Raw genomic sequence first — 230686 nt, 5'->3', positions numbered from 1 at the left:
CACCGGTCGCGGCGATCACCACGTTGCAGCGCTGCAGCGCCGCCTCGTCCAGGGAGGTGATCTCACAGGCGTCGGCCAGCAGCCACTCCGCCTGCGGCACCCGCTCCACCGAGATGGCGGTCGGGGCCTTGTCGATGAGCAGGACCTCGTGGCCGTTCTCCAGCAGCTCGCCCGCGATCGAGCGGCCGACGGCGCCGGCTCCGGCAATGGCGACCCTCATCAGTGACCGCTCTCCTCTTCCGGGCCCCCGGCGAACGCCGCCTCGACCTTCTCGACGTCGTCCGTCCACATCATCACGTGCACCAGGTCGCCCTCCTGCAGCACCGTCTGCGACGTGGGCAGGACCGCCTCGCCCAGGCGGGTCAGGAACGCCACCCGGACGCCCGTCTCCTCCTGCAGCCTGCTGATCTTGTGGCCGACCCACTTGGCGGAGGCGTGCACCTCGGCGAGCTGGACACCGCCGGTGGGATCGCGCCACAGCGGCTCGGCGCCCGAGGGCAGCAGCCGACGCAGCATCTGGTCGGCGGTCCAGCGGACCGTGGCCACGGTGGGGATGCCCAGACGCTGGTAGACCTCGGCACGGCGGGGGTCGTAGATGCGGGCGGCCACGTTCTCCACACCGAACATCTCACGGGCCACGCGCGCGGAGATGATGTTGGAGTTGTCACCGCTGGAGACCGCGGCGAACGCCCCGGCCTCCTCGATGCCCGCCTCGCGCAGGGTGTCCTGGTCGAAGCCGACGCCGGTGACCCGGCGGCCCCCGAACCCAGGGCCCAGCCGGCGGAAGGCGGTGGGGTCCTGGTCGATCACGGCGACCGTGTGCCCCTGTTGCTCCAGGGTCTGGGCAAGAGCGGAACCCACTCGCCCGCAGCCCATGATGACGATGTGCACGACCGTCCTTCCGGTGTCCAAAAGTTCATGCTCAGCATCAGGGTCTCAGACCGACGCCCAAAGCTACACACGGGCGCTTGGCAGTGGGCACCCCTGTGCGGAGGTTTCCGGGACCACCGGTGCCGCCGTCACCGCCGCGGGCCGAGCCGCCGTCACCGCCGCGGGCCGACGGGGGCGCCCCTGCGGCGAGTGATGCTGCGCACGCTGCACAGGGTCAGGATTCCGAGGCCGACGAGGGCGACGGTGCCCCCGATCAGCTCTGCGGTCGCGGGCATGGGACCTCCGAGGTGCGGTGACGACCGGGACTTGCCATCTAGGCACGGGGGACGCGCGGGCCACGGAATCCGCAGTTCGGAGTACGTGCGATTTCACTCGGGAGGCAGAACCGGGACGCCGGGTGGGCGGGTGCCTGTTCGAAGCCCTACGATCCTCTGTCGTGTCCAAACTGACCGACGTGCCCAAACGGATCCTGATCGGGCGCGCACTGCGCAGTGACCGGCTGGGCGAGACGTTCCTGCCGAAGCGCATCGCCCTACCCGTCTTCGCCTCCGACCCGCTGTCCTCCGTCGCCTACGCGCCGGGGGAGGTCCTGCTGGTCCTGTCCATCGCGGGCGTGTCGGCGTACCACTTCAGCCCCTGGATCGCCGTCGCGGTCGTCGTGCTGATGTTCACCGTGGTCGCCTCCTACCGGCAGAATGTGCACGCCTACCCGAGCGGCGGCGGCGACTACGAGGTCGCCACCACCAACCTCGGGCCCAAGGCCGGCCTGACCGTCGCCAGCGCCCTGCTCGTGGACTACGTCCTCACCGTCGCCGTCTCCATCGCCTCCGGCATCGAGAACCTGGGTTCCGCGATCCCCTTCGTCGTGGAGCACAAGGTGTTCTGCGCGACCGCCGTGATCGTCCTGCTGACGCTGATGAACCTGCGCGGGGTGAAGGAGTCGGGCAAGCTCTTCGCGATCCCGACGTACGTGTTCGTCGGCGGCGTCTTCATCATGATCGCGTGGGGTGCCTTCCGCGGCCTCGTCCTCGGCGACACCATGCGGGCCCCGACGGCCGAATACCACATCAAGGCCGAGCACCAGGGCCTCGCGGGCTTCGCCCTCGTCTTCCTGCTGCTGCGCGCCTTCTCCTCCGGCTGTGCGGCGCTGACCGGTGTGGAGGCCATCTCCAACGGCGTCCCGGCGTTCCGCAAGCCCAAGTCGAAGAACGCCGCGACCACACTGGCGATGATGGGCCTGCTGGCCGTCACCATGTTCTGCGGCATCATCGCGCTCGCCGTGTCCACCAACGTCCGCATGGCCGAGCACCCCGCCACCGACCTGATCCACAACGGCAGCCCGGTCGGCTCCGGCTACGTCCAGAACCCGGTGATCTCCCAGGTCGCCGAGGCCGTGTTCGGCAAGGGCAGCTTCCTGTTCGTGCTGCTGGCCGCCGCCACCGCCCTGGTGCTGTTCCTGGCGGCGAACACGGCCTACAACGGCTTCCCGCTGCTCGGCTCGATCCTCGCCCAGGACCGCTACCTGCCGCGCCAGCTGCACACCCGGGGCGACCGCCTGGCCTTCTCCAACGGCATCGTGCTGCTCGCGGGCACCGCCGCGCTGCTCGTGATCATCTACGGCGCCGACTCCACCCGGCTGATCCAGCTCTACATCGTCGGCGTGTTCGTGTCCTTCACGCTCAGCCAGATCGGCATGGTCCGGCACTGGAACCGCCACCTGGCGGCCGAGCGCGACCCGGCGGTCCGCAGCCACATGATCCGCTCCCGCGCGATCAACGCCTTCGGCGCCTTCTTCACCGGCCTGGTGCTGGTCGTCGTCCTGGTCACCAAGTTCACGCACGGCGCCTGGGTCGCCCTGCTGGGCATGTGCATCTTCTACGCGACCATGACCGCGATCCGTAAGCACTACGACCGCGTGGCCGACGAGATCGCCGCTCCCGAGGGCCCGAGCGACGACAGCGTCCGCCCCTCCCGGGTGCGTTCGGTCGTCCTGATCTCCAAGATCCACCGCCCCACCCTGCGCGCCCTGGCCTACGCCAAGCTGATGCGCTCGGACACCCTGGAGGCGCTCACCGTCAACGTCGACCCGGCGGAGACCAAGGCGCTGCGCGAGGAGTGGGAGCGGCGCGGCATCGACGTACCGCTGAAGGTCCTGGACTCGCCGTACCGCGAGATCACGCGGCCGATCATCGAGTACGTCAAGAGCCTGCGCAAGGAGTCCCCGCGCGACGCGGTCTCCGTGATCATCCCCGAGTACGTGGTCGGCCACTGGTACGAGCACCTGCTGCACAACCAGAGCGCGCTGCGCCTGAAGGGCCGCCTGCTGTTCACGCCCGGGGTCATGGTGACCTCCGTGCCCTACCAGCTCGCCTCCTCCGAGGCCGCGAAGCTGCGGGCCCGCAGGCGGCAGGAGTGGAACGCGCCGGGTGCGGTCAGGCGCGGACCGGCGGTCGAGCGCACCAAGGAGCCGGCCGCCGAGGAGTGAGGCGCCGGGCCGCCTGAGGGAGGCCGTAGACTGGTGGGCTGTTGTCAGGCCCACCGGCTGCGGCCTCTCCCCTTCGCGATCTGGAGTCACCCCACCATGCAGGCAGAACCGACGAAGTCTCTGGTGGGCGAGGAGTACGAGGTCGAGATCGGCCCCGTCGCCCACGGCGGCCACTGCATCGCCCGTACCGCCGAGGGACAGGTGCTGTTCGTCCGGCACGCGCTGCCGGGCGAGCGGGTGGTGGCCCGGGTGACCGAGGGCGAGGAGGGCGCCCGCTTCCTGCGCGCGGACGCCGTCGAGATCCTGGACGCGTCCAAGGACCGCATCGAGGCGCCCTGCCCGTTCGCCGGCCCCGGCCGCTGCGGCGGCTGCGACTGGCAGCACGCCAAGCCGGGCGCCCAGCGCCGTCTGAAGGGCGAGGTGATCGCCGAGCAGCTCCAGCGGCTCGCGGGCCTCACCCCGGAGGAGGCCGGCTGGGACGGCACGGTGGTGCCGGCCGAGGGTGACAAGCTGCCCGCCGGCCAGGTGCCGCAGTGGCGCACGCGCGTGCAGTACGCGGTCGACGCGGACGGCCACGCCGGTCTGCGCCGGCACCGCTCCCACGAGGTCGAGCCCATCGACCACTGCATGATCGCCGCCGAGGGCGTGAGCGAGCTGGGCATAGAGAAGCGCGACTGGGCGGGCATGGCCTCCGTCGAGGCGATCGCCGCGACCGGTTCGCAGGACCGCATGGTGATCCTGGAGCCGCGGCCCGGCGCCCGGCTGCCCCTGGTCGAGCTCGACCGCCCCGTCTCCGTGATGCGCGTGGACGAGAAGGACGGCGGCGTCCACCGGGTCCACGGCCGCGCGTTCGTGCGCGAGCGCGCCGACGACCACACCTACCGCGTCGGCAGCGGCGGCTTCTGGCAGGTCCACCCGAAGGCCGCCGACACCCTCGTCAAGGCCGTCATGCAGGGCCTGCTGCCGCGCAAGGGCGAGATGGCCCTGGACCTCTACTGCGGCGTGGGCCTGTTCGCCGGCGCGCTGGCCGACCGCCTCGGCGAGAAGGGCGCGGTCCTCGGCATCGAGTCCGGCAAGCGCGCGGTGGAGGACGCCCGGCACAACCTGGCCGACTTCCCGCGGGTCCGCGTCGAACAGGGCAAGGTCGAGTCGGTCCTCCCGCGCACCGGCATCACGGAGGTCGACCTCATCGTCCTCGACCCGCCCCGCGCCGGCGCCGGCCGCAAGACGGTCGCCCACCTCACCTCCCTCGGCGCCCGCCGCATCGCCTACGTGGCCTGCGACCCCGCAGCCCTCGCCCGCGACCTGGGGTACTTCCGCGACGGCGGCTACCGGGTGCGGACGCTGCGGGCGTTCGACCTGTTCCCGATGACGCATCACGTGGAGTGCGTGGCGATTCTGGAGCCGGCCGCGAAGGGTCTTTGACCTGCGGTTTTCGTAGGTTCCTCAGGCGAGGCCGGGCGCGCTCGACCTGTTTCCCGAAGTTCACCGCGTGGAGCATGTCGCAGGTCATGGGGCTTTTGGTGTCAGCTGTCGAACGGCCCCGGACGAACGTGTTCGGAGCCGAGTTGTATCCCACGTTGCACGAGAAGGCTGCGGCACTGCTGCACTCCGTCGCCCGCAATCACGCGCTGATCGACGGCAACGAAGGCACCGCCTGGCTCGCCATGCGTGTCTTCCTGCGGTTCAACGGCGTCAGCGCCAGTACCGTCCCGCCACCCGTCTCCGTGGCCGGCCCGTTCGTCGAGGACGTCGCGCAGGACGACGTCGATGTACCGGCCATCGCCAAGCGCCTGTCGGCCTGGTTCCCCGTCATTTGACTTTCGGTGACGGGATCGTACGACTGGCGAGGGCGGTCTGTCGGCGCGGTTGGCGAAGCTGGTGGCCGAGGGGCCCTAAGGGTGAGCTGAAGGATCATCTAGGGCGGGAGAGCGGCGGCGGGCCCACGAAGGCCCCACGACCGTCTTGCCCGCGGCGCTTTCCTGGCTCCGGGTGGGGAGGCCGGTGGAAGCCTTCACGGTCTGTATGTCGATGACAGAGGCCGACGGGCTGGGGCTACACGGCCCTCATCCGGGACCCAAAAGCGTCTATGACCTGCTGCTTTCCTACCTGCGTCCAGGACGACATCTTTCCGATGACGCATCACGCTGTGCTTGTCCGCGGCTTCGTCGGCACTGAGCACCGCGACCTGCCGGACGTAGATGCCGGGCATGCGGACGGAGCCGTGGGCGAGTTCACCCGGCTCGACCAGTTCCTCCACCTCGGCGATGGTCACCTTGCCCGCCATGGCGGCCAGGGGGTTGAAGTCGGCGGCGGCCTTGCGGACGGCGAGGCGAGTGCGACCGAGCCGTCCGGCGCGTACCGCCAGGCAGGCCGTCCTTAGCCACCTGGGTGCCGACTCCGGCGGGCGTGTAGAAGGCGGGGATGCCGGCGCCGCCCGCGCGCAGGCGTTCGGCGAGGGCGCCCTGGGGGACCACTGAGAAGCGCCGCGCGACGCCGCACGCGCTCCGTCGCCGTGTGCCCCGCTGTTTCACAGAACTCCCGAGAACCATCTGGCCGCTCGCGCGTGTCCTTCCCTACGGTGCCATGAGTCGTCCATGACAGGGGAGGAAGCGTGGAGCAGCCGAGGACGGCGCTCGCCGAGCGCATCGCCGAGCGGAGACGGGCGGACGGCGACCCCCGGGCCCTGGTCGGGGAGATGCGCCGCTCGGTCCTGCTGGTGCCGGTGGCCGGCGGCGGGTTGTGGTCGGTGCGGGCGGGCGGGGTGCGGTGGGTCTGCGGGTTCACCGACGAGACCGCTCTGGCCCGCTTCGCCCGCCGTCACGGGCCCGGTGAGCAGCCGGTGGACCACGCGGCCCTGCTGGGCGCGCGCATCGTCGACGAGATCGTGCCGGCGCTGGGCGAGCCCGCCGGTCTCGCCGTCGACATCGCCACCGAGGACGGGGCGATGTTCTTCCCGCCGGTCGCCGGCATCGTCCCGGACGCGGTCGCCGTCGGCACCGGCCGCACGGGGGAGGGGCGGTCATGAGCGACGACGGCAACGACCTCCACCTGGACAAGGAGTCCGTCGCCAGGTTCACGCAGGGCCTGGGGACGACCATCGACCAGCTCGGCGACCTCGGCGACGCCACCGGTTCCGTCATGGGGAAGGGCTTCTCGGAGCTGGCGATGACGGGGATGGAGGCCGGGCACCACGGCCTCTCGGCCGACTTCGAGGACTTCTGCGAGTCCTGGGAGTGGGGCGTGCGCGCCCTGGTCCGGGACGCCGGCGAGATCGCGAACCGGCTCGGCCTGGCGGCCGGCACCCTCTGGGAGGAGGACCAGTACGTCGCGGGCTCGCTGAAGGTGGGCGCCAACTCCCTGTTCGGCGGCAACCCGCACGCCAGTGAGGAGGAGATCGCCAAGCAGGGCTGGGGCGACATCCTCACTCCGGACTACGTGCATCCCGACTGGAGCGCCGAGTCGTTCGACAAGGCCGGTGACGACATGGCGCAGACCTGGAAGGACACCGGCCGGACCGTGCTCACCGAGGGCCAGGGCGGGCGGCAGTCGGAGCTGCTCAACAAGGCGTTCGGCATATCCGACGACCAGTGGAACCAGGCGCTGGACGACACCTTCGGACCGTCGCCCGAGGAGCGCGCGCAGCAGCAACAGCAGGACGGGTCCGGGGGGAACTGACGGTGGGTATCGGCGACTTCATCAGTGACATCACGCCCGACTCGGTCGAGGACAAGATCGAGCACGGCGTCGAGTGGGTGGGCGACCGGGTCGAGGACGCGGGCAACTGGACCGCCGACCGGCTGCAGGACGTCGGCTGGGAGTCCGGCGCCGACTGGGTGCGCGAGCAGTCCCGTTCGGTCGCCAACCGGCTGGGCGCCGAGGTCGACGAGATGGACCTCGGGCAGACCGAGGACAAGACCAAGCTGATCTACGGCAGTCCCAGCAAGATCAACGCCGTCGCGGCGAAGCTCCGCGCCTTCGAGTCGTCCTTCAACGAGACCGGCGACGGTCTCAGGGGCCTCGACACCTCGCGGTTCAAGGGCGAGGCGGCGGACGCGCTGCGCACCGCCGTCGGCAAGCAGCCGCACCGGTGGTACACGGCGGGTGAGGCCTGCGTCAAGGCGATCAGCGCGCTGGAGTCGTTCGCCGACACGGTCACCTGGGCCCAGGGCCAGGCGCAGACGGCGATCGACAAGTGGAAGGCGGGCGTCAAGGCCTCCGAGGACGCCGCCGACGCCCACCGCGCGAAGGTCGACGCCTACAACAAGGCGGTCGACCGCTACAACGCCCAGCCCGCCGACGAGCGGGACCCGTCCTCGCTCCCGCCGCGCCCCGCCGAGACGTTCGAGGACCCCGGCAGGAAGCTGATGCAGGACGCCCAGGACATCCTGGCCGACGCCCGCACACAGCGGAACTCGGCCGCGGAGACCGCGCGCTCCGCGGTGCGCGCCGCCCGCGACATGGCCCCGAAGAAGCCGTCCTACGCCGAGCAGTTGCGCGACGGCCTCGGCGAACTGCAGATCATGCAGGACCACGTGGCCGGGGGTCTGATCAAGGGCACCGCCGGGATCGTGAACTTCGTCCGCAGCGTCGACCCCATGGACCCGTACAACCTCACCCACCCGGCCGAGTACGCCACGTCCCTCAACAGCCTGGCCGCCGGCCTCGTCGTGGCCGCCAACGACCCCGTCGGCACCGGCACCCAGATGGTCAAGGACTTCATGAAGGACCCGGCCGAGGGGTTCGGCCGGCTGATCCCCGACATCGTGCTGACCGTGGCCACCGACGGCGGCGGCGCCGCGGTGAAGGGCGTGCGCATCGCCGAGGACGCCTCCGAGGCCGCCAAGGTGCGCAGGCTGGTCGACGACGTCCCGGAGGGCACCCACGGGCGCCCGGACGGGGAACGCCTCATCGACGGCTCCGACCCGGTAGACCTCGCCACGGGCCGGATGTTCCTGCCGCAGACCGATGTGGAGATCCCCGGGATCCTGCCGCTGGTTTTCACCCGGCGCACCGAGTCCGGCCTGACGGCCGGCCGCTTCCTCGGGCCGTCGTGGACGTCCACGGTGGACGAGCGGCTGGAGATCGACGCCGTCGGAGTCGTCCACGTCACCGCCGACGGGCTCCTGGTCACCTACCCGCACCCGGTCCCCGGCGACCCCACCCGGCCGGACTCCGGCCGCCGCACCCTGCTCGCCCGCGACGCCGACGGCGACTACACGCTGACCGACCCCGACTCGGGGGTGGTCCGCCGCTTCACGGCCCCGGCGGGCGCCGAACCGGGAGGTGACGGCACCGCATGGCTGTCCGGCATCGGCGAACGGGGCGGCCACACCGTCACCGTCGACCGGGCGGACGACGGACTGCCCCTGGCCCTCGTCCACTCCGCGGGCCACCGGCTGTCACTGGCCACCGCCGACGGCCGGGTGACCGCGCTCTTCCTCGCGGGCGCCGGGGAGAACGGCGCGGACCTGCCGCTGATGGGCTACGGCTACGAGAACGGCGACCTCACCACCGTCACCCGCCCGTCCGGAGCCGTGACCACCTTCGACTACGACGAACGCCACCGCGTCACAGCCTGGACCGACTCCAACGACCGCCGCTACGACTACGCCTACGACGACCGCGACCGGGTCGTCGCCGAGGGCGGCGAGGCCGGCCACGTCCAGATCACCCTGACGTACACCGGACCCGACCCCGCGACCGGCCACCGCACCACCACGCTCACCACCGCCGACGGCCGGACAACCCGGCACCTGATCGGCCCGGGATGCCGGATCCTGGCCACCACGGACGCGCTCGGCCACACCACCCGCTTCCGCCACGACGCGCACGGCAACCTGCTGTCACGCACCGACCCGCTCGGTGCCACGCACGCCTTCGGCTACGACGCCGACGGCCGGCTGATCTCGGCCGTCCGCCCGGACGGCTCCGAACTGCGCTTCGTACGCGGCCCGTTCGGCCTGCCGACGGAGGTCGTCGGGCCGGACGGCGCCCGCACCGCGTACACCTACGACGAGCGCGGCAACCGTACGGCGTACACCGACCCGGCCGGCCGCACCACTCGCATCACCTACGACGACGCGGGCCGCCCCACCTCGGTCACCGACGCCCTCGGCAACACCACCCACGTGATCTGCGACGCGGCGGGGCGGACCGCGGCGGTGACCGACCCGTCCGGCGCCACCACCCGCACCGAGCGGGACGGACTCGGCCGCCCGGTCCGGGTGACGGACCAGATGGGCGGCGTCACCCGCCTGGAGTGGAACGCGGACGGCCTGCTCGCCCGCCGCACCGGCCCGGACGGCGCGAGCGAGTCGTGGACCTACGACGGCGAGGGCAACCTCACGGCTCACACCGACGCCACCGGAGCCGTCACGCGCTACGAGTACACCCACTTCGACCTCCCGCTCGCCACGACCCGTGCCGACGGCGCCCGGTACGAGTTCGAGCACGACGCCGACCTGCGCCTCACCCGGGTCACCGGCCCGCAGGGCCTGAGCTGGACGTACGAGTACGACGCGGTCGGCAACACCGTCTCCGAGACCGACTTCGACGGACGCAGCCTGACCTACCGCGTGGACGCCGCCGGCCGCCTCACCGCCCGGACCGACGCCCTCGGCGGCACCGTCTCCTTCGAGCGCGACCCGCTCGGCCAGGTGCTCGCCAAGACCGTCGACGGACGGGTGACGAGGTACGCGTACGACCGGGCCGGCCGCCTCCTGGAGGCCGTCGGACCGGACGGCGAACTGCGCTACCAGTACGACCGCAACGGGCGTGTCAAAGCGGAACTGGTGGACGGCCGCCCGATGCTCTACTCCTACGACGACCTGGGCCGGCGCGTCCGCCGGACCACCCCCACCGGCCACGTCACCACCTACGCCTACGACTCCGACGGGCTCCCCGCGCGGCTGACCACCGGCGGCCACCCGGTCGACTTCACCCATGACGCCGCCGGCCGTGAACTGGCCCGCGCCTTCGGTGACGCGCTCACCGTGACGTCGGCCTGGGACGAGGCAGGCCGGCTCGCCGCGCGGCACATCACCGCAGGTGCCCGTGCCGTCGACAGCCGCGCCTACGCCTACCGCGCCGACGGTCACCTGCTCTCCGTCACGGACCGGCTCTTCGGGACCCGCACGTTCGACCTGGACCCGCTGGGCCGGGTCACCGCCGTCCACGCCCCGGGCTGGACGGAGCGGTACGCGTACGACGAGGCCGGCAACCAGACGTCCGCCTCCTGGCCGGGCCGCCACCCCGGCAGCGAGGCGGCCGGCCCCCGCTCGTACGACGGCACCCGTGTCACCCGGGCCGGAGGCGTCCGCTTCGAGCACGACGCCCTCGGCCGCGTCACCCTGCGCCAGAAGACCCGTCTGTCCCGCAGGCCCGACACCTGGCGCTACGCGTGGGACACGGAGAACCGCCTCACCTCCGTCACCACCCCGGACGGCACCCGGTGGCGCTACCGCTACGACCCGCTGGGCCGCCGCACGGCGAAGCAGCGCCTCGCGGCCGACGGCGAGAGCGTGGCCGAGGAGGTCCGCTTCACCTGGGACGGACTCATCCTCTGCGAGCAGACCAGCCACCGCCCGGACCTCCCGCACACGGTCGCCCTCAGCTGGGACCACCGGGACGTCGTCCCCCTCGCCCAGACCGAGCGCATCCTGACGGCCGACAGCCGGCAGCAGGAGATCGACCGGCGGTTCTTCGCCATCGCCACCGACCTGATCGGCACCCCCACCGAGCTCGTCGACGAGACGGGCGCCATCGCCTGGCGCAGCCGCAGGACCCTCTGGGGCGCCACCGCCTGGGCCAGGGACAGCGACGCATACACCCCGCTGCGTTTCCCCGGCCAGTACTACGACCCCGAGACCGGCCTCCACTACAACCTCTTCCGCCACTACGACCCCGAGACCGGCCGCTACACCTCCCCGGACCCGCTGGGCCTCGCCCCCGCGCCCAACCCTCTCGGTTACGTGGACAACCCGTACACGGGGTGCGACCCGCTGGGGCTGATGCCCAAGTACACGAAGGAGGAGAAGGCGCAGAAGCGGATCGACAAGATCCTTGACGACGTCGCCGACAGGGCACGGAACGGTGAGATCAACAAGCACGCCAAGTACCACGGGGACACACGCCACGGCTTCACCGACGAACAGGTCCTGAACATCCTGAAGGAGCCCGATGCCGTGTACCAGTCGTCGGGCCAGGCAGGGAACTTCATCTACCGCAAGGGCAACGACATCGCCGTGGTCTACGGGCCCGGTGCCAAGCAGGGCCAGGTCATCACGGCCTACGGAGAGTCGGGCATCAAGGGCGAGTCCGGCGTCAAGGCGCTCGGCGGCAGTCCGACCGACCCCGGCGCCCCGGTGACCCACGAGGACATCGTGCAGGGCAGGATTCCCACCGAGGACGGCTACCTCGCACCGGCGAAGCAGATCAGGTGAGGCACGCATGAGCATGAAACTGTCTTTCGACGGCGGCTGGCGCGCGACGGTCACGGACGACCCGCTGCGCATCACCCCCCGCTTCACGGGCGACTCCGTGGACGTCGTGCGGTACGCGGACGTGAAGGAGCGTGAGCGGTTCCTCGCGAACACCTTCGGCAGCCAGGACTGGTTGTGGGACGCACCTGACGTGCTGCGATTCGACCCGGTCAGCCGGGAGCTGGTCGGGGCCGAGTTCCGGGTGCCGTACGCCTCCGGCGAGACGTCCGTCGGTGTTCCGGTCCTGCCGCCGGTGCGCCTGGGCGGGCTCCGGGCGGACGAGGTCCGGGACTTCCGGCAGGAGATGTGCTCGGTGCTGTGCCGTGCTCCCGGGGACACCGTGCTGGCCTGCCTGCGCGACCTCGACGTCCTCGACGAGCCCGTGGAGGCCTGTGTCGGCATCGCTCCCGACGTGGCGCTCCTGGTCCAGGACTCCGCCGTCGTCGGCTGGAGCCTCACCGACCCCGCACGGTATCTGACCACCGCGTACGCCGACCCCGACCCGAACCCGCCGTCGCCTGCGACCCGTCGGCTGCTGACGGAGTGCCTGGACCTGCTGACCTCGCCGGTGGTCGACGACCTGGTGGACGGCGAGCCGGCCGCCGTGGCCCGCCTGCGGGCCGTCGACGAGGCCCTGCGAGCCCAGCGCGAGGACCGGCACCGCGCCGACGCCCTGCTGTCGCTCATCGGCACCATGGTGGAGGACTACGGGAAGCGGTGACGTGAGACTCACTCTCGACGGCGACTGGACCGCGACGGTGACGGACGCTCCGCTGCGTTCCACCCCGCGCTTCGACTTCCCGGGGCAATGTGTGCGCATCGCGGAGTACGCCGACGTGGAGGCGTGGCAGAGGTTCCTCGGGGAGACCTTCGGCAGCCAGGAGTGGCTGTGGGACGCTCCCGACGAACTCCGGTTCGACCGGGCCGGCCGGGAATTGGCCGGCGCCGGCTTCCGGCTGCCCCATGAATGCGCTGCTGCCGAGGACTCGGCCCGCGTCCCGGTCACGCCCGCCGTCCGCCCGGGCGGCCTTCGCGCGGAGGAGGCCCGGGACTTCCGGCTGGAGGTGGCCACGGAACTCTGCCGCGCGCCCGGAGACACCGAACTGACCTGCCTGCGTGACGTCGGTGTCCTCGACGAGCCGCTGGAGGCCCGCATCGGCATCGCTCCGGACGTGGCGCTCCTCGTCCAGGACGGAACCGTCGTCGGCTGGAGCCTCACCGACCCCGTCCGGCACCTGACCACCGGATTCGCCGCTCCCGACCCTGCCCCGCCGTCCCCTGCCATCCGGTCGCTGTTCTCCGAGTGCCTGGACCTGGTCACTCAGCTGCTGCTCCACGGGGTGCAGGACCGGGACCCGGCCGCCCTGGCCCGCCTGCGGGCCGTCGACGAGGCCCTGCGAGCCCAGCGCGAGGACCGGCACCGCGCCGACGCCCTGCTGTCGCTCATCGGCACCATGGTGGAGGACTACGGGGATCGGTGACCTGAGAGCACGAAGGCGACTCAGCCGCTGCCGGCACCCGGGCCGGGTGCCGGCAGCGGCCGGTGGGACGGTTGGCTCGGCGGTTCCGTCAGGTGCGGGTCCAGCGCTGGTTACTGCCGTTCGAGCAGGAGTAGAGCTGGATCAGCGTGCCGTTGGCGGTGCCGGCTCCGACGGCGTCGAGGCAGAGCCCGGACTGGACGCCGACGATGGAACCGTCGGAGTTGAGGCGCCATTTCTGGTTGTCGCCGCCCCAGCAGCTGTAGATCTGCACCTTGGTGCCGTTGCCCGTGCCGCCGGCGTCCAGGCACTTGTTGCCGTAGACCTTGAGTTCACCGGCGTCGCTGAGCGTCCACTGCTGGTTGGTGGCGCCGTTGCAGTCATACAGCTGGACCTGGGTGCCGTCGGTGGTGGAGGCGTTGGGCACGTCCAGGCAGCGTCCCGAGCCGACGCCCTTGATCTGTCCGCCTCCGGTGGGGGGAGGGGTGGTGGTGGAGCCGCCGTTGAGTGCGTTCAGGACGGCGGTGTAGGCAGGCTTCTTGCTGCCGTCGCCGTTGAACAGCAGCGGTGTGTCTCCCGATCGCCATGAGTCGGTGTCGCGCACACCCCAGACGGTGATGCCGAGGCAGCGCGAGACGGCCAGGCAGTCGTTGGTCACGTTGGCGTAGGTCGAGGCCGAGGCGCCCTGGATGTCGAGTTCGGTGATGGCCACGTCGACCCCGAGGGCGGCGAAACTCTGGAGGGTGGTGCGGAAGTTGCTGTTGTACGGGCTGCCGCTGTTGAAGTGCGACTGGAACCCGACGCAGTCGATCGGCACACCGCGCTGCTTGAAGTCCCGGACCATGGCGTACACGGCCTGGGTCTTGGCCCAGGTCCAGTCCTCGATGTTGTAGTCGTTGTAGCAGAGCTTGGCCGCCGGGTCGGCGGCGCGCGCGGTGCGGAAGGCGACCTCGATCCAGTCGTTGCCCGTGCGCTGCAGGTTGGAGTCCCGCCGGGCCCCCGAACCGCCGTCGGCGAAGGCCTCGTTGACGACGTCCCACTGGGCGATCTTGCCCTTGTAGTGGCCCATCACGCCGTTGATGTGGTCGATCATCGCCTGGCGCAGTGCGCTGCCGCTGAGGCTCTGCATCCAGCCGGGCTGCTGGGAGTGCCAGGCCAGGGTGTGGCCGCGCACCTTCTTGCCGTTCTGCACCGCCCAGTTGTAGACGCGGTCGCCGGCGGTGAAGTTGAACTGGCCCCGCTGCGGCTCGGTGGCGTCGATCTTCATCTCGTTCTCGGCCGTCACCATGTTGAACTCACGGCTCGCGATCGACGTGTACGCCGAGTCGCCCAGCTTGCCCGAGGCGACGGCGGTGCCGAAGTAGCGGCCGCCCTGTGCCGCCGCGGCGCCGAGCGTGCTCTCGGCGGCATGTGCGGTCGGCGGCGAGACCAGTGCGGTGACCATGCAGAGGACGCCGACGATCAGCGCCAGTAGCAGGCCGCGGATCTTCCGGCGGATAGCGGGTTCTGGAAGGGCGTACGAGCCCATGACTGTGCCTCCCAAGTTGACATCACGGATGGACTGGAGCGCAGGGGATCGGCGTCGTGCGTTCGACATCACCGGACAGGAGGATCCCGACCGGCGCGGGCCGCACCGGAACGAAACGGGGTGGCGCAGGTGACGTGGTGCGCGGATCCGTCGGGCAGAGCCGGTTTCTCAGACACGGATGATTGAGGTGGTGACCGTGCATCGTCAATACATTGCGGCGAAGAAATTTCCGATCGGCATTCGAAAGTTTCGAGGCACCGATAAGCGGACGGTATTCCCCGATATCGCAGCCGGTGGTGGGCGGGAAATTCTGGAGGTCACTTATGAGCCAGCCGCACGGTGGCGCGATGTGCGCTTGTGTGGAGTATGGCAGTGCGAATGTTTCGAAGTCATCGGCGATACATGCGAGACGTATTGACGCCGTTCACCGGTTCCCTATCATTCGGGTTGCTCGACTTCTCGACCCTTGTTCGACATCACGAACATCACGCTTCTAATGTCATGACCCTGCCATTAAGTCCGGCCGGTCTCCGACGAGGCCGACCGGAACCGCTACTCGAGGTTGAGGACGTGTATCCATGCGCAGAGGACATCTCAGCCGCAGGCATCCGTCTGCGGCGCTCGCAGCCGTGGTCGCGGCACTGGCCGCGCTGGCGGCGATGCTCGTCGCCGCCCCGGCTCAGGCGGCTTCCAGCGGCGCCCTGCGCGGTGTCGGCTCCGGCCGGTGCCTCGACGTGCCGGGCGCCAGCCAGACCGACGGCACGTATCTACAGATCTATGACTGCTGGGGCGGGACCAACCAGCAGTGGACGTCGACGGACAGCGGTCAGCTCACCGTGTTCGGCAGCAAGTGCCTGGATGTTCCGGGCCACGCCACCACGGCCGGTACCCGGGTGCAGATCTGGGCGTGTTCCGGCGGGGCGAACCAGCAGTGGCGGGTGAACTCCGACGGCACGATCGTCGGCGTGGAGTCAGGGCTGTGCCTGGAGGCCACGGGCTCCGGCACGGCCAACGGCACAGCGGTGCGGATCTGGACGTGCGACGGCGGCGGCAACCAGAAGTGGACCGGCCTGTCCGGGACCCCGACCCCGCCGGGCGGCACGTGTTCCCTTCCGTCGACGTACCGGTGGGCCTCGACGGGTGTGCTGGCGCAGCCGGCGAACGGGTGGGCCTCACTGAAGGACTTCACCGACGTCGTGTACAACGGCAAGCACCTGGTCTACGCGTCGAACGTCTCGGGGTCGTCGTACGGCTCGATGATGTTCGGTCCCTTCACGAACTGGTCGGACATGGCGTCGGCCGGCCAGACCGGCATGAGCCAGGCCGCGGTGGCGCCCACGCTGTTCCACTTCGCGCCCAAGAACATCTGGGTGCTGGCCTACCAGTGGGGTGCCTGGCCCTTCGTCTACCGCACGTCGAGCGACCCCACCGACCCCAACGGCTGGTCCTCGCCGCAGCCGCTGTTCACCGGCGGCATCTCCGGCTCCGGCACCGGCCCGATCGACCAGACCCTGATCGGTGACGGCCAGAACATGTACCTGTTCTTCGCCGGCGACAACGGCAAGATCTACCGGGCGAGCATGCCGATCGGGAACTTCCCGGGCAGCTTCGGCTCCTCGTACACCACGGTCATGAGCGATTCGACGAACAATCTGTTCGAGGCGGTACAGGTCTACAAGGTCCAGGGCCAGAACCAGTACCTCATGATCGTCGAGGCGATGGGCGCGAACGGGCGCTACTTCCGCTCCTTCACGGCCTCCAGTCTGAGCGGCTCCTGGACCCCGCAGGCCGCCACCGAGAGCAACCCCTTCGCGGGCAAGGCCAACAGCGGTGCCACCTGGACCAACGACATCAGCCACGGTGACCTCGTCCGCAGCAACCCCGACCAGACCATGACCGTCGACCCCTGCAACCTGCAGTTCCTCTACCAGGGCAAGTCCCCCTCCGCGAGCGGTCCCTACGACCAGCTGCCGTGGCGGCCGGGCCTCCTCACCCTGCAACGCTGAACCGGCCGCTGCACCCCGCCGGCGGTCGGCCGCGCCGAGACCGGGCCGGCCGCCGCCCTGCGGCAGCGGTGGCGGGTTCCGCTCGCCGCGCAGCCCGCGGCGGTGCAGACGGTCATGTGGGGTGCGGGTTCGGCCGCCAGGTCCAGGGACTCGTGGGCGAGGGTGAGGGGGCCGACCGTGGCCACCGGCATGTCGTCCGTGCCTGCGCCCGTAGGGCCCGCACGGGGTGGGAGCGATGTACTGGGAGGGATGTACTGCCGGTACACCTCTCACCGGTGACTCGCCCGCCGCCGGATCGAGGGGTTACCTGGAGAAGAGGCGATGCCCGAGCGGCACCGCCGCCCCGACGGGCATCCACGGGCCGCCCCCCGGCCCCGCCCCTCCGACGAACGTCAGTAAGGACTTCCCCCCATGCGCGGAGCAGTGATTCACGCCCCCGGCGATGTGCGCTTCGAGACCCTGGACGACCCGAAGATCCTGCAGCCGACGGATGCGGTCATCCGCACGGCCGTCACCTGTGTGTGCGGCTCCGACCTGTGGCCCTGGCGCGGCCTGGACGCCACCGACGAGGCCCACCCGATGGGTCACGAGTACGTCGGCTTCGTCGAGGAGGTGGGCAGCGGGGTCACCTCGGTGCGGCCCGGCCAGTTCGTCGTCGGCTCGTTCGCGACCTCGGACAACACCTGCGCCAACTGCCGCAACGGCTTCCAGTCCAGCTGCCTGAACCGCGAGTTCATGAGCACCTGCCAGGCCGAGTACGTGCGCATCCCCAACGCCCAGGGCACCCTGGTCGCCACCGACGAGGTGCCGGGCGAGGAGTTCTGGCCCGGTCTGCTGGCCGTCTCCGACGTGATGGGCACCGGCTGGTGGGCCGCCGAGGCCGCCGAGGTGAGGCCCGGCTCCACCGCGGTGGTCGTCGGCGACGGCGCGGTCGGCCTGTGCGCGGTGATCGCGGCGAAGGAGATGGGCGCCGAGCGGATCATCGCCATGAGCCGCCACGAGTCCCGCCAGAAGCTCGCCCGGGAGTTCGGCGCCACCGACATCGTCACCGAGCGCGGCGACGAGGGCGTCGCCCGGATCAAGGAGATGACCGGCGGCATCGGCGCCGACTCGGTCCTGGAGTGCGTCGGCACCGCCCAGGCCATGCAGCAGGCCCTGCGCTCCGCGCGTCCCGGCGGCAGCGTCGGCTTCGTCGGCGTTCCGCACGAGGTGGCCGTCGACGGCCAGGAGCTGTTCTTCTCCCATGTCGGGCTGCGCGGCGGCCCCGCCCCCGTGCGCCGCTACCTGCCCGACCTGATCGGCAGCGTGCTGTCCGGTCGGATCGACCCGGGCAGGGTCTTCGACCTCACCCTGCCCCTGGAACAGGTCGCCGAGGGCTACCGGGCCATGGACGAGCGCCGCGCGATCAAGGCCCTCCTCGAGCCCTGACCGCTTCCTCGCTTTCCGGAAAACCCGCACCGCCCGCGGGAATGCCCGCGAAGGCGCCCGCGGACCCGCGCGAGGGCGTCGGCCTGTGCCCGGCGCCGGGGCGGCCGGTCGAGGTCATCCGGCCCGGCGACCGCGTCCTGTTCGAGGCGGACGAGGAGCACTGGCGCGGCGCCGCGCCGCACCGGCTGACGGTCCACCTGGCCGTGAACGAGGCGGACGCCGGCCACGACGTCGTCCACCGGCTGACCGCGGTCACCGACGAGGAGTGCGCCGCCGAGCCGGCCACCGACTGACCCTGGCGACCCGGCCGCCGCCTGATCGGGTGTCGGCGGCGGCACGGTTTCGTCGTCGGCACAGCCGCGCCGGCCGGACACCGCGACACCACGCGGTGTCCGGCCGGCGCGGTGTCGCACCGTCGGCACCGGCCGCGCGGGCGCCCGGCCCGCGGTCGTGGGACCGGCCGCGCCCCCCGGCCCCGCTCGGCTCCCGGTCCGTCCGGCCGGCTTGACCTTCCCACGGTGACAAGGTGTCCCCTTGGCCCAGGAGGTGGTCCCGATCAACGCGACCGACGGAATTCCGAGAAGCGCCCGGGTGGCCGGCGCGCTGAGCGCCGAGGACGCGTCGGTCCGGCTGCAGGCGGCCCTGGCGGCCGGCACGCACCCGGACGGCGCCCTGCTGGAGACGCTCGTCGAGCGGTGTGCCGTGGAGCCCGACTTCTTCGTGCGGGACATGCTGTCCTGGGCGCTGACCCGCCTTCCGGTGGAGGTCACCCTGCCCCGGATCCGCCGGGAACTCGGCTCCGGCAGCGCCCAGGCCCGTGCCCAGGCGCTGCACACGCTGTCCAAGACGCGCGACAGGAGGGCATGGGCCTGGATCACGCGTGACATGCTGCGCGACGCCGACGACGAGGTCGCGCGGACCGCGTGGCGCGCCGCGGTCCTCCTGGTGCCCGAGGAGGAGCGCGAGGGCCTGGCCGAGGAACTGGTGACGCTGCTCGGCCGCGGGGGCCGCGAGGTGCGGCGGAGCCTGAGCCGGGCCCTCGTCGACCTGGGAGAGGTGACCGCGCCCGCCCTGGAGAAGGCCGCCGCGCACCCCGACCCGGAGGTCGCTGCGCACGCCCGCGCCACCGAACTGCTCCGGCGGGACCCGGAGACGGGTTTCGACGCGGCCGTCGAAGAGGCGAAGCGGGCCGTCGCACTGGGCCCCGGACGAGCCGCCGCCACGGAGGCCCGCGACGGCGGCGCGGAGATCGCGCAATGCTGATCGGTGAGGTCGCCCGGCGCTCCGGGGTGAGCACCCGCATGCTCCGGCACTACGACGCCCTCGGGCTGGTGCGGCCCACCGGACGCACCGTCGGCGGCTACCGGGAGTACTCGGCCGAGGACGTCCGCAGGATCTTCCACGTGGAGAGCCTGCGGTCCCTCGGGCTCTCGCTCAAGCAGGTCGGGCGCGCCCTCGAGGACCCGGCGTTCACACCCTCCGCCCTGGTCGGCGACCTCATCCGGTGGACGGAGGACCGGCTGGAGCGGGAACGGGAGCTGCTGGAGCGGCTCCGCGCCGTCGACGCGTCGGAGCCCACCGGCTGGCAGGACGTCCTGCGCATCGTCGAACTCATGCAGGGGCTCGGCTCCGCCAGTGCCGCGCGCCGGCAGCAGGCCGTCCTGGCCCCGCCGGAAGACACGCCGGTTCCCGCCGGGCTGCTGGCCCGGGCGGCGCTCGCCGAGTCCGATCCCCATGTCGCGGGCGCGCTGCGCTGGGCGCTCGCCCGGTCGGGCGGCGACGGCATGGCGGCGCTGGCCGCCGGCGCGCACTCCGAGGACGCCGCCATCCGGCGGCGCGCGGTGCTGGCGATCGCCGGGATGCCCGGGGCCCCCGGGGCGGCCGCGGTGCTCGCGGAAGCGCTCGGGGACCCGGACCCGGCGGTGCGCGGGCACGCCGCCCTGGCGCTGGGCAGGCGCGGGGTGACCGCGGCCGTGCCGGTGCTCGTCGGCATGGTGGTGGCGGGCGTCCACGACGTCGAAGCGGCGGAGGTGCTGGGAACGCTGTCCCGGGACCCCGGGTGCGGAGCCCGGGTCCTGACCGCGCTGGCCGGTGAGCTCGCCGCGCCCGGCGCGGAATCCGCGGCGCGGCTGCGCCTGACCCAGGCGCTGGTCGAGGTGCCGGGGACCGCAGCGCAGGACGTCCTGCGCGAGCTGGCCCACGACGACGACCGTGCCGTCGCCCGCGTCGCCGCCGCCTTCGCCGCCGTCCTCGACGAGCGCTCTTCCGGGGGCCGTCAGGACGAGCCCCTGCGGGGGGAGCCGCCGCGCGGCCGGCCCGGTGCCGCGCGGTGACGGGCGCCCGGGGCGGCGCCGACTGAGCGGCGTGTGTGGCCCGCGTGAAGGGAGGTGTGAGAATGGTGGAGGCCGGGACGAGAATTGAGGAAAGTTCGAGGAATGCCCGACGATCGCCGGGGTATGCGCCTGCTTGCCGGGGCATCGGGCCTCGGCGCGAGCATGATCTACAGGGAGGGGCGCAGGATGGTGACGACGGCCGTGCGGACCACTGGACAGGCGGTGGACGTTCCGGAGATCGCGGACCCTTCCAAGGTCGCACCGAAGGACGCGCGTGAGTTGTCGAAGCTGTTCTTCGACCAGCTGACGGTGCTGGCGGAGGGGACACCCGAGTACCAGTACGCGCGCAACACGCTGATAGAGATGAACATGTCCCTCGTCCGCTACGCGGCCGGCCGGTTCCGCAGCCGCGGGCAGGAGGAGATGGAGGACATCGTCCAGGTCGGCATGATCGGCCTGATCAAGGCCATCGACCGGTTCGAGCTGTCCCGCGAGGTCGAGTTCACCTCCTTCGCCGTCCCCTACATCGTGGGCGAGATCAAGCGGTTCTTCCGCGACACCTCCTGGGCCGTGCACGTCCCGCGCCGGCTCCAGGAGGCCCGTGTCCAGCTCGCCCGCGCCAACGAGGAACTGCGCAGCCGCCTGGGCCGGACGCCGACGACCAAGGAGCTGTCCGAGCTGATGAGCCTGCCGGAGAGCGAGGTCGTCGAGGCGCAGCTCGCCTCCAACGGCTACACCTCGGCCTCCCTGGACGCGACCATCAGCGGCAGCGAGGACGGTGAGGGCGCGCTCGCGGACTTCATCGGCGACGAGGACGCCGCCCTCGGTCTGATCGAGGACTTCCACTCCCTCGCCCCGCTCATCGCCGAGCTCGACGAACGCGACCGCAAGATCATCCACTGGCGCTTCGTCGAGGAACTCACCCAGGCCCAGATCGGCGAGCGTCTCGGTGTCTCCCAGATGCACGTCTCCCGGCTGATCTCCCGGCTCCTGGGCCGGCTGCGCGAAGGCATGCTCAGCACCGTCTGACGTCCCGCACCCGCCGACCGCCCGGCCGGCGGGTCCCGTCACCGCGCTCCGAACGCCCACGCCCCGCGTCACCGCGCTCCGAACGCCCACGCACCCCGTCCTGGGGCAGCGGCTCCGCACTCCCCAACAGTTGCCGTTTGACAACTATGGCCGTGAGGCAAGAAAGTAGCCCAGTCGCACCGCACGGGGAGGGATTCAGTCATGTTCCGGTGGGCGGAGAACACTCCGTGTGCCGGCCGCCCGAGCCCCGTCGTGCCGGAGCGACCGGCGGGCCGGTGCCGGGTTCAGGCCGTCCGGTCTCCGGCGCGTGGGGCGTCGTGGTGTATCTGCGACGCCGCGGCGTCGCAGAACGCCTCCAGTCCTTCCAGGAGGGCGGTCCGCTTGGCGGCGGGCATCCGCTCCAGCACCGCCTGCAGCTCCTTCTCCCGGCGGGCGCGGAGATCGTCGAGAAAGGCGCGGCCGCGGTTGCTGAGATGCAGCCGCACCTCGCGCCGGTCGGCGGGACTGACCGCGCGCTCGACGAAGCCGGCGGCCACCAGCCGGTCGCAGAGCCGGCTGGTGGACGGAGGCGTGGAGGCGAGAGAATCGGCGAGGGTGCGCAGGTTGATGCCGTCCTGGTGCTCGAGCATCAGCAGCACGCGCATCTGGGACGGCGAGGCCGGCGCGGTCGAGGCCCGCCCCCACAGGACTTCCAGCAACTCCACGGCCGTCAAGGTCACGTGGGCGACCTCGACAGGCTCTGGGCGGGGGCGGAAGACAGTCACCGTCACACTCTCGCAGGCACCTGGGACGGTGGCCAGCGTACTAGGTGCCCGAATTGGCAACAGATGGTTTCGGACGGCCGGCGCGGGCCGGCCCTGGCGGGATCCGTGTGTGTCCGCCTAAGGATGGGTGTATCTAAGATCGTGAACAGATTTGTGACCGCCGAGCGTGCTCTGCGCACGGCGGCCCCGGACGAGTTGCTGGACGCCGTGCGCCGGGTGCTGGCCGAGGAGTACGCGGCGGAGTCCGTCGAGCTGTTCCTGGCGGACTACGGTCTGACCGTCCTGCAGCCCGTGTCGGAGCTGCCGTACACCGCGGAGCCGGTGTCGTTGCACGGCAGCACCGTCGGCCGTGCCTTCGGCGCCCAGGAGCCGTTCGTGGAGAGCGCCCCGGGCGGTGCCGCGCGCGTGCACCTGCCGGTCACCGTGCGCGGCGACCGGCTGGGCGTGCTGTCGGTCGCGCTGCCGGACGGGGACGCCGTGCCCGGCGTGCTGGGCGAACTCGCGGACATCGCCGAGGTGCTCGGGCACGAGGTGGTCGTGGCCGAACGCGACACGGACGTGTACCTGCAGGCGAGGCGCAAGGACCGGCTGACCCTGGCCGCCGAGATGCAGTGGCAGCTCCTGCCCGGCCGCTCCTGCGCCCGGCGCGAGTTCGAACTCGGCGCGCAACTGGAGCCGGCCTACGCCATCTACGGGGACAACTTCGACTGGTCCGCCACGGCGGACCGCCTCATGCTGTACGTCACCAACGGCATGGGGGAGGGCATAGAGGCCTCCCTGCTGACGAACCTCGCCATCAACGCCCTGCGCAACGCCCGGCGGGCCGGCATCGCCCTGGCCGACCAGGCCGCGCTGGCCGACCAGGCGGTGTACGCCCACTACCAGGGGCGCTGCTACCTCTCGGTGCTGATGTTCGACTTCGAGCTCGCCACCGGCCGGGCGAAGGTGGTGGACGCCGGCTCCCCGCAACTGCTGCGGCTGCGCGACGGCGTGGTCGAGCGCGTCACCTTCGAGGCGCAGCTCCCGCTCGGCATGTTCGAGGAGACCGACTACGTGACGCAGGAGTTCCAGGTGGAGCCGGGCGACCGGCTGGTCTTCGTCAGCGACGGCGTCTACGCGGTCGCCTCGCCGAAGGGAGAGGCGTACGGCGACGCCGCGCTCGCCCGGGCGGTCATGTCCACCCGGCTGCTGCCGGCCGCCGAGGTGCCGCGTGCCATCCTGCGGGAGCTGACCGGCCACCGGGGTCAGCCCACCCCCGACGACGACGCCCTGGTCGTCTGCCTGGACTGGCGTGGGCGCTGAGCCGACGCGGGCGCGCGCCGCGTGCCGCGCGCCCGGGTCCCGCGCACGGAGGGAACGCGTGCCGGGGATGTGTCGATGCTGTGTCGTTTCCGCGGCATGTGCGGCGTTGATGCTTGTCATGAGGCAATAATTGGCGAGTTGTGCCGGTCCCGGCGCGACCGCCTGTTCCGAAGGAGGACGATGCGGGTGCCGGAGCAGTCGGCGGCCGGTTCGGCGGCACGGCGACTGGGAGCCTTCCTGGAGCGCCGGCGCGAGCAGATCGCGCAGCGGTGGGCGGACGAGCCGCTCTTCCGGACGGTCTTCACGGTCTCCCGCGACGAGGCCGTGGAGGCCTGCAGGACCCTGGTGGACGCCCTGGCGGACGTGGCCTCGGCCGGCCGGCTGGAGGACGTCGCGGCCCCCGGCTTCGGCTCGGTCCGCGAGCAGCTCGGGCGCATGGCCGCCGCGCGCGCCCGCAGCGGCCACAGCCCCGCCCGGACAGCGAACGAGGCGGCCGGTCTGGGCGCGGCGGCCGCCGCGGTGCTGCGGGGCGAGGCCCAGGACCCGGCGGGCCCCGGGGCCCCGGACGTCCTGCTGGCCCTCACCGTCCTGACGGGCACCCTGCGCCTGGTGATCATGGAGACGACCATCAGCGCGGGCGAGGAGCTCATCGCGCGGCAGCGGCAGCAACTGCTCGAAGTGGCCACGCCCGTGATCAGCCTGTGGGACGGCGTCGTCGCGGTGCCCCTGATCGGCACCCTGGACAGCGCCCGCAGTCAGGTGGTCATGGAGTCGCTGCTCGAGGCCGTCGTGGAGCGGCGGGCCCGGTACGCCATCCTCGACATCACCGGCGTGCCCACGGTCGACTCGCTCGTCGCCCAGCACCTGATGAAGACGGTCGCCGCGGCCCGCCTGATGGGCGCCGAGTGCGTCGTCTCCGGCATCCGGCCGGCCATCGCCCAGACCATCGTGCAGCTCGGCATCGACCTGGGAGCGGTCGTCACCCGCAGCTCGCTGGCCGACGCCCTCGCCTACGCACTCGACCGGCAGGGCATCGAGGTCTCCCGCCATGCGGCCGGTGTGAACCAGCGATGACCGCACCCACCCCCCTCGCGGGCAGCCCGGCCGCGGTGCCGGTACTGGCGCTGGGGGACACCCTGCTGGTCTCCCTCCAGGGGGAGCTGCACGACGGCATGGCCGAGCAGCTCCAGCAGGACATCGCCCACCGCGTCGCCCGCAGCGCGGCGACCGGTGTGGTCGTCGACGTCTCCGGCGTCGACGTCGTCGACTCGTTCCTCGGCCGGGTCATCGCCGAGATCGCCGCCCACACCCGGCTGCCGGCCGCCCGCACCGTGCTGTGCGGGATGGGTCCCGCCGTGGCGATGACGCTGGTCGAGCTGGGCCTGGCCCTGCCCGGCGTGGTGACCGCCCTCGACGTCGAGCGCGCCTTCGAGCCGCTCCGGCAGGACGCCCGCGCGGCCGTCCCGGGCGGGGGAGCGGGGTGCACGTGACACCGGCCCCCGACCCCGCCACCGCCACCGGCCCCGCCCCCGCCACGAGCCTGCCGATCGGCTCGGACGCGGACCTCGCGTGGGTCCGGCAGCAGGTGCGGCGGGTCGCGGCCGAACTCGGGTTCGGGCTCGTGCAGCAGACCAAACTCGTCACCGCGGCCAGCGAGCTGGCCCGCAACACCCTGATCCACGGCGGCGGCGGCGAGGCGACGCTCACCCCGGTGACCCACGCCTCGGCGCGTGGCCTGCGGCTGTCCTTCAGCGACTCCGGCCCCGGTATCCACGACGTCGAACTGGCGACCACCGACGGCTACACCACCGGCGGCGGCCTCGGGCTCGGCCTCGGCGGAGCCAGGCGGCTGGTGGACGAGTTCACCATCGAGACCGCCCCCGGCAAGGGCACCGTCGTCACCCTCGTCGCCTGGGTCGCCGGCGTGCCCGCCGCCCGGCCGGGGGCAGGATGACACGCATCCGGACCGTCCCGGTGCGCAGCGCCGCCGGCCCCGTGCGCGAGGACACCTGCGTGGCCGTCCTGGCCTGCGACCGCCCGGCCGGGCGCCCGTGACCGCGCAGGACGCCCGGCCGGCCGAAACGGACGACAGCAGGCACGCGGAAGCCGTCCTGGCGGCGGACGCGCGGACCGCGGAGGCGCTGCGCCGGCTGGACGAGACGGAGCGCCAGCTCCGCCTGCACCGCGAGGAACTGCACCAGACCAACCAGGGCGTGCTGGCCCTGCACGCCGAACTGGACGCCGCCGCGCGAACCCAGCGGGCGCTGCTCGACGCGGAACGGGCCGCCCGCGGCGAGGCGGAGAAGGCACGGCGGCTGTTCACCTTCCTCGCCGACGCCAGCGCGGCCGTGACCGCCTCCCTGGACCCGGAGGACATACTGCGGTGCCTGCCCGAGCTGCTCGTCCCCGAGTACGCGAGCCGCGTCGACGTGTGGCTCTTCGACCAGCCGGCGGGCCGGAGCGAGGCGCACTCCGCGGCGGCGGTCGCGGCCGCCCGGCACGACCGTCCCCAGCACGCCGGACCGCACCCCGGCGCCCTCCCCGGCGTCGACGACCTGCCGCCCTCCGCGCTGTCCCCGGACCGGCCGCTGCTGAGCATCCCCCTCACCGTGCGCCACACCTCGGGCGTGCTCACCCTCACCGCGCCCGGCGACCGCTTCGACGCGCACACCACCCTGATGCTGGTCGAACTGGCCCGCCGCACCGCCATAGCCCTGGACAACGCCCGCCGTTACGAACAGCACCGGGACACCGCCGAGGCCCTGCAACGCGCCCAGCTCACCGAACTGCCCGCCACCGAGGGGCTGCGGCTGGCGGCCCGCTACCTCCCCGCCACCCGGGGACTCAACATCGGCGGCGACTGGTACGACGCCTTCCCGCATCCCGACGGCAGCCTGCTGGCCGTGGTCGGGGACGTCACCGGACACGGACTGCGCGCCGCCGTCATCATGGGCCAGCTCCGCACCGCCCTGCGGGCCTACGCCCTCGAGGACGACAGCCCCGCCCGCATCCTCACCCGCCTGCACCGCATGCTGTGCCACCAGCAGCCGAACCTGTACGCGACCGCAGTGGTCGCCCGGTTCCGGCCCGGCGATCCCCACGTCGTGTGGGCCGCCGCGGGACACCCGCCGGCCCTGGTGCGCGCCCCCGGCGGCGCCGTGCGCGTGCTGGACGCCAGACCCGGCGTCATGCTGGGAGTGCCCATACCGTTCGAGTACGAGGACCACACGGCGCGGCTGCCGCCCGGCTCGACGCTCGTCCTGTACACCGACGGCCTGGTGGAGCGGCGGGGCCGGGGCATCGACCCGGGCATCGGACTGCTCGGCCGGACCCTGGCCGCACTGGACGACTCCGCGCTGGCGGACCTGGACGGGTGCGCCGAGTCGCTGCTCAAGCCCCTGGTGCACGACTGCGAACGCGACGACGACGTCTGCATCCTGCTGTGCCGTACCTCTCCCGCCTGACCGGGGCCGTACCGCCCTGCGGGGCGATAGCGTGGACGTCCTGTGGAAGAGGATGGAGACGTCGTGAATGCCGCCGAACCGGTCCCGTCCGCGGAAGCCCGACTGCGCGCGGCCCCGCCGCACGCCCTGGTGGCCACCGCCGGCCGGCTGCTGGCCGAGCGCTTCGGCGCGCTGGACGTGACGCTCCTGCTCGCCGACTACGGCCTGACGGTCCTGCAGCCCGTCACCCACCTGCCGCACACGGGCGCACCGGTATCCGCCCACGACGGCCCCGCCGGCACCGCCTTCACCAGCCAGAACCCGGTGGTGGAGATCACCGCCGACCCCGCCACGCAACTGGTCCACCTGCCCATCACCGTGCGCGGCGACCGCCTCGGCGTGCTCTCCGTCCGGGTCCCCGGCTCCGGCTCGGGCGCCGACCCCGGCACGGTGCTGCGGCTCGGCGACTTCGCCACCGGCCTCGGCCACGAGGTCGCCACGGCGGGCCGGGACACCGACCTGTACCTCCAGGCCCGCCGGACCCGCCGGCTCACCCTCGCCGCCGAGATGCAGTGGCAGCTCCTGCCGGGCCGGGGCTGTGCCCGCGACGAGTACGTCATCGGCGCCCACCTCGAACCGGCCTACGCCATCGGCGGTGACAACTTCGACTGGTCCACCAGCGCCGACCACCTCACGCTCACCGTCACCGACGGCATGGGCCAGGGCATCGAGGCCTCCCTGCTCACCGGCCTCGCGGTGGGCGCGCTGCGCAACGCCCGCCGCGCCGGCATCGGTCTCGCGGACCAGGCCTGCCTCGCCGACCAGGCCCTCTTCTCCCAGTACGGGGGCAAGTCGTACGCCTCCACCCTGCTGCTGCGGTTCGACCTCGACACCGGCACTGTCCACGCCGTGGACGCCGGGTCCCCCCAGCTCTACCGCCAGCGCGGGACCACCGTCGAGCGCGTCGACCTGGAGGCCCAGCTCCCGCTCGGGATGTTCGAGGAGACCGACTACGAGGAGCAGACCTTCCAGGTCGAGCCAGGCGACCGCCTGGTTGCCATCGGCAGCGGCGTGCACGGTACCCGGTCGGCCGGCGGAGAGCTGTTCGGGGAGGCCGTGCTGCGCCAGATCCTGGGTGCGACCCGGCAGACCCAGCCGCACGAGGCGGCACGTTCGGTCGTCGCCGGGCTGATCGAGCACGTGGGCGGCGAGGGCCTGCTCACGGACGCCGCCGTCGTCTGCCTCGACTGGCGGGGCCGCCCGGCCGGCGAGGCGCGGTTCGGCCGCTGACGCTACGGCCCCTCCGGCGGCGGCCGGGAGGACCGGTCGGCCCGGGAGGACCGGTCGGCCCGGGTGGAGAGGAACGCCCGCATACCGCGGACCAGCGACGACCGCTCCGCGGGCGCCATGGCGGCCAGGACGCCGGCCAGGGCCTCGGTGCGCCGGCAGGCCACGTCCGACAGCACCCGCCGCCCCTGCACGGTGAGCCTGAGCTGCACCTCGCGGCGCCGGTGCGGGTGCAGTTCGCGCTCCAGCAGACCGGCCGCCTCCAGCCGGTCGCAGAGCCGGCTGGCGGTGGGCAGCCCTATGTCGAGCCGGTCCGCCAGGCCGGTGAGATTCACCTCCGGCGCCGTCTCCAGCACCCTGAGCGCCCGCAACTGGTGCGCGGACAGCCGTACGGCCGCCTCCTGGGCGGCGACGGACCACAGATCGGCCAGACGCTCCACGGCATCGGCGATCACCCGCGCGTCGGCGCTCGGATCGTCACCCGAGCCCCTGACGCGGTCGCCGTCGCCGCCGGGAAGAGTCACGAACACATCACTTTCAGTAAGTTACGGGTGCTGCGGGGACAACCCATATTCCATCGCTGTACCCGGGGAACCGGTCCACAACCGGTGTTCGCCCGACCTTCCCGGCCGGGCGAACACCGGTTGCGGTGCGTCCACCGCGCCGCCGGGGGCGGTGGCTGCTCGAGGTGAGGGCCGTCCGTGCCCATCTTGCCGGGCGCGACCAGCGCGTGGCTGTCCACCCCGGCGGCGGCGGCGGTGGCGGTGACGGTGGCGTTGGCACTGGCACTGGCGGTGTCGGGTTCGGCGGTCGTGCAGGGGTCGTCGGCGTTCGCCGTGACGGTGCGGTCCTCGACCCGTGAACCGCCCTTGGGCAACCGATAATTCGCGCCATTGTCGTTGTCCCGGCCATCGTTGCCGTTGTCGAACGTCGCCTGCGAGGTGGTGGCGGCGCCGAGGTCCACGGCCTTCTCCACCCAGCCCGCGCGGGCGGGTACCAGACCGGTCGCCGCGTCGCCCTGCGAGGGCTTGGCCGGGCCGCAGGGGTCGCCGTGGGCCGCGCCGGTGCCGAGCTGGTCGGTCGTCCGGGTGCCGGGGGCGGTGGTCCGGCTCCCCGCCGGGGCCCGGAATGTGCGGCCGCCGGCCGTGCGAGCGATGGCGTGAATTCGACGGCGACTTGTCTCCGTGCTGTAAAGGGGACGGTCGGACGCTTCTCCGCTGGTCAAGGAACGGTTGACGACTCAGAAGCGGCTGCTCTAAGCTCGAACTCAATTCGATCACGGTTCCGATCCTCTCCTGAGTGAATCGACCGTGATGGCAGGGCTAAACGGGGGATTTCATGGGCGCAAAAGCGACTTAGGCGAGGCGCGTCATCGCGCCGTGTTAACTCACCATTCAACTTCTGACACCTGGCGTTGGTTGCCGAGCAGGAAAGCCAGGGTGTCTGCTTTCGTCTGCCCGTTCACCGGAAGCGGATGAATTCCTCATTTCCCCTGCCCCAGCACGCTTGAGCCGGTCCGCACGGTTACCCTTGCCACGACGGAGGACGACGCATGCGCTCCCACATACTCGGCCGCATCGAACTCGATCAGGAGCGGCTGAGAAAGGACCTCGACTACCTCGCCGCGGTCCCCACTGTGGAGGAGGAGTACGACGAGTTCAGCAACGGGTTCTGGAAGAACATCCCGTTGTACAACGCCAGCGGCGGCAGCGAGGACCGGCTCTACCGGGACCTCGAGGGCGCGTCCGTCCGGCCCACCCGGCACGCGGAGCAGGTCCCGTACCTCGACGAGATCATCACCACGGTCTACGACCAGGAGCGGGTGCAGATGGCGCGCACCCGCAACCTGAAGAACGCGGTCGTCATCCCGCACCGCGACTTCGTCGAGCTCGACCGGGACCTGGACCTGTACTTCCGCACCTTCATGGTCCTCGAGGACAGCCCGCTGGCCTTCCACTCGGACGACGACACCGTGATCCACATGCGGCCCGGCGAGATCTGGTTCCTGGACGCCGCGGCCGTCCACTCCGCCGTCAACTTCTCCGACATCAGCCGGCAGGCCCTCTGCGTCGACCTCGCCTTCAACGGCTCCTTCGACGAGAAGGAGGTGTTCGCCGACGCCTCCGTCTACGCCCCCGGCGCGACCCCCGAACTCCCGGACCGCAAGCCGTTCACCACGGAACGCGCGGAACGGATCCGCTCGCTCGCCGACGTCATCGAGCGGGAGAATTTCCGGGACATTCTCTTTCTGCTCTCCAAAGTCCACTTCACCTACGACGTGCACCCCAGCGAGACTTACGAATGGCTCATCGCCATCTCGAAGCAGGCCGGCGACGGCAAGATGGTCGAGAAGGCCGAGCGGATCAGGGATTTCGCGATCGGCGCCCGTGATCTGGGAGAGCGGTTCTCGCTGACCAGCTGGTGACGTGAGGGCTCGGGCGTGCCGCGCTGCGTGGGCAGATAACTGGGGGAGAAAGTGATCGAGGAGATACTTCCGCGGGAAGTGGCTTCCGCGGAAGCATTCGAGGACGACGACCGGGGAAATCACCTGTTCAATGAGGAGCGGGCGGCCGTGGTGGGGGCCGTCCCGGCCCGGCGCCGTGAATTCGCCACGGTGCGGCACTGTGCCCGCGCCGCCCTCGGTGACCTCGGCATCCCGCCCTTTCCCCTGCCGCCCGGGACACAGCGCGCGCCGCGCTGGCCGGCCGGAGTCGTGGGCAGCATGACGCACTGCGCCGGATACCGCGCCGCGGCCGTCGCTCGGGCCAGCCGCGTGCACTCCGTGGGCATCGACGCCGAACGGGACGAGCCACTGCCGGAAGGCGTTCTGGAGATGATCGGACTGCCCGAGGAGCGGGCGATGATCGACCGGCTCGGCGCGCCGCGGTCCGCTCCCGCCTGGGACCGGCTGCTGTTCAGCTGCAAGGAGGCCGTGTACAAGGTCTCCTTCCCGCTCGCCCGGCGCATGCTCGGATTCGACGCGGTACGGGTGGACATCGCGGCCGGCGGCCGGTTCGGCGCGCGGTTCCTGGTGCCCCCGCCGGTGGCCGGCGGCCGCCCCGTCCCCCGGGTGACGGGGCGGTGGCTGCGCCGCGACGGGCTGCTGCTGACCGCCGTCGCCCTGTGCTGAGCGCACCGGCACGGATGCCGGGAGGGCACCGGGACCGCGTGTCCCGGTACGCCTCCGGCCGCACCCCGGTCTGCCGGAGACGGCACTCGGACACCCCTGCTCGTGCCCACTCCGGCCGCCCCGCGACGGCGGGGCTCCGCCGGGCCGCTCCGCCGGCCTGACGCTCCTTCTGGACGGACACCGATGATCGAGACGACCACCTTCACCGAGACCCTCACCGTCACCGCGGACAACCCGCTGCTGCACGGGCACGTCGTGTACGGCCGAAGCCTGCTGCCCGGCGTCGGCTACGTGGATCTGGTCCTGCAGGTCCTGGCCCGGCACGGGCACCCCATGCCGGAAGTGGAGTTGCGCGATCTCGCCATCCTCGCCCCGCTGGTCGCCGGGCCCGGGGAACGAGTGTTGACCACGGTGGCGGGACGGCCCGGGGCGAACGGCGGCTGGCGGGTCGAGGTGCGCAGCCGCCGCGCCGAGGACACCGTCGAGGTCCTGCACGCGGTCGCGAACGTGCGCCGCCGGCCCCGCGTCGCCTTCGGTGAACGGCTGGCGCTGCCCGTCGAGGGCGCCACCCGGCGCACCACGCTCGACGAGATCTACACCTGGTGCCGCGAGTACGACCTGCACCACTCGGGCCTGATGAAGCTCGGGGGAGTGGTCCACCACCGCACCGGCGACTGGGTCGCCGAAGTCGAACTCGCCCCGGAGCACCAGGCGTCCGCCGCCGGGTTCCTGTTCCACCCCGCGCTCTTCGAGGCCGGTCTGCTGGGCGGCGGCGTCGCCCTCGGCATGCTGCACGGCGACAACGACGGCCCCGGGCTGTACCTGCCGCTGATGTTCGAGCGGTTCCGCGCCGCCGGACCGCTCGGCGGCCGCTGCTACGTCCGCGTCCCCGCCGACTCGGTGCGCCGGGACGAGGAACTGATCCGGCTGGTCGTGGAGTTCTACGACGCCGAGGGCGCCAAGGTGGCCGAGGTCGGCCGGTTCGTCGCCAAGCGGATCCGCGCCGCGGCCTCCCTCGACGTGCGCGGGGACGCCCCCGCACCGGCCGGGCCGGCCCCGGCGGTGCCGTCGGCCGCCTCGCCGGGTGGTGGTGCGGGTGTGGTGGATGTGGTGCGGGGTGCGGTGGCGGCCCGGTTGGGGGTGGCTGCCGATGGGGTCGATGTGGGTTCGGGTTATTACGAGTTGGGGTTGGCTTCGGCGGATCTGCTGTCGTTGGTGGCGGAGCTGGAGGAGCGGTTGTCGGTGGAGTTGTCGCCGACGGTGATGTTCGAGTACCGGACGATCGCCGAGCTCGCGCAGTGGCTGGAGACCCAGGTCCCCGCGGGCGCCCCGGCCGCCTGGGCCGCGCCGCCGGCGCCCGCCGTGGCCGCGCCGGTGGCGGCCGCCCCGGTCGCCTCGGTTCCGGGGGCGGACGCCCGGGCCGAATCCCTCCCGGCCGCCTCTGTTCCCGCGGCGCCCGCCTCGGCCACCCCTCTCGCGGCGGCACCCGCTTCGCCGGCCCCCGCACCGGAGGCCCCCGCCCCCGCCGGGACCCTCGCGCCGGCCGGTCACGGGCTGCCGTCCGCCCCGGCCACCGGTGTCGTGGCGTCCGGCGGCGCCGCGGGCCCCGACGCGCTCGGCGGCGTTCGCGCCGCCCTCACCGGCGAAGTGGCCGCCCTCCTCGGCGTCGACGCCGCCGATGTGCACGCCGACGCCGAGCTGGCCGAGTTCGGGCTGGACGTCACCGGGCTCGCCCGCCTGGCCGACCGGGTCGGCGCGCGGCTGGGGCTGCCCCTCGATCCGGGGGTCCTGCGCGAACACCGCACCCTGAACGCCCTCGCGGCGCACCTGACCGGCGAGCACCGCACCCCGCCCGAGGCGGCGCCGGTGCCGCACGCGCTCCTCCACGGCAGCGTCGGTGAGGGTGCCGGGGACACGACGACGTACGAGACCCGCTTCAGCGGCGACGAACCGTTCCTGCGGGACCACCGGGTGCACGGCGACCGGATCCTGCCCGGCGTCGCCCATCTGGAGATGGCGCGCGTCGCGGTCGCCCGCGCGCTGGGACAGGACGACGCGGCCGCCGTCCGGCTGACGGACGTGGTGTGGCTGCGGCCCGCCGTCTGCGGTCCCGGCGGCCTCACCCTGCGGGTCCGCGTGCGGACCTCAGCGGCGGGCGGCTGCGCCTACGAGATCGAGAGCGTCGGCGACCACGGCGAGACCACGCTCTGCGGCCAGGGCCGCGCGGCCCTCGGCCCGGACGGCACCGGCGCCGGCCGGACGCGGCTCCTCGACCGGCTGCGCGCGGCGTGCGCCGACACCTTCCACACGGCCGAGGGCCTGTACGGCCTGTACGACCGCATGGGCATGGCCTACGGGCCCTCCCAGCGGTCCGTGACCGGACTGCGCACCGGCACCGACGCCGAGGGGCGCCCCCAGGTCCTGGCCGAGCTGCGGCTGCCGGCCGAGGCCGAACCGCTCGGCGCCGGCGCGCTGATGCACCCGAGCATCCTCGACGGCGCCCTCCAGGCCACGATCGGCCTGTGGCTGGACCAGGGGGCCGGCACCCGGTCCGCCGGGCTCGCGCTGCCGTTCGCCCTGGACCGCGCCGAGCCCGTCGCAGCCACCACCGCCACCGCGCATGCCTGGATCCGGCACCGGCCCGGCCCGGCCGCCGACGGCGGCACGGCCCGCCTCGACGTCACCGTCCTCGACGAGCACGGCCGGGTGTGCGTGGAACTGACCGGCCTGTCGACTCGCCTGCTGCCGGACCCGGCTGCCGCGCGGACGACCCCGGGCGCCGTGACGACCACCCCGGACCCGGCTGCCGCGCGGACGACCCCGGGCGCCGTGACGACCACCCCGGACCCGGCGCCCGTGCGCGACGGCGACATCGCGATCATCGGGGTCAGCGGCCGTTACCCCGAGGCCGCCGACCTCGACGAGTTCTGGCAGAACCTGCGCGCGGGCCGCGACTGCGTCCGCGAGATCCCGGCCGACCGCTGGGACCGGCAGCGGTACGCGGACGCCGGCGCCGGTTCCTGGGGCGGCTTCCTCGACGACATCGACCGGTTCGACCCGCTGTTCTTCCAGATATCCCTGCTGGAGGCGGACCACCTCGACCCGCAGGAGCGCCTGTTCCTGCAGTGCGCCCACCACACCCTGGAGGACGCCGGGTACACCGCCGAACGCCTCTCCCGGGGCGGCAGAGTCGGCGTCTACGTCGGGGTGATGTACCAGGAGTACCAGCTCCTCGGCGCCCAGGCGCAGGAGCGCGGCAGGCCCGACGCCCTGTGGGGCAGCGCCTCCACGGTCGCCAACCGGGTGTCGTACTTCTACGACTTCCGCGGCCCGAGCCTGGCCGTGGACACCATGTGCTCGTCCTCCCTGACCTCGATCCACCTGGCCTGCGAGGCGATTCGCAGCGGGCAGTGCGACACCGCGCTCGCGGGCGGCGTCAACCTCACCCCGCACCCCAACAAGTACCTGGTGCTCGGCCGGCGCGACTTCCTCTCCAGCGACGGCCGGTGCCGCAGCTTCGGCGAGGGCGGCGACGGCTACGTGCCCGGCGAGGGCGTCGGAGCCGTCCTGCTCAAGCCGCTGGCGCGGGCCGTCGCCGACGGCGACCGGATCCACGGCGTGGTCAAGGCCACCGCCGTCAACCACGGCGGCCGCACCTCCGGTTACTCGGTGCCCACTCCGGTCGCCCAGGGCGAGGTGATCGCCGACGCGCTCACCGCCGCCGGCGTCGACCCGGGCGCCCTCGGCTATCTGGAGGCCCACGGCACCGGCACCTCCCTCGGCGACCCCATCGAGGTGGCCGGCCTGCAGCGCGCCTTCGCCCGCGCGGGCGGCGCCCCCCGGCGCCTCGCCATCGGCTCCGTGAAGTCCAACATCGGGCACTGCGAGAGCGCCGCCGGCATCGCCGGAGTCACCAAGGTGCTGCTGCAGATGCGGCACGGCGAACTCGTGCCGAGCCTGCACTCCGCGAACCTCAACCCGCACATCGACTTCGACCGCACCCCGCTGCGCGTGCAGCGCTCCCTGGAGCCCTGGCACCGCCCGGTCCGGGACACCGACGGCGAACGGCGCACCCTGCCCAGGCTGGCCGGAGTCTCCAGCTTCGGCGGCGGCGGCTCCAACGCCCACGTCGTCATCGAGGAGTACCCGGAGCCGGTCCGCCCGCGGACCACTCAGGAGGGCCCGTACCTGCTGGTGCTCTCCGCCCGTACCGAGGAGCAGCTCGCCGAGCAGGCCCGCCTGCTGCACGCCCGGCTCGGCGAGCTGACCGACGCCGACCTGCCGGCCGTCGCCTGGACCCTGCAGACCGGGCGCACGGCCCTGGACCAGCGCCTGGCCCTCGCCGTGGGATCCATCACCGAGGCCCGCGACCGGCTCGCCGCGTTCGCCGCCGCGCCCGCCGCACCCGGGCCCTGGGCCCGGGGCGCCGTCCGCCCGGACCGTCCCGCGGACGCCGCCGCCGTCGGCGCCGCCGTGGCCGCCTGGCGCGAGCAGGGCACCTACGAGGCCCTGCTCGCGCTCTGGGCCGAGGGCGGCGACGTGGACTGGGACCTCGCGGCCCGTCCGGGCCCCCGCCCGCACCGCATCGGCCTGCCCGGCTACCCCTTCGCCCGCGAGCGCTGCTGGTTCGGCCTCGACACCGAGGGCGCGCCGCAGCGATCCGCCGTCGGCGACGAGGGCGACGGCGCCGACGAGGGCGACGTCGTCCTGCTGCGGCCGCGCTGGACCGAGGCGCCCGCCGCCGGGACCGCGGCGCCCGGCGAGACGTTCGCCGAACGGCACGTCGTCCTGGTCGGCCCGGTCACCGCCGGGGACCGCGAGGCTCTGACGGCCGCGCTGCCCGCCGGCACGCACTGCACCGTCGTCGAACCGGCCGACGGCCCCGTTCACCTCCGCTACACCGAGGCCGCACGCCAGGTGTTCACCCTGACCCGCGACCTGCTGCGGCGCGGTGTCCGCCGGCCCACCCTGCTGCAGGTCGCCGCCGTCGGCGGCGCCGGGGACGGCACGGCCGCCTGCCTCGGCGGCCTGGCCGGGCTGCTGCGCACCGCGCACCTGGAGAACCCCAGGCTGCGCACCCAGTACGTGGAGTGCCTCGACGGCGCCTCGCCCGCCGCCCTCGCCGCCCGTCTCACCGCCGAGGCGGTCGCCGGCCCGGAGCCCGAGGTGCGCCACCGCGACGGCCGCCGGCTGGTCCGCCGCCCCGCCGAGGTCCCGCTGCGGCCCGCGCCCACGCCCTGGCGCGAGGGCGGGCTCTACCTCGTCACCGGCGGAGCCGGCGGACTGGGCCTCGTCGTGGCCCGGGACATCGCGGCCGCCGTCGGCACCGCCACCGTGGTGCTCATCGGACGCTCCCCGCTGACCGGCGCCCAGCGGGCCGGGCTGGACGCCCTGCGCGCCGCCGGGCTGACCGTCGACCACCGGCGCGCCGACGTCGCCGACCGCGACGCCCTCGCCTGTCTGCTGGCCCAGGTCACCGACGAACACGGGCCGTTGACCGGCGTGCTGCACTCCGCCGGGGTCGTCCACGACAACTTCCTGGTCCGCAAGAGCGCCGAGGAGCTGGACCGCGTCCTCGCCCCGAAGGTGGCCGGCCTCGTCCACCTCGACGAGCTGACCCGCGAGCAGCCGCTGGAGCTGTTCGTCTGCTTCTCCTCGATCGCCGGTGCGTTCGGCAACCCCGGCCAGGCCGACTACGCGGCGGCCAACGCGTTCATGGACGCCTACGCCGTCCACCGCAACCGGCTCGTCGGCGCGGGCCTGCGCGCCGGGCGTACCGTGTCCGTCGGCTGGCCGCTGTGGGACGAGGGCGGCATGGGGGCCGGCGACACGGTCCGGGACCAGCTGCGCGCCGCGGGGCTGGTGCCGCTCGACACCCCGCGGGGGCTGGCGGCGCTGCGGTTCGCCCTGGCCGACCAGGACGTACGCGAGGACGGCGGGCTGCTGGTCGTCGCGGGCGACCGCACGGCCCTGTCGGCCACCCTCCTGCCGAGCACCGCGCCGGCCGACGCCGGCCGGCCGGACCGGGCGACCGATGCCCCGGGCTCCGGCACCGGTACCGATGCCCCGGGCTCCGGCACCGGTACCGATGCCCCGGGCTCCGACCCGGCCGCACCCGCCGTCGAGGAGCGGGCCGTGGCCCACCTGCGGCGGGTGCTCGCGGCGGCGCTGAAACTCGGGCCCGAACGGCTGGACGCCGACACGCCGCTGGAGCGGTACGGCATGGATTCCGTGCTCGCCGTGACCATGCTGCAGCCGCTCGAGGAGACCTTCGGCCCGCTGTCGCGGACGCTGCTGTTCGAGGTGCGCACCGTGCGCGGCCTCGCCCGGTACCTCGCCGCCGACCACCCGCGGGCCCTGCGCACCCTGGTCGGCGCCCCCGCCCCCGCCCCCGCCTCCGGGTCGGCGACGGCCCCGGCCGAGGCCGTCGCGCCCCGGCCCCCGCGGGCCCCGGCGCCGGCCGCGGCACCGGCCCGGCGCGGGAGCGGGCGGAGCGATGACGGCATCGCCGTCATCGGGATCAGCGGCCGCTACCCGCACGCCGGGGACCTGGAGGAGTTCTGGTCGGTGCTGCGCGAGGGCCGGGACTGCGTCACCGAGGTGCCCGCCGACCGCTGGGACAGCGGCGGCCGGGCCGAGTGGGGCGCCTTCCTCGACGGCGTCGACCGTTTCGACCCGCTGCACTTCGGCATCGCCCCGAGCGAGGCCGCCGCGATGGACCCGCAGCAGCGGCTGTTCCTGGAGACGGTGTGGCACCTGCTGGAGCAGGGCGGCGTCACCCAGGAGGTCGTCGAGCGGCGCCACCGCCGGCAGGTGGGCGTCTACGTCGGCGCCGCCTACCAGATGTACCGGGCGGATCCGGCCGCCGACCCTGCCCTGGCCGCGCTCACCGCCTCCGCCTCGTACAACCTCATCGCCAACCGCGTCTCGAACTTCTTCGGCCTGGAGGGCCCGAGCCTGGCCGTGGACAGCATGTGCACCTCGTCCGCCATGGCGGTGCACCTCGCCTGCGCCGACCTGCTGCGCGGCGAGTGCGAGCTGGCCGTCGCGGGCGGCGTCAACCTGAACGTCCACCCCGACAAGTACCGGGCCCTCGGCGAGATGCGGCTGCTCGGCACCCACCCCGGCGCGCGCAGCTTCCGCGACGGCGACGGCTACCTGCCCGCCGAGGCGGTCGGCGCCGTCCTGCTCAAGCCGCTGGACGCGGCGCTGCGCGACGGCGACACCGTGCACGCGGTCATCAGGAGCACCGCCTCGCTGCACGGCGGCCGCTCCAACGGCTTCATGACACCCAGCCACCGCACCCAGGTCGCCACCATGCGGCGGGCCCTGGAGCGGGCCGGCACCGCGCCGGCCGACATCGGCTGCGTCGAGGCCGCCGCCAACGGCACCGCCTTCTCCGACGAGGTCGAGGTCCGCGCCCTGCGCGAGGTGTTCGCCGGTGTCACCGAACCCGTGCCCGTGGGCAGCGTGAAGTCCAACCTCGGCCACCCCGAGGCGGCCTCCGGCATCGCCCAGCTCACCAAGGTCGTGCTCCAGCTCCGGCACGGGCGGATCGCCCCGCTCGTCGCCACCGGAACCGCCAACCCCCGCCTCGACCTGGAGGGTTCGCCGCTCCGGCTCGCGGAGGAGCCGGCCGGATGGGAGCCGCGCGGCGACGCGCCCCGCCGCGCCCTCATCAACTCCGTGGCGGCGGGCGGCAGTCACGTGAGCATCGTCGTCGAGGCGCCGCCCGCCGCCGCCCGCACGGTCCCGGCGGACCCGGCGCCGCAGGTCGTCCTGGTCTCCGCCCGCACCCCCGAACTGCTGCGCACGGCCGTGGGCCGCCTGCACGACTTCCTGGGCGGCGACGAAGGCGACGGCACGGTGAGCCTCGCCGACATCGCCTACACCTCGCAGCTCGGCCGGGAGCCCCAGGCCGAGCGGCTCGCCGTGGTCGCGGCCGACCGCGGGCAGCTCCGCGAGGCCCTCGCCGCCGAACTCGCCGAGGCCCCCGCCACACCGGCCGTCCGGGCCGGCGTGCACCGCGGCAACGCCGAGGGGGACGCCGGACCGCTCGCCGCGGTCCTGACCGGCGCCCGCGGCGAGGAGTTCCTCGCCGGACTGGTCCAGGACCGCGCCCTGGAGCAACTCGCCGAACTCTGGGCGCACGGCGTCCGGGTGCCGTGGGCCGGACTGCACGACGGGCCCCGCCCCATGGCGCCGCTGCCGCCGACGGCCTTCGAGACGGGCCGCTACTGGGTCGGCCGCGCCCCCGAGCAGCCCGCCGCCACCCGCCGGACGGCGCCCGAGCCGCCCGGGCCGCAGGCGCCGGCCGCCGCGGACACGCCCTCCCACAGCCTGCGCACGATGACGCTGGCCTGGGCGGACGTCCTGGGCGTCGACCCGGAACGGCTCGACGGCCGCAGCGACTTCTTCGCCCTCGGCGGCAACTCCCTGCTGGCCACCCGCCTCATCAACCGGCTCACCGAACGGGCCGGCGTGGAGCTGCCGGTCGAGGCGGTCTTCAGCGCGCCCCGGCTCGCCGACATGGCCCTGGAACTCGGTCGGCGCGCCGCCGGAACGACGGACGCGGGCTCGCTCGACGTGGACCTGATCCTCGAAAGCATCGCCCTCGTCGAGCACATGAGCGACGAGGAGCTGGACGCCCTGGACATCGAGAGCTGAGGCAGAGGTTGACGATGGACATCACCAGTCAGGACACCGGACTGGACCTCGTCCGGAGGATCCGCTCCCTGCCCGCGAAGCGGCAGCGCGCCCTGATCGCGCTGCTGCACAAGCAGGGCGTCGACCTGTCCGCGCTGCGCGCCGTGCCGCGCCTGCCGCGCGGCACCGGCGAGCCGCTGCCGCTGTCGTTCACCCAGCAGCGCCTGTGGTTCCTGGAGAAACTGGGCGGCACCGGCGCCGCGTACAACATCCCGGTGGCGATGCGGCTCAGCGGCCGCCTGGACCGGCCCGCGCTGCTGCGCGCCCTGGCGGCGGTCGTCCAGCGGCACGAGGTGCTGCGCACCCGGTTCACCGAACACGAGGGCGTACCGGGGCAGATCATCGGCGACGGCGCCGACTTCACCGTGGTGGAGGAGGAACTGGCCGACCCCGCGCACCTGTCCGGGATCTGCCGCGAGGAGGCCGCCGCCCCGTTCGACCTGGCGCGCGGCCCGCTGATCCGGGCCCGTCTGCTGCGGCGCTCCGAACTGGAGCACCACCTGCTCGTCACGACCCACCACAGCGTCTGCGACGGCTGGTCGGTCGGGGTGTTCTACCGCGATCTGGTCGCGTGCTACGAGGCGTTCGGCGCCGGCCGGCCGGCGCCGCTCGAACCGCTGCCCGTCCAGTACGCCGACTGGGCCGACTGGCAGCGCCGCCGGCTCGCCGACGAGGTGCAGGAACGCCAGGTCGGCTACTGGCGGCGCCAGTTGGCCGGCGTCGATCCCAGGCTGACCCTGCCCACCGACCGGGAACGCCCCCGGGTGAAGACGTACGCGGGCGCCGCCGAGTCCTTCCGGTGCCCCGCCGAACTGCTCCGCGCGCTGCGCGAGGTGGCGAAGTCCCACGACGCCACCCTCTACATGACGCTGCTGGCGGCCTACGACGTCGTCCTGAACCGCTACACGCACCAGACCGACATCGCCGTCGGCACCGTGGTCGCCGGCCGCAACCGGCGCGAGGCCGAGGACCTGGTCGGCTTCTTCGCCAACACCCTGGTGATGCGCACCGACCTGTCCGGCGACCCCGCCTTCACGGAGCTGCTGGCCCGGGTCCGCAGGACCGCCCTGGAGGCCTACGACCACCAGGACGTGCCGTTCGAGGCCGTGGTGGACGCGCTGGACACCGAGCGCAGCCTCGCCCACTCGCCCGTCTTCCAGACCCTGTTCGTCCTCCAGGAGGCGCAGACCGGGCGCTCGGCGGCCCTCGGCGACCTCGACGTCACCCCGGTCGAGGTCGAGCTGACCTCCACCAAGTTCGACCTCACCGTCGACCTGCGGGAGACCCCGGACGGGCTGGCCGGCACCGTCGAGTACAACACCGACCTGTACGACCGGGAGACCGTCCGGCGCTTCGTCGGCCACTACACACGGCTGCTGGAGGCCGTCGCGGCGGACCCGTCCCGGCCCCTGTCCGGGCTCGGCATGCTGGACGCCGCGGAGCGCCGCCAGGTCGTCGAGGTGTGGAACGACACCGAGCGGCCGTACTCCGCCGACCGCTGCCTGCACCAGCTCTTCGAGGACGAGGCGGCCCGCCACCCGGACCGCACCGCGCTCGTCGACGCCGAGGCCTCCTGGACCTACGGCGAACTCAACGCCTGGGCCAACCGCGTCGCCCACGGACTGCGCGCGCACGGCGTCGGACCGGACACCCTCGTCGGCCTGCACGCGCACCGCTCCGCCGAGATGGTCGCCGGCATCCTCGGCACCCTGAAGGCCGGCGGCGCCTACCTGCCCATCGAGCCGACCCACCCCGACGCCCGGCGCGCCGGCCTCGTGGAGTCCACCGGCGTCCAGGTGGTGCTCACCCAGCCGGACCTGGACACCGGGCCACTGCGCGGCGCCGCCCACCTGCTCGGCCTGCACCGCGACGGCACCCTGCGCGACGGCGCCGGGCAGGACGTCACCGGCGGCCGCGAGGACGACCTGCCGGCCGGCGAACTGGGGCTGACCAGTGAGCACCTGGCCTACGTCATCCACACCTCCGGCTCCACCGGCCGCCCCAAGGGCGTCATGATCGAGCACCGGGCGGCCGTCAACCGCATCGAGTGGATGCAGCACGAGTACGGTCTCCGCGAGGACGACGTCGTCCTGCAGAAGACCCCTTACAGCTTCGACGTGTCGGTGTGGGAGTTCTTCTGGCCCCTGCTCTCCGGCGCGCGTCTCGCCGTCGCCGAGCCCGGCGGCCACCGCGACCCCGCCTACCTGGTCTCCGCCGTCCGCCGGTTCGGCGTGACCACCCTGCACTTCGTGCCCTCCATGCTGCGCACCATCGTCGAGGAGCCCGGCTGGAGCGAGTGCGCCACCGTCCGCCGGGTCTTCTGCAGCGGCGAGGCACTGCCCCCCGACCTGTGCGCCCGACACCACGAGCGCCACCCGGCGCCCCTGCACAACCTCTACGGCCCCACCGAGGCCGCCGTCGACGTCAGCCACTGGACCTGCCCCGCCGGACCCGCCCCGCGCACGGTGCCCATCGGCCGGCCCATCCAGAACATCCGGCTCTACGTCCTGAACGAGGCCCGCGAGCCCCAGGGGATCGGCTGCGCGGGCGAGCTGTACATCGCCGGCGCCGGTCTTGCCCGCGGCTACCTGCACCAGCCGGAACTGACCCGGGAACGCTTCGTGCCCGACCCGTTCGGCGGGCCCGGGGCGCGCATGTACCGCACCGGCGACCTGGCGCGCCGGCTGCCCGACGGCAACCTGGAGTTCCTCGGCCGCGTCGACGGCCAGGTCAAACTGCGCGGCTTCCGCATCGAGCCGGGCGAGATCGAACACCGGCTCGCCGAGCACCCCGCCGTGCGGGCCTGCGCCGTCGTCGTGCGCGAGGACCAGCCGGGCAGCCCCCGCCTCGTCGCGTACACCGTCCTCGACCCCGGCCACCCGTGCGAGGACCACCGCACCGAGCTGACCCGGCACCTGGCGGCCGGCCTGCCCGACTACATGGTGCCCAGCGCCTTCGTCGTCCTGGACGCCCTGCCCGTCACGGCCCACGGCAAGCTCGACCGGGCCGCCCTGCCCGCACCCGGCATCGACGCCTTCGCCCAGCGCGCCTACGTCGCCCCCGCCACCCCCACCGAAAAGCTGCTCGCCCGGGTGTGGGCCGAACTGACGGGGTTCGACGCCGGACGGATCAGCGCCGAGGACAACTTCTTCGCCCTCGGCGGCCACTCCCTGATGATCACCGTGCTGGTGGCCAGGCTCAAGGAGCACGGCCTGAGCGTCGCCGTGCAGGACGTGTTCGCCGAGCCCGGTCTCGCGGCCCTCGCCGCCCGCGTCGACGCCACCCCCGGGACCGACGAGTACAGCGCGCCGCCCAACCTGATCCCGGACGGCTGCACCCGGCTCACCCCGCGGATGCTGCCCCTGATCGACCTCACCCAGGACCAGCTCGACACGATCACCGCCGCCGTGCCCGGCGGCGCGGCCGGCGTGCAGGACGTCTACCCGCTGCTGTCCACGCAGGAGGGCATCCTCTTCCACCACCTGATGGACCCGGACCACGACCCCTACCTCGTCTCCACCCTCTACGTGGCCGACGACGAGGCGGCCTGCGCCCGGTTCACCGCCGCCCTGCAGGCGGTCGTCGACCGCCACGACGTGATGCGCACCGCCGTCCTCACCACCGGACTGCCCGAACCCGTGCAGGTCGTGCACCGCACGGCCCGGCTGCCGCTGCGCCGGGTCCGGCTGGAACCCGGCCGGGACGCCGAGCGGCAGGCCCGCGCCCTGCTGGACGGAGCCGGGCGGATGAGCCTCGACACCGCCCCGCTGCTGCGGCTGACGGTCGCCGAGGACCCGGACTCCGAGCGCCGGTACCTGCTGCTGACCGCCCACCACCTCATCGAGGACGCCACCTCGCTGCGGCTCACCCTCCAGGAGCTGGCCCTGCACATGGCCGGCCGCGCCGACCTGCTGCCGCCCCCGCCGCCGTACCGCGACTTCGTCGCGCACACCCTGCGCCGGCAGGCCGCCGACGAGGCCGAGGACCACTTCCGCGCCGCCCTCGGCGACGTCACCGAGCCGACGTTCCCGTTCGGCCTGGCCGACGTGCACGGCGACGCCCGCCGGGTCACCCGGCTGCGCCGCACGCTCCCCGCGGAACTCACCGGCGAGCTGCGCGCCCACGCAAGGCGGCTGCGGACCAGCCCCGCCTGCCTGTTCCACGCCGCCTGGGCACGGGTCGTGGCCGCGTGCAGTAACCGCGACGACGTCGTCTTCGGCTCGGTGATGTCCGGACGGCTCCAGGGCGTGCCCGGCGTGGAGCGGATGCTCGGCAACTTCATCAACACCCTCCCGCTGCGGGTCCGGCTGGCCGGCCGCACCGTCCGCGAGCTGATCGGCGAGGTCGACGTCGCGCTGCGCGGCCTGGTCGCCCGCGAGCACACCCCGCTGGGCCTGGCCCAGCGGTGCAGCGGCATGGACGGCGACGCCCCGCTGTTCAGCGCCGTCGCCAACTTCCGCCACTTCGAGCCCGGGCACGGCGAGGCCGCGGCCCCGCGCACCGACGACTCCGGGGTGCGGTTCGTCGCCGCCGCGGACGGCATCAACTACCCGGTGTCGGTGTCCGTCGACGACTTCGGCAGCGAACTCTCCCTCGACCTCCAGGTGGACGACTCGCTGTCCGCCGACGCCGTCGCCGGCTACCTCCTCACCGCGCTCACCGGTCTCGCCGAAGCCCTCGCCGCCGACGACGGCGCCGGCACCCGCGCCCTGGACCTGGAGGTGCTGCCCGCCGCCGAGCGCCGGCGCCTGCTCGTCGAGTGGAACGACACCCGCACCCCCATGCCGGCGCCCACCCTCACCGCCGCCTTCGCCGCCCAGGCCGCCCGCACTCCCGACGCGACGGCGCTGGTGTACGAGGACCAGCGTCTGACCTACGCCGAGTTCGACGCCCGCGCCAACCGGCTCGCGCACTGGCTGACCGAGCGCGGAGCGGGCCCCGAGCGGATCGTCGGCGTCGGCATGCCGCGCTCCTTCGACCTGCTCGTCGCGATCTACGGCATCCTCAAGTCCGGCGCCGCCTATCTGCCGCTCGACCCCGACCTGCCCGTCGAACGCCGCGCGACGATGGTCTCCGACGCCCGTCCGCTGCTGGTCCTGGACGAACTGCCCGACACCTCCGGCCTGGCGGACACCGATCCCGGCGCCGGGATCCGCCCGGACCACCCCGCCTACGTGCTCTACACCTCCGGCACCACCGGCCGGCCCAAGGGCGTCGTGATCACCCACCGGGCCAGCATGAACTGGCTCGCCTGGGACCAGGGCGTCTACCGGGGCGGGGAGGGCGACCGGATCCTGTTCAAGACCTCCATCGGCTTCGACGTCTCCGTCAAGGAGCTGTTCTGGCCGCTGCAGACCGGCGGCACGATCGTCATCGCCCGCCCCGGCGGCCAGAAGGACCCCGAGTACCTGGCCACCGCCGTCCGGGAACACGGCATCACCGACATCGACTTCGTGCCCTCGATGCTCGCCGAGTTCCTCTCCGAGCCGGCCGCCGCCGAGTGCACCGGCCTGGTCAGGCTCGAGGCCACCGGCGAACCGCTGTCCATGGAGCTGGCGGAGCGGGTTGCGCGCGCCCTGCCCGGCACCCTGCTGTTCAACCTGTGCGGCCCCACCGAGGTGGGCGGCGCCCTCGGCCTGTACGGCCCGTACACCCCCGAGCCCGGCGCCACCCGGGTCCCCATCGGCGCGCCCGTCTACAACACGCAGGCGTACGTCCTCGACAACGCGCTGCGGCCGCTGCCCGCCGGTGTCCCCGGCGAGCTGTACGTGGCCGGCGACCAACTCGCGCGCGGCTTCCTCGGCCGGCCCGGGCTGACCGCGGAGCGGTTCGTGCCCAACCCGTTCACCCCCGGCACCCGCATGTACCGCACCGGCGACCTGGTGCGCTGGCGGCCGGACGGACTGATCGAGCACCTGGGGCGGGTCGACGACCAGGTCAAGATCCGCGGCTTCCGGGTGGAGCCCGGCGAGATCGAGAACGCCCTGCACGGTCACCCCGCCGTGCACCGGGCCGTCGTCCTGCCGCACGGCACCGGCGCCGCCCGCTCCCTCGTCGCCTACGTCAGCCCGGTGCGCGGCGCGCACGAGGAGGACGGAGCACAGGCGCCGCTCGCCCGGCGGCTGAAGGAGCACCTGGCCGCGCGGCTGCCCGACTACATGGTGCCCACCGCGTTCGTCGTCCTCGACGAACTGCCCGTCAACCGCAACGGCAAGGTCGACCGGGGCGCCCTGCCCGCGCCCACCGAGGCGGACCTGGCCCGCGAGGACTACGTCGCCCCGCGCACGCCCACCCAGCGGGAGCTGTGCCGCATCGTGTCGGAGGTGCTGGGCGTCGCCCGCGTCGGTCTCAACGACTCCTTCTTCGACCTCGGCGGGCACTCCCTGCTGGCCACCAGGCTCTCCCTGCGGGTGAAGAAGGAGATGGGCGCGGACCTCCCGCTCCAGACGGTCTTCACCGCCTCGGGCATGGCCGAGATGGCCGCCGCGGTGGACGGCCTGCTCGACGGCGGGCAGCCGGGCGCGGCACGAGCCGGTTCGGCCCCGGCGGCCGCCGGTGACGCCGCCCCGGCCCCGCGGGGCCCGGCCGGCGCGGCGAACGGCGCGGCCGGCGGGCGGGAGGACGCGGCGCAGACCGCTCCGGCCTTCGTGCCGGACGACGGCACCGCCCCGGCCGCCCCCGAGGGCGCGGCGCGGGCAGCCGGCTCCGCCACCGCCACCGCCACCGCCGACGGCGCGGCCCGCGTGCCGGCCCAGTCCACCGTGCCGGCCCAGTCCACCGTGCCGGCCCAGTCCACCGTGCCGGCCGAGTCCGCCGCGCCGGCCCAGTCCACCGTGCCCGCCGGGTCCGCCGTGCCGGCCGAGGACACCGCGCCGCTGTCCCTGCAGCAGCGGGACCTGTGGTTCCTGAACCGGCCCGGGCACCTGGCCGCCGCGCACGACAACGTGCAGCTCGCCTTCCGCCTCGACGGGCCGCTCGACCGCGACGCCTTCGCCCGCAGCGTGCGCGCCCTCGTGGAGCGCCACCCCGTGCTGCGCACCGGTTACGTCCGCCTCCCCGGCGGCGGCCTCGCGCAGCGCGTGCACGACGCGGCCGGCTTCGCGGTGACCGTCGCGCCCGCCCCGGGCGACGAGGCGGGCCTCGCCGCCTGGCTGCGCGCCGAACGGGCCCGGCCCTTCGACCCGGAGGGGCCGCACGCGCTGCGCTCCCACCTGCTCACGCTCGCCGAGGACCGGCACGTCGCCGTCCTGACCCGCCCCTGGGGCGTCTTCGACGGCTGGTCGGTGAACATCGTCCTGACCGAGCAGCAGGCCCTGTACCGGGCCTTCGCGCGAGGCGAGGAGCCGCGGCTCGCGCCGCTGCCGACGAGCTACGCGGACTTCGCCCGCCGGCAGGCCACGGCCGTCACGGCCGAGGAACTCGGCCGCCAGCGGGAGCACTGGCTGCGGCGGCTGGACGGAGCGCCCGGCTGCCTGCCGGTGCGCACCGACTACGAGCGGTGCCCGGTCAAGACGTACCAGGGCGCCCAGGTGGCGCTGAGCGCCCCCCGCGAGGTGGCCGACGGCCTGCGGCGGCTCGGGCAGGACCAGGGCGCCACCCTCTACATGACGCTGCTGTCGGCGTTCGCCGCCCTGCTCGGCGGCGAGACCGACGCCCCCGACCTGGTCATCGGCACCCCGGTCGCCAACCGGCCGGAGGCCGAACTGGAGGGCGTGGTCGGCTACTTCGTGAACATGCTGCCGATGCGCCTCGACGCGTCCCCGGGGCGCCCCTTCACCGAGCTGCTGGCCCAGGCCAAGGAAGCCACCGGCGAGGCCCACGCGCACAAGGACGTGCCGTGCGCGGACCTCGTCGACGCGCTCGCGGCGCACCGCGACCCGGCCCGGTCCCCGCTGTTCCAGGCCACGTTCAACCTGCTGCCGACCTGGGACGCGCCGGAGGCGGACGACGCCGGCGCCCTGACCGTCACCCAGCTGCCCACCGACGCCGGCACCTCCCGGTACGACCTGAGCCTGGTGGTGCAGGAGACCGGCGCGGGACTGGCCGGCTACCTGGAGTACAGCACCGACCTGTTCACCCCGGCCACGGCCGGGCGCCTGGCCCGTGCCTACGAACACCTCCTCGCCCGGATCGCCCGGGACCCCGGCGGCACGCTCGCCGGACTGCGCGCCCCGGCGCCGGCCACCGGCGGCGACCGGCCGCCCGCCGCGCCCACCGGCGCCGGCCGGACCCAGCCCAGGGGCGGCAGGCGCCCCGCACGACGCAGGACCGGACGGTGAACCGCCCTCGCCCGCCGCGGCGGCCGCGGTGCCCGGCCCCGGCACCCCCGACGGGCACCCGCCCCCGATCCAGCACGGCCGGCGACCCGCCGTCCGCAACCGGACAGCCGTACGAGAAGGAAGAGTTGGCCAAGTGAGCAGCCCCGAGGTCCAGGCGGCCGAGACGGATGTGGCGATCATCGGCATGGCCGGGCGTTTCCCCGGCGCCGACGACCTGGACTCCTTCTGGCGTCTCCTGCGCGACGGCCGTGAGGGCATCACCCGGTTCAGCCCCGGGGAACTGGCGGCGGCCGGCGTCCCCTCCCGGCTGCTGGCCGACCCCGCCTACGTGCCGGCGCACGGCGTCATCCCCGGCGTCGACCTGTTCGACACCGGGTACTTCGAGTTCACCCCGGCCGAAGCCGCCATGACCGACCCGCAGCACCGGATCATGCTGCAGACCGGGCACGCGGCCCTCGAGCACGCCGGCTACGACCCGGCCCGCTTCGACGGGCTGATCAGCGTCTACGCCGGCGCCGCCGTCAACACCTACCTCCAGCAGCAGGTCCTGCCGCACGTAGACCAGACGACCACCTCAAGCCACTTCGCGGTGATGGTCGGCAACGACAAGGACTACCTGGCCACCCGGCTGTCCTACAAGCTCGACCTCAAGGGCCCGAGCTACACCGTGCAGACCGCCTGCTCCACCTCGCTGGTCGCCCTCCACCTGGCCTGCCAGGGCCTGATCAACGGCGAGTGCGACATGGCCCTGGCCGGCGGCGTCACCGTCAAACTGCCGCAGGTCAAGGGCTACTTGTACGAGGAGGGCGCCATCCTGTCCCGGGACGGGCACGTGCGCGCCTTCGACGCCGACGCCAGCGGCACCGTCCTTGGCAACGGCGTGGGCGTCGTCGTGCTGAAGCCGCTGCGGGACGCCCTCGCCGACCGGGACACCGTCCACGCCGTCATCAAGGGCACGGCCACCAACAACGACGGGAGCGGCAAGGTCAGTTTCGCAGCCCCCGGCGCGGCCGGGCAGAGCGCCGTCATCCGCGAGGCGCACACCGTCTCCGGCGTCGACCCGCGCACCATCGGCTACGTCGAGGCCCACGGCACCGCCACCCGGCTCGGCGACCCCGTCGAGATCTCCGCGCTCACCAAGGCGTTCCGCGAGAGCACCCCCGACACCGGCTTCTGCGCGATCGGATCGGTGAAGTCCAACGTCGGCCACCTCGACGCCGCCGCGGGCGTCGCCGGCGTCATCAAGACGGCGCTGATGATGAAGCACCGCACCCTGGTGCCGACCGTCAACCACCGCACGCCCAACCCGGCCGTCGACTTCGCCGCGAGCCCCTTCAAGGTCAGCACCGGCACCACCCCGTGGACCGGGGACGGCCCGCTGCGCGCGGGCGTCAGCTCCTTCGGCATCGGCGGCACCAACGCGCACGCCGTGCTGGAGGAGGCCCCGCCCGCGCCCGCCACCGGCGGCTCGCGCCCCCAGCAGGTCCTGGTCGTCTCCGCCCGCACGCCGACCGCCCTGCGCACCGCGGCCGGCGACCTGGCCGACCACCTGGAGCGCGACGACCGGGCGGCCCTCGCCGACGTCGCCTACACCCTGGCGGTCGGGCGCCGCGCCCACGAGTACCGGCTCGCCGTCACCGGCTCCGACCGCGCCGCCCTCGCCGACGCGCTGCGCGGCGCCGAGGCGCCCGAACGGCCCGCCACCGGCGAGATCTCCTTCGTCTTCGCCAAGGAGGTCCCCGACGCGGCCGCGCTCGCCGAGCGGTGGTGCGCCGCAGACCCCGCCTTCGCCGTGCACCACGCCACCGCCGTGACCGCCGGAGCGCTCGACCACGGCGCCCGGGGCGCCGCCTTCGCCGTGCAGTACGCGCTCGGCAGGCTGTGGCTGGACCTCGGGCTGCGGCCCGTCGCCGTCCACGGCGACGGGCTCGCCGCCCATGTCGCCGCGTGCGTCACCGGCGCGCTGACGCCCGCCGAGGCGGTGGCCGCCCTCGGCCGCCCCGACGCAGCGGCGCCGCGTCCGGCCCGGGGCCGCGACCGGATCGCGCTGCGCGGCGCGGCGGACGAGGTGCGCGGGGCCGCCCTCGGCATCGCCGACGGACCGTGGGACGCGGTCGCCCGTGCCTGGCAGGCCGGCGCCGACGTCGACTGGGCCGCCTGGTTCGCGGGCGAGGAGCGCGGCCGGGTGCCGCTGCCGACCTACCCGTTCGAAGGCCGGCGCTGCTGGCTGACCGGACCCGACGGCGCCGGCGCCGGGCAGCCCGCGGCACCGGGCCCGCACCCCCTGCTCGACGAGAACGTCTCCACCCTCGACACCCTCGCCTACCGCACCACCCGGACCGGCGAGGAGTACTACCTCGCCGACCACCGGGTCCAGGGCGAACCCGTCATGCCCGCCGTCGCGCACCTGGAACTCGCCCGTGCGGCGGGGGAGTTGTCGCTCGGCACGGCCGTCCGTCTGCACGGCGTCTCCTTCGAGCGGCTGCTGAGCCACGCCGCCGGAGAGCGCACCTCCCTGATCTCGCTGTGGCGCGAGGACGACGCCGTCGGGTTCGAGATCACCGGGGACGACACCGTGTACGCGGCCGGCGGCATCGAGCCGGGCCCGGCCGAACGGCCCGCCCCGGCCGACCTCGCGGCGGCGGCCGCCCGCTGCACCGAGACGCTCGCGCACCCCCAGTGCTACGACGCGCTGCGCGGCCTCGGACTCGACTACGGCCCCCGGATGCGCGCCCTCGCCGAGGTCCGGATGGGCGACGGGGAGGCGCTGGCCACCCTCGAACTGCCCGACGGCGCCGCGCTCGACGGCGCGGTCCTCAACCCCGCGCTCCTCGACGGCGCCCTGCACGCCCTGGTGCTGCTGCTCGCCCGTTCCTACGGCGCCGCCGCCGAGGGGTTCCTGCCGCTGGCCCTCGCCGGGCTGACCGTGCACGCCCCCGTCGACGGGGCCTGCCGGGCGCTGGTCACCACCCGCCGGCTGGGCGAGCGGTCGGCGCACGCCGACCTGACCCTGACCGACGCCGACGGCGCCGTCCTCGCCCGGCTGACCGACCTGGCCGTACGGGTGCTCGGCGCCACGGGTCAGGCGCCCGCGGGCGGACCCGCCGAACCGGGTGAGCAGGCCCTGCTGGTGCGCCGCTGGACCGACGCGCCGGCCGAGCCCGCCGGCGCCCCGGCCGGCGCCACCGGCGTCGTCCTCGCCGCGACCGCCGCCCGCCGTGAGCGGCTCACCGCCGCCCTGACCGGCTGTGGCGTCGGCGAGGTGACCGCGCCGGAGACCGGGACCGCGCCGGAGACCGGGACCGCGCCGGAGACCGGGACCGCGCCGGAGACCGGGACCGCGCCGGAGACCGGGACCGGGCCGGAGACCGGGACCGGCCTGGCCGACGGGGCCGTACCGGACGTGCTGCTGGCGGACGAGCCCACGGCCGAGGAAGCGCTCGGCCTGGTCCAGCGGCTGCTGCGGGCCCGGCCCGGCCGGCCCGTGCGCGTCCTGCTGCTGCACCGGCACGAGGCCGGCGGCGCACGGCCCGAGCGCGCCGCGCTGGGCGCCTTCGCCCGGACCGTACGGGCCGAGAACCCGCTGCTCGCAGTGCAGGCCGTGGGACTCGCCCAGGGCGTCGACGAGACGGCCGCGCTCGCGGCCGAGCTGGCCGGCGACGGCCGCGACCCCGAGGTCGCCCACACCACCGGCGGCCGCCGCGTGCCCCGGCCCGCGCCCGCCCCGGCCGCCGAACCGGCCGCCGTCCGCGACGGCGGCGTGTACGTCGTCTCCGGCGGCGCGGGCGGACTCGGCCGTGCCGTGGCGGACTGGATCCTCGCCCGCGCCGACGCCCGCGTGGTGCTGCTCGGCCGCGGCGAGCGGCCGCCGGCCGCACTCGGCGACCGCCTCTCCTACCGCACCGCGGACGTCTCCGACCCGGCGGCCGTCAAGCGCGTGCTGGCGGCGATCCGCACGGAGATGGGCCCCGTCAAGGGCGTCGTCCACGCGGCCGGCGTGCTGCGCGACGGCTTCGCCCTGACCAAGTCCGCCGACGACTTCGCCGCCGTCCTCGCGCCCAAGGTGAGCGGCGTGCGCGCGCTGGACGCCGCCACCGCCGACGACCCGCTGGACTTCTTCGTCGCCTTCTCCTCGATCGCCGCCCACATCGGCAGCGCCGGCCAGACCGACTACGCGTACGCCAACGCCTACCTCGACGCCTACGCCGAACACCACCCGCGGATCACCTCGGTCGCCTGGCCCATGTGGGCCGGGGGCGGCATGCGGCAGACCGCCGAGGCCGCCGCGGACATCGCCGCGCGCACCGGCTTCGGCGTCCTGCCCACCGGCGCCGGCCTCGCCCTGTTCGAGCGGGTCCTCGGCGTGCCCGGCGCGTTCGTCGCCGCGCACGGCGACCTGGAGAGGATCGACGGCGCGCTGTCGGAACGCGCCCCCGCCGTACGCGTCCCGGCCACCGCCGAGGCCACCGGCGCCCCCGGCGGCGCGGAGCCGCGCGCCCTGGCCGTCGCACTGCTGCGCACCCTGATCGCCGCCGAGACCGGCCTGGACCCGGCCGAACTCGGCGAGGACGACCCGTTCGAGCGCCACGGCATCGACTCGCTGACGATCACCAAGCTCAACCGCGAACTGGGCAAGCGGTTCGACCGGCTGTCCAAGACCCTCTTCTTCGAGTACGCCACCCTCGGCGAGCTCGCCGGCTACTTCGCCGAGCACCACGGCGCCGAACTGCGCGGGACCGCCGGGGCCGGGGAGACCGGCGGGACCGCCGCCGCACCGTCGCCGGCCGCCTCCCAGGCCGGCACGCCGCCGCGCCCCTCCCGTACGGCCCGCACCGCCCGCACGGCGCACGGCGCACGGAGCGCCGCACCCTCGTCGCCGCCGGAGGAGGACGGCGACGCGATCGCGGTCATCGGCATCGCCGGCCGCTACCCCCTGGCGGACGACCTCCAGGAGTTCTGGGCCAACCTGACGCAGGCCCGGGACTGCGTCACCGAGATCCCCGCCGACCGCTGGGACCACACCCGCTGGTACGACCCGGACCCGGCCGCGCCCGGCCGCGCGCACACCCGCTGGGGCGGCTTCCTGCGCGACGTCGACCGCTTCGACCCGCTGTTCTTCGGCATCTCCCCGCGCCAGGCGGAGCTGATGGACCCCCAGGAACGGCTGTTCCTGCAGAACGCCTGGCACGTCATGGAGGACGCCGGCTACCGCCGCGCCGACCTGGCGGGCCGTCCGGTCGGCGTGTACGTCGGCGTGATGTACGGCGAGTACCAGTTCCACGGCGCCCTGGACGCGCTGCGCGGCGGCCGCCCGCTGACCGGCTCGTCGTTCGCGACCATCGCCAACCGGGTCAGCCACGCCCTGAACCTCTCCGGCCCGAGCATGGCGCTCGACACCATGTGCTCCTCCTCGCTGACCGCGATCCACCTGGCCTGCGAGAGCCTGCGCCGGGGCGAGAGCGAACTCGCCCTCGCCGGCGGCGTCAACGTCTCCGTCCACCCCTACAAGTACGCCTTCCTCAGCCAGGGCCGCTTCCTCTCCTCCGACGGCCGCTGCCGCGCCTTCGGCGCCGGCGGCGACGGCTACGTGCCCGGCGAGGGCGTCGGCGCCGTGCTGCTCAAGCCGTACCGGCGCGCCCTGGCCGACGGCGACCGCGTCCACGGCCTCATCCTCGGCAGCGCCGTCAACCACGGCGCCCGGACCAACGGCTACACCGTGCCCAGCCCGCACGCCCAGCAGCGCGCCGTCACCGCCGCCATGGCGCAGGCCGGCGTCGCACCGGACGGCATCGGCTACGTCGAGGCCCACGGCACCGGAACCGCGCTCGGCGACCCGATCGAGCTGACCGGGCTCGGCCACGCCTACCGCGGCGCCGGGGCCGGGCCCGGCACCTGGCCGATCGGCTCGGTGAAGTCCAACGTGGGCCACCTGGAGTCCGCCGCCGGCATGGCCGGACTCACCAAGGTGCTGCTCCAGTTCGCCCACCGCACGCTGGTGCCCTCGCTGCACGCCGAGGAGCTGAACCCCAACATCGACTTCGAGCGCTCCCCGTTCCGCGTCCAGCGCGACCTGGCGGACTGGCCCGCCGACGCGGACACCCCGCGCCGCGCCGGCCTCAGCTCCTTCGGCGCCGGCGGCTCCAACGCCCACCTCGTCCTCCAGGAGTCGCCGCGCCCGGACCCGACGGCCGACGCGCCCGCCGCACGGCAGCACACCGGCGAGCCGGTGGCCTTCGTCCTGTCCGCCCGGGACGGCGAGCGGCTGCGCGCCCACGCCGAACGCGCCGCCCGCTTCCTGGAGACCGAGCGGGTGCCGCTCGCCGATCTGTGCTTCACCAGCCAGACCGGCCGCGAGGCCATGGACGCGCGCTTCGCCGTGGTAGCCACGGACGGCGAGGCGATCGTCGCCGCGCTGCGCCGCTGCGCCGGCGGGGAACCCCAGGCCGGGATCACCGACGAAGGTCCGCTCGGCGAACTGGCCCGCCGCTGGCTGACCGGCGCCGACGTGGACTGGCGGGCCTGGCACGCCGGCCGGCCGGGCCCCGCCCCGCGCCGGACCCGCGCGCCGCTCTACCCGTTCGCCCCCGAGCGCTACTGGATCCCGCTCGACCCGGACCTCGGCACGTCCGCGCCGCACCCGCTGGTCGACGCCAACGAGTCGACCGTGGACGAGGTCCGCTTCGCCAAGAGGCTGCGGCCCGGCGACCCGCTGCTGCGCGACCACGTCGTCGGGGGCCGGCGCGTGCTGGCCGGCGCCGCGACGCTGGAGTTCGTCCGCGCCGCCGCCCACCTCGCCCGGCCGGGCGTACGGCACGACCTGCGCGAGGTGGTGTGGGGCCGCGCGGTGGAGGTCGCGGAGGGCGAGCGGACGGTGTACGTGTCCTTCCGGCCGGAAGGCGACGCCCTGCTCTTCGAGGTGTACGGCGAAGACGGCGGCGAACGCAGCGCCCACGCCCGCGGCCGCGCCGTCCCCGCCCCGGCCGCCGCGCCCGCCGCGGCGGAGGACCTCGACGCGCTGCGCGCCCGGCTGCCCGTCCTGCGCGACCGGGCCGGCGCCTACGCCGACTACACGGCCGCCGGGTTCGGCTACGGCCCCTCCTTCCAGGTCATCGACGAGATCCGCACCGGGTCCGGCGAGGCCCTGGTCCGGCTCGACGCCGGCGCCGGCGGCCCGGCCACCGAGGTGCCCCCGGCGCTCCTCGACGGCGCCCTGCGGGCCTGCCACTGGGCCGGCCGCACCAGCGCGCCCCGCGCGGGCGAACTCGCGGTGCCCTTCAGCCTCGGCGCGCTCGACGTGCGCGCCCCGCTGCCGCCAGTCTGCCTCGCGCACGCCCGGCGGACGGGGGAGGCGGCCGGGGCCGGCCGCTTCGACCTGACCGTCTACGACGAGCGGGGCCGGGTCCTCGCCGAGCTGCGCGACTTCGCGGGCCGCACGCCGGCGCCCGCCTCCGTGCCTGTGCCCGTGCCCGCGCCCGCCTCCGCGTCCACGTCCGCCTCCGTGCCCGCCTCCGTGCCCGCGTCCGGGTCCCTGTCCGTGCCCGCGCCCGCCACCGTGCCCGGGACCACGGGCGAGGCGTCCGAGGCCGCCCCGGTGACGGGCGCCGCCGTGCCCGCGGGCGGCTCGGCGCTCCTCTACGAGCCGTACTGGCAGGACGCCGGCGAACCCGCGCAGGGGAGTGCCGCCGACACCCTCGCCGTCCTCGGCCGGCACCCCGAACTGGAGGCGGCCCTCGCCGCGACCGGGGTGTGGCGCCGGGTGGTCAACGTGCCCGAGGACCCCGGCGCCCTCGCCGACGCCCTCGCCGGGCTCGCCCATCCCGACGGCCTCGACCTGGTTGTCGCGGGGGGCCTGACCGCCCCCGCCCCGGCGGCGGACGCGGGGGACCCGGCCGGCCTGCTCGACCGGGTCTGCGGCACGGCGCTCCAAGTGCTCGGAGCCGCCCGGTCCGACGACCTGCCCGGCCGTGTGCGCCTGCTCGTACTCCACCCCCAGGACGGCGGCCACGACCGGCCGGAGTGGGCCGCCCTGGCCGGGTTCGCCCGGTCGACGGCGCCCACCGCGCCCCGCCTGGAACTGCTCACCCTGGGCGTCGACCCGGCCCTCGCCGCCGACGCGGCCGCCGAGGCCGTCGCCGCCGAACTGCGCGCCGTGCCCCGCACGGCCGGGCTCGAGGCGCGCCGCACGGCGAACGGCGCCCGTCAGGTCCGCGCCCTGCGGCCGGTACGCCCGACCGGCGCCGCCGAACCGCCGCTGCGCGACGGCGGCGTCTACGTCGTCACCGGGGGCGGCGGGGCCATCGGCCGGGTCCTCGCCGAGCACCTGGCCCGCACCCACGCGGCCCGGCTGGTGCTGATCGGCCGCTCCGAGCCGGACGACGCCGCGCGCGACCTGCACCGCACGCTCGCCGGGCTCGGCGCCGAGGTGCTCGCCCTGCGCGCCGACGTGGCCCGCCACGGCGAACTGGCCGCAGCCCTGGCCGCCGCCCGCGACCGCTTCGGGGCCCCGCACGGTGTGTTCCACCTGGCCGGGGTCGCCGACGAGGGCCGCGCCGACCCCGCCGACCGGGAGCGGTTCGCCCGGGTGCTCGCGGCCAAGACCCACGGCCTGGTCCACCTCGACCGGCTCACCCGCGACGACGACCTCGACTGCTTCGTGGTGTTCTCCTCCGTCTCCTCCGTCATCGGCGACTTCGGCGCGGCCAGCTACGCCACGGCCAACCGGTTCGCCGACCTGTACACGGGCCTGCGCGACGGCTGGACGCGGCAGGGGCTCCGGCACGGCCGCAGCCTCTCCCTGGCCTGGCCGCTGTGGGCCGTCGGCGGAGTCGACGGGCTGGTCCGGGAACAGGAGCTGGCCGCCTACGCCCGCCGCACCGGCATGCGGCCGCTGGACGCCGCACAGGGCACCGCCCTGCTCGACAGCGCCCTGCGCGCCGGCGCCGCGTGGCTGGTCCCCGCCTGGGGCGAGCCGGCCGCCGTCGACGCGGCCCTCACCGGCGCCACCCCGGCCGCGGCCACCCCGGCCGCGGCCGCCACGGCCGCACCCGCCACGGCCGCACCCGCCACGGCCGCCCCCGACCGGAACACCGCCGCCGCCTCCGCCACGGACACCCCGCCCGCGACGGCCGGTGACGCCCCGGCCGCACCGGCGCGGCCCGCCGCGGACGACCGCGTGCGCGCCCGGCTCGTCGAGCATCTGCGCACCGCCCTGGCCGGAGTGCTGAAGCTGCCCGTGGGACGGCTCGACAGCCGGATCCCGCTCGACGACTACGGCATGGACTCGGTGCTCGTCATGGAGTCCAACTCCCTGCTCGGCAGGGACTTCCCCGGTCTGCGCGGCACCGTGTTCTTCGAGTGCCGCACCCTCGACGAGCTGGCCGACCACGTCCTGGCCGAACACGCCGACGCCGTGGCCCGCCTCTTCCCGGCCGACATCCCGGCCGACATCGCGACCGACGTCGCGGCCGACACCGGCGGTGGCGCCGGCGGTACCACCGGAACCGCCGCCGTCACCGCGCCCGCGCCGTCCGCCACCGTGCCCGCCCCGGCGCCCGGGTCCCGGCCCGGGCAGGCCGCCCCGGTGCCCTCCGCGGACGAGCCGATCGCCGTCGTCGGCATCAGCGGGCGCTACCCCAAGGCCCGCGACCTGGACGAGTTCTGGCGCAACCTCGCCGAGGGACGCGACTGCGTCACCGAGGTGCCGGCCGGCCGCTGGGACGCCGACGCCCTGTTCGACCCGGACCCCGACGCACCCGGCCGCAGCTACGCCCGCTGGGGCGGCTTCCTGGACGACGTCGACAGTTTCGACTCGCTGTTCTTCCGGATCTCACCCAAGCAGGCCCGCACCATGGACCCGCAGGAACGGCTGTTCCTGGAGACCGCCTGGTCCGCGCTGGAGAACGCCGGCTACCCGCCCTCCCGCATCCCCGCGCCGCGCTTCGGCGGCCAGGGACACGACGTCGGCGTGTTCGTCGGCGTGATGTGGGACGACTACGCCGTTCTCGCCGCCACCGAGTCGGCGCGCGGCAACCACCAGGTGGTGCTCGCCAACCGTGCCTCCATCGCCAACCAGGTCTCCTACTTCGGCGACTTCCGCGGCCCCAGCGTGGTCGTGGACACCGCCTGCTCGGCGTCGCTCGTCGCCGTCCACCAGGCCTGCGAGAGCATCCGCCGCGGCGAGTGCTCGTACGCCCTCGCCGGCGGGGTGAACGTCTCCGTCCACCCGGACAAGTACGTCCACCTCAGCCACCGAAAGATGCTGTCCACCGACGGCCGGTGCCGGGCCTTCGGCGCCGGCGGCAGCGGTTACGTGCCCGGCGAGGGGGTCGGCGCGGTGCTGCTCAAACGGCTGTCGGACGCCGTGCGCGACGGCGACACCGTGCACGCCGTGATCCGTGCCACCGCCGTCAACCACGGCGGCCGCACCAGCGGCTTCACCGTGCCCAACCCGCAGGCCCAGCAGGCCCTGATCGAACAGGCCCTGGCCGCCGCCGGCATCGACGCGCGCACCGTCGGCTGCGTCGAGGCCCACGGCACCGGCACGTCGCTCGGCGACCCGATCGAGCACACCGCGCTCGCGCGGGCCTTCGCCCGGGACACCGCCGACACCGGCTTCTGCGCGCTCGGCTCGGTGAAGTCCGCCATCGGCCACCTGGAGGGGGCCGCGGGCATCGCCGGGCTCACCAAGGCCGTGCTCCAGCTCCGCAACGGCACCCTGCTGCCCACGCTGCTCGCCGAGGAGACCAACCCCGTCATCGACTTCACCCGCTCGCCGTTCACCGTGCAGCGCGAGACGAGGCCCTGGCCCAGGCCGTACGACGCCGACGGCCGCCCGCTGCCGCGCCGCGCCGCCGTCAGCTCCTTCGGCGCGGGCGGCACCAACGCCCACGTCGTCGTGGAGGAGTACCTCGCCCCCGAGCCCGCCGACGCCGGGGCCGCCGACGCCGGGCCCGGGACGCCCGGCCTGATCGTGCTCTCCGCCCGCGACGAGACCCGGCTGCGCGCCTACGCGGCCGAGATGGGCCGCGCCCTGGACGCCGCAGCGCGGGCCGACCAGGGCGCGCCGCGCCTCGCCGACGTGTCCCACACCCTGCGCACCGGCCGCGAACCGCTGCCCGAGCGGCTGGCGTTCGTCGCCGCCGACCTCGCCGACGCGGCGGCCGCGCTCACCGCCTTCGGGCGCGGCGAGGACGACCAGAGGCTCCACCGCGGCCGGGTCGAGCAGCACCCGGCGCTCGCCGGACTGCTGACCGAGACCGTCGGCGGCGACGACTTCCTGGCCGCCCAGATCCGCGCCGGGGGAGACGACCTGCTGGCCCGGCTGTGGGTGTCCGGCGTCACCGTCGACTGGGAGCTGGTCGACCGGATGCGCCCCGGCACACCCCGCCGGGTGCCGCTGCCGACCTACCCGTTCGAGCGCGTACGGCACTGGCTGGACACCGGCCCCGCGACACCGGCCGCGGCGCCCGCGGCCGGCACGGCGGCCCCCGCCCGGACCCGGGTGCCCGCCCCGCGCGACCCCGCGCCGGCGGCGGCACCGGACGCACCGGCCCCGGCGGCCGCGCCGGCCCCCGCCGCGTCCCGCGTGTGGCGGCGGCGGCTCACCGCGGACCAGCCCGTGCTGCGCGACCACGTCGTCGGCGGCCGGCCCGTCCTGCCGGGCACCGGCCACCTCGACCTCGTGGCCGAGGCGCACGGCGCGCTGACCGGCCGGGCCCTGACGGACGTGCGCTGGGTGGCCCCGCTGACCCTGCCGGGTTCCGGCGGCGAAGTGTCGGCGGCCCTCGACGGCGACGGGTACGAGGTGCGCGGCCCGGACGGCGCGGTCCGGTCCCGGGGCCGGGTCGGCGTCGCCCAGGACGCACCCGGCGCCCTCGACGTGGCCGGGCTGCGCGCCCGCCTCGACGCGGGCCCGGACGGGGACGCCTTCTACCGCCTGCTGGAGGACCTGGGCCTGCCGTACGGCCCGTTCTTCCGCAGGGTCCGCGAGGTGTGGACCGGCGACGAGGAGGTGCTCGGCCGGATCGGCGCCGTCGACGGCGACGTGTCCCACGCCCTGCACCCGGGCGTCCTCGACGCCGCCCTGCACACCGTCGCCGCCCTGATGGCCCGTCAGGGCCGGGGCAGGACGATGCTGCCCTTCGCGGCCGACCGCGTCGACGTCCTCGGCCCCGTCCCGCGGACCGGCTGGTCCCACGTCCGCCGGACCGGCGCGGACCGCTACGACGTCCTGCTCTGCGACGACTCCGGCGCCGCCCGCGTCCGGTTCACCGGCCTGGCCTACCGGGAGGCCAGGGAGCCCGCGGTGGTCGTGCACCGGCCCGTGTGGACCGCCCGGCCCGCCGACGGGCGGGCCGAACCCGCCCGGAACGTGCTGCTGGTCGCCGAGCGGCCGGACACCGGCCTCGCCGCGGACCTCGCCGCCGCCCACACCGGTGCGGAGGTACGCCGGCTGGCGCTCGGCGCCGACGGCCTGGCCGACGCCGAGCTGGACCGCGCCCTGCGCGGGTCCGCACCGGACCTGGTCTACTTCCTCGGCGCCGAGGCGGGCGCCGGCCGCGAGCCCGCCGGCCGGCCCGGACTGCGGGCCCTGATCGACCGCTCGGTCCTCGCCCTGCACCGCCTGGTGCGGGCCCTGGACCGGCACGGCGTCCTCGCCCGGCCGCTGCGGCTGAAGGTCGTCACCGCCGACGTGCACCCGCTGGAGGCGGGCGACGCCTCCGCCCCGTGGGCCGCCGGCCTCGGGGGACTGGCGTCCGTGGCGGCCAAGGAGTACCCGAACCTGCGGGTCGCGCTGGTCGACGTGCGCTCCGCCGAGGCCCGGGACACCGCGCGGGCGGTCGTGGCCGAGCCGTTCCCGGCCCGCCCGGCCCCGGTGTCGATCCGGTCCGGCGTACGCCGGGTCCGCACCCTGGAACGCGTCGAACTGCCCGGCGCCGCGGCGGCCCCGCTCCGGCAGGGCGGTGTCTACCTCGTCGTCGGCGGTCTCGGAGCCGTCGGCCGGGACACCTGCCGGCATCTAGCCCGCGCCTACGGGGCGAAGCTGGTCGTGGTCGGCCGCTCCCCGCTGGACGAGACGCGCCGGCGCGTCGTCGCCGAACTGGAGAAGGACGGCGCCGAGGTGCGCCACCTCGCCCTGGACGCCGGCGACCCGGCCGCGCTCGCCGGGGCCGTCCGGCTGGCCCGGCAGGAGTTCGGCGCCCTGCACGGCGTGTTCCACGCGGCGATGGTGCTGGTCAACCGGGAGCTGCGCGAGCTGTCCGAACCGGAGCTGCGCAGCGCCGTGGAGTCCAAGACGGACACCGCCTTCGCGCTGCTGGACGCGGTGCGCGGGGAGCCGCTGGACTTCGTGCTCTTCTACTCCTCGGGCGTGGCCTTCGAGGCCAACCACGGCCAGGCGGGCTACGCGGCCGGCTGCGCCTTCGCCGACGCCTACGCCCTGCACGCCGGGCGGACGCTGCCCTTCCCGGTGCGGGTGCTGAACCTCGGGTACTGGCACGCGGGCGGTGACGCCGAACGCGAGCGGGTGCTGCGCCGGTTCGAGGCGGCCGGCATCCGGCCGCTCACCGCCGAGCGCGGCATGACCGTGGTGGAGCGCGCGCTGGCGGCGGGCCTGCCGCAGGTGTTCGCGCTGGACGCCGAGCGGCACATCCTGGACAGCCTGGGCATCGACCCGGACCGCACCCTGACCGTGCTGCCCGGGCCGCCCGGCGGCGGCCCCGGCCCGCTGCCCGAGATCCGCTTCACGGGCCTGACCGGCGCCGACGGCGCCGAACTGGCCGCCCACCAGCGCGCGGTGGAGCTGCTGGAGGGCCTCGCGCACCGGCTGCTGGCCTCGGCACTGCGCCGGGCCGGCCTGTTCGAGCTGTTCACGCCCGGCGGCCGGGCGCCCGGCCACGCGGAACTCGCCGCCGGACTGGGCGTCGTACCGGAGCACCTGGCGCTGTTCGAGGCCCAGCTCGCCATCCTGGTGACCGCGGGCCTGCTGAGCGCCGACGCCGACGGCGGCCTGCGACCGACGGACCGCGCGGCGGAGGACGACGCGGTTCCGGCGGCGGCGCTGCGGGAGCTGACGGACCGGCACCCGGCCCTCGCCCCGATCGGCTCGCTGCTGCGGGACTGCCTGGCCGCACTGCCCGAGGTGCTCACCGGCCGCCGCTCGGCGATGGACGTCCTCTTCCCCGACGGCTCCGCCGAACGCGTGGCCGCCGTGTACCGGGGCGACCCGGTCACCGACCGCTGCAACGCCGAGGTGGCGCGGCTCGTCACCGAGCGGGTACGGGCCCTCCTGGCCGCCGGGGCCGGCCGCCCGGTGCGGATCCTGGAGGTGGGCGCGGGAACCGGCGGGACCACCGCGACCGTGCTGGCCGCGCTCGCCCCGTACGCCGGCTCCGTCGAGTACGTCTTCACGGACGTCTCCCCGGCCTTCGTGCGCAAGGCCCGGGCCCGGTTCGGCGCCGCCCACCCCTTCGCCCGCTTCGAGGTGCTCGACATCGAGGCCGGCGCCGAGGAGCAGGGCGTCGGGCCCGGCGCGTACGACGTGGTGCTCGGCACGAACGTCTTCCACGCCACGCAGCGGCTGGCCGGCACGCTGCTGCGGGCCAAGGCGTTGCTGCGGCGCGGCGGGGTCCTGCTGCTGGTCGAGGGCACCCGCCCCCGGGACCAGCTCGCGCTGGTCTTCGGACTGATCCCCGGCTGGTGGCTGTTCGCCGACCCCGAGCAGCGGCTGCCCCGCTCGCCGCTGGCGAGCGAGCGCCAGTGGCGGGACGCGCTGGCCGGCTGCGGGTTCACCGGCATCGCCGCGGCCGCGCCGGCCACGGAGGCCGGCCCGGCCTTCCAGAGCGTCATCGCCGCCGTCAGCGACGGCCTGGTCCCCGTGCCCCGGACCCCGGCCGCCCCGGCGGCGGGGCGGACCGCCGGCGACCCGGTGCCGGAGCCCGCACGGACGCCCGCGCCCGCGCTCGCGGCCGGACGGGCCGGCGTCGACGACGAGCTCCGCAAGGTGACCGAGGTGTTCGCCCGGGTGCTCGAACTCGCCCCGGACCGGATCGACCCGGACCTCACCTTCGAGAACTACGGGGTGGACTCGCTCGTCGTGCTGGAACTGACCCGGGCACTGGAGGGCGTGTACGGCCCCCAGCCGGCGACGCTGCTCTTCGAGCGCATCACCGTCCGGCGCCTGGCCGAGCACTTCCACACCCTGGCGACGAAGGACACCGGCCCGGCACCACAACCGACCGCCGGCCCGGCACCGGAGCGGACCGCCGAGCCGGCACCGGAGCGGACCGCCGACCCGGGTCCGACGCGGACCGCCGAGCCGGCACCGGAGCGGACCGCCGAGCCGGCACCGGAGCGGACCGCCGGCCCGGCACCGGAGCGGACCGCGGACCCGGAGGCCGGGGCCGGGGCCCGGTCCGCTGAGCCGGCCGCCGCCGGGGTCCGGCCGGTCCCGGCGCCCGCCGGGACCGCCGCCCACGGCTCCGCCCCGGTTCCCGGGCCGGGCACCGCCCCGGCCGACGACGCCGGGCGTCTGGTCGAGGGCCTGTCCGACGCGGCCGTGGACGAGCTGCTGGCCGTACTGCTCGCGGAGCGCGGGAAGTTCGAAGGAGACGGACGATGACTGCCGAGCCGTTCACTTGCGTCGTGATCGGCGAGGAGACCCTCCTCGTCGAGTGCACGAGACTGCTCCTGGCCCGGGGGCACACGGTGGCCGCCGTGGTGTCCCCGTCGGCCGAGCTGCTCGCCTGGGCCGAGGGCGAGGGCCTGCCCGCCGTGCGGTTCGGCCCGGACCTCGCCGAGCGGCTGGCCCCGCTGCGCTTCGACCACCTGTTCAGCATCGCCAACCTGCGGATGCTGCCCGAGGAGGTGCTGGCGCTGCCCACCGGGCTGCCGGTGAACTTCCACGACGGTCCGCTGCCCCGGCACGCCGGTCTGTTCGCCACGAGCTGGGCCATCCTCGAGGGCGACAAGCAGCACGGCGTGACCTGGCACGTGATGGACCGCGAGGCGGACACGGGCGACGTGCTCAAGCGGCGCGCGGTGCCCGTCGACCAGGACGCCACCGCGCACGACCTGGACGTCGCCTGCTTCGAGGCGGGCATCGAGTCCTTCGCCGAACTGGTCGACGAACTCGCCGCCGGCACGGCCACCCGCACCCCGCAGGACCTCGGCCTGCGGACCTACCACGGCCGCTACGACGGACTGCCGCGCGCCGGCGTCTTCGACTGGCGCCAGCCCGCCGCCGAGCTGGACGCTCTGGTGCGGGCCACCTCGTTCGGGCGCCGCCGCAACGACTTCGGCACCGCGCTGCTCGCCCTCGGCGGTGAGCCGGTCGCCGTACGCGGCGTGGAGGTCACCGGCCGGGCCTCCACCGCCGCGCCCGGCACGGTGGTCGGCTCCGGGCCCGACGCCCTCACCGTCGCCACCGGCGACCGGGACGTCCGCCTCACCGACCTCGCGAGCCTGTCAGGCGAACGGCTGGACCCCGTCGCGCTCGCCGGGACCCTGGCCCGCGACCACGACGGCCGCTTCCCGCACCTGCCCGACGCCGCCGCGGCCGAGCTGGCCGGGGCCGCCCGCGCCGCGCACCGCCAGGAGCGGCACTGGCTGCGGCTGCTGCGCTCGCTGGAGCCCGTGCTGCCGCCCCGGTTGGGCGCCCTGGCCGAGCAGGCGCGCCCGGCCGGCCCCGTGCCGCTGCCCGGGAGACTCGCCCGCCACGGGGCCGCGCCCGAGCGGCTCGCGTTCGCCGCGGTCCTGGCCTTCCTCGCCCGGCTCTCCCGCGGCGGCGAACAGGACATCGCCGTCTCCGTACCGGCCGCCGGGGGAGCGGCGGCCGGACTGCTGGCCCCCGAGGTGCCCCTGCGCGTCCCGCACGGTCCGCTGGAGGGCACCCTCGACGACCTCACCGGCCGGGCCGGGGCCGAACTGGACCGGATCCGGGCCCGTGCGCCGTACCGCCGCGACGTGCCGCTGCGCCACCCCGAGCTGGCCGGCGCCGCCCGCGCCGGGCTGCCCGTCGCCGTGGCCCTGCCCGACGCGCCGGAAGGGCCCGCCCGCCACCCGCTGACCGTCCGGATCGACGCCGAGGGCTCGGTGCGCTTCGACGGCACCGAGCTGACGGATCGTCAGTCGAGGTGGCTCAGCGAGCACTTCGCGCTGTTCCTGGACGGCGCGGCGGCCGAACCGCGGCGTCCGCTCGGCTCCGTCGGCCTGCTGACGCCCCGGGAAGAGGAACTGGTGCTGCGGGGGTGGAACGACACCGCCGCCGGCTATCCGCGCGAGAGCACCGTCAGCCGGCTCGTCGGCGACCTCGCCTGCGCCGCCCCGGACGCCGTCGCCGTACGCTCCGGGGACCGCGAGCTGACCTACGCGGAACTGGACGCGGCCGCCGACCGGCTGGCCCGGCACCTGGCAGGGCTCGGCGCCGGACCCGGGACCGTGGTCGGCGTCCTCCTGGAGCGCTCGGCGGAGCTGCCGGTCAGCCTGCTCGCCGTGATGCGCAGCGGCGCCGCCTACGTGCCGATCGACCCCATCTACCCGGCCGCCCGCATCGGCCACATGCTGACCGACTCCCACGCCGCCCTCGTCCTCACCGACGAGGCCCTGCGGGGCACCCTCGCCGGGTTCCCGGTCACCCCCGTCGTGGTGCCCGAGGTCCTGGCCGGGGCCGCGGGCGGCACGGACGGGACCGCGCCGTTCGACCGGTCCGACCCCGGCGCACCCGCCTACGTCATCTACACCTCCGGCTCCACCGGGACGCCCAAGGGCGTCCAGGTCGGCCACCGGGCGCTGGTCAACTTCCTGTGGACCATGGCCCGCACCCCCGGCTTCGGCTCCACCGACTCGCTGCTCGCCGTCACCACCGTCTGCTTCGACATCGCCGGCCTAGAGCTGTACCTGCCGCTGGTGCGCGGCGGCACCGTGGAGGTGCTGTCCGCCGCCGTCGCCGCCGACGGCTTCGCCCTGCGCGAGCGCCTGGAGCGGTCCGCGCCCACCGTCCTGCAGGCCACCCCGACCACCTGGCAGATGCTGCTGACCGCCGGCTGGCGGGGCGACCCGGCCCTGCGCGCCCTGTGCGGCGGCGAGCCGCTGCCCGGCGAACTCGCCGACCGGCTCGCCCCGCTCGTCGGCGCCCTGCACAACATGTACGGGCCGACCGAGACGACGATCTGGTCCACCGCCGACCGGGTGCGCCCCGGCGAGCCCGTCACCATCGGACGCCCCGTCGGCAACACCCGCTGCCATGTGCTCGACGAGCGGGGCCGGCCGGTCCCGCCCGGTGTCCCCGGCGAGCTGTACCTGTCCGGCGACGGCGTCGCCGACGGCTACCTCGGCCGCCCGGAACTGACCGCCGAACGCTTCGTGACCGCGCCCGAGGGCGGCGCCGGCCGGGCCTACCGCACCGGCGACCTGGTGCGGTACCTGCCCGACGGGCGCCTGGAGTACCTGGAGCGCATCGACGGCCAGGTCAAGCTCAACGGCTACCGCATCGAACTCGGCGAGGTCGAGTCCGCGCTGCGGCGCGCCGACGGCGTCACCGCCGCCGTCGCCGTCGTGCGCGAGGACCGGCCGGGCGAGCGCCGCCTGGCCGCCTACGTCACCGGCTCCGGCGCCCCGGCCCCGGACGAGCTGCGCGCCGGACTGCGCGAGGCGCTGCCCGCCTACATGGTCCCGGCCGACGTCGTCGCCCTGCCCGAACTGCCCCTCACCCCGAACGGCAAGGTCGACCGGGCGGCGCTGCCACGGCCGGGCGGCGCCCGGGTCGCCGGGAGCGGGGCCGCCGCCCGCACCGACCTGGAACGCCGCATCGCCGGCGTCTGGTGCGAGGTGCTGGGCCTCGACGAGGTCGGCGCGGAGGACAACTTCTTCGACGCGGGCGGCGACTCGCTGCGCCTGACCTCCGTCGTCGCCGCGCTGCGCGAGCGGCTCGGCCTGCGGGTCACCCGCCTCGACATGTTCGGCCACCCGACCGTGCGGGCCATGGCCGCGCACGCCGGGCAGGACGCCGGCGCCGGCGCCGGCGTGCGCCGGCCCCGCCGCTCCCGGGACGCCGGCGCGCTCGCCCGGCGCCGCGACCGCAGGCAGCGCCCGTGACGACCGGCCGCCGCACCGCACCGACCGCACACACCGCACAGCCGTATCCGACGGGTTCCACAGGGGGTTCCGTGTCCAGCTGCACCGTCTGCTCACTCAAGGCCGACCACCCCGGGGTGGTGCTCGACGACCAGGGGGTGTGCAACCTGTGCAACCTGGACTTCGCGTCGGACCTCCTCGTCAACTACCGCTACACCAGCGAGGTGTTCACCGAGTTCCAGCAGGCGAAGGCCGCCCCCGGCGAGTACGACTGCCTGTTCATGTACAGCGGCGGCAAGGACAGCACGTACATGCTGGACAAGTTCGCCAACGAGTACGGCAAACGGGTGCTGGCCTTCACCTTCGACGTGCCGTTCGAGAGCGTGCACGCCGCCCAGAACATCGCGCTCGCCCGGGAGAAGATCCCGGCGACGTTCGTCCTCGACGCCGACGACGACAACATCAAGCTGATGATGCGCGAGGTGTTCAACCGGCCCGCGCCCAAGAAGCCGGGCAAGTACCTCGACGAGAAGCTGCCCTGCGTCTCCTGCCGCACCTTCTTCGTGCTCCGCGCCATCCTCATGGCCTACCGGCAGAAGATCCCCTACATCGCGCTGTGCGCCGACCCGCAGCAGATCCTCACCATGGAGTCCAACGTCCGCGAGATCGTCCGCGACTTCTACCGGACCTTCGGGGAGCGGCTCACCGACACCCTCTTCGGCGGGCAGCTGGAGGAACTGCTCTTCGACGACGACGAGAACCTGCCGAAGATCGTCTTCCCGTTCATCGCGATGCGCCACGACTACGACCCCGACGCGATCGTCGAGGAACTGCGCGCCAAGGGCCTGTACGAGTCCTCGCCGATGGAGACCCACTGCACCCTGTTCCCGCTCCTGAACTACTACTCGTTCAAGAACTACGACTGCATGTTCTACAAGCTCAACGCGGCCAGCCACGTGCGGTCCGTCAAGCGCAACGCCTCCTACGACCGCAACACCTTCAGCATCAAGTTCCCCCGCTCGCTCGACCTCGCGGACGTCGAGGAGCGGCTCGGCGCCGTGGTCCGGGAGATCGCCGCCGGCGAGGGCGACCGCGACGAGCACGAACGCACCCTGATCGACCTGTTCCAGCGCATGGACGCGGGCGAGGACGCCGCCCGCTTCGTCGCCAGGAGCTTCCTCGACATGCGGTCCGTCGCCGCGGACCTCGGCATACAGCTCGGCTGAGACACCAGCAGCAACAGGAGACAACCACCATGACCCCTTCCGACTCCGACATCGCCATCGTCGGCATGGCCTGCCGGTTCCCCGGCGCGGACTCCGTCGAGCGGTTCTGGGACGTGCTCAGCGAGGGCCGCGAGACCCTGACCCGCTACACCGACGAGGAACTGCTCGCCGCCGGCGTGCCCGCCGAACGGCTGGCCGACCCCCGCTACGTCCGCGCCGCCCAGACCGTCGAGGGCACGGACCTGTTCGACTCCGAGCTGTTCCAGTTCACCCACGACGAGGCCGAGATCCTCGACCCGCAGCACCGGGTCTTCCTGGAGTGCGCCCTCGAGGCCCTGCAGCGGGCCGGCTACGACCCCGCGCGCACCGACGGGCACATCGGCGTCTACGCGGGCGCCGGCCTCAACACCTACCTGCTGCACAACCTCGGCGAGCGCTACCGGGCCGCGTCCACCGTCGACCACTACCGGCTGATGCTCGCCAACGACAAGGACTTCCTGGCCACCCGGGTCTCCTACAAGCTCGACCTGCGCGGCCCCAGCATGAGCGTCAACACCGCCTGCTCCACCTCCCTGGTGGCCGTGCACACCGCCTGCCTCGCCCTGCTCGGCGGCGAGTGCGACATGGCCCTCGTCGGCGCCGTGCACCTCGCCCCGCCGCGCCAGGGCTACCAGTACCAGGACGGCATGATCTTCTCCCCCGACGGCCACTGCCGCGCCTTCGACGCCGAGGCCAGGGGCACCGTCATCGGCAGCGGCGCGGGCGTCGTCGTGCTCAAGCGGCTGTCCGAGGCACTGGCCGACGGCGACTGGATCCACGCCGTCGTGAAGGGCTCCGCCGTCAACAACGACGGCTCCGGCAAGACCGGTTACACCGCGCCCAGCATCGCCGGGCAGGCCGAGGTCATCGCCGACGCCCAGGACGTCGCCGACGTCGGCCCGGAGAGCGTCGGCTACGTCGAGGCGCACGGCACCGGCACCCCGCTCGGCGACCCGATCGAGGTCGCCGCCCTCACCGAGGCGTTCCGGGAGGGCGGCGCGGAGCGCACCGGGTACTGCGCGCTCGGCTCGGTGAAGACCAACATCGGCCACCTCGACACCGCGGCCGGAATGGCCGGCCTGATCAAGACCGCGCTGATGCTGGAACACCGCACGCTGGTGCCGAGCCTGCACTACACCCGGCCCAACCCCGAGATCGACTTCGCGGCCGGCCCCTTCTACGTCAACACCTGCACCACCGACTGGAAGGCCGAGGGCGACCACCCGCTGCGGGCCGGCGTCAGCTCCTTCGGCATCGGCGGCACCAACGCCCACGTCGTCCTCGAGGAGCCGCCGGCCCGCGCCGAGGCCGCCCCCGGGCGCGACCCGGAGCTGCTGGTCCTCTCCGCCCGCTCCGCGAACTCCCTGAAGCAGTCCGCCGGAGCGCTCGCCCGCCACCTCAGGGCCCACCCCGGTCTCGACCTCGCCGCCGTCGCCCAGACCCTCGGTCTCGGCCGCCGCGCCCACCCGCACCGGCTCGCCGTGGTCGCCCGCGGCACCCGCGAGGCCGCCATGGCCCTCGCCCTCGGCGACGAGGAGCGCACCCGGCAGGGCGTAGCCGGGCCCGGCGACTCCGGCGCCGTGCTGCTGCTCACCGGCACCGGCGCCGACGCGGCGGACACCGCCGAGCTGTACGGCGCGGTGCCCGCCTACCGGGACGCCGCCGACGCCTGCGCCACCGCCCTCGGCCGGGCCGGCCGGGCCGGGGAGCTGCTCGCCGAAGCCGGCCCGCACGCCGCCTTCGCCCACGAGTACGCCCTGGCCACCGCCCTCACCGCCTGGGGCGTCGGCCCGGCCGGCCTCGCCGCGACCGGCGCCGGAACGGCCACCGCCGCCGCCCTTTCCGGGGCGCTCCCGCTCACCGCCGCCCTCGCCCTGGCCGCCGGCGCCCCGCCGGAGCGCGCCGAGGCGCCCCGCCTGCCCGTGGTCAGCCCGCGCACCGGCCGCTGGATGACCGAGGACGAGGCCCGCGACCCGGCGGCCTGGACCGCCCCGGCCGCCCTCGACGGACTGGACGCGCTGCTCGCGGACGGCGGCCGCTTCGCCCTGCCGCTCACCCCGCCGGACGGCGCCCCGGCCGGCCACGCCCACCTGCTCGGCGTCGCCGCCCAGGCGTGGACGCGGGGCGCCGCCCTCGACTTCGAGGCCGTCCACGCCGGCCGGGACGTCCACCGCGTGCCGCTGCCCACCCAGCCCTTCGAACGTCGCCGGCACTGGGTGGAGCCCGGCGGCCACGGCCCCGCCGCACCGGCCGGCCGGGACGACGACCGGCTGCTGCACCGGTTCGAACCGGACGACCCCGGGCACAACGTGGGACTCGTCACCGACTACCTCACCGGGGAGATCGGCAAGGTGCTCGGCGGCCGCGACCGCGCCGCCCTCGACACCAACCTCTTCGACCTGGGCCTGGACTCCCTGGTCCTGATCGAGGTCGTCGCCAAGCTCGGCGAGCAGCTCGACTTCGAGGTCCCGGCCACGGCCTTCGTCGAGTTCCCCACCATCCGCTCCTTCGTCGGCAACCTCGCCGAGCTGATGGGCCTCGCCCCGGCCACCGGCGGCGCCCAGGCCGCGCCGGCCGAACCGGCCCGTGTCTCCCGGCGCGCCCAGCGGGCCGCGGCCCGGGCCACGGACCGGGCCTGACCCCCGGCGGCCCCGGACGACCCGCACCGGCCGCCACCCCACCCGGCCCCCGGCGGCCCCGGCCCCGGCCGGGCCGCCCCCGGCGGTGAACTCCCGGCCCGCGGCGGCCGGTCGAAGACCTGAGAGAGAGCAACTGTGGACGACAAGCGCAAGCTGCTGCTGAGCCTGCTGGCCGCCCGCGACCCGGGCCAGACCCCGGCGGCAGGCGACGGCGTGGCCGTCGTCGGCGTCTCCGGCCGCTACCCGCTGGCCGGCACCGTCGGCGAGCTGTGGGAGAACCTGCGGACCGGCCGGCACTGCATCCGCGAGGTGCCCGCCGACCGCTGGGACGCCGACACGCACTACGACCCCGCCGGCACGCACGGCAGCTACAGCAAGTGGGCGGGGTTCATCGACGACGTCGACAAGTTCGACCCGCTCTTCTTCCAGATCTCACCCGCCGACGCCGAGGCCATGGACCCGCAGGAGCGCCTCTTCCTGCAGACCGCCGCCGCCGTCCTGGACGACGCCGGCCACCCGGCCGCCCGGCTCGCCGCACGCGGCCCGGTCGGCGTCTTCGTCGGCGTCATGAACAACAACTACGAGTGGATGGGCGGCGAGGCGACCGCGCGCGGCGTGCGCACCGACGCCCACTCCAACCACTGGTCGATCGCCAACCGGGTGTCCTACACCTTCGACTTCACCGGCCCCAGCCTCGCCGTCGACACCGCCTGCTCCGCCTCGCTCACCGCGGTCCACCTCGCCTGCGAGAGCATCCGGGCCGGGGAGTGCCGGGCCGCCGTCGCCGGCGGCGTCAACCTGATCCTGCACCCCATGCACCTGCGCATGCTCGCGGACCGCGGGATGATCTCCCACGACGACCGGCTGAAGAGCTTCGGCGCCGGCGCCGACGGCTTCGTGGACGGCGAGGGCGTGGGCGCCGTGCTGCTTCGCCCCCTCGCCGACGCCGTCGCCGACGGCGACCGCGTGCTCGGCGTCATCCGCGGCTCCGCCATCAACGCCGGCGGCAAGACCGGCGGTTACACCGTGCCGAGCGCCGCCGCGCAGGCCGAGGTGATCCGCGGCGCGCTGCGGCGCGCCCGGGTGGACCCGGCCACCGTCGGCTACGTGGAGGCCCACGGCACCGGCACCCCGCTCGGCGACCCCATCGAGATCGCCGGCCTCGCCGAGGCGTTCGGCGGCCGGGGCGGCGCCGAACGCCCCGCCGTCCCGGTCGGCTCCGTGAAGTCCAACATCGGCCACCTGGAGTCGGCGGCCGGCATCGCCGGACTGACCAAGGTGCTGCTCCAGTTGCGGCACCGCACGCTGGCCCCGTCACTGAACTCCGCCCGCCGCAACCCCGACATCGACTTCTCCGGCACCCCCTTCGAGATCCAGCAGTCCCTCGCCCCCTGGACGCCGGCGGCGCCGGACACCCCGCTGCGCGCGCTGGTCAGCTCGTTCGGCGGAGGCGGCGCCAACGCCTGCGTCCTGGTGGAGGAGTACCGGCCGGACCCCGCCGGACAGGCGCCCGCCGCCCCCGCCCCGGACGGCGAGCAGTTGCTGGTGCTCTCCGCCAAGAGCGAGGACCGGCTGCGCGCCTGCGCCGCGGACCTGGCCGCCCATCTGCGCCGCACCGGGGAACCGGCGCGGGACGCCGACGCCGGCGGGGCGCTCGCCGAGGCGCAGCGCCTGTGCCTCGACCTCGCCGCGCGCACCGTCGGGGTGCCCGCCGAACACCTCGACCTGGGCACCGACCTGGCCGAGTGCGGATTCTCCGTCACCGAACGCGCCCGCTACCACGCGCTGCTCGCCGCCGAACTCGACGGCGAACCGCCCGCCGCCCTCGGCGCGGCGGCGACCATCGGCGCGGTCGCCGACGCGGTGGCGGCCGCACGGCGGCCGGCCCCCGCCGCCCCCGCGTCCGGCGCCCCGCGGCTCGCCGACGTCGCCCACACCCTCCAGGCGGGCCGCACCGCCCACGAGTTCCGCCTCGCGCTGCCCGCCCGCCTGATCTCCGAGGCGACCGCCGCCCTGGAGGCGTACGCCGCCGGGGGGAACGACGCCCGGATCATCACCGGTCGCGCCGCCCGCGCCCGGATCGTCCTCACCGGCGCCGAGGCCGAAGCGCTTGAGGAGGCCCTGGACCGGCGGGACCTGACGGCGGTCGCCGAGCGGTGGGTCGCCGGCGCCGACGTCGACTGGGCCCGCGTCACCCCGGCGACGGCGCGGCGGATCGAGCTGCCCGCCTACCCGTTCGCCCGCAAGCGGTACTGGATACCCCGGCCGCCCGCCGTCGCACCCGAGCCCGCGCCCGAAGCCGCCCTGGAACTGCCCGACTTCTACCGCCCGGTGTGGGTGCGCGAGGCCGCCCCCGCCGCCACCGGCACGCCGGCCGCCGGCCGGACCGTCGTCCTCGTCACCGCCGCATCACGGTGGCTCGGCGAGGCGGTCGCGGCCCGCGACCCGCTCGCCCGCGTCGACCTGGTCGCGCTCGACGAACAGCCCCCGGAGACCTGGCTGAAGGCCACCGAGGGCGCCGACCTGGTGATCCACCTCGGCGGCGCGGGCGCCGCCGTCACCGACGCCGTCGGTCTCGGCCAGGCCCGCGAGCACCTGCGGCACGGCCCGCTGTCGCTGTTCCATCTGGCGCGCACCCTCGCCCCCGCCCGGCTCGTCGTGGTCACCAGCGACGTGCACGCGGTCGCGGGCGGCACCGCCGCCAACCCGTTCGCGGCCGGGCTGCACGGACTGCTCCAGGTCGTCGCCAAGGAGCGGCCCGACCTGAGCGTGTGCGCCCTGGACTACGCCACCGCCGACCTCGACGGCGACCGGGCCGCCGAAGCCCTCGTGGACGCCGTGCTGACCGCCCCCGCCGACCCCGCCGGACGCACCGTCGCCCTGCGCGGCGGCGTCCGCTACGTCCGCCGCCTCGGCCGGGTCACCCTGCCCGAACCCGGCCCGGTCTTCCGCGACCACGGCGTCTACCTGCTCGTCGGCGGCACCGGGGGCATAGCCCAGGAGCTCAGCCGCCACCTCGCCCGCCGGCACCGGGCCCGCCTGGTCTGGTTCAGCCGGAACGAACCCGGCCCCGCGCAGCGCGCCCTCGCCGAGGAGATCCGCGGCCTGGGCGGCGACGCCGTCCACGTCCCCGGCGACGCCTGCTCCGCCGCCGACCTCACCGCCGCCGTCGAGGAGGCGTACCGCCGGTTCGGCGCCCTGCACGGCGTCGTGCACGCCGCCATGGCCTTCGACAACCACCCGCTGGCCGAGCTGGACGAGGCCGCGTTCACCGCGGCCATCCAGGTCAAGACCGTCGGCGCCGCCGCGCTCGCCGCCGCCGTCGCCGGCCGGCCGCTGGACTTCCTGGCCTACTTCTCCTCGGCCGGCTCCTTCGGCAGCTTCGCCGGCAACGGCGCCTACATCTGCGCCTCCGCCACCGAGGACGCCTACGCCCTGTTCCTGCGCGACCGGCTGCCCCACCCCGTCACCGTCGTCAACCAGGGGTACTGGGGGCAGGTCGGCTCCGGCGCCCGGCCGGGCCTCGCCGAGATCTTCGCCGGACTCGGCATCCGCGACTTCGGGCCCGCCGAGGGCATCGCCGCCGTACGGCGCGTCCTCGGCAGCGGGCTGCCCCAGGCGATGCCGATCCGCGCCGGCCGGCGCGCCCTGGAGGCGATGGGCCACGACCCGGCCCTGGACGGCGAACTGGCCGGCGGCGGGCACCCCGCCACCCTCGCCGGCGCCGCCGCGGAGCTGGCGGCGGGCCCCGGACCGGACCCCGCCGCCCGGCGCGTCCTCGCCGGGTACGAGGAACTGGAGGCCGTATCCGCGCCCATGCTGCTCGGCGTCTACCAGCGCATGGGCGTCCTGCGGCGCTCCGGCGAGCGGTACGGCGCCGGTGAACTGCGCACTCGCCTCGGCATCCTCGACCGGTTCGCCCGGCTGCACGAGGCCCTGCTCAACATCCTCACGGGCGCCGGTTACCTCACCCGCGACGGCGACCGCGTCACCGCCACCGCCGCGGTCGACACCGTGGACCAGACCGAGGCGGCCGGGCGCTGGGAGGCGGAGTTCGACCGGATCGCCGCCGCCCACCCCGACATCGAACCCACCGTCACCCTCAACCGGCTCTTCCTGGACGCCTACCCGCGCATCCTGCGCGGCGAGGTGGGCGCCACCGAGATCATGTTCCCCGGCTCCTCGATGAAGCTGGTGCAGAACTTCTACAAGGGCAACCCGCTCACCGACTCCTTCAACCTCCTCGTCCGCGACACCGTCCGGCGCTTCCTCGACGCCCGGCTGCCGCAGCTCCCCGCCGGCCGCCGCGTCGAGGTGGTCGAACTGGGCGCGGGCACCGGCGCCACCAGCGAACGCGTCCTGCCCGCGCTGGCGCCGCACGAGGGCCGGGTCGGCTACACCTTCACCGACATCTCGCCCCGCTTCCTCGAACACGGCCGCGAGCGCTTCGCCGAGCAGTACCCCTTCACCCGCTTCCAGGTGCTCAACCTCGAACGCGGGCTGGCCGAACAGGGGTTCACCCCGGCCACCGCCGACCTGGTGCTCGCCACCAACGTCGTGCACGCCACCAGCGACCTGCGGGCCACCCTGCGCAAGGCCAAGGCCCTGCTGCGCCCCGGCGGCTGGCTGGTGCTCAACGAACTGACCTCCGTACGGCCCCTGCTCACCATCGGCGGCGGTGTCCTGGAGGGCTGGTGGGCGTTCGAGGACGGCGAACTGCGGCTGCCGGACTCGCCGCTGGCCTCCCCCGAGAGCTGGACGCGGCTGCTGCACGAGGAGGGTTACGCCCCCGTCACCGCGCTCGGCGCCGACGACCCGGCGCTGGGACAGACCGTGCTCGTCGCCGAGAGCGACGGCGTCGTGCTCATCCCGGACCCCGCCGCCCGTGCCACCGCCCCGGCCCGCGTCGTCGAGCCCGAGGCCGGGCCCGCACCGGCCGCCGCCCCGGCTGCCGCCACCGCCCCGGCCGGCCCGGGCGCCGGCGCCGACGCCGTCGGCGAGCGGCTGCGCGTACTCGTCGAGCGCGTACTGAAGCTGGACGAGCGGATCGACCCCGACCGGCCGCTCGCCGACTACGGCTTCGACTCGCTCAGCGGCATGAAGATCGTCGCCGCCGTGGACGAGACGTTCGGCGTCACCGTGCCGCTCGGCGACTTCTTCGAACGCCCCACCCTGCGCGAGCTGACCGCCCACCTCACCGCCGGCCGGCTGGCCGAAGCGGCAGCCGCCCCGGAGCCCGCCCGGACCGGCGCCGTGCCGGACCGGGCGCCGCGACCGGCCCCGGACGCCGGTCCGGGGGCGGCCAGGGCCGCCGAACTCGTCCTGCGCCCCAGGACCGACGCGGAGCAGTGCACCCACCCGCTGAGCGAGGGCCAGCGCGCCCTGTGGGTCATCGAGCAGATCGCACCCGGCACCTACGCGTACAACCTGCCCCTCGCCCTCTGGCTCGACCGCGACCTCGACGTGCTCGCGCTGCGCACCGTCCTGCAGGACATCGTCGACCGGCACGACGCGCTGCGCGCGACCATCCGCACCGGCGAGGACGGCACGCCCCACGTCCGGGTCGCGGCCGAACCCGAACTCCCCTTCCAGCAGGTCTTCCTGACCGCCCGCGACGACGGCGAGCTGCGCGAACGGATGCGCGCTGAGCTGCGCCGCCCCTTCGAGCTGCCCACCGGACCGCTGGTCCGGGCCACGCTCTACACCCTCGGCGACGGCCGCAACGCCCTGCTGCTCACCTTCCACCACGCGGTCTTCGACGGCGTCTCCATCGCGCTGCTGCTGCGCGAGCTGGAGCACGGCTACCGGGCGGTCCGCGCCGGCCGGACACCGGACCCGCGGCGCCCCGCCCGCGACTACGCCGGGTTCGCCGCCTGGCAGCGCGAGCTGCTCGCCGGTGACGAGGGCGCACGGCTGCGCGCCCACTGGACCGAGCGGCTGCGCGGCCGCCGCACCACCGTGCCGCTGCCGCTGGACCGGCCCCGCCCGGCCGTCACCGGCCACCGCGGGGCGAGCCTGGACGGGCACATCCCGGCGGACGTCACGGACCGGGCCCGCGCGCTGGCGGCGGCGCAGCAGACCTCCCTGTTCGGCGTGGTCCTCACGGCCTGGTTCGCGCTGCTGCACCGCTACGCCGACCAGGACGACATCGCCGTGGGCACCCCCACCGCCGGCCGGCCGCCGAGCGGCTACGACGACGTGCTCGGCTACTTCATGAACATGGTCGTGCTCGCCGAACGCGTCGACGGAGCCGAGGAGTTCCGCTCCCTGCTCGGCCGCGTGCACCGGACGGTGCTGGACGCCCTCGAGCACAGCGCCTACCCGCTGATCACCCTCGCCGAGGACCTGCGCCGGGCGGACCCCGAGGCCGGCGACCCGTTCAACGTCGCCTTCTACTTCCAGAACTGGACGCGCGCCGCCCGGACCGGCGAGGCCGCGGACGCCGTCGTCCTCGGACCCGTCGAGGGCGTCCACCAGGAAGGCGAGTTCGACCTCACGCTCGAGGTGGTCGAACAGGCCGAGGGCTGCCGCTACACCCTCAAGTACGACCCCGGCCTCTTCGACGCGGCGACCGTGGCCCGGCTCGGCGAGCACTTCACCACCCTGCTGGCCGCCGCCGTGGACCGGCCCGCCACCGCCGTCGGCGAACTGGACCTGCTCACCGCCGCCGAGCGGGCCCTGCTCGCCCCGCCCGAACCCGCCGACTACCCCGCGGGCACCCTCGTCTGGCAGCTCGTACGCCGTCAGGCCGAGGCGCGGCCCGACGCCACCGCCGTCCGCCACCGCGGCACCGAGCTGACCTACCGTGAACTCGCCGAACGCGTAGACGCCCTCGCCGCCCGGCTCACCGCGGCCGGCGTCGGCCGCGGCCGCACCGTCGGCGTCCTGCTGCCGCGCGACGCCGGCCTCCCCGTCGCGCTGCTCGCCGTCCAGGCGGCGGGCGGCACCTACGTGCCGCTCGACCCCGCCTACCCGCACGACCGGCTCGCCTACATGGCCGAGGACGCCAAGCTGCACCTGATGCTGACCCACTCGTCCGTGACCGGCGGACCGGGCGGCGTGCCGCGGCTCGTCACCGACACCGGCGAACAGCCGCCCGCGCTTCCCTCACCCGGCCCGGCCGGCCCGTCCGACACCGCCTACGTCATCTACACCTCCGGATCCACCGGCCGCCCCAAGGGCGTGTGCGTCCCGCACCGCGCCCTGACCAACTTCCTGTGGTCGATGGCCCGCGAACCGGGATGCGGGCCGGGCGACACCCTCCTCGCCCTGACCACCGTCTGCTTCGACATCTCCGGCCTCGAGCTGTACCTGCCGCTGATCACCGGCGCAACCGTCGAGATCCTCCCCGCCGAGGACGCCCGCGACGGCCTGCGGCTGCGCGAGGCGCTGGAGGCGGGCGCGGCCACCGTCGTCCAGGCGACCCCGGCCACCTGGAGCATGCTGCTCGCGGCCGGCTGGCGGGGCGACGCCCGGCTGAAGGTGCTGTGCGGCGGCGAGGCGCTGCCCGCCGACACCGCCGAGGCCCTGCTCGCCGGGAACCAGGAGGTGTGGAACCTCTACGGGCCCACCGAGACCACCATCTGGTCCGCGGCCCGCCGCCTCGCCCCCGGCGAGCGCGTCACCATCGGCACGCCCATCGCCAACACCACGCTGCACGTCCTGGACGGCTCTCGCAGGCCGGTGCCCACCGGCGTGGCCGGCGAGCTGTACATCGGCGGGCACGGCGTCGCCGACGGCTACCTCGGCCGGCCCGAACTGACCGCCGAGCGCTTCCTGCCCGACCCGTCCGGCGCCGGACCCGACGCCCGCGTGTACCGCACGGGCGACCTGGCGCGCCGCCTCGCGGACGGCCGCATCGAGTACCTCGGCCGGATCGACTCCCAGGTCAAGGTGCGCGGCTTCCGGGTGGAGCTGGAGGAGATCGAGGCGACCCTGCGACGCGTCGAGGGCGTCCGCGAAGCCGTCGTCGTGGCCCGGGGCGGGGCCGCGGGCTCGCACACCCTGCTCGCCTGCTACGTCCTCGACGACGGCGCGGCCGAACCCACCCGCGAGCGGCTCGGCGCGTGGCTGCCCGAGCACATGGTGCCGGAGACCATGCTGCGCGTCACCGGGTTCCCGCGCACCCTCAACGAGAAGGTGGACCGGGGCGCCCTCGCCGCGCTGCCGCTGCCCGAGCTGCGCGCCCGCTTCGGCGCCGGAACCGGGCGGCCGGAGCCGGCGCCCGCCCGGCCGCCCGCCGCCGGAGGCGGCCGGGCGGAGCTCGAGGCCGACCTCGCCCGCATGGTCGCCGGCCTGACCGGCCTGCGCCCCGAGGACATCGGCGCGCACACCCCGCTCGGCGAGACCGGCATGAACTCGGTCGGCTTCACCGCGCTCAGCGCCGAACTGCGCAAGGCGTACGGCATCACCGTCTACCCGACCCTCTTCTACCGCCGCGGCACCCTGCACGCCCTCGCCGAACACCTCCTGCGGGAGCACGCCCACGAGCTGCCGGCCCGCTTCGGCAGGGCGGCCACGGACACGTCGGGCACCGACAGCGGGACGCCGGGCGCGGCGGTCACGGGCACGGCGGGCACGGACAGTGGGACGCCGGGTACGGGTACGGCGGGCACGGACAGCGGGACGCCGGGCGCCGGCGGGCGGCACACCCCGGCCCGCGCCGACGTCGCCGTCATCGGGATGGCCGGCCGGCTGCCCGGCTCCGCCGACCTGGATGAGTTCTGGGCCCACCTGGCCGCCGGCGACGACCTGGTGGGCGAGATACCCGCCGACCGCTGGGACTGGCGCGACCACCCGCGTTCCCGCTCCCGCTGGGGCGGCTTCGCGCCCGGTGTCGACCGGTTCGACGCCGCGTTCTTCGGCATCTCGCCCCGCGAGGCCGAACTGATGGACCCGCAGCAGCGGTTGATGCTGGAGACGGTGTGGTCGGCCGTCGAGGACGCCGGGTACCGGCCGTCCGAGCTGGCCGGCAAACGCGTCGGCGTGTTCGTCGCCGTCACCAACTCCGACTACCTGGAGGTGCAGCGGGCGGCCGGACGCGGCGCGGAGGGCCACACCCTCACCGGCGCCGCCCTGTCCGTCATCCCCAACCGGGTGTCGTACCTGCTGGACCTGCGCGGCCCCAGCATCGCCGTCGACACCGCCTGCTCCGGCTCGCTGACGGCCGTCCACCAGGCCTGCGCGGCCCTGCGCGACGGCACCTGCGACCTGGCCATCGCGGGCGGGGTCAGCCTCATCCTGGCCCCCGGCGTGTACGAGGCGCTCAGCCAGGGGGAGATGCTCAGCCCCGACGGCCGCTGCAAGGCGTTCGACAGCCGCGCCGACGGCTACGTGCGCGGCGAGGGCGCGGGAGTGGTGCTGCTCAAGCCCCACGACCGCGCCCGCCGGGACGGCGACGCCGTGCACGCCGTCATCAAGGCCGCCGCCGTCAACCACGGCGGCCGGACCACCTCGCTCACCGCCCCCAACCCGGACGCCCAGGCCGACCTGCTCGTGGACGCCTACCGAGGCGCCGGGGTGCCGCTGGACACCGTCGGCTACATCGAGGCGCACGGCACCGGCACCGCGCTCGGCGACCCGATCGAGACCACCGGGCTGAGCACCGCCTTCCGGCGAATCAGGGCCGAGCAGGGGCTCGCGGAGACGGCGCGGCCCTGCGCCATCGGCTCGGTGAAGACCAACATCGGCCACCTGGAGGCCGCCGCCGGCATCGCCGGGCTGTTCAAGGTGGTGCTCGCGCTGCGGCACGGCACGATCCCGGCCAGCCTGCACTTCCGTGAGCGGAACCCCTATCTGGAGCTCGACGGCGGCCCGTTCGAGGTCGCCGCCACCGCCCGGCCCTGGCCGCGTCCGCGGGACGCCGCCGGAGCGGAGCTGCCGCGCCGCGGCGGCGTCAGCTCCTTCGGGTTCGGCGGGGCCAACGCGCACATCGTCCTGGAGGAACCCCCCATGCCGGATGCCCGCGACGACAGCCCGGCCGAGGAGCTGTTCGTGCTGTCCGCCCGCGACGGCGAGGCGCTGCGCCGCTCCGCCCAGCGGCTCGCCGACCACCTCGGGCGGCACGACCTCCCGGCCGCCGACCTAGCCCACACCCTGCAGACCGGCCGCGAGCCCCTGGCGCACCGGCTCGCCGTGGTCGCCGACAGCGCCGCCGGGCTGCGTGCCGAACTGCTGGCGCACCTGGCCGGGCGGCCCTCGGCGGTGCGCACCGGCCACGCGGCCGACGGCCGCCCCGTCGCCCGGGCCGCCGCCGGACCCGGCGACCTGTGGGGTCTCGCCGCCGACTGGCTGCGCGGCGCCGACGTCGACTGGCCCGCCCTCCACCGGGGCGCCCCCCGCCGCCGGGTCCACCTGCCGGCCTACCCCTTCGCCGGCCCCCGCCACTGGCCGGCCCCCGCCACGGCCGCCCCCACGCCGGCGGCCCCCGCCCCCGCCGCGCCGGGAGCCGTTGCCGGTCCGGGTGCTGATGCCGGCGGGTCCGCCTTGGCCGCGCCGGCGGATGCCGCCGTGCCGCAGGCCCTCACGGTGCCGGGTGCCCGCGCCGGGGTGGCCGCCTCAGCCGGTGCGGATGCCTTCGCGGCGCCGCGGGCCCTTGCCGCGCCGACAGCCTCCGGCACGCCGGGCGCGCCCGCCGCGCCGGAAGCCCCCGTCCGTCCCGGTGCCCCCGCTCGTCTGCACCCCACCCTCCTGGACGCCGACGTCTCCGCCCCCGGCGAGCACGTCTTCGCCAAGACGCTGACCGGGGACGAGTTCTTCCTTCGGGACCACGTCGTCGGCGGTGAACGCGTCCTGCCCGGTGTGGCCTACCTGGAGATGGGCCGGCTGGCCGGTGAACTCGCCGCCGCCGGCGCCCCCGTACGCGCTGTGGACGACCTGGTGTGGGCCGCGCCGGTGCGGCTCCCGGCGGGCCGGGCCGAGCACCGGCTGACCGTCCGGGTCACCGGTGACGGCGCACACCACTCCTTCGAGGTGTGCGGTGACGGCGCGGGCGCGCCGGTGCACGCCGGCGGCACCCTCCGCCTCGACGCGGCCGGCCCCCGGCCCGCCCCCGCCGACCTGGCCGGCGTCCGGGCCCGCTGCCCCCGCGTCACCACCGGGGCGGACTGCTACGCGGGCTTCACCCGGCTCGGCTTCGCCTACGGCCCCTCCTTCCGGGTGATCGAGGAGATCGCCGAGGGTCCGGACGAGGTGCTGGCCACGCTCGTGCTGCCCGAGGCGCTGCACGCCGACGCCGGCGCGTACGCCTTCCACCCGGCGCTGCTCGACGCCGCCCTGCAGACGGCCGGCCGCCTCGTACCGGGCGCCGGCGACCCCGCGGGCCCGGCGCCGTACCTGCCGTTCTCACTCGGCGCGGCCCGGCTGCACGCCCCGCTGCCCCGGCGGGTGTTCGCCCACGCCACCCCGGCCGCGCGCCCGGCGCCCGAGGGTTCGCTCTCCTTCGACGTGGCCCTGCTCGACGAGCACGGCACGGCCGTCGTCACACTGGAGTCCTTCACCCTGCGGGCGCTGCCCACGGCCGGCGCGGTGGCCGCCTTCGAACCCGGCTGGCAGCCCGCGCCGCGGCGCCGCCCGGGCCCGGCCGGCACGGTCCTGCTGCTGGCCCCCGCCGCGGGCACGCCGGACGAGGCCGGACTCGGCGCCGCGCTGCGCGCGGCCGGCGCCGAGGTGCGCCGGATCCCGCTCGGTCCGCACTTCGACGCCGCCGCGGCCGTCCGTGCCGCGGGGGCCGGCCCGGTCCGCGTCCTGCACCTGTCCGCCGGCGAGCCGGAGTGCGACGCGGCGGTGGAGTCCGGCTTCCACACCGCGCTGGCCTTCCTGCGCGCCTGGCAGCTCGAACGGCACGACGCGCTGACCTACCTGCACGTCCACCCGGAGCCGGCCGCGTCGCCCGCCGACCCGGCCCTGGCCGGCTTCGCGCGCTCCGTCCGCCTTGAGCACCCCGCCGTCGCCTTCGGGGTGCTCGCCGTCGCGCCCGGCGCCCCGGCCCGGGACGTCGTCGCCGAACTCCTCGCCGAGGGCGGCCCCGAGACCGAGGCACGGCTCACCGCCGACGGCCCCGAGCGCCGTACCTGGCACCGGACCACGCTGCCGGCCGTCTCCGGATCGGCGTTCACCGGTGCCGGCGCGCACATCGTCACCGGTGGCACCGGCGCGCTGGGCCTGCTCGCCGCCGAGCACATCGCCGCCGCCCGCCGCGCGGCCGGGGTGACCGGCGGCGGCCTCGTGCTCGCCGCCCGCACCGCCCCCGACGCCGCGACGCGGGCCCGTGCCGACGCCCTCGGCGCCCGCGTCGTCGTCGCCGACGTCGCCGACCCGCGGGACGTGCGCGCGCTGATCGACGCGGCGCGCGGCGCGCACGGGCACGTCAGCGGTGTCCTGCACGCCGCCGGTGTGCTGCGCGACGGGCTGCTGCGCGGCAAGGAACGCGCCGACGCGGACGCGGTGCTGGCCGCCAAGGTGCGCGGCACCACGCTGCTCGACGAGGCCACCGCGGGCGAGCCGCTGGACTACTTCGTCGTCTACTCCTCGGCCGCGGCCGCGTTCGGCAACGCCGGCCAGACCGACTACGCCTTCGCGGGCGCCTTCCTGGACCGCTTCGCCGAGCGCCGGGAGGAGCGGCGCAGGGCTGGCACCCGCCGGGGCCGGACCCTCTCCGCCGCCTGGCCGGTGTGGGCCGAGGGCGGCATGCGCATCGACGCCAGGGCAGAGGAGTACATGGACCGCGTGCTCGGCATGCGCCCGCTGGCCACCCGGCCCGCCCTGGACGCGCTGGAACGGGCCCTCGCCGGCACCGCTCCGGCCCTGCTGCTCGCCCCCGGCGACCCGGCGCGCGTCCTCACCGCCCTGTCCGGCGGCACGGCGGCCCCGGCCGCGCCGCGGCCCGCCGCCGACGCGGCGCCGGGTCCCGGTGCCGACGCGGGCCCCGGCTCCGGTTCGCGCGAGGAGGCCGAGCGGCTGGTGCTGCGGCTGCTGGCGCAGGAACTGAGGACGCCGGAGGCGGAGATCACCGTCACCGAGCCCTTCGACCGGTACGGCGTGGACTCCCTGATCACCATGAGCCTGATCCGCGGCCTCGAACAGCACGTCGGACCGCTGTCGAAGACCCTGCTCTTCGAGCACGTGACCGTCCGCGACCTGGCCGCCCACCTCGCCGCCGCCCACCCGGCCGCCTTCACCACCACCCCGCCGGCCACGGCACCGGTGGCCACCGGTGCCGTGCCCTCGGCCGCCGCGACCGCGCCCGCCGCCCCGGCGGCGGTGCCGGCCCCCGCCGGGCCTCCCGGCGGCGACGACATCGCCGTCATCGGCGTCGCCGGCCGATACCCCCGGGCCGGCGACGTCACCGAGTTCTGGCAGAACCTGCGCGAGGGCCGCGACAGCGTCGAGGAGATCCCGGGCGACCGCTGGGACCACGGGGTCTTCTACGACCCGGACAAGTCGGCCACCGGCAGGACCTACGGCAAGTGGGGCGGCTTCGTGCCCGGCGCCGACCGCTTCGACCCGCTGTTCTTCCGGATGTCGCAGATCGAGGCCGAGCACACCGACCCGCAGGAGAGGGTGTTCCTGGAGACCGTCTGGCACCTGCTGGAGGACGCCGGCTACACCCGTGAGCGACTGCGCGGCGGGCGCACCGGCGTGTTCGTCGGCATGATGTACGGCCACTACCAGCTCTACGGCGTGCGCGAGGCGCTGCGCGGCGAGGGCTTCGCCACCTCCTCGTCGTACGCCTCCGTCGCGAACCGGGTGTCGTACTTCTTCGACTTCACCGGCCCCAGCGTCGCCCTGGACACCATGTGCTCCTCCTCGCTGGTCACCATCCACCAGGCCTGCCTGGCCATCCGCAACGGCGACTGCGACGTCGCGGTCGCGGGCGGCGTGAACATCTCCAGCCACCCGGTGAAGTTCCTCCAGCTCGCCCAGCGGGGCTTCCTCGCCGAGGACGGCCGCTGCCGCAGCTTCGGCGAGGGCGGCACCGGCTACGTCCCGGCCGAGGGGTCCGGCGCCGTGCTGCTCAAGCGCCTGGACGCGGCCGTCGCCGACGGCGACCGCGTGCTCGCCGTGGTCAAGGCGTCCGCCGTCAACCACGGCGGCGCGGGCGCCGGTTACAGCGTCCCCAACCCCCGGGCACAGGGCGACCTCGTGCGGTCCGCGCTGGAGCGCGCCGGACTGCGCCCCGCCGACCTCGACTACCTGGAGGCGCACGGCACCGGGACCGCGCTCGGCGACCCGGTCGAGGTCAACGGCATGCTGCGCGCGTTCGAGGGCGACCTGCCCGAGCGGCTGCCCATCGGCTCGGTCAAGTCCAACATCGGGCATGCCGAGTCGGCCGCCGGCATCGCCGCGATCACCAAGGTGCTGCTGCAGATGCGGCACGGCGAGCTGGTCCCGTCCCTGCACGCCGACCGCCTCAACCCGAACATCGACTTCACGTCGACCCCGTTCGAGGTCCAGCGCCACCGGGCGCCCTGGCCGCGCCGGGTGCGGGAGGACGGCACCGTCCGGCCGCGCACCGCGGGCGTCAGCTCCTTCGGCGCGGGCGGCACCAACGCCCACATCATCCTCCAGGAGCACCTCGGGCAGGAGCACCTCGGGCCGGACACGCCCGCCCCGGCCGCCCCGGCCGGCCCCCAGCTTGCGGTCCTCTCCGCCCGGGACGCCGGCCGGCTGCGCGCGCAGGCCCGGCGCCTGGCCGGCCACCTGCGCGCGGAGACGAGCGGGGCGACGCCCCAGCAGGTGGCCTGGACCCTGCAGACCGGCCGCGAGGCCATGGCCCACCGGCTCGCCGTCCTCTTCGAGGAGCTGCCCCGACTCGCCGGAAAGCTGGAGGAGTTCGCGGCCGGCGGCAGCCCGGCGGGAAGCTGGACCGGCGTGGTCGACCCGCGCCGCCCGGCCCCCGGCACCGAGCTGCCCGCGGACCCCGCCGCCCTGGCCGCCGCCTGGACCCGGGGCCAGGGCGTCGACTGGACGGCCCTGCACCCCGCGGGCAGCCCCGGCCGGGTGGCGCTGCCCGGCTACCCCTTCGACGGGGACCGCGTCTGGCTCGCCGCAGCCGACGCCGAACTGGCCGCCCTCACCGGCCGGCCGGCCGGCGGCGCCATGCTCCTGACCCGGCGCTGGACGCCCGCCCCGCCCGCCTCCCGCACCGCGCGGCCGGCCCTGACCGCCGTCCTCGCCGCTCCCGGCACCGAGGCGCTGGCCACCCGGCTCGCCGCCGTGCTGCCCGCCGCCGAGGTGCTCACCGCCGACCGGCTGGACGCCGAACTCGCCGCCGACGGCACCCGCTGGGACCGCTTCGACGCCGTCGTCGACCTGGCGGGCTGCGCCGACGCCGGCCCGGCCCCGGACCACACCACGCTGCCCACCTGGCTGCGCTGGCTCCAGCACCTGGTCGACCGCGGCAGCCGCGACCTGCGCGCGCTGCTGGTCACCCGGGTCGCCTCCGACGACACGCCCGGTCTCGGCGGCGCGGCCCGCATCGGCCTGTACCGGATGCTGCAGAGCGAGTACCGCCACGTCCGCTCCCGCCACCTGGAGATCGACGGCGCGGCCGGCGACGAGCGACTGTGCCGCTGGGTGGCCGACGAACTGAGCTACGACGACGAGCCCGCCGAGGTCGCCTACCGCGACGGCGTCCGGCACCTGGCCCGGCTGGAGGAGGAGCCGGGCGGCGCGGGCCGGGCGCCGCGCTTCCCGGCCGGCCACGTGCTCTGGGTCACCGGCGGCACGCGCGGCATCGGGCTGCTGACCGCACGGCACTTCGTCGCCGCGCACGGGGTGCGCAAGCTGGTCCTCACCGGACGCGAGGAACTGCCGCCGCGTGCCGAGTGGAGCGCGCACATCGCTCAGGACGGCCCGCTGGGCCGCAAGCTGCGCCCGCTGGCCGAACTCGCGGCCCAGGGGGTGGAACTCGAGGTCGTCGCGGTGCCGCTGGAGGAACGCGAGGCGCTCGCCAAGGCCCTCGCCGACGTCCGCGGACGCCTCGGACCGGTCGGCGGCGTGGTGCACAGCGCGGGCGTCACCGACTTCGAGAACCCGGCGTTCGTGCGCAAGCCGCACTCCGGCGTCGCCCGCGTGCTCGGCCCGAAGGTGTTCGGCCTGGACGCCCTGCTGGAGGTGTTCCGCGACGAGCCGCTGAGCCTGTTCGTCGTGTACTCCTCGGTCGCCGCCGCCGTGCCGGCCCTCGCGGTCGGCCAGAGCGACTACGCCATGGCCAACGCCTACCTGGACGCCGTCGCCCGGCACCGCCCGTACGGGCTGCCGCTGGTCAGCGTGGAGTGGCCGAGCTGGAAGGACACCGGCATGGGCGAGGCCCGCAGCGCCGCCTACCAGGCCTCGGGGCTGGCGGCGCTCTCCGACGAACAGGGACTCGCCCTGCTGGAGCGGGCGCTGGGCAGCGGCGCCAGGGTGGTCATGCCGGTGGTGCCGCGCCCGGACGCCGGCTTCGACCCCGCACGCCTGACCGCCCGCCGACTGGATCCGGCCCCCGCCGCCGCCACGGCGCCCGCCGCCGTCCCGGCCCCCGCCGCGCCCGCGACCCCGGCCGCCGCCCCGGCCACGGAGGCGCCCGCGGTCCCGGGCGCCCCGTCGCCCGCGGCGCCCGCCGCGGGGCCGGAGGAGGACGCCCGGGTGCGCGCGGCGGTCGGCGCGGCCGCCTCCTGGCTGCTCGACCGGCTCGCCGAGGAGCTGCGCTTCGACCGGGTCCGGCTCGCCGGCGACGTACCGGTCCAGGACTACGGCATGGACTCGATCATGGTCTCCCAGCTCGTCCAGTCCGTCGCCAAGCGCCTGGACGTCTCCGTCGACCCCTCGGCGCTGCTCGAACACCCGACCGTCGACGCCTTCGCCGGGCACCTGGCCGAGGCGCACCGCACGGAACTCCTGGCCGTCTTCGGCTCTCCGGCGGCGAGCACCGGCCCCGCACCGGCCCCGGAGGGCACCCCGGCGGCCGGCTCCCCGCGCGGCCCGCACACCGCACCGGCGCCCGCGCCGGCGTCCCCCTCGCCCGCGGCCGGTCCGGCGGCGTCGGACATCGCGGTCGTGGGCCTGTCCTGCCGCTTCCCGGACGCCGGTTCCGCCGACGCCTACTGGGAGCTGCTGCGCCAGGGCCGCTCGGCGCTGCGGCCGGTCCCCGACGAGCGCTTCGGCCGCCCGCTCGGCCACCACGCCGGCCTGCTCCCGGGGGTGCTGCGGTTCGACCCGGAGGCGTTCCTGCTCTCCGAGGCGGACGTGGCGGCCATGGACCCGCAGGCGCTGCTGCTGCTCGAAGAGGTGAACAGCGCGGTCCACCACGCCGGTTACCGGCCCGCCGAGCTCAAGGGACGCAAGGTCGGCGTGTACGTCGGCGGACGCGCCACCCACACCCCCGACCCGGACGCGCTGGAACACTCGAAGAACCCGGTCGTGGTGACCGGGCAGAACTACCTGGCGGCGAACGTCTCGCAGTTCTTCGACTTCCAGGGCCCGAGCCTGGTCGTGGACACCGCCTGCTCCTCCGCCCTGGTCGCGATGGACACAGCCGTCCAGGCGCTGCGGACCGGCTCCGTGGAGGCGGCGGTCGTCGCCGGGGTGAGCCTGCTCGCCGACGACCGGGCGCACCAGGTGTTCGGCCGGCGCGGACTGCTGAACCCGGGCCCGGAGTTCCACGTCTTCGACCGCAGGGCCGCCGGACTCGTCCTCGGCGAGGGCGTCGGCGTCGTGGTCCTCAAGCCGCTCGCGGCCGCCCGTGCCGCCGGCGACCGGGTGCTCGCGGTGCTGCGCGGCATCGCCGTCAACAACGACGGCCGCACGGCGGGGCCGGCCACCCCCAACCTCCAGGCGCAGAAGGCGGTGATGGCCGAGGCGCTCGCCCGCAGCGGCCACGCCCCGGGCGACATCGGCTGGGTGGAGACCAACGGCACCGGGGCCGCCGTCACCGACCTGCTCGAACTGAAGGCGATCGACGGCGTCTACGGCGCCGCCGCGACCCGCTCGTCGCCCGTCGCCCTCGGCTCCGTGAAGCCGAACATCGGCCACCCGCTGGCCGCCGAGGGCATCGCGGCGTTCATCAAGGTGGTGCTGATGCTGCACCACCGCACCCAGGTGCCGTTCCGCTCCGGGCAGCAGCCGCTGCCGCACTTCGACCTGGACGCCTCCGCGCTGTACTTCCCGCGCGAGGCGGCCCCCTGGCCGTCCGCCGCCGAGGCCGCCGCGCTCAACTGCTTCGCGGACGGCGGCACCAACGCGCACCTGCTGCTCGCGCCCGCCCCGGCGGACCACCGCGCCACCCGCGCCCCGCTGCCCGGCCCGCCGCTCGACCGCAGGGTCGTCGTACGGGGCCCCGCCGGACCCGCCGGACCTACGGCGCCCACCGGGCCCACGGCGCCTGCCGGACCAGTGCCGCCCACCGGACCAGTGCCGCCCGCCGAGCCCGCGCCGACGGGCCTGTTCTGGGACACGTACCGATGAGCGAGGCCGGCCAGGGGCCGCTGCCCGTGGTCTTCATGTTCTCCGGGCAGGGCTCGCAGTACTACGGGATGGGCCGGGAACTCTTCGCCGAGAACGAGGTGTTCCGCGCGGCCCTGCGCCGCCACGACGCCGTCGTGGCCGAGGAGCTGGGCGAGTCCGTGCTCGCCCGGCTGTTCGACCCGGACCGGCGCCGCAACGACCCCTTCACCGACACCCGGCTCACCCACCCGGCGATCGTGATGATCGAACTGGCCCTCGCCGAGACCCTGCGCTCGGCCGGGGTGGAGCCCGACCACCTGCTCGGCTCCAGCCTGGGCGAGTACGCGGCGGCCGCCGTCTCCGGCAGCATCGCCCCCGACGCCTGCCTGCGGCTGCTGGTCCGCCAGGCCGAGGGGCTCGGGGCCGGGCCGCGCGGCGGCATGCTCGCCGTGCTCGCACGGCCCGACGTACTGGACCGGGTGCCGGAGCTGCGGGCCTGCGAGATCGCCGCCCGCAACTACCCCGGCCACTTCGTGGTCGCCGGCACGGACGACGACCTCGACCGGGCCGAGGCCGCACTGCGCCGCGCCGACGTGCTGCACCAGCGCGTCCCGGTCGAGTACGCCTACCACTCCCGCCTGATGGACGAGGTGCTCGGCGCGTGCCGGGCCTCCCTGGAGGAGGCCGAGTTCGCTCCGCCCCGCCTGCCCTGGGTGTCCTGCGTGGACGGAGAACCGGTGGAGCGGCCGGGCGCCGAGCACTTCTGGCAGGTGGCCCGCCGGCCCATCGAGTTCCAGCGGACCATGGACCGGATGCGGGCCCGGGGCGACTTCCTCTACCTGGACCTCGGCCCCTCGGGCACCCTGCACAACTTCGTACGAGGCAACCTCCCCGCGGGCACGCGATCGAGGTCGCTCGCCCTCCTCAGCCCGTTCGGCCACGACCCGGGCCTGCTGGACAGGGCGCGGGAACTGGCCGCCCCGGCGACACCGAACCGGGCGAAGACACCAAGGAAGGCACAACGCATGAAGGTCTACGGTTTCCCCGGCCAGGGCTCCCAAGCGCGGGGCATGGGCCGGGAGCTCTTCGAGAAGTACCCCGAGCACACCGCCACCGCCGACCGCGTGCTCGGCCACTCCCTCGCCGGGCTGTGCCTCGACGACCCCGGACGGCGCCTGGGCGAGACGCAGTTCACGCAGCCCGCGCTGTACGCCGTGAGCGCCCTCGGATACCTGGAGAGGCAGGCCGTGGACCCGGTGCCGGCCGACTACCTGGTCGGCCACAGCCTCGGCGAGTACGTGGCCCTGTTCGCCGCCGGCGTCTTCGACTTCGAGACCGGGCTGCGCCTGGTGCAGCGGCGCGGCGCCCTGATGGCCGAGGCCGGCGGCGGCGGCATGGCGGCCGTGGTCGGCCTGGACGAGACGGAGCTGCCGCGGGTGCTGGCCGAGGCGGGCATCGAGGACCTCGACATCGCCAACCACAACGCGCCGGACCAGCTCGTCGTCTCCGGCCCGCGCGAGTCCGTCGAGGCGGCCCGCGCCGCCGCGGAGGCCGCGGGCGCACGCGCGGTGCGGCTCAACGTCAGCGCCCCCTTCCACTCCCGCTACATGCGCGCGACGGCCGAGGAGTTCGCCCGCTTCCTCGACGGGTTCACCCTGCGGCCGCCCGCCGTGCCGGTGCTGGCCAACGTGGACGGGCAGCCGTACGACCCGGACGCGATCAAGGAGACGCTGACCGCGCAGATCGTCTCGCCGGTCCGCTGGACCGACACCGTGCGCCGGCTGATGGGCCACGGCGACTTCGACTTCGTGGAGATCGGACCCGGCCGGGTGCTGACCAACCTGGTCGCGAAGATCCGGAACACCGCGCAGCCGCTGCCCGCCCCCGCCCCGCGCCGGGCCCCGGCGCCCGAGCGGCCGGCCCCGGCGCCCCCGGCCGCGTCCCCGGCGGCCGCCGTCCAGGCGCCGGACACCGCCGCGGTCACCGTCCAGGTGCCGGACACCGCCGCGGCCGCCGTAGTCACCGCCGACACCCTGGGCGCCGCGACCTTCCGGGAGCGGTACGGCCTGCGCCGTGCCTACCTGCTGGGCTCCCTGTACGGCGGGATCTCCGGCCGGCAGATGCTGGGCGCCGCCTCGAAGGCCGGCCTGCTCGGCTTCCTCGGCACCGGGGGCCTGACCCTGGAGGAGATCGACGGCAGGCTCCGCGAACTGGCCGGCGACCTCGGCCTCGGCGGCGCCTTCGGCGTCAACCTGCTCTACCGGCACGGCGCCCCGCAGGAGGAGTCGGCGCTGGTGGACCTGCTGCTGCGGCACGGCATCGACCTGGTGGAGGCCTCCGGCTTCCCGCTGATCACCCCGGCCCTGGTGCGGTTCCGGCTCAAGGGCGGCCGGATCATCGCCAAGGTCGGCCGCACCGACGTGGCCGCCGAGTTCCTGGCCCCGCCGCCCGAGCGGCTGGTCGCCAGGCTGGTGGAGACCGGCGAGGTCACCGCCGAGGAGGCACGCGCCGCGGCCGGCCGGCCCATGGCGGACGACCTGTGCGTCGAGGCCGACGGCGGCTGGCTGACCAGCACGGCCGACCTGCTGACCCTGCTCCCCGCGGTGCTGCGGCTGCGCGACGGCGCCGCCGTGCCCGGGGAGCGGGTGCACGTGGGGTGCGCGGGCGGCCTCGGCACCCCGGAGGCGGTGGCGGCGGCGTTCCTGCTCGGCGCCGAGTTCGTGCTGACCGGCTCCGTCAACCAGTGCTCCGTCGAGGCCGCCACCAGCGCCGAGGTGAAGGACGTCCTGCAGGCGGCGCGGGAGTACGACGTGGACACCGCGCCGTGGGGCGAGCTGTTCGAGTTCGGCGCCCGGGCCCGCTACCTCAAGCGGGGCCTGTTCTTCCCGGCGCGGGCGTCCCGGCTGCACGAGCTGTGGCGCCGGCACGCCTCAGCGGCCGAGCTGGACGACGAGACCACGACCCAGATCCTCGACCGCTACCTGGGCGGCGCACACCCCGCGCCCGGGGCGCCCGGCGCGGACCCGAAGCAGGAGCTGGCGGATTTCTTCCGGGCCTACTTCACCCGCGGCTTCCGGCTCGCGGTGACCGGCGACGACCGGCACCGGGTGGACTACCTGGTGCACTGCGGACCGGCGATGGGCGCCTTCAACCAGGTGGTCGAGGGCACCGGTCTGCAGCAGTGGTCCGCCCGCACGGTGGAGGCCGTCGCCGACACCCTGATGGAGGGCGCGGCCGCCCACCTGACCGCCCGCCTGAACGCCTTCCACCGGACGGGCTGACACCCCACCCAGCCGCCCGGACGGGCTGACACCCCCGCCGCCCGGCCCGCCTGGGCCCCGGCGGTCCGGCCCCGGCGGTACGGGGCCGGGGGCCGGGCACCCCGCCCCGTACGGGCCGCCCGCGTACCCCGGCGTGCGCCTGCCTATGATCGCTGCCCGGGGCGACCGACCCGCGCGCGCCGGACGAGAGGGACAGCACGATGGTGAACCGCAAGGCCGCGGTGTTCGACGACCCGGTGGGCGCCTCGCTCCGCGGCCACCACGCCCATCTCGCCCGCCGGCTCGGCCGGGCCGCCGGCTACCTGCCGGACGTGGCGACCTTCTGCGCGGTCCCCGCCGACCCCGGCCCGGCGGACTGGGCCGACCTGGCCCGGCTGCTCGGCCCCGGTCAACTCGCCGACCTGTTCAGCCGCCCGGTCACCCCGCCGCCGGACTGGGCGCCGGTCTTCACCCTCGAGGGCCGCCGGATGACCTGGTCCGGCGGCGGCCCGTCCGGCCCGGCCGGTCCCGAGGCGGCGACGGGCGTGGTCGAACTGGGCCCGGAGAGCGTTCCCGAGATGCTGGACCTCGTCGAGCGGACCCGGCCCGGGCCGTTCCGGCCGCGTACCCCTGAACTCGGCGCCTACCTCGGCGTCCGCGACGACGGCAGGCTGGTGGCGATGGCGGGGGAGCGGCTGCGGCCCCCGGGCTGGACCGAGATCAGCGCCGTCTGCACCGCTCCCGAGGCACGCGGCCGGGGATACGCCGCCCGGCTGATCGAGGCGCTCGTCGCGCGCGTCCTGGCACGCGGCGAACGCCCCTTCCTGCACGTGGCGGAGGCGAACACCGGCGCGATCGCGCTCTACGAGCGCCTGGGGTTCACGACCGGCGAGCACGTGACCTTCCGCGGGTTCCGCACCCCTTGACCGCCCCGGCGCACCCGGCGGGGCGCCTCACCCGGGCATCCGCGCGGCACGGTGCGCGGGCTCGGGGGCGATCAGGGCGGCGGTCGTCAGGACGGCCCAGCCCAGGGCCGTGACGGCCGCCCCGGCCCGGCGGAACCTGCCGGGGAGCGCGGTGCCGAAGAGGACGGCGTCGCCGATGTCCGAGGCGATGCGCACGGCGGAGGCCGTGACCAGCGCCGGTCCCCGGGGCGCGACGGCCATCGACAGGCCGCTCACGGCGTCCCGCACCGCCAGCGGGCGCAGCACCGTCTCGGTGCGCGGGCCGACCTCGCCGTCCGGGCCGGCCAGCCCGCAGGGCCGGGCGAGCAGTTCCGGCCGGCGGGCCGTCGCGGCTCCGTAGGCGAGTGTCGCCGCCCCGATGATCCGCAGTAGTCCGGTGCGCACTGTCGACACCTCCACACGTCGGCCACCTGGGTGTCCGCCGTCCGGGTACCCGCGCCGCCCCGGCTCAGCCGCGCGGCGGCCGCAGCCGGACCCGGGGTCTCACGCCGCCGCCGTCAGCGCCGTCGCGGTGGCGATCGCGGTGTCGGCGCGGGCGTGTATGACCAGCCGGGTGCCGTCCGGGTCGGCGTTCGCCTCGAGCAGCCGCCGCACGGGGGCGCTGTGGGCGGCCACGGACATCACCAGACCGAGCCGGCTGCACAGCCGGTGGCTGCGCAGCACCGCGCCGACCGCCGTGTCCGCCACGGCGTCGTCGCCGAGGACGACGACGAGCGAGACCGGCCTGTGCGCCTCGACCAGGGCGCCGATCCGGTCGTGCAGGGCCGGCGGGCCGCCGGTGCCGGGGTCGTCGTGCACCGTGACGACGAGCACGCCCCGGTCGAGTGAGTGGGACATTGTCACGGCTGTCCATCTCCTCTCTGAGGCCAAATGGTTCATACTCGGACTACCCGGCCGTGAAGGGGTGATGCCGCCTTTTCCCGCCCGGGTCGCCGCGGCCGCCGGGGCCTCATCGCCCGGGCGCCGTGTCCCGCCGCTGCCCGAAGGCCCGCAGGATGCCCTCCGCCGCCGAGGTCGCCGTCAGCGTGCCCTCCCTGACCTGTCGTTCGAGCGCCGGGGCGGCCTCGCGCACGGCCGGATCCGCGTGCAGCCGGCCCAGCAGCTCGTCCCGGACCATCGACCAGGTCCAGTGGACCTGCTGGTCCCGCCGCTTGGCGGCCAGCCGGCCGGTGGAGTCCAGCAGCGTCCGGTGCTGCTCCAGCCGCTCCCAGACCACGTCCAGGCCGGCCGACTCACGGGCGCTGCAGCTCAGCACCGGCGGGGTCCAGAACGCGTCCTTGCCGTGCATCAGGCGCAGCGCGCCCGCCAGTTCGCGTGCCGCCGCCCGGGCGTCCCGTTCGTGCGGGCCGTCGGCCTTGTTCACGGCGATCACGTCGGCCAGTTCCAGCACACCCTTCTTGATGCCCTGGAGCTGGTCGCCGGTGCGGGCCAGGGTGAGCAGCAGGAAGGAGTCGACCATGTCGGCGACCGCCGTCTCCGACTGGCCCACGCCGACGGTCTCCACCAGGATCACGTCGTACCCGGCGGCCTCCATCACCACCATCGACTCCCGGGTGGCCTTCGCGACCCCGCCCAGCGTGCCCGCGCTGGGGGAGGGCCGCACGAAGGCGTCCGGGTCGACCGCGAGGCGCTCCATGCGGGTCTTGTCGCCCAGGATGGAGCCGCCGGTGCGGGTGGAGGAGGGGTCCACCGCGAGCACGGCCACCCGGTGGCCCAGCGAGGTCAGCAGCGTGCCGAACGCGTCGATGAACGTCGACTTGCCGACGCCCGGCACGCCGCTGACGCCGATCCGCCGCGCCCGGCCGCTGTGCGGGAGCAGCTCGGTGAGCAGCTCCTGCGCCAGCGTCCGGTGCTGCGGGCGGGTGGACTCCACCAGCGTGATGGCCCGGGCCACCAGGGCCCGCCTGCCGTCGAGCACACCCTTCACGTACGTGTCGAGATCGATCGCTGCCATACGCGGCTACAGCTCGTGGCCGAGGCCGGCCGACAGCCGCCGCACCAGGTCGTACGCAGCGTCCGGGATCACCGTCCCGGGCGGGAACACGGCCGCGGCGCCCATCTCCAGCAGGGCCGGCACGTCCTGCGGCGGGATCACCCCGCCCACCACGACCATGATGTCCTCGCGGCCCTCCTCGGCGAGCCTCTCCTTCAGCGCCGGCACGAGCGTGAGGTGACCGGCGGCCAGCGAGGACACCCCGACCACGTGCACGTCGGCCTCGACCGCCTGCCGGGCGACCTCCTCCGGCGTCTGGAACAGCGGGCCGACGTCGACGTCGAAGCCCAGGTCGGCGAAGGCGGTCGCGATCACCTTCTGGCCGCGGTCGTGGCCGTCCTGGCCCATCTTGGCGACCAGGATGCGCGGCCGGCGGCCCTCGGCCTCCTCGAAGGAGTCCACCAGGGCGCGGGTGCGGTCCACGGACGGCGACTGGCCTGCTTCGTTGCGGTACACGCCGGAGATCGTACGGATCTGGCTCGCGTGCCGCCCGTACACCTTCTCCAGGGCGTCGGAGATCTCCCCGACGGTCGCCTTGGCGCGGGCCGCGCGCACGGCCAGCTCCAGCAGGTTGCCGTCGCCGTCGGCGGCCCGGGTGAGCGCGTCCAGCGCGTCCCGGCAGGCCTGCTCGTCCCGCTCGGCGCGCAGCCGCCGCAGCTTCTCGATCTGCTGGGCGCGCACCGAGGAGTTGTCGACCTTCAGGACCTCGATCTGCTCGTCGCTGTCCACTCGGTACTTGTTGACGCCGATCACCGGCTGGCGCCCGGAGTCGATGCGGGCCTGGGTGCGGGCCGCCGCCTCCTCCACGCGGAGCTTGGGGATGCCGGCGTCGATGGCCTGCGCCATGCCGCCCGCCTGCTCCACCTCCTGGATGTGCGCCCAGGCCTTGCGCGCGAGGTCGTACGTCAGCCGCTCCACGTACGCGCTGCCGCCCCACGGGTCGATGACCCGGGTGGTGCCCGACTCCTGCTGGATCAGCAGCTGGGTGTTGCGGGCGATGCGGGCCGAGAAGTCGGTGGGCAGGGCGAGGGCCTCGTCGAGGGCGTTGGTGTGCAGCGACTGGGTGTGGCCCTGGGTCGCCGCCATCGCCTCGACGCACGTGCGCGTCACGTTGTTGAACACGTCCTGGGCGGTCAGCGACCAGCCCGAGGTCTGCGAATGCGTGCGCAGGGACAGGGACTTGGCGTTCTTCGGCTCGAACTGCGCGACCAGCTTGGCCCACAGCAGCCGTGCCGCGCGCAGCTTGGCGATCTCCATGAAGAAGTTCATGCCGATCGCCCAGAAGAACGACAGCCGGGGCGCGAACGCGTCCACGTCCAGACCGGCCTCGCGGCCCGCCCGGATGTACTCCACGCCGTCGGCGAGGGTGTACGCCAGCTCCAGGTCGGCCGTCGCACCGGCCTCCTGGATGTGGTAGCCGGAGATGGAGATGGAGTTGTACCGGGGCATCCGCTGCGAGGTGTACGCGAAGATGTCGGAGATGATCCGCATCGACGGCTTCGGCGGATAGATGTAGGTGTTGCGGACCATGAACTCCTTCAGAATGTCGTTCTGAATGGTTCCGGCCAGCTTCTCGGGCGGTACGCCCTGCTCCTCCGCCGCCACGATGTACAGCGCCAGGACCGGCAGCACCGCGCCGTTCATGGTCATCGACACGGTCATCCGGTCCAGCGGGATGCCGTCGAAGAGCTGCCGCATGTCGAGGATCGAGTCGATGGCCACGCCCGCCATGCCGACGTCACCGGTCACCCGCGGGTGGTCGCTGTCGTAGCCCCGGTGGGTGGGCAGGTCGAAGGCGACCGACAGGCCCTTCTGGCCGGCCGCCAGGTTGCGCCGGTAGAACGCGTTGGACTCCTCGGCGGTGGAGAAGCCCGCGTACTGGCGGATCGTCCAGGGCTGGTTGACGTACATCGTCGGGTACGGGCCGCGAAGGTACGGCGCGATGCCCGGGAAGGTGCCGAGGAAGTCCAGGCCCTCCAGGTCGCGGCCGGTGTACAGCGGCTTGACGGCGATGCCCTCCGGGGTCTCCCACAGCGGCTCCTCGCTCCCGGTCGCCCGCTTCACGGCCGTGCGCCACTCCTCGGCGCTGCCGTCGGCGGCCGGCGTCCCCAGCTCGATGCCGGAGAAGTCGGGGATTCCCATCAGGACACTCCCATGCGGTCGAGGGTCGCGGACAGCACGTCGATGGCGTCGCAGCCCGCGAAGACGTACGAGTCGACGCCCGGGTGCTCGGCCGGGCGGCCCGCCAGGAACACGTGCCGGGCGCCGGCCGCGCGCAGCGACTCGGCGGCCTGCGCGGCCCGTTCGGCGTAGAGCGCGTCGCTGGAGCACAGCACGGCCTCGGTGGCGCCGCTGTCCTCGAAGGCGCCCCCGGTGACCGGCTCGATGCCGCCCGCCTGGAACAGGTTGGCGGCGAACGTGGAGCGCGCGGTGTACTCGGCGGGGGAGCCGAGGGCGGCCAGGAAGATCCTGGGCCGGGAGCCGGTCGCGGCCAGGTGCGCGTCGGAGCGGGCGCGCAGCGCCTCGAACGCCTCGTCGCGGCGCACCCGGGGCAGTCCGCCGGACGGCGGCTCGGGCGCGGGCTCGCGCTCCACCGGCTTCTCGCCCAGCAGCGGGAACTCGCTGACGCCGGTGATGGGTTCGCGCCGCTTGGCGAGCTTCTTGGAACGCTCCGCCCAGGTCGTCGCCAGGTCCGTGCGGATCCGGCCCGAGCGCAGGCAGGCCGCCTGGCCGCCGTCCCGCTCGATCGTCCGGAAGTACGCCCAGCCGGCCTGGGCGAGTTCCTCGGTCAGCCGCTCCACGTACCAGGAGCCGCCCGCCGGGTCGATCACCCGGGCCAGGTGCGACTCCTCCATCAGGATCGTGGAGGTGTTGCGCGCGACACGGCGGGCGAACGCGTCCGGCAGGCCCAGCGCGTGGTCGAACGGCAGCACGGTCACCGAGTCGGCGCCGCCGACCCCGGCGGCCAGCGTGGCCACCGTGGCGCGCAGCATGTTCACCCACGGGTCGCGGCGGGTCAGCATCACCGGCGAGGTCACCGCGTGCTGGACCTGCGCGCCCGCGCCCGGCGCCCCGGCCACCTCGGCGACCCGCGCCCACAGCCGGCGGGCCGCACGCAGCTTGGCGATGGTCAGGAACTGGTCGGCGGTGGCCGCGTAGCGGAACTCGAGCTGGGCGCAGGCCGTCTCGACCGGCAGTCCGGCCTCGGTCAGCGCCCGCAGGTAGGCCACACCGGTGGCGATGGAGGCGCCCAGCTCCTGCGCGGCCGAGCCGCCCGCCTCGTGGTACGGCAGCGCGTCCACGGTCAGCGCGCGCAGGCCGGGGTACGTCCCGGCGCAGCGCCCGGCGAGGGCGGCGAAGGGGGCGACGTCCAGCGGGACGCCGGTGCGGGCCTCGTGGCCGAGCGGGTCGCCGCCGAGGCCGCCGCGCACCGCCCCGGGGTCCGCGCCCCTCACCTCGTACAGCCGCAGCAGCGCCTCGGCGGCCGCCTCGGTGTCGCGGCCGGCGTCCAGTACGACCGGGGCCAGGTCGAGGTACACGCCGTCGAGCGCCCGGCCCAGTCCGGAGACCGGGATGCCGCCCTCGCCGAGCACCAGCCACAGCGAGGTGACGCCGTTCTCCAGGTCGGCCAGCACCGCGCCGTCCGCGCCGCCGCCGAGCGCCGTGTGCCGCTGCCGCACGTCCCAGCCGCCGGCCGTGCCGCCCTCGGGGCGGCCGCCGCGCACGTACGGCGCGAAGCCGGGCAGGCCGGGGTCGGGCGCGGCGTCGCGCGCGGTGTAGAGGGGCCGGGTGCGCAGCCCGTCCTCGAGCGTCGTGGACAGGGCGTCCTCGACTGCCGCGCCGGAGACTTCCTTGCCCGACTTGCGCAGCACACCCTCGACCAGGCGGTGCCACTGCTCGTGTGTCGCGTCAGGGAACTCGGCGGCCAGTGAGAGCCCGTCGTCAGGCAGGACCGTCATGCTCGGATGCTAGGGCAGGGCGCTCATGTGACAGCAGAGCGAGAGCTGTGACGTTTCCCTCTCTGCGGCTGTGACCTGCACCTCGCCCGGCCCCGGCGGACCGGTTTCCTACCGTTCGGGTGGCTCCTCGCGGCCCAGGTCGGCAGGCCGCAGGTCCCGGGTGGAGAGCGTCTGCGGGTCCCCGGTGAAGGCGCGCAGGCGGAACCGGGCGCCCGCCTGCGTCGGCAGCGCGAACCTGCCCGACGGGGCGCGCAGTTCGACGGACGCCGTGGTGTGCGCGGCGATCGTGGCCGGACCGCGCGTCAGCGACCAGTATCTGCTCATCCCGTGGCTGGTGGTGACCATGTAGTGCGGGGTGAGCGCGGTGCCGCCGGTGTTGGTCACCCGCAGGCTCAGGCCGGACAGCGACTGCGCCGTGGCCCGCCGGGCCGCCGTGACGTCCATCCGTAGCGGCGGCCGGCCGGTCGCCGCGAGGGCCGCGCTCACCAGCGCGGGCAGCACCAGCAGCGCGGCCGCGCCGGCCAGCGCGGGCCGGCGGCGCGGGCCCCTGAGCCGGCGGGGGCGCGGCTGCCAGGCGTTCGCGAAGTCCGGCAGCGGCACGGTGACCGCCGCCGCGAGCCACAGCGGCGTCATCATCAGGTAGTAGCCGTCCTGGGACCGGGTCGCCAGCCAGAAGGCGCACCAGGGCAGCACCGTCGCCGCCGGACCCAGCCGCCGTACGAACAGCACGTACAGCGCCAGCAGCGCGGCGGCCAGCAGCGCGCTGGCGTGGCCGTACCAGTCGAGGCGGTCGCTGCCGTGCGTGAAGTACAGCGAGACGTCCACCAGGCCCTGGCCGTGCAGCACCGCGCCCTGGGTGAGGGGCAGCGCGACGCCGTCGAGCCAGGGGCCCGGTTCGCGCACCACGAAGTAGGCGTTGAGCAGCAGCCAGGTCGCCGCGGCGATCCCCAGGAGCCGCGCGCAGACCGCGGTGGCCGCGCGTCCGCCCAGTTCGCCGCGGCGCACCGCGTGGATGCCGGCGAGCAGGAACGGCGCCACGAACCACGGCAGTTGCTGGGTCGCGCAGGCGGCGCCCAGGCACACGGCCCGGGCGATGCCCGGCGTGCCGAGCCGTCCGCCCCTGCCGATGCGGGACCAGCCCACCACCACCGGGATCAGCAGCACCATCGCCTCGATCGCCGGATAGCCCGAACGGGCGTACCCCGGCAGGAAACCGAAGCCCAGGCACGCCATCGTCGCCGCCGAGCGGTAGGGCGCCGGCAGCATCCGCCACAGCAGCACCGCGCCGGCGAGCAGCGCGACCGTCGCCGCCGCCGTCGCCGGGGCGCCGCCGCCGCCCACCCACAGCAGGGGCGCGGCCAGCACCGGGGCCAGCGGGGGATAGCCGTACGTGAAGTCGTACCCCCCGTCTATCGTCGGCGTCAGGGCGACGTTCGGGCCGTGGAACAGCCACGGCCAGGGCTGCCCGTAGACCGCGTGCCCGGCGACCAGTTCGCGCGCGGCCTGGGCGGTGAGGACCGCCTCGTCGCCGCCGGCGTGGTTGAGCCACCAGGCGCAGCCGGTGAGCGTGAGCGCGGTCAGCAGCACCATGAGGTCGACCCGGGCCAGCGAGCGCGTCCGGCGGACCGTCAGCGCGAGGACCCCGCCGGCCAGGATCGAGACGTAGCAGACCGACACGACCGCCGTGACGAAGAGGTTGTGGGTCGCGGCCTGCGACCACAGTGACCGCGTCCCGATGAACAGGCTCACGTCGGCGAGCAGGGTCAGGACCCGGTGCCACTGCGCGGGGCCGCGGACTTCTTCGGTGTGACGTCCCGGGGCGGTGGACACCGCCGTCCGTGTCCACCGCCCGGGTGCCACCTGCTGAGTTTCTGCCAAGTGCACGGCACCGGACGCTAGTGGCGGCCGGTGAGCGAGGCGGGGAACGACATGAAGAGACCGGTGTGAGGGCGGTAAGAAGGGTTTTTTTCGTACATGTGCCGCATGGAACAGGACGCTTGAGCGGTCGCGCAGTGTGTCGCTGTTGGGCTGAACGGGTGACTTGGCGTAAGAATTGGCTGGTGCAGGCATTGGGTGCGAGTCAGGTCGGGGGGAGCCGGTGAGCCGTTACGACGTCACCGATGAACAGTGGGAAGGGCTCGCCCAGGTCGTGCCGCTGCGGGGCCGGGACGCCTGGCCGTCCGCGGTGGGCCACCGCTCGCTGCCGGACGCCGAGACCGAGACGCGCCGCCGCTTCGTGGTCCTGCGGGTCAACGTCTTCGCCGACGCCCGGGAGGTCGCCGAGACGCTGATGGCCGGGGTGCCAGTGCTGCTGGACCTGTCCGGCGCGGAGGGCGACGTCGCCAAGCGCGTCCTCGACTTCAGCACCGGTGTCGTCTTCGGCCTGGGCAGCGGGATGCACCGGGTCGACCGCAACGTCTTCCTGCTGACGCCGCCCGGAACCGAGGTCAGCGGGCTGATGGAGGGCGCGGGGCTGGCAGGCGGCTGAACCGCCCGCACGCGGCGCGCGGGCGCTCCCCCGATCGTAGGAAGGTGCGGCGGGCAAAACGGTTCGCCGTCCCGGCGGAGGCCTAACGTCCGCATATGGCCGTCCCACCCGTGTCCACCGGTTCCGCGCCGACCTCCGGGTCCCTGGAACCGCCCGCCGAGCCGCCCGGGCCGCCGCCCGCCCTCGCGGACGCGTCCTACCGGGTGCCGGGGCAGGACGGGCTGTTCGCGGGCGCGCCGGGGGAGCGGTCCACCGGCGCTCTCGACGTGCGGGCCCGGGTGACCGAGCTGCGGCTGTCCGCCTTCGCCGGGCACCGGCGGGCCGCGTTCCCGCTGGGCGCCGTCACCCTGTTCGCCGGGCCCAGCGGGTCGGGCAAGTCGACCGCGCTCGCGGCGTACGAGGCGCTCGCCCGGCTCGGCGGCGGGGCGCCGCTCGACGAGGTGTTCCCGGAGCCGGCGGCCTGGGTGCCGGAGCGGGCGCGGCCCGACGCGCAGCGCCGGCGCGGCTTCCGGATCGGCTGCACGGCCGACGGCGCCGAGGGGCCGGTCCGGCTGGACGTCGCCGTGCAGGCCGAGCCGGAGCTGCGGATCGTGGGCGAACGGCTCACCGCGGACGGAGTGGTCCTGCTGGAGACCGCCCTGCGCGACCCGGGCCGCCGGGCGGTGCAGGCCGCCTGGCACACCGCGGGCGCCACCCCGGTGACCCGTGCCCCGCTGCCCGACGACCGGCTCGGCACCCCGCTGCTGCCGCTGCGGGTGGCCGGCAAGACCGACGGGCAGCGGCGGGTGCTCGCCGCCACCGAGCAGATGGTCGTCGCCCTGCGCTCGGTCTTCCCCTGCGACCCGCGCCCCGAGCGCATGCGCGCCCCCGTCCCCGCCGGCTCGGGACGGCTGCTGCCGGGCTGCGACAACCTCGCCGACGTGCTGTGGCGCACCCGGTTCGAGTGCGGCCGCCGGCACGCCCTGCTGGTCGAGGCGCTGCGCGGCGGCTGCGCGGGCCCGGTGGCCGACCTGGCCGCCGAACCGCTGGCCGACGGCACCGTCCGGGCGCTGCTCGACCGCGGTGACGGCTTCCGCACCGAGCTGGCCCGGCTCGGCGACGGAGAGCTGCGCTACGTCGCGCTCGCGCTGGTGCTGCTGACCGGGCCCGGCGTGCTGGCCGTGGACACACCCGGCGAGGTGCCCGACGCGCTGCGCACCCTCACCGTGCTCACCGACGGCTTCGACCGCGGCCTCGACCCCGCCCAGCGGCGCGCGCTGCTGCTGACGGCGGCCCGGATGGGCGAGCGGGGCCACATCCGCTGCGTCGGCGCGGTCAGCGACGCCTCCTGGGCCGTGGGGACCGAGAGCGTTACCGTGGTACACCTGAGGCCGTGACGGAACACCTGGACCTGGCCGGACTCCAGCGCAGACTGGCCGAGTTCGCCGCCGCGCGCGACTGGCAGCCCTACCACACCCCCAAGAACCTGGTGTCCGCGCTCAGCGTGGAGGCCTCCGAACTGGTCGAGATCTTCCAGTGGCTGACGCCCGAGGAGTCGGCCCGGGTGATGGACGACCCCGGCACCGCGCACCGGGTCCGGGACGAGGTCGCCGACGTCCTCGCCTACCTGCTGCAGTTGTGCGAGGTCCTGGGCGTCGACCCGCTGGCCGCGCTCTCCGCCAAGATCGACCGCAACGAACGGCGCTTCCCGGCCCCGGGACCAGGCGCCGGCGACTGACGGAACGTCATCCTCCGTTATCACTCTACGAAGTCACGTCGTGCCCTGAATCCGAATTGTTGTCCACAATTTCCCGTCTTCCTCTGGCTTTACGTCTCAGGTGCCCTCACTCTGGGTAGTGAACAGGTGAGTTCACGCGGGCGTGCGAGGACGCACGGCGGACTGGACGGGGGCAGCGCATGGATGCGGTGCGACTCATCGGGACGAGCAGGCGGGCCCTGGCCCTGGGCGCCGACCGGCCCGAGATCATGGCCGAGGTGTGGCAGGCGCAGGCCCTGGCCCAGGCGATCGGCAGCCGCCTCGCGGTGTCCGGCCCGCCGGAGCTGCGGGGCGAGGCGCTGGGCCTGACCGAACTGGCGGGCCGGGGCTGCGGCGTCCTGGACGCCCCGGAACTCGACCCGGGCGACCTGCGGGCCGCCCAGCTCACCGAGCTGGACGACGCCCGGCAGACCCTGCTGTGCCTCGGCGGCCTGCTCGGCGAGGTCGGCATGGCGCTGGTCGCCATGGCCAGCTCCGCCACCGACGAGACGGCGTACTGGCAGTGCATGGAGGCCATCGACGCGGCCGACGAGTCCCGCGACCGGGTCCTCGAGATGCTGCGCAAACTGGCCGCCCGGGTGGTGGCGTTACCCGAGGGCGCGGAGGACAGTCCGTCGGGCGTGTGACCGGCCGGCCCGGTGCCGACTCTCCGCGCCCGTGACCACGGGATTCACCTGATCGGGGACGGCCGCGCCCCCGGTACCGGTGCGGCCGGTGCGGCCGGTGCCGTGCAGGATGGGTGTATGGACCTTCGAATTTTCACCGAGCCCCAGCAGGGGGCCACGTACGACACCCTGCTCACCGTGGCGAAGGCCACCGAGGACCTCGGCTTCGACGCCTTCTTCCGCTCCGACCACTACCTCCGGATGGGCGACGTGGACGGCCTGCCCGGCCCCACGGACGCCTGGATCACGCTGGCCGGCCTGGCCCGTGAGACCAAGCGCATCCGCCTCGGCACCCTGATGACGGCCGGCACCTTCCGCCTGCCCGGCGTGCTGGCCATCCAGGTCGCCCAGGTCGACCAGATGTCCGGCGGCCGGGTCGAACTGGGCCTCGGCGCGGGCTGGTTCGAGGAGGAGCACAAGGCGTACGGCATCCCCTTCCCCAAGGAGAAGTTCGCGCGCCTGGAGGAACAGCTGGAGATCGTCACCGGGCTGTGGGCCACCAAGACCGGCGAGACCTTCGACTTCCACGGCGCCTACTACGACCTCACCGACTCGCCCGCGCTGCCCAAGCCCGCGCAGCACCGGATCCCGGTGCTCATCGGCGGCCACGGCGCCACCCGCACCCCGCGCCTGGCCGCCCGGTACGCCGACGAGTTCAACATGCCGTTCGCCTCCGTCGAGGACAGCGAGCGGCAGTTCGGCCGCGTGCGCGCCGCCGCCGAGGAGGCCGGCCGCGGCGCCGGCGCCCTCATCTACTCCAACGCGCTGGTGGTGTGCGTCGGCCGGGACGACCGGGAGGTCGCCCGCCGCGCCGCCGCGATCGGCCGCGAGGTGGACGAGCTGAAGGCCAACGGCCTGGCCGGCTCCCCGGCCGAGGTGGTCGACAGGATCGGCCGCTACGCCGAGACCGGCTCCACCCGTATCTATCTCCAGATCCTCGACCTGGACGACCTGGACCACCTGGAACTGATCTCCTCCCAGGTCCAGAGCCAGCTCTCCTGAACCCGGCCCCGCCCGCGCGGCCCCTCCGCCCCGAACCGGGCGGAGGGGCCGCGGTGTTGCGGAAAACCACTGGTCGGCAGGGTGCGGCAGCGGGGAGACTCGGACGTGTGTTCCTGACCATCTCCACGCGCGGCGACGCCGCCCACCCGGCCACCGACCTCGGGTACCTGCTGCACAAGCACCCCGGCAAGGCGCAGACCTTCTCCACCTCCCACGGCACCGCGCACGTGTTCTACCCGCAGGCGGACGACACTGTGTGCACGGCCGCGCTGCTGCTGGAGGTCGACGCGGTCGCGCTGGTGCGCCGGGGCAGGGGCCGGGGTCGCGGCGGAGCGCCCGACGCGGCACTCGCGCAGTACGTCAACGACCGCCCCTACGCGGCCTCCTCGCTGCTCGCCGTCGCGCTGAGCGGCGTCTTCTCCAGCGCCCTCAGGGGCGTGTGCAACGCCCGCCCGGAGCGGGCCGCGGCACCCCTGCCACTGCGCGTGGAGGTGCCCGCGCTGCCCGCCCGCGGCGGCCCGGACCTCGTACGGAAGCTGTTCGAGCCGCTGGGCTGGACGGTGAGTGCCGAACCCGTCGCCCTGGACGCCGAGTTCCCGGAGTGGGGCGACTCGCGCTACGTCCGCCTCACCCTGGAGTCCGAGGCGCTCACCCTCGCCGAGGCGCTGCGCCACCTGTACGTCCTGCTGCCGGTCCTGGACGACGCCAAGCACTACTGGGTCGCCCCCGACGAGGTCGACAAGCTGCTGCGCGCCGGCGAGGGCTGGCTGCCCACGCACCCGGAGCAGAAGCTGATCACCAGCCGCTACCTCTCCCGCCGCCGGTCGCTGACCCGGCAGGCGATGGAGCGGCTGGAACTGGTGCGGCTGGCCGAGGCCGACGACAGCGAGGTCGAGACGATCGACAACGCGGTGCCGGAGGACACCGGGGCCGAGGCCGAGGAGAAGCCGGCTCCGCTCGCCGTGCTGCGGCGCGAGGCGATCCTCGCCGCGCTGCGCGAGGCGGGCGCCGCCCGCGTCCTCGACCTGGGCTGCGGCCAGGGCGAGCTGGTGCGGGAGCTGCTCGGCGACACCCGGTTCACCGAGATCCTCGGCGTCGACGTCTCCGTGCGGGCCCTCGCCATCGCCTCGCGCCGGCTCGGGCTGGACCGCATGGGGGAGCGGCAGGCGGCCCGGGTGCGGCTCGTCCAGGGCTCGCTCGCCTACACCGACCGGCGGCTCAAGGGCTACGACGCGGCCGTGCTCAGCGAGGTGATCGAGCACCTCGACCCGCCCCGGCTGCCCGCCCTGGAGTACGCCGTGTTCGGGCACGCCCGCCCGCGCACGGTCGTCGTGACCACTCCCAACGTCGAGTACAACGTCCGCTGGGAGACGCTGCCCGCCGGACACGTCCGGCACGGCGACCACCGCTTCGAGTGGACCCGCGAGGAGTTCCGCGCCTGGGCGGTGGCCGTGGCCGGGCGGCACGGGTATGAGGTCTGCTTCGTACCCGTCGGGCCGGACGACCCCGAGGTCGGGCCGCCCACCCAGATGGCCGTGTTCCACCTGGGCACGGAGAACGCCGGGACGGCCCGGAAGACGGACGACGCGCAGAAGGAGGCGGAAGCGGCATGACCGGGACACCCACGGGACGGGTCCTGCCCGTCACCGACCTCTCCCTCGTCGTCCTCGTCGGCGCCTCCGGCTCCGGCAAGTCGACCTTCGCCCGGCGGCACTTCAAGCCGACCGAGGTGATCTCCTCGGACTTCTGCCGCGGCCTGGTGTCCGACGACGAGAACGACCAGAGCGCGTCGCGGGACGCCTTCGACGTGCTCCACTACATCGCCGGCAAGCGGCTCGCCGCCGGCCGGCGCACCGTCGTCGACGCCACCAGCGTGCAGCAGGACAGCCGCCGTCAGCTGGTCGAGCTGGCCAGGCAGCACGACGTGCTGCCCGTCGCCATCGTGCTGGACGTGCCGGAGGAGGTGTGCGCCGCGCGCAACGCGGCCCGCGCCGACCGCGCCGGCATGCCCCGCCGGGTCATCCAGCGGCACACCCGCGAACTGCGCCGCTCGCTGCGGCACCTGGAGCGCGAGGGCTTCCGCAGGGTGCACGTCCTGCGCGGGGCCGAGGAGGTCGAGAGCGCCACCGTCGTCACGGAGAAGCGGTTCAACGACCTGACCCACCTCACCGGCCCCTTCGACATCATCGGCGACGTCCACGGCTGCTCCGCCGAACTGGAGGCGCTGCTGGCGAAGCTCGGCTACGCCGACGGCGTCCACCCCGAGGGCCGCACCGCCGTGTTCGTCGGCGACCTGGTCGACCGCGGCCCGGACACCCCGGGCGTGCTGCGCCGGGTGATGTCGATGACCGCGTCGGGCGACGCGCTGTGCGTGCCGGGCAACCACGAGAACAAGTACGGCCGTCACCTCAAGGGCCGCAAGGTCCAGCACACGCACGGCCTCGCCGAGACCGTCGAGCAGATGGCGGGCGAGAGCGAGGAGTTCCGGGCCGAGGTGCGCCGCTTCCTGGACGGCCTGGTCAGCCACTACGTCCTCGACGGCGGCCGGCTGGTGGTCTGCCACGCGGGCCTGCCCGAGAAGTACCACGGCCGCACCTCGGGGCGGGTGCGCTCGCACGCCCTGTACGGCGAGACCACCGGTGAGACGGACGAGTTCGGGCTGCCCGTGCGCTACCCGTGGGCCGAGGACTACCGCGGCCGGGCGGCCGTGGTCTACGGCCACACCCCGGTGCCCGAGGCGACCTGGCTGAACAACACCATCTGCCTGGACACCGGCGCGGTGTTCGGCGGCAAGCTCACCGCGCTGCGCTGGCCGGAGCGCGAACTGGTCGACGTACCGGCCGAGCGGGTCTGGTACGAGCCCGCGAGGCCGCTGCGCAGCGAGGCGCCCGGCGGCCAGGACGGACGGCCGCTGGACCTGGCGGACGTGCACGGCCGCAGGGTGGTGGAGACCCGGCACGCGGGCCGCGTCTCCGTCCGCGAGGAGAACGCGGCCGCGGCCCTGGAGGTCATGAGCCGCTTCGCCGTCGACCCGCGCCTGCTGCCGTACCTGCCGCCGACCATGGCGCCGGCGGCCACATCGGACGTCGAGGGCTGCCTGGAGCACCCGGCCGAGGCGTTCGCGCAGTACGCGGCGGCCGGTGTCGGGCGGGTCGTGTGCGAGGAGAAGCACATGGGCTCGCGCGCGGTCGCCCTGGTCTGCCGGGACGCGGAGGCGGCGCGCCGCCGGTTCGGTGTCGAGGGGCCCACCGGCGCCCTGTACACCCGTACCGGGCGGCCGTTCTTCGACGACGGGAAGGTGACCGAGGAGATCCTCGGCCGGCTGCGCGCGGCCGTCTCCGGGGCCGGACTCTGGGAGACGCTCGCCGCGTCCGGTGGCGCCTCCGGCCCGGCCGACTGGCTGCTGCTCGACGCCGAGCTGATGCCCTGGTCGCTGAAGGCCTCGGGCCTGCTGCGCAGCCAGTACGCGGCGGTCGGCGCCGCTTCCGGCGCGGTGTTCCCGGACGCCCTCGCCGCCCTGGAGGCCGCCGCCGCCCGCGGCACGGACGTGGGCGGGCTGCTGGAGCGCCAGCGCGGGCGCGCCGCGGACGCCGCCGCGTTCACCGACGCCTACCGCCGCTACTGCTGGACCACCGCCGGTCTCGACGGAGTCCGGCTCGCGCCCTTCCAGATCCTGGCCGTCCCGGGCCGCAGTCTCGCCGCGCTCCCGCACGACGAGCAGCTGGCCCTGATCGACCGGATGGTGGAGCACGACGCCACCGGCCTGCTGCAGACCACCCGGCGGCTGTACGTGGACACCGGCGACCCCGAGTCGGTCGGCGCGGGCGTCGACTGGTGGCTGGAGATGACCGGCCGCGGCGGCGAGGGCATGGTCGTCAAGCCGCTCGGCGCGCTGGTGCGCGACGCCGAGGGCCGGCTGGTGCAGCCCGGGATCAAGTGCCGGGGCCGCGAGTACCTGCGGATCATCTACGGCCCGGAGTACACCCGCCCGGACAACCTGGCCCGCCTGCGCGGTCGGTCCCTGGGGCACAAGCGGTCGCTGGCGATCCGCGAGTACGCCCTCGGCCTCGAGGCGCTGGACCGGCTCGCGGACGGTGAGCCGCTGTGGCGGGTGCACGAGGCGGTGTTCGGGGTGCTCGCCCTGGAGTCGGAGCCGGTCGACCCGCGGCTGTGAGCCGGCGACCCGGGGCCCGGCGCGGTGGTCCGCGCCGGGCTCCGGGACCCCGCCGGCGGGCGGAACGGAAACAGGAAGAGGCGGAAACGGCCGAGAAGAGCGTGAAGGCGGGCGCCGGTGGCCAGGATGGAGACATGGCATACCACGTCCACTCCGAGGCCGGGCTGCTGCGCCGGGTGATCCTGCACCGGCCCGACCTCGAGCTCAAAAGACTCACCCCCAGCAACAAGGACGCCCTGCTCTTCGACGACGTGCTGTGGGTGCGCCGGGCGCGCGCCGAGCACGACGGATTCGCGGACGTCCTGCGCGACCGGGGGGTCGCCGTCCACCTCTTCGGCGACCTGCTCACCGAGACACTGGACGTCCCGGGGGCGCGCTCCCTCGTCCTCGACCGGGTCTTCGACGAGAAGGAGTACGGCCCGCTCGCCACCGACCACCTGCGCGCCGCCTTCGAGACGCTGCCGGCGCGCGAACTGGCCGAGGCCCTGGTGGGCGGCATGACCAAGCGCGAGTTCCTGGAGGCCCACGCGGAGCCGACCTCCGTGCGGTTCCACGTGATGGACCTCGACGACTTCCTGCTCGGTCCGCTGCCCAACCACCTCTTCACCCGGGACACCTCCGCCTGGATCTACGACGGTGTCGCCATCAACGCCATGCGCCGGCCCGCCCGGCAGCGGGAGGCCGTGCACTTCGAGGCGATCTACCGGCACCACCCGCTGTTCCGCGACGAGACGTTCCGGGTCTGGTCCCGGGGGCAGGCCGACTACCCCTCCACCATCGAGGGCGGCGACGTCCTGGTGATCGGCAACGGCGCCGTCCTGATCGGCATGAGCGAGCGCACCACCCCGCAGGCCGTGGAGATGCTGGCGCACAAGCTCTTCGCGGCGGGCTCCGCGTCCACGATCGTCGCGCTCGACATGCCCAAGCGGCGGGCCTTCATGCACCTCGACACCGTGATGACCATGGTCGACGGCGACACCTTCACCCAGTACGCGGGGCTCGGCATGCTGCGCTCGTACACCATCGAGCCGGGCGACGGGGAGCGCGAGCTCAAGGTCACCGACCATCCGCCGGAGCACATGCACCGCGCCATCGCCGCCGCGCTGGGGCTCGGCGAAATCCGGGTGCTCACCGCCACCCAGGACGTGCACGCCGCGGAGCGGGAGCAGTGGGACGACGGCTGCAACGTGCTGGCCGTCGAGCCCGGTGTCGTCATCGCCTACGAACGCAACTCCACCACCAACACCCACCTGCGCAAACAGGGCATCGAGGTGATCGAGATCCCGGGCAGCGAGCTGGGCCGCGGCCGGGGCGGGCCGCGCTGCATGAGCTGCCCGGTGGAGCGAGCGCCTGTATAGAAATGTGGAGCATCGTATAGACTTACATCAGTCCTGACACCCGTACCTCTGGAGCGCCCCCATGGCGACTGTCCCGACCGCCCTCGCCGGGCGCCACTTCCTCAAGGAGCTGGACTTCACCGAGGCCGAGTTCCGCGGCCTGGTGGAGCTGGCCGCGGAACTGAAGGCGGCGAAGAAGGCCGGGACCGAGACCCAGTACCTGCGCGGCCGCAACATCGCGCTGATCTTCGAGAAGACCTCGACGCGCACCCGCTGCGCGTTCGAGGTCGCCGCCGCCGACCAGGGCGCCGCCACGACGTACCTGGACCCGGCCGGCTCGCAGATCGGGCACAAGGAGTCCGTGAAGGACACCGCCCGCGTCCTCGGCCGGATGTTCGACGGGATCGAGTACCGGGGCGACAGCCAGGCCAAGGTCGAGGAGCTGGCCGCGCACGCGGGCGTGCCCGTCTACAACGGGCTCACCGACGACTGGCACCCCACCCAGATGCTGGCGGACGCGCTCACCATGGCCGAGCACAGCGCCCGGCCGCTGCGGGAGACCGCCTTCGCCTACCTCGGCGACGCCCGGTTCAACATGGGCAACTCCTACCTGGTCACCGGCGCCCTGCTCGGCATGGACGTGAGGATCGTCGCGCCGAAGTCCTACTGGCCCGCCCAGGAGATCGTCGACCACGCCCGCGGGCTGGCCGAGTCCAGCGGGGCCCGGATCACCCTCACCGAGGACATCGCCGAGGGGGTCGCGGGCGCCGGCTTCGTCGCCACCGACGTCTGGGTCTCCATGGGCGAGCCCAAGGAGGTCTGGGACGAGCGGATCACCGCCCTCGGCCCCTACGCCGTGACCATGGACGTCCTGCGCGCCACCGGCGACCCGGACGTGAAGTTCCTGCACTGCCTGCCCGCCTTCCACGACCTCGGCACCAAGGTCGGCCAGGAGATCTTCGAGTCCCACGGCCTGACCTCCCTGGAGGTGACCGACGAGGTGTTCGAGTCCGCCCACTCGGTCGTCTTCGACCAGGCGGAGAACCGGCTGCACACCATCAAGGCGGTCCTGGTCGCGACCCTCGCCTGACCTCCCCGTCCCCGCCGGCACTTGCCCCACCCGCTTCACCAGGCCTTATCCTGAACGGCGGCCCGGACCACCCCCTCCCGGCCGCCGCCGCGCCCCCACCGGGGCGCCCGCACCACCAGAAACGAGCACCACCCCCTCATGCCCGCTCTCCGCATCAAGTCCCCGCACCTGCTCGTCGCCGAGTCCGGCGCCGACCGCGAGGGCCACGGCCTCAAGCGCACGATGGGCCTCTTCCAGCTCATCTGCTTCGGTGTCGGCGCCATCGTCGGCACCGGCATCTTCGTCGGCCTCTCCGACTCCGTCGCCCAGGCCGGTCCCGCCGTCGTCATCTCCTTCGTCCTCGCCGCGATCACCTGCGTCTTCACCGCGTTCTCGTTCGCCGAGCTGGGCGGCGCGATCCCGGTCTCCGGCTCCTCGTACTCCTTCGCCTACGCGGGCCTCGGCGAGTCCACCGCCTTCCTGGTCGGCTGGTGCCTGCTGCTGGAGTACGGCGTCTCCATCTCCGCGGTCGCGGTCGGCTGGAGCGAGTACGTCAACGAGCTGCTGCACAGCCTCACCGGCCTGCGGCTGCCCGCCGCGCTGTCCGCGGGCCCGGGCGACGGCGGGATCGTGAACCTGCCCGCCGTGATCGTCATCGCCATGGCGTCCGTGCTGCTGGTGCGGGGGGTGCGGGAGAGCGCCCGGGCGACCGCCGCGATGGCCGCCGTGAAGCTCGTCATCCTGGTGGCCTTCTGCGCCGTCGGCTACAGCGCCTTCAAGCACGGCAACCTGACCCCGTTCTCCCCGGCCGGCCTCGGCGGCATCGGCGCGGGCACCACCGCCGCGTTCTTCTCCTACATCGGCTTCGACGCGATCACCACGGCCGGTGAGGAGGCGAAGAACCCGCGCCGGGACATTCCGGTCGCGATCATGGTCTGCATGGGCCTGGTCACCCTGCTGTACTGCGCGGTCGCGCTCGCCGCGATCGGCGCCATCGGCGGCAAGCAGGTCGCCGGCCGGCCCGCCGCGCTGTCGTACGTCGTCAACGAGGTCACCGGCTCCGCCGTCGGCGGCGGTGTCATCGCCTTCGGCGCGGTCGTCGCCATCGCCTCCGTGGTGCTCGCCGTGATGTACGGCCAGACCCGCATCCTGATGTCGATGTCCCGGGACGGCCTGATCCCGCGCGTCTTCGAGAAGGTCTCGCCGAGCACCTCCACCCCGGTGGCCGGCACGCTGATCGTCGCCGTCGTCTTCGCGGTCCCGGCGGCCTTCGCCTCGCTGGACGCCGTGATGAACCTGTGCACCATCGGCACGCTCGCCGTCATGGCCGCCGTGAACATCGCGGTGATCGCCCTGCGCCGCCGCGAGCCGGGCCTCGGCCGCAGCTTCCGGGTGCCGCTCTACCCGGTCGGACCGCTGCTCGGCGTCGGCTTCTGCCTGTACCTGATGTACGAGACCGGCTGGCGGACCTGGATCCAGTTCGCGGTGTTCCTCGCCGCCGGCCTGCTGGTCTACCTCGCCTACGGCCGCCGGCACTCCACGCTCGCCCAGGCGCCCGCCGGGGTCACGCCGGACGCCGCTGAGCGGGAACCACTGGCAGTCTGAACCACACCGCCTTGCCCGAAGCTGTCGGGCGGTGACCGCAGGACGAGCTGAGGGCGCGGATCAGCAGCAGCCCGCGGCCGCCCTCCTGCCAGGGGTCGGGCTCCTCGATCACCGGACGGGTGAGATGCCCGGGCGGCGCGGGGTCGGGGTCGTGCACCTCGACCTGGCAGCCGCCCGGCCGCAGCTCCACCACCAGCTCGATCGGGCCGCGCCCGGCGGTGTGCTCCACCGCGTTGGCCACCAGCTCCGCCGTCAGCAGCTCGGCGGTGTCGCTGTCGGCCGCGTGCTCCACCTCCGCCAGGGCCGACCGCACCAGCGCGCGCGCCACGGGCACCGCCGCGGTGGTGTGCGGCAGCGCGATGCGCCAGGAGGCCGATTCGGCGGGGCGTTCGTACAAGGCGAGTCCGTTCATGGAGCAGGCTGTCCTGCTTTCGACCGTAGAGATGGTACGGGCCCGGCCACGAGGACCGTCGACGGGGACCGCGCGGGACGCCTCGGCCCCGCCACCGGCGGCCTACCCCGCCGGACGCCCCGCCTCGCCCCGTCGGGCCCACTGTTACGCGGCTGTGGACGACCGGTGACGCGTGTGACGGGAGCCGGCCGTCCCGCAGGGTCTTGTCGCGCCATCGTGACGACAGTCACAAACAAGTGATAGCTTCGTGGGGTACGCACCGTGAGGCGCCACCGCGCAACGTGAGGCACCGCCCCCCTAGGAGGCCGCACGTCATGAGTCCCTTCACCGGCTCCGCCGCCCGCACCTCCTCGTGGGAGCACCTGCGGGTCGAGCTCGACGACGGTGTCGCCGCCGTCACCCTCGCCCGCCCCGACAAGCTCAACGCGCTCACCTTCGGCGCCTACGCCGACCTGCGCGACCTGCTCGCCGAGCTGTCCCGCGAGCGCTCCGTCCGCGCCCTGGTGCTGGCGGGCGAGGGCCGCGGCTTCTGCTCGGGCGGCGACGTGGACGAGATCATCGGCGCCACCCTGTCCATGGACACCGCCCAGCTCCTCGACTTCAACCGGATGACCGGGCAGGTGGTCCGGGCGATCCGGGAGTGCCCGTTCCCGGTGATCGCCGCCGTGCACGGCGTGGCGGCGGGCGCCGGCGCCGTGCTCGCCCTGGCGGCCGACTTCCGCGTCGCCGACCCCTCGGCCCGGTTCGCCTTCCTGTTCACCCGCGTCGGCCTCTCCGGCGGCGACATGGGAGCGGCGTATCTGCTGCCCCGCGTCGTCGGGCTCGGCCACGCGACCCGGCTGCTGATGCTGGGCGAGCCGGTACGCGCGGCGGAGGCCGAGCGGATCGGACTGGTCAGCGTGCCGGCGGAGGAGGGCCACACCGACGCCGCGGCGCTGGAGCTGGCCCGCCGCCTGGCCGACGGACCGGCCCTGGCGTACGCCCAGACCAAGGCGCTGCTCACGGCCGAGCTGGACATGCCGCTGGCCGCGTCGGTCGAGCTGGACGCCTCCACCCAGGCCCTGCTGATGAACGGCGAGGACTACGCGGAGTTCCACGCCGCCTTCCAGGAGAAGCGCCCGCCGAAGTGGCGGGGGAGGTAGCCGCGGTGACCGGGCGGCCCCTGCGCGTGGCGATCACCGGCGGAGGCCCGGGCGGCCTCTACGCGGCCGCGCTGCTCAAACGGCTGGATCCCGCGCGGGAGATCACCGTCTGGGAGCGCAACGCCCCCGACGAGACCTTCGGCTTCGGCGTGGTCCTCTCCGACGAGACCCTGGGCGGCATCGAGCACGCCGACCCGGTGGTCCACGAGGCCCTGCGGCGCGACTTCGTCCGCTGGGACGACATCGACATCGTCCACCGCGGCACCCGTCACACCTCCGGGGGCCACGGCTTCGCCGCGCTGGGCAGGCGCCGGCTGCTGGAGATCCTGCACGAGCGCTGCCGCTCCCTGGGCGTGGACCTGCGCTTTCGCACCAAGGCGCCGCCGGCCGCCCGGCTCGCCGCGGAGTACGACCTGGTCGTCGCCGCCGACGGAGTGCACAGCACCACCCGCGACGCCTTCGCCCACGCCTTCCGGCCCACGGTGACCGCCCACCGCTGCCGCTACATCTGGCTGGCGGCCGACTTCGCCTTCGACGCCTTCCGCTTCGAGATCGCCGAGACCGAGCACGGCGTGATGCAACTGCACGCCTACCCCTACGCGGCCGACGCCTCCACCGTGATCGTCGAGATGCGCGAGGAGGTCTGGCGGGCCGCCGGGTTGGACGAGGCCGGGCCGCAGGAGTCGGTGGAGCGCTGCGCCAAGGTCTTCGCCGACGCGCTCGGCGGGCGGCCGCTGCGCTCCAACAAGTCGGCGTGGACGACCTTCCGCACGGTGGTCAACGAGAGCTGGTCGCACGGCGGCGTCGTCCTCCTCGGCGACGCCGCCCACACCGCCCACTTCTCCATCGGCTCCGGCACCAAGCTCGCCGTGGAGGACGCGCTGGCACTGGCCGCGTGCGTCGAGGAGCAACCCGACGTGCCCCGCGCGCTGGCCGCCTACGAGACGGAGCGCAAACCCGTCGTCGCCTCCACCCAGCGGGCCGCCCGGGCCAGCCTGGAGTGGTTCGAGAACCTGGGGCTCTACCTCGGCCAGCCGCCCCGCCAGTTCGCCTTCAACCTGCTCACCCGCAGCCGCCGGGTCACCCACGACAACCTCCGGCTGCGCGACGCGCACTTCACCGGGGCCGTGGAGCGCGAGTTCGGCTGCCCGCCGGGCACGCCCCCCATGTTCACCCCGTTCCGGCTGCGCGGCCTGACCCTGCGCAACCGGGTCGTGGTCTCCCCGATGGACATGTACTCGGCCGCCGACGGCGTGCCCGGCGACTTCCATCTGGTCCACCTGGGCGCCCGCGCGCTGGGCGGGGCCGGCCTGGTGATGACCGAGATGGTGTGCGTGAGCGAGGAGGGCCGGATCACCCCCGGCTGCGCCGGCCTCTACACCGGCCGGCAGGCGGAGGCGTGGCGGCGGATCACCGACTTCGTGCACCGGCGGTCACCGGGCACCGCGATCGGCGTCCAACTCGGCCACAGCGGCCGCAAGGGCTCCACCCGGCTGATGTGGGAGGGGATGGACGAGCCGCTGCCCGAGGGCAACTGGCCCGTGGTGGCCGCCTCCCCGCTGCCCTACAAACCCGGCGGCCAGACCCCGCGTGCCCTCACCCGCGCCCAGCTCACCGACATCCGGGAGCAGTTCGCCGCGGCCGCCGCCCGGGCCGCCCGGGCCGGCTTCGACCTGCTCGAACTGCACTGCGCCCACGGCTATCTGCTCTCCGGCTTCCTGTCCCCGCTCACCAACCGGCGCACCGACGCCTACGGCGGTTCGCCGGAGAACCGGCTGCGGTTCCCGCTGGAGGTCTTCGACGCCGTGCGCGCGGTGTGGCCGGACGAGCGGCCGATGACGGTGCGGATCTCCGCCACCGACTGGGCCGAGGGCGGCACCGGCGCCGAGGACGCGGTCGGGATGGCCCGTGCCTTCGCCGCGCACGGAGCCGACGCGATCGACGTCTCCACCGGGCAGGTGGTGGCCGGGGAGCGGCCGGAGTTCGGGCGGTCGTACCAGACGCCGTTCGCCGACCGCATCCGGCACGAGGTGCGGGTCCCGGTGATCGCGGTCGGCGCGATCTCCTCCTGGGACGACGTCAACTCCCTGATCCTCGCGGGCCGCACGGACCTGTGCGCGCTGGCCCGGCCGCACCTGTACGACCCGCACTGGACCCTGCACGCGGCCGCCGAGCAGGGCTACGAGGGTCCCGGCGTGGCCTGGCCCGACCCCTACCGGGCGGGCAGCCGGCCACCGCAGACCGGCCGCACGGACGCGCCGAAACCCCGGCTGTCGCTGGGCGGCCGGTGACCAGGGGGACCCGCGCGGTGCGGGCCGCACGCCCGGCCGCGGCGCCCGTGACGCGCGGGGCTCACCCCTGCGCGGGGCCCGTCCCCGCGAACACGGCCCCCGCGTCCCGCAGCCGCTCGTGCAGCCCCCGGAACACCTGCGCCGAGCGGGCCCCCGGCCAGTCGGCGGGCAGCAGCCGGGCGGGCAGGCCCGGGTCGGTGTACGGCAGGTGCCGCCAGGAGTCCAGGGCCGGCAGGTAGTCCCGGTAGGCCTCCTCGGGCGGGGTGTCGGCGCGCTGCTCCCAGGCGTGCAGGACGGGCGCGTGGGCGTCCAGGAAGCCCTCGTGCGCCTTGGCGATCGCCGTCAGGTCCCACCAGCGGGTGACGGCCTCCCGGGTGGCGGCGAAGCCGAGGTGCTCGCCGCGGAAGAGGTCGACGTACGGGTCGAGGCGCAGGCGGCGCAGGGTGTGCCGGGTCTCCTCGTACAGCCGGGCCGGGGCGATCCACACCCCGGGCGCCGCCGTGCCGAAGCCCAGGCCGGCCAGCCGGGAGCGCAGGACGTGCCGCTTCTGGCGTTCCGACTCGGGGACGGAGAACACCGCCAGAACCCAGCCCTCGTCCTCGTACGGAGCCGTCGCGTAGATGCGGCGGTCGCCGTCCTCCAGCAACTGGCGTGCTTCGGCGGAGAGTTCGTAGCCGGCGGCGCCGGTACCGGTGCGGGCTGGCAGCAGCAGCCCGCGGCGTTTGAGCCGGGACACCGAGGAACGCACCGAGGGCGCGTCCACCCCGACCGCGGCCAGCAGCCGGATCAGCTCGGCGACGGGCACCGGGCCCGGCATGAAGCGGCCGTACGCGCCGTACAGCGTGACGATGAGGGACCTGGGGGCGTGCTGCTCGGACACGTTGATCATTTTAGGTCGTCGGTGTCACCGCCGGTCACCGGCGTGCGCAGCCGGAACCGCTGCAGCTTGCCGGTGGCCGTGCGGGGCAGTGCGTCGAGGAAGACGAACTCGCGCGGGCACTTGTACGGCGCCAGCTCGGACTTGAGGAAGGCGCGCAGCGGCTCGGGGTCGCGCGCCACCCCGTCCCGCAGCACCGTGTACGCCACCGCCACCTGGCCGCGCACCTCGTCGGGGCGGCCGACCACCGCCGTCTCGACCACGTCGGCGTGGCGGAGCAGGGCGTCCTCCACCTCCGGCCCGGCGATGTTGTACCCGGCCGAGATGATCATGTCGTCCGCGCGTGCCACGTAGCGGAAGTAGCCGTCGCCGTCGCGGACGTAGGTGTCGCCGGTGACGTTCCAGCCGTTCCGCACGTACTCCCGCTGGCGCGGGTCGGCGAGGTAGCGGCAGCCGACCGGGCCGCGGACGGCCAGCAGCCCCGGCACGCCGTCCGGCACCGGCTCGCCGTCGGCGTCCTGGACCCGGGCCTGCCAGCCCGGGACCGGCACGCCCGTGGTGCCGGGCCTGATCCGCTCGTCGGCGGCGGAGACGAAGATGTGCAGCAGCTCGGTGGCGCCGATGCCGTTGATGATGCGCAGCCCGGTGCGCTCGTGCCAGGCCCGCCAGGTGGCCGCGGGCAGGTTCTCGCCCGCCGACACGCAGCGGCGCAGCGACGAGACGTCGTGGCCGTCCATCGCCTCCAGCATCGCCCGGTAGGCGGTGGGCGCCGTGAACAGCACCGAGACCCGGTGCTCGGCGATGGCCGGCAGCAGTTGGCGCGGCCCCGCCTGTTCCATGAGCAGCGCGCCGGCGCCCGCCCGCAGCGGGAAGATCACCAGACCGCCGAGACCGAAGGTGAAGCCGAGCGGCGGACTGCCGGCGAACACGTCGTCGGACCGGGGCCGCAGCACATGCGCGGAGAAGGTGTCGGCGACGGCCAGCACGTCCCGGTGGAAGTGCATGCACCCCTTCGGGCGGCCCGTGGTGCCCGAGGTGAAGGCGATCAGCGCGACGTCGTCGGCCGCGGTGCCGACCGCCGGGAAGGGGCGGTCCGGCGCCGGGCGGCGCAGCAGGTCGTCGGGCGCCTCACCGCCGTAGGCCGTGACGCGCAGGTCCGGCACGCCGGCCTTCACCAGGTCGTCCACGGCCCGTATGTCGCACAGCGCGTGCCGGACCCGGGCGATCTCGCACATCGTGGCCAGCTCGTGCGGCCGCTGCTGGGCCAGCACGGTGACCGCCACCGCGCCCGCCTTCAGCACGGCCAGCCAGCACGCCGCGAGCCACGGGGTGGTCGGCCCGCGCAGCAGGACCCGGTTGCCCGGCACGACGCCCAGCTCGCCGGTGAGCACGTGGGCGATCCGGTCGACGCGGGCGCGCAGGTCGGCGTACGTCCACGAAGGGCCGTGCGGGGTGTGGAAGACCGGGCGGTCCGGGGCGCCGTGACCGAGCAGCTCGGCGGCGCAGTTGAGCCGTTCGGGGTAGCGCAGCTCCGCCAGGTCGAAGCGCAGCTCGGGCCACTCGTCCGGCGGCGGAAGACGGTCGCGCGTGAAGGTGTCGACATGGGCGGAGACGTTCATGGCGGTGCGCCCCCTTGCCTGACGGCGTCGAGACGGGCGTCCTGACTGCGCTCGCCTCTGGAGCGTATCGTGTTGGTGACGACAGTCAACTGTGCGCGATACCGTCGGCGGAGGACGGGAGGGCCACCGCCGGCCCGCCCCGGAGGGAGGACCGGCAGTGCCCGCATTCTCACTCGGACCGGAGCGCACCGCCTGGCGCGCCGAGCTGCGCGCCCTGGCCGCCGAACGGCTGCGCCCGATCGCGCGGAAGGGGGAGCCGGGCCGGGTCGACCGGGCCCTGCTCGCCGAACTCGGCCGGCTCGGCCTGCTCGCCAGGCTGTTCACCTCCGGCGCCCTGGACCTGTGCCTGATGCGCGAGTCGCTGGCGCAGGCCTGCACCGAGGCCGAGACCGCCCTCGCCCTGCAGGGCCTGGGCGCCCACCCGGTGCACGCCCACGGCACCGCCGCCCAGCGCGAGCGCTGGCTGCCGCGGGTGGCCGACGGCAGCGCGGTGGCCGCGTTCGCGCTGAGCGAGCCGGGGGCCGGGTCCGACGCGGCCGCCCTGTCGCTCACGGCCGAACCCGACCGCGGCTCCGGCTGGCGGCTCACCGGCGAGAAGTGCTGGATCTCCAACGCCCCCGAGGCCGACTTCTACACCGTCTTCGCCCGCACCACGCCCCGTGCCGGAGCCCGCGGGGTGACCGCCTTCCTGCTCCCCGCCGACCGGCCCGGCCTCACCGGCTCCGCGCTGGAGATGCTCTCGCCGCACCCGATCGGAGCCCTGTACCTGGACGGCGTGCCCGTCACCGCGGACGACGTGCTCGGCGAGCCCGGCCGCGGCTTCGCCGTCGCCATGGGCACCCTCAACCTGTTCCGGCCCAGCGTGGGCGCGTTCGCGGTCGGCATGGCGCAGGCGGCGCTCGACGCCACACTCGAACACACCCGTGAGCGCGAGGCGTTCGGCGGCAGGCTGCGGGACCTCCAGGCGGTCGCCCACCAGGTCGCCGAGATGGCCCTGCGCACCGAGGCGGCCCGGCTGATGGTGTACGCGGCGGCGAGCGCGTACGACGAGGGCGCCCCCGATGTGCCGGGACGGTCCGCGATGGCCAAGCTGCTGGCCACCGAGACCGCGCAGTACGTCGTCGACACCGCCGTCCAGCTCCACGGCGCCCGCGCGCTGCGCCGCGGCCACCTGCTGGAACACCTCTACCGCGAGGTGCGTGCGCCGCGGATCTACGAGGGCGCCAGCGAGGTCCAACGGGGCATCATCGCCAAGGAGCTGTACGCCGCGCGGCCCGGGCACGGGGAGGCCCGGTGAGCACCGAACGCGTCAACCCGCCCGAGCTGTCGCCCCCTGCGGGTTTCTCGCACGCCGTCGTCGCAACGGGCACCCGGGTGGTGTTCCTGGCCGGCCAGACCGCCCTCGACGCCGCCGGCGAGGTCACCGGCGACACGCTCGTCGAGCAGTTCGAGAAGGCGCTCGCCAATCTGCTCACCGCCCTGCGCGCGGCCGGCGGCACGCCCGCCGACCTCGCCCGCGTCACCGTCTACACCACCGACGTGGCCGGCTACCGCGCCGACGCCCGCCGGCTGGGCCGCGTCTGGCGGGAGTCGGCGGGCCGCGACTACCCGGCGATGGCGGTCGTCCAGGTGGTACGCCTGTGGGACGAGCGGGCGCTGGTGGAGCTGGACGGGTTCGCGGTGCTGCCGGGGGACGCGCCACCGACGGGGTGACGATCACTCAGGGCCCCCAGGGCGGCGGGTACGAGTGGAACCCCCACACCGCGTGACCGGGAGGTCCCCCCATGCCCGTACGCCCCGCCCTCGCCGCCGGCCTCGGCGCCGCGGCACTGCTGTGCGCGGTCGCCCCGCCGGCCGCCGGCGCCGCCCCGTCGGAGCTCCTCACCGTCGACGCCACCGGCCGCGTCGCCGCCGACGGCACCATCACCCTCACCGGCACCTACCGCTGCGCCGGCAGCAGCGGGCCGGTGTTCGTCGGCTCCTCCGTCACCCAGGGCGACCCGGACGTCAAGTACGCCATCGGCGGCAGCGACGCCGTGTGCGACGGAGTCGAGCACCACTGGTCGAACTCCGGGAGGGCCGGCACGGAGGCGGCCGGCGCGAAGAGGAGGACCCCAGGGTCCGGGGAGCCGGCGGGCCCGGCCGGGAGGACTTCCGCCGGCTCCGCGCGGGCGTCACACGAGTCCGGCAAGGACGCCGCGGAGGCCCGGAAGGCCGACAAGGCCCCGCCTGCGGCCGGGAGGGGTTCGCACAGGACGGGGAAGGCGGCGCGCGGGGCCGGTGCCGGGCCGCTCGAGGCCGGCGCGGCGCACGTGGAGGCGGCCCTCCTGGAGCTGCGCCCCTCGGGTCTGGTGCCGGTGCCGTACTTCCACGCCGTCCGGCAGCAGGACGTCCGGCTCGCCGAGGACTGAGCCCGCCCCGGGGGCCCGGACGTGCCGGGCCGCCGGGGGGACTCGGTCGCCGCCAGGATCAGGCGCGCTGCCAGCTGTGCGGGGCGTGGTAGGCGTGCGGGCGCCAGGAGGTGGTGCCCGGGGAGCCCGGCTCGGTGCCGGCCCCGGCCAGGGCGGTGCGGCTGAGCAGGAGCACCGCGAGGGCGGCCAGCTCCTCGTCGGTGGCCTGGCCCTTCTCGACGCGGATGGGGGGAGTGGGGGACGCGTTCATGGGACCTCCGTCACTGGGGCGGGTTGCCGTGCTTGCGGGCGGGGCGCTCGGCGTGTTTGGTGCGCAGCATCGCCAGCGCGCCGATCAGGACGCGGCGGGTGTCGGCCGGGTCGATCACGTCGTCGACCAGGCCGCGTTCGGCCGCGTAGTAGGGGTGCATCAGCTCGGCCTTGTACTCCTTGACCAGCTCCGCCCGCATCGCCTCGGGGTCGTCGGCCTCGGCGATCCGGCGGCGGAAGATGACGTTGGCCGCGCCCTCGGCGCCCATCACGGCGATCTCGTTGGTGGGCCAGGCGTAGGTGAGGTCGGCGCCGATCGACTGGGAGTCCATCACGATGTACGCACCTCCGTAGGCCTTGCGCAGGATCAGCGAGATCCTCGGCACGGTGGCGTCGCAGTAGGCGTACAGCAGCTTGGCGCCGTGCCGGATGATTCCACCGTGCTCCTGGTCGACGCCGGGCAGGAAGCCGGGTACGTCCAGCAGGGTGACGATCGGGATGCTGAACGCGTCGCACATCTGCACGAAGCGGGCGGCCTTCTCGGACGCCTCGATGTCCAGCACGCCCGCCAGCACCTGGGGCTGGTTGGCCACGATCCCGACGACCTGGCCGTCCATCCGGGCCAGCGCGCAGATGATGTTGCGCGCCCAGCGCTGGTGCACCTCCAGGTACTCGCCGTCGTCGACGAGCTCCTCCACCACCCTGGTCATGTCGTACGGGCGGTTGCCGTCGGCGGGCACCAGGTCGGCGAGGCTCTCGCAGCGCCGGCCGGCCGGATCGTCGCACGGCGCGGCGGGCGGGTTCTCGCGGTTGTTGCGGGGCAGGAGGGAGAGCAGGTAGCGCACCTCCTCCAGGCAGGTCTCCTCGTCGTCGTAGGCGAAGTGGCAGACGCCGGAGGTCTCGGCGTGCACGTCGGCGCCGCCGAGCCCGTTCTGGGTGATCTCCTCGCCGGTGACCGCCTTGACGACGTCCGGGCCGGTGATGAACATCTGCGAGGTCTCGCGGACCATGAAGACGAAGTCCGTCAGCGCCGGGCTGTAGGCGGCGCCGCCCGCGCACGGGCCGAGCATCACGGAGATCTGCGGGATGACACCGCTGGCCTTCGTGTTGCGCTGGAAGATGCCGCCGTAGCCGGCGAGGGCGGAGACGCCCTCCTGGATGCGGGCGCCCGCGCCGTCGTTGAGGGAGACCAGCGGCGCGCCGGCCGCGATGGCCATGTCCATGATCTTGTGGATCTTCGTGGCGTGGGCCTCGCCCAGCGCGCCGCCGAAGATCCGGAAGTCGTGGGCGTAGACGAAGACCGTGCGGCCCTCCACCGTGCCCCAGCCGGTCACGACACCGTCGGTGTACGGCTTCTTGGCCTCCAGGCCGAACCCGCTCGCCCGGTGCCGGCGCAGCGGCTCCACCTCCTGGAAGGAGCCCTCGTCGAGCAGCAGGCCGATCCGCTCGCGCACGGTGAGCTTGCCCTTGGCCTTCTGGGCGGCGGTCGCCTTCTCGCTCGGGCCGGCGAGCACGCGCTCGCGTATGCCGGCCAGTTCCTCGACCTGGGACCTCATGTCTCCCCCTCCGTGGGTAGGGGCGTGGTGGTTCCGTGATTCCACTCGCCCGTCGAGCGTGGCAATGCGGGCTGACCGGGGACTGACGGGCCGCTTACGCGGCGGCGCGGACGCGTCAGACCGGCTGGAGGCGGGCGCCGCCGGTCAGGGCGGGGTCGTGGGAGAGGATCGCGTGCTCGACGCGGCGCAGGGCGGGGGAGGGCTGGATGCCGAGTTCGTCGTCGAGGTGACGGCGCATCCGGTGGAAGACGTCGAGCGCGTCCGCCTGCCGTCCGGAGCCGTACAGGGCGACCATGAGCTGCTCGCAGAACCTCTCCCGCAGGGGGTGGTTGGTGTGCGCCTCGGCCAGCTCGGCGAGGACCGCGGCATGGCGGCCGAGCCGCAGTTCGGCGTCGAAGCGCAGTTCCATGGCGCGCATCCGGTACTCCTCGTAGCGGGCGCCCGCGAGCTGGCACAGGGTCCCGCCGGTGAACCCGCCGAAGACGGGGCCGCGCCACATGGCGAGCGCGTCGGCGAGCAGCCGCGCGGTGCGCGCCGCGTCGGCCGCGGTGGCCGACTCGGCCAGGCGTACGGCCCTGATGAACTCGGCCGCGTCCAGTTCGCCCTCGCCGACGCACAGCCGGTAGCCGGAAGGGTGCATCGTCAGCCGGGAGGACGGGCGGTCCGGCTCCAGTTCGCGCAGTCTGCGGCGCAGCCGGCTGACATGGGCCTGGAGGGCGTTGGCCTGGTGGTCGGGGACGGCGTCCCCCCACATCTCCTCGGCCAGCCCCTCCCCGGTCACCGGCTGGCCCTCGCTGACCAGCAGCGTCTGCACCAGCGTGCGCTGCAGATCACCGGAGATGTCCGCCGGGCCTTCGGCGGTGAGTATCTGCAGGGCGCCGAGAACGGAGAACCTCAGCATGTCTTCCCCCCTTTGGTGAAAATTCCTGGCGAAGGTTGTTTCTTTCTGGGGTGGTGCTGCGGTGAAAAGAACCGGGTGATGCAACGCGCCGCGCCCCGGCGGGCGTCTGCTTCCTGGACGTCCCGCCGGGGCGGTTGCTCCGCCGGGACGGGGGGCGGCCGGCGGTTCAGGGGCGTCCGGTGCCGTGCCGCCATTGGCGCGGCACCGGACGGGGGTGAAAGCGATCGGCGTGCCGGATCGGCGATTTCGTCATTCCCCCGTGCGGAATTCCGGACTGTGGCGGAGAGGGCAGGATTTGAACCTGCGCAGGCCGTCGCCGGCCCGACCTCGAGACGTGCTCCAGGTCCCCGATCAGCCACTCCGGGCACCTCTCCGTGTTTCCGGCCCGGTTTCCCGTGCCGTTCACGGGAACAACATTGGCACCCTGGGCTGACGGAATGCTGACACGCCTCTGACGCAGGCAATGAATTCCTTTCGGCCCTTTTCTCGGACGTCCTCTCGGTGCTGTACTCCTTTCGATGGAAAACGCTCCCGAAAGGGGTACGGGAATGACCGCCACCACCACCGAAACCGTCACGGACAACCCTGTTCTGGACGCCGTACGCGCGCACACCGCAAGTGAGAACCCGAGTGCGTTCCTCGCCCTCAACAGCGGAAACAGTACGTTCACCGTCCCGGGCGCGGACGGTGTGATCGTGTACCGCCGCACCGGCCGCTGGGCCGTCCAGCTCGGCGGCCCCTTCGCCGCCGAGGAGGACTACGGCACCCTGCTCGACGCCTTCCGCGGCCACGTCCGCGACGAGGGCCTGCGGCTCGTCGGCATCCAGCTCCAGCGCGCCGACGCCGAGCGCTACGCCCGGCTCGGCTTCACCGTCAACCAGGTCGGCGCGTCCTGGGCGGTGAGCCTCGGCGAGTTCACCCTGCGCGGCACCAAGTTCATGCAGCTGCGCAACAAGATCTCCCGCGCGCTGCGCAACGGCCTGCAGATCCAGGAGGTCGACGCCGCGGACGTGGCCGACGCCATCGCCACCATCGACCAGGCCTGGCTCGGCTCCAAGGGCGGCGCCCAGCAACTGGAGTTCCTCGTCGGCCAGATCGGCGGCGAGGCCCAGGCGCACCGCCGGCTGTTCGTCGGCACCATCGACGGCGCACCGGTCGCGTACATCTCGTACTCGCCGGTGTACGGCAGCCGGGCGGGCTGGATGCACGACCTCAGCCGCCGGATCCCCGAGGGCTCCCCGGGCCTGATGGAGGCCATCAACGCGCACGCCATCGAGGTGTTCCGGGCCGAGGGCGTCGAATGGCTGCACTTCGGTTTCACGCCGTTCACCGGCCTGGACGCCAGCCACGAACTCGACGGCCACAGCCCGGCGTTCCAGTGGCTGATGCACGCCCTGTGGGCCGAGGGCGCCGCCCTCTACCCGGCGCAGACCCAGCTTTCGTACAAGCAGAAGTGGGCCCCGGACCTGCTGATCCCGGAGTACGTGGCCTTCGACGGGCCGCAGGCCTCGCTGCCCGGCTTCGCGCACGTCTTCCGCGCCTGCAACGCCTTCTGACCCGCCACCGCGAACGACGAGAGGACACCGAGATGAGCCGGTCCACCGAGGAACTCCAGCACGCCACGGTCGAGCAGCTGATGGCCGTCATCGGCGCACCCGACGACGAGTCGGTCGCCGAGGCCGCCGACGCGGCCGTCCGCGCCCTCGACGAGCGGCTGCGCGCCGAGGCGGCCGCCTGAGCCGGCGCCGGGCGCGCCGGCGGACGCCGGCGCACACCCGGTCAGACCGGTATCAGTGCCACATCAGCGCTCCACGGAACGCTGGACACACGTTCGCCCGGCGGTCCGGACCGGGAGTACCGCACTGTGCTCCCGTCGCCGGGCCCGCCGGGCATAGCGGGGCCCTGCCGTCGCCCTCCGGGCGGACGCCGGGAGTACGGCGGCAGGGCCCATCCCGCGACACGCGGGAGCCTTGTCGACTCGCGGCGCCCGCAGGTCCGCGGGGCAGCGGCGCCGCCGCCCGATCCGGGCACTTCTCCCAAGGAGAGCAACGCATGCAGCGTCCGCACATACAAGAAGCCGCGGCCCTGGCCGCCGGTGGAGGCGCCGGCGCCGGACAGCGCACCGGTGCCTCGGCGACCTTCGCCGAGCTGCTCAAACGGGTCAAGGCCGAAGGCCTGCTGGACCTCGACCCCCGGTACTACGTGGGCAGGCTGGCCCTCAACACCGTCCTGCTGCTGATCGGGTTCGCCGCCTTCTTCGAACTGGGCGACTCCTGGTGGCAGCTCCTCACGGCCGTGTGGATGGGCCTGTGCGGCGGCCAGTCGGCGTTCATGTGGCACGACGCCGGCCACAAGGCGATGTTCCGCAGCAAGAAGGCCGCCTCCGCGGTCGGATACGTCCACGCCAACCTGGTCAACGGGGTCAGCTACGGCTGGTGGGTCAACCACCACAACCGGCACCACAGCAACCCCAACCACCTGGACATGGACCCGGACATCGGCCGGCGCACCGCCATCTTCGACATCAAGCAGTACCCGACCCGCAAGGGCACCCAGAAGTTCGTCGTGCGCTACCAGAGCGTGCTGTTCTTCGTGCTGCTCGTGCTGGAGGGCTTCAAGATGCTCAGGACGGCCGTCCTGTCCATCGTCCAGGGCAAGACCAAGCGGCCCGCGCTGGAGACGTTCCTGATCGTGCTGCGCACCGCCGTCTACCTCGGTCTCGCCTTCACCGTCCTGTCCCCGGCGCTCGCGGTCGCCTTCATCGTGGTCCAGCACGCCGCTCTGGGTGTCTACTTCGGAATGATCTTCGCCCCGAACCACAAGGGCATGCAGGTGCGCGACGGCGAGGCGGAGACCCTGGACTGGCTGGAGCGCCAGGTGCTCACCTCCCGCAACATCCGGCCCAACTGGCTGGTCGACTTCCTCTACGGCGGGCTCAACTACCAGGTCGAGCACCACCTGTTCCCGGCGATGCCGCAGAAGAACCTGGGGCGCGCCCGGGAGCTGACCATGGCGTACTGCGCCGAGCGCGGAGTGCCCTACCACGAGGTCGGGTTCTGGGCCTCGTACCGCGAGGTCGCCTCCTTCCTGCACGAGGTCAGCGCACCGGTGCGGCGCGGTGACGTGGAGGAGCAGATCCGGCGCCGGGCGATGGAAGCGGCCTGAGTCCGGCCGGCGACCCCCCACCCCCACTTCCCCCACGCGCACACCCCCGCATCCCTTCCCCCACGCCCCGGCCCCCGGGCCGCACGCCCGGGCCCGTCGGCGGCCCGGGCGGTTCCCTTCCCGGGAGCGACGCACCACCGGTCCCCAGGAGTTTCGTAAGGAGCCAGCCCCATGTCCCAGACCACCGCGGCGGTGGGTGACGTCACCGCTCCCGCCCCGATCGGCGCCCGCCTGGACCGCATGCCGATCACTCCCCTGCACCGCAGACTCACCGCGGTCATCGGCATCGGCCTGTTCTTCGACACCTTCGAGAACAACCTCTCGGGCACCATCGCCAAGGTGCTGCAGAGCGACTTCGCCTTCGGCGCCACCTCGCTCAAACTCGTCCTGGCCTCCGTGTTCGTCGGCCAGTTCATCGGATCCCTGACGCTCGGCCGGATCGCGGACCGGTTCGGCCGGCGCCGGGCCTTCCTGATCAACCTCGCCATCTACTCCGTCTTCTCGCTGCTCGGCGCGTTCTCCCCGAACGCCACCTGGCTGATCGTCACCCGCTTCCTGGCCGGTGTCGGCATCGGCGCCGAGCAGGCCCTGTCCGACTGCTACCTGGCCGACGTCCTGCCGGCGCGCAAGCGCGGCCGGTTCATCGCGTGGGCATACACCCTCGCCTTCTGCGGAGTGCCCGCGGTGGGCTTCGCCGCGCTGTGGCTGGTGCCGCTGACCCCGCTGGGCGTGGCCGGCTGGCGCTGGCTGTTCGTGCTCGGCGCGCTCGGCTCGGCCGTCGTGTGGGTACTGCGCCGGCAGCTCATCGAGTCCCCGCGCTGGCTGGCCGCGGCCGGCCGCACCGACGAGGCGGACCGGCTGGTGTCCCGGATGGAGGCGGAGGCCGCGGGCCGCGGACTGGTCCTCGAGGAGCCCGCGCCGGCCGCACCGGAGCCGGCCGCCGGGACCTCCCGGCTGCGGGACGTGCTGCGCCCCGGCATGCTCCGCCGGACCCTCGTGCTGTGGCTGTTCTGCGTGCTGTCGGTCGTCGGCTACTACGGCTTCGGCACGCTCGCCCCGCAGATCGTCGCCGCCAAGGGCTACGGCATCGTCGCCGGGCTCGGCTTCACCGCGCTGTCCTTCCTCGGCTATCCGGTGGGCTCCGCGCTCGTCCTGCCCGTGGTGGACCGCCTGGAGCGGCGCACCCTGGTCGCCCTCTCGGCGGGCGCGATGGTCGTGGCCGGACTCGGCTTCGCCTACGCCGGCTCGGCCGCGGCGATCGTGGTCTGCGGGTTCGCCTACACCCTGTTCAGCAACGTCTTCTCCAGCGTCAGCCATGTCTACCTGTCCGAGCAGTACCCCACCGAGATCCGTGCCACCGCCTCGGGCGCCGCCTACTCGCTGTCCAAACTCAGCGCCGCCGCACTGCCGTTCGTGCTGCTGCCGGTCCTCGAGGGGCACGGCGCGGGCGCCCTGTTCAGTGTCATCGCCGCCGCCATGGCCGTCCTCGCCGTCACCGTGCTGACCCTCGGCGAGCGCACCACCGGCGTCCCGGTCAAGTGAACGTGTCCGTCAATCCGAGGAGTTGAGCATGGCCTACGTCATCGGACTGCCCTGCGTCGACGTCAAGGACCGCTCCTGCGTCGACGAGTGCCCCGTGGACTGCATCTACGAGGGGCGCCGCGCCCTGTACATCCATCCCGAGGAATGCGTCGACTGCGGAGCCTGCGAACCGGTCTGCCCGGTCGACGCCATCTACTTCCAGGACGACCTGCCCGAGGAGTGGGGCGAGGACCACGCGGCGTCCAACGCCGCCTTCTTCGCCGGTATCGGCTCGCCCGGCGGGGGCGCCGCCCTCGGCCCCCAGGACCACGACTCGCCGCTGGTCGGCGCGCTGCCGAAGGGGGTGTCGGTGGCATGAGCGGCATCCTCGCCGGCAAGCGGATCCTGGTCACCGGCGTCGTCACGGACGCCTCCATCGCCTTCCACGTGGCCCGTATCGCGCAGGAGGAGGGCGCCGAGGTCCTGCTGACCGGCTTCGGCAGGCTCTCCCTGATCGAGCGGTTCGCCAGCAGGCTCCCCAAGCCCGCACCCGTCATCGAGCTGGACGTCACCGACCAGGGACACCTGGACAGCCTCGCCGAGCGGATCGGCGAGCACACCGACTCCCTCGACGGCGTCGTGCACTCCATCGCCTACGGCCCCCAGGGCGCCTTCTCCTTCCTCGACGGCACCTGGGACGACGTGTCGACGGCCGTGCAGGTCTCGGCGTACTCCCTGAAGTCGCTGACCACTTCCTGCCTGCCGCTGCTCGAACGGCGCGGCGGCTCGGTCGTCGGGCTCACCTTCGACGCGGCCGTCGCCTGGCCGCACTACGACTGGATGGGCGTCGCCAAGGCCGCCCTGGAGTCCACCAGCCGCTACCTGGCCCGGGACCTCGGCGGTCGCGGCGTCCGCTGCAACCTCGTGGCCGCGGGGCCGCTGCGCTCCATGGCCGCCAAGTCCATCCCGGGCTTCGCGGAACTGGCCGACGTGTGGACCACCCACCGTGCCCCGGCGGGCTGGGACCTCACCGACCCCGAGCCGGCCGCACGCGGTGTGGTGGCGCTGCTGTCGGACTTCTTCCCGCGGACCACGGGCGAGATCGTGCACGTGGACGGCGGGGTGCACATGATGGGCGCCTGAACGCACCGGAAAGGGGGCGGGAGCCGAGGCCAGGACCTCGGCTCCCGCCCCCTTCGCGTGCGTCCGGGGCCGGTACGGCGGACCAGGCCCTACTCGGTGGCCCCGCCCGGCAGGATCCGCCGGAAGCCGGTGTACGGCACCAGCGCCTCGGGCAGCACCACGGAGCCGTCGTCCCGCACGCCCTGCTCCAGCAGCGCGGCCACCGTCCGCCCGACCGGCAGCGCCGAGCCGTTCAGCGTGGCCGCCGGCGTCTTGCGGCCGTCGGCGCGCTTCACCCGGATGTCGGCGCGGCGGGCCTGGAAGGTGCCGCAGTCCGACACCGAGGAGATCTCCCGATACGCGCCGCCGCCGGGCAGCCACACCTCGATGTCGTACGTCATCCGCGCCGAGAAGCCCATGTCGCCGGCCGGCAGCAGGACCGTGCGGAAGGACAGTTCCAGCCGGCGCAGGCACTCCTCGGCGTGGCCCACCATCAGCTCCAGCTGCTCCTGCGCCTGTTCCGGCGCGCAGATCCGCACCAGCTCCACCTTCTCGAACTGGTGCAGCCGCAGCACGCCCCGGGTGTCCCGGCCGTAGGCCCCCGCCTCCGCGCGGAAGCAGGGGGTGCGGGCGGTGAAGGCGTACGGCAGCGTGCGCGCGTCCAGGAGCTGCCCGGCCACCAGGTTGGTCAGCGGCACCTCGGCGGTCGGGATCAGGAACAGCTCCCGGTCCGCGACCTTCGTGCGGAACAGGTCCTCCTCGAACTTGGGGAGCTGCCCCGTGCCGGTCATGGTGTCCCGGCTGACCAGGAACGGCACCGACTGCTCGGTGTAGCCGTGCTCGCCGGTGTGCAGGTCGAGGAAGAAGTCGCCGAGGGCCCGCTCCAGGCGCGCGCCGGCGCCGTGCGCGACGGCGAACCGGGCGCCGGACAGCCGGGCCGCCGCGGCGGAGTCCAGGATGCCGAGCGCCTCGCCGATCTCGGCGTGGTGCCGGGCCCCGGCCGCCGGGCGCGGGTCCGGACCGCCGCGCCGCACCTCCACCGCCTCCTTCTCCGAGTCGCCGTCCGGTACGGCGTCCAGGGGCAGGTTGGGGATGCCGAGCAGCAGCTCGGTCAGTCCGGCGGCCGCGGTGCGCGCGGTGGCCTCGGCCCGCTGCACCTCGGCCCGCAGCGCGCGGGCGGCCTCCTTCTCCGCCTCGGTGGGCGGGCCCGAACGGCGGACCTTGGCGGTGCGGTTCAGCTCGGTGCGCAGCCGGGTCACCTCCGACTGCGCGGCCGAGCGGGCGCGCAGCGCGGTGCCGAGGGCGTCCAGGTCGAGGTCGTGGCGGCGGCGGGCCAGGCGCCGTACGGCGACCTCGCCGGCCTCGATCAGCTCACTGGGATCGTGCATGACGGTCTCCTGACAGGACGGGGGAAGGGGCCGGGACGGGGGCGGCGGTGTGCCGGGTGCCGAGCAGGCGGTAGCGCACGGGGTGCGCCGATCGCAGCCGGGCGGCGTACAGCAGGCCGCCCGCGGCGACCAGCGGCAGCAGCCAGGGCAGCGCGGCGATCACCGCGGACGGGGAGCCGGTGAGCATGTCGAAGTTGCCGACCACCAGCCACACCGAGGCGGCCAGGCCGGCGAATCCCAGCAGCGGGGCGACGGTCTCCCGCCACCAGTGCCCGCCGCCGGTGCGCAGCCGCAGCCCGAGCACGGACAGCGCGGCCAGCGCCTGCAGGGCGACGATGCCCAGGGTGCCGAGGCCGAGCATGCTGGTCGTCAGGTCGGCGTACGGGTCGAGCCCCGCGACGGCGAAGCCGGCCACGACCACCGCGGTCAGCGCGCTCTGCGCGAGGCTGGCCCGGTGCGGGGAGCGGTACCGGGAGTGCTCCGCGGCCAGCGCGCCCGGCAGCAGGCCGTCCTCGGCGAGCACCTGGGCGTACCGTCCGGCGGCGCTGTGCAGGGCCAGCGTCGCCGCGAACAGGCTGGTGCACAGCAGGATCTGCAGCCCGGTGCTGCCCGCCTTGCCGAGGAAGTCGTCACCGAGGACGAAGAACAGGTCGCCCATCTGCTTGCCCGCGACCTCGCGCACCCGGTCGCTGCCGACCGCGCCGACCGCCAGCCAGCTGGTGAGCGCGTAGAACCCGGCGATCAGGACGACGGCCACATAGGTGGCGCGCGGCACGCTGCGCCGCGGGTCCTTCGCCTCCTTGCCGTAGAGCGCGGCCGACTCGAAGCCGATGAAGGAGACGAACGCGAACATCAGAGAGACCCCGACGCCGTGCCCGGCCGCGGTGTGCGGGGAGAAGGACGCGGTGGGCAGCGCGTGCAGTCCGTGCCGGACGAGGATGGCGACGTCCAGCGCGGCCAGCACCCCGATCTCGCCGAGCATCAGCAGGGCCAGCACCCGGGCGCTGAGCGCGATCTCCCGGTAGCCGAGCACCGCCATCAGCACCAGCCCGACGGCCGCGCACCACTGCCACGACACGGTCAGCCCGTGGGCGGCCAGCACCAGTTGGGTGAAGTAGCCGAGGGCGCCCGCCAGGCCGATGGTGGCGCAGTTGTAGGAGAGCAGGGCGACGTAGCCGGCGGCGACCGCGGGCGGGCGGCCGAGCCCGTCGGCGACGGAGGCGTAGAAGCCGCCGGAGCCGCCGGTGCGGCGGGCGCTGACCGCGTACCCCACCGAGAAGCACAGCAGGGTGACACCGGCGAACAGGAAGGCCGCCGGCACACCGGCCCCGTCACCGAAGGCGAAGGCGAGCGGGACGGTGCCGACCATGGCGGACAGCGGGGCGGCGGCGGCGACGATCAGGAAGAGGATGTGCCCGGTACCGAGCCGGCCGGACGGGGGCGGGGAACCACTGGAGGACATGACGACTCCGAGACAGGGGAGAGGGACGGGGACAGCCGCCCGCCGGGAGTTCTCGGCGGACGGCTGCTGTGACGTGCCGGGCGGACAGGACCCGGCGGCGCCTACGCGGGGGCGATGGCCAGGGCCGTGTTCTGCCCGCCGAACCCCAGCGAGTTGCTCAGTGCCAGGTCGATCGGCATCGACGTGACGGTCTGGGCCAGCTTGATCTCGATCCGCGGGTCCGGCATGACCAGGCCCGCGACGGGCGGGATGACCTCGTGCTCGACGCTGAGCACGGCGAACGCGGCCTCGACCGCGCCGGCGGCGCCCAGCAGGTGACCGGTGACTCCCTTCGTGGACGTGACCAGCGGGTCCCCGCGCAGGGTCCGCTGGATCATGCGGGCCTCCGACAGGTCGTTCAACGGGGTCGAAGTCCCATGGGCGTTGACGTGCTGCACGTCGTCCGGATCGGCTCCCGCGTCGGCCAGGGCCGCGCGTACCGCCGCCTCGATGCCGGTGCCGTCCGGGTGGGGCGACGTCATGTGGTGGGCGTCGGCGGTGGCGCCGTAGCCGATGATCCGGCCGTGCACGTGGGCGCCGCGGGCCCTCGCGTCCGCGACCCGTTCCATCACGAGGATCCCGGCGCCCTCCCCGGCCACGAAGCCGTCCCGGTCGACGTCGAACGGGCGGGAGGCGGACGCGGGGTCGTCGTGCCGCTTCGACAGCGCGCCCATCTGGGCGAACCCGGCCATGACCAGTGGGGTGATCATGGCCTCGCTGCCGCCCGCGAGGACGATGTCGCAGCGGCCGAGGGCGAGCAGGTCCCGGGCGGTCCCGATGGCGGTCGCGCCCGAGGCGCAGGCGGTGGCCACCACCAGGTTGGGCCCGGTCGCCCCGAACTCGATGGCCGTCTGACCGGCCAGCATGTTCGGGAGCTGCATGGGCAGCAGCAGCGGCGACACCCGGTCGGCGCCCTGCTCGCGCAGCACGTGGTGCTGCTCCTCGACGGTGCCCGGACCGCCGTCGGCGCAGCCCAGCACCACGCCCACCCGTGCGCCGTCCCAGGTCCGCGGGTCCAGACCCGCGTCGGCCACCGCCTCGTGGGCGGCGACCAGCGCGAACTGCACGAACCGGTCCAGTCGATGGGCGCGCCGCGCACTGAGCAGCGTCTCGGGGTCGAAGCCGGGCACCCGGCAGGAGATCTGTACGGGGTTGTTCGCCAGTACCGGATCGAGGGCCGCGGCCGGCCTGCCGTCGCAGACCGCCGCCCAGCTCGGCCCGACCCCGATGCCGCCGGGGGTGACCAGACCGAGTCCGGTGACGGCGATGTCCATGCCGGCCATCAGACCGTCGCGCTCCGCTCCTCCATCAGCCGGACCATGTCGGCCACGGTCTCGGCCTCCAGGAGGTCGTCGTCGCTGATGTCCAGGTCCAGCTCGGACTTCAGCAGCAGCGACAGCTCCACCACGGCGAGCGAGTCCAGCTCGATGTCCTCCCGGGAGGCCTCCGGAGTGATCGACTCGGGCGACACCTTGAGCTTGTTGGACAGGATTTCCTTGAGCTGCTCCAGCATGTCGGTTCCTTTCGAAGGCGTACGCACCCCGCGTACCGCTGAATTCGGTATGAGTTACTGACGGTCGGTCAGATGGTCTGCAGCTCCGGCCAGACGACGGTGCCCGCGCCCCAGGCCAGCCCGCCGCCGAACGCGGTGAGCAGCACCCGGTGTCCGGCGGCGAGCCGGCCCTCTGCGGTGGCCTCGGCGAGCAGCAGCGGGATCGAGGCGGCACCGGTGTTGCCGACCCGGTCGATGTTGCTCAACTGCCGGTCCTCGGGCAGCCCGAGGCGTTTGGCCACCGCTTCGAGGATCCGGGCGTTGGCCTGGTGTGCGGCGAAACGGTCGACGTCCTCCAGACGCCACCCGGCACGTTCGGCGGCCTCGGTGGAGACGGAGGTCATCCGCTCCACCGCGTGCCGGTAGGTCTCCCGGCCCAGCATCTGGAAGTACCGGTCCGCCGGGTCGACCGGCCGGTCGGTGGAACGCTGCCGCGAACCGCCGGCCGGCACCTCGATCAGATGGCTCAGCTCGCCGTCGCTGCCGAGCACCAGCGGGCCGATCGCACCGGGCTCGTCGGCGGAGCCGGCCCGCAGCACCACCGCGCCCGCGCCGTCGGCGAAGATCACGGCGGTGGTGCGGTCCTCGGGGTTGATGATCGTGGTGAAGGCGTCCGCGGCGATCAGCAGCACGCTGTCCGCCACCCCGGCCGCGATGAGCCCGGCGGCCGACGCAAGCCCGTACAGGAAGCCCGAGCAGACGGCCGCCACGTCGAAGGCGGGCACCTGCCCGAGCCCCAGCCGGGCCGCCACCTGCGGCGCGGTCGCCGGGCAGGGCTGGTCGGGGGTGGTGGTGGCCAGCACCACCGCCCCGACCTGCTCGTCGCCCGCCGACTTCAGCGCCCTCAGGCCCGCCTCCACCGCCAGGTCGCCGGTGGAGGTGCCGGGGGAGATGAAGCACCGCTCGACGATCCCGGTGCGGGAGCGGATCCACGCGTCGGAGGTGTCGAGCCGCTTGGACAGGTCGTCGTTGGTCACCACGTTGGGCGGGACGTACGAGCCGATGCCCGTGATGACCGCGGCCCGCCCGGTGCTCATGCGCCGGCCTCCGAGGCGAGGACCTCCACCGGGAGGCCCATGTACTCCATGCGGACCTCGGCCATCTCGTCGGTCCACTGCTCGGCCATGTCGTAGCGCTGCTCGGCGGTGGTGTCGAGCAGCCGCACGCCCGGCCACACCTCGTAGTCGCCGATCTTGTCGGCGTGCTCGAACATGCCCTGCTGGAACAGCTCCTCGCGGTGGATGACGAACTCCCGGTCCGGGATCTCGTCCCACAGCTTCACGCCCGAGCGCAGGATCTCCAGCAGCCGCGGCTTGTACTCCGGGTGCGCGATCACGTGGTCGCGCAGAATGGTGCTGGCCACGGTGAGATGGCGGATCTCGTCGATCGCGGTGCCCCGCGAGATCTCACCGGTCGCCGGGGACAGCGGGGTCCACTTGCGCTCGCTCAGCTCGGCGGCGGGGGCGAGCACACCCTCGATGATGATGGCGAACACCGCGACGCCGCCGGGGAAGTCGGCCTTGTCGCGCACGATGTCCAGGGTGAAGTCCACCACCGGGTCCAGGACCCGCTTGCGGTAGTCCCGGGCCATCTCGTCGATGTCCTTGAGCAGGGTGCCCGCCGGGATGCCCAGGTCCACCAGGTGCTGCCGGAAGACCCGGGCGTGCCGGGCCTCGTCGATCAGCTGGGTGGCGTAGAACTCCATCTCGGGGATGCCGGGCGCGATCGCCACGTAGTGGCCGAGCAGCCGGGTGGCCAGCTCCTCCGCCAGCGCGCGGAAGCCGAACTCCAGCACCAGCGCCTCGCGCAGCGGGCCGGGCGCCTTCAGGAAGTCGGGCGTGATCGCGTTCTCGTGGTGGCCGGTCACCCCGCGGTCGCGCAGGGTTCCCTGGGCCACCGAGGTGATCCAGTAGGCGAGGTCGCACTCCTCGGGGCCGAGGGTGAGCTCCTTCGCGCCGTCGAGCAGACCGGGCGCCTTGTCCCAGTCCGCCTCGGGGGCAACGGGTGCGGTCATGATGCGGCGGCCTCCTTCGCCGGGCGCAGGGAGCCGGCGTACAGCCCGCCGGCGTAGCTGAACAGCGGCAGACCCTGGTCGGCCGTGGCGCGTACGACATGGCCGAGCAGCAGTTCGCTGTCGCCCGCGGCGTGCGCGGAGTGGAACCGGCAGACGTAGTGCGCGAGGGCGCCCGCGATCAGCGGGGCGTGCGCGTACCGGTCCGCCGTCCAGGCCAGGCCCGCGAAGGCCGCGTCGCCGTCCGGGCGGCCGCTGTGCGCGAACCGCCGGGCCACGTCGGCCTGCTCGCCGCCGAGCACGTTGATCGCGAACCGGCCCTCGGCGGCGGCCAGCCGGGCGAACGACGAGCCGGCCCGCAGCACCACGCCCACCAGCAGCGGTGAGCGCGATACGAGGGTGACCGTGCTGGCGGTGGTGCCGTGCATCCGGTCCTCGGGACCGGTGGTCAGCACCGACACCGGGGACGCCAGGTGGTACAGCGCCCGGCGGCGCTCGGCCGGGTCCTGGCGGACCGGCCGGGCGGCGCGCACATCGGTCGCGGTGGTCATCACACGGCCTCCGTCTCCCGGACGACCGGCCGCGCCGGGACGTGGCCGACCGGCTCCGGGTCCATGGCGTGCCCGACCGGCTTGGGGTGGGGCAGGCCCAGGTCGTCCAGCAGCCGCAGGTAGCCCTGCTGGCGCACCGGCTCGAAGGGCAGCGCGAAGGACTTCATGAAGTTGCCGAACAGGCCGCGGTCGCCGAACAGGTGGAACGGCAGCACCAGCAGCGCCCACTCCGGCTTGACCAGCCAGCACCACAGCGCGGCCACCACGCCCTGCGTGATGAGGCTGTGCATGACGTTGTAGAGGACGTAGTAGGCCTTGTGGATCGGCCGGCCCCCGCTCTTGCGGAAGGCGATGGCGCCGGGGATGTAGCCGATCAGGTCGATGTAGAGGAACAGTCCGATCGCCGGCAGCCAGCGGATGTCGCCGAAGTGGTAGACGATCAGTCCGGTGGTGACGGCGAGGCCCACCAGGTACTCGGCGCGGTGCAGCGAGTACGTGCGCGGTGTCTCGAAGGGGTTCGCCTGGTCCATGGTCAGCTCCTCGCGAGGGTCCTAGGCGCCGACCGCGGCGGGTTCGGTGAGTTCGATGCCGCCCTGGATGCGCACACCCGGGAACAGGCCGGTCAGCGCCCAGGCGACGGTCTCCTTGATGACCCGCTCGGCGATCGGGTCGAGGATGCCCTCCAGGCTCGGGATGCCGAAGTCGAATTCGGCGTCGAAGCGGACGGTGACGTCGTCCCCGGCCTGCTGGACGGACCAGGTCCCGGAGAAGGAGTCGAAGTCGCCGTCGGACTGCTCGAAGCGGATCTCGCCGCTCTCCGGCAGCACCGTGTCGTCCTCGGTCCAGCGCAGCAGGCCGCTGCGGAAGTGCAGCTCCCAGCTGGAGGAGGCCTTGGGGTCGGGGTAGGAGGCGTGCACGGTGGTCGCGTTGACGTGGGGCGCCAGGTCCGGGAAGCGCTCCCAGCGCCGTACGGCGTGCAGGACCGTTTCGGCCTGCTCCGCGGGTATCAGGGCATCGAGTTCGACGTGCCGCACGATCAGTTACCGCCTTCCGGCATTTTGGCCGCGCCCTTGATCAGGTCGCGGGTGGCCAGGTCGAAGGAGTCGACGAGGAAGTCCACGTCGGTGTCGTCCAGCACGGCGGGCGGGGTGAACCGCACCACCGAGCTGCCGTTCATGGAGTGGTTGGCGACCACGCCGTGGTTGAACAGCTCGATCAGCAGCTCGCCGGCCAGTCCGGCCTCGACGAGCTCCACGCCGATGAGCAGGCCCCGGCCGCGCACGTCCACGACCAGCTCGGGGATGTTGCGGTGGGCGACCTCCGCGATCCGCGGCAGCAGCCGGGCGCCGAGGTCCATGGCGCGGGTGACCAGGCGCTCCTCCTTGACCGCCCGGATCGCGCCCTGCACCGCCGCCATCAGCACCGGCTGGCCGGAGAAGGTGGCGGTGTGGACGTAGGGGTCCTTGTCGAAGGGGCGGAACGCCTTGCGGGTGGCGACGGCCGCCGACACCGGCATCACCCCGCCGCCGAGCGCCTTGCCGGTGAGCAGGACGTCCGGGACGACGCCCTCGACGTCGGCGCCCCACCACTCGCCGAGGCGTCCGAAGCCGGACTGCACCTCGTCGAGGATGAGGAAGCCCTCGTACTCCCGGACCAGTTCCTCGACCCGCTTGAGGTAGCCCTTCGGCGGGATGATGACCCCGCCCTCGCCCTGAACCGGCTCGAGGATCACGCAGACCTCGCCGGGGTGGGCCCTCAGCTCCTCCTCCAGGGCGTCGGCGTCGCCGAAGGGCAGGTGCTGGAAGTCGGGGACGAGCGGGCGGAACGGCGCCTGGTAGACGTCCTTGGCGGTCGCCGACAGGGCGCCCAGGGTCTTGCCGTGGTAGCCGCCGCGCATCGAGATCGTCCGCTTGAACCCGTTCGCGCGGGCCAGCTTCAGGCCCGTCTCCACCGCCTCGGCGCCGGACAGCGCGAAGTGCACGCGGTCGAGACCGGGCGGCAGCACGGAGACCAGGGACTCGGCGGCCCGGGCCACCGTCGGCTCCAGCAGGATGCGGGTCGCGGTGGGGTGGGTGCGCAGCTGGCGCTCCACCTCCTCCATGACGATCGGGTGGCGGGCGCCCATGATGAACACGCCGTAGCCGCCGGCGTTCAGGAAGCGCTCGCCGTCGCTGGTGGTGAGCCAGGCGCCCTCGGACGCCGTCTCCATGTGGCTGCCGAACAGCTCGGCGAGCGTGGCGCGGCCCTTGCTGAGGTGGGCCCGGTAGAGGTTGAGGATGTCCGCCTCGTCGTCGGCGGCGGAGGCCGGCGCCGGTGCCGGGGCGTCCTGGATGACGGTCACGTGTCGCTCACTCCAAGGGTGTGGGTGGTTCACAACGTCGGTGGGGTGCCGCGGCCGGGTACCGCGCGACCGTGCCGCGGGGATCCGCGGCCGCCCGCCCGGCTCGTCCGGCCGGGCGCTACGCCAGGACCAGCGGTCCCCCGTCGAAGTACGCGAGCAGCGGCTCCGCGGCGGCGAGCCGGGACGGCGGGTGGAAGGCGAGGGCGCGGGTCGCCGCGGCCACCTGGGCGCTCGCCGGGTTCACGATGAAGTCCAGGCCGCCGAGCAGCTCCAGCGCCCGCGCCACGATGTCCGGCAGCGCGTTCTGCACGGCGTACCGGGCGACCAGCACCCGGGCCACCGACTCCTCGTCGCCGGGCTCGTGGCCGGTGCCGCGGGCCACGCCCTCCAGCAGCGCGAGGGCCGCCTCCATGTCCACGGCGAGCGCGGCCCGGTCACCGGCGCTGCCCCGCCGCCGCTCCAGCACCTGCTCCACCAGGGCGGCGGCAGCGCCCGCGTACCCGGCGGAGATCAGCATCTCGAACCAGACGAAGCCGGCCGACTGCAGGTCGTCGAGGCGGGTCGGGTCGTCGGCGCCTGCCCGGACGACCATGTCCGCGGGGACGAACACGTCCTCCAGGCGCACCTCGTCGCTCTCCGCGCCGGCCAGCAGGTCGTTGCCCCAGAACGCGTGCACGGACAGCCCCGGCGCGTCGGCCGGCACCAGCGCGAGCGCCAGCTCCGGCTCGCCGCCGTCCTCGCCGTGGATGGCGATGGACGCGGTGAGCAGGCTCATCGAACGGGCCAGGCTGCACGGCTTCTTGGAGCCGGACAGCAGGAAGCCGCCCTCGACGGGCCGCGCGGTCACGGCCGGCTTGAGGATGTTCTGCGCGGTGCGGCCCTCGGCCCAGCCGGAGGCCATCACCTGCTGGTCGGGGACGATCCGGTGCAGCAGTTCGGTCTGCGCGCCGGTGAGCCGGCCGTCCTTGACCGCCAGCGAGTACAGCATCGCGGCGGTGAAGTGGTGCATGGAAACGGCCGCGACCAGCGACGGGGACAGCGCGCCGAGCGCGAGCTGCACCCGCAGCGCCTCCAGCGGGGCGGCGCCGTGGCCGCCGTAGCTCTCGGGTATGAGCAGGCCCACGCCGCCGTGGATGCGGAACAGGTCGATCACCGGGCTGCCGGGCTGCTCCCGCTCGGCGTACGGGATCTGCTCCAGCTCCTTGAGCAGTCCGGGATGGAACCGCTCGCACACGGTCCGGGCAGCATCGAGGGAACGCACGGGAAACCTCCGGAAGACGTCGGATGCGAAGACGGTCAGGCGCCGAAGACCGCGTCGTACGGGCTCACGTCGCGGGCGATGCTGACTCCCTGGATGTGGGAGGTCTTGAGCATCGGGTAGTTGGCCTCGCCGAAGGCGCCGCCGGTGCGGCCGGTGCCGCCGTGGCTCGGCAGGTACGGCAGGAAGCCGATGTGGGAGTCGTTGACCTTCAGCAGACCGCCGTTGACCACCCGGCGCACGAAGGTCTCGATGACGTGGTCCGAGCGCGACCACAGGGAGTTGCGCAGCCCGTAGTCGTTGCTGTTGACGAACTGCAGGAAGGCCTCCAGCAGGGCGTCGTCGTTGTCCCGCTCGGGCACCACGATCGGGATCAGCGGGAAGAACGTCTCCTCGCGGACCACGTCGTACGTCCGGGCCCGGTCCAGGCCGTCCACCCGCACCACCGTCGGCTGCAGGAAGACACCCGTCTCCGACACCGTGCCGTCGACCTCGGTGCGGTTGCCGCCGGTGAGCAGCTCGGCGCCGTTGTCCAGCGCCTGGCGCAGCAGCCGGAAGAAGCGCTCGCTGCGCCTGACCGGCGACAGCAGCACGTCCTCCTCCTCGGGCAGGCCCGGCCTGATGCCCTTGACCTGCTCCTTCACCTCGGCGATCAGCGTATCGGCGATCTCCGGGTGGACCAGGACGTAGTTGGGCACCATGCAGATCTGCCCGGAGCCGTAGAACGACTCGGTGATGGCCTCGGCCGCCCACTTCACGTCGGCGTCCTTCCAGACCACGATGCCGTCGTTGCCGGCGAGTTCGAGGATCGGCTTCTTGCCGTGCGCCACGCAGCTCTGCTCGAAGCGCAGGCCCTCCTGGCTGCCGCCGATGTAGAAGATGTCGTCGATCAGCGGGTCGGCGATCCAGCGGTCCATGGTCTGCTTGGGGTTGGAGCACACCGCGTTCAGCACACCGGCCGGCGCGTCGATCTCCTCCAGCAGCGGGGCGACGATGTCCCGGAGCAACCACATGGTCGACAGCGCGATCGAGCGCGGCGCCCGCACCACCACGGCGTTGCCCGCCATCAGCGCCAGCACGCACAGGGCGGCGCTCGGCAGCGGGGCGTTCTGCGGCGGGTTGAAGGCGACGACGCCGTCCGGCTGGCGGTGCAGGATCAGCTTGCGGCCGTTGTACTCCTTCTCCACCCGCATCTGCTTCAGATACCAGCGCAGGGAGCCCGGGGCGTAGATCTGCAGCAGGCAGCTCAGCTCCCACCGGGCGAGCTTCACGGGGTGGGACTCGGCGACCAGCATCCGCAGGAACTCGTCCTGGTGCTTGATCAGTTCCTCGCGGAAGCGGGTGCCGAGCTGCATCCGCCGCTCCAGTGGAACGGCCGCCCAGTCGGGGGCGGCCGCGGCGGCCGCCTGGGAGGCCAGGTCGATCGCGGAGTCGTCCGCGATCGCGCAGCGCCCGACGACGTAGGGATGCTTGGCCGCCTCGGACTCCGGGTCCTGTTCGAGGGAGCGCTTCAGGCTGACGCTCGTGAAAACGTCTTCCAGCAGGGAGCGCCCGCTGACGGTGTAGACCCAGCCGTCGCCGGCCACGTCCTTGCCCGCGATGTAGAGGTCGTAACTCTTCAATCCGGAAGGTGCCTCAGCACTCTCCTCCTGCGTGGCTTCGCGAAGCATCTTCAGCCTTTCGGATATGGCGTGTGGATTTCTTGAAGCAATGCGAGCCTGACAGCGGAATCTGACCCGGCGCTGACACGTGACTGACCGCCCCGATCCGGCCAACCCGGCCGGCGTCCCGCTGTCAGCGGGGCGTCAGCCGGCGCTGCTTGCATGACCGCATGCCACCTGTCGACAGCACGATCGAGCGGTTGCGCGACCTGCCGCGCAGCGAACTCGCCGAAGAGATCGAGTCAATCGTCCTGGAGAAGTTCAGGGCGGTTCTGCTCATGGACGATTCCGAGGAACTCCCCTTCGACATCAGCTATTTCGATCTCGGCCTCACCTCGCTGCGGCTGACCGAGATACGGCAGAGCCTGGAGCAGCTCCTGGACCTGTCGATCAACGCCAACGTGCTCTTCAACGAGCCGACGGTCGCCCATCTCGTGGACCACCTGACCCAGGAAATCCAGGACGCTTGAGGAGTCGTTCCATGCCGCGTACGGAATCAGAGCAGGCGCCCGAGCCGGTCGCGATCGTCGGAATCGGTCTGCGGTTCCCCGGCGGCAGCGGCTCGCCCGACGAGTTCGACGCCTTCCTGCGGGAGGGCCGCAGCGGGATCGGGCCGATACCCCGGGACCGCTGGGACGTCGAGGCGTTCACGCCCGAGGGGCCCGACGACAAGGGCAAGATCATCGCCTCGGCCGGCGGGTTCCTCGACCGCATCGACCTGTTCGACGCCGGCTTCTTCAACATCAGCCCGAAGGAAGCCCGTTACATGGACCCCCAGCAGCGGCTGCTGCTGGAGACCGCCTGGCAGGCCCTGGAGCACGCCGGCATCGACCCGGCGCCGCTGCGCCGCGGCAACGGCGGCGTGTACATCGGCGCCAGCTCCATCGACTACGCCCTCGAACTGGACTCGCTGCCGTACGAGGAGCTGGACGGCCACCTCGCCTCCGGCATCACCATGTTCCCGCTGTCCGGCCGGCTGTCCTACTTCCTCGGCTGGCGCGGCCCGAGCATGAGCGTCGACACCGCCTGCTCCTCCTCGCTGGTCGCCCTGCACCTGGCCGTGCAGGCGCTGCGCGCCGGCGAGAGCGACATCGCGCTGTGCGGCGGCGTCAACGCCCTGCACCACCCGCGCATCCCGGTGATGTTCTCCAACGCCCAGATGCTCGCCCCGGACGGCCACTGCAAGACCTTCGACGAGGCCGCCGACGGCTACGCGCGTGCCGAGGGCTGCGGCATCGTCGTCCTCAAGCGGCTCTCCGACGCCCGGCGCGACGGCGACCGCGTGCTCGCCCTGGTGCGCGGCACGGCGGTCGGCCAGGACGGCGACAGCGCCGGCCTGACCGTGCCCAACGGCCCCGCCCAGGAGAAGGTCATCCGCAGCGCGCTGGCCGCCGCCCACCTCGGCCCCGAGGACATCTCCTACGTCGAGGCGCACGGCACCGGCACGCCGCTCGGCGACCCCATCGAGTTCGGCGCCATCGGCGACGTGTTCGTCGACTCCCACACCAAGGACCGGCCGGTGCTGGTCGGTTCGGTCAAGACCAACCTCGGGCACATGGAGCCGGCCTCCGGCATCGTCGGCGTCATCAAGACCGTGCTGCAGCTCCGCTCCGGCACGGTCTACCCGCACGTCAACCTCAACACCCCCTCGGGGCGCATCCCCTGGGACCTGTACCCGCTGCGGGTGCCCACCGAGTGCGAGCCCTGGCAGGCCGACGTCAAGCGGGGCGTCGTCAACAGCTTCGGCTTCGCCGGCACCATCGGCGCGGTCGTGCTGGAGGAGGCGCCGGAGCCGGCCGGGCGCGAGGAGTCCGCGCTCCCGCACGCCGCCCCCGTGTTCACCCTGTCCGCGAAGAGCGCCGGCGCCCTGCGCGAACAGGCCGACCGCTACCGGCGACTGCTCGAGGACGACCCGGACCTGCCGGTCGACGCCCTCGCGTACACCGCCAACGTCGCGCGCACCCACCACCCCTACCGCGTCGCCGCCCCGGTCGCCGACCGCGCCGCGCTCACCCGGCTGCTGGACCGGGCCGCCGAGGCCGAGCACGAGGGCCCCACCGGCATCCGCAAGACCGCCTTCATGTTCACCGGACAGGGCTCGCAGTACGCCGGCATGGGCGCCGCCCTCTACGAGGCGCTGCCCGTCTTCCGCGACCGCGTCGACGAGTGCGACCGCCTCTTCGCCGGCCACCTCGGCTGCTCGGTGCGCGAGCTGCTGCTCGGCACCGCGGCCGACCCGGAGGCCATCGACCGCACCGAGTACACCCAGCCGGCCCTGTTCACCCTGGAGTACGCCCTCGCCCAGCAGTGGATGGCCTGGGGGATACGCCCGAACGTGCTCATCGGGCACAGCATCGGCGAGGTCGTCGCGGCCGCCGTCGCCGGCCTGTTCACCCTGCCCGACGCCGTGAAGCTGGTCGCCGCCCGCGCCCGGCTGATGCAGGCGGTGCGCGCCGAGGGCGGCATGGCCGCGGTCGCCGCGCCCGCCGAGGAGGTCGCCCCGCTGCTGGAGGGCCGCGACGACCTGGCGCTGGCCGCGGTCAACGCCCCCGACCAGACCGTCGTCTCCGGCGCCACCGCCGCCCTCGACGAGGTCACCGCCGTCCTCGCCGGCCGGGGTTTCCGGGTGGACCGGCTCACCGTCTCGCACGCCTTCCACTCGCCGCTGATGGCGGAGGTCTACGACGACTTCCGGGCCGCCCTGGACGGCATCGCCTTCCACGAGCCGAAGATCAGCCTGATCTCCAACGTCACCGGTCGCCTGGCCCGCCTCCGGGAGATCGGCAACGCCGACTACTGGGTGCGGCACATCGGCGAGCCCGTCCGCTTCCTCGACGGCATCCGCGCCGTCGCCAAGCGCGGCCGGCACGCCCTGATCGAGGTCGGCCCGCAGGCCGCGCTCACCGCGCTCGCCCGCCGCGGCGTCACCGTCGAGGACCACCTGTGGCTGGCCAGCCTGCGCCGCCGCGACACCACCACGGGCACCACCCTGACCGCGCTCGCCGACTACTACGCCGCCGGGCTCGGCGTCTCCTGGCAGGGCTACCACGCCGGGTACGCCACCCCGGCCAAGGTGGACCTGCCCACGTACGCCTTCCAGCGCAAGCGCTACTGGCTGCCCTCCGTCACCCCCCGGCGGTCCGCCGCCGGCGGAAGCGCCCGGCACCTGCTGCTCGGCACCGAGGAGCGGTTCGCCAGCGGCGTGCGGGAGTTCACCGCGGAGTTCACCGCCGAGGAGCTCGGCGCGCTCGCCGACCTCGCCGACGGCGGCCGTGCCACCCTGCCCGCCGGCGCCTACGTCGACCTGCTGCTCGCCGGGCAGGACGCGGTCCAGGGCCACACCCGCTCCGCGATCCGCGACCTCAGGCTGCTCGCCCCGCTGGAGCTGCCCGCCGAGACCACCCTGACCCTGACCACCCGCTGGCGGCCGCGCCCCGCTGGCGGCGCCGACATCGAGGTGTTCAGCGTGGTCGGCGGCGAGGAGAACCCGCACGCCACCGCCGTGGTCGCCGCCGAACGCGAGGCGCTCGTCCCCGTCTCGGAACTGGCCGAGCTGGACGCCGCGCTGGCCCCGGCCGGGCAGCGCATCGACGACGAGGACATCTACACCGACCTCGCCTCCGTCGGCCGCCCCGCCGGCCCACGCATGCGGCTGCTCCAGCACGTCACCCGGCACGGTGACGGCGTCGTCACCGGCGAACTGACCGGCCGCGACGCCACCGCCGTCGAACACGTCCCGGCGGAGCTGCTGGAGGCCGCCGCCCAGGCGCTGGTCGTCCTCGACCCCGAGGGCCCGGTGTTCGTGCCCCGCGAGATCGCCTCCGTGCGGCATTTCCGCAAGCCGCGCGGCGAGGACCTGCGCGTCCTCGCCCGGATCCGCGGCGACCAGGACCGCCGCCTCGCCGACGTGCTGCTGCTGGAGAACGGCGACCCGGTCGCCGAACTCCTCGGCGTCCGGCTGGCCCGCCCCGAGGACCGCACCGGCCGCCGCCGCTTCCTGCACCGCCCCGAGTGGATCCGCCGGGCCCTGCCCGCCGGCGCCGCCGCGCCCGCCGAACGGCACGCCGTGCTGCTCGACCCGGCCGCCGGCCGCGCCGCCGAACTCGCCGGCGAGCCCGGTCTGAAGGTCACCTGGCTCGCCGACCCGACCGAGCTCAAGACCGTCCTCGAGGACCCGACCGTCACCGACATCGTCCGCGTCTGGCGCACCCGGCCCGGCGAGATGTCCGTGGCCCGGCTGCGCGCCGAGTGCGAGGACAACTACCGCGAACTGCTCGCCGTCGTCGGCGTGCTGGACGCGGCCGGCCTGTCCAGGCCGCCGCGGCTGTGGCTGGTCACCCAGGGCGCCCAGGCGCTGCCCGGCGACCCGGCGGGCGACGGCGGCCACCTCGCCGCCGCCACCCTGTGGGGCTTCGGGCGGGTGCTGCTCACCGAGTACCCGCAACTGCGCTCCACCCTGGTCGACCTCGCCCCGGGCAGCGGTCTGGCCCCGCTGCTCGAGGAGTGGCGCACCGAGCCGGCCGGCGAGTACCAGGTCGCCTACCGGTCCGGCCGCCGCTACGTCCGCCGGCTGCTCGCCGGTGACGAGGCGCTCGACTGGAGCGGCGACTTCGAACTGCGCGCCGCCGAGTCCGGCGACCTGTCCGACCTGGCGCTCGCCCCGGCCGCGGGCCGGGAGCCCGCCGGGGACGAGGTCCAGGTCCGGGTCCGCCTGGTGGGCCTGACCGCCGAGGACGCCCGCACCGCCTTGGACACCGGCCGCGCCGACCGCGAGGAGGACGCGGAGGAGGACGCCGGGGACACGCCGCCGCCCCTGCTCGGCCGCACCGCGCACGGCACGGTGCTGGCCGCCGGGGCGGGCACCGGCTTCGCGGCGGGCGACGAGGTCCTCGTCCGCCACGACGGCACCTTCCGCTCCACGCTCACCGTGCCCGCGACCGCCGTCGTGCACGCCCCGGCGCCCGCGGACGCGGCGGCCCGCTTCGGCCTCGACGAGACCGGCGAGGCGCTGCGCACCACCCTGGCCGACCCCGCCGGCCCGGTCTGGGTGTCCCTGCCCGAGGACCCGGCGGCCCGGCGGAGCGAGAGCGCCGAGCGGCAGCCGGCCGGCCTGCGCGACGACCGCACCTACCTCGTCACCGGCGGCCTCGGCGGCCTGGGCCTGGCCACCGCCCGCAAGCTGGCCGCGCTCGGCGCCCGGCACCTGACACTGGTCAGCCGCAGCGGCAAGCCCGCCCCCGAGGCCGCCGAGCTGCTCGCCGGCCTCGCCGAGGAGGCGGAGGTCGACATCGTCCGCGCCGACCTCGGCCGGGCCGAGGACGTCGCCCGGCTGGTGCGGCACATCGAGGGCGGACCGCACTCCCTCGGCGGCATCGTGCACGCCGCCGGCGGCTCCTACGACGAACGGCTGATCTCCGAACTCACCTGGGAGTCCATCGAGGACCAGCTCGAGGCGAAGGCGTACGGCGGCTGGCTGCTCCACGAGGCCACCGAACAGGCCTTCCCCGACCTGGAGTTCTTCGTCGTGTACTCCTCGGTCTCCTCGGTGCTCGGCGGCTTCGTCGCCCAGGGGCACTACGCCGCCGGCAACGCGGCCCTCGACGGCCTCGCCGACTGGCGCGCCCGCCGCGGCCTGCCCGGACTCGCCCTCAACTGGAGCTCCTGGTCCCGGGTCGGCATGTCCTCCCGCATGAACGACGTCCTCATCCAGGAGCTGGAGCGCGGCGGCGTCCACCTGTTCTCGCCGACCCGGGCCCTGAACACCCTGGTCAGCCTCTGGGACCGGCCGCGCAGCCAGCGCGTGGTGGGCGACTTCGACTGGGACCGCTACATGGCGGGCCGGGTCACCGGAGACCTGTTCTTCGACCGCCTGGCCCGCCGGGCCCTCGAGGAGGACGACGGCCTCGACGTCGCGGCGCTCGCCGCCCTGTCCCCGGCGGAACGCGCCACGGCCGTCACCGCCGTGGTCCGGGAGAAGGTCGCCGCCGTGCTGCACCTCGAGGAGGGCGACGAACTGGATCCGAACACCGAGTTCGTGTCGCTGGGCCTGGACTCGCTGATGGCCCAGCAGGTCAGGTCCGGTCTGGAGCAGGCCTTCCGGCTGCCCCTGCCGGCCTCCCTCACCCACGACCACCCGACGGTACGGCAGCTCGCCGGCTTCCTCGGCGAGCGGATCGGCCCGGCACCGGCCGCGTGACGGACGTTAAGGACGGACGACCATGACTGACATATCCAGTGGCATACCGAGGGAGCGCTGGACGCTCCACCACTCCGCCCGCGCCCACGCCGGCAGCCGCCCGGACCATCCGGCGATCGTCTGCGAGGGACGCGTCACCACCTACGAGAAGTTCCACCGGGAGAGCAACCGCGCCGCGCACGCCCTGCGCGCATGCGGTGTCCGGCGCGGCGACCGGATCGCCTACCTGGGCCGCGAGTCGGAGAACTACTACCTGGTGATGATCGCCTGTGCCAAGGCGGGCGCGGTCCTGGTACCGGTCAACTGGCGGCTCACGCCCAGCGAAGTGGACCACATCCTGCGCGACTCCGGCGCCGCCCTGATCTTCGTCGACGACGAGTTCTGGGACACCGTCGCCACCGTCCGCCACCAGCTGCGCGGACTGCGCAAGGTGATCCGGGTCGACGGCACCGACGCCGACGGCGAACCCGCCCGCGGCGCCGGACTGCCCGCCTGGGCCGCCGACCAGCCGGACACCGACCTCACCCCGGGCACCGGCCCGGACGACGCGGTCATCCAGATCTACACCAGCGGCACCACCGGTCTGCCCAAGGGCGCCGTCCTCGCCCACCGCAGCTTCTTCACCCTGCCGCACGCCAGCCGGGAGCGGGGCGTCGACTGGATCGACTGGCTGCCCGAGGACGTCGGCCTGATCTCCCTGCCGGGCTTCGGGGTCGCGGGCATCGGCTGGTTCCTGCACACCTTCAACGCCGGCGGCACCAACGTGATCATGCCGCAGTTCGACCCGCAGGAAGCGGTGCGGCTCATCCGCACCCACCGGGTGACCACGACCTTCGCCGCACCCGCCATGCTGCAGGCGATGGCGGCCGAACGCGGCGCGGGCCCCGAGGCGTTCACGTCCCTGCGCAAGATCGCCTACGGGGCGGCCCCGATGTCCGAGACGCTGCTCAAGCAGTGCCTGGAGACCTACGGCTGCGAGTTCGCGCAGATCTACGCCAGCACCGAGACCGGCAGCGTGGCGGTCTGCCTGCCGCCCGAGGCGCACCACCCCGGCAGCACCGTGCTCACCTCGGTCGGCAAACCCTGCCCGGGCAACGAGATCAAGGTGATCGGGCCGGACGGCGAGACCCTCCCGCCCGGCGCCATCGGGCAGATCTGCGTCCGCGCCCCCTCCCGGATGCTCGGCTACTGGAACCTGCCCGAGGCCACCGCCCGCACCCTGGTGGGGGAGTGGCTGCACATGGGCGACGCCGGCTACCTCGACGAGGACGGCTACCTCCACCTGTGCGACCGGATCAACGACACGATCATCGTCGCCGGGCAGAACATCTACCCCGCAGAGGTGGAGAAGGCGCTCGCCGCGCACCCGGCCGTCGCCGACGCCGCCGTGGTCGGACTGCCCGACGAGCGCTGGGGCGAGAGCGTGCACGCGGTCGTCGTCCTGCGGCCCGGCACGAAGGCCACCCCGCGCGAACTCCTGCTGTCCCTGCGCGGGCGGATCGCCGACTACAAGATCCCCGGCACCTACCACTTCGCCGAGTCCCTGCCCCGCAACCCCTCCGGCAAGATCCTGCGCCGCGCGGTCCGGGAACAGCTCGCCGCGCCGGCCCGGGACCCGCTCGCGAGCACCGTATGACACCGAACCGGCACCCCGTGCCCGAAAGGGACCTGACCATGAGCACCGAGCCCCTGCGGATCGGCATCCTCCTCCCCACCCGGGAACAGGCCATCAACGGCGCCTACGCGGCCGCTCCGTTGCTGGACTTCGCCCGCCAGGCGGAAGCGCTCGGCTTCGACTCGCTGTGGGCCGGGGACTCCCTCACCGCCCGCCCCCGCCTGGACCCGCTCGTCGTGCTGTCGGCCGCCGCCGCGGCCACCGAGCGCATCGCCGTCGGCACCGCCGCCCTCACCCCCGCCCTGCGCCACCCGCTGATCGGCGCCAACATGGCCGCGAGCCTCAGCCATGTCGCCGCCGGCCGGCTGATCCTCGGCCTCGGCTCCGGGTTCCCGATGCCCGAGACCGAGGAGGAGTTCGCCTCGGTCGGCGCCTCCTTCCAGGGCCGGGTGGGCCGCCTGGACGAGATCACCGCGCTGTGGCGCACCGCCTGGCGCTCCGGCGAGGACGGCGAACCCGCCGAGTTCCAGGGCCGGTTCTGGCAGGCCGAGCACCTCGACCGGCTGCCCTCCCCGGCCGTCGCCGGCGGCCCCCCGCTGTGGCTGGCCGGCAGCGACACCCCCAAGGTCCTCGCCCGCGCCGCCACCCGCTACGACGGCTGGCTGCCGTTCCTGCCCGACGTCGACGCCTACGGCCGCGCCCGCCGCCGTATCGCCGAACTCGCCGAGGAGGCCGGGCGCGGCGCCGGCGCCGTCACCCCCGCGCTGTACGCCACGGTCACCGTGAACAGCGACGAGTCGGCGGCCAGGGCCGAGCTGGAGCACTACATCAGCCACTACTACGGCCGGTCCCTGGACCAGATGCGGACCATCCAGGCCTACGCCTGGGGCAGCGCCGAGAAGTGCGCCGAGTGGCTCGGCGAGTACGTCCGGGCCGGGGCCCGGCACCTGGTCGTACGGATCGGATCCCTCGACCCCGAACCGCAGTTGAAGGAGATCGCCGAGGTGCTGCTGCCCGCGGTACGCGCCCTCGGCCCCACCGTTGGGAGCACCCAGTCGTGACCAGTGCCATCGCCGCCGTCGGCCAGGACATGTCCCGTGCGGGGCAGTGGTTCCACCCCGTCGAGCCCTCGCCCGACGCCTCGATCCGGCTGTTCATGCTGCCGCACGCGGGCAGCGGGGCCATCATCTACCGCGACTGGGAGCGCCTGCTGCCGCCCGACATCGCCCCGCAGGCGGTGACCCTGCCCGGCCGGCACAACCGCCGCGAGGAGCGGACGTACGAGGAGTTCGAGCCGCTGCTCGAGGCGCTGCACGAGGCCGTGCTCGACGACCTCGACGACCGGCCGTTCGCCTTCTTCGGACACTGCCTCGGCGCCCAGCTGGCGTTCCGGCTCACCATCCGCATGGAGGAGGAGGGCGGCCCCTCGCCCATCATGCTCGGCACCTCCGGCTGGTCCCCGCAGGGCTTCTTCAAGCCCACCGAGGAGCAGAGCCGGATGCCCGAGCCGGAGATGGTGGAGTGGATCAAGAAGCTGGGGTCCTTCCCGGCGGAGATCTACGACAACCCCGAGATGCTCGCCCTCGTGGTCCCGGCGCTCCGCGCCGACCTGCGCGTCGCCGCCGACCACGACGACGACGGCGCCGGCGTCGCGTGCCCGCTCGCCTCCTACGGCGGCCGCTCCGACCCGCTGCAGGAGCACCCGGACGCCATGTCCCACTGGGCCGGGCGCACCCCGGCCTACCTGGGCCACAACGAGTACCCGGGCGGCCACTTCTACATCGACACCCACGCCCAGTCCGTCACCGCCCACTTCGCACACCGGCTGCAGCGCATCGCCGCGACCCAGCCCGCCTGATCCCCCTTCTCGGCGGCGGCCGACCGGGCCGGCCGCCGCCGCACGCGCTCGGAGCGAGCCGCGCCGGCGCCCCGAGAAGCGAAAGAGAGAGACACATGAGACTTCCCTCCGACCTGTACATAGCCTCGGCCGCGGCCTGGGTGCCCGGCGCGCGTCCGCTGGCCGACGCCGTCGCCGAAGGCCGCGTCGACGCGGAGCACCGGCACCTCGGCTACGAGTCGATCGCGGTGGCCGAGGGCGTCTCGGGCCCCGAGATGGCGGTGCGCGCGGGGCGGCTGGCGCTCGAGCGGGCCGGCACCGACGGCCACGAGGTCGGCCTGGTCCTGCACTCCTCGTGCGGCTACCAGGGCCACGAGATGTGGCCTGCGGCGTCGTACGTCGCCAACGAGACCGTGGGCCGTTCGGCGGCCGGCTTCGACGTCCAGCAGCGCTGCAACGCCGGGCTCGGCTCGGTGTGGCTCGCCGCCGGGCAGATCACGGCCGGTTTCACCGAGTCGGTGCTGCTGACCACCGGGGACAACTTCGCGGCGCCGTGGGTGGACCGCTGGAACCTCCAGCTCAACTTCATCTTCGCCGACGGCGGCAGCGCGCTGCTGCTGTCCGGGCGCGGCGGCTTCGCCCGGGTGGTCTCCCTGCGCGTGGGCGCGGACAACTCGCTGGAGCGCTGGAACCGGGGTCTGGAGCCGTTCGGCACCACGCCCGGCAGGGACCTGCCGCTGCGGCTGCGCGAACGCGGCGTCCAGCACGCCCTCACCCCGGAGGCGGAGGGCTCCTGGGAGCGCTTCGAGGCCGGTCTGCTGGACACCACGACACGGGCCCTCGCCGACGCCGGCGTCACCAACGAGGACATCGCCCGGGCCGTCGTACCGCACATCCACCGTGGCGAGTCCCCGGAGAACTACGAGCTCCTCGGTTTCGCCGAGAAGCAGAGCACCTGGGAGCTGGGCCGCCGGGTGGGCCACATGGGCGCAGGCGACCAGTTCCTCGGCCTCGAACACCTCGTCACGCAGCGGGCCGTGGGCCCGGGCGACCTGGTGCTGCTGGTGGCAGCCGGCGAGGGCTTCAGCTTCTCCGCCGCCGTGGTCGAGATCCTCGACGTCCCCGACTGGCAGTAGCCGGTGCCCCTCCCGCGGCCCGCCCGGCCGGCGCGTCAGCGCCGTGTCAGCGGGTTGCGGGACAGTGGCCGTCCGACGCACACGGGAGACCGCCGCCGTCCGCGCGCGCGGGCAGGCAGGGCATGCCACCCCCCTCACCCCTGAGCGAAGGATTCACGACATGAAGCTGAACACAGAGCTGTACATCGCCGCCGCCGCGTCCTGGCTGCCGGACGCCCGCCCGCTGAGCGAGGCCGTCGCCGCGGGCCTCGTCGACGCGGAGCACCGAGACCTCGGCTACGAGTCCATCGCGGTGGCCGAGGCCGTCTCCGGACCCGAGATGGCGGTGCGCGCCGGGCGGCTGGCGCTCGAGCGGGCCGGCACCGACGGCCACGAGGTCGGCCTGGTCCTGCACTCCACGTGCGGCTACCAGGGCCACGACATGTGGCCTGCGGCGTCGTACGTCGCCAACGAGACCGTCGGCCGCGCGGCGGCCGGCTTCGAACTGCAGCAGCGCTGCAACGCCGGACTCGCCTCGCTCACCCTGGCCGCCGGGCAGATCGCCGCCGGTTTCACCGAGGCGGTGCTGCTGACCACCGGGGACAACTTCGCGCCGCCGTGGGTGGACCGCTGGAACCTCCAGCTCAACCTCATCCTCGGCGACGGCGGCAGCGCCCTGCTGCTGTCCGGGCGCGGCGGCTTCGCCCGGGTCGTCTCCGCGCGCGTGAGCGCCGACAACTCGCTGGAGCGCTGGAACCGAGGCCTGGAGCCGTTCGGCACCATACCGGGCCGGGAGATGCCGGTGCCGCTGCGCGCACGCGGCCGCCAGCACGCGGTCACCGCGGAGGCGGAGGGCTCCTGGGAGCGCATCGAGGCGGGGCTGAAGAGCACCACGGCCGGCGCGCTGGCCGACGCGGGCGTCACCGCCGAGGACATCTCCCGCGTGGTGACCCCGCTGATACACCGCGGCGAGTACCCCGAGAACTACGACGTGCTGGGCTTCACCGAGAAGCAGAGCACCTGGGAGCTGGGCCGCCGGGTGGGCCACATAGGCGCCGGCGACCAGTTCCTCGGCCTCGAACACCTCGTCAGACAGCGGGCCGTGGGCCCGGGCGACCTCGTCCTCATGGTGGCGGCGGGGGCCGGTTTCAGTTTCTCCGCCGCCGTGGTCGAGATCCTCGACGTCCCCGACTGGCAGTAGCCGCGCGTGTCCGCCGGTTCCGGTCCGCCGCCCCGGCCGGGCACACGCAGGACAAGAAAGGAACCGTCAACCATGTCCCTGCAGCAAGCGCGGACAGCCGGCGCCGAGACCCGGGAGCGGGCGCCGGCCGGCCCGCACTGGGCGACGCTGCCGCTCATCCTGGTCGGCACGTTCGTGATCACGCTCGACGTGTTCATCGTGAACGTCGCCATCCCCGAGACCCAGCGTGACCTGCACGCGAGCGCCTCCGCCGTGGAGTTCGTGGTCGCCGGATACGCCCTCGCCTACGCCGCCGGGCTCATCACCGGCGGCCGGCTCGGCGACCTGTACGGCCGGCGGCGGATGTTCCTGCTCGGCGTCGCGCTGTTCACCCTGTCGTCCGCGTGGGCGGGCATGGCGCCGACCGCCGGGCAGCTCGTCGTGGCCCGGGTCGCACAGGGCCTCGCCTCCGCGCTGATGGGCCCGCAGGTGCTGGCCATCATCGGTGTCACCTACCAGGGCCAGGCCCGGGTCCGGGCGTTCAACGCGTTCGGTCTGACCATGGGCCTCGCGGGCGTCTTCGGGCAGCTCATCGGCGGCCTGCTGATCCACGCCGACATCGCCGGCCTCGGCTGGCGGACCTGCTTCCTGGTCAACGTGCCGGTCGGCGTCGCCGCGCTGCTGCTCGGACCGCGGCTCATCCCCGAGTCCCGCGCCGAGGGCCGGGCCCGTCTGGACCCGCTCGGCATGGTGCTGGTCTCGGCCGGCCTGGTCGCGGTGGTCCTGCCGCTCGCCGAGGGCCAGCAGAAGGGCTGGCCGCTGTGGACGTGGCTGTGCCTGGCCGCTTCGCCCGTGCTGCTCCTGCTGTTCGCGGTTCACCAGCGGCGCCTGGCGAACGGCGGCGGCAGTCCGCTGGTCAACCCCGTGCTGTTCCACAAGCGGCCGTTCACGGTCGGCGTCGTGGCCGGTGTCGTGTACTACTCCGGCATGTCGTCCTTCTTCCTGGTCCTCGCCCTCTACCTGCAGGCCGGGGTGGGGCTGACCGCCCTGGAGTCGGGCCTGGTCTTCCTGCCGCTCGGCGTGGGATTCCTGGCCACCTCGCTGCTGGCCCGCAAGGTGGCCGCGCTGCTGGGCCGCCAGGTCCTCGCGGTCGGCGCCCTGGTGCTGCTGGCGGGGCTCGGCGGGCTGTGGGAGGCGGTCGACCACATCGGAACCGATGGCGCCGTGGCCTGGCTGGTGCCCGGACTGCTGGTCGGCGGCTCGGGCATGGCGATGGTGATGGCCCCGCTGGCCTCCATCGCGCTCGCCGGCACCGACCCGCGCTACGCCGGGGCCGCCTCGGGCGTGCTCTCCACGGCCGCCCAGGTCGGCGGCGCGGTGGGGGTGGCCGCGGTCGGCGTGGTCTTCTACCACGTCCTCGGGCAGGGCGGCGGCCCGCACGCCTACGCCGACGCCTTCAAGGCCAGCGTCTACCTGCTGGCGCCGCTCGCGCTCGCCGTGGCCGCGCTGGTCCAGCTCATCCCGCGCCCACGGCCGGCTCCCGCGTCCTGAGCGCGCCGGGCCCCGGCCCTGGGTAGGGGGAGAGGGCGAGCACGCGACGGCGTGCTCGCCCTCTTCACGTGTCCCGCGGTCAGGAGACGGCGTGGCTCAGCCAGAAGTCCAGCAGCTCGCGGTCGCCCGACACCGTCACGCGCGGGCTCCGGGGCCGCAGCCGGCCCTTGACCACGAGCAGCAGGTCCGCGGGCGAGGCGACCACGGTGGCGTCGGCCGGGGTGCCGGCGGGGGCGTCCCGGGTGACCCGCACGCCGTCCGGGGCGCAGGTGACCAGCCAGTTGGAGATCCGGCCCGCGGCGCCCGCGGCCGACCGGAAGCTCAGCGTCTCACCGCCGCGCGGCACCTCGGCGAACAGCGGGGAGAGGAACGGCCCGGCCGCGGGCACGCCGAACGCCATCAGGCAGAAGTCCACGCAGTCCAGGGCGACGTCAGCGGCCGGCTCGAACGGCCGGCCGGCCAGCAGGTCCACGTCCGCGCGGTGCACGGCCGTCTCGAACATCGCCCAGCGCGGCCAGAACTCCTTGTTCTGCTTGCCGTGCGGCGCCCAGACCGGCACCTCGGCGCCGATCCCGCCGATCGCCTCGGCCAGCCGGTCGGCGCCCTCGGTGACGAACCTCGCCCGCGATCCCGGGTCCCGCAGCCGGCCGTCCACCGCGTCCGTCCCCCGCGCCCCGAGCCCGGCCACCCGCTCGGTCCAGCTCGTGCCGTCGCCGGCGCCGTCGGCGAGGTCGCCGCCCGGCAGGACGAGCCCGGTGCTCCGGGTGGCCAGGATCGTCGTGGCCCACTCGTGGCCCTGGCGTAAGTGCCGCACCAGGTCGCCCAGTGTCCATCCGGGACAGGTCGGCACCGGCTCCGTCAGCGGGAGGTCCCGGGCGGCCTCGGCGAAGCGGGCCGCCTCCCGGCGGAGCTCCGCGGTGCAGCGGTCCATGGGCAGCGGAACGTACGGCTGTGCGGTCATGAGTCCTCACTCCGGTCGAGTCGACGTGCGCGGATCGGCGGCGCGGCGGTCTGCCGCGGCCGGCGCACCCGGCCCATTCGAACCGGACACACTGACACGTTACTGATCATTCCGGACGACCCGGTTCACGGCGTCAGGCGCGTGTCAGGGGCGGGTCAGCGGCACTTGGCAGAGTCGTCCCTGTCGCACGCTCCTCCTCGCCCGAGCCGGGGCCGCACCCGTGGCCCGCGTCCGTTCGCGGTGAGGACACCCCATCGTTGCCGTCCCGGTCCGCCGGCGCGTCCGACGTGAGGAGAACGCTCGTCATGGCAGACACCGCAGCCCCGGGGCCGACCCGGGCCCTGATCGTGGCAAACCCGGCCTCCGGCAGTCACAGCCCCGAACTGGTCCGCCAGGTCGCGGAGCTGTGCGAGGCCTGCCTGGAGCGCGCCGAGGTCCACCTGACCAGCGCGCCGGGCGACGCGACCGGCGCGGTGCGCCGGGCGCTGGAGCGCAAGCAGGGCGCACCGGACCTGGTCGTCGCCATCGGCGGTGACGGCACGGTCCGCGAGGTCGTCCAGGGACTCGTCCCCGCGACCGGCAGGGCGACCCTGGCCGTCGTGCCCGGCGGCACCGGGAACTCCGGCTACAAGATGCTGTGGGGCGAACGCCCCTGGACCGAGTCGCTGAAGGCGGTCCTGACCGACTACGGCATCGGCGGCAGCGCCCGCCTGCGCCGGCTGGACCTGGCCCGCCTCGCCGAGACCCGCAACTACGTCTACCTGGGCGCCTGTTCCGGCGTGATCGCCGACGCGCTGATCACCGCCCGGGAGCTGCCGCTGACCGGACGCGAGCGCTACGCCCGCGCCTTCGCCGACACGGCCGCCGGCTACCCGCCCTATCCGGGCCGGGTCACCGTCGACGGCCGGGTGGTCCACGAGGGCCCCACGGTCCTCGCCAACGTCGGCGGCGGCCGCTACCGGGGCGGCCGGTTCCAGGTGCTGCCCGACTCGCTGCTCGACGACGGACTGCTCGACGTCTGCGTCATAGGCGGCGGCATCCCCGCGGCCGACGTGCCGGGACTGACGCTGGAGGCGGCGCACATGGACCACCCGGCGACCGTGTACGCGCGCGGCCGCCGGATCACCGTGGAGCGCACCGACGGCGGACGGCTGCCGCTGGAGCACGACGGCGAGTACCAGCACGGCATCGGCGACTCGGCCACCTTCGAGGTGCTCCCCGGAGCCCTGCCGGTCTGGGCGCCGGTCACCCCCTGAAGCCCGTACCAGAGCCACCTTCCGGAAACACAACCAGGCAAGTCACGAAGGAGAACGCCCGCATGAGCGACCTGACCACCACCGTCTCCCGCTACCTCGACATCTGGAACGAGGCGGACGCCGACAAGCGCGCCGCGGCCATCGCCGAGCTGTTCACCGCCGACGCTCCGTACATCGACCCGCTCGCCGCGGTCGAGGGCCACGAGGGCTTCGGGGCCGTGGTGGCCGGCGCCCGTGACCAGTTCAAGGGCCTCATCTTCGAACTGCACGGCACCGTCGACGCCCACCACAACCAGGCCCGCTTCCAGTGGGGCCTGGTGACCGAGCCGGGCGCCGAGCCGATCGCCATCGGCTTCGACGTCCTCGTCACCGACGACCAGGGCAAGATCCAGGGCGTCTACGGCTTCCTGGACAAGGTCCCGGCCGCCTGAGCACGCACCCAGCGCGGGAGCACCGGGGCCCCCGGTGCTCCCGCGTTCGCGCGCACACCGCCGACGCACGCACGGCAAGGAAGGTAGCCGCCTCATGACCGCTGTCCTCGGGGAGAGCGTCGCCCAGGCCCTGTGCGCCGATTGGGCCGAGCAGGCACACACCCTGCCCCGGGCCGGCCGCGTCCGCGCACCGGCCGACACCCCCTTGCGGGAGCTGTCGCACTGGGCCGCGTCCTTGCGCCCGCAGCACATACCGTGCCGGGTGCTGAAGCTCGCCGCGAGCCAGGTGCTGTCGCAGATCGCGTCCATCCGGGCCGGTCTCCAGCACCCCCTCGGCAGGAAGCTGGTGGCCGCCTTCGGGCACCCCATGCAGCGCGACCCCCGGCAGGCCGCCGGCGTGTTCGCCGCGCTCGGCTCCTGGCTCAACCTGGACGACACGGCCTACGCCGGACACCTGTCGAACTCCACCGTCGCGGTGCCCCTCGCCTTCGCCTACGCCCGCGGGCTCGACGGGCTGTCGCTGCTCACCGCGGTGGTCGCGGCCAACGAGTGCGCGGCCCGCATCACCGCCTCCGCCACGCTGGGCCCGCTGCGCGGCCAGAGCGCCGTGCACACCCATCTCGCCGGCGCCGTCGCGGGGCGGCTGCACAGCGACCGCGCGCCCGCGAGCCTCTACGAGAACGCCTTCGGGCTGGCCTTCGCGATGCCCAACTGGCCGCTGATGCGCGCCTTCCTGGCCAGCGACGCCCGCCTGTTCAACACCTTCACCCCGGTGCGCACCGCGATGGACGCCTGTGACGCGGCGTACGCCGGGCTGCGCGGGGCGCCGGACATCATGGAGCACAGCGACGGCTTCCTGGCCCGGTTCGCCACCGTACCGCTGCCGCAGGCGCTGGCGAAGGGCCTGGGCCGCCGCTGGCACACCGACACCCTCTCGTTCAAGATGCACCCCGGAGGGCCCGGCATCGACGCCGCCGTGGACTGCGCCGCCGAGATCCACCGCGAACTCGGCGCGCTCAGGCCCCGGGACGTGGCCGAGGTGGTGGTCGAGGCCTCGCTGTACACGCTGTTCGCGGGGGAGCGGGCCGCCCGGTACGTCACCGGTCCCGGCTCCCCGCTGGGCGCGCTGGTCCTCGACGTGCCCTACCCGGTGGCCACCACCCTGCTCACCGGCGAGTTCTCGGTGGACGACTTCTCCTCGCCCGCCCTGGACGACCCCGACCGCTGGGCGCTCGCCAAGCGGATCCGGCTGGAGCACGACACCGAGATGACCCGTGAACTGTTCCTGTCCGACGCGCCGTTCGGCGAGGCGGTGCGCGAGGCCGGCGAGTCGGCGGTGCCCTGGCTGCGCGGTTTCGGCGGGGACGAACTGGTCGACCTGATCGGGGCGTTGCAGGCCGACGACCGGGACTTCTCCCGGTCCACCAAGGCCACCGGCGCCCGGGTCACCGTACGTCTCACGGACGGCCGCACGGTCTCCCGCACCCGGCTGATACCGGTCGGCGCCGCCGGCCCGGAGACCCGGACGGACCATGCCGCGCTCGTCCGGGAGAAGTTCCTGTCGGTCGGCGGCTCGCACGAGGTCGCCGACACCGTCGGCGGGCTGCACCGGATGCGCCCGCGGGCGGTGCGCCGCTGGATCGAGACGGCGTTCCTGGACTGACCGGCTCACCCGCCGTGCGCCACGTACAGGCGCACGGCCTCGTGCAGCCGGTAGCGGACCCGCCCGGCCCGGTCCGGCCCGCCGGCCCGGACCATCTGGCGGTGCACCAGTTCCTCCAGCAGGTCCACGGCGAGCCGCCGGGACCGCGCCACCGGGGCCGGCATCTCCTCGACACCGAACTCGCCCGTCAGATGCCGAAGTCCGTACAGAGCGGCCTTCAGCGGGGGCGGCAGGGGGCGGTGGTACGCGGCCACGCTGGCCCGCAGGGAGAGGTCCCCGACGCACAGCGTGTCCAGCCGGTCCCGCTCGTCCGCCAGCCGGTCGGCCAGGTCGCGCGGCGACCGGTGCGGGCGGGCCGAGAGCCACAGCCCGGCCAGGTGCAGGGCGAGCGGCAGCCCGCCGCAGTACCGCACGATGTCCAGCACGGCCGGCCGGTCGCCCCTGATCCGGGCCGCGCCCGCCAGGTCCTCCAGTACCTCGCGGGCCTCCGGCCGGCCGAGCACGCCGATCCGGTGGCCCGACCGCCCCGGCAGGGCGGGCAGTTCGCGGCGCGCGGCGACCAGGACGGCGCTGCGTCCGCCGTCCACGAGCAGCGGACGCACCTGCGCCTCGGTGACGACGTTGTCGAGCACCACCAGCACCCGCCGCCCGGCGAGAGCGTCCCGCAGCCGGGCCCGCGCCTCCTCGGGGCCGCGGACGCCGGCACCGCGGCCGAGGGACCGCAGGACGCGCTGGACGAGCTGGTCGCAGGTGACGGGACGGCAGGAGACAGGGTGCAGGTCGACGTAGACCTGGCCGTCCGGGAACCGGTCGCGTGCCGCGTGCGCGGTGCGCAGCACCAGGGCGGTCTTCCCGGCGCCCGGCGGCCCGACCACCACCGCGGGACCGCCCCGGCCGGGCAGGCCGGCCGCCAGCGCGGCCGCGAGCGCCTCCCGGCCGGCCAGGCGGTGCCGGGGCGCCGGCGGCAGTTCGGCCGGCACCGCGGTGGCGTGCGGGGTGAGGGGACCGTCAGGCCCCGGTGAGCCCGGCGGCGCGGCGGAACCGGCCGGGTGCCCGCCGCCCCGGGGCAGCCGTAACAGCCGCCGTGCCTCGGCGGGGGCCAGCCCGAGCGCCTCGGCCAGCAGCACCAGTGACTGCCTGCGCGGCCGGGCGGTGTGCCCGGTCTCCAGGTTCCGTATGGCCCGCACGCTCAGCCCCGAGCGCACCGCCAGCTCGTCCTGGGTGAGGCAGGCGGCCTCCCGCGCCCGCACCAGCGCCGCCGCGAGACCGGTCCCGGGCGCCGGCGGGTGCGGCCCGGGCCCGGAGGAGTGCGGGAACGTCACCCGTTCTCCCGGACGGACACCAGGGACGACGGCCCGGCCGGCGGGCGGCGCAGCGCGGCGACGAACTTGTAGCGCGAGCCCCGGTACACCGAGCGCACCCACTCCACCGGGGTGCCCTCGGCGTCCCGTGAGTGCCGGGACAGCAGCAGCATCGGCAGGCCGACGTCGGTGGCGAGGAGATGGGCCTCGCGGGGCGTCGATAGCGAGGTCTCGATGGTCTCGTCGGCCTCGGCGAGGTGCACGCCGTACACCTCGGCGAGGGCGGTGTAGAGCGAGGGGTACGTCGCGAGCGAGCGCCGCAGCCCGGGGAAGCGCCGTACGGACAGGTGGGTCGTCTCGATGGCCATCGGGTCGCCGCTGGCCAGCCGCAGCCGCTCGATGCGCAGCACGCGTTCGCCGGCGCCGATGCCGAGCAGGGCGGACAGCCGGGCGTCCGCGGGCACCTCGCCGATGTCCAGCACCTGTGAGGCGGGCTCCAGGCCCTGGGCGCGCATGTCCTCGGTGTGCGAGGTGAGCCGCAGGCTGCGGTACAGCTTGGGCTGGGCGACGAAGGTGCCCTTGCCCTGGACGCGGTCGAGCCGGCCCTCGCCGACCAGTTCCTGCAGCGCCTGCCGGACGGTGGTGCGCGAGGTGCCGAGCCGGACGGCGAGCAGGCGCTCCGCGGGCATCGCCGAGCCCGGCTGGAGGGCCTGCGTCATCTCCAGAACCTGTTGTTTGATCCGGTAGTACTTCGGCACGCGCGCGGTGCGGCCGGCCGCCCCCGCGGGGTGCTGGGCGCTGCTGACGTCGGTGGCCATGCCTGCCTTCCGGCTGTGGGTGTGGGGGCTCCCGTTATAGCGACCAACTGCCCTATGGTCTAGTCCAACTGACCAGAGAGGTCTAGTCCAGCAGTCGCGCCCGCCGGGAAGGGGACGAACGCGCTCCGGTGACTTTCTCGTAACGGCCGGAACGCCTTTCCGAACCGCCCTTGACACTCAAAAAGGTCTAGGCCAAGCTCCACCGTACTGGTCTACACCATTAGTGACCAGGTCCCGAGCCCTACGTGCAACAGCGTCGTACGCAGGTCACCGCCGAGGGCGTGGGGGGATTAGTGGCATCCCTGAGGAGGGTGGCGTGAAGCGCAAGCTTGCTGCCGCGATCGTGATCGCGGGCATGATGGTCTCCGTCTCGGCGTGTGGCGGCGACGACGACAAGGACACGGGCAAGAACGCGGGACCGGACAGCTTCAAGGGCCAGACCCTGACGGTCTGGACGATGGACGGCTCGGCGCCGCCGCAGTGGTCCAAGGACGTGCAGGCGGCCTTCGAGAAGAAGACCGGCGCCAAGCTCAAGCTCGAGATCCAGAAGTGGGACGGGATCCAGCAGAAGATCACCACCGCCCTCTCCGAGTCCAACCCGCCGGACGTCATCGAGGTCGGCAACACCCAGACCCCGGCCTACGCCGCCACCGGCGGTCTCGCCGAACTGGGCGACCTCAAGCAGGAGATCGGCTCGGACTGGACCCCGTCGGTCTCGCAGTCCTCCGTCTACGACGGCAAGCAGTACGCCGCTCCCTGGTACTTCGCCAACCGCGTCGTCATCTACAACAAGAAGATCTGGGCCAAGGCCGGCATCAAGGACACCCCGAAGACCCGCGACGAGTTCTTCAAGGACCTGGACGCCATCGGCAAGAAGACCGACGCCGAGCCGCTGTACCTGCCCGGCCAGAACTGGTACTTCTTCGACGGCCTGACCATCGGCCAGGGTGCCGACCTGGTGAAGAAGCAGGGCGACAAGTACGTCTCCAACCTCGGCGACCCCAAGGTCTCCGCCGCCATGGAGCTCTACAAGAAGTACGCCTCCTACTCCAAGGCCCCCAAGGACAAGGACGAGGCCACCCCGCAGCAGGCCACGATCTTCGCCAAGGGCAAGACCGGCGCCTTCATCGGCATGGGCTGGGAGGCCGGCACGGCGATCCAGGCCAACAAGGCCATCGAGAAGGACCTCGGCTACTTCACCATCCCCGGCGAGAGCGCCGGCAAGCCCGAGGGCGTCTTCCTCGGCGGCTCCAATCTCGCCGTCGCGCAGGGCAGCAAGAACCAGGCCCTGGCCAAGGAGTTCCTGAAGATCGCGCTGTCCGACCAGTACGAGGGCCAGCTCGCCAAGCTCAACGGCGTCATCCCGAACAAGGAGTCGCTGGAGAGCAACCTCAAGGGCAACGGCGCCGCCGAGGCCGCCGCTCCCGGCGCCGCGGCCGGCGGCACCACCCCGCTGATCCCCGAGTGGGCCGCCGTGGAGAACACCCCCAACCCGATCAAGTCCTACATGACCGCGGTGCTGAACGGTAAGTCCCCGGCGGCCGCCGCCAAGCAGGTCGAGGACGAGATCAACAAGCGCCTGGCCCAGCAGAACTGATGACCCGCGCCGGGGGCGTCGGCGGACGCCCCCGGCTCAGTCGTTCGTACAGCCCGTACAGCCCAACGGCCCGTACGGCCACGGAAGAGATGGCAACTCATGTCAGTGCAGACCGAAGGCACGGACACGGCCGGGGAGCCCGCTGTCCACAAGGCCCGGGTGCCGGCGCCGCCGAGAGGTGAGGGCGGCGGTTCCGCCCCCGCCGCCCGCCGCGGTGCCGCCGCTCCCTATCTGCTCCTGCTGCCCGCGCTGCTGGCGACACTGATCCTGCTCGGCTGGCCTCTGGTGAAGAACGGCATGCTGTCGTTCCAGAACCTCAACCCGCGGCAGCTCATCCAGCACCTCACCGAGTGGAACGGCGGCGACAACTACAAGGAGGTCCTGGCCGGTTCGGACTTCTGGCACGTCGTCGGCCGCTCGGTGGTCTTCACCGCGGTCAACGTCGTCCTGACCATGCTGGTCGGCACCCTGACCGGGCTGCTGCTCGCCCGGCTCGGCAGGAAGATGCGGCTGCTGCTCCTGGTGGGCCTGGTCCTCGCCTGGGCCATGCCCGTCATCGCGGCCACCACCGTCTACCAGTGGCTGTTCGCGCAGCGCTTCGGTGTCGTCAACTGGGTGCTGGACAAGCTCGGCTGGCACTCCATGGCCGACTACAACTGGTTCGGCTCCCAGCTCTCCACCTTCTCCGTGATCACCCTGCTGATCGTCTGGCAGTCGATCCCGTTCGTGGCGATCAACCTGTACGCGGCCACCACCACGATCCCCAGGGAGCTGTACGAGGCGGCGTCCCTGGACGGCGCCGGCGCGTGGAAGAGCTTCTCCTCGGTGACCTTCCCGTTTCTCAGGCCGTTCCTCTACGCCACGACCTTCCTCGAGGTCATCTGGGTGTTCAAGGCGTTCCCGCAGATCTTCGCGATCAACGAGGGCGGCCCCGACCGCCTCACCGAGACCCTGCCGATCTACGCCTTCGTCGAGGGCGTCGGCAACCAGCACTTCGGGGTCGGCGCGGCGATCTCCTTCCTGACCGTCCTGGTGCTGCTCGTCATGACCTCGTACTACCTGCGCATGGTGCTCAAGCAAGAGGAGGACGAGCTGTGAAGCGCTCGGTCTTCGGCCGTATCTGGCCCAACGCGACCGCCGTCATCCTCTTCGCCGGCTTCGTGTTCCCCGTCTACTGGATGTTCGCGACGGCCTTCAAGCCGACCGGCGACATCATCTCCGAGAACCCGGTGTGGTTCCCGACCGACGTCACGACCGGCCACTTCGCCAAGGCCACGGACGCCGACCACTTCTGGACCCTGGTCCTCAACTCCGTCACCGTCACGGTCAGCGCGGTGCTGCTGTCCCTCGTCATCGCCCTGTTCGCCGCCTTCGCGCTGGCCCGGATGCGGTTCAAGGGCCGGCGCGGCTTCATCGTGACCTTCATGCTGGCGCAGATGGCGCCCTGGGAGGTCATGGTCATCGCCATCTACATGCTGGTCCGCGACAACGACATGCTCGACAGCCTGGTCCCGCTCACCGTCTTCTACGCGGTCATGGTGCTGCCGCTGACCGTCCTGACCCTGCGCGGCTACGTGGCCGCGGTGCCGAAGGAGCTGGAGGAGTCCGCGATGGTCGACGGGTGCACCCGCACCCAGGCCTTCGTCCGGGTGATCTTCCCGCTGCTCGCCCCGGGTCTGATGGCCACCTCGCTGTTCGGCTTCATCACCGCCTGGAACGAGTTCCCGCTGGTCCTGATCCTCAACAAGGACATCGAGAAGCAGACCCTGCCGCTGTGGCTGTCCCAGTTCCAGACCGCCTTCGGCGACGACTGGGGCGCCACCATGGCAGCCTCGTCCCTGTTCGCGCTGCCCATCCTGATCCTGTTCATCTTCCTGCAACGCAAGGCTGTCAGCGGTCTGACCGACGGCGCCGTGAAGGGATGACGCCCCCGATGACAACACTCGCCACTGGGCCGGACACCCTCACCCGGGACGCGCTCGCGGTGCTGCAGCCGGGGTTCGACGGCACCACCGCCCCGGACTGGGTGCGCCGCCGGCTCGGCGAAGGCCTCGCCTCCGTGGCCCTGTTCGGCCGCAACGTCGTCGCCGAGGAGCAGGTCACCGCACTGACCGCGCAGCTGCGCGCGGAGCGGGACGACCTGCTGGTCGCCATCGACGAGGAGAGCGGTGACGTCACCCGCCTCGACGTGCGCACCGGCTCCTCCTTCCCCGGCAACCACGCGCTCGGCGCCGTCGACGACCCCGCCCTCACCCGGGGCGTGGCACGCGAGCTGGGCCGGCGCCTGGCCGCCTGCGGCGTCAACTTCGACTGGGCGCCCTCCGCCGACGTCAACGCCAACCCCGACAACCCCGTCATCGGCGTGCGTGCCTTCGGCGCGGACACCGCCCTGGTCGCCCGGCACACCGCCGCCTGGGTCGAGGGCCTGCAGTCCACCGGCGTCGCCGCGTGCACCAAGCACTTCCCCGGGCACGGCGACACCAACGTCGACTCCCACCACGCGGTGCCGCGCATCGACGTGGACGCCGAGACGCTGTACGCGCGGGAGCTGCCCCCGTTCCGCGCCGCCATCGCGGCCGGCAGCCGGGCCGTGATGAGCGCGCACATCCTCGTCCCGGCGCTCGACCCGGACCGCCCCGGCACCCTCTCCCGGCGCGTCCTCACCGATCTGCTGCGCGGTGAACTCGGCTACCAGGGCCTGATCGTCACGGACGGCATGGAGATGCGCGCCATCTCCGGCACCTACGGCCTGGAGCACGGGGTGGTCCTCGCCATCGCGGCGGGCGCGGACGCCATCTGCGTCGGCGGCGGCCTGTGCGACGAGGGCACCGTGCTCAGCCTGCGCGACGCGCTGGTGGCCGCGGTGCGCTCCGGCGAGCTGCCGGAGGAGCGGCTGGCCGAAGCGGCCTCGCGGGTGCGGGAGCTGGCCCGGTGGACGGCCGCGTCCCGGAAGGACGCCGGTACCGTCGTGCCCGAACCGGAGATCGGCCTGGTCGCGGCCCGCCGCGCGCTGACCGTGACCCGCGGCTCCGGCGCCGCGCCGGTCACCCAAGCGGTGTACGTCGCCCGGTTCGACCCCGCGCCGAACATCGCCGTCGGCGACGAGACGCCGTGGGGCGTGGCCGCCGAGCTGACGCGGCTGCTGCCGGGCAGCACGGCCGGCTCGTTCACCGGGCCCGACGCGGGCCGCGAGGCCCTCGCCGCGGCGGGCGGCCGGCGGATCGTCGCCGTGGTCCGCGACGAGCACCGGCACGGCTGGATGGGCTCCGCCGTGGACGCGCTGCTCGCCGCGCGCCCGGACACCGTCGTGGTCGAGATGGGCGTCCCGCAGGCCCCGCCGCGCGGCGCCGCGCACATCGCCACCCACGGCGCCGCCCGCGTCTGCGGCGTGGCGGCGGCGGAGGCCGTCGTCGCGGGCTGAGCGGCCGCGCCGGCGCCGACGACACGGCCGGGACCAGGCCCCACCGGGGCCCGGTCCCGGCCTTTCCCATGCCGGACGAGCGGCACTTCACCGGCAGTTGAGCGGCACCTTGGACGAGTACCGGCCGGTAGTCGTTGACACCCTCAATTGGTCTAGTCCAGCTTGGGAGGGCGCTTCTGTTCGATCACCACGGAGTGACGGCATGCACCAGCCCACCACCCCCTACCTCCACCGGGCGGCCTCCGGCCGCCCCTACTTCAGCGCGGACGGCGAGACCTATCTCGCCCCGGTCCCGCTGCGCGACCTGGAGAAGTCCCGGCCCCTGAGGGTGCTGTCCGAGGAGGACTTCGCCTTCTGGCAGACCTACGGCTACGTCGTCGTCCGGGAGGCCATCACCCCCGGCGAGGCCAAGGGCCTGCTCGACCTCGCCCTCGACTTCCAGGGCCTCGACCCGGACCGCCCCGAGACCTGGTACGAGGAACCGGAGTTCCGCTCCGAACTCGACCGGCACCTGTACATCTACGGCTTCGTCGAGGCCTACCACCACCAGCTCATCTGGGACAGCCGCCAGACCCGGCGCGTCCACGACGCCTTCGTGGACGTCTGGGACTGCGAGGAGCTGTGGGTCACCCTCGACCGGCTCAACCTCAACCCGCCCAACGTCCGCACCCGTTCCCGCTCCCTGATCGAACCCACCGAGGAGGGCTTCGACATCGAGCTGCACTGGGACGTCGACACCACCCTCGCCGTACTGCCGCAGCGGGTCCAGGGCATCATCGCGCTCACCGACACCCGCCCCGAACTCGGCGGCTTCCAGTGCGCCCCGGAGCTGTTCCGGCGCTTCGAGGAATGGCGCCTCGCCCAGCCGCCCGGCCGCGACCCGGTACGCCCGGCCGCCGACCGCGCCGAGTTCCCCGTGGTCCGCCCCGACCTCCAGGCCGGCGACCTGCTCATCTTCAACGGGCTGCTGGCGCACGGAGTGGCGCCCAACCGCTCCGAACGGGGCCTGCGGGCCGTCCAGTACCTGTCGATGATGCCCGCCCTCGAGGAGCACAGCGAGCTGCGGCGCTCCCGCGTGGAGTCCTGGCGCACGCTCAGCACCCCCGACTGGAACCCGACACTGCTCGGCGACGCCCGCCGGCCCGAGGCCCTGCGCTACGGTCCTGCCGAACTCGACGCGCTCGGGCGCAGACTGCTCGGCCTGGACTCCTGGTCCGGCACCGAGGGGGCACCGTGAACCGCGTCTGCCTCTGCCTGCCCACCAACCGGGCCTGCCCCGCCACCATCCGCGCCGTCCACGAGGAAGCGGCCTACGCGGCCACGCACTTCGGCGCCGACGTCCAGTTGCTGATCCTCGACTCCTGCGACGACCGCACCCGCGCCGCACACGCCCGCGTGGTCGCGCAGCTCCCGCCGGCCGCCGGTGTCACCGTGCACCACCTGGGCGAGGACGCGCAGGCCGGCTTCCTGCGCCGCGCGATCCGGCGCGCCGGCCTGCCCGACCCCGACGGCGTGCTCGACCTCCTGCTCCCCGCCGGCGTCTCCTACGGCTCCTGCACCGACCGCGCCTTCCTGCTGGCCGCCGCCCTCGGCTGCCGGTCGGTGCACCGCAGGGACTCCGACAGCACCTACCAGCTCCGGCACGGGCGGAAGGTCTTCCCCGTCCACCACGAGCTGGTCCCGCTCGGCCTGCGGGCCGCCGACGCCTCGGCCCACGTCACCGTCACCGACCTCGCCCCGGACCTCGCCGGCCGCCCGGTGTCCCTGGCCGGAGCCTCCTTCATCGGCGAACTCTCCGTCGACGTGAGCGGGATACGCCGCCTCGACGAGGGGATCTACCACGACGTCGTCAGCCTGTGGGCGCCCGCCGGCTGCTCCCCCGAGGACAGGCGCCGGCTGGTGGAGGAGTCCTTCACCGGAGCGGGCACCACCCCCTTCACCGAGGACCGCTCCACGCTGACCCTGGTGGACCCGATGCGGGTGGACATGTGCAACGTCGCCCTCCACCACGACGTCTACGAGCGGATCCCGCTGCCCCCGGCCACCGACACCATCGGCAGCGACTACTTCCTCCTCCACCTGGTCCACGACGCCACGCTCCCCGGCGTCCTGCACAACCGGCACATCGAGAACTTCCACACCCCCGAACGCCGCACCGACGCGGGCTTCCTCGCCTACCAGACCCGCTTCGTGAAGTTCCTGCTGTCGATGCTGTACTTCCACCACGCCTACGACCGCATGGCCGCGGCGGGCGCCGGCCTCCTGGACGGCCGGCAGCACGTACGGGCCGAACCGGTCGTGGAGTTCCTGCGCGAGAGCACCGGCCTGGACCGCGCCGAGAACGTGTGGCGCCTGGACCGGATCGACACCGCATACCGCAAACTCGGCGGACGCTACGAGGAGTTCGCCGAGCGGCTCGCACCCCGGCGCGAGGAACTGCTGGACCGCGCCCGCCGGGACGTCGAGGACTTCGCCCGGCTCACCGAGGCCTGGCCCGCGCTGGTCGACGCGGCACGCGGCACGCCACCCGGAAGCGGGACGCCGTGACACCCGGACCGCGGCTGGCCGCCGCACTGGCCGGCGCCCCGGCCGACCGCATCGTCTACGACCTGCCCGGCATCGAGGGCCAGCTCGACCGGCTGCGCGCCGAACTGCCCGGCGTCCGGATCCGCTTCGCCCTGAAGGCCTGCCCCGTCGATGAGGTCCTGCGGTGCCTGGCCGACCGGGGCGCCGGCTTCGACGCGGCGAGCCCCGCCGAGATCCGCCAGGCCCTGCGCACCGGGGTCCCCGCCGACCGCGTGCACTACGGCAACACCGTCAAGTCCGACGCGGACATCGCCGAAGCCCACCGGCTCGGCGTCCGCGCCTTCGCCACCGACAGCCTCCAGGACGTCACGGCCATCGCCGAACACGCCCCCGGAGCGGCGGTGTTCTGCCGTCTGGCCACCAGCGGCGACGGCGCCCTGTGGGGCCTGAACCGCAAGTTCGGCTGCTCCGCCGGTGACGCCGTGCGCATCCTCGCCACCGCCCGCGCCCGCGGCCTCACCCCGGCCGGCCTCTCGGTGCACGTCGGCTCCCAGCAGATGACCGGCGAGGCCTGGCAGCAGGCCGTCGACCTGCTCGCCGAGGCGCTCGTGGCGCTGGACCGGCTGGGGATCGCGCCGGACCACGTCAACCTCGGCGGCGGCCTGCCCGCGCTCGGCTACCTCGACCGGCACGGCCGCCCGCTCGACCCGCCCCTGGACAAGATCCTGACCGTGATCCGCGAGGGCATGGAGCGCCTGCGCGGTCTCACCGCCGGCCCGCTCGCCCTCGTCATGGAACCCGGACGGCACCTCGTCGCCGACCACGGCGCCGTCCGCGCGCACGTGTACCGCCTGACCGAACGGACCCAGCCGGACGGCAGCCGGTCCCGCTGGCTGTACCTCAGCGTGGGCCGCTTCAACGGCCTGTACGAGATGGACCAGGTGAGCCACCGGCTGCTCTTCCCCACCCACCCGGACGGGGACCGCGTGCCCGCCGTCGTCGCGGGCCCCACCTGCGACAGCGACGACGCCTACGGCGGCGGCCGGCATCCCGCGCACGTCCCCCGCGACGCCGCCTCCGGCGACCCGGTCTGGATCCTGTCCGCCGGCGCCTACGCCACCAGTTACAGCACCCGGGGCTTCAACGGCATCCACCCGCTGCCGTGCGTCTGCACGCGCGGCCCGGAAGGACAGCGCGGCCCGGAAGGACAACACTGACATGACAGACGTGATACGGGGCATCACCGAGGCCGACTGGCCCCAGGTCGCCGCCCTGGAGGCCGGCGCGTACGCCGGCACCCCGCTCACCGAGGGCGAGGCCGGCCTGCGCTCGCGCGCCTCGGCCGGCACCAGCTTCGTGCTCGACCTCGACGGCCGGGTCGCGGGCTACGTACTGGCCCTGCCCTACCCGATGTTCAGCTACCCGGACCTGACCCGGCCGGAGCGGACCGCCCACCGGTCGCCCAACCTCCACCTGCACGACCTCGTGATCGGCGCGCCCCTGCGCCGCAGGGGACTGGGCAGCCGTCTGGTGCGCCACCTGACCCACGCGGCGGGCGCGCGCGGCTACCGCACCGTCTCGCTGATCGCGGTCGCCGGCAAGGAGGCCTTCTGGCGGGCCAACGGCTACCGGCCGCACCACGAGGCACGGCTGCCCGCCGGCTACGGCGGCGACGCGGTCTACATGTCCGCGCCGGTGGCGGCCGCCGCGCACCGGAGGGCCGGCTGATGGAGAACTCCGGATTCCGCCGCGCCAAGTGGTCCATCGCCGCACTGTTCTGCTTCCTCGGCCTGCAGTACGCCACCTGGGCCGCCCGGCTTCCCGCGCTCAAGGCGCGGCTGGAGCTGGGCGCCGGCGAGGTGGGGCTGCTGCTGATGGCCTGCGGCGTGGGCGCGGCGGCCTCCTTCCCGCTGGTCGCCCACCTGATGCGCAGGCTCGGCTCCCGGCGCCTGTCCCTCGCCTCCGCGCTGGCGCTCACGGCGCTGCTGGCCGCCCTGTCGGTGGTGCCGGACTACCCGCTGGCCCTGCTGGTCGTCTGCGCCGACGGTGTCGCCGTCGGCTGCCTGAACGTCGCGATGAACGCGCAGGGCGCGGCCCTGGAGGCGGCCCACGGCCGCACCGCCATGTCCCAGCTCCACGCCACCTTCAGCGCGGGCCTGCTCGCCGCCGCGCTCCTGGCCTGCGGCGTCACCGCCCTCACCCCGTCCGTCCCGGCCCACTTCGCGGTGGCGGCGGCGCTGCTGCTCCTGCTGCTCGCCGCCGCGCGCCGCGGGCTGCCGCCGCACACCGACCCCGGTCCCGAGCCCCCGAAGAAGCGGGCCCGCCTCGCCTCACCGTCCGGGAAGACGTTGCTCATGGGCTGCGCGATGGCGTTCGGCACCATCACCGAGGGCGCCATGAACGACTGGTCCACGCTCTACCTGAAGGACGTCGTCCGCGCCTCGCCCGCCGTGGCCCCGCTGGGCATCGCCGTCGTCTCGGCCATGATGCTGCTGGCCCGGGTGCGCGCGGACCGCTGGCGCGACCGCTGGGGCGACGCCCGCGTGGTGCGCACCGGCAGCGCCGTGGCCGGCCTCGGCCTGGCCCTCGCGCTGCCGGCCGGCGGGATCGTGCCCACCCTGCTCGGCTTCGCCTGCGTGGGCCTGGGCGCGGCCGCGGTCACCCCGTGCGTGTACGTGGCCGCCGCCGGACAGGGCCCGAACGCGCTGTCCCTGGTCGCCGCGATGGGCACGACCGGCCTGCTGGCCGGGCCCGCGCTGATCGGCTTCGTCGCGGGCGCGGCCGGGCTGACCCTCGGCATGGCCACGGTCGCGGCGTCGGCCCTGATCGTCACCCTGTCGGCCACCTGGATCCCGTGGCGCGACCGGGCCGGCGCGCCCGCGGCCTAGGCCACGGGCAGGAGCGGAGGGTCCGTCGGCTCTCCGGTGACGGGGGGCGCGACGCGGTCGTCCGCGGGCCCCGTCCCGGCGCCGGGCACCGGGCAGGCGCACAGGCGGCGACCCACTGAACCTCCGGCGTCCTGCGTCAGGTTCCCGGCCTGCGGCGCTCAGGCCAGCGACAGGAAGAGCTTCTCCAGCCGGGCCCGCATCTGCTCGGGGTCCTCGCCGTCCTTGCGCCCCGCCTCCATGTCCGTGATGCACTGCTGCAGGCCGGTGGCGATGATCGCGAAACCGGCCCGGTCAAGGGCCCGGGACGCGGCGGCGAGCTGGGTGACGACCTCTTCGCAGTCCCGGCCCTCCTCGATCATCCGGATCACGCCCGAGATCTGGCCCTGCGCGCGGCGCAGACGGTTCAGCACGGCCTTGAGCTCCGCACCAGCGAGATCCAGTTCCACGATCACTCCTCGAAAATACCCCTCGGGGTACTGTACGTCCCGTTTCCGGACGCCGTCGACCACGTACGGACACAACGGCGACGGCCGCCCCGGTCATCCCGGCGGGCCGCCCGAGCGGAGGCCGGCCGCGGAGCTCCAGGCTGGACCAGGTCGTCTTGCCCCGGCTGATCTCGACGGGGAACCGGGGTGCCGTCCTTGCGCAGTCCGTAGAGGCCGAGTCCGGCGTCCACGGTTCCGTGACGCCGCACCGTCCGAACCTGTCGCCCCAGGTGAACAAGCCGACCGCTCAGTGAGCGTGCCCGCCTGCTCGGCGGCGGGAACCGGACCCGGGCGCTTCGCCCGCACCGCCGGCCGGAGTTATTGATTCCGGAAATGGGTGCGGTGTCATAACGGTTCCTGATGGCCGGGAGTATGGCTTTGTATTGGACAGGTGGCCGAAATCGTGTTGATATTGCCCGGAAAATGCGGCGGGTGGCCCTGGTGCCGGCCCATGAACTTTGGAGACTCGCATGGGAACCGTGGAGAACACCGAAGAAATGTATAACCTCTTCAACAAGACGGCGAAAGCCTATGACCAGAGCGGGGTGGAATTCTTCCGCCCCATAGGCCGGCGCCTCGTCGAGTTCTCCGGAATTCCCGCCGGTGCCTCGGTGCTCGACGTCGGCGCCGGCCGCGGGGCCGCCCTCTTCCCGGCCGCCGCCGCCGTCGGCGCGAGTGGCGAGGTGATCGGCGTCGACATCTCCGAGGAGATGGTCAGGTACGCGCGGGCGGACGTGGCCGAGCACGGACTGGAGCACGTCGCACTGCAGGTCATGAACGGACAGCGGCCCGAGTTCGAGGCGGGCAGGTTCGACGCGGTGATCGGCAGCTGCAGCCTCTTCATCTGGGTCAAGGGTCCCGACGACGTGCGCCCCTACTTCGAGCTGCTGCGCCCCGGCGGCCGGTTCGCGACGGCCGCGCCGTCGTTCTTCTCCACCGCGCGCGGCAAGTGGGCGCTCTTCCCGGAGATCGTCAACGAGCTGCTGATGCCCTACATGCTGCAGTCGCTGAAGCAGAGCGGCGCCTACGACTCGCAGTTCGCCAACGCCGGCGCGAACTGGCTCATCTCGGCGGAGTCGATCGAGAAGACCCTCACCGACGCCGGATTCGTCGACGTCGAGGTGGTGGAGGAGGAACTGCCGGTCGTCGTGAAGTCGGGCGAGCAGTGGGTCGAATTCACCTACACCACGGGAATGCGCGGAATGTGGGAGCGCATCGAGGAGAATGAGCGCCGGCAGGTCGTCGCCGAGGTTTCCCGGCGACTGGACACCCTGCGGGACGAGAACGGGATCATCACCGTGCCGGTGCCGATCGTCTACATGCGGGCGAGCACTCCGAAAGCCTGAGACCGGCCTTGGCGGTGATGCGCGACATCTGTCCGTGACGCTCGATCCAGAGCGCGACGTCCGCGGTCCGTGATGGGGGAGAAGTGGCAGCAGGGGGCGAATACGACTGGCCGGTCACCGCGAGGGAGGCGGAACTCGCGGAGATCGAGGAATGGACGGCCGCCGGGACGGGCGCGCTGCTGGTCGGCGAGCAGGGAGTGGGCAAGACCACCCTCCTGGACGCCGCGCTGGAACGGGCCGGGCGCGGCGGCGCCCGGGTGGTGCGCGCGGAGGACGTACGCGACCACCTGAACGGCGGCGCGCAGCCGCGGACCGCGCGCCGCCCGGTCGTGGTGGCGGTCGACGACGTGCACCTGGTCGACCCGGTCACGCTGGCGCTGGTGTGCCGGCTGGCGCACAGCGGCCAGGCGCTGCTGCTGGCCACCGCCCAGCCCGGCGCCCCGCTGCCGAACGCGCTGCGCCGGCTGCTCGTCGACAAGCGCCTGCGGCGGCTCGCCGTCGGCGCTCTCGACCGCTCGGGCGCCGCGCGCGTGCTCGGCGCCCGGCTCGGCGGCCCGGTGGCCGCGGACACCGCGGAGCGCTTCTGGGAACTGACCCGAGGGAACGCGCTCGTCCTGCGCGAACTCGCCGACCAGGCCCTGGCCGCGGGCACCCTGCGCCAGGTCCGCGGCCGCTGGCACTGGCCCGGCCTGCTGGGCGAGCCCGACAGCCGGCTGACCGACCTGGCCGGCCTGCTCCTCGGCGACCTGGACGCGGACGAGCGCGAGCTGGTGAACCTGCTGTCGCTCGCCGGGCCGCTGGAGGCCGGGCTGCCCGTGGTCGAGAAGCTGGGGGAGGCGGCGGAGGCGCTGGACCGCCGTGGCGTCCTCGTCGCCGAGCGCTCCCGGCATCGGCTCTCGCTGAGGCTCGCGCACCCCCTGTGCGCGGCCGTCGTCGTGGCCACCCTGCCCGAGCTGACGGCCCGCCGGCTCCGGCAGGAGGTCGCCGACGCGATCCGGGGCACCGGGGCCCGCCGGCGCCACGACGCCGCCCGCCTGGCCCGGCTCGCCCTGGGCGGCGGCACGCCGCCCGAGCCCGCCGGACTGCGCGCGGCCGCCGCCGACGCGCTGCGCGGCGGGGACCACCCGCTCGCGGAGCGGCTGAGCCGCGCGGCCCTGACCGCCGGGGCGGACGCGGGCGCGGCGCTCGTGCTCGGTGAGGCACTGGCGGGCCAGGCCCGGCACGTGGAGGCGGAGGCCTGCTTCGCGCGGGCCCCGCGGTCCGCCGCGGTGGCACGGTCGCGGGCCCTGAACATGGCCCTCGGCCTGGGCCGGCTCGCCGAGGCGGAAGCGGTCGCCGAGACCGACCGGGCGGCACGGGCCACGGTGCGGCTGCTCAAGGACCGGATCGGCGAGGCACGGCGGCTGGCCGCGTCGGCGGTGGGGGCCGAGCCGCTGCTCGCCCTGCTCCGGCACGAGTCGGGCGACGACGAGGGCGCCCTGGCCGTGCTGGCGGCCGCCCGGCCGGCCCTGGCCGGGCACAGCGGGCGGGCGCGCCTGGAACACCTCTACGTCAGCGGCTGCGTCACCGCGTGGGCCAGGGGGCCGGCCGAGGCCGCGGCGGTGCTGGAGGAACTGCGTGAGCACGCCGCCGGCGGCGGCCCGCGCGCCGGCACGTACGCCCGTCTCCTCGCGGCGCGCCTGCTGCGTGCCGAGGGCCGTGCGGCCGAGGCGGTCGAGCCGCTGCGGCAGGCTGCCGCCTACGGCGGGACCGCCGACTGGCTCAGCACGCGCTCCCTGCGCCTGGCCCGGCTCGCCGGGGCGGTGGCCGAGGCGGGAGACGCCGCCGAGGCCGCCACGCTGCTCGCCGAGGCCCGGGAGGCACAGCGGGAGGAGTGCGCGTACCCGATGATGGCGGACGCCGTGGAGCTGGAGGCGGCGCTGGTGACGGCGTGCCTCGGCGACCGTGCGGCGGCGGCCGGCCAGGCGCTCGGCGTCGCGGAGCGCGCGCTGTCCGCAGGCCGGCGGGCCCAGGCGCTCGCCGCGCTGCACCTCGCCGCCCGGGCGGGCGGGGCGTCCGGGGCCGCCGGGCTGTGGGCCACCGCGGGCCCCGGTGCGCCGGGCGCCGGCCAGGTGCTGCTCGATCACGTGTCGGCGCTCGCCGGGTTCGACGGGGACGCCCTCGACGAGGCCGCCCGGCGATTCGACGGTCTGGGGCTGCTGCCGCTGGCCGCGGAGGCCGCCGCGCAGGCGGCCCACGTCCACCAGGCGTCCGGCAACCGCCGCGGGGCCCGGGCGGCACAGGCCGCCGCCGCCCGGCTCGCCGACCGGTGCGGTGCCGAGCCGCCGGCGTGGGCGGTGCCCGCGGACTGCCGGGAGACGGGCGGCCGGAACGGACTGACCGCCCGGGAGCGGGAGGTGGTGACCCTCGCGGCCCGCCGGTTCTCCAACCAGGAGATCGCCGACCGGCTCGTGCTGTCCGTGCGCACCGTGGAGAACCACCTCTACCGCGCGTACGGCAAGCTCGGCGTCACCGCCCGCACGCAGCTCGCTCCCGCCCTGGGCATCGGGCCCGTGCCGGTCACCCGCCGGACCTGGCCAGTTCCCGCGTGATCCGCTCGTTCCAGGCGGCGAACGTCGGGGTGCCGGTCAGATCGCCGAAGGCCACGTCGAGCCCCGCGCGGCGCCACTTGGTGACCAGCCGCATCATCTGCAGGGACTCCAGACCCAGTTGGATGAGGTTGGCGTCGTCCTCCACCTCGGACGGGCTGACGCCGATCAGTTCGGCCAGCGCCTCGCGCAGTTCCTCTCCGGTGAGGGCGGTCGGGGCGGTGGCATCGGTCCGGTCGCTGCTGTCGGTCATGGTGATGGGATCGTCCTTTCCGGCCTGATGTCGCGGGTCACTCGGAGGCTTCGGCGACGATCTCCAGGATCGCCACCCCGGCCTCGAAGCCGGGGCTCCCGGTGAAGAGCATCACCTTGTCGCCCGGCCCGACCTGACGCGTGCTCCACAGGTGCTCCAGGCCGATGAAGACGTCGGCGGCGCTGATGTGGCCGACCTTGCTGGTGTGCTCCCAGATCCCGCTGTCGACGGTGAAGCCGATCGGGTCGAGGAACTGGTCGCGCAGCGCGTCGATGGTGGCGCTCGGGTGGCAGACCCGCTTGATGTCGGCGGCCGTGACGCCGGCGTCCTCCAGGGCCTCGTCGAGCGCCTTCTGCAGCACCTCGCCCGGGTGCTCCATGGGAGGGGTGTTGCCCTTGGCCCACTCCTCCATCCAGAACCTGACCCGGGCCTCGTAGTCCAGTTCCCTTCCGACGGTCACCGCCGGCGGGAAGATCGGCTCGCTGCCGCGGTGCAGCGCCTCCATCCCGGGGGCGGAGTACGTCCCGACGGACAGCAGCCTGGCGATGCCGCCGGTGCGCGAGACCACCGCGGCCGCCGCGCCGTCGCCGAAGACGGAAAGGCGCGACGTGGTCCAGCGGTCGACCAGCGGAGTGGAGTAATTGTCCGCCGCGGTGAGGAGAACCGCCGGCCTGCGTGAGTCGCAGGCGAGCCGGTGCGCGGAAATGGCGAGCGAGGAAAGCATTCCCTGGCAGCCCTGTTTGACTTCCAGAGCCGTGATCGGCGTGTTCAGGGTGTTGTTGAGAATGTAGTGCGCCGGGGACCAGCCGTCGGGGCCCTGGTGGTAGGCGGAGCTGTGGAACAGCGCGCCGAAATCCTCGGGTGCGTGATCCGACCGCTGAATTGCCTCCTTGGCGGCCAGCACGGCCATTTCGGGGGCGGACAGCGAATCGGAGACCGCGACGGACTCGAGCTGCGAAGCCTCGCGGACGTCCGCGCCGTACCAGCCGGACTCCACGGCCTGCTCCGTCGTGACCAGCCCGGGCACGAACGTGCCGAGGCCCGACAGGTAGACGTCATCGAACTTCATCGTGGTTCCCTTCCGACGCGCACCGATGCGGATGCGACGCGGCCCGAGGCGGGCCGCGCCGCCCCAAGACGACCACGGTCGGCGGCCCGGCGCCTGAGTAGCCGCTACTCAGTTCCGGGGCGGCCGGCCGGGGCCTACGCAGCCGGGGGACCGGCGATCCCGGTACGGCGCAAGAAATCGGACGGCGATTTCGCGCCACTTCCGCCGGGCTCGGCCGTACCGCGCCGGTGAATCCACCGTCGCCGGCACCGGCTTTATCCGCGCTTAAGCACCGAGGCGTTGATTTGACGGGTCGTCAGCTTTGGCTGTGTAAGATGGCCGCGGAGTCGAGGTTCCCTCACCGCCTTGCCGGGGAGGCGACTCGAGCGGGCCCGGGCCAGGGTCCGACGGAGAAGGCTTCGCCCGGAATTCAAGGCCTGCCCAATTCCGGTTCGCGGTACGGGGGAGAGTATGTGTTTGGCATTCGGTCGACCAGACGCGCGCGTATTTCCGCAGCCCTGCGGGGATCCGGTGAGAACGTCGCGCGCGCACGCGCCCAGGGGCGCCCGGCCCGCTGCGCGGACCGCCGGAAGGGGGGATCGTGGCCGCCCGTTCTGACCTGATGAGCCGCCACCACTCGCCGCCGGTCACCGCGGAAGCGCCGGGCTCCCGGCAGCAGACCCGCGGTGCGCCGGCCGTCTGGCGCGTCCTCGTGGTGGAGCACGACGACGCGGACGCCGAGCCCCTGACGAGGAGACTCGGACGGCACGGGCACCACGTGGACCGGGTGTCCGGCGGGATCGCCGCCCTCGACGCCTACGGCGACGCCGACCTGGTCCTGCTGGACCTGGAACTGCCCGATCTGGACGGGCTGGAGGTGTGCCGGCAGATCCGCGCCGCCGGGGACACGGCGGTCATCGCCGTGACCGCCCGGGGCACGGAGCTGGACCGGGTGCTCGGACTGCAGGCGGGCGCCGACGACTACGTCGTCAAGCCCTACGGCTTCCAGGAGCTGCTGGCCCGGATGGAAGCCGTCATGCGCCGCGTCCGGATCTCGGCGGCCGATCCCTCGGTGATCGTCCGGGGCCCCCTGTGCATCGACGCGTCCGCCCGCCGGGTGCGCCTGCACGGCCGGCTGATCGACGTAACCCGCAAGGAGTTCGACCTCCTGTACCTGCTGGCGGTCCAGCCCGACACCGTGGTCTCGCGGAAGACGATCATGCAGACCGTCTGGGGCGACGTCTGGTCCAGGCGCACCATCGACACGCACATCAGCAGCCTGCGGGGAAAGCTCGGGAGCAGCGAGTGGATCCGCAACGTCCGCGGGGTCGGCTTCCAGCTCGGCTGCGTCTGAAGTTCGTCACCTCCGCACGGCGGCCACCGCGGCCGTACCCGCCCTTCGAAGCGGCCCCCGGGGACACGGTCCCCGGGGGCCGCTTCGCGTCTCCGGCCGCGGCACCAACTGCTGTGTAAGACAGGCGAGTTGACACTCCTCTGACGAAGACCGCAAGCGGCCTGAGGAACGTGCACTGACTCTGACGCCGAGTTGAGTGTCCGTTCCTTGAACGCGTCCGGGCCACCCGGCAGTATCAGTGGCGCGTCAGCGAGCCCCACCCGTGCCCCTCCCCGTACCGGTCGACCGGCCGCGGCGCCTTCGCCCCCTCTCCCTCGGGAAACCGACAGTCAGCGCACCCCTTTGGAGTTCTTCCATGGCTGAATCCGCCCAGAGCAACGCCGGCACCGACGAAGCCGAACTGCGCGCCCTCAACCGCGCGACGGTGGAGAAGTACATGGCCGCCCTCGGGCCGGCCCGCCTGGAGCGCCACCTGCTCTTCACGGAGGACGGCGTCGGCGGCCTCTGGACCACGGACACCGGCGCCCCGATCGCCATCCGCGGCCGGGACCGGCTCGGCGAGCACGCGGTGTGGTCGCTGAAGACCTTCCCGGACTGGGAGTGGTACAACGTCCAGATCTTCTCCACCCAGGACCCGGGCCGTTTCTGGGTGGAATGCGACGGCCGCGGCAAGATCCGCTTCGCGGACTACCCCGAGGGCTGGTACGAGAACCACTTCCTGCACTCGTTCGAGCTGGAGAACGGCCTGATCAAGCTGCAGCGGGAGTTCATGAACCCGTTCGAGCAGCTCCGTTCCCTCGGCATCCCCGTCCCTGAGATCAAGCGCGCCGGCATACCCACCTGACCGGCCGTCGTCGCGCCGCCGCAGAGGAGGATCCCATGGACGAAGTCGTGCGTGACATCCGCATCCGAAAGGCACTGCAGCAGCCCGAGTGGCCCGACCAGGACCAGGCCGGGCGGGTGGGGGACATGCTCGCGGCCGGACCGGCGCTCGTACGCGCCCACGACCTCCGGGCGCTGCGTGCGGCGCTGGCCCAGGTCGCGGCCGGCGAGGCCCTGGTGATCCAGGCCGGCGACTGCGCCGAGGACCCCACCGAGTGCTCGGCGGCCGACGTCTCCCGCAAGGCGGCGCTGCTCGACCTGCTCGCCGGAACACTGCGCATGAACGCGCTCAAGCCCGTGATCCGGGCCGGCCGCATCGCGGGCCAGTTCGCCAAGCCCCGCTCCAGCGCGGCGGAGACGGTGGGCGCCACGCTGCTGCCCGTCTTCCGGGGCCACATGGTCAACGGGCCGGAACCGGACCCCGAGGCCAGGCGCGCCGACCCGCTGCGCATGCTCACCTGCCACATGGCGGCCGACGAGATCATGAAGCACCTGGGCTGGCAGCGGCCGGTGGCGCCGCACGACCCCCTCGGGCCGTCGGTGTGGACCAGCCACGAGGCACTGCTGCTCGACTACGAGCTCCCCCTGGTGCGCACCGCCGAGGACGGCAGGCTGTTCCTCGGTTCCACGCACTGGCCCTGGATCGGTGAGCGCACCCGCCAGCTCGACGGAGCGCACGTGGCGCTGCTCGCCTCGGTGAGCAACCCCGTGGCCTGCAAGGTGGGCCCCTCCATGGACCCCGCCGAGCTGGCGGCGCTGTGCGAACGCCTCGACCCCGACCGCGCCCCCGGACGGCTCACGCTCATCTCCCGGATGGGCGCGGGCCGGGTCCTGGAGCGGCTGCCCCGGCTGGTCGAGGCGGTGCGCGAGGCCGGCCACCCGGTCGTCTGGCTCACCGATCCCATGCACGGGAACACCGTCACGGCGCCGGACGGCAACAAGACCCGCCATGTCGAGACCGTCGTCGAAGAGGTCCGGCGCTTCCAGGAGGCCGTCACCGGCGCCGGCGGCGTGGGCGGCGGACTGCACCTGGAGACCACCCCCGCCGACGTGACCGAGTGCGTCTCCTGCCGGGCCGACCTCGACCACGTCGGCGACAAGTACACGACGTTCTGCGATCCGCGGCTCAACGCGCGGCAGGCCGTCTCCGTCGTGTCCGCCTGGAGCGTTTGACCACGGACCACGGACGCGTCAAGGACCACGGACCACGGCGCGTCACAGACCACGGACCACGCACGCGTCGCACCCCCGCTCTCTCCGAGTCAAGCCGGACATTGGAAGGCAGAAATGGTCGGGATCCCTCCCATCGAGCCCTATGTGTTGCCGACGGCGGACGCCCTGCCCGCCAATACCGCCCAGTGGACCGCTGACGCCGACCGTGCCGTGCTGCTCGTGCACGACATGCAGCACTTCTTCCTGGCGCCCTTCCCGGACAGCGTCCGCGGCCCGCTGGTCAGCAACGCCACGGCGCTGCGCGACCGCGCCGCCGCCCTCGGCGTCCCCGTGGCGTACACCGCGCAGCCCGGCAGCATGACCCGGCAGGAGCGCGGTCTGCTGGCCGACTTCTGGGGCGCCGGCATGCGGCGGGACACCGAGGACCGCGGCGTCACCGACGACCTGGCGCCCCGGGAGGGCGACTGGCGGCTGACGAAGTGGCGCTACAGCGCCTTCCACAACTCCCCGCTCCTGCGGCGGATGCGCGAGGCCGGCCGCGACCAGCTCGTCCTGTGCGGCGTCTACGCCCACATCGGCGTGCTGATGACGGCGGTCGACGCCTTCACCAACGACATCCAGCCGTTCCTCGTCGCCGACGCCGTCGCCGACTTCGACGAGAGCCGGCACCGCATGGCGCTGGAGTACGCCGCTGGGCGCTGCGCGATGGTCGTCACGGCCAAGGAGGTCTTCGCATGACCGCGACGACCGGGGACCTGCTGGACCGGGTGCTGGCGGGCCGCGCCGGCGCCTTCGCCCTGCTGCACCGGCCGGAAGCGGGCGGCCCCGGCACCCTCGACGTGCTGGCCGGCGACGTCAGCACACCCGCGACGCTCGCGGAGATCCCGCTGCCGGACACCGCGGACCGCCCGGCCGGAGCACGCCACGAGGTCCTCGCGGTGGTGCCGTACCGCCAGATCGCCGAGCGCGGCTTCGTGGCGGCCGACGACGGCTCGCCCCTCGTCGCGCTCAGCGTGACCGGGCAGGAACGCGTCCCCCTGGCGGACGCCCTGCGCCGCATCCCGCAGGTGCCGACCGGACTGGCCGACGCACACTTCGACGTGGACGACGAGACCTACCAGCGGCTGGTCCGCAGCGTCGTCGACGAGGTGATCGGCGCGGGCGAGGGCGCCAACTTCGTCGTCAAACGGTCCTTCGTCGCCACCATCACCGGCTACGGGCACGGCAGCGCCCTGTCGTTCTTCGCCCGGCTCCTGCAGCGCGAGGTCGGCGCCTACTGGACGTTCCTGATCCACACGGGGGAGCGGACACTGGTCGGCGCCTCGCCCGAGCGGCACGTCAGCCTCGACGCCGGCACGGCCGTGATGAACCCGATCAGCGGCACCTACCGCTACCCGCCGTCCGGCCCCACCCTGCCGGGCGTCATGGACTTCCTCGCCGACCGCAAGGAGGCCGACGAGCTGTACATGGTCGTCGACGAGGAACTCAAGATGATGGCCCGGATCTGCGAGGAGGGCGGCCGGGTCAGGGGGCCGTACCTCAAGGAGATGGCCCGCCTCGCGCACACCGAGTACTTCATCGAGGGCCGCACCGCGCACGACGTGCGGGACATCCTGCGCGAGACCATGTTCGCCCCGACCGTGACCGGCTCCCCGCTGGAGAGCGCCTGCCGGATCATCGACGCGTACGAGCCCACGCGGCGCGGCTACTACAGCGGCGTCGCGGCCCTCATCGGGCGCGACGAGGACGGCGGCCGGGCCATGGACTCCGCCATCCTCATCCGCACCGCGGACATCGACGCGACCGGCCGGGTGGAGATCGGCGTCGGCGCCACCCTGGTGCGGCACTCCGACCCCGCCCGCGAGGCCGCCGAGACCCGGGCCAAGGCGGCCGCCCTGGTGAGCGCGCTCGAATCCGGCGGGACCCGCGGCTTCGCCGACCACCCGGAGGTACGCGGCGCCCTGGAACGGCGCAACGACTCCATCGCCGGGTTCTGGCTGGACGGCGGACACGGCGGACCGGTGGACCACCCGGCCCTCGCCGGCCGGCGGGTCCTGGTCGTCGACGCGGAGGACACCTTCACCTCCATGATCGCCGGCCAGCTGCGCGCCCTGGGCCTGCACGTCGCGGTACGCCGGTTCGACGAGGAGTACGCCTTCGGGGACCACGACCTCGTCGTCATGGGCCCCGGTCCCGGCGACCCCCGGGACACCGCCCACCCCCGCATCGGCCACCTGCACGCCGCCGTGCGCACCCTGCTCGCCGAACGCCGGCCCTTCCTCGCGGTGTGCCTGAGCCACCAGGTGCTCGGCCTCGCGCTCGGCCTGGACGTGGCCCGGCTGCCCGCCCCCAACCAAGGGCTGCAGCGGGAGATCGACTACTTCGGGGCCGCCGAGCGGGTGGGCTTCTACAACGCCTTCGCCGTCGTGAGCGGCGACGACAAGCGAGCGGTCGAGGGCGTCGGCGTGGTCGAGGCCAGCCGGGACCCGGCCGCGGGAGAGGTGTACGGGCTGCGCGGCCCGCACTTCATGTCCATGCAGTTCCACGCCGAGTCCGTGCTCACCCAGAACGGCCCGCGCATCCTGGCCGGCGCCCTCCAGGACGTCCTCGCTCCATGACGGCGGCCCCCAGGCTGCCGATGACTCACCCCATGACGGAAGAACAGCGGGAGATCCCCATGCACCCCTACGTGGTCGTCGACGCCTTCGCGACCGAGGTACTGAAAGGCAACCCCGTCGCCGTCTACTTCGACGCCGACGACCTGACGGAAACTCAGATGCAGGCCGTCGCCCGGGAGATGAACCTTTCCGAGACCACCTTCGTGCTCGCTCCCGAACAGGGCGGCGACGCGCGGGTGCGGATCTTCACCCCGGTCAACGAGCTGCCCTTCGCCGGGCACCCGCTCCTCGGCACCGCCGTCGCGATCGGCAACCGGGGCCCGCTGGACCAGCTCAAGCTGGAGACGGCCAGGGGCGTCATCCCCTTCGAGCTGGTCCGCACGGACGGCACGGTCACCTCCGCCTGGATGCAGCAGCCCGTACCGGACTGGGAGCCCTTCGACCGGTGCGAGGAACTGCTGGCCGCCCTCGGGGTGCGGGACACCGCGCTGCCGGTGGAGATCTACCGCAACGGCCCCCGGCACGTCCTGGTCGGGCTGAACAGCGTCGAGGAGCTGTCCGCGCTGCGTCCCGACCACCGTGCGCTGGGCGCGTTCGAGGACATGGCGGCCAACTGCTTCGCCGGTTCCGGCACGCGGTGGCGCAGCCGGATGTTCTCACCCGCGTACGGCGTCGTCGAGGACGCGGCCACGGGCTCCGCGGCCGGGCCCATCGCGATCCACCTGGCCCGGCACGGCCTGATCGAGTACGGCCGGCGCATCGTCATCACCCAGGGCGTGGAGATGGGCCGGCCCTCGCCCATGCACGCCCTGGCCGAGGGCAGCGGCGAGCAGGTCACCCGGGTCGAGGTCGGCGGTGACGGAGTCGTCGCGCTCGAAGGGGCGCTGCACCTGTGACGCGCCCGCGCGCGGCCCGTCCCCCCGTGGCACCCGCACTCCGGAAGGACGCATGAACAGCACCAGGTCGGAAAGCATGACCGGGACCGTCGAGGTCCCGTTCCCCGAGTACGCCGAACCGCCCGCCGAGCCCGTGGGACTGCTCCGGGCGTGGCTCGCCGGCGCGGTCCACCACCGGGTCCGCGAGCCGCGGGCGCTGGCGCTGGCCACCGCGGACGCGGCCGGCCGGCCCTCGACCCGCATCGTGGTGATCAACGAGGTGACGGACGGCGGGCTCGTGTTCATCACGCACGCGGGCAGCCGCAAAGGCCGCGAACTGGCGGTCAACCCATGGGCGTCGGGCGTCCTGTACTGGCGCGAGACCAGCCGGCAGATCGTCGTCGACGGACCCGTGGCGAAGCTGTCCGACGAGCGGGCCGACGCCCTCTGGCACGCCCGCCCGGTGTTCACCCACGCCATGACGACCGCCTCCCGGCAGAGCGAGCCGATCGGCGGACCCGGCGAGGTCGAGGCGCTGCGCCGGCGGGCCCTCGACCTGGGGGCGAGCGGCGCGCCGCTGCCCCGCCCGGCGGGCTTCGCCGGCTACGAACTGCGCTTCGAGAGCGTCGAGTTCTGGGCCGACGGGGCCGACCGGCTGCACGAGAGGCTGCGTTACGACCGGGACGGCGACGGCTGGCGCTCCACGCGCCTGCAGCCCTGAGCCGGCCCGGCACCGACGCGCCGTCACCACCCGCCGGACCCGCCGGACCCACCGGCCCGCCCAACCCATGGACCCCATCGAACCCGTCGAAGCGGAACGCGAGTACACCATGCAGTCAGCCGCCCCCCTGCTCCACTCCGGATTTCTGGCCTCGGTCCAGCGCGTGCCGGACAACCCCGCGCTGTCCCTGCACGGGCGGACCTGGACCTACCGGGAACTGGACGGCATCGCCCGGCTGTGGGCCGGTGCGCTCACGCGGCCCGCGGCGCGGCCGCAACGCGTGGCCGTTCTCGGCCACCGCAGCATCGTCACCTACGCGGGCTTCCTGGCCGCGCTGTACGCCGGGGCGACCGTGGTCCCGCTGAACAAGAAGTACCCGGTCGCCCGCAACAGGGACATCCTGGAGCGCGCGGAGGCCGGCGCGGTGCTGGCCGACGCCGGCTCCCACGCGCGTCTCGGCCCGCTCCTGGACGGCCTGGCCAAGCCCCCCCTCGTGGTGCTGCCGGACAGCGACGAGGCGCCCGGCACGCTCCCAGCGGGGGTCCGGACCCTCACCCGCGCCGACCTGGCGGACCCGGTCCGGCCCGCCGGTCCGGTGGCCGTGGCCCCCGAGGACGGGGCGTACCTGCTCTTCACGTCCGGCACCACGGGCCGGCCCAAGGGCGTGCCCATCTCGCACGCCAACGTGGCCGCGTTCCTGTCCGCCAACACCGATCGCTACCGCTTCACCGAGCGCGACCGGTTCACCAACACCTTCGACCAGACCTTCGACCTGTCGGTGTTCGACCTCTTCATGGCCTGGGGAAGCGGCGGGTGCCTGGTGCCGATGGACGGCTACGACCTGATGACCCCGCTGGACTTCGTACGCGACAACGACATCACCGTCTGGTTCTCGGTGCCGTCGGTGGCCGTGCTCCAGCACCGGCGCGGCGCGCTGGAGCCGGGGAGCCTGCCGTCGCTGCGGTGGAGCCTGTTCTGCGGGGAGGCGCTGCCGGCGGCCACCGCCCGGGCCTGGCAGGAGGCGGCGCCCGGATCCGTGGTGGAGAACCTGTACGGGCCGACCGAGGCGACCATCGCCTGCCTGGTGCACCGCTGGGACCCGCGGACCTCGCCGGCCGGCGTGGTCAACGGAATCGTCCCGATCGGCGCCCCCTACCCGGGCATGGCCGCCGCCGTGCTCGCCGAGGACGGCAGTCCCGTGCCGCACGGCGAGACCGGTGAACTCTGCCTCACCGGGCGCCAGGTCTTCGAGGGCTACCTGAACGCGCCCGAGCAGACCGGGGCCGCCTTCCACGTCGTCCCGTCCGCGTTCGGCCCCGACCACCGCTGGTACCGCACCGGTGACCTGGTGCGCCGGCTGGACAGCGGCGAGTACGGCTACGTGGGCCGGCTGGACACCCAGGTGAAGATCCTGGGCCACCGCATCGAGACGGGCGAGGTGGAGGCGCACCTGCTCCGCCAGGAGCGCATCGACCAGGCCGTCGTCGTCGCCGTCCCGGGGGACGAGGAGGGCGTGACGGTGCTGGCCGGCATCCTGGCGGGCGACGGCATCGACGTCTGCGACGTGGACGGGGAACTGCGCCGGACGCTGCCCTCGTACATGATCCCCCTCACCTACCACCTGCTGGACTCCTTCCCGCTGAACGACAACGGGAAGGTCGACCGCAAGGCGCTGCGCCGCCTGGTCGAGTCCGGGGAACTGGAGCCCGTCCTGCTGTGAGCGGGCCGTCCGACGCCTATGAGTCCGATCAGAGAGGAACGCCGCGGATGAACGACGCTGCCGCGACCGCAGCCCTGCGAGACCGCGTGCGCGGTGAGGTGCTGCTGCCGGACGACGACGGATTCGCCGCCCGCTGCGGGGGATTCCAGACGGCCTACCGGCACCGGCCCCGGGTGCTCGTCCGGGCCGCCGTCGCCGAGGACGTGACGGCCGCCGTGGAGTACGCGGCCGAGCGGGACCTGCCGGTGGCGGTCCAGGCGACCGGGCACGGCCTCTCCGTCGCCACGGACGGGGGCGTGCTCATCGGCACCGCCGGGCTCAACCGGGTCTCGGTCGACGCCGCGGCCCGCACGGCACGGATCGGTGCGGGCGCGCGCTTCGCCGCCGTCATCGACGCCGCGGCCCGCCACGGCCTGGCCCCGCTCAACGGCTCGGCGCCCGGCGTGGGAGCGGCCGGATACGTCCTGGGCGGCGGACTGGGGCTGCTGGCCCGGCAGTTCGGCTACGCGGCCGACCACGTCAGGTCCATCGACCTGGTCACCGCCGACGCCCGGCCGCGGCGCGTCACCGCGGACAGCGACCCCGAGCTGTTCTGGGCGCTGCGCGGCGCCGGCGCCAACTTCGGCGCGGTCACCGGCATGGAGATCGGCCTCGTCCGGGTCAGCCGGCTGTACGGGGGAGAGCTGGTCTTCGACCTCGCCCGCACCCCGGGCCTGCTCGCCGGCTACCTGGGCTGGACCGGGACGCTCCCCGAGGAGCTGACGTCCTCGGTGTCGCTGATCGCCTACCCCGACCTGCCCTTCTTCCCGGCCGCGCTGCGCGGCCGGTTCGCCGCCCACGTGCGCGTCGCGTACACCGGCGACTCCCGCGCCGGCGAGCGGCTGCTCGCCCCGCTGCGCGCGCTCGGCCCCCGGCTGACGGACACCGTCGCGGAGATGCCCTACACCGAGTGCGGCGCGATCTACGACGATCCGCCGCAGCCGCACGCCTACCAGGGCGACAACGTACTGCTGCGCGCCTTCCCCGCGCACCTGGCGGAGGAGGTGACGGAGCTGGTGGGACCGGGCGCGGCGGTGCCGTGCGTGCTCGACGTCCGCCACCTGGGCGGGGCGCTCGGCCGGCCGGCCGAGGTGCCCAACGCGGTGGGGCACCGCTCGGCCCGGTACCTGCTGCGCGTGCTGACGCCCCTGATGGGCGCGGGACCCGGTGAGGCGCGGGCCGCCACCGCCAAGGTGCTGGGGACGCTCGCCTCCGAGTCCGTCGGCGGCCGGTTCCAGAGCCTGGTGTACGGAGGATGCGCGGACGGCCCGCCGGACGCGCCGGCCACGGACTTCTGGGAGCCGGCCGACCACCACCGGCTGGCCGCGCTGAAAATGCGGCTCGACCCCGCCAACATGTTCCGCTTCAACCGGAACATCGAGCCGGAGAACTGAACGGAAAAACCTCCGGAACAACCTGTTTCAACGCTGTGCGGCGCCCCGGGAATTCGGGGCGCCGCCTCGGTGTGCCTATGATTCCCGGCCCGATCCGGCGAGCCCTTCGAGGGCGGCGCCCAGATTGCCGAGGGAATCGAGGGAATGCGGGCCCTCGACGGTCGCCTCCACGTCGAACCAGGCCCGGAAGTCCACCGGATGGCCGATGAGCCCGGCAGGGCTGCGGGGCAGTACCGCGGTGCGTGCGGCCTCCTCCGACTCCCACAGCAGCAGGGCGCCCCACCGGCCGGTCGACGGGTCCGAGAGCCATATCTTCAGAAGCAGCCCAGGTATGCCCGTCCAGTGCTTCGCCTCCTCCCGGACGAAATCGCGCAGAGTTCCCGCGGTCTGCTCTGAATCGGTGAGATCCCACCACGCAATCATCGCCTTCATTCCGCCAGTCTAGGGTCGCGGGCCGCCGCTCGTCGCGTGCTACTCAGGCAAAGTCCGTGCCTCGGTGGGGAATTGAGTAGCGATTACTCAGGCGGTGCCCGCGGGCCGCTGATCGAATGAGGGACATCGGTCACGGCCGGCGCGGGACCCGAACGACACGGGCCGGCCGGCCCCGCCATGCCGGCTGCTGACATTGGAGGACGAGTGGCGCCAACCGATCTGTCGATCCTGGACCTGCCGCACGACGCGGATCCGGACCCCGACGAGCTGGTGCGGGCGGCGATGCAGTGGCACTTCAGCCCGGAGACCGGCTCGCCGTACTGGCTGAAGCGGGCGGAGTCCCTGGACTTCGACCCCCTGTCGGACGTCAAGGGCCATGCCGACCTGACCCTCTTCCCCAACGTGGCGAACGAGCTGCGGGACGTGCCTGCCGCGGACCTGGTGCCGCGCGGCTACGGCGAACACCCCGACGTCGTCGGCGTGTTCGAGAGCGGGGGCACCACCGGCGCGCCCAAGCGCGTGGTCTGCACGGAGGACTGGCTGCGGAAGCTGGTCGACTGGAGCAACGCCAACCTCGACGTGCACGGCTTCCCGCGCGGGGTCGACTGGCTCGGGATCACCCCCTCCGGCCCCCACGTCGTCGGCGAGATCTTCCGCCGCTCGGCCCGCACCCACGGCCGGTACGCCTTCCAGATCGACCTGGACCCGCGGTGGGTCAAGCGCCTGATCTCGCAGGGCAAGGGCGGCCAGGCGGACGCGTACGCCGAACACGTCGTCGACCAGGCCGCGTTCATCCTGCGCACCCAGGACATCGGCGTCATGACGGTCACCCCGCCGCTGCTGGAGCGCATCGCCCAGCGCGAGGAACTCGTCGAGCTCGTCAACCGGAAGGTGAAGGCCATCCGCTGGGGCGGCACCCAGATGGACCCCGACACCGAGGCGCTGTACCGGAACGAGATCTTCCCCGGCACCACCCTCTACGGGCACTACGGCAGCACGATGATCCTCGGCATCGCCGGCCAGCGCCACGGCACCCCGTCGGGCGCGCCCTGCGTGTTCGACACCTTCTCGCCGTACATCACCTTCCAGGTCGTGGACCCCGCCACCGGTGAACCGGTCGCGTACGGGGAGCGCGGCCAGGTCGTCATGCACCACGTCAGCAAGGCCCTGCTGCTGCCCAACAACCTCGAGCGCGACACCGCGATCAGGGTGCCGGCGCCCGAGGGCCGGACGGGGGACTCGGCCGCGGGCATCGCGCCGGTCGCCCGCTTCGAGGACGAGGCCGTCATCGAGGGGGTCTACTGATGTCCGCCGAGCCGGGGCCGCCGCACCGGCCCGACGCCCAGGCGCCCGTACTGGAAGCGCTGGGCCCGGCCGGCCCGTACCGCGCCCACAGCCGCCAGGAGGTCACCGACGTGACCGGCGCGGTCATGGCCGAGCTGAGCCTCGTGCCCGCGCTCTACGTCAACCGGGCGATGAAGGCCCTGCACGCGGCCACGCCGCTGCCCGCAGCCGAGCGGGCGGCCGCCCTGGCCCGCGCCGCGGAGCTGTTCCGCACGGCGACGCTGGGCGGCCTGACGGTCCGCGAGTACGAGACGGCCGTCAGCCGGGTCTCCGGACTGCCGATCGAGGTCGTCCGGGTGGCGACCGCGACCTGCGCCGACCGGGTCGCGGACGCCTACCGCAGCGTCCAGCTCGCCCGGCCCGCCGGAGCGGTGGCCGACTGGCGCGACCCGCTGGTGCGCACCTCCCAGGCCGTGTGGACGCGGCGCGGCGAGGTCATGGCCGTCCACGTGCCCGGCAACCACCCCGGCACGCACGGCTTCTGGCCGGAGGCGCTGGCCGCCGGCTACCGGGTCGCGGTGCGCCCCGCCGTCCGCGAGCCGTTCACCGCGCACCGCCTGGTCCTCGCCCTGCGGGAGGCCGGGTTCGCCGCCGACCACGTCGTCCTGCTGCCCTGCGGCCACGAGGCGGCCGACGCCATCGTGCGCGGCGCCGACCTCGCCTACGGCGGCGACGAGATCATCCGGCGGTACGCCGACGACCCCGGGGTGCTCTCGCTGCAGCCCGGCCGCTCGAAGATCCTGCTGACCGCCGGCGCCGACTGGCGCGACCACCTCGACATGATCGTCGACTCGGCGGCCCGGCACGCCGGCAGCGGCTGCGTCAACGCCACCGCCGTACTGGTCGAGGGCGACCCGGCGCCGCTCGCGGGCGCGATCGCCGAGCGGCTGGCCGCGCTGCCCAGCCTGCCGCCGCTCGACGAGAAGGCCGTCCTGCCGGTGCAGAACACCAAGGCGGCGCGGGCGCTGGAGAAGTTCGTGCTCGACCGGGCCGAGGGGGCCCGCGCCTGGCTCGGCGGCACCGGGTTCGTCGACGAACTCGGTGACGGCAGCGCCGTCCTGCGCCCGGCCGTCCACCAGGTCGGCTCCGCCGCCGCCCCCCAGCTCTCCGCCGAAGTGCCCTTCCCCTGCGTGTGGGTGGCGCCGTGGAGCCGGGAGGACGGTGTCGAGGCGCTGCGCGACACCCTGGTCCTCACCGTCGTCACCGAGGACGAGGACCTCGTGCAGGCGCTGATCGACGAACCGACGATCAGCAACCTGCACATCGGAAACCACGCCACCCACTGGCACCGCCCCGGGCTGCCGCACGACGGCTACCTGGGGGAGTTCCTGATGCGAAGCAAGACCGTCGTCCGCGTCTGAGCCCGCGAGCACCGCACGCGCACGCCCACGCCGTCCGTCCCGCACGAACCGAGCACAGTCCGGTCAGCAGCCGCTGCGAACCCAGGGAGCGATGTGTCCCGCCGCCTTTTCACCTCGGAGTCCGTGACCGAGGGCCACCCCGACAAGATCGCCGACCAGATCAGCGACGCCGTCCTCGACGAGCTCCTGCGCCAGGACCCCGCCTCGCGCGTCGCCGTGGAGACCCTGATCACCACCGGCCTGGTCCACGTCGCCGGCGAGGTGACGACCAGGGCGTACGCCGACATCCCGGCGCTGGTCCGCGCCAAGGTCCTGGAGATCGGCTACGACTCCTCGCAGAAGGGCTTCGACGGCGCCTCGTGCGGCGTGGAGGTCTCCATCGGAGCCCAGTCCCCGGACATCGCGCAGGGCGTCGACACCGCGTACGAGCAGCGGGTCGAGGGCGCCCGCGGGCGGGAGGGGGACGAGCTGGACCGGCAGGGCGCCGGCGACCAGGGCCTGATGTTCGGCTACGCCACCGACGAGACGCCCGAACTGATGCCGCTCCCCATCAACCTCGCGCACCGGCTGTCGCGGCGCCTGACCGAGGTCCGCAGGAACGGGACCCTGCCCTACCTGCGTCCCGACGGCAAGACGCAGGTCACCATCGAGTACGACGGCGACCGCCCCGTGCGCCTCGACACGGTCGTGGTCTCCTCGCAGCACGCCCCGGACGTCGACCTGGAGTCACTGCTGACGCCCGGCATCCGCGAGCACGTGGTCGAGCACGTGCTGGCGCAACTGGCCGCGGACGGACTGAAGCTGGAGACCGAGGGCCACCGCCTGCTGGTCAACCCGACCGGCCGGTTCGAGATCGGCGGCCCGATGGGCGACGCCGGTCTGACCGGCCGGAAGATCATCATCGACACCTACGGCGGCATGGCACGGCACGGCGGCGGCGCCTTCTCCGGCAAGGACCCGTCGAAGGTGGACCGGTCGGCCGCGTACGCCATGCGGTACGTGGCGAAGAACGTGGTCGCGGCCGGTCTCGCCGCGCGCTGCGAGGTGCAGGTCGCGTACGCCATCGGCAAGGCCGAACCGGTCGGCCTGTTCGTGGAGACCTTCGGCACCGGCACCGTGGACGTGCGCCTGATCGAGGACGCCGTCGCGGCGGTGTTCGACCTGCGCCCGGCGGCCATCATCCGCGACCTCGACCTGCTGCGCCCGGTCTACTCCCAGACCGCCGCCTACGGCCACTTCGGCCGTGAACTGCCCGACTTCACCTGGGAGCGCACCGACCGCGTCGACGCGCTGCGCCGGGCCGTGGGCCTCTGACGGGCGCGCACGGGACTCGACGGGAGCACGCAGCGATGCGCATAGCGGTGTCAGGGTCGATCGCGACCGACCACCTCATGACCTTCCCCGGCCGTTTCGCCGACCAGCTGATCCCCGATCAGCTCGCCCACGTCTCCCTGTCCTTCCTGGTCGACGACCTGGAGGTGCGCAGGGGAGGAGTGGCGGCCAACATCTCCTACGGCCTCGGCCGGCTGGGCCTGACCCCCCTGCTGGTCGGATCCGTCGGACTCGACTTCGGCGCGTACGAGGTCTGGCTCAAGGACCACGGCGTCGACACGAGCGCGGTGCGGGTGTCGCGGACGGCGCAGACCGCGCGGTTCGTCTGCCTCACGGACCGTGACAGCAACCAGATCGCCGCCTTCTACGCGGGCGCGATGAGCGAGGCCCGGGAGATCGACCTGGCGCCACTGGCCGCGCGGCAGCGCCCGGACCTGGTCCTGGTCTGCGCCAACGACCCGGAGGCGATGATCCGCCACACCCGGCAGGCCAGGGAACTGGGCGTGCCCTTCGCCGCCGACCCCTCCCAGCAGCTCGCCCGGCTCACCGGCCCGGAGGCCGCCGAACTTGTGGACGGGGCCACCTGGCTGTTCACCAACGAGTACGAGGCCGCGCTGCTGGCCGAGCGCACCGACCGCACCCGCGAGGGCCTGCTCGCGGGCGCCGGAGCCTGGGTGACGACCCTCGGCGAGCGCGGCGTGCGGATCGAGCGGGAGGGCGAGCCGGAACTCCTCGTCCCGGCCGTCCCCTGCGACCGGGTGACCGACCCGACCGGCGCCGGCGACGGCTTCCGGGCCGGCTTCCTCGCGGCCGTCGCCGCCGGGCTGCCGCCGGCCGCGGCCGGCCGGCTGGGCTGCGCCGTGGCGGCCTCGGTGCTGGACGCCGTCGGCCCCCAGGGCTACGGGGCCGACGCGGGCCTGCTGGCACGGCGCGTGCGGTCCGCCTACGGGCCCGCGGCCGCCGAACAACTCCGGCCGGTCCTCGGGTCGGTCGCATGACACTGCTCGAGACACTGGCCTCCGGCACCCGGTCGTTCTCCTTCGAGTTCTTCCCGCCCAGGACGCAGGCCGGACACCGCACCCTGTGGGACGCCGTTCGGCGCATCGAACCGCTGTCGCCCGCCTTCGTCTCCGTCACCTACGGAGCCGGCGGCTCCTCGCGCGAACGGACCGTCGGACTGACGAAGCGGATCGCGTCCGACACGACCCTGCGCCCGGTGGCGCACCTCACCGCCGTGGGGCACTCCGTCGCCGAACTGCGCCGCATCATCGGCCAGTACGCCGACGCCGGGGTGCGCGACGTCCTGGTCCTGCGGGGAGACCCGCCCGGGGACCCGCGCGGGCCCTGGACACCGCACCCGGAGGGACTCACCTACGCCCACGAACTGGTCACCCTGGTGCGGGAGTCCGGTGCGTTCAGCGTCGGCGTGGCGGCGTTCCCGGAACGCCATCCGCGCTCCGCCGACTGGGACGGTGAGATCCGGCACTTCGTGGCCAAGTGCAGGGCGGGCGCCCACTACGCCATCACGCAGATGTTCTTCGACGTCGAGGATTACCTGCGGCTGCGCGACCGGGTGGCCGCCGCGGGGTGCGACGTCCCGATCATCCCGGAGATCATGCCGGCCACCGACGTGCGGCAGATCCGCCGTTTCGCCGAACTCAGCGACGCCGCCTTCCCGGCCCGGCTCGCCGACCGGCTGGAGGCCGCGCGCGACCGGCCGGAGGAGGGCCACCGCATCGGTGTGGAGTACGCCGTCGCCATGTCCGAACGGCTGCTGGCGGAAGGAGCGCCGGGGCTGCACTACATCACGCTGAACCGGTCCACGGCGACGCTGGACATCCACCGCGCCGTCCTGGCCTCCCAGGGCGCCACCGTCTGAGACCACCGTCCCAGACCCCGGCGGCGCCACCCGGTCCGGAATTCCGAAACGGAATGCCGGAAAACGGGTGGCGCCGCCTTGTCGTACCCAGTGCCATAAACGACAGTTCTGCCGGGCAGGGAAGGTTTTTATTGGACACCTCCCGGTGGGCGGCAGATGATTCTGGGGAACCGTCGAGCGGCCGTCCGAAGGGGAGGAGTGGAGTGCACGCATCCCATGCGAATCCACGGGAAGCAGATTTCGCAGCCGTCGTCGCCGAGATCTGGTGCGAGGTTCTGGAAGTCCCCGCGGTGGGCGACGAGGACAACTTCTTCGATCTCGGTGGCCACTCCCTGCTGCTCCAGATGGTCCGCGAACGAGTCATCCAGCGCACTGGCGAGGACATCGAGCTCATCGAGTTCTTCACGCACCCGACCGTGCGGTCGCTCGCCCGCCGCCTCGGCGGCGGGGAGACCACGGCGGCCGCCGGCCGGCGCCGCCCGGCGGGCCGGCCGAACCGGCTGGGAAACCGCCGGGCCCGGCTCGGTGAAAACACATCGGAAACCCGCGGAGAATTCGGTGAGTGACTTCGAGACCCAAGAGGACGCCGACGGTTTCATAGCCGTCGTCGGAATGGCGGGCCGTTTTCCCGGCGCCGCCGACGTCGACGAATTCTGGGCCAATCTCGCGGCGGGCAGGGACTCCATCACCCGCGACGCCCCGCAGATTGTCCCGGGCGGTGCTCCGGACGGCGGCGACCTGACCTACGTGCCGTCCCGCGGCCGGCTGGACGGCGCCGAGTGGTTCGACGCCGGCTACTTCGGCTACTCCGCGAGGGAGGCGTTCCTGATCGACCCCCAGCACCGGGTCTTCCTGGAATGCGCGGCCGCCGCCCTGGAGGACGCCGGAGCCGACCCCGACCGCTTCCCCGGCGCGATCGGCGTCTACGGAGGCTGCACCGAGACCCGGTACGCGGACGCGCTCCGGGCCCAGCGGACCCGGCTCACCGGGGTCGACGAGGACGACATCGTGCTCGGCACCGCCCCCGACTTCCTGGTCTCCCGCACCGCCGAGCGCCTCGGCCTGCGCGGGCCCGCCGTCGCCGTGCAGTCGGCCTGCGCGACGGCCCTGGTGGCCGTCCACACGGCCGGCCGGGCCCTGTTCGCCGGGGACTGCGACATGGCCCTCGCGGGCGGCGTCGCCGTGCACGTACCGCCCAAGACGATCCCGTGGAACGGCCCCGACGGCACGCTGGCGCCCGACGGCGTCTGCCGCGCCTTCGACGCCAGGGGCGAGGGCACCGTCGCCGGCAACGGCGTCGGCGTGGTCGTCCTCAGGCGGCTGTCCGACGCGCTCGCCGACGGCGACCACATCCGCGCGGTCGTCCGGGGGTCGGCGGTGACCAACGACGGCGCGGGCCGCATCGGCTTCACCGCCCCCAGCGTGGCCGGGCAGGCCGCCGCGGTGCGCGAGGCGCAGCTCACCGCCGGCACCGACGCGCGCACCATCACCTACGTCGAGACCCACGGCACCGCCACACCGCTCGGCGACCCGATCGAGGTCACCGCGCTGACCCAGGCCTTCAGGGCCGACACCGACGAGCGGGGCTTCTGCGCCATCGGCTCGGTGAAGACCAACATCGGGCACGCCGACGCGGCGGCCGGCGCCGCCGGCTTCATCAAGACCGTCCTGGCGCTCGGCCACCGGCGGATCCCGCCGAGCCTGCACTTCACCGAGCCGAACCCGGCGATCGACTTCGGGACCGGCCCGTTCAGGGTCGCGACCGCACTCACCGACTGGGAGCCTGGCGGCGACGGGGTACGGCGCGCCGGGGTCAGCTCCTTCGCGGTGGGCGGCGTCAACGCCCACCTGGTGCTGGAGGAGGCCCCGCCGCGGCCGCCGGGCGAGTCCGGGCGGCGCGCCCACCTGCTGGTGCACTCCGCGCGCACCCCCTCCGCGCTGCGCACCCGCATGGCCCGGCTCGACGGCCACCTGGCCGGCGCGGCGGCCCCGGCGTACGCCGACGTTGCCTGGACCCTCCAGACGGGCCGGCGCGAACACGAGTACCGCGCGTTCACCGTCGCCGGCGACGGCCCGGCCCGGGAGCCGGTCCGCTCGGCCGGGGTGCCGCGGGCGAGACCCGTGGTGTTCCTCTTCCCGGGCCGGATCGGTCCGGCGGAGGCCTGGCGGCTGCACACCGGCGAACCCGCCTTCCGGGCCGCGTTCGACGCCGTCCTGGAGGCCGCCGACGAGCGGATCGCCCCCTCGGTGCGCGCCGTCGCCAGAGGCCTGGCCGCACCCGACGAGCCGGTGGTCCGCGACACCTACGTCCTCGCCTTCGAGTACGCCCTGGCGGCGCTCTGGCAGCGCTGGGGCATCCGGCCCGGCGCCGTCCTCGGCACCGGCGCCGGCTCCCTGACCGCGGCCGTGGTGGCGGGCGTCCTCACGGTCGCCGACGCGGCACGGCTGATCGCGGACCCGGCCCGCTCCCGCGGCGGCGAGGACGCGCTGCGCGCCCTGGTAGGGGACCTGGGCCCGCGGCCGCACCGCATCCCCGTCGTCCTCGGCGACGGCTCCTGGAACGACCCCGGCACACCGGTCGCGGCCGGACGCTGGGCGGACGAACTGGGCGCCGCCACTGCGGCGGAGGCCGCGCTGGACACGGTCCTGGCCGACCCCGAGCGCGTCCTGCTCCAGGTCGGCGCAGGCTCCGGCCTGGTCACGCTCGCCCGGCAGCGGCCCGGCCACACCGACGGCCACCTGCTGCTGGCCGCGCTGAACGGCCTCGACGACGGCGGTGACGCGCTGGCGGTCCTCTACGACGCGCTCGGGCGGCTGTGGCTGTCCGGGGCCCGGGTGGACTGGGCGGGCGTGCACGACGGGGAGCGCCCCGCCAAGGTGGCGCTGCCCACCTACCCCTTCGAGCGGCTGCCGTACCTGGTGCGCCACCCCGCGCAGGAGGCGCAGACGGCCGGCGGCGGCGCACCGGCGGGCGAGGCCGCGGCCGACGGGCCCACGGACGCCGAGCCCGCCGCGGTGAGCGCCGCCCCGGCGCCCGGCGGCCCGCCGGACCCCGCGGAACGCCCGGCCGACGACACCCCACTCGGCGTGGTGCTGGGGCTGTTCGGCGAGGCGCTCGGACTGCCCGACATCGAACCGGACGAGAGCTTCTTCGAGCTCGGCGGCGACTCCCTCATCGCCATGAAGCTCTTCGCCCGGCTCAAGGAGATCTACCCGGTCGAGATCAAGATGCGCTCGCTCTTCGACGCCGCGACGGCCGCCGATCTGGCCGCGCTGATCGAGCGGCGGCTGGCCGGCCCACACCTGGAAACGGAAGAGGAGTCCGCATGACCGCCACCGGAGCGGCGACCGGCGCCGGCCCCGCGCCCGAGGCCGGCACGGCCGCCGAACTGCGGGCCCGCTGGCTCTCCGGCCGCAGGCCCAGGACGGAGACCACGCTCGACCTGTACTGCTTCGCCCACGCGGGCGGCTCCGCCGGGGAGTTCGTACGCTGGGGCGGCGCCCTGCCCGGCGTCCGGCTGTGGGCGGTGAAGCTGCCCGGCCGGGTGCCGCGGCAGGACGAGCAGCCGTACCGGCGGATCAGCGACCTGATCTCCGACCTGGTCGGGCAGGTCGACTTCGGCCGCCGCGACTTCGCCTTCTTCGGCCACAGCCTGGGCGCGCTGATCGCCTTCGAGACCACCCGCGCCCTGCGCCGGGCCGGTCTGCGCCTGCCCCGGGCCCTGCTCCTGTCCTCCATGCAGCCCCCGCCCGTCACCACACGGCGCGACGTCCACCTGCTGCCCGACGACGAGCTGCTGGCCGAGATCGAGCGCCGGTGGGGCGCGCTGCCCCTGGTCGTCCACGAGGCGCCGGACCTCAAGCGGCTCGCGCTGCGCTACCTGCGCGCCGACGCGGAACTCGCCGACTCCCACCAGTACGTCGCCGAGGAACCGCTGGACATCCCGATCACCACGTTCGCGGGCGACCAGGAGGACCCCGGCCAGCTCGACTGGTCCGCCCACACCCGCAGCGCCTTCACCGAGCACGTGCTGCCCGGCGGCCACTTCTACTTCCGCGACCCGCGGACGCAGGCCGAACTCCTGCGCCTCATCGGCGACGCGCTCGCCCCAAGGACCTGAAGGACAGCCATGCGTCACACCACCTTCGGCCGCCACACCGGCCTGCGCGTCTCCGAGTACGCGCTCGGTACCGCCAACTTCGGCACCCTGTGGGGCGGCGGCGCCAGCCGCGAGGAGTCCCGCAAGATCTTCGACCGCTTCGCCGAGGCCGGCGGAACCTTCGTCGACTGCGCCGACAACTACCAGATCGGCGAGTCCGAGAAGCTGCTCGGGGAGTTCCTCGGCGCCGACCGCGACCACTTCGTGGTCGGCACCAAGTTCACCCTGGGCGCCGGCCGGGCCCGGATCTCCAACACCGGCAACAGCGCCAAGAACATCCGCGGTTCGGTCGAGGCCAGCCTGCGGCGGCTCGGCACCGACCACATCGACGTCTACTGGGCGCACCTGCCCGACTCGGTCACCCCGGTCGAGGAGATCCTCACGGCCCTCGACCGGCTCGTCCGGGACGGCAAGATCCTGCACGCCGGGCTCTCCAACTTCCCGGCGTGGCGGATCTCCCGTGCCGTCACCCTCGCCGAACTGCGCGCGACGGCCCGCCTGGTGGGCGTCCAGTTCGAGTACAGCCTCGCCGAGCGCGGCGCCGACCGGGAGCTGGTCCCCATGGCCGAGGCCCTCGGGCTGGGCGCCGCCCTGTGGGCCCCGCTCGGCGGCGGGCTGCTCACCGGGAAGTACCGGCAGAGCCGCCGCGGCCGCCTCAGTGACTGGGAGGGCCAGGCCATCCGGGTCGAGGACTCCGAGCAGCGCACCGGGATCCTCGACGCCGTGCTCGCCGTCGCCGAGGAGACCGGCGCCCCCGCCGGGCAGGTCGCCATGGCCTGGCTGCGCGCCCGGGCGGAACGCTCGGCCACCACGATGGTGCCCGTCATCGGCCCGCGCACCGCCGACCAGCTCGAGGACTACCTCGCCGCACTGGAACTCACCCTCGACGAGGCGCAGTTCGATCGGCTCGAGCAGGCCTCCGCCATCCGCCCGGGACAGCCCTACGAGCTGATCGCCGGCCACCAGGACGCCGCGCTCGGCCGTCAGTCGGGCCGGTTCGTCCGCCCGGCCGTGCCCGTTGCCTGACCTGCCCGTTCCGGCACGGACCCCACACACGAGGAAGGGAAGGGCGGACCGCATGACGGACCACGCACCGGGCGGCCCCGGCTTCGACCCCGAGAGCCACGTCGCCGTCATCGGCATGGCGGCGCGCTTCGGACAGGCCGCGGACCTCGAGGCGTTCGGCGGCCACGGGTCCGCCGGCGACGCGGCGCGGGACGCCGGGCCGCTGGCCGACGCCTACGCGTTCGATCACCGGTTCTTCGGCGTCTCACCACGCGAGTCGGCGATGCTCGACCCGCAGCAGCGCGTCCTCCTGGAATGCGCCCAGCACGCCCTGGAGGACGCCGCCCACGACCCGGCCCGCGACGAGACGGTCGTCGGCATCTACGCCGGCGGCGCGACCACCGGGCACGCGGCCCGGCTGCGCGACGGGGCCGCGGGGTCGCCGCACTTCGACGACCGGCAGGTCCGGGCCGCCACCGGGGCCGACTTCCTGGCCTCGCGGGTCGCCTACAAGCTGGGGCTGACCGGACCCGCCGTCTCGGTGCAGGCCGCCGGGGCGACCGCCCTGGTCGCGGTGCACACCGCCGTCCAGGCGCTGCTGGGCGGTGAGTGCGACCTCGCCCTCGCCGGGTCGGTCACCGTGCACGACCCGGGGAACACCGCCCCGGGCGGTGGCTGCGCGGTCGCCGTGCTGAAACCCCTGCGGGCGGCCCTGGACGCCGGGGACCGGATCCACGCCGTCGTCCGCGGCACCGCCGTCGGCACCAGGGGCGCCGGGGAGTCCGCGGCGGCCGGCCGCGGCCGCGTCGCCCGTGACGCGCTGTCGGTGAGCGGACTCGCCGCGGCACCGGACGCAGTGGCGGACGCCCCCGCGGGGACGAGCGTCACCGACACGGCGCCGGCCGCGGCCGCCTTCGTGCGGGCCGTCCTCGACGTGCGCGACGGAGCGGGCCGGGCGAGCGGCGGCGCCGGACCGCGCCGCGCCGCGGTGAGCGCCGCCGGCCCCTTCGGCACCCACGCCCACGCGATCGTCGAGCAGCCGCCGGCCGCCGGCGCCGGTCCCGCCGCGGCCCCCGCGGGCTGGCAGTTGCTGCCGTACTCGGCCAGGTCGGCGACCGCGCTGGCCGCGGTGGCCGCCCGGCTCGGCCGGCGGCTGCGGGGCGCCGAGGGCGGCGAGGAGCTCCAGGACGCGGCGTGGACCCTGCAGACCGGCCGCACGCGCCACGCCCACCGGGGCTTCGTCGTCGCCCAGGACCCGGCGGAGGCCGCGGCCGCGCTCGCCGAGGCCGAGGTCAGGACCAAGGACCGGTCCGGCCCGACGCCGGCGGGCGGTCCGCCGCCGGTGGTGTTCACCTTCCCCGGCCACGGCGGCCAGCACGCCGGCATGGCCCGCGGGCTGTACCGGCTCGATCCGCGCTTCCGGGCGGACCTGGACGCGTGCGCCGCACACGTCCGGGAGGTGTCCGGCGTGGAACTCGGCGTCGTCTTCGACCCCGAGGGCGAGGAGCTGGAGGAGGCCGCCCGGCGGTCCGTGGCGGACGGCCGGATCGCCCAACTGGCGGTGTTCGTGCTGGAGTACGCCCTCGCCAAGGCGTTCATCCGCTGGGGCGTCCGGCCGGCCGCGGTCGTCGGCCACAGCCTCGGCGGTTACGCCGCGGCCTGCATCGCCGGGGTGTTCTCCTTCCCGGACGCGGTCGGCATGGTGCTCAAGCGCACCGAGCTGCTGCTGAGCCTGGCGCCGGGCGCCATGGCCGCGGTACGGCTGCCCGAGGCCGAACTGCTCCCGCTGCTCCCCGAGGGCGTCGGGATCGCCGTGATCAGCGGTCCCGACCAGGTGACCGTCTCCGGGCCGCGCGAGCGGGTGGCGCGGTTCGTCGAGGAGCACGCGGCCAAGGGACTGGAGACGCGCCTGCTGAAGGTCCCGGGCGCCGGCCACTCCTCACTGGTCGACGCCGTGCTGGACGAGTACGAGGCCTTCCTCGCCGGCGTCACGTTCCACCGGCCGGTGATCCGGGTGGTCTCGGACACCACCGGGACCTGGGCCGACCCGGAGGAGATCCGCACACCCGCCTACTGGTGCCGCCACATGCGCCACGCGGTGCGCTACCACGACGTCCTGGAGACGCTGAACGCCTTCCATGGCTGCGCCCTCGTCGAGGTCGGCCCCGGCACCACGCTCACCTCGCTGGCCCGCCGCCACGCGGAGCTGCGCTGGAACCACCCGGTCCTGCCGGCCCTGCCGCACCCCACCGACGACACGCCCGACCCGAAGGTCCTGCTGTCGGCGGTCGGCGCGCTGTGGGCGGCCGGCGTCGACATCGACTGGCCGGCGCTGCACCCCGGGCGCACCCCCCGCAGGACCTCGCTGCCGGGCTACCCCTACGAGCGCACCGCGTTCCCCCCGCCCGCGGCCTGACCGGGCGGCCCCGGCGCCGCCGGCATCCGTCCGACCCACCGACCGACCACGCAGAGCAGGAGAGCAGCGACCATGGCCAAGAGCCTGTACGAGCTGGGCGAGATGCCGCCGCTCGGCACCGTCCCCGAGAAGATGTACGCCTCCGTGATCCGCCCGGACCGCTACGGCGAGCCGCGGAAGTCCTTCGCCACCGAGGTCGTCGACACCCCGAAGCCCGGCCGCGGCCAGGTGCTGGTCTGGGTGATGGCGGCCGGCATCAACTACAACAACGTCTGGGCCGGCCTCGGTTACCCGCTGGACGTGATCGCCGCCCGGCAGAAGCGCGGCGAGCCCGAGGACTTCCACATCGGCGGCTCCGAGGGCTCGGGTGTGGTCGTCGCCGTGGGCGAGGGCGCCGCCGGGGTCTCGGTGGGCGACCAGGTCGTGCTCTCCGGCGGCCAGTGGGACGAGACCGCGCAGGACATCCGCCTCGGCGGGGACCCCACCCTCTCACCCACCCTCCAGGCATGGGGCTACGAGTCCAACTACGGCACCTTCGCCCAGTTCGCGCTCGTCGACGACTACCAGTGCCACCCGAAGCCGGAGAACCTCACCTGGGAGTCCGCGGCCTCCTTCATCCTCACCGGTTCGACCGCGTACCGCCAGCTCTTCGGCTGGGCGCCCAACACGGTCAAGCCGGGCGACCCGGTGCTGATCTGGGGCGGCGCCGGCGGGCTCGGATCCATGGCCATCCAGCTCGTGCGCAACGCGGGCGGCCTGCCCGTCGCGGTGGTCTCCAGCGAGGAGCGGGCCGCGTACTGCCGCGACCTCGGCGCCGTCGGCACGATCAACCGGCGCGACTTCTCCCACTGGGGCCGGATGCCCGACCTCGGCGACCCCGTCGCGTACGGCGCCTGGATGGGGGAGCTGCGGCGCTTCGGCCGCGCCTACTGGAAGGCCCTCGGCGAACGCCGCGCGCCCCGCGTCGTCCTCGAGCACAGCGGCCAGGACACCATCCCCACCTCCATGTACCTGTGCGAGAACGGCGGCATGGTCACCATCTGCGGCGGCACCTCCGGTTACGCGGCCGACGTGGACCTGCGCTTCCTGTGGATGCGGCAGAAGCGGCTGCAGGGCTCGCACGGGTTCAACCCCTCCCAGTGCCGCGCGGTCATCCACCTCGTCGCCTCCGGACAGCTCGACCCCTGCCTCTCCGGGCTGTTCGGCCTGGAGGAGATAGGCGAGGCACACCAGTCGATGCACGAGAACCGCCAGCCCCCCGGGAACATGGCCGCGCTGATCAACGCGCCCCGGGCCGGGCTCACCGGCCTCGTCTGAGCGGCCCCCGGGAATGTCCGCCTGCCACGCCCCGACGAACGGACGGCAATGACCACTGATTCCACGACAGAGCGCACCGCGCTGCCGCTGCCCGCCCTGCTGGCCCGGCGGGCGCGCGAGACGCCCGGCACGGTCGCCTACGTCTACCTGCGCAACGGTGAGGAGATCGGCGAGCAGGTCACCTACGGCAGGCTGCACGACGAGGTGAGGTCCCGGGCCGCCGCCCTCGCCGAGCGGGCCGGGCCGCGCCGCAGCGCCGTGCTGATGTACCCCAACGGGCTCGAGTTCATCCGGGCGTGGCTGGCCTGCACCGCGGCCGGCCTCATGGGGGCGCCGGTCCAGGTGCCGACGCGCACGCACGCGGTGCGGCGGCTGCGCACCATCGCCGACGACGCCCGCACCACCCTGGTGCTGACCACCCGTGAGGTCCGCGACCAGGTGCTCGCCGACTTCGCCGGGCTGCCCGAGCTGGCCGGACTGGAGATCGTCGCCACCGACGAGCTCCCGGCGCCGTCCGCCCCGGCCGAGCCGGCCGCCCCGGCGCTCTCGGACGTGGCGCTCCTGCAGTACACCTCCGGCTCCACCGGAACGCCCAAGGGCGTGATGGTCACGCACTCCAACTTCTGGTTCAACGCCTGGGAGACGGACCGCCTGTGGCCCATGCGGGACGACGGCGCCGTCGTCTCCTGGCTGCCGTTCTTCCACGACATGGGCCTGCTGCTGGGCATCGTGCTGCCCCTGTGGGCGGGCCGGCCCGCGTACCTGATGGGTCCCGAGGCCTTCATACGCCGTCCGGGGCGCTGGCTGGAGGCGGTCTCGCGGTTCCGCGGCACCCACTCCTCGGCCCCGAACTTCGCGTACGACCTGTGCGTGCGCAGCGACAGCGTGCGCGGCGCGATCGACCTGTCGGCCTGGCGGATGGCCGCCAACGGCGCCGAGCCGGTCCGCGAGCACACGCTGCGGGAGTTCATCGGCAAGTACGCCGCCAGCGGCCTGGACAGCCGTGCCCTGTCGCCGAGTTACGGACTGGCGGAGCACACCCTGAAGGTCTGCGGCAGCGCCCCCGACGCCGAACCGGCGCCCCTCGTGCTGGACGCGCGGGCACTGAGCCTCGGCACGGTGGCGCCGGTCCCCGGCGAACTGCGCAACACGGTGGCGACCAGCACGGTGATGAGCGTCGGCCGCACCGTCGGGGACACCCGGGTACGCATCGTCGACCCGCACAGCCGCGAGGAGGCGGCACCGGACCGGGTCGGCGAGATCTGGGTGTCCGGGCCGTGCGTGACGGCCGGCTACCTCGGGCGCGAGGAGGAGAGCGAGCGCACCTTCCGGGCCCGCATCGCAGGCGCCGAGGCGGACGGGCCCTACCTGCGCACCGGTGACATGGGATTCGTGCACGGCGGGGACGTCTTCGTCACCGGGCGTCTGAAGGACCTGATCATCGTCAAGGGCCGCAACCACTACCCGCAGGACCTGGAGCACACCGTCGAGGGCAGCCACCCGCTGCTGCGCCCCGCGTCCGCCGCCGCCTTCCCGGTGGACGACGGCGCCGAGGAGTCCGTGGTCGTGGTGGTGGAGGGGGACAGCCGGGTGGGCAGGTACGCGAGCGCGCGGGAGGTGACGACCGCCGTGCGGGAGGCGCTGCGCCGCGACCACCGGATCGACGTGGCGGACGTGGTGCTGATCCGGCGCGGCACGCTGCCCCGGACGACGAGCGGCAAGGTGCGCCGCCGCCCCTGCCGCGAGCAGTACCTGGCGGGCACCCTGAACCGGCTCGTCGTGCCCGGCTCCGCGGGGTCCCGGCAGGCGCCGGCGCCGGGTTCACAGGGATCTGACACTCCCCGCACACGGACCTGAGGGTTCGTGTACATCTCGCCGCCGCGATGTCCCTGTTGCGAGGTTTCCGCCCGGTGCCCGCCGGTACGATCGGCGCATGGAACTGCGTCAGCTCGAGTACCTCGTGGCGGTCGCCGAAGAGGCCAGTTTCACGAAGGCGGCCGCGCGTGTTTTCGTGACCCAGCCCTGTGTGAGCGCGCAGATAAGACGGCTGGAGCGCGAACTGGGGCACGACCTGCTCGACCGCGGCGGCCGGACGGTACGGCTGACGGGCGTGGGCGCGGCGGTGCTGCCGCACGCACGCGCGGTGCTGGCCGGCCTCGACGGTGTGCGGGACGCGGTGGAGAGCGTCTCCGGGGTCGTGCGGGGGCAGGTGGCGCTGGGTTCCGTGGCCGCCTCGCTGTCCGTGCGGCTGCCCGAACTCGTCGCCGACTTCAGCGAGCAGCACCCCGCCGTGGAGATATCCCTCAGCGAGGGGAGCACGGAGCAACTGGCCGACGCCGTGCGGGCGGGGCGGATCGACGTGGCGCTCATAGGCGTCTGCTCCGAACCACCGGCCGGCCTCGAAACGCTCGTCGTGGCCGACGAGTTGCTGATCGGTGCGGTCAGCCACGACCACCCGCTCGCGCAGCGCACCGGCATCACCGTCGACGAGGTGGAGTGCCACCCGCTGATGTGCCTGCCCGGGGGCAGCGCCCTGCGCGCCGCCTCCGACGCCGCGTGGGCGGCCGCGGGGGTCAAGCCCCGCGTGGCCTTCGAGGCGAGCGACCCGCGGGTCCTCGCCCAGCTCGCGGCCCGCGGGGTGGGCATGGCGATCCTGCCGGAGCGGTTCGTGCTCTCCCGGCCCGACCAGCTCCATCCCGTCGCCATCCCCAGCATGCACCTGCGCGGCGGCCTAGCCCTCGCCTGGCGGGCCGGCGGACGCATGAGCCCCGCCGCCAAGGCCCTGGTGGCCCGGGCGCGCACCCAGCTCGGCCCGTCCGTCACACCGGCCCGCCACGACGAACCGCCGCCCGGCCGTTCCTGACCTCCTCACCGAAAGCGCCACGTGAACGCAGTTGACCTCGCGCGACTCCAGTTCGCCGTCACCGCGACGCTGCACTTCCTCTTCGTCGCGGTGACCCTCGGACTGGTCACGGTCGTCGCCCTGACCCAGACCCGGGCGATACGCACCGGGGACCTCGCCCTGCGTGCCACCCGCATGCGGCGCGTGCGCTTCTGGGGCGGCCTGTACGTCATCAACTACGGGCTGGGCATCGTCAGCGGACTGGTCCAGGAGTTCCAGTTCGGGCTGAACTGGTCCGGCCTCTCCCACGTCATGGGCAATGTCGCCGGCGCTCCGCTGGCCGTCGAGAGCGTCGTCGCGTTCTTCCTCGAATCGACCTTCCTCGGGCTGTGGGCCTTCGGCTTCAACCGCGTGCCGGCCCGCGCCCACCTCGCGCTGATCTGGGGCGTCGTACTCACCGCCTACGCCTCCACCTTCTGGGTCATGGTGGTCAACGGCTTCATGCAGAAGCCGGTCGGCTACGAGATGCGCGACGGCAGCGCCGTCGTCACCGACTGGGGCGCCGTCCTCGCCAACGGCGCCACCTGGTACGCCGTGCTGCACATCGCGGGCGCGGTGGCCCTGCTCGCCGGACTGCTGCTGGCCACCGTCAGCGCCCACCACGTGCGCCGCGGCCAGGACACCGACTTCTTCCGCCCGACGCTGGTCCAGGGGTCGCTCCTGGCGGGCGGCGGCGCGCTCGTCACCGTCGTGGCGGGCCTCGTGCACCTGAGCGCGCTGAAGGGTTACCAGCCCGAGAAGTACGCCGTCCTGATGGGCAGCGGCGGCGCGGAGCTGGACGCCGTGCGAGCGGATGCGACGGCCCGGTACGGGGCCGGCGACTGGATGCCGCCCGCCTGGGTGGGCGGGGCGTCCGTGCTCATGCTCGTCATCGGCGTCCTGCTGCTCTGCGTGGCCTGGATCCCCGCCACTGCGGCCCGGGGCGGGGCGCTGGGCGGCTCGCCCGCGGGCCGGCGGTTCAGGCTGCGGCTGCCCGCCCTCATGCTGCCCCTGGGCTTCCTGGCCCTCGTGTGCGGCTGGCTCAGCCGGGAGGTCGGCCGGCAACCGTGGATGGTCACCGGCGAGCTGACCGTCCGCGACGCCGTCGCCGGTGTCTCCGCCGGCGGCATGCTCGCCTCGTTCGTCCTCTTCACGCTCGTGCTCGTCGTCCTGGCCGTCGTCGACTGGGCGCTGATGATCCGGTTCGCGCGGCTCGGGCCGGACGTGGGGCTGCTCGGCGACACCGGACTCTTCCCGGACGACGAGGAGCGCCGGGTGCTGCGGGAGGACGGCCGGGGAACGCCCCCGGCGGACGTCCACCCCTCCTACTGACCCTTCCGACGACCGCACGTACACACAGCTGACGGGGAATCAACCGTGGATGTCTTCTGGTACGCCCTGACCGGGCTGCTCCTCGCCGGCTATCTGGCGCTCGAGGGCGCCGACTTCGGCGTCGGCATGCTGATGCCGTTCGCCGGCCCGGAGACCGGCCGCGCCCGGCTGCGGCGCTCGGTCGTCCCGCTGTTCCTGGCGAACGAGGTGTGGCTGGTCGCCTTCGGCGGGCTCCTCTTCGGTGCCCTGCCCGTCGCGGAGGGCGAGGTGCTGCGGGCGCTGCGGCTGCCCTTCCTCGCCGTGCTCACCGCTTGGTTCCTGCGCGACGGCGCGCTGTGGTTCCGCACGGCGCACGGGGGCGCGGGCTGGCGGCGGACGTGGGACGCGACGCTGGCGGCCGCCAGCCTGGTGCTCGCGGCCGGCTGGGGCGTCCTCCTGGGCATGCTGGTGCGCGGTCTGTCCACCTCGTCCGACGGGCATCCCGTGGTCACCGCGGCCGACCTGGCCCATCCCTTCACGCTGCTGTGCGGCGCGCTGGCCGTCACCGGCAGCCTGCGCCAGGGCTCCCTGCACGCCGCCCGCCGCCTGCCGGAAGGCAGCCCGTTGCGGGTCCTGCTCGGCAGGCTGACCCGTGTGCTGACCCCGGTCCTGCTCGTGCTGCCGCTGCTCGTGGTCGCCACCGCCGGGACGGTGACCGACGCCCCCGTGGCGGTGGGCGCCGTCGCCGCCCTGGCCGCGGCGGGCGTGTACGCCTCCGACCGGGTCCAGGCGACGGGGCGCACCGGAGCGGCCCTGGTGCTGGGCGCGGCGCCGCTGGCCGCCCTGCCCGCCATGGTCGGCGCGGCGAACGGCACCACGGTCCTGGCCACCCGCTCGGGCGCCGGCGGCCTGGAGCTCGCCGGCGCCGTCGCCGACTCCGGCTCCCTGGCGCTGCTGACCGCGACCGTGCTCCCGGCGCTGGTGTTCGTGGCCCTGGGCCAGCTGTGGTTCTGGCGGGTCTTCGCCCCTCAGCGCGGCTGACCGGCGGCCGCCCGGCCCCCGCCGGTCGGGGCCGCCGGCGGCACCCCGACCGGCCTGCGGGCGGAGCGCCGCCCGGTCTCACGCGCCGGCCGCGAAGCGCTGGCGCGGGACCCGGAAGCCTCCCTGGGCGGCGTGCGGTCCGGCCGGACAGGCGCCGTCCGCCGGCGGGCGGGCCGGCCGCGCACCGAAGCCGGGGAGGGCCAGCAGGACCGGCGGACGGGTCCAGTCCTCCCGCCGGAGCGTCACGTCGGCCCGGGTGCGGACGCCGGCGCCGACGTGCACGGGGCCGACCGTGCCCACGAGCAGGGGCGAGTCACCCCACTGGTCGCCCGTCGCCCGGGCGCCCAGTGTCACCGCGTGCAGGTGCCAGGCGCCCGGCGGAACGCTCCGCAGCTCGAACGCCTCCGCCCGGTCGAGCTTCGTCCAGGCCACCGGCTGCCCCTGCAGGATGGGGCTGTCGAACAGGCCGAGGCAGACCGGGTGCCGCGATCGCTCCGGTGTGCGGACCGTCCCCGCCACGGACCCGAGGGCGCCGCACCCGACCGGAGCGGGGGTGATCCGCGGACCCTCGAGCGTGTCGCACCGGCCTGCCCGCCGGAACCGGGTGGGGGAGAGGCCGACGGAGGCCGTGAAACGCCGGGAGAAAGTGCTGGCGCTGCTGTATCCCACCCGTGCGGAAATCTCGGCCACATTCAGGGAGCTGTGTATCAGGAGGGACTTGGCCTCGTGCAGCCGTACGGCGCTCAGAAAGCGGCCGGGGGTCACACCCGTCGTGCGCTGGAAAACCCTGATGAAATGGAACTTGCTCATCATCACCGAACGGGCCAGGTCGTCCAGTACCAATGGCTCGTGGTAGTTCTCGCGAATGGTCGCGACGGCGCGGCGGGTGAGACGCTCCATTGTCCGGGCACTCCCTGATCTGGTCGACGACGGTACGGCGTGGGTGTGTGGCCGTCATGGGGTCCGCGCCGTCCCGCGCGATCGTGTGACGACGGCCCGGAACGCACCCGTGCGAAGGCAGGGTCACGCTCGCCTGGCCAGGTCACCGGGTGGACGAGGCTCCGCGCGGGCACGTCGCGCACCCCGTACCGGGCCGCCGGTCATGCGGCTCGGCCGGTGGTGAGCGGCCCTCCGGTCCGGGGCGGGAAAGCCGGCCGTGCGCAGGGCCGCGCCGTCAGCCGAATACGCCGGGGGCGTTCCGCTCTCGCCGGGCGGCGAGCGCGAACTCCGGCCGGGAGGCGGGGCGGAGGAATGAGCGGAGAATCAGTGGAACCGGCTGGACGGCCCAGCGTGCCGAACTCTGGTTTGCAGGCGCCTGAGTTCAACCTTGAACATGTGGCAACCCCCCCGTTGCAATCTGTCACGACGGTTTGAGCTTCGCACACGAGTACGCCTCGGAGCAACAGGTAAAACGCCTGCGCGGAATGGCGGCCGGCGGAGCGCCACGCCTATTTCCGGCCGTCTGATTCCGGCCGGTGGACGCCGGCCGGTCGAGCAATCTGGGCGATGACAGGCCGGCGGTCCGGGCGCCATGCTGTGGACGCCGACAGGAGACGTCGTGTCCCTCCCGCGGGGAACCGCCGCGCGGCCGCCGGACGGGCGGCCGGCGTGCCGGGTTCGTCCACCGCCCACGCCAGTCCGTGCCGAGGCCGCGCTCCAGTCCCGCACCGGGGACGCGCCGCCGCATGACGGCGAGGCGCCACCTGAGCCGGTCGCCACGTGGCCGTCCCCGAACCCCACCGACCGCCGTGCGGCCGTGCTCCATCGCGCGGGCGGCGCTCCGCTACCCGGCTCACCGATGCCAGCCAATCGAGGACGTACCGGTCATGACCAGTCACCAAGTGCAATTCCTGTTCCTGGACTTCGGGTTGATCGTGCTGCTCGCCCGCGGCCTGGGCGCCCTGGCCGGCCGCGTCGGCCAGCCGCCCGTGGTCGGCGAGATCCTGGCCGGCGTGCTCATGGGCCCCACTCTGTTCGGCGCCGCGTTCACCGATCGCCTCGTCCCCGCCGACGTGCGGCCGCTGCTGGGCGCACTGGCCGACATCGGCGTGGCGGTGTTCATGTTCGTCGTCGGTCTCGAGGTGGAACACCGCTTCCTGCGCGGCCGGGTGAGGGCCACCCTCGGCGCTGCCGTCGGCTCCACCCTGGTGCCGTTCGCCCTCGGCATCCCGCTCGCCTTCTTCCTGCTGCGCCACCACCCGACCCAGCAGCACGCCGCCTTCGTGGTGTTCGTCGGCCTGTCCGTCTCGGTGACCGCCTTCCCCGTCCTCGCGCGCATCCTGGTCAGCCGGGGCATGTCCCGCCTGGCGATCGGCGGCCTCGCGCTGGCCACCGCGGCGGTCGTCGACGTCTTCGCCTGGACGGCGCTGGCCGGTGTGCAGGCGGCGGTCGGCGGCGCCGACGACTACTGGCAGGTCTCCCTGCTCGTCCCGTTCACCCTGCTCCTGCTGGCCGTACGGCCCCTGGTGCGCCGGGTCCTCACCCACGGCGGCTCCGGCTCCGTCACCCCGACCGGCATGGCCGTGGTGACGGTCGGCATCTTCCTGTCCGCCGTGGCGACCGAGATGATGGGGCTGCACTACATCTTCGGCGCCTTCCTGTTCGGCGCGCTGATGCCCCGTGAGGGCACGCGGACGCCGCGCGAGGAGATCCACGAGCGCACCGGTGAGATCACCTCGCTGCTGCTCCCCGTCTACTTCGTGGTCGCCGGCCTCAAGGTCGACCTGCGCGGCCTGGGCCTGGAAGGGCTCACCGAACTCGCCGCCGTCCTTCTCGTCGCCGTCGCGGGGAAGTTCGGCGGCACCTACCTCGGCGCCCGCTCGCAGGGGCTCCCCGCCGAGAGCTCGGGCACCCTGGCCGCGCTGATGAACACCCGTGGCCTGACCGAGCTGGTCGTCCTCGGAGTGGGCCTCGAACTCGGCCTGCTCGACGGCCCGTTGTACTCCATGATGGTCGTGATGGCGCTGGTGACCACCGCCATGACGGGACCGGCGCTGAACCTGATCCGCGCCAGGAGTTCCCGGCGCGGCCTGGCGGTGGTGCCCGGGCCGGAAGCCGCCGGCGCCGGGGCGGACGCGGACGCCGGGGGGCCGGGTGCGCGGGCGGCCGGGGAGGACGCGGACGCCCCCGGACGGGGCAGCCGTGCGGCCGGCTGAACGCACCCCGGTCGGTCGCGCCGGCCGGGCCGGCGCGACCGCAGCGGGGCGGGAAGCCGCCAGAAGGGGCCGTGTCCGGTTCCGGTCCCGCTGTGTAGTGTGGGGAACCGTGAAGGCGGAGAACCTGAGAGGCAACCTGGAAGGCATGCTGCTGTCGGTGCTCGAGCCCGGCGCGCAGCACGGCTACGCCGTCATAGAGGAACTCAGGCGGCGCAGCGGCGACGCCATCAACCTCCCCACCGGCACGGTCTATCCGGCACTCCACCGGCTCGAGGCCGCGGGACTGGTCGGCAGTGAGTGGATCACCCACAACGGCCGCCGTCGCCGCAACTACTTCCTCACCGCGGCCGGACGCCGCGCCCTGGCCGACAAGCGGACGGCGTGGCAGGAGGTCTCCTCCCTCATCTCGGTCGTGCTGGGCGGACAGGCGTGACGGCCGTACTGGAGCGCTACACCGATCATCTGGCCCGGCACCTGGTCGGGCCGGACTCGCGCCGCTCGGCCATCATCGACGAGGTGCTGGACGGCCTGCGGTGCGCGGCCGAGTGCAACCTCGACGACTGCACCGACGTGGAGGAGGCCGCGCACCGCGCCGTCCTGGAGTGGGGCCCGCCGTCCGAGGTGGCCCGCGCCTACAACGACGCCACACTGCGCATCAGCGCCAACCGGCTGTCGCTGCACGCGATCTGCGCACTGCCGCTGCTCGCGGCGGCCTGGGCGTCCGCGCTGCTCGGCGGTCCGGCCGGACCCTGGCCCTACCACCCCCCGCTGCTGCTGACGGGGCTTTCCGTCGTGGCCTTCAGCTGCGTGCTGTCCCTGGCCGGCGCGTTCTCCGGGCTCCGCAGGGGCACCGGCATCGCCGCGGCGGCCGCCCGGCGCGACCAGATGGTCACCACCGGCACCCTCGCGGCCCTCATCGGCATGCTCGGTGTGCTCGGCGCGCTGGTCCTGCTGCTGCTCAACCGGGGCCTGAGCCATCCGGAGTCCCTGGACTGGCCGATGGTCGCCGTCCCCGCGACGCTGACCGTCCTGGCCGGCGCGTACTTCGGCACGGCCCTGAAGCGCTTCCTCGGTGTTCTGCGCGGGGCCGACCGCCCGTAGGGCCTGTCTGACGATTCCCGCCGGGCCCGCGACGCCTGGCACCGCACCTCGCCGCGTAGTCGGGTGCGCCCAGGCACATCCAGTACGAGGGCGACCCTCCGCCTTGCCATGCACGGCACCGGACGCCGCGGGCTGACCCGACGCGAATCGTCGGACAGGCCCTTGCACCCGCCGCACGGCCCGCCCGGCGCGGTCCGCGAAGAGAGCCCCCGGTGGTCGCCCCCCCGGGGGCTCCGCCGTTTCCGGAGCCCACTGCTCCGCACCAACTGCCGTCAGACGGCGCACAACTGATGTTGCGTCATGCCGCGCACCCGGGCTAGCTTGTCCACCGTCATATGTAGCGTGGCTACACAGTAGCGTCCCTACAGGAGGGTTACCTTGGAGCGCATGACGCGATGGGTGCTCTCCCATCGGCTGCCGGTCGTACTGTTCTGGGTGGTGCTCACCCTGGCCGGAGGAGCCCTGTCGAGCAGCACGATCGACAAGCTCTCGTACGAGTCGAGACTGCCCGACAAGCAGTCGCAGGCGGCCAACGACGCGCTGGCGGGGCGGTTCGCGCAGACCGGCGGCAAGAACGCCCCGCTGCTGCTCGTGGTGACCCTCCCCCGGGGCACTACCGTCGGCGACGGCCACGTCCGCGAGCAGTGGGGCGACCTGGTCGCCGAGGTCACCCCGAAGGGCGGCCGCAGCGTCTCCTACGCGGGTCCCGGCGGCGAGTCCCTGGTCTCCGGGGACCGGCGCACCACCGTCGCGCTGGTCTACCCGCCCGCCAATCGCTCCAACGCCCCCTACACCCAGTCCCTCCCCGCCATCAAGGCGGCCGTCGAGCACGCGCGGATCGCCGGCGCCCCGGTCGAGCTGACCGGTCAGCCCGTCCTCTCCGGCCGGGACAGCGGAGCCGCCCGGAGCCCGATCTACGAGACCCTGATCGGCGCCCTCGGCGCCCTGGTGGTCCTGGCCCTGGTCTTCGCCAGCGGTCTCGCCGTCGTGCCCCTGCTGATGGCCTTCGTCGCCATCCCCACCACCTTCCTTCTCGTGCGCGGCATCACCGGCGTCACCGACGTCTCCTTCATCGTCCAGTTCCTGGTGGCGCTCATCGGGCTCGGCATCGCGATCGACTACGCGCTCCTCATCGTCACCCGCTGGCGAGAGGAGCGGCAGAAGCCGGGGGCCGACGGCGCCGACCCCGACTCACGGCGCGAGGCGGTCGTACGGGCCGTCGCCAGCGCCGGTCACGCGGTCGCGCTCAGCGGCGCCACGGTAGCCATCTCGCTCGCCGCGCTCGTGGTCCTGCCCGTTCCGTTCCTGCGCAGCGTCGGGTACGCGGGCCTGCTGATCCCGCTGGTCAGCGTCGCCATCGCGGTCACCCTGCTGCCCGTCATGCTGTACGGCTGGGGCGACAGGCTCGACCGGCCGCGCCGGTCCCACCGTCCGGACAGCAAGCTGTGGGGCCGGATCGCCGGGCTCACCACCCGCCGTCCGGCGCTGTGCGCCGTGCTCAGCGGCGCGGTGCTCCTGGCACTGGCCGCGCCCGTGCTCGCCCTGCGGCTGGGGCAGCCGGCCACCGTGACCCTCGCCCAGGGCGGCAAGCCCGCCGCCGCGTTCCAGCGGATCGTCGACGCGGGCTTCGGCGAGGGCATCGCCCGGCCCCTCGAGGTCGTCGTGCCCGCGGGCAACGGCGACGCCCTGCACGGCCGGCTCGCCGGACTCGACGGCGTCGCGGGCTCCGCGGCGCCGGCCGACTGGACGCGCGGCGGCCTGCGCGTCATCGACGTGTGGACCACCGCCGACCCCTCCAGCGACGCCGGCCGGTCCACCGTGACCGAGGTGATGGACCTGGCACGGGACACCCCCGGCGCCCTCGCCGGCGGCGGGCCCGCCACCGACGTCGACTTCATCGACGCGGTCTACGGCTCCCTCGGGCTCATCCTGGCCTTCGTCGCCCTGCTGACGTTCGTCGTGCTCGCCCGGACCCTGCGCTCGGTCGTCCTGCCCCTCAAGGCCCTGGTCCTCAACGCGCTGTCCACCTGCGCGGCCTACGGCGTGGTCGTCCTCGTGTGGCAGAAGGGCTACGGCAGCGAGGCGCTGTTCGACACCCCGGCGATCGGCGCGGTCACCATCTGGATCCCGATGGCCGTCTTCGCCTTCCTCTTCGGGCTCTCCATGGACTACGAGGTGTTCATCCTGCACCGCATCCGGGAGACCCACCTGGAGCTGACGGCCAGGGGCGAGCGCGACACCGTGGTGCCCTCCGTCGTGACCGGCATCAGCCGCACGGGCCGGCTCGTCACCTCGGCGGCGCTCATCCTCTTCCTCGCCTTCACCGCACTGGCCAGCATCCCGATCACCGACGTGAAGGTGTTCGCCACCGCGCTGGCGGCGGGCATCGTCATCGACGCCACCGTGGTCCGGGGCCTGCTCACCCCGGCCCTGGTCACCCTCCTCGGGCGGGCCAACTGGTGGTTCCCGCGCTCCTTGGGCCGGCTGCTCGTCACCACCCCCGGACGGGCGCCCGGCCCGAGGACCCGCCCCGCCGCCGACGACGACGCGGCCGGGTACGGGGGGCAGGAGGCGGCGTCCGCCGCCGCGGACCCCTCACCGCGGGGCGGCTCCCGGAGCCGCGCCTGACGGCGCAGGCCACCGCGCCGCGGCGCGGTGGCCTGCGCGCGCTTTCTCACGCCTTCATCGGCATGCGCAAGGGTGGTCGCGCGGGCGCCGACGGCAGTACGGCGGCCCGACCATACGAGTGCGAAGGGAACCGACAGTGTCCACACACAGGCCCAGCCACGACGTGGTCATCCTGGGATCGGGAATCGCCGGCTCCACCCTCGGCGCGGTGCTGGCCCGCAGCGGGGCCAAGGTGCTCGTCGCCGACGCGGGCACCCACCCCCGCTTCGCGGTGGGGGAGTCCATGATTCCCCAGCTCGTCGCCTGGCTCCAGGTGCTCGCCGAGCGCTACGGCATCCCCGAGTTCGAGGCCCTCACCGACGCGACGGCCATCAACGAGAAGGTGAGCAACACCTTCGGCCGCAAGCAGCACTTCGGCTTCATGCTGCACCGGCCGGGCCAGGAGCCCGATCCGGACGAGTCACACCAGTTCGTCATCCCCGACGCGCTGACGTCCGCCAGCCACCTCTTCCGCCAGGACAGCGACGCCTACCTGCTGCGGGTCGCCGTCGGGTACGGCTGCGACACGCGCCAGCAGTGGCGCGCGGAACGCGTCGAGTTCGACGACCACGGGGTCACCGTGACCGGCGCCGACGGGCACGTGGTCCGCGCCCGCTACCTGGTGGACGCGAGCGGCTTCCGCTCGCCGCTCGCCGACCGGCTCGGTCTGCGCGAACAGCCGGCCCGGTTCGAGCACCACTCCCGCTCCCTGTTCACGCACATGATCGGCGTGAAGCCGTTCGACGACGTGCTGGACGTGCCCGAGAAGAGCCGGCCGCCGGTGCCCTGGCACAACGGCACCATGCACCACCTCTTCGAGCGCGGCTGGTTCTGGATCATCCCCTTCGACAACCACGAGCTCTCCCGCAACCCGCTGTGCAGCGTCGGCGTCACACTGGACCCGAGGCTGTACCCCAAGCCGGAGGGGATCACCGCCGAGGAGGAGTTCGCGGAGCTGCTGAGCCGGTTCCCGGCCGTGGAGCGGCAGTTCGAGGGGGCGCGGAAGGTCCGGGAGTGGGTGTCCACGGGCCGGCTGCAGTACTCGTCCCGCCGGACCGTGGGACAGCGGTGGTGCCTGATGTCACACGCCGCGGGCTTCCTGGACCCGCTGTACTCGCGCGGCATGTCCAACACGTTCGAGATCATCCACGCCCTGGCCCCGCGGCTCGTCGCCGCCCTCGCGGACGACGACTTCGACGAGGAGCGTTTCCGCTACGTCGAGGAGCTCGAACAGGGCCTGCTCGACCACAACGACACCCTCGTCAATTGCTCGTTCATCGCCTTCTCGCACTTCCGCCTCTGGGACGCGGTATTCCGGGTCTGGGGAAGCGGCAACACACCGGGCACGCTGCGGATCAACAATGCGCTGCGCAAGTACCGCGCCGACCGCGACGCGAGCGTCTTCGACGCCTTGGAGAAGGTGCCGCACACCGGCCTGTGGTGGCCCGACAACGACGATTTCAAGGCCCTGCTCGACGGAACGGCCCGTGCCTGCGCGCAGTACGAGGCCAACGAGATCGACGGCGACCGGGCGGCGGATATCGTTCTCGGGCTGATCGAGGAATCCGAGGCGGTGCACCCGGGGTTCGGCTGGAAGGACGTGAACCGGCGATTCATCCACCCGGGCCGTGACCAGATAGCCGATTTCCTGCAATGGGCCGCGCGCTCCCCCGATCCGGCGCTCGGCGCCGTCGGCCGGGAGAGCCTGGAGGCGCTGCGCGCCGCGGGCACGGCGCCGGCCGCCCGTCCCGCGGCGGCCGGCCGGTGACGGCCGTGGCCCGGGACGGGCGGACCAGCGTGCAGGAGGCCAACAAGGCCCTCGCCCGCCGCTGGTTCGACGAGGGCTGGAGCCGCGGGCGGCTGGACGTGGCCGACGAGATCTTCGCCCCGCGGTTCCTGCTGGGGGGCGAGCCGGTCGGACCCGAGGGCCCCAAGGAGAGCGTGCGGCAGCGGCGTGCGGCCTTCTCCGGGCTCACCGTCGAGGTCGGGCTGCAGGTGGCCGAGGGCCCGTGGGTGGCGAGCTGGTACACGACGCGGGGTTCGCACGTGGGCGAGTTCGCAGGGACGGCGCCCACCGGACGCGCGATCTCCTCGGAGGGAATTCAGCTCTGGCGGGTGGAGAACGGCCTCGTCGTCGAGGACCGTAATGTCTTCGACGTGCAGCGGATACTCCGGCAGTTGCGCGCGCCTGAGGGGAGGGTCGCGGGACCGGCCCCGTTCGCTACGGACCATCGCGGATGACGTTGTTCTCGTAGGCGAAAATGACGGCATGCACGCGGTTGCGGAGGCACAGTTTCTCCATTACTTTCTGGATGTGTGATTTCACTGTGCTCTGGCTGAGCGCCAACTCCGCCGATATCTCGGCATTGCTGTACCCGCGCGTCATGAGGCGGAATACCTCGGCCTCCCGGTCCGTGAGGATCTCCAGTGGAGACTCTCCGGCTTCCTTGCTGGCCCGGGGGAAGAGCAGTGACCGGCCGGTGGCCGTGATGCGGACCGCTGCGGCGAGTTCCTCGGGACTGCTCCCGCTCGACAGCACGCCCTGGACGCCGGCCTGGAGTACCTGGTCGGTGACCGCGTCCACGTCGTCGATCAGGACGAGAGCCCTGGCCGCGGGCAGCGGGAAGCGGGCCCTGGACATCGTGCGGACGATGTCCAGGGCCTGCGCCGCGTCTTTGTGCGTATTGAGGACGACCACGTCGGGGCGCAGCTCGTGGTAGCGGGCGGCCGCGGTCTCGCCATCCTGCGCCGTGCCGACCACCCTTAAATCCGGGTAATTGTCGAGAATTGTGTGCAGTCCCGTCATCGAGATGGGATGGGAATCGATGACCAGGATGCTGAGCTGTGGCGTCACAGACATGTTTCTCCCCCGAGAGCGCAGTTGTGCAGTGACTGGCCAGAATAACTCGGTGGCTCTTCGCCGCGGATGCCAGTCCGTGGCCGGCTTTCCGCCGTAGTGCGGGCCGTCGGGAGGACGTGCCGAACATCCGCCGCCGGGCCGATCGCCGGTCCGGCGGCGGATGTTCGCACGTCGTTTCCGTCAGATCTTGCGCCCCACCACCGCCGTCGTCAGGGCCGGCAGCGGGAGTACGCGCTCGACGGTGAAACCCGCGTCCCGCATCCACCCCGCGCACTCGACCGGCGAGAAGCCGGCGGCCTGGGCGGACTGCAGCATCATGATGAGGCTGAGCATCAGGCTGTCCGGATCACGCCGTTCGTCGTCCAGCATCGTGTCGTAGACGATCACCCAGCCGCCCTCGTGCACGGCGTCGTACGCCTTGCGCAGCAGGGTCATCCGCCGCTCCAGCGGCCAGTCGTGCAGCACGCTGCCGAGGATGACGACGTCCGCGCGGGGCAGCTCGGCCTCGAAGAAGTCGGCTCCGACGAAGCGCAGCCGCTCCCGGACGCCGCGCTCGGAGGCCAGCCGGTCGAAGTGCTCCGCCATGGACGGCCGGTCCAGCACGGTGCCGGTCAGACCGGGATGGGCCGTCGCCAGGTGCGCCGCCAGATTGCCGCGGGCCCCGCCGACGTCGCTGAACGTCGCCACACGCGACCAGTCGAAGGCCTTGGCCAGCTCCGCCCCGACGGCTCCGCTGAAGCTGTCCATGGCGGACAGGAACTGACGCAGCCGGTCCGGGTCGTGGAAGATCCGCGTGAACGGGACCTCGCCGCCGGCGCCCTGGCCGCGTGCGGTGCCGCCGCGCAGCAGTCCGGTGAGGGACTCCGGATCGCTGCCCATGAGTTCGGTGGTCATCCGCAGGAAGCCGCCCACGAACTCCGCCCGGCCGGGCAGCAGGTGCCGCAGGACGCCGGGACCGTTGCGGTAGCGGCCGTCCTGCCGCACCAGGAGCCCCACGGCGGCCAGCGCGTCGAGGAACACCCGGCCGGCGCGCGGGTGCAGACCCGTGCGGCCGGCCAGCTCGGCCCCGTCGAGCGAGCCTTCACCGAGGGTGGAGAAGACTTCCAGCTCCATGGCCGCGGTCAGCAGCCTGCTCCGGAAGAACGACCACCCGACGAACATCACGTCGAACGGGTCCTCCAGCGGGCGCCCGCCGGTCCGGCGGGGTTTTTCGGGCACGGCCCCGGGCGTTTCGAATTCTGTGGACGTCATACCTGCCGAACCTCGTTCTTCGCTCCGTCACCGCTTTCGGCGCGCGGTTCACCGGGCGCCGCCGCGGGAATGACGGCGGCCGGAGCGCGCACCTCCCGCCGGCCGATCCGCATACGCAGCCGGCGCTCCACGGGGCGTTCGTAGAACTGGTAGAGAATCGCGCTGACGGCGATGCTGATGACGAGCGCGAGCGCCGCGTATCCGGCGTTCGTCCAGCTCGCCCCGGCGGGACGCATGTAGAACTCCATGACGCTCTTCCTGTCGAACACCGCGGAGGCGAACTCGAAAAGCACGGTGAAGTGCAGGAGGTAGAACGCGTACGACCATTCGCCGAGCGCCACCATCGGCCTCGACCTCAGCCACGACGCGCCGCCCGCGAGGTCCCGCTGGGCCACGGCGACCACCAGCAGCGCGTACAGCGGAGCGGTGACCTGGGGCAGGGCGTCGTAGATGGTGAACAGGCGCCAGGTCTCGAAACGCAGCACCCACAGGGCGAGGAAGCCGCCGGCGAGCAGGACGGTGGCCGAGGCGACGCTGAGCGGCAGGCGCCAGCCCTTGCGCAGGGCGGCGGCCGCGACCACGCCGAGGAGGAACTCCCAGACCCGGGCGATCGGGGAGTAGACGCCGAAGATCAGGCCGTCCACCCCGGTGAACGCCGGGGGTATCTGCGGCGGGTAGGCGTCCCACAGCCACAGCTTGACGCCCCAGCCCACCAGCACCAGCGCGACCGCCGCCCCGCCGAGCCGGCGCAGCGACTGCGGGCGGCGCACCGCGAGCCGCACCACGAACGGGAAGACCGCGTAGAAGAACGCCTCGCAGGCGAGCGACCAGGTCACCGGGTTCGTGCTGCCCAGTATGTGGCCGGGCACCCACGCCTGGTACAGCAGCACGGCGGAGAGCGCCATGCGGATCAGTTCCTCGCCCCGGCCCGGCGCCGCGTCGGGAAGCTGCAGGAGGAGCGGCACCAGCACGCCCACCAGCAGCACCGGCCAGACCCGGGCGAACCGGCGGCCGTAGAACGGCAGGGCCCGGTCGCCCGCGGTGTACGTCCAGGTGAGGACGAAGCCGGACAGCACGAAGAAGAACGTGACGCCGGAGGAGCCCAGGATCAGCACCGGCCTGGCGTCGGGCAGCGGCAGCAGGGTGCCGACGTGGTTGAGGAAGACGGCGAGGGCCGCGATCCAGCGCAGGCCGGTGAGGGAGTGCAGCCGCTCGGCCGTGCCGCCGGGCGCGGCCGTCGCCGGGGACTGTGAATTCCGCGTTCGCGCGGATGGATTCATGGAAACGACACCAGCCATTTCGACGGGAACGGGGACGTGGTGCGGGCGGCGAACTCTCGAAGGCCGGCCGATCGTGCGGCAGTATTTCATCACCGGCCGATGAACCGTCGCTTAAGCCCTAATAAACCGGACCGCGCTGCTGATCGAAGTCCGCCATTCGCTGGCTCGTCACTTGTTTCTGCGGTTAATGTGTCGGGGCGTATCCAGTCGTAATTCCCAACAGATTCGAGGAATGTCATGCGGCGATTTCCGTACGCCTCGGCGATGGTGACCGGGGCGTCGAGCGGTATCGGCGAGGGGTTCGCCAGGCTCCTCGCGGAACAGGGCGTCGACCTCGTCCTCGTGGCGCGGCGCGGGCACCTGCTCGAGCGGCTCGCGAGCGACCTGGAGTCCGCGCACGGTGTCACCGTGGAGGTGCTGCGGCTCGACCTCACCGACGAGAAGCAGCTCGCCCTCGCCGAGGAACGGCTCACCGATCCCGCCCGGCCGGTGGAGTTGCTGGTCAACAACGCCGGTTCCAGCGGCTCCGGTTACTTCGCGGAGCTGCCCGCCGAACGCGAGCTGCACACGGCGGTGCTCAACGCGGTCGTCCCGCTGCGGCTGTCCCGCGCCTGTCTGCCCGGCATGATCGCCCGCGGCGCCGGCGGCATCGTGAACGTCTCCTCGCTCGTCGCCGTCCTGCCCAAGCCGCGCTCCGCGACCTACGCCGCCTCGAAGGCCTTCCTGTCGTCGCTGGGGGAGAGCCTGGCCATGGAGGTGGCCCGGCACGGCGTGCACGTCACCACCGTGCACACCGGCCTGACCCGTTCCGGGTTCCACGAGGCCGCCGGGGTGCCGGCCGACGCGCTGCCCGACATGAAGTGGCTGACGGCCGAACAGGTGGCCCGGGCGGGGCTGGAGGCGGTGGCCGAGGGCCGGGCCTCCACCGTGCCGGGGCTGGCGTACCGGATCAGGCTCCCCCTCATGCGGGCGATGCCGAGGTCCGTGGTGCGGGCCATCACGCGACGCGTCCACGACAGGTGAGCCGGATGGCCGCCCGCCGCTCCCTGCCGCTGCGGCACCGGGTCCGCAACAAGGCCGTCGTCCTCCTCCACCGGCTGGGGCTGCCCTTCGGGCCCATGCACCTGCTCACGGTGCCCGGCCGCAGGAGCGGCCTGCCCCGGACCACTCCCGTCGCCCCGGTGGTCGTCGACGGCGTCCGCTACGTCCTGCAGGCGTACCCGCGGTCCGACTGGGTCGCGAACGCCCGGGCCGCGGGACACGGGGTGCTGGCCCGGGGCCGGCGCGCGCAGCGGGTGGACCTCGTGGAGCTGCCGGTGGAGGAACGCGGCCGCGTGCTGCGGGAGTTCCCCGGCCAGGTGCCGCGGGGCGCGGACGCCTTCGTGCGCAACGGGCTGGTCGAGTCCGGCTCCCCGGAGCACTTCGCGGCGGCCGCCGCCCGCTGCCCGGTCTTCCGCGTCGTCCCCCGCACGCCCTGAGGCACGGCCCGCTGCGCAACCGCGGGCCGCGCACGGCGGTGAGCGGGCGGTCCCACGAAGCCGTGGGGATCCGCCCGCTCACCGCCGTGACGCGTCGCCCCGGGTCAGTGCGGCAGCGCCTTCTCGGCGTCCGGCTCGGCCGGCAGCGGGGCACCGGCCGCGTCGACTCCGGTGATGAGGTAACGCAGCTCGCCGGGTCCCTCGTGACGCAGCCACTCGGCCATCCGCCGCAGATCGTCGGGCATGGGGAAGACGAACCGGCACTCGGGGTCGCGCAGCCCCAGGTGGTCCAGCACCACGGGCGCCTCGACCACGGTCTTCAGCAGCTCGGCGCCCGCGTCCGCCGCGGTGCGCTCGCCCTGGTCGACCGCCTGGCAGATGCGCACCATGTCGTCGAACAGCGCCTTGTAGCCGGGGGACCCGGGGACCGGCAGACCCGGGTGGTCCGCCTTCTCCATCGCGCGGAGCACGCCGTCGTCGCCGGACTCCGTGAAGCGCTCGGTGAAACGGTCGAAGCGCAGGTTGATCGGCACCTCCGCGGCGCACCAGACGCGGTAGACGGCGTTCCACAGCGAGTGGTCCTGGAAGGACACGAAGGAGCAGTCGACGAGCTCGTCGTTGTACCGGATCAGCCCCTGCTGGAGCTCGTCGACGTACCGGAAGCGCTCCTCGTCGAAGTCGTCCTCGGCGAGCGCCTCGAGCAGCCGCCAGGCCAGGGAGTTGACCACCTCACCGGTGTTGGTGAGACCGCGCGAGTACAGCGGGTCGATGAACCCGGCGGCGTGCGACATCAGGCACCAGCGGTGGCCCACGGACCGCGTCGAGGAGTACTGGATCCGGTCGGCCGACACCCAGGGCCGTACGGTGCGGGCGTCCGCGAAGATCCGCTCCACCGCGGGGAAGCGCGAGGCGAACTCACGGAACTCCTGCTCCGGCGAGATGTCGCGGTTCCTCGGGTACTTCCGCTCGTCCAGCGTCAGCCCCACGCTGACCAGCGGATTCCTCGATCCCGCGGTGTTGTTGAACGGGATCGACCAGAACCAGCCGCGGTCGAAGAGGTGGTGCATGGTGCCCTCGACCCACGGGATCGGCGGCGCGTCCTCCGGCCCCACGCGCAGGCATTCGTCGGTCGGCCGCACGCCCAGCATGTGGGTGAACATGGAACGGGAGTGGTGCCTGAGCGACTCCGGCGGCCGGCGCAGCCCGAGCTTCTCGGCGACCGGTGACCGGAAGCCGCTGGCGTCGACCAGGTAACGGCCCTCGTGGCGCTCGCCGTTCGCCCCGGTCACGGCCACGTGGTCCGCGGCCAGCTCGACGTCCTCGACGCGGAACGCCTGCCGGACGTCGCAGCCGTAGCGGATGGCGGTGTGGAAGAGGTAGGCGTCGGTGTCCTGCCGGAACAGGTGGCCGGTCTGCAGGGCCTTGGACGGCGGGCTGAACTGCAGGAACTCCGCCGGATCCGGCTCCTTGCCCGCCTCGTGCCGGATGAAGCCGAAGTGCCGCTTGGTGCCGGAGGTCGGCGCGATGTCGTCGCGGATGCCGTCGCTGGAGGTCAGCGACTCCAGCTCGGGAACGCCGTAGCGGCGGGCGAGCAGCCGGAAGACCTTCAGGGTGTAGAGCGTCGTCGACTCGCCCACGGCGAACCGGGGATGGGTGCCGCCGTCCAGGAGCAGGACGGATACGCCCTGCTTCGCGAGGATGGCGCCCAGGGTCGACCCGGCGATGCCGGAACCCAGGATGATCACGTCGTGCGGGGGTGGCGCGGCGAGCCGCAGGCCGGCGCGGTCGCCGGAGGGTTGTCCGGGCATGTGTCCTCCTGGTCGGACGGGTCGGACTGGAAGCGGGTGGGCGCCTGGGGCGCGCCGGGGCCGGCCGGGGCGGCGCGGGACGGCGCGCTGCCCCGGCCGGTGGTGTGCGGGCCGGGGCGGCGAAGGTGCGGCGCGGCCCGGCGCCGGAAGGCGGCGGCCGGCCCGGGGCCGGGGTCAGCCGCGGGCCGGGGCCGGGGGTCAGCCGCGGGCCGGGGCGCCCGCCGGGGCGCCCGGGCGGCCGTGCGGTCCGGCGGACGGCCCGCCGAGGTCGCCGCGGGCGCCGGGCTGCGGCATGAAGCCGCGCATCTCGTTGTCGTTGGCGAGCTGCTGCATCTTCTCCCAGTCCGGCATGCCCCCGCCGGAGACGAGTTCGGACAGGCCGATGAAGAAGTTCTCCACTCCGCCGGGTGTCGCGATGACGAGGAGCCGGCCAGGCTCGTCGCCGACGTTGAGGAAGCGGTGCGGCACCCCGCGCGGACCGTAGATCACGGTGCCCTCGCCGATCGTCTCGGTGACCCCGCCGACCTCGAACTCGTAGGTGCCCTGGCTGACGTAGAACGCCTCGTCGGCGCTCTCGTGGACGTGCAGCGGCGGGCCGCTGCCCGGCTGCGTGGTGATCTGGTAGAAGCTGTACAGCCCGCCGGTGTCCTCCTTGCGCAGCAGGAACCGGCCCTCCTCGCCGAACCAGCAGACGGGCTCGACGTCGTCGCGGCTGACGACCTTCCGTTCGGTCTTCGACACGGTTCATTCCTCTCGCTGGGTTCGTCCGGGGCGGACGGCGACCGTGGTGACAGGCAACCAGCGGCCGCAAAGGCGGTGATAAAGACGGGGAAAATCCGGCCGGCGGGCGGCCGCCGCCCGGTGCGGTCAGGCGAGCGCCGTGCCGCCGTCCGCGACGAGGCAGCTCCCCGTGAGGTACGCGGCGCGGTCGGAGGCGAGGAACGCGATGACCTCGGCGACGTCCTCCGGGGTGCCGTTGCGCCGCAGCGCGGCGCGCTCGGCGGCGGCCCGGCGCTGCTCCTCGGGGATGAAGCGGGCGAGTTCGGTGAGGATCAGGTTCGGCTCCACCGCGTTGACCCGCACCCCGTGCGGGCCCGCCTCCAGGGCCAGGGTGCGCACTGCGGCCTCCACGCCGGCCTTGGCCACGGCCAGCGGCAGGAACCGCGGGGCCGGCCGGCGGGCGAGCGCCGCGCCGACCGCCACCACCGAGCCGCCGCCCCGGGCGGTCATGTCAGGCAGCACCGCGCGCACGCTCAGGAACAGCGCCTTGAGCTGCCGGTTCACCACGTGCTCGAGGTCCTCCCAGGCCAGGTCGGCCGCCGGGGCGATGCGCGCCTCGTGGGCGCCAAGGCCGGCGGCGTTGAGCACCAGGACGTCGATCGGGCCCAGTTCGGACCCGACGGCCCCGACCAGGGCCGACACCCCGTCGGGGTCGGTGACGTCGCCCTGGACGGCCACCGCCTCCCCGCCGTGCTGCCGGATCACGGCCACGACCTCCTCGGCCCGGTCCGCGCTCTTGTGGTAGTTGACCGCGACGCGGGCCCCGCGGGCCGCCAGCAGGCGGGCGGTCGCCGCGCCGATGCCGCGGGCGGCGCCGGTGACCAGGGCGACCCGGCCGGGGAACTCGGGGGGTCCGGGCGTCCGCCCGGCGGCCTCGGGTGCGAAGGCGCGCGGTGCGCGCTCCTTGTCTGCCGGATTCACCGGATCAGCTCCTCACATCGGGAAGGTGTAGACGTCCCGGGACGACGTCGGCCGCGGGACGAACAGCGGGCAGGGAACGCGCCGGTACGCGACGCGCGGGCGCGGGGGGCGGGCAGCGCCGGGCGGTGCGGAGGCGGGCAGCGCCGGGCGGTGCGGGGCCCGCTCAGGCCCACACCAGCCAGCAGCCGCCCAGCGCCACGCAGAACGCCAGAGCGGCGAAGCAGGTCCGCAGCAGGTTGGCGCGCGCCCAGCGGGCCCGCAGCGCGGCCCAGTCGCCGGGGATCTCCCCGGCCGCGGCCCAGTCGTCGATCCGCCGGTTCATCCGGACGTTGCGCAGCTCCGACACCAGGGCGACGCCGGCCACCGCGGCCAGCGCCGCCGCGAAGGCGGCCTTCGCGGCGGCGCCGGGAGCCAGCACGGCGAGGCCGAGACCGGCCGCCAGGCCCACCTTGTTGACGGTCGGCATCAGCGGGTCGAACCCGGGGTCGAGCAACCGGTGCACGTCGGACCACGTCTGCCGCGGCAGCCGCAGCAGCATCGGCACGACGGCGCGCTCCACCGCGATCAGGGCGCCCGCGAGGACCCCCGTGCACAGCAGGAAGACGACGGCCAGAAGGGCGACCAGCACGGGCCGGCTCACCCCGCCCGGCGGCCGAGCGGCTCGGCCGTCCGCAGGGGAGCCCGCTCCAGCCGGTCGTCCAGCATCAGCGAGTAGCTCTGGGCACGCGCGACCGAGTCGAAGAACGCGTACATCATCACGTCGCGCAGCCGGCACAGCGCGGCGCTGTGCGCCAGCCCCAGCGTGCCGATCCGCCAGGACGTCGTCACCATGTCGGCGGCCCGGGGCCGGCGCGCTTCCTCGAAGGCCCGCAGCGTCGCGGGCACGTCGTCCGGCTCGCAGCGCCCCAGCATGTCGGCGAGCACCACGCCGCTCTCGATGGCCTGCCCGGCGCCCTGGCTGAGGTTGAGGGTCATCGGATGGGCGGCATCACCGACGAGCACCACCCGGCCCTTGCTCCAGCCGCCGGCCGGCGGCCTGTCATGGATGGGCACCGGCAGGATCGCCTCCTCGCCGGTCGAGGAGATGATCTCGCCGACCGGGTCCGGCCAGTCGCGGTAGGCGGCCGACAGCGCCGCTCCCCGGGTCAGGCGCAGGGTGTCGATGCCGGCCGCCGCCCTGTCACTGGTGATGGCGTCCCAGTAGACCTCCTCCTCGTTGAGCCGGCAGTACAGGAAGCGCAGCCCGCCCTTGCCCCACAGGTTGAAGAAGGTGCCGGTGGGCACCAGCGACTCCCCGGGCAGCCGGGTGACGGCCTGCCAGGCCGTGTAACCGGCGTACCGCGGCGGCGGCTCGAACCCGCCCCGCATCGACGTGCGCACGGTGGAGCGCAGGCCGTCCGCCCCCACCAGCACGTCGCCCCGGGCGGTGGACCCGTCCTCGAAGTGCGCGACGACGCCGTCGGCGTCCTCGGCGCAGCCGGTCAGCCGGCGGCCCAGGCGGATCCGGTGCTCACCGACGGCCTCGGTGAGCACCGTGTGCAGCACGGACCGGCGCAGCGCACAGGCCGGCGCGCCGGCCCGCTGCGTCGGCCCGTCCAGCGGCCATCGCGCGAGGCGCCGGCCGGAGTCGGAGCGGAACTCGTGGAAGCGCATGCGCACCGCCCCGGCGGCGACGGCCTCGTCGAGCCCGATCCGCCGCAGCGCCAGGAAGGCGTTGTGCCACAGCATGAACCCACCGCCCGTCAGCAGCCTGCCGGGGCTGGGACGGGCCTCGAAGACCTCGCACTCGATGCCCTGCCGCAGCAGGCCCGCCGCCGTGGTGAGCCCGCCTATGCCGGCCCCGATCACCAGGGCCTTGCCGATGGTCGCCATGGAGCCGGCCCGCTCAGGCCCGCGACGGCACGCCGTCGAGCCGGGCGCGCAGGTCGAAGATGCGCCGCTCGATGTCGCCGCCGCTCCAGTACGGGTACATCGGGGCCGCCGTCTCGCGGTGGGAGGGGGCGTCCTCCCAGGCGCGGAACGCCTCCTCGCTCTCCCACTCGGCGAGCAGGACGTAGCGGCCGGGCTGCTCGGCGTCGTGCAGCAGCTCGTCGCGCAGGTGCCCGGGGGTGCCCTTGACCGCGGCGGTGACCTGCCGGTAGGCCTCCTCGAAGGCCTCCCGGTCCTTCTCCTGGACACGGGCGGAAACCATGATGCGTACGGTCACGACGGACCACCTTTCGTCGATGCGGCGCCCGGCACGTGCTCGACGACGTCGAGCACGTGCTTGCGGGCGGATT

The 230686-nt window shown here is 74.1% G+C and carries 155 protein-coding genes, 1 tRNA gene and 2 pseudogenes (2 of these 158 running past the window's edge); 107 read left to right on the top strand and 51 right to left on the bottom strand.

Annotation, left to right across the window (positions count from 1 at the left end; genetic code table 11):
- The 3 genes from ACFQ9Z_RS08330 to ACFQ9Z_RS08320 all read right to left on the bottom strand — a co-directional run.
- Window positions 1-220 carry the start of a potassium channel family protein gene (locus tag ACFQ9Z_RS08330; protein WP_383012758.1) on the bottom strand. It extends 449 nt beyond the left edge of the window, so the window shows 220 of its 669 coding nt (coding positions 1-220); the start codon lies at window positions 218-220; the stop codon falls past the left edge of the window.
- Window positions 220-891, bottom strand: coding sequence for a potassium channel family protein (locus ACFQ9Z_RS08325; RefSeq protein WP_383013123.1), 672 nt, complete (start codon window positions 889-891; stop codon window positions 220-222). The genes ACFQ9Z_RS08330 and ACFQ9Z_RS08325 overlap by 1 nt, the downstream gene beginning before the upstream one ends.
- A gap of 152 nt (window positions 892-1043) precedes the next feature.
- The gene (locus ACFQ9Z_RS08320) at window positions 1044-1166 is read right to left on the bottom strand and encodes a hypothetical protein (RefSeq protein ID WP_383012755.1); all 123 of its coding nucleotides are present in this window, start codon (window positions 1164-1166) and stop codon (window positions 1044-1046) included.
- A 161-nt stretch (window positions 1167-1327) separates the two neighbouring features.
- Here ACFQ9Z_RS08320 and ACFQ9Z_RS08315 point away from each other — a divergent pair, with 161 nt between their 5' ends.
- The 3 genes from ACFQ9Z_RS08315 (at window position 1328) to ACFQ9Z_RS08305 (ending at window position 5196) form a co-directional block, all read left to right on the top strand.
- On the top strand, window positions 1328-3376 hold the full coding sequence (locus ACFQ9Z_RS08315; RefSeq protein ID WP_383012752.1) for an APC family permease: 2049 nt from the start codon (window positions 1328-1330) through the stop codon (window positions 3374-3376).
- Between the two features lie 96 nt (window positions 3377-3472).
- Window positions 3473-4801 carry a class I SAM-dependent RNA methyltransferase gene (locus ACFQ9Z_RS08310; RefSeq protein WP_383012749.1) on the top strand — a complete coding sequence of 443 codons (1329 nt, stop codon included), beginning with the start codon at window positions 3473-3475 and terminating at the stop codon, window positions 4799-4801.
- Between the two features lie 74 nt (window positions 4802-4875).
- The gene (locus ACFQ9Z_RS08305) at window positions 4876-5196 is read left to right on the top strand and encodes a type II toxin-antitoxin system death-on-curing family toxin (RefSeq protein WP_383012746.1); all 321 of its coding nucleotides are present in this window, start codon (window positions 4876-4878) and stop codon (window positions 5194-5196) included.
- Between the two features lie 194 nt (window positions 5197-5390).
- On the opposite strand, the pseudogene ACFQ9Z_RS08300 reads toward ACFQ9Z_RS08305, so the two are convergent.
- Window positions 5391-5853: pseudogene (locus tag ACFQ9Z_RS08300) on the bottom strand (CoA-transferase); the annotation flags it as partial.
- 137 nt (window positions 5854-5990) lie between these two features.
- On the opposite strand from ACFQ9Z_RS08300, the gene ACFQ9Z_RS08295 reads away from it, so the two are divergent.
- The 5 genes from ACFQ9Z_RS08295 to ACFQ9Z_RS08275 are packed head-to-tail and all read left to right on the top strand — an operon-like array spanning window position 5991 to window position 13340.
- A complete protein-coding gene (locus ACFQ9Z_RS08295; RefSeq protein WP_383012743.1) occupies window positions 5991-6404 on the top strand; it encodes a hypothetical protein in 414 nt (137 codons plus the stop codon).
- Window positions 6401-7054 carry a hypothetical protein gene (locus tag ACFQ9Z_RS08290; protein WP_383012740.1) on the top strand — a complete coding sequence of 218 codons (654 nt, stop codon included), beginning with the start codon at window positions 6401-6403 and terminating at the stop codon, window positions 7052-7054. Before ACFQ9Z_RS08295 ends, ACFQ9Z_RS08290 begins: the two co-directional genes overlap by 4 nt.
- Before the next feature lie 2 nt (window positions 7055-7056).
- On the top strand, window positions 7057-11820 hold the full coding sequence (locus tag ACFQ9Z_RS08285) for a putative T7SS-secreted protein (RefSeq protein ID WP_383012737.1): 4764 nt from the start codon (window positions 7057-7059) through the stop codon (window positions 11818-11820).
- 7 nt (window positions 11821-11827) lie between these two features.
- Window positions 11828-12580, top strand: coding sequence for a hypothetical protein (locus ACFQ9Z_RS08280; RefSeq protein ID WP_383012734.1), 753 nt, complete (start codon window positions 11828-11830; stop codon window positions 12578-12580).
- A 1-nt stretch (window position 12581) separates the two neighbouring features.
- Window positions 12582-13340, top strand: coding sequence for a hypothetical protein (locus tag ACFQ9Z_RS08275; protein WP_383012732.1), 759 nt, complete (start codon window positions 12582-12584; stop codon window positions 13338-13340).
- A gap of 88 nt (window positions 13341-13428) precedes the next feature.
- On the opposite strand, the gene ACFQ9Z_RS08270 is transcribed toward ACFQ9Z_RS08275, so the two are convergent.
- The gene (locus tag ACFQ9Z_RS08270) at window positions 13429-14865 is read right to left on the bottom strand and encodes an endo-1,4-beta-xylanase (protein WP_383012729.1); all 1437 of its coding nucleotides are present in this window, start codon (window positions 14863-14865) and stop codon (window positions 13429-13431) included.
- 178 nt (window positions 14866-15043) lie between these two features.
- Between ACFQ9Z_RS08270 and ACFQ9Z_RS08265 the strand changes: the two genes are divergently transcribed.
- From ACFQ9Z_RS08265 to ACFQ9Z_RS08235, 7 genes are all read left to right on the top strand, one after another.
- Entirely contained in the window at window positions 15044-15283 is a 240-nt protein-coding gene (locus tag ACFQ9Z_RS08265; protein WP_383012726.1) for a hypothetical protein, read from the top strand.
- Window positions 15284-15443: 160 nt separating this feature from the next.
- Window positions 15444-16871, top strand: a complete 1428-nt coding sequence (locus tag ACFQ9Z_RS08260; protein WP_383012723.1) for a non-reducing end alpha-L-arabinofuranosidase family hydrolase — start codon at window positions 15444-15446, stop codon at window positions 16869-16871.
- A 411-nt stretch (window positions 16872-17282) separates the two neighbouring features.
- Window positions 17283-18299, top strand: a complete 1017-nt coding sequence (locus ACFQ9Z_RS08255) for a zinc-dependent alcohol dehydrogenase family protein (protein WP_383012720.1) — start codon at window positions 17283-17285, stop codon at window positions 18297-18299.
- Between the two features lie 41 nt (window positions 18300-18340).
- Window positions 18341-18592 (top strand): hypothetical protein, encoded by a 252-nt coding sequence (locus tag ACFQ9Z_RS08250; protein ID WP_383012717.1) that lies wholly within the window; start codon window positions 18341-18343, stop codon window positions 18590-18592.
- Window positions 18593-18833: 241 nt separating this feature from the next.
- Window positions 18834-19562 carry a HEAT repeat domain-containing protein gene (locus ACFQ9Z_RS08245; RefSeq protein ID WP_383012714.1) on the top strand — a complete coding sequence of 243 codons (729 nt, stop codon included), beginning with the start codon at window positions 18834-18836 and terminating at the stop codon, window positions 19560-19562.
- Window positions 19556-20632, top strand: a complete 1077-nt coding sequence (locus ACFQ9Z_RS08240; RefSeq protein WP_383012711.1) for a MerR family transcriptional regulator — start codon at window positions 19556-19558, stop codon at window positions 20630-20632. The genes ACFQ9Z_RS08245 and ACFQ9Z_RS08240 overlap by 7 nt, the downstream gene beginning before the upstream one ends.
- Before the next feature lie 186 nt (window positions 20633-20818).
- The gene (locus ACFQ9Z_RS08235) at window positions 20819-21661 is read left to right on the top strand and encodes an RNA polymerase sigma factor SigF (RefSeq protein WP_383012708.1); all 843 of its coding nucleotides are present in this window, start codon (window positions 20819-20821) and stop codon (window positions 21659-21661) included.
- A gap of 284 nt (window positions 21662-21945) precedes the next feature.
- Here ACFQ9Z_RS08235 and ACFQ9Z_RS08230 read toward each other — a convergent pair whose 3' ends face one another.
- Window positions 21946-22380, bottom strand: coding sequence for a MarR family winged helix-turn-helix transcriptional regulator (locus ACFQ9Z_RS08230; protein ID WP_143636629.1), 435 nt, complete (start codon window positions 22378-22380; stop codon window positions 21946-21948).
- A 168-nt stretch (window positions 22381-22548) separates the two neighbouring features.
- Here ACFQ9Z_RS08230 and ACFQ9Z_RS08225 point away from each other — a divergent pair, with 168 nt between their 5' ends.
- From ACFQ9Z_RS08225 to ACFQ9Z_RS08200, 6 genes and pseudogenes are all read left to right on the top strand, one after another.
- Window positions 22549-23727 carry a PP2C family protein-serine/threonine phosphatase gene (locus ACFQ9Z_RS08225; RefSeq protein WP_383012704.1) on the top strand — a complete coding sequence of 393 codons (1179 nt, stop codon included), beginning with the start codon at window positions 22549-22551 and terminating at the stop codon, window positions 23725-23727.
- 180 nt (window positions 23728-23907) lie between these two features.
- Window positions 23908-24801, top strand: a complete 894-nt coding sequence (locus tag ACFQ9Z_RS08220) for an STAS domain-containing protein (RefSeq protein ID WP_383012701.1) — start codon at window positions 23908-23910, stop codon at window positions 24799-24801.
- Window positions 24798-25217: an STAS domain-containing protein gene (locus ACFQ9Z_RS08215; protein WP_383012698.1), complete on the top strand. Its 420-nt coding sequence runs from the start codon at window positions 24798-24800 to the stop codon at window positions 25215-25217. The genes ACFQ9Z_RS08220 and ACFQ9Z_RS08215 overlap by 4 nt, the downstream gene beginning before the upstream one ends.
- Complete coding sequence (locus tag ACFQ9Z_RS08210) at window positions 25214-25681, top strand: ATP-binding protein (RefSeq protein WP_383012695.1); 468 nt, start codon at window positions 25214-25216, stop codon at window positions 25679-25681. The genes ACFQ9Z_RS08215 and ACFQ9Z_RS08210 overlap by 4 nt, the downstream gene beginning before the upstream one ends.
- Window positions 25682-25790: 109 nt before the next feature.
- Window positions 25791-27191, top strand: a pseudogene (locus ACFQ9Z_RS08205) (PP2C family protein-serine/threonine phosphatase); the annotation flags it as partial.
- A gap of 63 nt (window positions 27192-27254) precedes the next feature.
- Entirely contained in the window at window positions 27255-28460 is a 1206-nt protein-coding gene (locus ACFQ9Z_RS08200; RefSeq protein WP_383012692.1) for a PP2C family protein-serine/threonine phosphatase, read from the top strand.
- A gap of 2 nt (window positions 28461-28462) precedes the next feature.
- On the opposite strand, the gene ACFQ9Z_RS08195 is transcribed toward ACFQ9Z_RS08200, so the two are convergent.
- Both ACFQ9Z_RS08195 and ACFQ9Z_RS08190 read right to left on the bottom strand, forming a co-directional pair.
- The gene (locus ACFQ9Z_RS08195; protein WP_383012688.1) at window positions 28463-28981 is read right to left on the bottom strand and encodes a MarR family winged helix-turn-helix transcriptional regulator; all 519 of its coding nucleotides are present in this window, start codon (window positions 28979-28981) and stop codon (window positions 28463-28465) included.
- The gene (locus ACFQ9Z_RS08190) at window positions 28978-29682 is read right to left on the bottom strand and encodes a carbohydrate binding domain-containing protein (RefSeq protein WP_383012685.1); all 705 of its coding nucleotides are present in this window, start codon (window positions 29680-29682) and stop codon (window positions 28978-28980) included. Before ACFQ9Z_RS08190 ends, ACFQ9Z_RS08195 begins: the two co-directional genes overlap by 4 nt.
- A gap of 327 nt (window positions 29683-30009) precedes the next feature.
- On the opposite strand from ACFQ9Z_RS08190, the gene ACFQ9Z_RS08185 reads away from it, so the two are divergent.
- From ACFQ9Z_RS08185 to ACFQ9Z_RS08135, 11 genes are all read left to right on the top strand, one after another.
- On the top strand, window positions 30010-30882 hold the full coding sequence (locus ACFQ9Z_RS08185) for an aspartyl/asparaginyl beta-hydroxylase domain-containing protein (RefSeq protein ID WP_383012681.1): 873 nt from the start codon (window positions 30010-30012) through the stop codon (window positions 30880-30882).
- Window positions 30883-30960: 78 nt separating this feature from the next.
- Complete coding sequence (locus ACFQ9Z_RS08180) at window positions 30961-31587, top strand: 4'-phosphopantetheinyl transferase (RefSeq protein ID WP_383012678.1); 627 nt, start codon at window positions 30961-30963, stop codon at window positions 31585-31587.
- 183 nt (window positions 31588-31770) lie between these two features.
- A complete protein-coding gene (locus ACFQ9Z_RS08175; protein ID WP_383012675.1) occupies window positions 31771-40254 on the top strand; it encodes an SDR family NAD(P)-dependent oxidoreductase in 8484 nt (2827 codons plus the stop codon).
- Between the two features lie 14 nt (window positions 40255-40268).
- Window positions 40269-48572 carry an amino acid adenylation domain-containing protein gene (locus tag ACFQ9Z_RS08170; RefSeq protein ID WP_383012672.1) on the top strand — a complete coding sequence of 2768 codons (8304 nt, stop codon included), beginning with the start codon at window positions 40269-40271 and terminating at the stop codon, window positions 48570-48572.
- 133 nt (window positions 48573-48705) lie between these two features.
- Window positions 48706-64191 (top strand): SDR family NAD(P)-dependent oxidoreductase, encoded by a 15486-nt coding sequence (locus tag ACFQ9Z_RS08165; protein WP_383012669.1) that lies wholly within the window; start codon window positions 48706-48708, stop codon window positions 64189-64191.
- The gene (locus tag ACFQ9Z_RS08160; RefSeq protein ID WP_383012666.1) at window positions 64188-67664 is read left to right on the top strand and encodes an amino acid adenylation domain-containing protein; all 3477 of its coding nucleotides are present in this window, start codon (window positions 64188-64190) and stop codon (window positions 67662-67664) included. The genes ACFQ9Z_RS08165 and ACFQ9Z_RS08160 overlap by 4 nt, the downstream gene beginning before the upstream one ends.
- Window positions 67665-67735: 71 nt before the next feature.
- The gene (locus ACFQ9Z_RS08155; RefSeq protein ID WP_383012663.1) at window positions 67736-68869 is read left to right on the top strand and encodes an OzmP; all 1134 of its coding nucleotides are present in this window, start codon (window positions 67736-67738) and stop codon (window positions 68867-68869) included.
- A gap of 29 nt (window positions 68870-68898) precedes the next feature.
- Window positions 68899-71547 (top strand): type I polyketide synthase, encoded by a 2649-nt coding sequence (locus ACFQ9Z_RS08150; protein ID WP_383012660.1) that lies wholly within the window; start codon window positions 68899-68901, stop codon window positions 71545-71547.
- A 135-nt stretch (window positions 71548-71682) separates the two neighbouring features.
- On the top strand, window positions 71683-89994 hold the full coding sequence (locus ACFQ9Z_RS08145; RefSeq protein ID WP_383012657.1) for an amino acid adenylation domain-containing protein: 18312 nt from the start codon (window positions 71683-71685) through the stop codon (window positions 89992-89994).
- Window positions 89991-93254, top strand: coding sequence for an ACP S-malonyltransferase (gene fabD / locus ACFQ9Z_RS08140; RefSeq protein ID WP_383012654.1), 3264 nt, complete (start codon window positions 89991-89993; stop codon window positions 93252-93254). Before ACFQ9Z_RS08145 ends, fabD begins: the two co-directional genes overlap by 4 nt.
- Before the next feature lie 200 nt (window positions 93255-93454).
- Window positions 93455-94159 carry a GNAT family N-acetyltransferase gene (locus ACFQ9Z_RS08135; RefSeq protein WP_383012651.1) on the top strand — a complete coding sequence of 235 codons (705 nt, stop codon included), beginning with the start codon at window positions 93455-93457 and terminating at the stop codon, window positions 94157-94159.
- A 27-nt stretch (window positions 94160-94186) separates the two neighbouring features.
- Here the strand turns inward: ACFQ9Z_RS08135 and ACFQ9Z_RS08130 are convergent, their stop codons facing one another.
- From ACFQ9Z_RS08130 to ACFQ9Z_RS08105, 6 genes are all read right to left on the bottom strand, one after another.
- Window positions 94187-94582, bottom strand: coding sequence for a hypothetical protein (locus ACFQ9Z_RS08130; protein WP_383012648.1), 396 nt, complete (start codon window positions 94580-94582; stop codon window positions 94187-94189).
- A 99-nt stretch (window positions 94583-94681) separates the two neighbouring features.
- Entirely contained in the window at window positions 94682-95035 is a 354-nt protein-coding gene (locus ACFQ9Z_RS08125; RefSeq protein ID WP_383013120.1) for a hypothetical protein, read from the bottom strand.
- A 112-nt stretch (window positions 95036-95147) separates the two neighbouring features.
- On the bottom strand, window positions 95148-96152 hold the full coding sequence (meaB, locus tag ACFQ9Z_RS08120) for a methylmalonyl Co-A mutase-associated GTPase MeaB (protein WP_383012645.1): 1005 nt from the start codon (window positions 96150-96152) through the stop codon (window positions 95148-95150).
- Window positions 96153-96158: 6 nt separating this feature from the next.
- Window positions 96159-98333, bottom strand: coding sequence for a methylmalonyl-CoA mutase (gene scpA / locus ACFQ9Z_RS08115; protein ID WP_383012642.1), 2175 nt, complete (start codon window positions 98331-98333; stop codon window positions 96159-96161).
- Window positions 98333-100150: a methylmalonyl-CoA mutase family protein gene (locus tag ACFQ9Z_RS08110; protein WP_383012639.1), complete on the bottom strand. Its 1818-nt coding sequence runs from the start codon at window positions 100148-100150 to the stop codon at window positions 98333-98335. The genes scpA and ACFQ9Z_RS08110 overlap by 1 nt, the downstream gene beginning before the upstream one ends.
- 108 nt (window positions 100151-100258) lie before the next feature.
- Window positions 100259-101980 carry a hypothetical protein gene (locus ACFQ9Z_RS08105; protein WP_383012636.1) on the bottom strand — a complete coding sequence of 574 codons (1722 nt, stop codon included), beginning with the start codon at window positions 101978-101980 and terminating at the stop codon, window positions 100259-100261.
- A gap of 268 nt (window positions 101981-102248) precedes the next feature.
- On the opposite strand from ACFQ9Z_RS08105, the gene ACFQ9Z_RS08100 reads away from it, so the two are divergent.
- From ACFQ9Z_RS08100 to ACFQ9Z_RS08055, 10 genes are all read left to right on the top strand, one after another.
- Window positions 102249-102638, top strand: a complete 390-nt coding sequence (locus ACFQ9Z_RS08100) for a cell division protein SepF (protein WP_383012633.1) — start codon at window positions 102249-102251, stop codon at window positions 102636-102638.
- A gap of 95 nt (window positions 102639-102733) precedes the next feature.
- Window positions 102734-104014, top strand: coding sequence for an AAA family ATPase (locus ACFQ9Z_RS08095; protein ID WP_383012630.1), 1281 nt, complete (start codon window positions 102734-102736; stop codon window positions 104012-104014).
- Window positions 104011-104355 (top strand): nucleotide pyrophosphohydrolase, encoded by a 345-nt coding sequence (locus tag ACFQ9Z_RS08090; RefSeq protein ID WP_383012627.1) that lies wholly within the window; start codon window positions 104011-104013, stop codon window positions 104353-104355. The genes ACFQ9Z_RS08095 and ACFQ9Z_RS08090 overlap by 4 nt, the downstream gene beginning before the upstream one ends.
- A gap of 179 nt (window positions 104356-104534) precedes the next feature.
- Complete coding sequence (locus tag ACFQ9Z_RS08085) at window positions 104535-105020, top strand: DUF6099 family protein (RefSeq protein WP_383012624.1); 486 nt, start codon at window positions 104535-104537, stop codon at window positions 105018-105020.
- Between the two features lie 117 nt (window positions 105021-105137).
- Window positions 105138-106061, top strand: coding sequence for an LLM class F420-dependent oxidoreductase (locus ACFQ9Z_RS08080; RefSeq protein ID WP_383012621.1), 924 nt, complete (start codon window positions 105138-105140; stop codon window positions 106059-106061).
- Window positions 106062-106168: 107 nt separating this feature from the next.
- Complete coding sequence (locus ACFQ9Z_RS08075; protein ID WP_383012618.1) at window positions 106169-107674, top strand: 3' terminal RNA ribose 2'-O-methyltransferase Hen1; 1506 nt, start codon at window positions 106169-106171, stop codon at window positions 107672-107674.
- On the top strand, window positions 107671-110235 hold the full coding sequence (locus tag ACFQ9Z_RS08070) for a polynucleotide kinase-phosphatase (protein WP_383012615.1): 2565 nt from the start codon (window positions 107671-107673) through the stop codon (window positions 110233-110235). Before ACFQ9Z_RS08075 ends, ACFQ9Z_RS08070 begins: the two co-directional genes overlap by 4 nt.
- A 134-nt stretch (window positions 110236-110369) precedes the next feature.
- On the top strand, window positions 110370-111593 hold the full coding sequence (locus ACFQ9Z_RS08065) for an arginine deiminase (protein ID WP_383012612.1): 1224 nt from the start codon (window positions 110370-110372) through the stop codon (window positions 111591-111593).
- 61 nt (window positions 111594-111654) lie between these two features.
- Complete coding sequence (gene argF, locus ACFQ9Z_RS08060) at window positions 111655-112662, top strand: ornithine carbamoyltransferase (RefSeq protein ID WP_383012609.1); 1008 nt, start codon at window positions 111655-111657, stop codon at window positions 112660-112662.
- Between the two features lie 138 nt (window positions 112663-112800).
- Window positions 112801-114246 carry an amino acid permease gene (locus ACFQ9Z_RS08055; RefSeq protein WP_383012606.1) on the top strand — a complete coding sequence of 482 codons (1446 nt, stop codon included), beginning with the start codon at window positions 112801-112803 and terminating at the stop codon, window positions 114244-114246.
- Here ACFQ9Z_RS08055 and ACFQ9Z_RS08050 read toward each other — a convergent pair.
- A complete protein-coding gene (locus ACFQ9Z_RS08050; protein WP_383012603.1) occupies window positions 114206-114658 on the bottom strand; it encodes an ATP-binding protein in 453 nt (150 codons plus the stop codon). The two genes, ACFQ9Z_RS08055 and ACFQ9Z_RS08050, sit on opposite strands and share 41 nt — an antisense overlap.
- A 314-nt stretch (window positions 114659-114972) precedes the next feature.
- Here ACFQ9Z_RS08050 and ACFQ9Z_RS08045 point away from each other — a divergent pair, with 314 nt between their 5' ends.
- Both ACFQ9Z_RS08045 and ACFQ9Z_RS08040 read left to right on the top strand, forming a co-directional pair.
- Window positions 114973-115800 (top strand): enoyl-CoA hydratase family protein, encoded by an 828-nt coding sequence (locus tag ACFQ9Z_RS08045; RefSeq protein ID WP_383012601.1) that lies wholly within the window; start codon window positions 114973-114975, stop codon window positions 115798-115800.
- Window positions 115785-118091, top strand: a complete 2307-nt coding sequence (locus ACFQ9Z_RS08040; RefSeq protein ID WP_383012598.1) for a bifunctional salicylyl-CoA 5-hydroxylase/oxidoreductase — start codon at window positions 115785-115787, stop codon at window positions 118089-118091. Before ACFQ9Z_RS08045 ends, ACFQ9Z_RS08040 begins: the two co-directional genes overlap by 16 nt.
- 61 nt (window positions 118092-118152) lie before the next feature.
- Here ACFQ9Z_RS08040 and ACFQ9Z_RS08035 read toward each other — a convergent pair whose 3' ends face one another.
- Both ACFQ9Z_RS08035 and ACFQ9Z_RS08030 read right to left on the bottom strand, forming a co-directional pair.
- Window positions 118153-118980, bottom strand: coding sequence for a PaaX family transcriptional regulator C-terminal domain-containing protein (locus tag ACFQ9Z_RS08035; RefSeq protein WP_383012595.1), 828 nt, complete (start codon window positions 118978-118980; stop codon window positions 118153-118155).
- Window positions 118977-120587 carry an AMP-binding protein gene (locus ACFQ9Z_RS08030; RefSeq protein ID WP_383012592.1) on the bottom strand — a complete coding sequence of 537 codons (1611 nt, stop codon included), beginning with the start codon at window positions 120585-120587 and terminating at the stop codon, window positions 118977-118979. Before ACFQ9Z_RS08030 ends, ACFQ9Z_RS08035 begins: the two co-directional genes overlap by 4 nt.
- A 157-nt stretch (window positions 120588-120744) precedes the next feature.
- Between ACFQ9Z_RS08030 and ACFQ9Z_RS08025 the strand changes: the two genes are divergently transcribed.
- The 3 genes from ACFQ9Z_RS08025 to ACFQ9Z_RS08015 all read left to right on the top strand — a co-directional run bounded on the left by ACFQ9Z_RS08025 (window position 120745) and on the right by ACFQ9Z_RS08015 (window position 122998).
- Window positions 120745-121884 carry an acyl-CoA dehydrogenase family protein gene (locus ACFQ9Z_RS08025; RefSeq protein ID WP_383012589.1) on the top strand — a complete coding sequence of 380 codons (1140 nt, stop codon included), beginning with the start codon at window positions 120745-120747 and terminating at the stop codon, window positions 121882-121884.
- Window positions 121881-122300 carry a RidA family protein gene (locus tag ACFQ9Z_RS08020; RefSeq protein ID WP_383012586.1) on the top strand — a complete coding sequence of 140 codons (420 nt, stop codon included), beginning with the start codon at window positions 121881-121883 and terminating at the stop codon, window positions 122298-122300. The genes ACFQ9Z_RS08025 and ACFQ9Z_RS08020 overlap by 4 nt, the downstream gene beginning before the upstream one ends.
- Before the next feature lie 71 nt (window positions 122301-122371).
- Window positions 122372-122998, top strand: a complete 627-nt coding sequence (locus ACFQ9Z_RS08015; protein WP_383012581.1) for a DUF6299 family protein — start codon at window positions 122372-122374, stop codon at window positions 122996-122998.
- Window positions 122999-123056: 58 nt separating this feature from the next.
- Here ACFQ9Z_RS08015 and ACFQ9Z_RS08010 read toward each other — a convergent pair whose 3' ends face one another.
- The 4 genes from ACFQ9Z_RS08010 to ACFQ9Z_RS07995 all read right to left on the bottom strand — a co-directional run bounded on the left by ACFQ9Z_RS08010 (window position 123057) and on the right by ACFQ9Z_RS07995 (window position 126078).
- Entirely contained in the window at window positions 123057-123248 is a 192-nt protein-coding gene (locus ACFQ9Z_RS08010) for an acyl-CoA carboxylase epsilon subunit (RefSeq protein ID WP_143630794.1), read from the bottom strand.
- Window positions 123249-123258: 10 nt separating this feature from the next.
- On the bottom strand, window positions 123259-124803 hold the full coding sequence (locus ACFQ9Z_RS08005; RefSeq protein WP_383012577.1) for an acyl-CoA carboxylase subunit beta: 1545 nt from the start codon (window positions 124801-124803) through the stop codon (window positions 123259-123261).
- 115 nt (window positions 124804-124918) lie between these two features.
- On the bottom strand, window positions 124919-125704 hold the full coding sequence (locus ACFQ9Z_RS08000; protein WP_383012574.1) for a BTAD domain-containing putative transcriptional regulator: 786 nt from the start codon (window positions 125702-125704) through the stop codon (window positions 124919-124921).
- 277 nt (window positions 125705-125981) lie between these two features.
- A tRNA-OTHER gene (locus ACFQ9Z_RS07995) sits at window positions 125982-126078 on the bottom strand.
- Between the two features lie 174 nt (window positions 126079-126252).
- Here ACFQ9Z_RS07995 and ACFQ9Z_RS07990 point away from each other — a divergent pair.
- The 6 genes from ACFQ9Z_RS07990 to fabI all read left to right on the top strand — a co-directional run bounded on the left by ACFQ9Z_RS07990 (window position 126253) and on the right by fabI (window position 131533).
- Window positions 126253-127260, top strand: a complete 1008-nt coding sequence (locus ACFQ9Z_RS07990) for a DUF2156 domain-containing protein (protein ID WP_383012571.1) — start codon at window positions 126253-126255, stop codon at window positions 127258-127260.
- 32 nt (window positions 127261-127292) lie between these two features.
- The gene (locus ACFQ9Z_RS07985) at window positions 127293-127442 is read left to right on the top strand and encodes a hypothetical protein (RefSeq protein ID WP_174266240.1); all 150 of its coding nucleotides are present in this window, start codon (window positions 127293-127295) and stop codon (window positions 127440-127442) included.
- 314 nt (window positions 127443-127756) lie between these two features.
- Window positions 127757-128869, top strand: a complete 1113-nt coding sequence (locus ACFQ9Z_RS07980; protein ID WP_383012566.1) for a fatty acid desaturase family protein — start codon at window positions 127757-127759, stop codon at window positions 128867-128869.
- A gap of 171 nt (window positions 128870-129040) precedes the next feature.
- Window positions 129041-130411 carry an MFS transporter gene (locus ACFQ9Z_RS07975; RefSeq protein ID WP_383012562.1) on the top strand — a complete coding sequence of 457 codons (1371 nt, stop codon included), beginning with the start codon at window positions 129041-129043 and terminating at the stop codon, window positions 130409-130411.
- 28 nt (window positions 130412-130439) lie between these two features.
- Complete coding sequence (gene fdxA, locus ACFQ9Z_RS07970) at window positions 130440-130769, top strand: ferredoxin (RefSeq protein WP_360668459.1); 330 nt, start codon at window positions 130440-130442, stop codon at window positions 130767-130769.
- Window positions 130766-131533, top strand: a complete 768-nt coding sequence (gene fabI, locus ACFQ9Z_RS07965; RefSeq protein ID WP_383012558.1) for an enoyl-ACP reductase FabI — start codon at window positions 130766-130768, stop codon at window positions 131531-131533. Before fdxA ends, fabI begins: the two co-directional genes overlap by 4 nt.
- A gap of 89 nt (window positions 131534-131622) precedes the next feature.
- Here the strand turns inward: fabI and serS are convergent, their stop codons facing one another.
- From serS to ACFQ9Z_RS07905, 12 genes are all read right to left on the bottom strand, one after another.
- A complete protein-coding gene (gene serS, locus ACFQ9Z_RS07960) occupies window positions 131623-132900 on the bottom strand; it encodes a serine--tRNA ligase (RefSeq protein WP_383012555.1) in 1278 nt (425 codons plus the stop codon).
- A complete protein-coding gene (locus tag ACFQ9Z_RS07955) occupies window positions 132884-134362 on the bottom strand; it encodes an APC family permease (RefSeq protein ID WP_383012551.1) in 1479 nt (492 codons plus the stop codon). The genes serS and ACFQ9Z_RS07955 overlap by 17 nt, the downstream gene beginning before the upstream one ends.
- A gap of 101 nt (window positions 134363-134463) precedes the next feature.
- Complete coding sequence (locus ACFQ9Z_RS07950; protein ID WP_143630784.1) at window positions 134464-135684, bottom strand: beta-ketoacyl synthase; 1221 nt, start codon at window positions 135682-135684, stop codon at window positions 134464-134466.
- Window positions 135684-135914, bottom strand: coding sequence for a phosphopantetheine-binding protein (locus tag ACFQ9Z_RS07945; RefSeq protein WP_143630783.1), 231 nt, complete (start codon window positions 135912-135914; stop codon window positions 135684-135686). Before ACFQ9Z_RS07945 ends, ACFQ9Z_RS07950 begins: the two co-directional genes overlap by 1 nt.
- 68 nt (window positions 135915-135982) lie before the next feature.
- A complete protein-coding gene (locus ACFQ9Z_RS07940) occupies window positions 135983-136990 on the bottom strand; it encodes a beta-ketoacyl-ACP synthase III (RefSeq protein WP_383012543.1) in 1008 nt (335 codons plus the stop codon).
- On the bottom strand, window positions 136987-137967 hold the full coding sequence (locus ACFQ9Z_RS07935) for a VlmB-like protein (protein ID WP_383012540.1): 981 nt from the start codon (window positions 137965-137967) through the stop codon (window positions 136987-136989). Before ACFQ9Z_RS07935 ends, ACFQ9Z_RS07940 begins: the two co-directional genes overlap by 4 nt.
- Window positions 137964-138515 carry a flavin reductase family protein gene (locus ACFQ9Z_RS07930; RefSeq protein ID WP_383012537.1) on the bottom strand — a complete coding sequence of 184 codons (552 nt, stop codon included), beginning with the start codon at window positions 138513-138515 and terminating at the stop codon, window positions 137964-137966. Before ACFQ9Z_RS07930 ends, ACFQ9Z_RS07935 begins: the two co-directional genes overlap by 4 nt.
- The gene (locus ACFQ9Z_RS07925) at window positions 138515-139045 is read right to left on the bottom strand and encodes a hypothetical protein (protein ID WP_383012534.1); all 531 of its coding nucleotides are present in this window, start codon (window positions 139043-139045) and stop codon (window positions 138515-138517) included. The genes ACFQ9Z_RS07930 and ACFQ9Z_RS07925 overlap by 1 nt, the downstream gene beginning before the upstream one ends.
- 21 nt (window positions 139046-139066) lie before the next feature.
- On the bottom strand, window positions 139067-139549 hold the full coding sequence (locus ACFQ9Z_RS07920) for a type II toxin-antitoxin system RatA family toxin (RefSeq protein ID WP_143630778.1): 483 nt from the start codon (window positions 139547-139549) through the stop codon (window positions 139067-139069).
- A 2-nt stretch (window positions 139550-139551) separates the two neighbouring features.
- Window positions 139552-140856 (bottom strand): aspartate aminotransferase family protein, encoded by a 1305-nt coding sequence (locus ACFQ9Z_RS07915; protein ID WP_383012531.1) that lies wholly within the window; start codon window positions 140854-140856, stop codon window positions 139552-139554.
- A 118-nt stretch (window positions 140857-140974) separates the two neighbouring features.
- Window positions 140975-142117 (bottom strand): acyl-CoA dehydrogenase, encoded by a 1143-nt coding sequence (locus ACFQ9Z_RS07910; protein ID WP_383012528.1) that lies wholly within the window; start codon window positions 142115-142117, stop codon window positions 140975-140977.
- A gap of 35 nt (window positions 142118-142152) precedes the next feature.
- Window positions 142153-143784 carry an aldehyde dehydrogenase family protein gene (locus ACFQ9Z_RS07905; RefSeq protein WP_383012525.1) on the bottom strand — a complete coding sequence of 544 codons (1632 nt, stop codon included), beginning with the start codon at window positions 143782-143784 and terminating at the stop codon, window positions 142153-142155.
- A gap of 161 nt (window positions 143785-143945) precedes the next feature.
- Here ACFQ9Z_RS07905 and ACFQ9Z_RS07900 point away from each other — a divergent pair, with 161 nt between their 5' ends.
- The 8 genes from ACFQ9Z_RS07900 to ACFQ9Z_RS07865 all read left to right on the top strand — a co-directional run bounded on the left by ACFQ9Z_RS07900 (window position 143946) and on the right by ACFQ9Z_RS07865 (window position 157269).
- Window positions 143946-144245: an acyl carrier protein gene (locus tag ACFQ9Z_RS07900; protein WP_383012522.1), complete on the top strand. Its 300-nt coding sequence runs from the start codon at window positions 143946-143948 to the stop codon at window positions 144243-144245.
- Window positions 144246-144256: 11 nt separating this feature from the next.
- Window positions 144257-149971, top strand: a complete 5715-nt coding sequence (locus ACFQ9Z_RS07895) for an SDR family NAD(P)-dependent oxidoreductase (RefSeq protein WP_383012519.1) — start codon at window positions 144257-144259, stop codon at window positions 149969-149971.
- Between the two features lie 22 nt (window positions 149972-149993).
- A complete protein-coding gene (locus tag ACFQ9Z_RS07890; protein ID WP_383012516.1) occupies window positions 149994-151607 on the top strand; it encodes a fatty acid--CoA ligase in 1614 nt (537 codons plus the stop codon).
- Between the two features lie 38 nt (window positions 151608-151645).
- Window positions 151646-152647 (top strand): LLM class flavin-dependent oxidoreductase, encoded by a 1002-nt coding sequence (locus ACFQ9Z_RS07885; protein WP_383012513.1) that lies wholly within the window; start codon window positions 151646-151648, stop codon window positions 152645-152647.
- 29 nt (window positions 152648-152676) lie between these two features.
- Window positions 152677-153444, top strand: a complete 768-nt coding sequence (locus ACFQ9Z_RS07880) for a thioesterase II family protein (RefSeq protein ID WP_383013117.1) — start codon at window positions 152677-152679, stop codon at window positions 153442-153444.
- Between the two features lie 95 nt (window positions 153445-153539).
- Window positions 153540-154559 carry a ketoacyl-ACP synthase III family protein gene (locus ACFQ9Z_RS07875; RefSeq protein ID WP_383012510.1) on the top strand — a complete coding sequence of 340 codons (1020 nt, stop codon included), beginning with the start codon at window positions 153540-153542 and terminating at the stop codon, window positions 154557-154559.
- 160 nt (window positions 154560-154719) lie between these two features.
- On the top strand, window positions 154720-155739 hold the full coding sequence (locus tag ACFQ9Z_RS07870; RefSeq protein WP_383012507.1) for a ketoacyl-ACP synthase III family protein: 1020 nt from the start codon (window positions 154720-154722) through the stop codon (window positions 155737-155739).
- A 72-nt stretch (window positions 155740-155811) separates the two neighbouring features.
- Complete coding sequence (locus ACFQ9Z_RS07865; RefSeq protein ID WP_383012504.1) at window positions 155812-157269, top strand: MFS transporter; 1458 nt, start codon at window positions 155812-155814, stop codon at window positions 157267-157269.
- A gap of 79 nt (window positions 157270-157348) precedes the next feature.
- Here the strand turns inward: ACFQ9Z_RS07865 and ACFQ9Z_RS07860 are convergent, their stop codons facing one another.
- Window positions 157349-158230, bottom strand: a complete 882-nt coding sequence (locus ACFQ9Z_RS07860; RefSeq protein ID WP_383012501.1) for a maleylpyruvate isomerase N-terminal domain-containing protein — start codon at window positions 158228-158230, stop codon at window positions 157349-157351.
- Between the two features lie 305 nt (window positions 158231-158535).
- Between ACFQ9Z_RS07860 and ACFQ9Z_RS07855 the strand changes: the two genes are divergently transcribed.
- From ACFQ9Z_RS07855 to ACFQ9Z_RS07845, 3 genes are all read left to right on the top strand, one after another.
- Complete coding sequence (locus tag ACFQ9Z_RS07855) at window positions 158536-159486, top strand: diacylglycerol/lipid kinase family protein (protein WP_383012498.1); 951 nt, start codon at window positions 158536-158538, stop codon at window positions 159484-159486.
- A gap of 62 nt (window positions 159487-159548) precedes the next feature.
- Window positions 159549-159917: a nuclear transport factor 2 family protein gene (locus ACFQ9Z_RS07850; RefSeq protein WP_383012495.1), complete on the top strand. Its 369-nt coding sequence runs from the start codon at window positions 159549-159551 to the stop codon at window positions 159915-159917.
- A gap of 94 nt (window positions 159918-160011) precedes the next feature.
- On the top strand, window positions 160012-161580 hold the full coding sequence (locus ACFQ9Z_RS07845; protein WP_383012492.1) for an MmgE/PrpD family protein: 1569 nt from the start codon (window positions 160012-160014) through the stop codon (window positions 161578-161580).
- Between the two features lie 5 nt (window positions 161581-161585).
- Here ACFQ9Z_RS07845 and ACFQ9Z_RS07840 read toward each other — a convergent pair whose 3' ends face one another.
- Window positions 161586-162902, bottom strand: coding sequence for an NB-ARC domain-containing protein (locus ACFQ9Z_RS07840; RefSeq protein WP_383012488.1), 1317 nt, complete (start codon window positions 162900-162902; stop codon window positions 161586-161588).
- The gene (locus tag ACFQ9Z_RS07835; RefSeq protein ID WP_383012485.1) at window positions 162899-163699 is read right to left on the bottom strand and encodes a GntR family transcriptional regulator; all 801 of its coding nucleotides are present in this window, start codon (window positions 163697-163699) and stop codon (window positions 162899-162901) included. The genes ACFQ9Z_RS07840 and ACFQ9Z_RS07835 overlap by 4 nt, the downstream gene beginning before the upstream one ends.
- Before the next feature lie 316 nt (window positions 163700-164015).
- On the opposite strand from ACFQ9Z_RS07835, the gene ACFQ9Z_RS07830 reads away from it, so the two are divergent.
- From ACFQ9Z_RS07830 to ACFQ9Z_RS07790, 9 genes are all read left to right on the top strand, one after another.
- On the top strand, window positions 164016-165296 hold the full coding sequence (locus ACFQ9Z_RS07830; protein ID WP_383012482.1) for an extracellular solute-binding protein: 1281 nt from the start codon (window positions 164016-164018) through the stop codon (window positions 165294-165296).
- Window positions 165297-165395: 99 nt separating this feature from the next.
- Window positions 165396-166394 (top strand): carbohydrate ABC transporter permease, encoded by a 999-nt coding sequence (locus ACFQ9Z_RS07825; protein ID WP_383012479.1) that lies wholly within the window; start codon window positions 165396-165398, stop codon window positions 166392-166394.
- On the top strand, window positions 166391-167221 hold the full coding sequence (locus tag ACFQ9Z_RS07820) for a carbohydrate ABC transporter permease (RefSeq protein WP_383012476.1): 831 nt from the start codon (window positions 166391-166393) through the stop codon (window positions 167219-167221). Before ACFQ9Z_RS07825 ends, ACFQ9Z_RS07820 begins: the two co-directional genes overlap by 4 nt.
- An 8-nt stretch (window positions 167222-167229) precedes the next feature.
- Window positions 167230-168717: a glycoside hydrolase family 3 protein gene (locus tag ACFQ9Z_RS07815; protein ID WP_383012472.1), complete on the top strand. Its 1488-nt coding sequence runs from the start codon at window positions 167230-167232 to the stop codon at window positions 168715-168717.
- Window positions 168718-168919: 202 nt separating this feature from the next.
- The gene (locus tag ACFQ9Z_RS07810; RefSeq protein WP_383012469.1) at window positions 168920-169954 is read left to right on the top strand and encodes a phytanoyl-CoA dioxygenase family protein; all 1035 of its coding nucleotides are present in this window, start codon (window positions 168920-168922) and stop codon (window positions 169952-169954) included.
- Window positions 169951-171264, top strand: coding sequence for a DUF6271 family protein (locus ACFQ9Z_RS07805; protein ID WP_383012466.1), 1314 nt, complete (start codon window positions 169951-169953; stop codon window positions 171262-171264). Before ACFQ9Z_RS07810 ends, ACFQ9Z_RS07805 begins: the two co-directional genes overlap by 4 nt.
- A complete protein-coding gene (locus tag ACFQ9Z_RS07800; RefSeq protein ID WP_383012463.1) occupies window positions 171261-172460 on the top strand; it encodes a type III PLP-dependent enzyme in 1200 nt (399 codons plus the stop codon). The genes ACFQ9Z_RS07805 and ACFQ9Z_RS07800 overlap by 4 nt, the downstream gene beginning before the upstream one ends.
- 1 nt (window position 172461) lies before the next feature.
- Window positions 172462-172971 carry a GNAT family N-acetyltransferase gene (locus ACFQ9Z_RS07795; RefSeq protein ID WP_383012460.1) on the top strand — a complete coding sequence of 170 codons (510 nt, stop codon included), beginning with the start codon at window positions 172462-172464 and terminating at the stop codon, window positions 172969-172971.
- Window positions 172971-174131: an MFS transporter gene (locus ACFQ9Z_RS07790; protein WP_383012457.1), complete on the top strand. Its 1161-nt coding sequence runs from the start codon at window positions 172971-172973 to the stop codon at window positions 174129-174131. The genes ACFQ9Z_RS07795 and ACFQ9Z_RS07790 overlap by 1 nt, the downstream gene beginning before the upstream one ends.
- 158 nt (window positions 174132-174289) lie before the next feature.
- Here ACFQ9Z_RS07790 and ACFQ9Z_RS07785 read toward each other — a convergent pair whose 3' ends face one another.
- Window positions 174290-174577: a metal-sensitive transcriptional regulator gene (locus tag ACFQ9Z_RS07785; RefSeq protein WP_383012454.1), complete on the bottom strand. Its 288-nt coding sequence runs from the start codon at window positions 174575-174577 to the stop codon at window positions 174290-174292.
- 509 nt (window positions 174578-175086) lie between these two features.
- On the opposite strand from ACFQ9Z_RS07785, the gene ACFQ9Z_RS07780 reads away from it, so the two are divergent.
- Together ACFQ9Z_RS07780 and ACFQ9Z_RS07775 are read left to right on the top strand one after the other, a co-directional pair.
- A complete protein-coding gene (locus ACFQ9Z_RS07780; protein ID WP_383012451.1) occupies window positions 175087-175962 on the top strand; it encodes a class I SAM-dependent methyltransferase in 876 nt (291 codons plus the stop codon).
- 83 nt (window positions 175963-176045) lie between these two features.
- Window positions 176046-178553, top strand: a complete 2508-nt coding sequence (locus tag ACFQ9Z_RS07775; protein ID WP_383012448.1) for a LuxR C-terminal-related transcriptional regulator — start codon at window positions 176046-176048, stop codon at window positions 178551-178553.
- Here the strand turns inward: ACFQ9Z_RS07775 and ACFQ9Z_RS07770 are convergent.
- Window positions 178522-178803 (bottom strand): phosphopantetheine-binding protein, encoded by a 282-nt coding sequence (locus ACFQ9Z_RS07770; RefSeq protein ID WP_383012445.1) that lies wholly within the window; start codon window positions 178801-178803, stop codon window positions 178522-178524. The genes ACFQ9Z_RS07775 and ACFQ9Z_RS07770 overlap by 32 nt on opposite strands.
- A 37-nt stretch (window positions 178804-178840) precedes the next feature.
- Window positions 178841-179872 carry a ketoacyl-ACP synthase III family protein gene (locus ACFQ9Z_RS07765; protein WP_383012442.1) on the bottom strand — a complete coding sequence of 344 codons (1032 nt, stop codon included), beginning with the start codon at window positions 179870-179872 and terminating at the stop codon, window positions 178841-178843.
- 580 nt (window positions 179873-180452) lie between these two features.
- On the opposite strand from ACFQ9Z_RS07765, the gene ACFQ9Z_RS07760 reads away from it, so the two are divergent.
- The 9 genes from ACFQ9Z_RS07760 to ACFQ9Z_RS07720 all read left to right on the top strand — a co-directional run bounded on the left by ACFQ9Z_RS07760 (window position 180453) and on the right by ACFQ9Z_RS07720 (window position 190627).
- Window positions 180453-181205 (top strand): response regulator transcription factor, encoded by a 753-nt coding sequence (locus ACFQ9Z_RS07760; RefSeq protein ID WP_383012440.1) that lies wholly within the window; start codon window positions 180453-180455, stop codon window positions 181203-181205.
- Between the two features lie 355 nt (window positions 181206-181560).
- The gene (locus tag ACFQ9Z_RS07755; RefSeq protein WP_383012437.1) at window positions 181561-182049 is read left to right on the top strand and encodes a PhzA/PhzB family protein; all 489 of its coding nucleotides are present in this window, start codon (window positions 181561-181563) and stop codon (window positions 182047-182049) included.
- A 35-nt stretch (window positions 182050-182084) separates the two neighbouring features.
- Complete coding sequence (locus ACFQ9Z_RS07750; RefSeq protein ID WP_383012434.1) at window positions 182085-183260, top strand: 3-deoxy-7-phosphoheptulonate synthase; 1176 nt, start codon at window positions 182085-182087, stop codon at window positions 183258-183260.
- Window positions 183261-183374: 114 nt separating this feature from the next.
- The gene (locus ACFQ9Z_RS07745; RefSeq protein ID WP_383012431.1) at window positions 183375-183998 is read left to right on the top strand and encodes an isochorismatase family protein; all 624 of its coding nucleotides are present in this window, start codon (window positions 183375-183377) and stop codon (window positions 183996-183998) included.
- Entirely contained in the window at window positions 183995-185878 is a 1884-nt protein-coding gene (locus tag ACFQ9Z_RS07740) for an anthranilate synthase family protein (RefSeq protein ID WP_383012427.1), read from the top strand. Before ACFQ9Z_RS07745 ends, ACFQ9Z_RS07740 begins: the two co-directional genes overlap by 4 nt.
- 32 nt (window positions 185879-185910) lie before the next feature.
- Window positions 185911-186774, top strand: a complete 864-nt coding sequence (locus tag ACFQ9Z_RS07735; RefSeq protein WP_383012424.1) for a PhzF family phenazine biosynthesis protein — start codon at window positions 185911-185913, stop codon at window positions 186772-186774.
- Between the two features lie 52 nt (window positions 186775-186826).
- On the top strand, window positions 186827-187474 hold the full coding sequence (phzG, locus tag ACFQ9Z_RS07730) for a phenazine biosynthesis FMN-dependent oxidase PhzG (protein WP_383012421.1): 648 nt from the start codon (window positions 186827-186829) through the stop codon (window positions 187472-187474).
- Window positions 187475-187541: 67 nt separating this feature from the next.
- Window positions 187542-189194, top strand: a complete 1653-nt coding sequence (locus ACFQ9Z_RS07725; protein WP_383012418.1) for an amino acid adenylation domain-containing protein — start codon at window positions 187542-187544, stop codon at window positions 189192-189194.
- Between the two features lie 47 nt (window positions 189195-189241).
- A complete protein-coding gene (locus ACFQ9Z_RS07720) occupies window positions 189242-190627 on the top strand; it encodes an FAD-binding oxidoreductase (protein ID WP_383012415.1) in 1386 nt (461 codons plus the stop codon).
- 75 nt (window positions 190628-190702) lie between these two features.
- On the opposite strand, the gene ACFQ9Z_RS07715 is transcribed toward ACFQ9Z_RS07720, so the two are convergent.
- Window positions 190703-191059, bottom strand: a complete 357-nt coding sequence (locus ACFQ9Z_RS07715) for a hypothetical protein (protein ID WP_383012412.1) — start codon at window positions 191057-191059, stop codon at window positions 190703-190705.
- A gap of 204 nt (window positions 191060-191263) precedes the next feature.
- Here ACFQ9Z_RS07715 and ACFQ9Z_RS07710 point away from each other — a divergent pair, with 204 nt between their 5' ends.
- From ACFQ9Z_RS07710 to ACFQ9Z_RS07640, 15 genes are all read left to right on the top strand, one after another.
- Complete coding sequence (locus ACFQ9Z_RS07710) at window positions 191264-192364, top strand: phenazine antibiotic biosynthesis protein (protein WP_383012409.1); 1101 nt, start codon at window positions 191264-191266, stop codon at window positions 192362-192364.
- Window positions 192364-193764: an aldehyde dehydrogenase family protein gene (locus tag ACFQ9Z_RS07705; protein WP_383012406.1), complete on the top strand. Its 1401-nt coding sequence runs from the start codon at window positions 192364-192366 to the stop codon at window positions 193762-193764. Before ACFQ9Z_RS07710 ends, ACFQ9Z_RS07705 begins: the two co-directional genes overlap by 1 nt.
- Window positions 193765-193857: 93 nt before the next feature.
- Complete coding sequence (gene metK / locus ACFQ9Z_RS07700) at window positions 193858-195078, top strand: methionine adenosyltransferase (RefSeq protein WP_383012403.1); 1221 nt, start codon at window positions 193858-193860, stop codon at window positions 195076-195078.
- Between the two features lie 35 nt (window positions 195079-195113).
- A complete protein-coding gene (locus tag ACFQ9Z_RS07695) occupies window positions 195114-196094 on the top strand; it encodes a carbohydrate kinase family protein (RefSeq protein WP_383012400.1) in 981 nt (326 codons plus the stop codon).
- On the top strand, window positions 196091-196975 hold the full coding sequence (metF, locus tag ACFQ9Z_RS07690; protein ID WP_383012397.1) for a methylenetetrahydrofolate reductase [NAD(P)H]: 885 nt from the start codon (window positions 196091-196093) through the stop codon (window positions 196973-196975). The genes ACFQ9Z_RS07695 and metF overlap by 4 nt, the downstream gene beginning before the upstream one ends.
- A gap of 53 nt (window positions 196976-197028) precedes the next feature.
- A complete protein-coding gene (locus ACFQ9Z_RS07685) occupies window positions 197029-197541 on the top strand; it encodes a phosphopantetheine-binding protein (RefSeq protein ID WP_383012394.1) in 513 nt (170 codons plus the stop codon).
- Window positions 197534-200305 (top strand): beta-ketoacyl synthase N-terminal-like domain-containing protein, encoded by a 2772-nt coding sequence (locus ACFQ9Z_RS07680; protein WP_383012391.1) that lies wholly within the window; start codon window positions 197534-197536, stop codon window positions 200303-200305. The genes ACFQ9Z_RS07685 and ACFQ9Z_RS07680 overlap by 8 nt, the downstream gene beginning before the upstream one ends.
- Entirely contained in the window at window positions 200302-201096 is a 795-nt protein-coding gene (locus ACFQ9Z_RS07675; protein WP_383012387.1) for a thioesterase II family protein, read from the top strand. The genes ACFQ9Z_RS07680 and ACFQ9Z_RS07675 overlap by 4 nt, the downstream gene beginning before the upstream one ends.
- A 9-nt stretch (window positions 201097-201105) precedes the next feature.
- Window positions 201106-202161, top strand: a complete 1056-nt coding sequence (locus ACFQ9Z_RS07670) for an aldo/keto reductase (protein WP_383012384.1) — start codon at window positions 201106-201108, stop codon at window positions 202159-202161.
- Between the two features lie 52 nt (window positions 202162-202213).
- On the top strand, window positions 202214-204556 hold the full coding sequence (locus ACFQ9Z_RS07665; RefSeq protein ID WP_383012381.1) for an acyltransferase domain-containing protein: 2343 nt from the start codon (window positions 202214-202216) through the stop codon (window positions 204554-204556).
- A gap of 72 nt (window positions 204557-204628) precedes the next feature.
- On the top strand, window positions 204629-205873 hold the full coding sequence (gene ccrA / locus ACFQ9Z_RS07660; RefSeq protein ID WP_383012378.1) for a crotonyl-CoA carboxylase/reductase: 1245 nt from the start codon (window positions 204629-204631) through the stop codon (window positions 205871-205873).
- 48 nt (window positions 205874-205921) lie between these two features.
- Window positions 205922-207730, top strand: a complete 1809-nt coding sequence (locus tag ACFQ9Z_RS07655; RefSeq protein WP_383012375.1) for a fatty acyl-AMP ligase — start codon at window positions 205922-205924, stop codon at window positions 207728-207730.
- A gap of 76 nt (window positions 207731-207806) precedes the next feature.
- Window positions 207807-208736 (top strand): LysR family transcriptional regulator, encoded by a 930-nt coding sequence (locus tag ACFQ9Z_RS07650; RefSeq protein WP_383012372.1) that lies wholly within the window; start codon window positions 207807-207809, stop codon window positions 208734-208736.
- Window positions 208737-208757: 21 nt separating this feature from the next.
- On the top strand, window positions 208758-210086 hold the full coding sequence (locus ACFQ9Z_RS07645; protein WP_383012369.1) for a cytochrome ubiquinol oxidase subunit I: 1329 nt from the start codon (window positions 208758-208760) through the stop codon (window positions 210084-210086).
- 45 nt (window positions 210087-210131) lie between these two features.
- Window positions 210132-211106 carry a cytochrome d ubiquinol oxidase subunit II gene (locus ACFQ9Z_RS07640; RefSeq protein WP_383012366.1) on the top strand — a complete coding sequence of 325 codons (975 nt, stop codon included), beginning with the start codon at window positions 210132-210134 and terminating at the stop codon, window positions 211104-211106.
- Window positions 211107-211184: 78 nt separating this feature from the next.
- Here the strand turns inward: ACFQ9Z_RS07640 and ACFQ9Z_RS07635 are convergent, their stop codons facing one another.
- Entirely contained in the window at window positions 211185-212006 is an 822-nt protein-coding gene (locus tag ACFQ9Z_RS07635; RefSeq protein WP_383012363.1) for a helix-turn-helix domain-containing protein, read from the bottom strand.
- Window positions 212007-212932: 926 nt separating this feature from the next.
- Between ACFQ9Z_RS07635 and ACFQ9Z_RS07630 the strand changes: the two genes are divergently transcribed.
- From ACFQ9Z_RS07630 to ACFQ9Z_RS07605, 6 genes are all read left to right on the top strand, one after another.
- On the top strand, window positions 212933-214261 hold the full coding sequence (locus ACFQ9Z_RS07630; protein ID WP_383012360.1) for a cation:proton antiporter: 1329 nt from the start codon (window positions 212933-212935) through the stop codon (window positions 214259-214261).
- A gap of 109 nt (window positions 214262-214370) precedes the next feature.
- Entirely contained in the window at window positions 214371-214694 is a 324-nt protein-coding gene (locus ACFQ9Z_RS07625) for a PadR family transcriptional regulator (protein ID WP_383012357.1), read from the top strand.
- Entirely contained in the window at window positions 214691-215362 is a 672-nt protein-coding gene (locus ACFQ9Z_RS07620) for a hypothetical protein (protein ID WP_383012354.1), read from the top strand. Before ACFQ9Z_RS07625 ends, ACFQ9Z_RS07620 begins: the two co-directional genes overlap by 4 nt.
- Before the next feature lie 387 nt (window positions 215363-215749).
- On the top strand, window positions 215750-217990 hold the full coding sequence (locus ACFQ9Z_RS07615; protein ID WP_383012351.1) for an MMPL family transporter: 2241 nt from the start codon (window positions 215750-215752) through the stop codon (window positions 217988-217990).
- A 136-nt stretch (window positions 217991-218126) separates the two neighbouring features.
- A complete protein-coding gene (locus ACFQ9Z_RS07610) occupies window positions 218127-219797 on the top strand; it encodes an NAD(P)/FAD-dependent oxidoreductase (RefSeq protein WP_383012348.1) in 1671 nt (556 codons plus the stop codon).
- A 5-nt stretch (window positions 219798-219802) separates the two neighbouring features.
- Entirely contained in the window at window positions 219803-220270 is a 468-nt protein-coding gene (locus tag ACFQ9Z_RS07605; protein ID WP_383012345.1) for an ester cyclase, read from the top strand.
- Here the strand turns inward: ACFQ9Z_RS07605 and ACFQ9Z_RS07600 are convergent.
- The 3 genes from ACFQ9Z_RS07600 to ACFQ9Z_RS07590 all read right to left on the bottom strand — a co-directional run bounded on the left by ACFQ9Z_RS07600 (window position 220251) and on the right by ACFQ9Z_RS07590 (window position 223420).
- Window positions 220251-220883, bottom strand: a complete 633-nt coding sequence (locus ACFQ9Z_RS07600; RefSeq protein WP_383012342.1) for a LuxR C-terminal-related transcriptional regulator — start codon at window positions 220881-220883, stop codon at window positions 220251-220253. The two genes, ACFQ9Z_RS07605 and ACFQ9Z_RS07600, sit on opposite strands and share 20 nt — an antisense overlap.
- 186 nt (window positions 220884-221069) lie before the next feature.
- Complete coding sequence (locus ACFQ9Z_RS07595; RefSeq protein WP_383012339.1) at window positions 221070-222140, bottom strand: methyltransferase; 1071 nt, start codon at window positions 222138-222140, stop codon at window positions 221070-221072.
- On the bottom strand, window positions 222137-223420 hold the full coding sequence (locus ACFQ9Z_RS07590; RefSeq protein ID WP_383012336.1) for an acyltransferase family protein: 1284 nt from the start codon (window positions 223418-223420) through the stop codon (window positions 222137-222139). The genes ACFQ9Z_RS07595 and ACFQ9Z_RS07590 overlap by 4 nt, the downstream gene beginning before the upstream one ends.
- Window positions 223421-223657: 237 nt before the next feature.
- Between ACFQ9Z_RS07590 and ACFQ9Z_RS07585 the strand changes: the two genes are divergently transcribed.
- The gene (locus ACFQ9Z_RS07585) at window positions 223658-224443 is read left to right on the top strand and encodes an SDR family NAD(P)-dependent oxidoreductase (protein ID WP_383012333.1); all 786 of its coding nucleotides are present in this window, start codon (window positions 223658-223660) and stop codon (window positions 224441-224443) included.
- Between the two features lie 5 nt (window positions 224444-224448).
- Window positions 224449-224898 carry a nitroreductase family deazaflavin-dependent oxidoreductase gene (locus ACFQ9Z_RS07580; protein WP_383012330.1) on the top strand — a complete coding sequence of 150 codons (450 nt, stop codon included), beginning with the start codon at window positions 224449-224451 and terminating at the stop codon, window positions 224896-224898.
- A gap of 104 nt (window positions 224899-225002) precedes the next feature.
- On the opposite strand, the gene ACFQ9Z_RS07575 is transcribed toward ACFQ9Z_RS07580, so the two are convergent.
- The 7 genes from ACFQ9Z_RS07575 to ACFQ9Z_RS07545 form a co-directional block, all read right to left on the bottom strand.
- Entirely contained in the window at window positions 225003-226706 is a 1704-nt protein-coding gene (locus ACFQ9Z_RS07575; RefSeq protein WP_383012327.1) for an NAD(P)/FAD-dependent oxidoreductase, read from the bottom strand.
- 198 nt (window positions 226707-226904) lie between these two features.
- Window positions 226905-227447, bottom strand: coding sequence for a cupin domain-containing protein (locus ACFQ9Z_RS07570; protein WP_383012324.1), 543 nt, complete (start codon window positions 227445-227447; stop codon window positions 226905-226907).
- Window positions 227448-227573: 126 nt separating this feature from the next.
- The gene (locus ACFQ9Z_RS07565; protein WP_383012321.1) at window positions 227574-228407 is read right to left on the bottom strand and encodes an SDR family NAD(P)-dependent oxidoreductase; all 834 of its coding nucleotides are present in this window, start codon (window positions 228405-228407) and stop codon (window positions 227574-227576) included.
- A 163-nt stretch (window positions 228408-228570) separates the two neighbouring features.
- The gene (locus tag ACFQ9Z_RS07560; protein WP_383012318.1) at window positions 228571-229035 is read right to left on the bottom strand and encodes an anthrone oxygenase family protein; all 465 of its coding nucleotides are present in this window, start codon (window positions 229033-229035) and stop codon (window positions 228571-228573) included.
- Between the two features lie 8 nt (window positions 229036-229043).
- Window positions 229044-230279 carry an FAD-dependent monooxygenase gene (locus ACFQ9Z_RS07555; RefSeq protein WP_383012315.1) on the bottom strand — a complete coding sequence of 412 codons (1236 nt, stop codon included), beginning with the start codon at window positions 230277-230279 and terminating at the stop codon, window positions 229044-229046.
- 13 nt (window positions 230280-230292) lie between these two features.
- Window positions 230293-230613 (bottom strand): antibiotic biosynthesis monooxygenase family protein, encoded by a 321-nt coding sequence (locus ACFQ9Z_RS07550; RefSeq protein WP_383012312.1) that lies wholly within the window; start codon window positions 230611-230613, stop codon window positions 230293-230295.
- Window positions 230610-230686, bottom strand: the final stretch of a protein-coding gene (locus ACFQ9Z_RS07545; RefSeq protein ID WP_383012309.1) for a putative quinol monooxygenase. 247 nt of this gene lie beyond the right edge of the window; the window shows 77 of its 324 coding nt (coding positions 248-324); the start codon falls outside the window, past its right edge; it ends in the stop codon at window positions 230610-230612. Before ACFQ9Z_RS07545 ends, ACFQ9Z_RS07550 begins: the two co-directional genes overlap by 4 nt.

The sequence above is a fragment of the Streptomyces sp. NPDC056580 genome (assembly GCF_042793175.1).
In the GTDB taxonomy this organism is placed as follows: Bacteria; Actinomycetota; Actinomycetes; order Streptomycetales; family Streptomycetaceae; genus Streptomyces.
The sequence above is the reverse complement of the archived record's forward strand: the minus strand, read 5'-3'. Positions and strand labels throughout refer to the sequence as shown.

What these genes read in the sequence shown, in the direction of transcription:
- ACFQ9Z_RS08320 (WP_383012755.1), bottom strand. Translation starts at nt 1,166, where the DNA reads ATGCCCGCGACCGCAGAGCTGATCGGGGGCACCGTCGCCCTCGTCGGC.
- ACFQ9Z_RS08310 (WP_383012749.1), top strand. Translation starts at nt 3,473, where the DNA reads ATGCAGGCAGAACCGACGAAGTCTCTGGTGGGCGAGGAGTACGAGGTC.
- ACFQ9Z_RS08305 (WP_383012746.1), top strand. Translation starts at nt 4,876, where the DNA reads ATGTCGCAGGTCATGGGGCTTTTGGTGTCAGCTGTCGAACGGCCCCGG.
- ACFQ9Z_RS08290 (WP_383012740.1), top strand. Translation starts at nt 6,401, where the DNA reads ATGAGCGACGACGGCAACGACCTCCACCTGGACAAGGAGTCCGTCGCC.
- ACFQ9Z_RS08280 (WP_383012734.1), top strand. Translation starts at nt 11,828, where the DNA reads ATGAGCATGAAACTGTCTTTCGACGGCGGCTGGCGCGCGACGGTCACG.
- ACFQ9Z_RS08270 (WP_383012729.1), bottom strand. Translation starts at nt 14,865, where the DNA reads ATGGGCTCGTACGCCCTTCCAGAACCCGCTATCCGCCGGAAGATCCGC.
- ACFQ9Z_RS08265 (WP_383012726.1), top strand. Translation starts at nt 15,044, where the DNA reads ATGATTGAGGTGGTGACCGTGCATCGTCAATACATTGCGGCGAAGAAA.
- ACFQ9Z_RS08260 (WP_383012723.1), top strand. Translation starts at nt 15,444, where the DNA reads ATGCGCAGAGGACATCTCAGCCGCAGGCATCCGTCTGCGGCGCTCGCA.
- ACFQ9Z_RS08255 (WP_383012720.1), top strand. Translation starts at nt 17,283, where the DNA reads ATGCGCGGAGCAGTGATTCACGCCCCCGGCGATGTGCGCTTCGAGACC.
- ACFQ9Z_RS08250 (WP_383012717.1), top strand. Translation starts at nt 18,341, where the DNA reads ATGCCCGCGAAGGCGCCCGCGGACCCGCGCGAGGGCGTCGGCCTGTGC.
- ACFQ9Z_RS08240 (WP_383012711.1), top strand. Translation starts at nt 19,556, where the DNA reads ATGCTGATCGGTGAGGTCGCCCGGCGCTCCGGGGTGAGCACCCGCATG.
- ACFQ9Z_RS08235 (WP_383012708.1), top strand. Translation starts at nt 20,819, where the DNA reads ATGGTGACGACGGCCGTGCGGACCACTGGACAGGCGGTGGACGTTCCG.
- ACFQ9Z_RS08225 (WP_383012704.1), top strand. Translation starts at nt 22,549, where the DNA reads ATGGGTGTATCTAAGATCGTGAACAGATTTGTGACCGCCGAGCGTGCT.
- ACFQ9Z_RS08220 (WP_383012701.1), top strand. Translation starts at nt 23,908, where the DNA reads ATGCGGGTGCCGGAGCAGTCGGCGGCCGGTTCGGCGGCACGGCGACTG.
- ACFQ9Z_RS08215 (WP_383012698.1), top strand. Translation starts at nt 24,798, where the DNA reads ATGACCGCACCCACCCCCCTCGCGGGCAGCCCGGCCGCGGTGCCGGTA.
- ACFQ9Z_RS08185 (WP_383012681.1), top strand. Translation starts at nt 30,010, where the DNA reads ATGCGCTCCCACATACTCGGCCGCATCGAACTCGATCAGGAGCGGCTG.
- ACFQ9Z_RS08175 (WP_383012675.1), top strand. Translation starts at nt 31,771, where the DNA reads ATGATCGAGACGACCACCTTCACCGAGACCCTCACCGTCACCGCGGAC.
- ACFQ9Z_RS08170 (WP_383012672.1), top strand. Translation starts at nt 40,269, where the DNA reads ATGGACATCACCAGTCAGGACACCGGACTGGACCTCGTCCGGAGGATC.
- ACFQ9Z_RS08160 (WP_383012666.1), top strand. Translation starts at nt 64,188, where the DNA reads ATGACTGCCGAGCCGTTCACTTGCGTCGTGATCGGCGAGGAGACCCTC.
- ACFQ9Z_RS08150 (WP_383012660.1), top strand. Translation starts at nt 68,899, where the DNA reads ATGACCCCTTCCGACTCCGACATCGCCATCGTCGGCATGGCCTGCCGG.
- fabD (WP_383012654.1), top strand. Translation starts at nt 89,991, where the DNA reads ATGAGCGAGGCCGGCCAGGGGCCGCTGCCCGTGGTCTTCATGTTCTCC.
- ACFQ9Z_RS08135 (WP_383012651.1), top strand. Translation starts at nt 93,455, where the DNA reads ATGGTGAACCGCAAGGCCGCGGTGTTCGACGACCCGGTGGGCGCCTCG.
- ACFQ9Z_RS08125 (WP_383013120.1), bottom strand. Translation starts at nt 95,035, where the DNA reads ATGTCCCACTCACTCGACCGGGGCGTGCTCGTCGTCACGGTGCACGAC.
- meaB (WP_383012645.1), bottom strand. Translation starts at nt 96,152, where the DNA reads ATGGCAGCGATCGATCTCGACACGTACGTGAAGGGTGTGCTCGACGGC.
- scpA (WP_383012642.1), bottom strand. Translation starts at nt 98,333, where the DNA reads ATGGGAATCCCCGACTTCTCCGGCATCGAGCTGGGGACGCCGGCCGCC.
- ACFQ9Z_RS08110 (WP_383012639.1), bottom strand. Translation starts at nt 100,150, where the DNA reads ATGACGGTCCTGCCTGACGACGGGCTCTCACTGGCCGCCGAGTTCCCT.
- ACFQ9Z_RS08095 (WP_383012630.1), top strand. Translation starts at nt 102,734, where the DNA reads ATGGCCGTCCCACCCGTGTCCACCGGTTCCGCGCCGACCTCCGGGTCC.
- ACFQ9Z_RS08085 (WP_383012624.1), top strand. Translation starts at nt 104,535, where the DNA reads ATGGATGCGGTGCGACTCATCGGGACGAGCAGGCGGGCCCTGGCCCTG.
- ACFQ9Z_RS08080 (WP_383012621.1), top strand. Translation starts at nt 105,138, where the DNA reads ATGGACCTTCGAATTTTCACCGAGCCCCAGCAGGGGGCCACGTACGAC.
- ACFQ9Z_RS08070 (WP_383012615.1), top strand. Translation starts at nt 107,671, where the DNA reads ATGACCGGGACACCCACGGGACGGGTCCTGCCCGTCACCGACCTCTCC.
- ACFQ9Z_RS08065 (WP_383012612.1), top strand. Translation starts at nt 110,370, where the DNA reads ATGGCATACCACGTCCACTCCGAGGCCGGGCTGCTGCGCCGGGTGATC.
- argF (WP_383012609.1), top strand. Translation starts at nt 111,655, where the DNA reads ATGGCGACTGTCCCGACCGCCCTCGCCGGGCGCCACTTCCTCAAGGAG.
- ACFQ9Z_RS08055 (WP_383012606.1), top strand. Translation starts at nt 112,801, where the DNA reads ATGCCCGCTCTCCGCATCAAGTCCCCGCACCTGCTCGTCGCCGAGTCC.
- ACFQ9Z_RS08050 (WP_383012603.1), bottom strand. Translation starts at nt 114,658, where the DNA reads ATGAACGGACTCGCCTTGTACGAACGCCCCGCCGAATCGGCCTCCTGG.
- ACFQ9Z_RS08045 (WP_383012601.1), top strand. Translation starts at nt 114,973, where the DNA reads ATGAGTCCCTTCACCGGCTCCGCCGCCCGCACCTCCTCGTGGGAGCAC.
- ACFQ9Z_RS08035 (WP_383012595.1), bottom strand. Translation starts at nt 118,980, where the DNA reads ATGATCAACGTGTCCGAGCAGCACGCCCCCAGGTCCCTCATCGTCACG.
- ACFQ9Z_RS08030 (WP_383012592.1), bottom strand. Translation starts at nt 120,587, where the DNA reads ATGAACGTCTCCGCCCATGTCGACACCTTCACGCGCGACCGTCTTCCG.
- ACFQ9Z_RS08015 (WP_383012581.1), top strand. Translation starts at nt 122,372, where the DNA reads ATGCCCGTACGCCCCGCCCTCGCCGCCGGCCTCGGCGCCGCGGCACTG.
- ACFQ9Z_RS08010 (WP_143630794.1), bottom strand. Translation starts at nt 123,248, where the DNA reads ATGAACGCGTCCCCCACTCCCCCCATCCGCGTCGAGAAGGGCCAGGCC.
- ACFQ9Z_RS08005 (WP_383012577.1), bottom strand. Translation starts at nt 124,803, where the DNA reads ATGAGGTCCCAGGTCGAGGAACTGGCCGGCATACGCGAGCGCGTGCTC.
- ACFQ9Z_RS08000 (WP_383012574.1), bottom strand. Translation starts at nt 125,704, where the DNA reads ATGCTGAGGTTCTCCGTTCTCGGCGCCCTGCAGATACTCACCGCCGAA.
- ACFQ9Z_RS07990 (WP_383012571.1), top strand. Translation starts at nt 126,253, where the DNA reads ATGACCGCCACCACCACCGAAACCGTCACGGACAACCCTGTTCTGGAC.
- ACFQ9Z_RS07985 (WP_174266240.1), top strand. Translation starts at nt 127,293, where the DNA reads ATGAGCCGGTCCACCGAGGAACTCCAGCACGCCACGGTCGAGCAGCTG.
- ACFQ9Z_RS07980 (WP_383012566.1), top strand. Translation starts at nt 127,757, where the DNA reads ATGCAGCGTCCGCACATACAAGAAGCCGCGGCCCTGGCCGCCGGTGGA.
- ACFQ9Z_RS07975 (WP_383012562.1), top strand. Translation starts at nt 129,041, where the DNA reads ATGTCCCAGACCACCGCGGCGGTGGGTGACGTCACCGCTCCCGCCCCG.
- fdxA (WP_360668459.1), top strand. Translation starts at nt 130,440, where the DNA reads ATGGCCTACGTCATCGGACTGCCCTGCGTCGACGTCAAGGACCGCTCC.
- fabI (WP_383012558.1), top strand. Translation starts at nt 130,766, where the DNA reads ATGAGCGGCATCCTCGCCGGCAAGCGGATCCTGGTCACCGGCGTCGTC.
- serS (WP_383012555.1), bottom strand. Translation starts at nt 132,900, where the DNA reads ATGCACGATCCCAGTGAGCTGATCGAGGCCGGCGAGGTCGCCGTACGG.
- ACFQ9Z_RS07955 (WP_383012551.1), bottom strand. Translation starts at nt 134,362, where the DNA reads ATGTCCTCCAGTGGTTCCCCGCCCCCGTCCGGCCGGCTCGGTACCGGG.
- ACFQ9Z_RS07950 (WP_143630784.1), bottom strand. Translation starts at nt 135,684, where the DNA reads ATGGCCGGCATGGACATCGCCGTCACCGGACTCGGTCTGGTCACCCCC.
- ACFQ9Z_RS07945 (WP_143630783.1), bottom strand. Translation starts at nt 135,914, where the DNA reads ATGCTGGAGCAGCTCAAGGAAATCCTGTCCAACAAGCTCAAGGTGTCG.
- ACFQ9Z_RS07940 (WP_383012543.1), bottom strand. Translation starts at nt 136,990, where the DNA reads ATGAGCACCGGGCGGGCCGCGGTCATCACGGGCATCGGCTCGTACGTC.
- ACFQ9Z_RS07935 (WP_383012540.1), bottom strand. Translation starts at nt 137,967, where the DNA reads ATGACCGCACCCGTTGCCCCCGAGGCGGACTGGGACAAGGCGCCCGGT.
- ACFQ9Z_RS07930 (WP_383012537.1), bottom strand. Translation starts at nt 138,515, where the DNA reads ATGACCACCGCGACCGATGTGCGCGCCGCCCGGCCGGTCCGCCAGGAC.
- ACFQ9Z_RS07925 (WP_383012534.1), bottom strand. Translation starts at nt 139,045, where the DNA reads ATGGACCAGGCGAACCCCTTCGAGACACCGCGCACGTACTCGCTGCAC.
- ACFQ9Z_RS07905 (WP_383012525.1), bottom strand. Translation starts at nt 143,784, where the DNA reads ATGCTTCGCGAAGCCACGCAGGAGGAGAGTGCTGAGGCACCTTCCGGA.
- ACFQ9Z_RS07900 (WP_383012522.1), top strand. Translation starts at nt 143,946, where the DNA reads ATGCCACCTGTCGACAGCACGATCGAGCGGTTGCGCGACCTGCCGCGC.
- ACFQ9Z_RS07895 (WP_383012519.1), top strand. Translation starts at nt 144,257, where the DNA reads ATGCCGCGTACGGAATCAGAGCAGGCGCCCGAGCCGGTCGCGATCGTC.
- ACFQ9Z_RS07890 (WP_383012516.1), top strand. Translation starts at nt 149,994, where the DNA reads ATGACTGACATATCCAGTGGCATACCGAGGGAGCGCTGGACGCTCCAC.
- ACFQ9Z_RS07885 (WP_383012513.1), top strand. Translation starts at nt 151,646, where the DNA reads ATGAGCACCGAGCCCCTGCGGATCGGCATCCTCCTCCCCACCCGGGAA.
- ACFQ9Z_RS07880 (WP_383013117.1), top strand. Translation starts at nt 152,677, where the DNA reads ATGTCCCGTGCGGGGCAGTGGTTCCACCCCGTCGAGCCCTCGCCCGAC.
- ACFQ9Z_RS07875 (WP_383012510.1), top strand. Translation starts at nt 153,540, where the DNA reads ATGAGACTTCCCTCCGACCTGTACATAGCCTCGGCCGCGGCCTGGGTG.
- ACFQ9Z_RS07870 (WP_383012507.1), top strand. Translation starts at nt 154,720, where the DNA reads ATGAAGCTGAACACAGAGCTGTACATCGCCGCCGCCGCGTCCTGGCTG.
- ACFQ9Z_RS07865 (WP_383012504.1), top strand. Translation starts at nt 155,812, where the DNA reads ATGTCCCTGCAGCAAGCGCGGACAGCCGGCGCCGAGACCCGGGAGCGG.
- ACFQ9Z_RS07860 (WP_383012501.1), bottom strand. Translation starts at nt 158,230, where the DNA reads ATGACCGCACAGCCGTACGTTCCGCTGCCCATGGACCGCTGCACCGCG.
- ACFQ9Z_RS07855 (WP_383012498.1), top strand. Translation starts at nt 158,536, where the DNA reads ATGGCAGACACCGCAGCCCCGGGGCCGACCCGGGCCCTGATCGTGGCA.
- ACFQ9Z_RS07850 (WP_383012495.1), top strand. Translation starts at nt 159,549, where the DNA reads ATGAGCGACCTGACCACCACCGTCTCCCGCTACCTCGACATCTGGAAC.
- ACFQ9Z_RS07845 (WP_383012492.1), top strand. Translation starts at nt 160,012, where the DNA reads ATGACCGCTGTCCTCGGGGAGAGCGTCGCCCAGGCCCTGTGCGCCGAT.
- ACFQ9Z_RS07835 (WP_383012485.1), bottom strand. Translation starts at nt 163,699, where the DNA reads ATGGCCACCGACGTCAGCAGCGCCCAGCACCCCGCGGGGGCGGCCGGC.
- ACFQ9Z_RS07825 (WP_383012479.1), top strand. Translation starts at nt 165,396, where the DNA reads ATGTCAGTGCAGACCGAAGGCACGGACACGGCCGGGGAGCCCGCTGTC.
- ACFQ9Z_RS07815 (WP_383012472.1), top strand. Translation starts at nt 167,230, where the DNA reads ATGACAACACTCGCCACTGGGCCGGACACCCTCACCCGGGACGCGCTC.
- ACFQ9Z_RS07810 (WP_383012469.1), top strand. Translation starts at nt 168,920, where the DNA reads ATGCACCAGCCCACCACCCCCTACCTCCACCGGGCGGCCTCCGGCCGC.
- ACFQ9Z_RS07795 (WP_383012460.1), top strand. Translation starts at nt 172,462, where the DNA reads ATGACAGACGTGATACGGGGCATCACCGAGGCCGACTGGCCCCAGGTC.
- ACFQ9Z_RS07790 (WP_383012457.1), top strand. Translation starts at nt 172,971, where the DNA reads ATGGAGAACTCCGGATTCCGCCGCGCCAAGTGGTCCATCGCCGCACTG.
- ACFQ9Z_RS07780 (WP_383012451.1), top strand. Translation starts at nt 175,087, where the DNA reads ATGGGAACCGTGGAGAACACCGAAGAAATGTATAACCTCTTCAACAAG.
- ACFQ9Z_RS07770 (WP_383012445.1), bottom strand. Translation starts at nt 178,803, where the DNA reads ATGACCGACAGCAGCGACCGGACCGATGCCACCGCCCCGACCGCCCTC.
- ACFQ9Z_RS07765 (WP_383012442.1), bottom strand. Translation starts at nt 179,872, where the DNA reads ATGAAGTTCGATGACGTCTACCTGTCGGGCCTCGGCACGTTCGTGCCC.
- ACFQ9Z_RS07755 (WP_383012437.1), top strand. Translation starts at nt 181,561, where the DNA reads ATGGCTGAATCCGCCCAGAGCAACGCCGGCACCGACGAAGCCGAACTG.
- ACFQ9Z_RS07750 (WP_383012434.1), top strand. Translation starts at nt 182,085, where the DNA reads ATGGACGAAGTCGTGCGTGACATCCGCATCCGAAAGGCACTGCAGCAG.
- ACFQ9Z_RS07745 (WP_383012431.1), top strand. Translation starts at nt 183,375, where the DNA reads ATGGTCGGGATCCCTCCCATCGAGCCCTATGTGTTGCCGACGGCGGAC.
- ACFQ9Z_RS07740 (WP_383012427.1), top strand. Translation starts at nt 183,995, where the DNA reads ATGACCGCGACGACCGGGGACCTGCTGGACCGGGTGCTGGCGGGCCGC.
- ACFQ9Z_RS07735 (WP_383012424.1), top strand. Translation starts at nt 185,911, where the DNA reads ATGACGGAAGAACAGCGGGAGATCCCCATGCACCCCTACGTGGTCGTC.
- phzG (WP_383012421.1), top strand. Translation starts at nt 186,827, where the DNA reads ATGAACAGCACCAGGTCGGAAAGCATGACCGGGACCGTCGAGGTCCCG.
- ACFQ9Z_RS07725 (WP_383012418.1), top strand. Translation starts at nt 187,542, where the DNA reads ATGGACCCCATCGAACCCGTCGAAGCGGAACGCGAGTACACCATGCAG.
- ACFQ9Z_RS07720 (WP_383012415.1), top strand. Translation starts at nt 189,242, where the DNA reads ATGAACGACGCTGCCGCGACCGCAGCCCTGCGAGACCGCGTGCGCGGT.
- ACFQ9Z_RS07715 (WP_383012412.1), bottom strand. Translation starts at nt 191,059, where the DNA reads ATGAAGGCGATGATTGCGTGGTGGGATCTCACCGATTCAGAGCAGACC.
- ACFQ9Z_RS07705 (WP_383012406.1), top strand. Translation starts at nt 192,364, where the DNA reads ATGTCCGCCGAGCCGGGGCCGCCGCACCGGCCCGACGCCCAGGCGCCC.
- ACFQ9Z_RS07695 (WP_383012400.1), top strand. Translation starts at nt 195,114, where the DNA reads ATGCGCATAGCGGTGTCAGGGTCGATCGCGACCGACCACCTCATGACC.
- metF (WP_383012397.1), top strand. Translation starts at nt 196,091, where the DNA reads ATGACACTGCTCGAGACACTGGCCTCCGGCACCCGGTCGTTCTCCTTC.
- ACFQ9Z_RS07685 (WP_383012394.1), top strand. Translation starts at nt 197,029, where the DNA reads ATGCCGGAAAACGGGTGGCGCCGCCTTGTCGTACCCAGTGCCATAAAC.
- ACFQ9Z_RS07675 (WP_383012387.1), top strand. Translation starts at nt 200,302, where the DNA reads ATGACCGCCACCGGAGCGGCGACCGGCGCCGGCCCCGCGCCCGAGGCC.
- ACFQ9Z_RS07670 (WP_383012384.1), top strand. Translation starts at nt 201,106, where the DNA reads ATGCGTCACACCACCTTCGGCCGCCACACCGGCCTGCGCGTCTCCGAG.
- ACFQ9Z_RS07665 (WP_383012381.1), top strand. Translation starts at nt 202,214, where the DNA reads ATGACGGACCACGCACCGGGCGGCCCCGGCTTCGACCCCGAGAGCCAC.
- ccrA (WP_383012378.1), top strand. Translation starts at nt 204,629, where the DNA reads ATGGCCAAGAGCCTGTACGAGCTGGGCGAGATGCCGCCGCTCGGCACC.
- ACFQ9Z_RS07655 (WP_383012375.1), top strand. Translation starts at nt 205,922, where the DNA reads ATGACCACTGATTCCACGACAGAGCGCACCGCGCTGCCGCTGCCCGCC.
- ACFQ9Z_RS07650 (WP_383012372.1), top strand. Translation starts at nt 207,807, where the DNA reads ATGGAACTGCGTCAGCTCGAGTACCTCGTGGCGGTCGCCGAAGAGGCC.
- ACFQ9Z_RS07635 (WP_383012363.1), bottom strand. Translation starts at nt 212,006, where the DNA reads ATGGAGCGTCTCACCCGCCGCGCCGTCGCGACCATTCGCGAGAACTAC.
- ACFQ9Z_RS07630 (WP_383012360.1), top strand. Translation starts at nt 212,933, where the DNA reads ATGACCAGTCACCAAGTGCAATTCCTGTTCCTGGACTTCGGGTTGATC.
- ACFQ9Z_RS07615 (WP_383012351.1), top strand. Translation starts at nt 215,750, where the DNA reads ATGACGCGATGGGTGCTCTCCCATCGGCTGCCGGTCGTACTGTTCTGG.
- ACFQ9Z_RS07595 (WP_383012339.1), bottom strand. Translation starts at nt 222,140, where the DNA reads ATGACGTCCACAGAATTCGAAACGCCCGGGGCCGTGCCCGAAAAACCC.
- ACFQ9Z_RS07590 (WP_383012336.1), bottom strand. Translation starts at nt 223,420, where the DNA reads ATGAATCCATCCGCGCGAACGCGGAATTCACAGTCCCCGGCGACGGCC.
- ACFQ9Z_RS07585 (WP_383012333.1), top strand. Translation starts at nt 223,658, where the DNA reads ATGCGGCGATTTCCGTACGCCTCGGCGATGGTGACCGGGGCGTCGAGC.
- ACFQ9Z_RS07580 (WP_383012330.1), top strand. Translation starts at nt 224,449, where the DNA reads ATGGCCGCCCGCCGCTCCCTGCCGCTGCGGCACCGGGTCCGCAACAAG.
- ACFQ9Z_RS07575 (WP_383012327.1), bottom strand. Translation starts at nt 226,706, where the DNA reads ATGCCCGGACAACCCTCCGGCGACCGCGCCGGCCTGCGGCTCGCCGCG.
- ACFQ9Z_RS07555 (WP_383012315.1), bottom strand. Translation starts at nt 230,279, where the DNA reads ATGGCGACCATCGGCAAGGCCCTGGTGATCGGGGCCGGCATAGGCGGG.